At 57.3% G+C, this 229,003-nt stretch carries 213 protein-coding genes and 12 pseudogenes (2 of these 225 only partly in view); 117 read left to right on the forward strand and 108 right to left on the reverse strand.

What is annotated here, in order from left to right; all coding sequences use genetic code 11:
* From traD to C4J92_RS10175, 25 genes and pseudogenes are all read right to left on the reverse strand, one after another.
* Positions 1-1,159 carry the 5' portion of a type IV conjugative transfer system coupling protein TraD gene (gene traD / locus C4J92_RS10055; protein ID WP_124403713.1) on the reverse strand. The gene continues 947 nt to the left of window position 1, outside the view, so the window shows 1,159 of its 2,106 coding nt (coding positions 1-1,159); its start codon is at positions 1,157-1,159; the stop codon falls past the left edge of the window.
* Between the two features lie 9 nt (positions 1,160-1,168).
* Complete coding sequence (locus tag C4J92_RS10060) at positions 1,169-1,684, reverse strand: integrating conjugative element protein (protein WP_124362198.1); 516 nt, start codon at positions 1,682-1,684, stop codon at positions 1,169-1,171.
* Entirely contained in the window at positions 1,681-2,229 is a 549-nt protein-coding gene (locus C4J92_RS10065; RefSeq protein WP_124362199.1) for a lytic transglycosylase, read from the reverse strand. Before C4J92_RS10065 ends, C4J92_RS10060 begins: the two co-directional genes overlap by 4 nt.
* Positions 2,211-2,930, reverse strand: a complete 720-nt coding sequence (locus tag C4J92_RS10070) for a TIGR03759 family integrating conjugative element protein (RefSeq protein ID WP_124362200.1) — start codon at positions 2,928-2,930, stop codon at positions 2,211-2,213. Before C4J92_RS10070 ends, C4J92_RS10065 begins: the two co-directional genes overlap by 19 nt.
* 9 nt (positions 2,931-2,939) lie before the next feature.
* On the reverse strand, positions 2,940-3,611 hold the full coding sequence (locus C4J92_RS10075; RefSeq protein ID WP_124403714.1) for a chemotaxis protein: 672 nt from the start codon (positions 3,609-3,611) through the stop codon (positions 2,940-2,942).
* Positions 3,608-4,150, reverse strand: a complete 543-nt coding sequence (locus C4J92_RS10080; protein WP_124403715.1) for a PilL N-terminal domain-containing protein — start codon at positions 4,148-4,150, stop codon at positions 3,608-3,610. The genes C4J92_RS10075 and C4J92_RS10080 overlap by 4 nt, the downstream gene beginning before the upstream one ends.
* A 106-nt stretch (positions 4,151-4,256) precedes the next feature.
* On the reverse strand, positions 4,257-4,994 hold the full coding sequence (locus C4J92_RS10085) for an ABC transporter substrate-binding protein (protein ID WP_124403716.1): 738 nt from the start codon (positions 4,992-4,994) through the stop codon (positions 4,257-4,259).
* 52 nt (positions 4,995-5,046) lie between these two features.
* Positions 5,047-5,541, reverse strand: coding sequence for a DNA repair protein RadC (gene radC, locus C4J92_RS10090; RefSeq protein WP_124403717.1), 495 nt, complete (start codon positions 5,539-5,541; stop codon positions 5,047-5,049).
* 99 nt (positions 5,542-5,640) lie between these two features.
* On the reverse strand, positions 5,641-5,898 hold the full coding sequence (locus C4J92_RS10095) for a hypothetical protein (RefSeq protein WP_124403718.1): 258 nt from the start codon (positions 5,896-5,898) through the stop codon (positions 5,641-5,643).
* A gap of 70 nt (positions 5,899-5,968) precedes the next feature.
* The gene (locus C4J92_RS10100; protein WP_124403719.1) at positions 5,969-6,550 is read right to left on the reverse strand and encodes an STY4534 family ICE replication protein; all 582 of its coding nucleotides are present in this window, start codon (positions 6,548-6,550) and stop codon (positions 5,969-5,971) included.
* A gap of 1,051 nt (positions 6,551-7,601) precedes the next feature.
* The gene (locus tag C4J92_RS10105) at positions 7,602-8,516 is read right to left on the reverse strand and encodes an SGNH/GDSL hydrolase family protein (protein ID WP_124403720.1); all 915 of its coding nucleotides are present in this window, start codon (positions 8,514-8,516) and stop codon (positions 7,602-7,604) included.
* A 233-nt stretch (positions 8,517-8,749) separates the two neighbouring features.
* Positions 8,750-10,717 carry a DNA topoisomerase III gene (locus tag C4J92_RS10110; protein ID WP_124403721.1) on the reverse strand — a complete coding sequence of 656 codons (1,968 nt, stop codon included), beginning with the start codon at positions 10,715-10,717 and terminating at the stop codon, positions 8,750-8,752.
* Between the two features lie 227 nt (positions 10,718-10,944).
* Complete coding sequence (locus C4J92_RS10115; protein ID WP_124362207.1) at positions 10,945-11,400, reverse strand: single-stranded DNA-binding protein; 456 nt, start codon at positions 11,398-11,400, stop codon at positions 10,945-10,947.
* Positions 11,397-11,915: a DUF3158 family protein gene (locus tag C4J92_RS10120; RefSeq protein WP_124403722.1), complete on the reverse strand. Its 519-nt coding sequence runs from the start codon at positions 11,913-11,915 to the stop codon at positions 11,397-11,399. The genes C4J92_RS10115 and C4J92_RS10120 overlap by 4 nt, the downstream gene beginning before the upstream one ends.
* Positions 11,912-12,666 (reverse strand): annotated as a pseudogene (locus C4J92_RS10125) (PFL_4669 family integrating conjugative element protein). The gene C4J92_RS10120 and the pseudogene C4J92_RS10125 overlap by 4 nt, the downstream one beginning before the upstream one ends.
* A 218-nt stretch (positions 12,667-12,884) precedes the next feature.
* On the reverse strand, positions 12,885-14,072 hold the full coding sequence (locus tag C4J92_RS10130) for an STY4528 family pathogenicity island replication protein (protein WP_124403723.1): 1,188 nt from the start codon (positions 14,070-14,072) through the stop codon (positions 12,885-12,887).
* Positions 14,069-14,617 (reverse strand): DUF2857 domain-containing protein, encoded by a 549-nt coding sequence (locus C4J92_RS10135; RefSeq protein WP_124403724.1) that lies wholly within the window; start codon positions 14,615-14,617, stop codon positions 14,069-14,071. The genes C4J92_RS10130 and C4J92_RS10135 overlap by 4 nt, the downstream gene beginning before the upstream one ends.
* A pseudogene (locus C4J92_RS10140) lies at positions 14,614-16,199 on the reverse strand (ParB family protein). Before C4J92_RS10140 ends, C4J92_RS10135 begins: the two are co-directional and overlap by 4 nt.
* A gap of 14 nt (positions 16,200-16,213) precedes the next feature.
* Entirely contained in the window at positions 16,214-16,423 is a 210-nt protein-coding gene (locus C4J92_RS10145) for a hypothetical protein (RefSeq protein WP_124403725.1), read from the reverse strand.
* A gap of 84 nt (positions 16,424-16,507) precedes the next feature.
* On the reverse strand, positions 16,508-17,353 hold the full coding sequence (locus tag C4J92_RS10150; RefSeq protein ID WP_124362214.1) for a ParA family protein: 846 nt from the start codon (positions 17,351-17,353) through the stop codon (positions 16,508-16,510).
* Between the two features lie 4 nt (positions 17,354-17,357).
* A complete protein-coding gene (locus C4J92_RS10155) occupies positions 17,358-17,582 on the reverse strand; it encodes an AlpA family transcriptional regulator (RefSeq protein ID WP_124362215.1) in 225 nt (74 codons plus the stop codon).
* A 115-nt stretch (positions 17,583-17,697) separates the two neighbouring features.
* Positions 17,698-18,447 (reverse strand): hypothetical protein, encoded by a 750-nt coding sequence (locus C4J92_RS10160; protein ID WP_124362216.1) that lies wholly within the window; start codon positions 18,445-18,447, stop codon positions 17,698-17,700.
* A 317-nt stretch (positions 18,448-18,764) separates the two neighbouring features.
* Positions 18,765-19,328 carry a cytochrome b gene (locus tag C4J92_RS10165; RefSeq protein ID WP_124362217.1) on the reverse strand — a complete coding sequence of 188 codons (564 nt, stop codon included), beginning with the start codon at positions 19,326-19,328 and terminating at the stop codon, positions 18,765-18,767.
* Positions 19,329-19,426: 98 nt separating this feature from the next.
* Positions 19,427-20,881: an aldehyde dehydrogenase gene (locus tag C4J92_RS10170; RefSeq protein WP_124362218.1), complete on the reverse strand. Its 1,455-nt coding sequence runs from the start codon at positions 20,879-20,881 to the stop codon at positions 19,427-19,429.
* Between the two features lie 38 nt (positions 20,882-20,919).
* Positions 20,920-22,296, reverse strand: coding sequence for an aspartate aminotransferase family protein (locus tag C4J92_RS10175; RefSeq protein WP_124362219.1), 1,377 nt, complete (start codon positions 22,294-22,296; stop codon positions 20,920-20,922).
* A 212-nt stretch (positions 22,297-22,508) separates the two neighbouring features.
* Between C4J92_RS10175 and C4J92_RS10180 the strand changes: the two genes are divergently transcribed.
* Positions 22,509-23,471, forward strand: a complete 963-nt coding sequence (locus C4J92_RS10180) for a helix-turn-helix domain-containing protein (protein WP_124403726.1) — start codon at positions 22,509-22,511, stop codon at positions 23,469-23,471.
* 66 nt (positions 23,472-23,537) lie between these two features.
* Here C4J92_RS10180 and C4J92_RS27430 read toward each other — a convergent pair whose 3' ends face one another.
* The 3 genes and pseudogenes from C4J92_RS27430 to C4J92_RS10190 all read right to left on the reverse strand — a co-directional run bounded on the left by C4J92_RS27430 (position 23,538) and on the right by C4J92_RS10190 (position 27,269).
* A complete protein-coding gene (locus tag C4J92_RS27430) occupies positions 23,538-24,293 on the reverse strand; it encodes a methyl-accepting chemotaxis protein (protein ID WP_370881257.1) in 756 nt (251 codons plus the stop codon).
* 102 nt (positions 24,294-24,395) lie between these two features.
* A pseudogene (locus tag C4J92_RS27435) lies at positions 24,396-25,676 on the reverse strand (HAMP domain-containing protein); the annotation flags it as partial.
* A gap of 102 nt (positions 25,677-25,778) precedes the next feature.
* Positions 25,779-27,269 (reverse strand): MFS transporter, encoded by a 1,491-nt coding sequence (locus C4J92_RS10190; protein WP_124362222.1) that lies wholly within the window; start codon positions 27,267-27,269, stop codon positions 25,779-25,781.
* 263 nt (positions 27,270-27,532) lie between these two features.
* Between C4J92_RS10190 and C4J92_RS10195 the strand changes: the two genes are divergently transcribed.
* The 3 genes from C4J92_RS10195 (at position 27,533) to C4J92_RS10205 (ending at position 31,915) form a co-directional block, all read left to right on the forward strand.
* Positions 27,533-28,981: an APC family permease gene (locus C4J92_RS10195; protein WP_124362223.1), complete on the forward strand. Its 1,449-nt coding sequence runs from the start codon at positions 27,533-27,535 to the stop codon at positions 28,979-28,981.
* Between the two features lie 97 nt (positions 28,982-29,078).
* Positions 29,079-30,500, forward strand: a complete 1,422-nt coding sequence (locus C4J92_RS10200; protein ID WP_124403728.1) for an aldehyde dehydrogenase family protein — start codon at positions 29,079-29,081, stop codon at positions 30,498-30,500.
* Positions 30,501-30,592: 92 nt separating this feature from the next.
* Positions 30,593-31,915: a hypothetical protein gene (locus C4J92_RS10205; RefSeq protein ID WP_177412824.1), complete on the forward strand. Its 1,323-nt coding sequence runs from the start codon at positions 30,593-30,595 to the stop codon at positions 31,913-31,915.
* 26 nt (positions 31,916-31,941) lie between these two features.
* Here the strand turns inward: C4J92_RS10205 and C4J92_RS10210 are convergent, their stop codons facing one another.
* The gene (locus C4J92_RS10210) at positions 31,942-32,700 is read right to left on the reverse strand and encodes an IclR family transcriptional regulator (protein ID WP_124362225.1); all 759 of its coding nucleotides are present in this window, start codon (positions 32,698-32,700) and stop codon (positions 31,942-31,944) included.
* A 291-nt stretch (positions 32,701-32,991) separates the two neighbouring features.
* Here C4J92_RS10210 and C4J92_RS10215 point away from each other — a divergent pair, with 291 nt between their 5' ends.
* The 9 genes from C4J92_RS10215 (at position 32,992) to C4J92_RS10255 (ending at position 42,468) form a co-directional block, all read left to right on the forward strand.
* A complete protein-coding gene (locus C4J92_RS10215) occupies positions 32,992-34,533 on the forward strand; it encodes an acetolactate synthase large subunit (RefSeq protein ID WP_124362226.1) in 1,542 nt (513 codons plus the stop codon).
* 11 nt (positions 34,534-34,544) lie between these two features.
* Positions 34,545-36,035 carry an aldehyde dehydrogenase family protein gene (locus tag C4J92_RS10220; RefSeq protein ID WP_124362227.1) on the forward strand — a complete coding sequence of 497 codons (1,491 nt, stop codon included), beginning with the start codon at positions 34,545-34,547 and terminating at the stop codon, positions 36,033-36,035.
* Between the two features lie 27 nt (positions 36,036-36,062).
* Positions 36,063-36,857, forward strand: a complete 795-nt coding sequence (locus tag C4J92_RS10225) for an SDR family NAD(P)-dependent oxidoreductase (RefSeq protein WP_124362228.1) — start codon at positions 36,063-36,065, stop codon at positions 36,855-36,857.
* A 12-nt stretch (positions 36,858-36,869) separates the two neighbouring features.
* Complete coding sequence (locus C4J92_RS10230; RefSeq protein ID WP_124362229.1) at positions 36,870-37,910, forward strand: YCF48-related protein; 1,041 nt, start codon at positions 36,870-36,872, stop codon at positions 37,908-37,910.
* 11 nt (positions 37,911-37,921) lie between these two features.
* Positions 37,922-38,389, forward strand: a complete 468-nt coding sequence (locus C4J92_RS10235) for a VOC family protein (protein ID WP_124362230.1) — start codon at positions 37,922-37,924, stop codon at positions 38,387-38,389.
* 15 nt (positions 38,390-38,404) lie between these two features.
* Complete coding sequence (locus C4J92_RS10240; RefSeq protein ID WP_124362231.1) at positions 38,405-39,007, forward strand: amino acid synthesis family protein; 603 nt, start codon at positions 38,405-38,407, stop codon at positions 39,005-39,007.
* A 60-nt stretch (positions 39,008-39,067) separates the two neighbouring features.
* A complete protein-coding gene (locus tag C4J92_RS10245; RefSeq protein WP_124403729.1) occupies positions 39,068-40,675 on the forward strand; it encodes a bifunctional 3-(3-hydroxy-phenyl)propionate/3-hydroxycinnamic acid hydroxylase in 1,608 nt (535 codons plus the stop codon).
* Positions 40,672-41,451, forward strand: a complete 780-nt coding sequence (locus C4J92_RS10250; protein ID WP_124362233.1) for a 2-keto-4-pentenoate hydratase — start codon at positions 40,672-40,674, stop codon at positions 41,449-41,451. Before C4J92_RS10245 ends, C4J92_RS10250 begins: the two co-directional genes overlap by 4 nt.
* Before the next feature lie 75 nt (positions 41,452-41,526).
* Positions 41,527-42,468, forward strand: coding sequence for a helix-turn-helix domain-containing protein (locus C4J92_RS10255; RefSeq protein ID WP_124362234.1), 942 nt, complete (start codon positions 41,527-41,529; stop codon positions 42,466-42,468).
* Here C4J92_RS10255 and C4J92_RS10260 read toward each other — a convergent pair.
* The 6 genes from C4J92_RS10260 to C4J92_RS10285 all read right to left on the reverse strand — a co-directional run bounded on the left by C4J92_RS10260 (position 42,457) and on the right by C4J92_RS10285 (position 46,841).
* Positions 42,457-43,377: an ABC transporter six-transmembrane domain-containing protein gene (locus tag C4J92_RS10260; protein ID WP_124362235.1), complete on the reverse strand. Its 921-nt coding sequence runs from the start codon at positions 43,375-43,377 to the stop codon at positions 42,457-42,459. The genes C4J92_RS10255 and C4J92_RS10260 overlap by 12 nt on opposite strands.
* Positions 43,365-43,727, reverse strand: a complete 363-nt coding sequence (locus tag C4J92_RS10265) for a hypothetical protein (protein WP_124362236.1) — start codon at positions 43,725-43,727, stop codon at positions 43,365-43,367. The genes C4J92_RS10260 and C4J92_RS10265 overlap by 13 nt, the downstream gene beginning before the upstream one ends.
* 42 nt (positions 43,728-43,769) lie before the next feature.
* A complete protein-coding gene (locus C4J92_RS10270; protein ID WP_124362237.1) occupies positions 43,770-43,979 on the reverse strand; it encodes a hypothetical protein in 210 nt (69 codons plus the stop codon).
* 48 nt (positions 43,980-44,027) lie between these two features.
* A complete protein-coding gene (locus C4J92_RS10275) occupies positions 44,028-45,119 on the reverse strand; it encodes an ATP-binding protein (protein WP_124362238.1) in 1,092 nt (363 codons plus the stop codon).
* Positions 45,116-45,844 (reverse strand): response regulator, encoded by a 729-nt coding sequence (locus C4J92_RS10280; protein ID WP_124362239.1) that lies wholly within the window; start codon positions 45,842-45,844, stop codon positions 45,116-45,118. The genes C4J92_RS10275 and C4J92_RS10280 overlap by 4 nt, the downstream gene beginning before the upstream one ends.
* A 169-nt stretch (positions 45,845-46,013) precedes the next feature.
* The gene (locus tag C4J92_RS10285) at positions 46,014-46,841 is read right to left on the reverse strand and encodes a helix-turn-helix domain-containing protein (RefSeq protein WP_124365135.1); all 828 of its coding nucleotides are present in this window, start codon (positions 46,839-46,841) and stop codon (positions 46,014-46,016) included.
* Positions 46,842-47,026: 185 nt separating this feature from the next.
* Here C4J92_RS10285 and C4J92_RS10290 point away from each other — a divergent pair, with 185 nt between their 5' ends.
* From C4J92_RS10290 to C4J92_RS10310, 5 genes are read left to right on the forward strand one after another with little or no spacing between them, the layout of a single operon-like run.
* The gene (locus C4J92_RS10290) at positions 47,027-48,166 is read left to right on the forward strand and encodes a tyramine oxidase subunit B (protein WP_124403730.1); all 1,140 of its coding nucleotides are present in this window, start codon (positions 47,027-47,029) and stop codon (positions 48,164-48,166) included.
* Between the two features lie 33 nt (positions 48,167-48,199).
* Positions 48,200-48,622, forward strand: a complete 423-nt coding sequence (locus tag C4J92_RS10295) for a RidA family protein (RefSeq protein WP_124362241.1) — start codon at positions 48,200-48,202, stop codon at positions 48,620-48,622.
* Positions 48,623-48,680: 58 nt separating this feature from the next.
* A complete protein-coding gene (locus C4J92_RS10300; protein WP_124362242.1) occupies positions 48,681-49,973 on the forward strand; it encodes an FAD-binding oxidoreductase in 1,293 nt (430 codons plus the stop codon).
* Positions 49,974-50,007: 34 nt separating this feature from the next.
* Positions 50,008-50,853, forward strand: a complete 846-nt coding sequence (locus C4J92_RS10305) for an alpha/beta fold hydrolase (RefSeq protein WP_124362243.1) — start codon at positions 50,008-50,010, stop codon at positions 50,851-50,853.
* Positions 50,850-52,130 carry a multidrug effflux MFS transporter gene (locus tag C4J92_RS10310; RefSeq protein ID WP_124362244.1) on the forward strand — a complete coding sequence of 427 codons (1,281 nt, stop codon included), beginning with the start codon at positions 50,850-50,852 and terminating at the stop codon, positions 52,128-52,130. Before C4J92_RS10305 ends, C4J92_RS10310 begins: the two co-directional genes overlap by 4 nt.
* Before the next feature lie 88 nt (positions 52,131-52,218).
* On the opposite strand, the pseudogene C4J92_RS27440 reads toward C4J92_RS10310, so the two are convergent.
* The 3 genes and pseudogenes from C4J92_RS27440 to C4J92_RS10320 form a co-directional block, all read right to left on the reverse strand.
* Positions 52,219-52,725: pseudogene (locus C4J92_RS27440) on the reverse strand (MFS transporter); the annotation flags it as partial.
* The gene (locus C4J92_RS27445) at positions 52,631-53,068 is read right to left on the reverse strand and encodes an MFS transporter (RefSeq protein WP_256657470.1); all 438 of its coding nucleotides are present in this window, start codon (positions 53,066-53,068) and stop codon (positions 52,631-52,633) included. The gene C4J92_RS27445 and the pseudogene C4J92_RS27440, both read right to left, overlap by 95 nt.
* Positions 53,069-53,112: 44 nt before the next feature.
* Positions 53,113-54,033, reverse strand: coding sequence for an SMP-30/gluconolactonase/LRE family protein (locus C4J92_RS10320; RefSeq protein ID WP_124403731.1), 921 nt, complete (start codon positions 54,031-54,033; stop codon positions 53,113-53,115).
* A 228-nt stretch (positions 54,034-54,261) separates the two neighbouring features.
* On the opposite strand from C4J92_RS10320, the gene C4J92_RS10325 reads away from it, so the two are divergent.
* From C4J92_RS10325 to C4J92_RS10350, 6 genes and pseudogenes are all read left to right on the forward strand, one after another.
* The gene (locus C4J92_RS10325) at positions 54,262-55,293 is read left to right on the forward strand and encodes an ABC transporter substrate-binding protein (RefSeq protein WP_164487526.1); all 1,032 of its coding nucleotides are present in this window, start codon (positions 54,262-54,264) and stop codon (positions 55,291-55,293) included.
* Position 55,294: 1 nt separating this feature from the next.
* A complete protein-coding gene (locus tag C4J92_RS10330; RefSeq protein ID WP_124403733.1) occupies positions 55,295-56,107 on the forward strand; it encodes an ABC transporter ATP-binding protein in 813 nt (270 codons plus the stop codon).
* Positions 56,100-56,972 (forward strand): ABC transporter permease, encoded by an 873-nt coding sequence (locus C4J92_RS10335; RefSeq protein ID WP_124403734.1) that lies wholly within the window; start codon positions 56,100-56,102, stop codon positions 56,970-56,972. Before C4J92_RS10330 ends, C4J92_RS10335 begins: the two co-directional genes overlap by 8 nt.
* Before the next feature lie 91 nt (positions 56,973-57,063).
* Positions 57,064-58,353 carry an OprD family porin gene (locus C4J92_RS10340; RefSeq protein WP_372238389.1) on the forward strand — a complete coding sequence of 430 codons (1,290 nt, stop codon included), beginning with the start codon at positions 57,064-57,066 and terminating at the stop codon, positions 58,351-58,353.
* Positions 58,354-58,374: 21 nt separating this feature from the next.
* Positions 58,375-59,400 carry an amidohydrolase gene (locus tag C4J92_RS10345; protein WP_124403736.1) on the forward strand — a complete coding sequence of 342 codons (1,026 nt, stop codon included), beginning with the start codon at positions 58,375-58,377 and terminating at the stop codon, positions 59,398-59,400.
* A 329-nt stretch (positions 59,401-59,729) separates the two neighbouring features.
* Positions 59,730-60,460 (forward strand): annotated as a pseudogene (locus C4J92_RS10350) (IclR family transcriptional regulator).
* Here C4J92_RS10350 and C4J92_RS10355 read toward each other — a convergent pair.
* The 3 genes from C4J92_RS10355 to C4J92_RS10365 all read right to left on the reverse strand — a co-directional run bounded on the left by C4J92_RS10355 (position 60,443) and on the right by C4J92_RS10365 (position 63,848).
* The gene (locus C4J92_RS10355) at positions 60,443-61,216 is read right to left on the reverse strand and encodes an amidohydrolase family protein (protein ID WP_256657471.1); all 774 of its coding nucleotides are present in this window, start codon (positions 61,214-61,216) and stop codon (positions 60,443-60,445) included. The pseudogene C4J92_RS10350 and the gene C4J92_RS10355 sit on opposite strands and share 18 nt — an antisense overlap.
* 231 nt (positions 61,217-61,447) lie before the next feature.
* Positions 61,448-62,776, reverse strand: coding sequence for an MFS transporter (locus C4J92_RS10360; protein ID WP_124403738.1), 1,329 nt, complete (start codon positions 62,774-62,776; stop codon positions 61,448-61,450).
* Between the two features lie 79 nt (positions 62,777-62,855).
* Positions 62,856-63,848 (reverse strand): hydroxyacid dehydrogenase, encoded by a 993-nt coding sequence (locus tag C4J92_RS10365; protein WP_124403739.1) that lies wholly within the window; start codon positions 63,846-63,848, stop codon positions 62,856-62,858.
* Between the two features lie 244 nt (positions 63,849-64,092).
* On the opposite strand from C4J92_RS10365, the gene C4J92_RS10370 reads away from it, so the two are divergent.
* From C4J92_RS10370 to C4J92_RS10380, 3 genes and pseudogenes are all read left to right on the forward strand, one after another.
* Positions 64,093-64,767 carry an RraA family protein gene (locus C4J92_RS10370; protein WP_124403740.1) on the forward strand — a complete coding sequence of 225 codons (675 nt, stop codon included), beginning with the start codon at positions 64,093-64,095 and terminating at the stop codon, positions 64,765-64,767.
* Between the two features lie 59 nt (positions 64,768-64,826).
* Positions 64,827-66,050: an MFS transporter gene (locus tag C4J92_RS10375; RefSeq protein WP_256657472.1), complete on the forward strand. Its 1,224-nt coding sequence runs from the start codon at positions 64,827-64,829 to the stop codon at positions 66,048-66,050.
* Positions 66,051-66,076: 26 nt separating this feature from the next.
* Positions 66,077-66,809, forward strand: a pseudogene (locus tag C4J92_RS10380) (LysR substrate-binding domain-containing protein); the annotation flags it as partial.
* Positions 66,810-67,013: 204 nt separating this feature from the next.
* Here the strand turns inward: C4J92_RS10380 and C4J92_RS10385 are convergent.
* The 9 genes and pseudogenes from C4J92_RS10385 to C4J92_RS10425 all read right to left on the reverse strand — a co-directional run bounded on the left by C4J92_RS10385 (position 67,014) and on the right by C4J92_RS10425 (position 75,494).
* Entirely contained in the window at positions 67,014-67,193 is a 180-nt protein-coding gene (locus tag C4J92_RS10385; protein WP_124362246.1) for a hypothetical protein, read from the reverse strand.
* Between the two features lie 272 nt (positions 67,194-67,465).
* A pseudogene (locus C4J92_RS10390) lies at positions 67,466-68,881 on the reverse strand (amino acid permease).
* A 147-nt stretch (positions 68,882-69,028) separates the two neighbouring features.
* Positions 69,029-69,721: pseudogene (locus C4J92_RS10395) on the reverse strand (ornithine cyclodeaminase); the annotation flags it as partial.
* 91 nt (positions 69,722-69,812) lie between these two features.
* Positions 69,813-70,664, reverse strand: coding sequence for a ParA family protein (locus C4J92_RS10400; RefSeq protein WP_124403741.1), 852 nt, complete (start codon positions 70,662-70,664; stop codon positions 69,813-69,815).
* A 12-nt stretch (positions 70,665-70,676) separates the two neighbouring features.
* Positions 70,677-70,892 (reverse strand): AlpA family transcriptional regulator, encoded by a 216-nt coding sequence (locus C4J92_RS10405; RefSeq protein WP_124362248.1) that lies wholly within the window; start codon positions 70,890-70,892, stop codon positions 70,677-70,679.
* 114 nt (positions 70,893-71,006) lie between these two features.
* Positions 71,007-71,741, reverse strand: a complete 735-nt coding sequence (locus C4J92_RS10410) for a hypothetical protein (protein ID WP_124403742.1) — start codon at positions 71,739-71,741, stop codon at positions 71,007-71,009.
* Positions 71,742-72,260: 519 nt separating this feature from the next.
* Entirely contained in the window at positions 72,261-72,611 is a 351-nt protein-coding gene (locus tag C4J92_RS10415; protein WP_124403743.1) for a DUF3085 domain-containing protein, read from the reverse strand.
* A 232-nt stretch (positions 72,612-72,843) separates the two neighbouring features.
* The gene (locus C4J92_RS10420) at positions 72,844-73,146 is read right to left on the reverse strand and encodes a hypothetical protein (RefSeq protein WP_124403744.1); all 303 of its coding nucleotides are present in this window, start codon (positions 73,144-73,146) and stop codon (positions 72,844-72,846) included.
* Between the two features lie 1,208 nt (positions 73,147-74,354).
* Positions 74,355-75,494, reverse strand: a complete 1,140-nt coding sequence (locus C4J92_RS10425) for a hypothetical protein (RefSeq protein WP_124403745.1) — start codon at positions 75,492-75,494, stop codon at positions 74,355-74,357.
* 994 nt (positions 75,495-76,488) lie between these two features.
* Here C4J92_RS10425 and C4J92_RS10430 point away from each other — a divergent pair.
* From C4J92_RS10430 to C4J92_RS10580, 31 genes are all read left to right on the forward strand, one after another.
* Positions 76,489-77,256 carry a helix-turn-helix domain-containing protein gene (locus C4J92_RS10430; RefSeq protein ID WP_164484526.1) on the forward strand — a complete coding sequence of 256 codons (768 nt, stop codon included), beginning with the start codon at positions 76,489-76,491 and terminating at the stop codon, positions 77,254-77,256.
* Between the two features lie 11 nt (positions 77,257-77,267).
* Positions 77,268-78,893 carry a type III secretion system outer membrane ring subunit SctC gene (sctC, locus tag C4J92_RS10435; protein WP_124362254.1) on the forward strand — a complete coding sequence of 542 codons (1,626 nt, stop codon included), beginning with the start codon at positions 77,268-77,270 and terminating at the stop codon, positions 78,891-78,893.
* Positions 78,893-80,026, forward strand: coding sequence for a type III secretion system gatekeeper subunit SctW (gene sctW / locus C4J92_RS10440; protein ID WP_256657473.1), 1,134 nt, complete (start codon positions 78,893-78,895; stop codon positions 80,024-80,026). Before sctC ends, sctW begins: the two co-directional genes overlap by 1 nt.
* A gap of 20 nt (positions 80,027-80,046) precedes the next feature.
* On the forward strand, positions 80,047-82,101 hold the full coding sequence (locus C4J92_RS10445) for an EscV/YscV/HrcV family type III secretion system export apparatus protein (RefSeq protein WP_124403747.1): 2,055 nt from the start codon (positions 80,047-80,049) through the stop codon (positions 82,099-82,101).
* 9 nt (positions 82,102-82,110) lie between these two features.
* Positions 82,111-82,515, forward strand: a complete 405-nt coding sequence (locus C4J92_RS10450) for a hypothetical protein (protein ID WP_124403748.1) — start codon at positions 82,111-82,113, stop codon at positions 82,513-82,515.
* Positions 82,512-83,804 carry a type III secretion system ATPase SctN gene (sctN, locus tag C4J92_RS10455; RefSeq protein WP_124403749.1) on the forward strand — a complete coding sequence of 431 codons (1,293 nt, stop codon included), beginning with the start codon at positions 82,512-82,514 and terminating at the stop codon, positions 83,802-83,804. The genes C4J92_RS10450 and sctN overlap by 4 nt, the downstream gene beginning before the upstream one ends.
* Positions 83,805-83,890: 86 nt before the next feature.
* Positions 83,891-84,346 (forward strand): hypothetical protein, encoded by a 456-nt coding sequence (locus tag C4J92_RS10460; RefSeq protein WP_124362258.1) that lies wholly within the window; start codon positions 83,891-83,893, stop codon positions 84,344-84,346.
* The gene (locus C4J92_RS10465; protein WP_124403750.1) at positions 84,334-85,332 is read left to right on the forward strand and encodes a hypothetical protein; all 999 of its coding nucleotides are present in this window, start codon (positions 84,334-84,336) and stop codon (positions 85,330-85,332) included. Before C4J92_RS10460 ends, C4J92_RS10465 begins: the two co-directional genes overlap by 13 nt.
* A complete protein-coding gene (locus C4J92_RS10470) occupies positions 85,329-86,246 on the forward strand; it encodes a FliM/FliN family flagellar motor switch protein (RefSeq protein WP_124403751.1) in 918 nt (305 codons plus the stop codon). Before C4J92_RS10465 ends, C4J92_RS10470 begins: the two co-directional genes overlap by 4 nt.
* The gene (locus C4J92_RS10475) at positions 86,236-86,907 is read left to right on the forward strand and encodes an EscR/YscR/HrcR family type III secretion system export apparatus protein (protein ID WP_124403752.1); all 672 of its coding nucleotides are present in this window, start codon (positions 86,236-86,238) and stop codon (positions 86,905-86,907) included. The genes C4J92_RS10470 and C4J92_RS10475 overlap by 11 nt, the downstream gene beginning before the upstream one ends.
* An 11-nt stretch (positions 86,908-86,918) precedes the next feature.
* Positions 86,919-87,182: an EscS/YscS/HrcS family type III secretion system export apparatus protein gene (locus tag C4J92_RS10480; protein WP_124362262.1), complete on the forward strand. Its 264-nt coding sequence runs from the start codon at positions 86,919-86,921 to the stop codon at positions 87,180-87,182.
* A 3-nt stretch (positions 87,183-87,185) separates the two neighbouring features.
* The gene (sctT, locus tag C4J92_RS10485) at positions 87,186-87,962 is read left to right on the forward strand and encodes a type III secretion system export apparatus subunit SctT (protein ID WP_124403753.1); all 777 of its coding nucleotides are present in this window, start codon (positions 87,186-87,188) and stop codon (positions 87,960-87,962) included.
* Entirely contained in the window at positions 87,963-88,994 is a 1,032-nt protein-coding gene (locus C4J92_RS10490) for an EscU/YscU/HrcU family type III secretion system export apparatus switch protein (protein WP_124403754.1), read from the forward strand.
* 89 nt (positions 88,995-89,083) lie between these two features.
* Positions 89,084-89,575, forward strand: a complete 492-nt coding sequence (sicA, locus tag C4J92_RS10495) for a type III secretion system translocator chaperone SicA (RefSeq protein WP_124403755.1) — start codon at positions 89,084-89,086, stop codon at positions 89,573-89,575.
* Positions 89,568-91,355, forward strand: a complete 1,788-nt coding sequence (sctE, locus tag C4J92_RS10500; RefSeq protein ID WP_164487527.1) for a type III secretion system translocon subunit SctE — start codon at positions 89,568-89,570, stop codon at positions 91,353-91,355. The genes sicA and sctE overlap by 8 nt, the downstream gene beginning before the upstream one ends.
* Positions 91,356-91,367: 12 nt before the next feature.
* On the forward strand, positions 91,368-92,579 hold the full coding sequence (locus C4J92_RS10505) for an IpaC/SipC family type III secretion system effector (protein ID WP_124403757.1): 1,212 nt from the start codon (positions 91,368-91,370) through the stop codon (positions 92,577-92,579).
* A 44-nt stretch (positions 92,580-92,623) separates the two neighbouring features.
* A complete protein-coding gene (locus tag C4J92_RS10510; RefSeq protein WP_164487528.1) occupies positions 92,624-93,682 on the forward strand; it encodes an IpaD/SipD/SspD family type III secretion system needle tip protein in 1,059 nt (352 codons plus the stop codon).
* A gap of 9 nt (positions 93,683-93,691) precedes the next feature.
* Positions 93,692-95,383 carry a hypothetical protein gene (locus C4J92_RS10515; RefSeq protein WP_124403759.1) on the forward strand — a complete coding sequence of 564 codons (1,692 nt, stop codon included), beginning with the start codon at positions 93,692-93,694 and terminating at the stop codon, positions 95,381-95,383.
* Between the two features lie 50 nt (positions 95,384-95,433).
* Complete coding sequence (locus C4J92_RS10520; RefSeq protein WP_124403760.1) at positions 95,434-95,694, forward strand: phosphopantetheine-binding protein; 261 nt, start codon at positions 95,434-95,436, stop codon at positions 95,692-95,694.
* Positions 95,695-95,930: 236 nt separating this feature from the next.
* Positions 95,931-96,542 carry a winged helix-turn-helix domain-containing protein gene (locus C4J92_RS10525; RefSeq protein ID WP_256657474.1) on the forward strand — a complete coding sequence of 204 codons (612 nt, stop codon included), beginning with the start codon at positions 95,931-95,933 and terminating at the stop codon, positions 96,540-96,542.
* 148 nt (positions 96,543-96,690) lie between these two features.
* Positions 96,691-97,146, forward strand: coding sequence for a transglycosylase SLT domain-containing protein (locus C4J92_RS10530; protein ID WP_124362271.1), 456 nt, complete (start codon positions 96,691-96,693; stop codon positions 97,144-97,146).
* Between the two features lie 82 nt (positions 97,147-97,228).
* A complete protein-coding gene (locus tag C4J92_RS10535; RefSeq protein ID WP_164487529.1) occupies positions 97,229-98,398 on the forward strand; it encodes a PrgH/EprH family type III secretion apparatus protein in 1,170 nt (389 codons plus the stop codon).
* 20 nt (positions 98,399-98,418) lie between these two features.
* Positions 98,419-98,682: a type III secretion system needle complex protein gene (locus tag C4J92_RS10540; RefSeq protein WP_124362273.1), complete on the forward strand. Its 264-nt coding sequence runs from the start codon at positions 98,419-98,421 to the stop codon at positions 98,680-98,682.
* A 70-nt stretch (positions 98,683-98,752) separates the two neighbouring features.
* Positions 98,753-99,055 (forward strand): type III secretion system inner rod subunit SctI, encoded by a 303-nt coding sequence (gene sctI, locus C4J92_RS10545; protein WP_124403762.1) that lies wholly within the window; start codon positions 98,753-98,755, stop codon positions 99,053-99,055.
* Positions 99,055-99,777 carry an EscJ/YscJ/HrcJ family type III secretion inner membrane ring protein gene (locus tag C4J92_RS10550; RefSeq protein ID WP_124405789.1) on the forward strand — a complete coding sequence of 241 codons (723 nt, stop codon included), beginning with the start codon at positions 99,055-99,057 and terminating at the stop codon, positions 99,775-99,777. Before sctI ends, C4J92_RS10550 begins: the two co-directional genes overlap by 1 nt.
* Complete coding sequence (locus C4J92_RS10555) at positions 99,774-100,337, forward strand: secretion system protein (protein WP_124403763.1); 564 nt, start codon at positions 99,774-99,776, stop codon at positions 100,335-100,337. The genes C4J92_RS10550 and C4J92_RS10555 overlap by 4 nt, the downstream gene beginning before the upstream one ends.
* Positions 100,309-101,010, forward strand: a complete 702-nt coding sequence (locus tag C4J92_RS10560; RefSeq protein ID WP_124403764.1) for a hypothetical protein — start codon at positions 100,309-100,311, stop codon at positions 101,008-101,010. Before C4J92_RS10555 ends, C4J92_RS10560 begins: the two co-directional genes overlap by 29 nt.
* Positions 101,007-101,432, forward strand: a complete 426-nt coding sequence (locus C4J92_RS10565) for a hypothetical protein (protein WP_124403765.1) — start codon at positions 101,007-101,009, stop codon at positions 101,430-101,432. The genes C4J92_RS10560 and C4J92_RS10565 overlap by 4 nt, the downstream gene beginning before the upstream one ends.
* Before the next feature lie 86 nt (positions 101,433-101,518).
* The gene (locus tag C4J92_RS10570) at positions 101,519-102,145 is read left to right on the forward strand and encodes a response regulator transcription factor (RefSeq protein ID WP_124362279.1); all 627 of its coding nucleotides are present in this window, start codon (positions 101,519-101,521) and stop codon (positions 102,143-102,145) included.
* 112 nt (positions 102,146-102,257) lie between these two features.
* Positions 102,258-103,301 (forward strand): hypothetical protein, encoded by a 1,044-nt coding sequence (locus C4J92_RS10575; protein ID WP_124403766.1) that lies wholly within the window; start codon positions 102,258-102,260, stop codon positions 103,299-103,301.
* The gene (locus C4J92_RS10580) at positions 103,298-103,738 is read left to right on the forward strand and encodes a hypothetical protein (RefSeq protein WP_124403767.1); all 441 of its coding nucleotides are present in this window, start codon (positions 103,298-103,300) and stop codon (positions 103,736-103,738) included. Before C4J92_RS10575 ends, C4J92_RS10580 begins: the two co-directional genes overlap by 4 nt.
* Positions 103,739-103,837: 99 nt before the next feature.
* Here C4J92_RS10580 and C4J92_RS10585 read toward each other — a convergent pair whose 3' ends face one another.
* Together C4J92_RS10585 and C4J92_RS10590 are read right to left on the reverse strand one after the other, a co-directional pair.
* A complete protein-coding gene (locus tag C4J92_RS10585; RefSeq protein ID WP_124403768.1) occupies positions 103,838-104,266 on the reverse strand; it encodes a response regulator in 429 nt (142 codons plus the stop codon).
* A gap of 266 nt (positions 104,267-104,532) precedes the next feature.
* Positions 104,533-108,210 carry an ATP-binding protein gene (locus tag C4J92_RS10590; protein ID WP_124403769.1) on the reverse strand — a complete coding sequence of 1,226 codons (3,678 nt, stop codon included), beginning with the start codon at positions 108,208-108,210 and terminating at the stop codon, positions 104,533-104,535.
* A gap of 175 nt (positions 108,211-108,385) precedes the next feature.
* On the opposite strand from C4J92_RS10590, the gene C4J92_RS10595 reads away from it, so the two are divergent.
* The 3 genes from C4J92_RS10595 (at position 108,386) to C4J92_RS27450 (ending at position 111,968) form a co-directional block, all read left to right on the forward strand.
* Positions 108,386-109,255, forward strand: coding sequence for an alpha/beta hydrolase (locus C4J92_RS10595; protein WP_124403770.1), 870 nt, complete (start codon positions 108,386-108,388; stop codon positions 109,253-109,255).
* A gap of 27 nt (positions 109,256-109,282) precedes the next feature.
* Positions 109,283-110,365 (forward strand): hypothetical protein, encoded by a 1,083-nt coding sequence (locus C4J92_RS10600; RefSeq protein ID WP_124403771.1) that lies wholly within the window; start codon positions 109,283-109,285, stop codon positions 110,363-110,365.
* Positions 110,366-111,107: 742 nt separating this feature from the next.
* A complete protein-coding gene (locus C4J92_RS27450; protein WP_370881259.1) occupies positions 111,108-111,968 on the forward strand; it encodes a fimbrial protein in 861 nt (286 codons plus the stop codon).
* A 626-nt stretch (positions 111,969-112,594) separates the two neighbouring features.
* Here C4J92_RS27450 and C4J92_RS10605 read toward each other — a convergent pair.
* The gene (locus tag C4J92_RS10605) at positions 112,595-113,290 is read right to left on the reverse strand and encodes a hypothetical protein (RefSeq protein ID WP_124403772.1); all 696 of its coding nucleotides are present in this window, start codon (positions 113,288-113,290) and stop codon (positions 112,595-112,597) included.
* A 487-nt stretch (positions 113,291-113,777) separates the two neighbouring features.
* Between C4J92_RS10605 and C4J92_RS10610 the strand changes: the two genes are divergently transcribed.
* The 10 genes from C4J92_RS10610 to C4J92_RS26960 all read left to right on the forward strand — a co-directional run bounded on the left by C4J92_RS10610 (position 113,778) and on the right by C4J92_RS26960 (position 125,451).
* Positions 113,778-114,311, forward strand: coding sequence for a fimbrial protein (locus C4J92_RS10610; RefSeq protein ID WP_124403773.1), 534 nt, complete (start codon positions 113,778-113,780; stop codon positions 114,309-114,311).
* A gap of 48 nt (positions 114,312-114,359) precedes the next feature.
* A complete protein-coding gene (locus tag C4J92_RS10615) occupies positions 114,360-115,103 on the forward strand; it encodes a molecular chaperone (RefSeq protein ID WP_218565847.1) in 744 nt (247 codons plus the stop codon).
* Between the two features lie 58 nt (positions 115,104-115,161).
* Positions 115,162-117,759, forward strand: coding sequence for a fimbria/pilus outer membrane usher protein (locus tag C4J92_RS10620; protein WP_124403774.1), 2,598 nt, complete (start codon positions 115,162-115,164; stop codon positions 117,757-117,759).
* A gap of 496 nt (positions 117,760-118,255) precedes the next feature.
* Complete coding sequence (locus C4J92_RS10625) at positions 118,256-118,732, forward strand: fimbrial protein (protein ID WP_124403775.1); 477 nt, start codon at positions 118,256-118,258, stop codon at positions 118,730-118,732.
* 98 nt (positions 118,733-118,830) lie between these two features.
* The gene (locus C4J92_RS10630; RefSeq protein WP_164485248.1) at positions 118,831-119,781 is read left to right on the forward strand and encodes a fimbrial protein; all 951 of its coding nucleotides are present in this window, start codon (positions 118,831-118,833) and stop codon (positions 119,779-119,781) included.
* 245 nt (positions 119,782-120,026) lie between these two features.
* Positions 120,027-120,611 carry a fimbrial protein gene (locus C4J92_RS10635; protein WP_124403777.1) on the forward strand — a complete coding sequence of 195 codons (585 nt, stop codon included), beginning with the start codon at positions 120,027-120,029 and terminating at the stop codon, positions 120,609-120,611.
* A gap of 56 nt (positions 120,612-120,667) precedes the next feature.
* Positions 120,668-121,423 carry a molecular chaperone gene (locus C4J92_RS10640; RefSeq protein WP_124403778.1) on the forward strand — a complete coding sequence of 252 codons (756 nt, stop codon included), beginning with the start codon at positions 120,668-120,670 and terminating at the stop codon, positions 121,421-121,423.
* Between the two features lie 54 nt (positions 121,424-121,477).
* Positions 121,478-124,048: a fimbria/pilus outer membrane usher protein gene (locus C4J92_RS10645; RefSeq protein ID WP_124403779.1), complete on the forward strand. Its 2,571-nt coding sequence runs from the start codon at positions 121,478-121,480 to the stop codon at positions 124,046-124,048.
* A 284-nt stretch (positions 124,049-124,332) separates the two neighbouring features.
* Positions 124,333-125,238 carry a cation diffusion facilitator family transporter gene (locus C4J92_RS10650; RefSeq protein ID WP_124403780.1) on the forward strand — a complete coding sequence of 302 codons (906 nt, stop codon included), beginning with the start codon at positions 124,333-124,335 and terminating at the stop codon, positions 125,236-125,238.
* Between the two features lie 63 nt (positions 125,239-125,301).
* Positions 125,302-125,451: a hypothetical protein gene (locus C4J92_RS26960; RefSeq protein WP_164485249.1), complete on the forward strand. Its 150-nt coding sequence runs from the start codon at positions 125,302-125,304 to the stop codon at positions 125,449-125,451.
* Between the two features lie 744 nt (positions 125,452-126,195).
* Here the strand turns inward: C4J92_RS26960 and C4J92_RS10655 are convergent.
* Positions 126,196-126,849 (reverse strand): beta/gamma crystallin domain-containing protein, encoded by a 654-nt coding sequence (locus tag C4J92_RS10655; RefSeq protein WP_124403781.1) that lies wholly within the window; start codon positions 126,847-126,849, stop codon positions 126,196-126,198.
* Between the two features lie 49 nt (positions 126,850-126,898).
* Between C4J92_RS10655 and C4J92_RS10660 the strand changes: the two genes are divergently transcribed.
* The 3 genes and pseudogenes from C4J92_RS10660 to C4J92_RS10670 all read left to right on the forward strand — a co-directional run.
* Complete coding sequence (locus C4J92_RS10660) at positions 126,899-127,192, forward strand: hypothetical protein (RefSeq protein WP_124403782.1); 294 nt, start codon at positions 126,899-126,901, stop codon at positions 127,190-127,192.
* Between the two features lie 131 nt (positions 127,193-127,323).
* Positions 127,324-128,655, forward strand: a complete 1,332-nt coding sequence (locus tag C4J92_RS10665) for an APC family permease (protein WP_256657475.1) — start codon at positions 127,324-127,326, stop codon at positions 128,653-128,655.
* 83 nt (positions 128,656-128,738) lie between these two features.
* Positions 128,739-129,188 (forward strand): annotated as a pseudogene (locus C4J92_RS10670) (SDR family oxidoreductase); the annotation flags it as partial.
* Positions 129,189-129,750: 562 nt separating this feature from the next.
* Here C4J92_RS10670 and C4J92_RS10675 read toward each other — a convergent pair.
* The 12 genes and pseudogenes from C4J92_RS10675 to C4J92_RS10730 form a co-directional block, all read right to left on the reverse strand.
* Entirely contained in the window at positions 129,751-130,833 is a 1,083-nt protein-coding gene (locus tag C4J92_RS10675; RefSeq protein WP_124403783.1) for a chemotaxis response regulator protein-glutamate methylesterase, read from the reverse strand.
* Positions 130,796-131,329: a chemoreceptor glutamine deamidase CheD gene (cheD, locus tag C4J92_RS10680; protein ID WP_124403784.1), complete on the reverse strand. Its 534-nt coding sequence runs from the start codon at positions 131,327-131,329 to the stop codon at positions 130,796-130,798. Before cheD ends, C4J92_RS10675 begins: the two co-directional genes overlap by 38 nt.
* Positions 131,326-132,135, reverse strand: a complete 810-nt coding sequence (locus C4J92_RS10685; RefSeq protein ID WP_124362299.1) for a protein-glutamate O-methyltransferase CheR — start codon at positions 132,133-132,135, stop codon at positions 131,326-131,328. Before C4J92_RS10685 ends, cheD begins: the two co-directional genes overlap by 4 nt.
* A gap of 9 nt (positions 132,136-132,144) precedes the next feature.
* Positions 132,145-132,684, reverse strand: coding sequence for a chemotaxis protein CheW (locus C4J92_RS10690; RefSeq protein WP_124403785.1), 540 nt, complete (start codon positions 132,682-132,684; stop codon positions 132,145-132,147).
* Between the two features lie 36 nt (positions 132,685-132,720).
* Positions 132,721-134,376: a methyl-accepting chemotaxis protein gene (locus tag C4J92_RS10695; protein WP_124403786.1), complete on the reverse strand. Its 1,656-nt coding sequence runs from the start codon at positions 134,374-134,376 to the stop codon at positions 132,721-132,723.
* Positions 134,377-134,405: 29 nt separating this feature from the next.
* Positions 134,406-136,436: a chemotaxis protein CheA gene (locus C4J92_RS10700; protein ID WP_124403787.1), complete on the reverse strand. Its 2,031-nt coding sequence runs from the start codon at positions 136,434-136,436 to the stop codon at positions 134,406-134,408.
* Between the two features lie 40 nt (positions 136,437-136,476).
* The gene (locus C4J92_RS10705) at positions 136,477-136,764 is read right to left on the reverse strand and encodes a lipid asymmetry maintenance protein MlaB (protein WP_124366579.1); all 288 of its coding nucleotides are present in this window, start codon (positions 136,762-136,764) and stop codon (positions 136,477-136,479) included.
* 15 nt (positions 136,765-136,779) lie between these two features.
* Complete coding sequence (locus C4J92_RS10710) at positions 136,780-137,148, reverse strand: response regulator (protein ID WP_124362304.1); 369 nt, start codon at positions 137,146-137,148, stop codon at positions 136,780-136,782.
* A gap of 10 nt (positions 137,149-137,158) precedes the next feature.
* Entirely contained in the window at positions 137,159-138,373 is a 1,215-nt protein-coding gene (locus C4J92_RS10715) for a methyl-accepting chemotaxis protein (RefSeq protein WP_124403788.1), read from the reverse strand.
* 549 nt (positions 138,374-138,922) lie between these two features.
* Positions 138,923-140,341, reverse strand: a pseudogene (locus C4J92_RS10720) (sugar porter family MFS transporter).
* Between the two features lie 96 nt (positions 140,342-140,437).
* On the reverse strand, positions 140,438-141,397 hold the full coding sequence (locus C4J92_RS10725; RefSeq protein ID WP_124403789.1) for a sugar phosphate isomerase/epimerase: 960 nt from the start codon (positions 141,395-141,397) through the stop codon (positions 140,438-140,440).
* The gene (locus tag C4J92_RS10730; protein ID WP_124403790.1) at positions 141,394-142,422 is read right to left on the reverse strand and encodes a Gfo/Idh/MocA family oxidoreductase; all 1,029 of its coding nucleotides are present in this window, start codon (positions 142,420-142,422) and stop codon (positions 141,394-141,396) included. Before C4J92_RS10730 ends, C4J92_RS10725 begins: the two co-directional genes overlap by 4 nt.
* A 339-nt stretch (positions 142,423-142,761) precedes the next feature.
* Here C4J92_RS10730 and C4J92_RS10735 point away from each other — a divergent pair, with 339 nt between their 5' ends.
* On the forward strand, positions 142,762-143,787 hold the full coding sequence (locus tag C4J92_RS10735; RefSeq protein ID WP_124403791.1) for a LacI family DNA-binding transcriptional regulator: 1,026 nt from the start codon (positions 142,762-142,764) through the stop codon (positions 143,785-143,787).
* Positions 143,788-143,938: 151 nt separating this feature from the next.
* On the opposite strand, the gene kdgR is transcribed toward C4J92_RS10735, so the two are convergent.
* Positions 143,939-144,721, reverse strand: coding sequence for a DNA-binding transcriptional regulator KdgR (kdgR, locus tag C4J92_RS10740; RefSeq protein ID WP_124403792.1), 783 nt, complete (start codon positions 144,719-144,721; stop codon positions 143,939-143,941).
* A 224-nt stretch (positions 144,722-144,945) separates the two neighbouring features.
* Here kdgR and manD point away from each other — a divergent pair, with 224 nt between their 5' ends.
* The 5 genes from manD to uxuA all read left to right on the forward strand — a co-directional run bounded on the left by manD (position 144,946) and on the right by uxuA (position 151,291).
* Positions 144,946-146,157, forward strand: a complete 1,212-nt coding sequence (manD, locus tag C4J92_RS10745; protein ID WP_124403793.1) for a D-mannonate dehydratase ManD — start codon at positions 144,946-144,948, stop codon at positions 146,155-146,157.
* Positions 146,158-146,224: 67 nt separating this feature from the next.
* Positions 146,225-147,256 (forward strand): Zn-dependent oxidoreductase, encoded by a 1,032-nt coding sequence (locus C4J92_RS10750; protein WP_124403794.1) that lies wholly within the window; start codon positions 146,225-146,227, stop codon positions 147,254-147,256.
* 66 nt (positions 147,257-147,322) lie between these two features.
* The gene (locus C4J92_RS10755) at positions 147,323-148,615 is read left to right on the forward strand and encodes an MFS transporter (protein WP_124403795.1); all 1,293 of its coding nucleotides are present in this window, start codon (positions 147,323-147,325) and stop codon (positions 148,613-148,615) included.
* A gap of 23 nt (positions 148,616-148,638) precedes the next feature.
* The gene (locus tag C4J92_RS10760; protein ID WP_124403796.1) at positions 148,639-150,096 is read left to right on the forward strand and encodes a mannitol dehydrogenase family protein; all 1,458 of its coding nucleotides are present in this window, start codon (positions 148,639-148,641) and stop codon (positions 150,094-150,096) included.
* A gap of 19 nt (positions 150,097-150,115) precedes the next feature.
* Complete coding sequence (uxuA, locus tag C4J92_RS10765) at positions 150,116-151,291, forward strand: mannonate dehydratase (protein ID WP_124403797.1); 1,176 nt, start codon at positions 150,116-150,118, stop codon at positions 151,289-151,291.
* 15 nt (positions 151,292-151,306) lie between these two features.
* On the opposite strand, the pseudogene C4J92_RS10770 reads toward uxuA, so the two are convergent.
* A pseudogene (locus tag C4J92_RS10770) lies at positions 151,307-151,573 on the reverse strand (lactonase family protein); the annotation flags it as partial.
* Positions 151,574-151,861: 288 nt separating this feature from the next.
* Here C4J92_RS10770 and C4J92_RS10775 point away from each other — a divergent pair.
* Together C4J92_RS10775 and C4J92_RS10780 are read left to right on the forward strand one after the other, a co-directional pair.
* Complete coding sequence (locus C4J92_RS10775) at positions 151,862-153,163, forward strand: Nramp family divalent metal transporter (RefSeq protein WP_124403798.1); 1,302 nt, start codon at positions 151,862-151,864, stop codon at positions 153,161-153,163.
* A gap of 265 nt (positions 153,164-153,428) precedes the next feature.
* Positions 153,429-154,070, forward strand: a complete 642-nt coding sequence (locus C4J92_RS10780) for a glycoside hydrolase family 25 protein (RefSeq protein ID WP_124403799.1) — start codon at positions 153,429-153,431, stop codon at positions 154,068-154,070.
* A gap of 263 nt (positions 154,071-154,333) precedes the next feature.
* Here C4J92_RS10780 and C4J92_RS10785 read toward each other — a convergent pair whose 3' ends face one another.
* Positions 154,334-155,608, reverse strand: a complete 1,275-nt coding sequence (locus tag C4J92_RS10785) for a glycoside hydrolase family 68 protein (RefSeq protein ID WP_124403800.1) — start codon at positions 155,606-155,608, stop codon at positions 154,334-154,336.
* 288 nt (positions 155,609-155,896) lie between these two features.
* On the opposite strand from C4J92_RS10785, the gene gcvA reads away from it, so the two are divergent.
* The 3 genes from gcvA to C4J92_RS10800 all read left to right on the forward strand — a co-directional run bounded on the left by gcvA (position 155,897) and on the right by C4J92_RS10800 (position 158,486).
* On the forward strand, positions 155,897-156,790 hold the full coding sequence (gene gcvA, locus C4J92_RS10790; RefSeq protein ID WP_124403801.1) for a transcriptional regulator GcvA: 894 nt from the start codon (positions 155,897-155,899) through the stop codon (positions 156,788-156,790).
* Between the two features lie 77 nt (positions 156,791-156,867).
* Positions 156,868-157,695 carry a DMT family transporter gene (locus C4J92_RS10795; protein ID WP_124403802.1) on the forward strand — a complete coding sequence of 276 codons (828 nt, stop codon included), beginning with the start codon at positions 156,868-156,870 and terminating at the stop codon, positions 157,693-157,695.
* Between the two features lie 29 nt (positions 157,696-157,724).
* Positions 157,725-158,486 (forward strand): SDR family oxidoreductase, encoded by a 762-nt coding sequence (locus C4J92_RS10800; RefSeq protein WP_124370312.1) that lies wholly within the window; start codon positions 157,725-157,727, stop codon positions 158,484-158,486.
* 230 nt (positions 158,487-158,716) lie between these two features.
* On the opposite strand, the gene C4J92_RS10805 is transcribed toward C4J92_RS10800, so the two are convergent.
* Positions 158,717-158,899, reverse strand: a complete 183-nt coding sequence (locus tag C4J92_RS10805; RefSeq protein WP_124366593.1) for a general stress protein — start codon at positions 158,897-158,899, stop codon at positions 158,717-158,719.
* A 298-nt stretch (positions 158,900-159,197) separates the two neighbouring features.
* On the opposite strand from C4J92_RS10805, the gene C4J92_RS10810 reads away from it, so the two are divergent.
* The 4 genes from C4J92_RS10810 (at position 159,198) to C4J92_RS10825 (ending at position 162,772) form a co-directional block, all read left to right on the forward strand.
* A complete protein-coding gene (locus C4J92_RS10810; RefSeq protein ID WP_124403803.1) occupies positions 159,198-159,422 on the forward strand; it encodes a hypothetical protein in 225 nt (74 codons plus the stop codon).
* Positions 159,423-159,581: 159 nt separating this feature from the next.
* A complete protein-coding gene (locus C4J92_RS10815; RefSeq protein ID WP_124403804.1) occupies positions 159,582-160,466 on the forward strand; it encodes a manganese catalase family protein in 885 nt (294 codons plus the stop codon).
* A 63-nt stretch (positions 160,467-160,529) separates the two neighbouring features.
* Positions 160,530-161,039 (forward strand): ferritin-like domain-containing protein, encoded by a 510-nt coding sequence (locus C4J92_RS10820; RefSeq protein WP_124403805.1) that lies wholly within the window; start codon positions 160,530-160,532, stop codon positions 161,037-161,039.
* 107 nt (positions 161,040-161,146) lie between these two features.
* The gene (locus tag C4J92_RS10825; RefSeq protein WP_124403806.1) at positions 161,147-162,772 is read left to right on the forward strand and encodes a histidine kinase famiy protein; all 1,626 of its coding nucleotides are present in this window, start codon (positions 161,147-161,149) and stop codon (positions 162,770-162,772) included.
* On the opposite strand, the gene cyoE is transcribed toward C4J92_RS10825, so the two are convergent.
* The 5 genes from cyoE to cyoA are packed head-to-tail and all read right to left on the reverse strand — an operon-like array spanning position 162,744 to position 167,461.
* Positions 162,744-163,640: a heme o synthase gene (cyoE, locus tag C4J92_RS10830; protein ID WP_124403807.1), complete on the reverse strand. Its 897-nt coding sequence runs from the start codon at positions 163,638-163,640 to the stop codon at positions 162,744-162,746. The genes C4J92_RS10825 and cyoE overlap by 29 nt on opposite strands.
* Positions 163,598-163,936, reverse strand: a complete 339-nt coding sequence (cyoD, locus tag C4J92_RS10835; RefSeq protein WP_124366599.1) for a cytochrome o ubiquinol oxidase subunit IV — start codon at positions 163,934-163,936, stop codon at positions 163,598-163,600. Before cyoD ends, cyoE begins: the two co-directional genes overlap by 43 nt.
* A 1-nt stretch (position 163,937) precedes the next feature.
* Positions 163,938-164,552, reverse strand: coding sequence for a cytochrome o ubiquinol oxidase subunit III (locus C4J92_RS10840; protein WP_124403808.1), 615 nt, complete (start codon positions 164,550-164,552; stop codon positions 163,938-163,940).
* A 3-nt stretch (positions 164,553-164,555) separates the two neighbouring features.
* Complete coding sequence (cyoB, locus tag C4J92_RS10845; RefSeq protein WP_124403809.1) at positions 164,556-166,535, reverse strand: cytochrome o ubiquinol oxidase subunit I; 1,980 nt, start codon at positions 166,533-166,535, stop codon at positions 164,556-164,558.
* A gap of 2 nt (positions 166,536-166,537) precedes the next feature.
* Positions 166,538-167,461: a ubiquinol oxidase subunit II gene (gene cyoA, locus C4J92_RS10850; RefSeq protein WP_124403810.1), complete on the reverse strand. Its 924-nt coding sequence runs from the start codon at positions 167,459-167,461 to the stop codon at positions 166,538-166,540.
* A gap of 225 nt (positions 167,462-167,686) precedes the next feature.
* Between cyoA and C4J92_RS10855 the strand changes: the two genes are divergently transcribed.
* Together C4J92_RS10855 and C4J92_RS10860 are read left to right on the forward strand one after the other, a co-directional pair.
* A complete protein-coding gene (locus tag C4J92_RS10855; RefSeq protein WP_124403811.1) occupies positions 167,687-168,001 on the forward strand; it encodes a hypothetical protein in 315 nt (104 codons plus the stop codon).
* A 132-nt stretch (positions 168,002-168,133) separates the two neighbouring features.
* Positions 168,134-169,474 (forward strand): APC family permease, encoded by a 1,341-nt coding sequence (locus C4J92_RS10860; RefSeq protein WP_256657476.1) that lies wholly within the window; start codon positions 168,134-168,136, stop codon positions 169,472-169,474.
* 92 nt (positions 169,475-169,566) lie between these two features.
* Here C4J92_RS10860 and C4J92_RS10865 read toward each other — a convergent pair whose 3' ends face one another.
* Together C4J92_RS10865 and C4J92_RS10870 are read right to left on the reverse strand one after the other, a co-directional pair.
* The gene (locus C4J92_RS10865; RefSeq protein WP_124403812.1) at positions 169,567-170,736 is read right to left on the reverse strand and encodes a zinc-dependent alcohol dehydrogenase; all 1,170 of its coding nucleotides are present in this window, start codon (positions 170,734-170,736) and stop codon (positions 169,567-169,569) included.
* Entirely contained in the window at positions 170,736-171,569 is an 834-nt protein-coding gene (locus tag C4J92_RS10870) for an SRPBCC family protein (RefSeq protein ID WP_124403813.1), read from the reverse strand. The genes C4J92_RS10865 and C4J92_RS10870 overlap by 1 nt, the downstream gene beginning before the upstream one ends.
* A gap of 1,049 nt (positions 171,570-172,618) precedes the next feature.
* Between C4J92_RS10870 and C4J92_RS10880 the strand changes: the two genes are divergently transcribed.
* A complete protein-coding gene (locus C4J92_RS10880) occupies positions 172,619-172,888 on the forward strand; it encodes a DUF6555 family protein (RefSeq protein WP_124403814.1) in 270 nt (89 codons plus the stop codon).
* Between the two features lie 397 nt (positions 172,889-173,285).
* Here C4J92_RS10880 and C4J92_RS10890 read toward each other — a convergent pair whose 3' ends face one another.
* From C4J92_RS10890 to C4J92_RS10900, 3 genes are all read right to left on the reverse strand, one after another.
* Positions 173,286-173,837 (reverse strand): ATP-dependent Clp protease proteolytic subunit, encoded by a 552-nt coding sequence (locus C4J92_RS10890; RefSeq protein ID WP_124403816.1) that lies wholly within the window; start codon positions 173,835-173,837, stop codon positions 173,286-173,288.
* A 53-nt stretch (positions 173,838-173,890) separates the two neighbouring features.
* Entirely contained in the window at positions 173,891-174,241 is a 351-nt protein-coding gene (locus C4J92_RS10895) for a general stress protein (protein WP_124403817.1), read from the reverse strand.
* A 289-nt stretch (positions 174,242-174,530) separates the two neighbouring features.
* The gene (locus tag C4J92_RS10900) at positions 174,531-174,707 is read right to left on the reverse strand and encodes a general stress protein (RefSeq protein WP_076954923.1); all 177 of its coding nucleotides are present in this window, start codon (positions 174,705-174,707) and stop codon (positions 174,531-174,533) included.
* A 448-nt stretch (positions 174,708-175,155) separates the two neighbouring features.
* Here C4J92_RS10900 and C4J92_RS10905 point away from each other — a divergent pair, with 448 nt between their 5' ends.
* Entirely contained in the window at positions 175,156-176,655 is a 1,500-nt protein-coding gene (locus C4J92_RS10905; RefSeq protein WP_124403818.1) for a sensor domain-containing diguanylate cyclase, read from the forward strand.
* 136 nt (positions 176,656-176,791) lie between these two features.
* On the opposite strand, the gene C4J92_RS10910 is transcribed toward C4J92_RS10905, so the two are convergent.
* Positions 176,792-177,010: a hypothetical protein gene (locus C4J92_RS10910; RefSeq protein ID WP_124403819.1), complete on the reverse strand. Its 219-nt coding sequence runs from the start codon at positions 177,008-177,010 to the stop codon at positions 176,792-176,794.
* Positions 177,011-177,221: 211 nt separating this feature from the next.
* On the opposite strand from C4J92_RS10910, the gene C4J92_RS10915 reads away from it, so the two are divergent.
* From C4J92_RS10915 to C4J92_RS10925, 3 genes are read left to right on the forward strand one after another with little or no spacing between them, the layout of a single operon-like run.
* On the forward strand, positions 177,222-177,443 hold the full coding sequence (locus C4J92_RS10915; RefSeq protein WP_124403820.1) for a PLD nuclease N-terminal domain-containing protein: 222 nt from the start codon (positions 177,222-177,224) through the stop codon (positions 177,441-177,443).
* A gap of 13 nt (positions 177,444-177,456) precedes the next feature.
* On the forward strand, positions 177,457-177,972 hold the full coding sequence (locus tag C4J92_RS10920) for a hypothetical protein (protein WP_124403821.1): 516 nt from the start codon (positions 177,457-177,459) through the stop codon (positions 177,970-177,972).
* Positions 177,973-177,981: 9 nt separating this feature from the next.
* Complete coding sequence (locus C4J92_RS10925) at positions 177,982-178,425, forward strand: DUF421 domain-containing protein (RefSeq protein ID WP_124362351.1); 444 nt, start codon at positions 177,982-177,984, stop codon at positions 178,423-178,425.
* A gap of 6 nt (positions 178,426-178,431) precedes the next feature.
* On the opposite strand, the gene C4J92_RS10930 is transcribed toward C4J92_RS10925, so the two are convergent.
* A complete protein-coding gene (locus C4J92_RS10930; protein ID WP_124403822.1) occupies positions 178,432-182,577 on the reverse strand; it encodes a CheR family methyltransferase in 4,146 nt (1,381 codons plus the stop codon).
* A 287-nt stretch (positions 182,578-182,864) separates the two neighbouring features.
* Here C4J92_RS10930 and C4J92_RS10935 point away from each other — a divergent pair, with 287 nt between their 5' ends.
* The gene (locus C4J92_RS10935) at positions 182,865-183,722 is read left to right on the forward strand and encodes an SDR family oxidoreductase (protein ID WP_124366610.1); all 858 of its coding nucleotides are present in this window, start codon (positions 182,865-182,867) and stop codon (positions 183,720-183,722) included.
* Positions 183,723-183,928: 206 nt separating this feature from the next.
* Here the strand turns inward: C4J92_RS10935 and C4J92_RS10940 are convergent, their stop codons facing one another.
* The 4 genes from C4J92_RS10940 to C4J92_RS10955 all read right to left on the reverse strand — a co-directional run bounded on the left by C4J92_RS10940 (position 183,929) and on the right by C4J92_RS10955 (position 185,656).
* The gene (locus C4J92_RS10940) at positions 183,929-184,168 is read right to left on the reverse strand and encodes a hypothetical protein (RefSeq protein ID WP_124403823.1); all 240 of its coding nucleotides are present in this window, start codon (positions 184,166-184,168) and stop codon (positions 183,929-183,931) included.
* The gene (locus C4J92_RS10945; protein ID WP_124362355.1) at positions 184,165-184,422 is read right to left on the reverse strand and encodes a DUF6555 family protein; all 258 of its coding nucleotides are present in this window, start codon (positions 184,420-184,422) and stop codon (positions 184,165-184,167) included. Before C4J92_RS10945 ends, C4J92_RS10940 begins: the two co-directional genes overlap by 4 nt.
* Before the next feature lie 90 nt (positions 184,423-184,512).
* Complete coding sequence (locus C4J92_RS10950) at positions 184,513-184,794, reverse strand: hypothetical protein (RefSeq protein ID WP_124403824.1); 282 nt, start codon at positions 184,792-184,794, stop codon at positions 184,513-184,515.
* Between the two features lie 97 nt (positions 184,795-184,891).
* Complete coding sequence (locus tag C4J92_RS10955; protein ID WP_124403825.1) at positions 184,892-185,656, reverse strand: OBAP family protein; 765 nt, start codon at positions 185,654-185,656, stop codon at positions 184,892-184,894.
* A 163-nt stretch (positions 185,657-185,819) separates the two neighbouring features.
* Here C4J92_RS10955 and C4J92_RS10960 point away from each other — a divergent pair, with 163 nt between their 5' ends.
* Positions 185,820-186,896 carry a M42 family peptidase gene (locus tag C4J92_RS10960; protein WP_124403826.1) on the forward strand — a complete coding sequence of 359 codons (1,077 nt, stop codon included), beginning with the start codon at positions 185,820-185,822 and terminating at the stop codon, positions 186,894-186,896.
* 18 nt (positions 186,897-186,914) lie between these two features.
* Positions 186,915-187,415 (forward strand): CinA family protein, encoded by a 501-nt coding sequence (locus C4J92_RS10965; RefSeq protein ID WP_124403827.1) that lies wholly within the window; start codon positions 186,915-186,917, stop codon positions 187,413-187,415.
* On the opposite strand, the gene C4J92_RS10970 is transcribed toward C4J92_RS10965, so the two are convergent.
* Positions 187,412-187,714: a hypothetical protein gene (locus C4J92_RS10970; RefSeq protein ID WP_124403828.1), complete on the reverse strand. Its 303-nt coding sequence runs from the start codon at positions 187,712-187,714 to the stop codon at positions 187,412-187,414. The genes C4J92_RS10965 and C4J92_RS10970 overlap by 4 nt on opposite strands.
* Positions 187,715-187,745: 31 nt before the next feature.
* Positions 187,746-188,000, reverse strand: coding sequence for a hypothetical protein (locus C4J92_RS10975; RefSeq protein WP_124403829.1), 255 nt, complete (start codon positions 187,998-188,000; stop codon positions 187,746-187,748).
* Between the two features lie 177 nt (positions 188,001-188,177).
* On the opposite strand from C4J92_RS10975, the gene C4J92_RS26965 reads away from it, so the two are divergent.
* Positions 188,178-188,327, forward strand: coding sequence for a hypothetical protein (locus tag C4J92_RS26965; RefSeq protein ID WP_164487530.1), 150 nt, complete (start codon positions 188,178-188,180; stop codon positions 188,325-188,327).
* Between the two features lie 141 nt (positions 188,328-188,468).
* On the opposite strand, the gene C4J92_RS10980 is transcribed toward C4J92_RS26965, so the two are convergent.
* The 4 genes from C4J92_RS10980 to C4J92_RS10995 all read right to left on the reverse strand — a co-directional run bounded on the left by C4J92_RS10980 (position 188,469) and on the right by C4J92_RS10995 (position 193,604).
* A complete protein-coding gene (locus tag C4J92_RS10980) occupies positions 188,469-189,815 on the reverse strand; it encodes a cytochrome c (RefSeq protein WP_124403830.1) in 1,347 nt (448 codons plus the stop codon).
* A 16-nt stretch (positions 189,816-189,831) separates the two neighbouring features.
* Positions 189,832-192,069: a molybdopterin cofactor-binding domain-containing protein gene (locus C4J92_RS10985; RefSeq protein WP_124403831.1), complete on the reverse strand. Its 2,238-nt coding sequence runs from the start codon at positions 192,067-192,069 to the stop codon at positions 189,832-189,834.
* Positions 192,069-192,527: a (2Fe-2S)-binding protein gene (locus C4J92_RS10990; RefSeq protein ID WP_124403832.1), complete on the reverse strand. Its 459-nt coding sequence runs from the start codon at positions 192,525-192,527 to the stop codon at positions 192,069-192,071. Before C4J92_RS10990 ends, C4J92_RS10985 begins: the two co-directional genes overlap by 1 nt.
* Positions 192,528-192,695: 168 nt before the next feature.
* On the reverse strand, positions 192,696-193,604 hold the full coding sequence (locus tag C4J92_RS10995) for a LysR family transcriptional regulator (protein ID WP_124403833.1): 909 nt from the start codon (positions 193,602-193,604) through the stop codon (positions 192,696-192,698).
* Between the two features lie 137 nt (positions 193,605-193,741).
* On the opposite strand from C4J92_RS10995, the gene C4J92_RS11000 reads away from it, so the two are divergent.
* Complete coding sequence (locus C4J92_RS11000) at positions 193,742-195,103, forward strand: MFS transporter (protein ID WP_124403834.1); 1,362 nt, start codon at positions 193,742-193,744, stop codon at positions 195,101-195,103.
* Positions 195,100-196,374 carry a glucarate dehydratase family protein gene (locus tag C4J92_RS11005; protein ID WP_124403835.1) on the forward strand — a complete coding sequence of 425 codons (1,275 nt, stop codon included), beginning with the start codon at positions 195,100-195,102 and terminating at the stop codon, positions 196,372-196,374. Before C4J92_RS11000 ends, C4J92_RS11005 begins: the two co-directional genes overlap by 4 nt.
* Positions 196,375-196,442: 68 nt before the next feature.
* Here the strand turns inward: C4J92_RS11005 and C4J92_RS11010 are convergent, their stop codons facing one another.
* A complete protein-coding gene (locus C4J92_RS11010; protein WP_124405793.1) occupies positions 196,443-197,381 on the reverse strand; it encodes a LysR family transcriptional regulator in 939 nt (312 codons plus the stop codon).
* 108 nt (positions 197,382-197,489) lie between these two features.
* Between C4J92_RS11010 and C4J92_RS11015 the strand changes: the two genes are divergently transcribed.
* A complete protein-coding gene (locus tag C4J92_RS11015) occupies positions 197,490-198,989 on the forward strand; it encodes a CoA-acylating methylmalonate-semialdehyde dehydrogenase (protein ID WP_124403836.1) in 1,500 nt (499 codons plus the stop codon).
* 681 nt (positions 198,990-199,670) lie between these two features.
* On the opposite strand, the gene C4J92_RS11020 is transcribed toward C4J92_RS11015, so the two are convergent.
* On the reverse strand, positions 199,671-200,915 hold the full coding sequence (locus tag C4J92_RS11020; RefSeq protein ID WP_124403837.1) for a saccharopine dehydrogenase family protein: 1,245 nt from the start codon (positions 200,913-200,915) through the stop codon (positions 199,671-199,673).
* A 28-nt stretch (positions 200,916-200,943) separates the two neighbouring features.
* Positions 200,944-202,041, reverse strand: coding sequence for a carboxynorspermidine decarboxylase (locus C4J92_RS11025; protein ID WP_124403838.1), 1,098 nt, complete (start codon positions 202,039-202,041; stop codon positions 200,944-200,946).
* 352 nt (positions 202,042-202,393) lie between these two features.
* On the opposite strand from C4J92_RS11025, the gene C4J92_RS11030 reads away from it, so the two are divergent.
* From C4J92_RS11030 to C4J92_RS11070, 9 genes are all read left to right on the forward strand, one after another.
* Positions 202,394-203,413, forward strand: coding sequence for a LacI family DNA-binding transcriptional regulator (locus C4J92_RS11030; RefSeq protein WP_124403839.1), 1,020 nt, complete (start codon positions 202,394-202,396; stop codon positions 203,411-203,413).
* Positions 203,397-204,401 carry an ABC transporter substrate-binding protein gene (locus C4J92_RS11035; protein WP_124403840.1) on the forward strand — a complete coding sequence of 335 codons (1,005 nt, stop codon included), beginning with the start codon at positions 203,397-203,399 and terminating at the stop codon, positions 204,399-204,401. The genes C4J92_RS11030 and C4J92_RS11035 overlap by 17 nt, the downstream gene beginning before the upstream one ends.
* Positions 204,402-205,220 (forward strand): iron ABC transporter permease, encoded by an 819-nt coding sequence (locus C4J92_RS11040; protein ID WP_124403841.1) that lies wholly within the window; start codon positions 204,402-204,404, stop codon positions 205,218-205,220.
* On the forward strand, positions 205,217-206,011 hold the full coding sequence (locus C4J92_RS11045; RefSeq protein WP_124403842.1) for an ABC transporter permease: 795 nt from the start codon (positions 205,217-205,219) through the stop codon (positions 206,009-206,011). The genes C4J92_RS11040 and C4J92_RS11045 overlap by 4 nt, the downstream gene beginning before the upstream one ends.
* Positions 206,008-207,039 (forward strand): ABC transporter ATP-binding protein, encoded by a 1,032-nt coding sequence (locus tag C4J92_RS11050; protein WP_124403843.1) that lies wholly within the window; start codon positions 206,008-206,010, stop codon positions 207,037-207,039. The genes C4J92_RS11045 and C4J92_RS11050 overlap by 4 nt, the downstream gene beginning before the upstream one ends.
* A 10-nt stretch (positions 207,040-207,049) precedes the next feature.
* Entirely contained in the window at positions 207,050-207,883 is an 834-nt protein-coding gene (locus C4J92_RS11055) for a phosphodiesterase (protein ID WP_124403844.1), read from the forward strand.
* A 132-nt stretch (positions 207,884-208,015) separates the two neighbouring features.
* Positions 208,016-210,304, forward strand: coding sequence for a 5-methyltetrahydropteroyltriglutamate--homocysteine S-methyltransferase (gene metE, locus C4J92_RS11060; RefSeq protein ID WP_124403845.1), 2,289 nt, complete (start codon positions 208,016-208,018; stop codon positions 210,302-210,304).
* Between the two features lie 50 nt (positions 210,305-210,354).
* Positions 210,355-211,464: a cell division protein ZapE gene (gene zapE / locus C4J92_RS11065; protein ID WP_124403846.1), complete on the forward strand. Its 1,110-nt coding sequence runs from the start codon at positions 210,355-210,357 to the stop codon at positions 211,462-211,464.
* A gap of 147 nt (positions 211,465-211,611) precedes the next feature.
* On the forward strand, positions 211,612-212,103 hold the full coding sequence (locus C4J92_RS11070; RefSeq protein WP_124370349.1) for a GNAT family N-acetyltransferase: 492 nt from the start codon (positions 211,612-211,614) through the stop codon (positions 212,101-212,103).
* A gap of 99 nt (positions 212,104-212,202) precedes the next feature.
* On the opposite strand, the gene C4J92_RS11075 is transcribed toward C4J92_RS11070, so the two are convergent.
* From C4J92_RS11075 to C4J92_RS26970, 4 genes are all read right to left on the reverse strand, one after another.
* Positions 212,203-212,409: a hypothetical protein gene (locus C4J92_RS11075; RefSeq protein WP_124403847.1), complete on the reverse strand. Its 207-nt coding sequence runs from the start codon at positions 212,407-212,409 to the stop codon at positions 212,203-212,205.
* Between the two features lie 141 nt (positions 212,410-212,550).
* The gene (locus tag C4J92_RS11080) at positions 212,551-214,788 is read right to left on the reverse strand and encodes a TonB-dependent siderophore receptor (protein ID WP_124403848.1); all 2,238 of its coding nucleotides are present in this window, start codon (positions 214,786-214,788) and stop codon (positions 212,551-212,553) included.
* 126 nt (positions 214,789-214,914) lie between these two features.
* Positions 214,915-216,657 carry a phosphoethanolamine transferase CptA gene (locus tag C4J92_RS11085; protein WP_124403849.1) on the reverse strand — a complete coding sequence of 581 codons (1,743 nt, stop codon included), beginning with the start codon at positions 216,655-216,657 and terminating at the stop codon, positions 214,915-214,917.
* A gap of 154 nt (positions 216,658-216,811) precedes the next feature.
* Entirely contained in the window at positions 216,812-216,988 is a 177-nt protein-coding gene (locus tag C4J92_RS26970) for a DUF6026 family protein (RefSeq protein ID WP_163003427.1), read from the reverse strand.
* 257 nt (positions 216,989-217,245) lie between these two features.
* Here C4J92_RS26970 and gnd point away from each other — a divergent pair, with 257 nt between their 5' ends.
* Genes gnd through C4J92_RS11100 form a run of 3 tightly spaced genes read left to right on the forward strand, consistent with a single transcriptional unit; the run spans position 217,246 to position 220,570 of the window.
* A complete protein-coding gene (gene gnd, locus C4J92_RS11090) occupies positions 217,246-218,229 on the forward strand; it encodes a phosphogluconate dehydrogenase (NAD(+)-dependent, decarboxylating) (protein WP_124403850.1) in 984 nt (327 codons plus the stop codon).
* Entirely contained in the window at positions 218,226-219,749 is a 1,524-nt protein-coding gene (gene zwf, locus C4J92_RS11095) for a glucose-6-phosphate dehydrogenase (protein ID WP_124362385.1), read from the forward strand. The genes gnd and zwf overlap by 4 nt, the downstream gene beginning before the upstream one ends.
* The gene (locus tag C4J92_RS11100; protein WP_124403851.1) at positions 219,746-220,570 is read left to right on the forward strand and encodes an HAD family hydrolase; all 825 of its coding nucleotides are present in this window, start codon (positions 219,746-219,748) and stop codon (positions 220,568-220,570) included. The genes zwf and C4J92_RS11100 overlap by 4 nt, the downstream gene beginning before the upstream one ends.
* A 54-nt stretch (positions 220,571-220,624) precedes the next feature.
* Here C4J92_RS11100 and C4J92_RS11105 read toward each other — a convergent pair whose 3' ends face one another.
* Positions 220,625-220,885, reverse strand: a complete 261-nt coding sequence (locus tag C4J92_RS11105; RefSeq protein WP_124362387.1) for a hypothetical protein — start codon at positions 220,883-220,885, stop codon at positions 220,625-220,627.
* A 322-nt stretch (positions 220,886-221,207) separates the two neighbouring features.
* Between C4J92_RS11105 and C4J92_RS11110 the strand changes: the two genes are divergently transcribed.
* Positions 221,208-222,533, forward strand: a complete 1,326-nt coding sequence (locus tag C4J92_RS11110) for a sigma-54 dependent transcriptional regulator (protein WP_124403852.1) — start codon at positions 221,208-221,210, stop codon at positions 222,531-222,533.
* A gap of 48 nt (positions 222,534-222,581) precedes the next feature.
* On the opposite strand, the pseudogene C4J92_RS27455 reads toward C4J92_RS11110, so the two are convergent.
* The 8 genes and pseudogenes from C4J92_RS27455 to C4J92_RS11145 form a co-directional block, all read right to left on the reverse strand.
* Positions 222,582-222,677: pseudogene (locus C4J92_RS27455) on the reverse strand (N-acetyltransferase); the annotation flags it as partial.
* Between the two features lie 81 nt (positions 222,678-222,758).
* The gene (locus C4J92_RS11115; protein WP_124403853.1) at positions 222,759-224,060 is read right to left on the reverse strand and encodes an autotransporter outer membrane beta-barrel domain-containing protein; all 1,302 of its coding nucleotides are present in this window, start codon (positions 224,058-224,060) and stop codon (positions 222,759-222,761) included.
* Positions 224,061-224,108: 48 nt separating this feature from the next.
* The gene (locus C4J92_RS11120; RefSeq protein ID WP_124403854.1) at positions 224,109-224,855 is read right to left on the reverse strand and encodes a hypothetical protein; all 747 of its coding nucleotides are present in this window, start codon (positions 224,853-224,855) and stop codon (positions 224,109-224,111) included.
* Positions 224,856-224,892: 37 nt separating this feature from the next.
* Positions 224,893-225,573, reverse strand: coding sequence for a C39 family peptidase (locus C4J92_RS11125; protein WP_124362391.1), 681 nt, complete (start codon positions 225,571-225,573; stop codon positions 224,893-224,895).
* A 61-nt stretch (positions 225,574-225,634) separates the two neighbouring features.
* Positions 225,635-226,372, reverse strand: coding sequence for a hypothetical protein (locus C4J92_RS11130; protein ID WP_124403855.1), 738 nt, complete (start codon positions 226,370-226,372; stop codon positions 225,635-225,637).
* A gap of 68 nt (positions 226,373-226,440) precedes the next feature.
* A complete protein-coding gene (locus C4J92_RS11135) occupies positions 226,441-226,989 on the reverse strand; it encodes an adhesin (protein WP_124403856.1) in 549 nt (182 codons plus the stop codon).
* A complete protein-coding gene (locus C4J92_RS11140; RefSeq protein ID WP_124403857.1) occupies positions 226,989-227,438 on the reverse strand; it encodes a hypothetical protein in 450 nt (149 codons plus the stop codon). Before C4J92_RS11140 ends, C4J92_RS11135 begins: the two co-directional genes overlap by 1 nt.
* Before the next feature lie 292 nt (positions 227,439-227,730).
* On the reverse strand, positions 227,731-228,726 hold the full coding sequence (locus C4J92_RS11145; protein WP_124403858.1) for a FecR family protein: 996 nt from the start codon (positions 228,724-228,726) through the stop codon (positions 227,731-227,733).
* Positions 228,727-228,866: 140 nt separating this feature from the next.
* Here C4J92_RS11145 and C4J92_RS11150 point away from each other — a divergent pair, with 140 nt between their 5' ends.
* Positions 228,867-229,003 carry the 5' portion of a PepSY domain-containing protein gene (locus tag C4J92_RS11150; RefSeq protein ID WP_016979404.1) on the forward strand. Its footprint extends 133 nt past the window's final position, so only the first 137 of its 270 coding nucleotides appear in the window; its start codon is at positions 228,867-228,869; the stop codon falls past the right edge of the window.

A 229,003-nucleotide genomic window follows, 5' to 3' on the forward strand; every position in this document is an offset into this window, starting at 1 on the left:
GATCAAATACACGCTTCACCGCCAGGTATTGCTCGATGGCCACCACCCGCTTTTCGCGTCCTATCATATGCCGGGGAATGTTCTTCTCTGTGAGCTTGCCTTCGAGCTGGACGATCACTTCCCACGCCTTCGGGTCGGTCTTGGCGAAAAACTGCTGGGCGTACTCGATGAACAGGGCGTCGATGTTAACCACATGTCGCTGGATCTGCAGGTAGTCCGGGCGCCGGCCCAGCTCGATCAGAGCGCGAGCTATGATGTTGACGAAACGCCAGGCGAACTCACGGAAGGCCGCCGAGTTGCCTTCACCGCTGAGCTGCCCGGCGATGCGCGACGCCACTTCCGAGATGCGCCCGAAACGTCCCACCGCGTTGTAGCGCGCGGAGATTTCTGGCCAGCCAAGATGGAAGACATAAAACTCTTTCTCCCGACCGGCGTGTTTGGCTTCGACGTACATGCGCTTGAGCAAGTCGGCATCGCCCTTCGGGTCGAAGACAATCACTACCTCATGTTCAACGCGGTGAATGTCTTGAGTGATGTATACCTCGGCGAGTCGCGTCTTGCCGACGCGGGTCGTGCCCAGCACCAGGGTGTGACCGACCCGTTCGCCCAGAGGTAGACTGACTTCCGTTTCATCGGGCTCGACCCCATGCAGCAGCGGTGAGCCTCCTACCGGAGGTAAAGGGCGCAATGGATTGAAGGCACTGTCCCAGGCAGTGACACGGGCCAATGTCGAGAGCGGAAACGGTGCCTGCTCAAGGGACCGTTCGAGTCCACGGGCTAGGCGATAACGGGCTGGTTGGTCGACATAATGGGCGACCGCTGGATCCTGAGCCTCGACCAAGCGCTGGGTGTGCAGGCGCGTCCAGCGAAATCCTCTGCCCATAAACAGACGCTTGCGGCTGACCGGGATTTCCCCACTAGTCAGTTCGTATCGGGGCAGTCTGCGAATATTGCGCCGATAGCGCAGTACCTCCCATGCTTGTCGCAGGCGTATCAGGCCGAATAGTGTATAGGCCAGCGCCGCAACCAGCCCGATCTCGGGTGACAGGGCCACAGCCCAGGGCGAGTACACGCACAACACCGCGGCGGCGATGCAGATCGCTACGGTGTACAACTCCACCGCCGGTCGGAGCTTGGACTCCATCGCATGCTCGGCCATGACCTGGACTCACTGTTCCAGTGAGGTGGCGGTGATCAAGACGGGGTAGTGCTCGATCTGCAAGCGGGTGGCGATGTCGTTACCGTTGACCGGCAGGATGGTGATGCCCGGCGCGGCGGCTCGAATCCGGGACAAAGCTTCGGTATCGGTTACTTCAACCGCTAGACCGGCTGCGCCCATTTCCTGCAGTTCAGGCGCGCGTTGACGCAACCAAGCCAGTGAGTGGGTATCCTCACCCACCAGGAAAAATGGCCGTAAGCCTGGCATGTTTAGGGCGCGAGACGTGATTTGGCCGGGGCTCAAGTGAGCGCTGCGAACGGGTAATATCCAGGTTTCATCGGCAAACGTGGATAAGTCCGCATGCATGGCGCGACCAGGCTGGAGATTGTTGTTCATGGGCGGCCTGGCAACTTGAAAATGGGGACGGTTGAAGCCGCCAAACTGGTCCTCTGCAACGGATTGTTTCGACTGGGCGAAAGCAGCCAAGAGCAGGGAGAAGTAATAGGTAATAGGAATTCGTTTCATGGTGGTGTGCCTTGTTCAGCGGAAGCTTGTAGCCGTGCGAGTTGCCGGGAGAATCCATCGCGGTAACGCGCTGCGGGTAAACCTCCCCTAGGGCGGTGATAACGCCCAGCGGCTGAAACCCAATCACCGGTGACCGCGTGATGCTCTTGCAGCAGGGCGGCAGTCACAGCCAGATTGCGGTAGGGTTCGAGAGCTTCGCAGGGACTGGAAAAACGTTGTCCGTGATAACCCAGGTTGGTTTGCCCAAGTCCGGCGTCGACCCGTTTAGCGTCATATTGTTTGAGCGCCTGGAGCAAGGCGTGACATGCGGCCTGGCGAGTGGCGAAACGGTAGGGTGTTCCGGCTATATTTAGGGTCCACGGCCACGGCAGCAGTCGACCACGGACGCGAATACCGCTCTCCTGTAAGGCAATCGCGAACAACACCGTAGACGGGATGTCGGCATCATGCGCCGCCAGTTGATAAGCCGGAGGCGGAAGTTCGTCAGCCCGAACCGCGTGCACTGCCAGTTGGAGCGCAATAGCAATCAATCGAGACTTTGCCATTGTCCATTCACCTGTTGAAATGTGACGGGTAATGGTCTTGGGGCGCCCAGGCTGAACCAGCGACCACGGTCATGGTTCAGGGTGATCTGCCGGCGTTGAACCTTGGCCGGATCAATGTCCGCTTGCCGAGCCCAGCTGCGGACGCGTTCATCCTCGCCTTGGCTGCCCACCAGGTAGATATCGAACGCCGTATCACTGCTTTGCAGACGCTGTGCTTCGGCGGTGCACGCAGAGCAGTGATCTTCGACAAACAGAGCTCGGCGCGGCTCTACCGGTGAGCTAGACGAGGGCGGGGATGCCATACCCTGAACCGGCAACAGCCCCGGAAACAGCTTGGCCCAGGCCGCTGTGTAAGCGTTTTGGTAGGCCAATTCACGCTCGGCGCGCTTGGCTTCCAGTGCTACCTGTAATTCGGCATATCGCTGGCGCTCTTGGTCGGTCTTGGACTCAACCCCGAGGGCGGTTAACGGATCGAGGTTCGGGCTCCAGAAACCGCGTGGACCGGCTTGGATCTGTTCGAAGCGTGTCCATTCCTGCTCGGTCAGGCCCCAACTCGCTGCCTGTTCAGAGTCAGAGCGCCCCAAGGGCGCGACCTGCGTGTCCTGGTTCCTTGACGGTGTCGTGACGGGGTTGCCCATCGCAGCGCCTATGGCCAGTAGCGAAGCGAGACAGACGATGGGGAGTAGTGAGGCTCTGTTCATGATCGCTTCTCAAGGGAGTTGCACTGTCTGGTCTGGCTGAGCAGCCACTGCGAAGATGGCCGCCTTCGGCTCCAGCACTTTCAGTCGCCATGTGCCAAGCTGCTCGCCGGTGTGCAGCAACCGGGTATCGTTGAGCGAGCGACTATCAGGAGGCGCGACCGCCAGAAAGCGCTCGCCACCACGGGACTCGACACTCAACACTGAGAATGGCGGCGGGAGCGGTACAGACTTGGGGCGAGAGGTTTTCTTCGGTTTGGCCGGGGAAGATGTCGGTGGAGGAAGTGTTGGCTGTGGCTTGAGGTCCAGGAGTTGCTGCTCGACGTGCTCAAGTCGTGCGCGTAGCGCGTTCATGTCGGCTGTGGTGGCTCGGTCTGCCAGACCGTCGCGTAGCTCCTGTATCTCTTGTGCCCATTGATCCAACATAGGGCCGAGTGTGTTGGCCTGTTGTTCACCGGAATCCACCATCTGCTTCAGGTCCTTCAGTGCATGCTGCAGCTTCTCCTGCGCGTCTTTGAGATCGCTCGAATCACGTTGCAAGGTTTGCAGGATCTGTAGGTGTTGGGCGTTCGCATTTCCCAGCTCGGTCACGCGTTGATACTGGTCATACAAACCACCACTCAGTCCGGAGACCGCCAGGCAAAGTAAGCCAACAATGATGGTTTGAAACGTCGAGGCTTTCATGGCCGTGCCTCCGTCTGATGGGACGAGTCTGGTTTAGCCGGCACGATGCCGACATCAGCTTTCTGCTGTTCGAAGCAGACCGAACGGCTGACCTCATTGGTCATGAGTTGCCAGGCGGAGCCAGCCAATACCTGTAGTGCGCTGCGTAACGGAACCGGGCCGAGCCGGTAATGGGCTGCAGGCAGAGGTCGAGTGAAAAGTGTCTTTACTGGTTCGGTGGCAGGGCAGAGCGAATAACCCGAGCGCTGCAGCGCGTAGTGCATCGCCTCCTGTACCGAGGGATTAAAGTTGGACGGTATGTTCACATCAATGATTTGAGCGAGAAGATCACGTTGCTCCGTGGTGGGCTCGGTGCTCACCAGCGTATAGCGACCATAACGGATTTCCGCCGGATGGCTTGCTTCGGCTGGGCTCCTTGATAACTGGGTCCGATTGGAACCACTGTCGATCTTTGGATTAGTCGGCAATGGGGTGGGGATTTGCGCGCTGCAGGCACTCAAAAAACCCAGCAGGCAGACAGGCGTAAAAAAACGCTCCATGAAAAAAACCTCATGTCAGATTCAGTGCAGAACCTGACATGAGGTGAAGGAGCGATTCAGTGAGAAAGTCGATTTATGGCGGGTCGTGTTAACGCTAAATGCGTTGCTATTCATCAAAAATGGCGAGCGTGTCCAAGACGGCAGCGTCGGGGTCGAAAATCAACAAGCGCACATCCGCCAATGCCGCCAGATACAGTACGTTGACCAAGGCTGCCGGTGTACCGGCATCGAGTTGCTGTTGCCTCAGCGATGAGTAAGAACAGCCCTCGATTTTGACCAGGTTATCGTCGGTCCAGGGCGTGCCGATCAGCTTACACCCGACGCCATTGCAGTCCTTCAGGGCAAAGGGTTCGAACAGCAGACCGGATGGTCTGGAGTCGAAATTGCCAGCCCGGCGCTCCACGTAACGCAATGCTTCTTCAGTGAGGTGTGTGGTACTGATCTCCCAGATTCGACTGTAGTGTCCTGTCTCGAAGCTCAAGCGACGGATCACAGCTTCGGCATCTTCCAGGGAGTACAGATCGCCGACATGATGCCGGTCGTTGAGCATTTCTCCCATTACGGCGTAGATCACTTGGCGCACCAGTCCGGTGGACTGACAGCGTTCTTCCAACTCATCCGGAATGGATTGACCTTCGCTGATCAAGGCGAAATCTTCATTGAAGATGCAGAGGAACATCTGTAGTTCATCGTCGGGCAAATGGACCTGTGAGTAGTGCAGGGGGCGAAAGCAGGGAGGGTAGTTGTTTTCGTAGGTGATCAGTAGCAGCCGTTCGATATGAAGGTTGTCATAACCGCGAGCAAATGGGTTTGAAGCCGGGAGCAGGGCTAGGGTTTGGTTCATGAGGGTTCTCCAGAATTGAAATGAACAAGGCGCCCGTAGGCGCCTGTGAGGGTTAAATCCAGCCGTATTCGGCAAGGGAGAGCGGGCGACCTTCACCCACGATGAAGTGATCCAGTACGCACACGTCGATCAATGCCAAGGCCTCTTTCAACCGTGCGGTCAAAACACGGTCCGCCTGGCTGGGCTCTGTGCACCCTGAGGGATGGTTGTGAACAAAAATGACGGCTGCAGCGTTATGCGCGAGGGAACGCTTAACGACTTGGCGGGGGTAAACGCTGGCGCCATCAATGCTGCCGTGAAAGAGGATTTCGAACGCCAGCACCCGGTGCTGGGCGTCAAAAAAAATCACACCAAAGACTTCATGGTCTTGTTGCGCAAGACGCAGTTTTAGGTAAGCCGCCACGGTGTCAGGCGACGTCAGGATAGGCCCGCGGGCGAAAAACCGACGATCCAGAATATGCAGCGCTTCGTCGATCAGCTGGTTTTCTTGGACAATGCGATCAGCCTCGAAATCCGAGGTCTCAATCAGTGTGAGTTGGGGGCTCATGGCGCTACCTCCGAAGGGAATAATCAGGGGTACACGCCCGAGGGGAGTGGTATCCCCAGGGTGGGTATGGAGTTGCAGGCGTTTGCAGGTGATGCAGGTTTACAGCCGATTGTATCGGTGGCGTTGACCGTGCATAGGTGAACCACAACTGTCGCAAGGCAACGGAGAAAAGGCTCTTATGCCCCAGCCGGTTTCGGGATCGAAGTCGGCACTGATGGGCATTAAGCGAACCAGCCCACGATGTATCGCGGCGATGCGTTGTTCGATCTCATCTGGCGAGTGATACAGCGATAACGTGCTGTAGTCCTCGTAAGCCGCACCGAACAGGCAGTCGTCGCAAAGCCAGAAGCATTCCATATTGGTTCTCCTGTGCTGTTTGAAGAAAAGGCGCTCGATCGAGCGCCTTGATGTAAAAAGCGTGGATTGTTCAGGCGGACTGAACAGCACGTGTGGCGACACGGCGGGCCGTGCGGGGAGTGGTTGGAGATTCAGGTTCAATCCTGGGCTCTGTAGGGGTGTCGGTATCCTCAGCTTTGGCATCAGCCGACGTTGGAGAGGGTTCATTGATCGGCGCTGGCTCAGCAGGTGCTGTTGCTTCCTGCCTGGCGGGCGCTTTGTATTCGAACTTGCCATTGACCTTGATCCAGTCGATGAGCAGCAAACGACCTTTCAGACTGGCGCCCGGTTGGCCTTGTTTCGCGCCTTTCTCATAGAGAAATGGGTCGATCCACAGGTCACCAATACGGAACGACAGCAAGACCTTTTTCTCGGCCTTGACGGCGTCCATATAGAGACGAATCAAGCGGTCAGCTTCGCCACCAGCGACTTTGCAATCAAAGCGGGTGTACTCCACTGCATCGGAGGCACCATGCAAGGCTGCGATATCGCAGGCCATGAATGGCTGACCGCGGCGGACCTGTACTTCACGAACACGGTTGAGGTAGCCGATACCGACGGTGTGCAGGTTGAAGTAAGAGGTCGCTTCTTGGGATTGGTTGGCGTAGGCCATGGTGGTTCTCCAGTTTCAAGGGAAAACGGCGACGCACAGCCCCTGGCAGGGAAGTGAGCCCCGTCAGGGTGGGTAAGATGAAGGCGAGCGATGAACGACTCGCCACCGGCAAGCCGATGACCATCAGAATGAAGCTTCTGGGTGAGTAGCTGTGCAGCAGAGGAGAGTCTGCAGTGGTAACCCGCAGGCATGGAGTAGTCGGCATTCATTACCGCTTAAGCGGCAACCGCGCGAGCTTCCGAACGCTGATCGCACTTGGGTAAACCACCACGAACGTGGCGTAGCCTTGAAGGTTTTGGCTACCTGGGCTGTCAACGACAGCGAACCACGCCCTTTGTATAAGCCTGTCACCGGGGAGCGTCAAGACGCTACAACCCGATTTTTTAAGGCCGGAATACGGTGGTAGCCACTGGAGTTAAGAAAATGAAAAAAAAGAAGAGTGGGCCTGGCGGTGTGCCAGGCGAGGAAGAGAAAAACCACCTTTGACGGTCTTACGCAGTCGACAAGCTCCTCGCAAAACTTGGTTGAACTGCGCAATGATTCGCCAACCGACCCTTGTCGTGGCCTGGGTCGGAACATGCTGGCACGCATCCGCGCACAAAGGGTGCCCCTTGTTTCCCCGGTGGGCTCCGGGACTGAATACGATCGCCGAAGCGGATGACCGCTATTGCCGGGTAGAGGCAACAGTGGTCATCCGCCACCACAATCAGGTCGAGCACAAAACGGGAACGAGATCCCGCAGAAGAGGAGGCTCCGAACTCCGGGAGTCCGACCGAGCTACCCGGAGCGTATCGGTCTTGGGTTGCTGTTAGCGATCATCCGAAGGCACTACAGCAGACCGGGAAGGCTGACGTCAAGGCGTAATCGTCCGACGAACACACCTTCTAGATCTCAACGCTAAGCGCAAGGGTTTCCGCGGAGTTTACCCGATAGCGTCCAGATCAGAAGCGCGAGGGGCAGATAGCCCCAGACTGACTGTCCATCCCTGCCTTGGCCATGATTTGCGCGCGCACCCCTGAGCCAGATCGCTGGCTACAACCTGATAGAAACCTCAGCGACTAGCTTTTAACGTTTCAAGCATCGCCTCGGCGGCCAGAGTGTGGACTTTGCGGGTCGGGTGCCATTCATCCCAGTAGTAGTGGGCATCTGGATTTTTACACACGGGCTTGACGGCCGGATAGGTGGCTTGGCACGGGGTATCCAGATCCTTAAAACCCGCAACATCGGGCGCCGCGCGAAGCTTGTCGCTGAAGGCCAGGTGGTCAAAGTAACTAATACTGACATGATGGGTTTTAGCCAGTGTTGTTAGCACGTTTGGCAGTTTTTGTTCGAGTATCTGTTGGTATTCTGTTGCGCTCTTGACTTGATTGCCCTGCACCACAGCCGGCACATGACTCAAATCTGTAGTTCCCACGACCATCATGTGCTTGGCGCCTGCTGCAATCAGCGTCTCGGCGGCCCTCTGTATGTTCGCCACACTGTTCTGGCTTAACACGTCAATCGACTCTGGGTGCGAGAAGTCGGCCCATTCAAAAAAGTCGTTGGCTGAGATGAAAATGAAATAGAGCGAATTTGGATCCGCTTTGTGTGTTTTAGCGGCTTTCAGATGATCGGAGATTTGACCGAAAATCCCAGTGTCGCGATATTGCTCCATCCAGGCATAGTAGTTGCCGTTGCCGCTCTTGGCACCGCCAATCCCGTAGTCAGTCAAGGGGGTTTTCAAGGCGAGAGCCAAGTCCTCGACGGCGGTAGGGCCATTGCTCCAGCGCCCCTTCCAATACAACGCACCGGGTAACTCCTGCGCATCTTTGACCTTCTGCGTGGCCAATTGGCTAGTGAAGGTTTGACCCGCACCATTGTCAGAGTAGCTGTCACCGAAAGCATAGAGATGATCGTAGCTAGGGGCGCCAAAGGCGGTTGATGCAGTTAGTGTCAATAGAGCGGCTAAGCGAGCGCGTCGAGTCATTGAAAGTCTCCCTGGTTATCGCCTCAGACTACCGGCGGCGACATTCTTTCCTTGCCACGGTTGCGACGTATGTTTAGCCATGTGCGCAAAGACTGTCCTGTTCGCGACTGGTGTTGGCGGGTAGCGACAAGGCTGTCTATCGGCTCAAAGAAGATTCTGCTCACCTGAAAGCGTTTAATGAACTGGAGCAGATATGGGTTTCGACCGGCAATTCGCGTGATCAGTAAAGTGCGTTATGTACGACGCGTGCTTTTGCTGGTTGGCATTGTGCCCTTGCAGTCCGGATAGTCTGAGCATGACCAGAACGGCCCTGTTTTCCCTTTTCGCTTACACATGGAGGCGTTGCATATGGGGCAGGTTGGACCGGCTTCAACAGGCAACGCTAACGTAAGGGAGCTGCAATTTGCGATCAACTGTGCAATCCAACTCGCCTGCTTGGCGACGAACGCATCGAGGCTTAGACGTCCCGCCTCGATTTCATCCAGAGCCTGCTCCCAGATCGCGGTCATACCTGGATCCGTAACTGCAACGGGTACCGCCTCTATTAAGGTATGGGCCGCGGCGGAGGCCATTAAGGTGCGTTTTTTCTTGAGCAAATATCCGCGATCAATCAACCCTTTGATAATCCCGGCGCGTGTAGCTTCAGTACCGATACCGGTGGTGTCCCGAAGTTTCTGTTTCAGGCGTGGGTCGCTGACCAGTTTGGCCACGTTTTTCATCGCTTTGATCAGATCGCCCTCGGTGAGAGGGTTGGGAGCGGCAGTGCGCATGGACTTGAGTTCGACATCGTCCACGGCGCACTGAGTCCCCTGCTGCAAGCCGGGTAAAACTTGGGATTTATGCGTCGGCTCATTATCCTTGGGAGAGTCGGAGAGTATGCCTTTCCATCCCTGAACCAGTATCTGTTTGCCGACAGCGGTCAGCTGTTCTTCGCCACATTCCAGTTCGACTTGGGTTCGATCAAACTCATGATGCGGAAGAAACTGCGCAAGGTAGTGGCCACGGATAAGTTCGTAAACGTGGCGCTCGTGTTCCGACATTCGCGCAAGATTTGCCGGTTCGGTGGTAGGGATTATGGCGTGGTGAGCCGTGACCTTGGCATCGTTCCACGCTCGTGAGTGCAAGGATTGGTCTAGGTTTCCGAGCGCAGACTTTAGTGCGGGATCGGTTTGGCGCAGGGCATCGAATACTGTGCATACCTCGTTGAACATACTCTCTGGCAGATAGCGACAATCGCTGCGCGGATAGCTAGTGGCTTTATGGGTTTCATACAGGGATTGAGCGATGTTCAGGGTTTCCTGAGCGCCGAGTCCCAGTTTGCGTGAGCAGGCTTCTTGCAGAGTACTCAGGTCGAAGGGCAGGGGCGGCGCTTCCCGGAAATGCTCAGTTCGAAGAGAGAGTACTGTCGCGGTCTTGGTACCCGAAATTGCTTCGACGGTCTCACGGGCAAGCGCCTGTTGCAGGCAACGACCAGCATCATCTCGCGCGGAGTGGTGTGGTAGCCACGACGCGATGAATGGTTGCCCTTTTGAGGAAAGGTGCACATCCACTTCCCAGTAAGAAATTGAAACGAAGCTGGCAATCGCACGATCACGATCAACCACCAAACGTAACGTGGGTGTCTGGACACGTCCAACCGACAAGACACCGTCGTAACCCGCCCGCCGACCAAGAAGGGTAAACAAACGACTGAGGTTCATGCCGATCAGCCAGTCGGCACGGCTGCGGGCGAGGGCCGAGTGATAGAGCGGGAAGGTCTCCTGACCCGACTTCAGCGAGGTCAGCGCTTTGCGAATCGACGCCTCATTGAGTGCGGACAGCCAGAGGCGCTGAACAGGGCCTCGATATTGGCAGAGCTCCAGCAACTCGCGTGCAATCATCTCACCTTCGCGGTCGGCGTCGGTTGCGATGACAATGGTGGTAGCTTCGCTGAGCAGGCGTTTTATGATTTTGAACTGCGCGGCAGTCTTGGGTTTGACCTCCACTTGCCACTGCGCCGGAATGATCGGTAGATGATCCAACGACCAATTCTTGTACTGAGTGCCGTAGGCTTCAGGCGGGGCCGTCTCCAGTAGGTGGCCGATACACCATGTGACAGTTGTCTCGGGGCCGATCAGGCAACCATCACCGCGCCGAGTGGCTCCGATAACCTTGGCGATGTCACGACCCTGGGAAGGTTTCTCGCAGAGGAAGAGGCGCATATATCTACTCCGGATTGAGTTCGGAGCAGCGTTGTTCGAAGTAGCAGGGGCGAGATATGAGAAACCTGAATGGCAGGTTCCTCATATTAGTCGGTGAGGGCGGCCTTGAATGAGCTGAAGCTGCTACCTTATTGGAGCGTTCGTAGCTGGGTGGGGGGCTTCATGAGCCGCGAGCAATGGCAGGCCTGGAACTTCGCGCAAAGGCGCAATTTTTATGCCTGAAGTCGTCAGGCCTTAGGTGATTGCCCTCTGTGTTTCTTGGGTTTCGACGTCGGCGAGCTGGCCTGCTCAGCATTTTGAGCGGCCGTCGGTTCACTGGAGCGTTCCCGCATGACCACGCTTTGTACCCGGTGAGGCAGGATGCCGACTCGACGGGCCTCGATCTTGAAGGTCACCCGCGCATTGTCTTCGCTGTCCTCCCACTCATCGCGCACCGTACGACCTTCGACCAACACGCGCATGCCTTTCTGGTACAGCGTGCTCCAGTGTTCAGCCTCACGGTGCCAGAGCTCAACCGGCGCCCAATAGCCGCCCCGATCTTCATAGCTGCCCTCGCGTGGGATGGGGTTGTCGAAGTACACATTCAGCCTTAGCAAGCGCCGTGGCTCGTCATTGCCTGAGGCGAACTCCTGGAACTCTGGCGCACTGCCGATATTGCCTTCGCCGACGAAAAAAGTACTCATCGTGTTGCCTCCACTGCGGGTGTGAACTGGCGCAGCAACTGTTCGGCACTGGCCATGTTGATCGCGCAGGTCGTAGCCTGGCGGTAGAGCGAATGCACCACACTCATCTGAAGGTTTAGTGCGATACGCGCGCATTCGAAACGGTGCAATTCATCTCGTACGATCTGCGGCAATGCTTTGTTGGAGATCTGACGTTCCCAAACCGCCACACCCATGCGAGCAAAATCACGGGTGCGCCAACGCAAAAATGTGGTGCCAGCATCGGTCTTCTGCAGTACCAATCGTATATCTAGTAGTGAATACGGCGGCTGCCCGGCTTGCTGCACCACAGCCTCCATCAGGCGACATAACTGCGCCTCGATTTCCCTCGCCACCTGCGCCAGGTGCTCCAACTCCCCCTTACCCTTAAAAGGTTTTAAAAGGCCTTTTAGGGAGGCAGCGTGTTCGAGCTGCCGGTAGGCATTCTGTGTCAACGCTTCGAAGGGCATTGGCTGAATCGGGATCATGGGATTCATACATCAGCCTCCGACTCATCTACGCTCGCAGACGGACCGTCCACTACCTCTGCCAAAGCGTCAGCGTCATCCACTGCTACAGCACCACGGCGAATGATCGGCGGCGCAAACTGAGAACGGCGATGACCCTCAAGGATGTCCATCGGGGGCAATCCATACTTCTCCACGGCCGCCAGGGCGCGGGCATTATTTGCGGCCATATCATCGCGTGTGACGCCGGCATGTCGATAACGTTGCGCCTGACCGAACAGGCTGCGTAGCAGATGGGCGCCGTCGTCGATCCAGGCTTCCATGTCTCTTCGACCGATCAAGGCGGTGTGATGGGCGAGTAGGGTATGGCGTACCAGCGTGTCGTAGTCGGTTAGCAGGTAAACCGCCAGAAAACCCAGTTGGCTGCCGATATACAACGGCAAAGTCACAGGGTGGATGTTGAGGTTGTCCCCATGTCGATCTGTGTTGGCAGGTCCTGTCTGATTCGGTCCAGCTGTTGGGTCAGTTCTCCCATCCCGGCCTTCGCCTGCATCAATTTTTCTTCGAGCTGCACGATGGCCCAATCAGCATAGGGATCGTCCTGGGCGGCCGTTTGTTTGATCAGGTTGGTGACACTGATGTAACCGGCCATACCCATGATCGAGTGGACGCCTTCGCGTGCGGCTCGACCTTGCCAGATACGGGCTGCATGGTGGGTATGCAGGGTCAGGGTGATGCTGCTGCGCAATGAACCCAGATTGAGTTGATAGTGATCGGCCATGGTGTTGTCCTCGCATAGGCTTGGACGGGAAGTTGCGACAGATGAGGGGCAAGGGCAGCCAAAAAGCTGAACGCGGTCTGTTCGGTTTGATGAGAAAGAGAAATACATAACGTCTACGTTTAGTTGAGTACGTCCCGGTGTTCCTCTAAAAGCTCCATGGCCCGGTACGACATTTCGTAGACTGGAGCTCTATGGATTTGATGCCACTGGCATCAACTCTACTGAGTTCCACCGCGTCCACGCAGTTGGCGCAGCTCATTCAGACACGCTTGGGCGAGGGCTGATGCGGGTTCGCCCTTTTTCCGAGTCGGCCGCGAGGGAGCGGATGGGGGCGGCTCTGCGACGGGTGACGGTTCGACCTGACTTGCCCAAGGACGAAAGTCGCCTTTCAGCGCACGCTGGATCAGGCCCATCAGATAGGCCGCTGGCTTGCGGATACCGCCGGCCTTACAGCGTGCCCCCGCCTCGTTGAGCACAGCCTGCTGATCCGCTGGGTTAAGCTTGATCAGCGCCGCCGCGACGGCCTGACGTTCGCTGGGACTCAGGTGTAGCGCAGTGGGCCAGCGCAGGTTATCCACAGTAGAGGTCGCGCGCGGTACTGTACATTTACTTTCTTTTAATACAGTACAGGCAGCGTTCGGATTCCGAACGGTGCTGGAAACGTTAGGGTTCAAGCCTGATTCGGAATCCGAACGAGAGCCTGCACGATTCCGAACGCGGTGATCTTCCCTCTGTTCGGAATCGTGGAGTGCATCACCGGGTGGCTGATCCAAGCCTTGCTGCGTCCACTGTTCGCCCCAGCTGTCGAGCCGCGTCGGTAACCGACCCTGATCGATATTCGTGTCCTGTCGGACCTCCTCCACAATGTGTTGAGCGACAATCCGCACCGCCTTCGTCGCATGACCGAGGGCATGTCCGACCAGTTCTAGATAATCCTGATCCAGCTCCATGGCTTCGGCGGGGGTTAACGGCTCATCGTGCAGAACATACAAAGAACCTTGTAGCCGCCCGCTGATTTGATCGCGACCGCGGCTAACCAAGCTGAGCCAACGAGTGAGCCTGAGCATCGTCAACACGCGAGCAATGGTTTCACGCGAGGCTGACGCACCGTAGGGCACGCTCGAGAGGTAAGGCTGCAAATCCTCATAGCGCGGCGTGACCACGCCCTGGCCTTGCAGCATGAGTCGAAATACCTGCCAGGCATTTCGCTCCAATGGCGTCAGCCGATTGTCCAATAGCAGCCGACGTGGCACGACCTCGTGTGATTGGCCGCTAAACAGAAAGCCAGCCTGTAGAGCCTGGTTGGAGGGCTGTTCAGTGGTAGGGCGTGCTGGCCAGCGCTCATGCAGCTGCTGTGTGCATTGCTGCAGGACACGTTGCCAGCGACTGGCAGGACCAGCATTCATGTTTTGTTGCTGTACTGGTCGATTTGCTGCCAAACGATGGTCAAGCTGATCTGCTGTTCTTCGGCAAGCATCATCATGGCGTCGAGTTTATCCTCGGTGCCGTCCTCTGTTCGTATTTGTCGCCAACGTTGCCACAACGCATGCTCCTGCGCTTCGCTTAAATGTTGGGGGCGGCCTTTACGGGTTTCTATCTTGAGTAGACGCCGGCGCATGGCTGTTTCCGAATGCGCCAAGCCAAAACACTGGTACATAATGGTGCTGCTGGCGCCGAGTTTGAGCGCTCGGTTGATCAACCGTTCGTTCTGTTCGTCGCGTTCAGCTTGTTCAATCAAACGATGCAGCACTGGCGAGTCAATCTTGACCTCAAGCCAAGGGACTGTGGCATGGGCCAGGCGCGATAACGTGGTCGGTGGTAAGGATTGCAGCACGAAGATGTCATCCTCACTGAGTCCAAGTGCCTTGCAGCGTTGCAGGTTGCCCAGGCGTAGTTCGTGCAGTACCTGGGTTAGCATGGCTTGATTGAGCATATTGAAGGACAGGTTCATCTCAGCTCCTTCGGTAAGTTTTCTTCAGAGGTGAGCGTTAAGTCGATTAGTCTCCGGGCCAAGCGGATCAGGCGAAACAGTTTGATTAGCAGATTGTCAGGCAGTCGCTCCAGCCCCACGTCTGTGACTGGTCGATCTGGTAGAGGGAGTTGATAGACCCCTAACAACAGTTGCCCGAACAGTGCGGAAGGTATTTGCTTGCGATCTTCCCAGTTCACCTCGTCTTGAGCACGTAGCAGGGCCAGGAGCATTAGGTGAACGCCGGTCGAGCGAGGCGCTGAAAGATCGAGTCGCTCAATGTCCAACGCGAAGCCCAAGCCAAGCTTTTGATCAATGATGCACTCGGCATCTCCGGCATAGGCCGCCATTTCACGAGCCAGTCCGGCAATGGCTAAACGCAGTTGCTCGGGGTATCCATCAGTGGTTTGATGATCCAAAGGTCGTCGATTGGGCAGGTTTCGACTGGGGACGTCGTTTCGGTGGCTATCTCGCGATCGATTTGCTCACGAATCTGTTGAACGCGTGATCGAGGACTGGCCGCTGGTAAAGCATTTGTTTCGGGTTCTGCGAGCAGTTCTTCTGAAATTGGCTCTATCCTGCTCTCGGCCTCGATTGATTTTGATTCCGCATCGGAGGAGGGCGGTTCTGCCGCGGCTTCATGCTCGCTTGGCGGATGACTGCTTTCTGAAGGCGTGGTGACGATAGCCCCAGGCGTGCGGGCGCCCCGTTGGGTATCGCTCAGCTCCAGGGCCAGCATACGGTAGGACTGTCCGAGCAAGCTGCTCATGCGTTCGAGCAGTTCGTCCTGGATCTGCTCAAGATCAAACGAGTCAGGATCACCATCGAAGTAGCCCATGGTTTCCAGCCAGAACTCTGCAAACGCAACTGTGGCAGTTGGATAACGGTTCCAGGTTCGTTCAGCCTGACTACGTAGACCGATCAGACGCTCTATCTGAGGCTTACCCAATCCGGCATACAGAGTTTGTGGAATGGCGGGTAATAAGTGTTCGAGGGTGTCCAGCATGCGGCTGATATGCGACTGCGAAATCGGATAGCCTCCAGCGGCAAGGCGTCGAGCCAGCTCCCGTTGTGAGAGCTCTGGGCCATCCGACTCAAGCATGGTTTTGAGTTTGGCTACCGCCAGAGCCCGTTCGATGAACGTGAGTTGACCGTGCAGATCGCTTTCAGCCAAATGACCGAGTAGGGCGGTGATTTCATTGCTCCAAGGTCGGAACAGGCAGTGGATCCGAAAGAAACGCTCGTCGCGAGTTTCCTGCCACAGCTCGCCGAGAATTGCCAAGCGCGTATTACCGCCGTTGCGGATGATGAAAGAGGTTTCACCCGGCCGGCGGGTAATCGGTGGCGGTTGATCCAGCCCGCGTTCACGGATCGATGCCTTGATATCGTCATAAAGCGGGTTACGTATGAAGCGTGGGTTGTGTTCGTAGGGACGTAACTGTTCCAGAGTGACCAACATGGGAGTGTCGATGACTGGATCGGACAGTCGCTCCAGTCCAGGACCTTGAGTGAAGTGGTCCTGGCGCAGCTTGTCGGTGATTTCCTCCTGACTGAGCTTCTTCATCGGAACCGCCTCGATTAACGCCGGCTACGCAAATGGTCACCGACCTCGAATTTCACGATTTCGGCAGTCCCTGAACCTTCGAAATGTTGGGAGAGTTCTGCGAGGAACCACACCATGGCCGAGCGCCCCCCTTGCAAATGAAAAACCACGGTGCAGTACTCCTCGCAAGCCGCGTCGCTGGGTCGAATGGAAGGCTGAACAACGATAGGAAACTGATCCAACATTAGAAAACTCCTTACCAAGCCCTGTTGGCTTCAAGGTCGATCAAACAAAAGTAATTGGGTGAAATGCTGATTGGGCAATTTGTTTTATTGAGGTTCCGCACACCTCATTACCGATGAGATCGCTTCGCGCCATTCCGGAAATAATTCGATGGCCAGCGCCTGCATGATTTCTAGCGCAGACTGCGAGCGTCGACGTTTACTCGACGGGCGTGTATCTATTCGGTGGACCGGTAAGCCGAGGGAGGCGGCATTGAGATAGGCCACTCGGTCCGGGATTACGGTGTCTAGCACCGAGATATTGGTAGCCTCTGCGAAAGTCTCGCGCAGGCTTCGGATGATCATCCGGGTGTCCACTCGATTGACGTTTACCTGGTTCAGTAAGAGCCGTAAGGGCGGCGGGTCGATGCCCAGGTGGCGAAACGGCTCGAGCTCACTCAATAGCTTCAAGGTGCCACGGCGCATTTCGCGGGCAGCGAGCATTTCTGGCGTGATGGGAGAGAGGGCGAGATCGGAGGCCAGGATGGCCATCTCCAGCAGTACACTGCGTGCTCCCTGAGTATCGATCAAAAGCAGGTCATAATTGAGACACAACTCGTTGAGCAAATTGTGCAGGCGTAGTCGTCCGTCAGGGGCATGCAGCAACAAGGTGCTCAGTCGACCTTGATCGTCGTTGGAGAAAATCAGGTCGAGACCGACGACTGCAGTCCTAGATATTATTCGCTCAGGTATTGTTAGCTTGAGTGCAATGAGTTCGTACGCACCTGCATGAGCTTTTTGGCTCAATGAGTAATAACTGGATAGGGTGGGTTGGCTATCTAGATCCAACAGCAGAACGCGCAAGCCAGCATCGGCCAACAGACCACCGAGATTGGCCGCTACTGTCGTTTTACCTACCCCGCCCTTAGTGGAAACCACCGATATCACGTGCATCCCCTCACTCCTGTTGCGAAAGGCGTTCTGCAATCCAGTGCTCGATTTCCAGTGAGTCCCAGCCAACTGCGCGCAGTCCGATACGCTTCGCCCGCGGAAACTTGCCTTCCTTCATCAGGTTGTAAATGTGCGCACGTTTGAAGCCGGTTTTTTGTTCAACCTCATCACGTCGCATGATGTGGCGTTGGGGTTGAGGTGCTTCAACTGAGGTGACAGATTGGTTGGACATGCTAGTCACTCCTGGCGCCGATTGGCGCGTGGTGGGAAGTGACATGGATTGAATCGCACAAGGCGGGATGAGTCATTGCATTGCAATCAAGCCTATTGCAACGCAATTGACTGGATCAGTTGTTTTTTTTGAGGCTACGATTGGCCACGGCAAACTTTTCATCCAGCGTGCGCTTGCTGAGGCCGGGCACATCTTTGTGACGAGCGACAATGGCATCAACGATGGCTGCTTGATTCGTGAATACCGAAAGAGGTTTTCCGGCGGGCGAATGGTCCAAGAGAAGGCTGACCAATGCCCCAATGATGTTGTGATAGGTCAGTTCGCTGCGCTCGCTGAGTTGACCATTCGTTTTGGCCAAGGCTTTGAGATCATCTCTCTCAAGTCCAATCGACTGGAGTTCTCCCAAGATTTCTTGAATGAGCTGCTGTTGCGCTTTGAACGCTCTCGATAACTCATCTCGATCTGCTTTCAACGAGAGAAAAGTTCCGAGGCTCACCTTTGCAGGTGCATCCTCACCGGACTCGAATAAAAAACTGGGCTTATGGTCGGGATAATGAATCTCCATCCAACGGCGTAAGTCTGAATGGCGGATGGTAAGCTGATAGGGCTCTACATAGCTTCCCAAAGGAACAGAAATGCCGAGGCAACCATAAGGCAGTTCTCCATTTCGTAAAGCATCACCGATCTTTTCTACGGCTGCCTGAAGACTTGGCCATCGACAAAACAGCTGAGGCAGGTTATTTGGCTGCAGCCAAGCGGCTTTCAATATTTCAGACTCATGATGAATAAGATTACACCAGCGCAGAGCCGCTTCTATGGGCCTATAGAAGAGCTTGGTTTGCGGATTAGAAAAGTTAGTAGGCATCTACTGGTAGACCTCCATTTCTGGATGGATGGGCCTCCCGTAGTACCTTCTTACATCGCGAACCTGCTAATAGCTGATTTGCAGCGACGGATTCACTCAAGTTGACTCGGTGAGGTCATTCCATTTGACTGATTATATTGCCGGCGCAGTTTTTATATCCCGATTTGAAAGTATAAGTTAGTTGGAACAGTTGCAGCGAGGATGTCTTATGCGCTACACCTCGGCCGATATCTAAGGGCACCGACCGGTAGCAACTGTTATTACATGCTCTACAGGGGGGTGGCGCATCCTGTGCTTGCATCGAGAAGGTTATTAATTCATAGCATGCGGCGCAACACATTGTTACGAGGGTCGCGGTCGAAGAGTCGGTGCTTGAGCGCACCCGCGATATGCAGCACGATCAACACCAGCAAGGTATAGGCCAGTACCTTGTGTAGCCATTGGAACACGACAAACCAATCGTCATTCTTTGTCAGCAGCTCCGGCAGGTTCACACCGAAAAAGAATACCCCGTCGCTCATGGTGTAGGTGCTTGACATCGAGTACCCCATCAACGGGACGGCCACGATCAGCACGTACATGGAGCGTTGTACAAACCGTGAGAGGAAACGCTCATGCGCCGCCAGTGTTTGCGGTGGCTGCGGAAGGGCGGGGGTGCGAACACGCAAGGCGATCTGTACTAACACCAGCAGAAACGCCAGCACGCCGAACGATTTGTGCCACGGGTAGTAGAGCGTGTATTTACTCACGACTTCATCATCGAGCCCGGTCATGTGCCAGCCGGCCCAGAGCAGCCCGGCTATGACGACGGCACGCACCCAGTGCAGGATGCGCAGGGACACGGGATACCGATCGATTGCCGTTTGTGTTTGGTTGTTCATCGCAGTCTCTTCATTGATCATCAAGGCGTTGAAAACGCACGATTGAATGCCACCCTCCGCGGCCATGGCCGCGAGGATGGCAAGTGCAGTGACTGCTCTCAGGCAGGCAGCAGCACGGTGATCACTTTCTCCTCGGTGTAGACCAGCGCGCCGCTCAGCCCGCCTTCGCGGCCGATGCCGCTGGCCTTGACGCCGCCCCACGGCAGGTTGGCGTCCAGCGGGCTCCAGCAGTTGACGCCGATGGCGCCGACCTTTACCGCTGCGGCCACGCGGTGCGCGCGCGCTAGGTCGGTGGTCCACACCGTGGCGGCCAGGCCGTAGGCGGAGTCGTTAGCCAGTGCCACGGCTTCTTCTTCGCTGTCGAAGGTGATCACCGTGCCGACAGGGCCGAAGATCTCGTCCTGGGCGATCGTCATGTCATTGCGGGCATTGGCGAAAATCGTTGGGCGTACGAACCAGCCCTGGTTAGGGGTGGATACGCCGCCGGCCAGCAGCGAGGCGCCTTGGTCGATACCGAGCTGGATGTAACGGTTGACGCGATCAAATTGCGCTTTCTTGGCCACCGGCCCCATCTGCACGTCAGGCTGGCGAGGATCGCCGACCTTGACCGCGCGCGCGGCGTCGGCCAGTGCACCAGCGAATCTCTCGGCGAGGCTGCGCTGGACCAGGATGCGCGAGCCGGCTGCACAGATCTGCCCCTGGTTGGCGAACAGGCCCAGGGTGCAGCCGAACAGCGCCTCATCGAAAGGCGCATCGTCGAACACGATCTGCGGGCTTTTGCCGCCCAGTTCGAGTGCCACACGCTTGAACAGCACACCCGCGGTGCGCTGGATCTCACGCCCAGCCTCGGGGCTGCCGGTGAAACTGATCTTGGCCACATGCGGGTGTTCGCATAAGGCGCGGCCTACCTGGGCACCGTAACCGGTGACTACGTTAATCACGCCGTCAGGAAATCCCGCTTCCTGCGCCAGCGCCGCCAGATGCAGGGCCGATTGCGGGGTTTCTTCCGAAGGTTTGATAACCACGGTGCAGCCCGCCGACAGCAATGCGGCGAGCTTCCACACGGTGATCATCAGCGGTGAGTTCCACGGCACGATGGCGCCCACGACTCCCACTGGCTCGCGTACGGTGTACGAGAGGGTCTTGCGACCGAAGTAGCCGCCGGTGGGAATGGTGCGTCCTTCAAGCTGGTTGGCCCAGCCGGCGGCGGCGCGCAGGTTGGCGATAGCGTTGGGCAGGTCCATCCGGCGCGGTTCGAGCGGTGAACGGCCGATGGCGTCGGCGTCCATGTCGGCCAGTGATTCGCTGTCGCGCTCCACCAGGTCAGCGAGTTTCGATAACAGCCGGCCGCGCTGGGCGCCGTCAAGCCGGCTCCAGGCGCCACCTTCCAGCTGGGCGCGCGCCGCTGTCACGGCCCGGTCCACATCCTCGGCGGTGCCGCTTGCGCAACTGCCGTACACCTGTTCGGTCACGGGATTGATAAGGGGGATGCGCGCGCCGTCGCTGGCTTCGAAGGGCGCGCCCTGGATAAAGTGGTTCAGGTGCTGAGTCATGTGGATGTCCATGCGTGATTGTTCGGAGGTGACACGCCTCATGCCTTGAGGGAAGCCAGCGCATCACCAAAGATGTCCAATGCCTTGAAGAACAGCGAGCGTGTGATCGTCAGCGAGGGCATCACACGCATCACGTTGCTGTAGCGCCCGCAAGGGATCATCAGTACGCCATGGTTCATCAGGTAGCCCATGAGTTGGCCAATCTTGGCGCCCTCGAGCGGTGTCTTGGTGGCGGCGTCTTCCACCAGCTCGATACCGATCATCAAACCGCGGCCGCGGACTTCGCCAACGAACGGGCTGTTGAACCCACGGATACGTTCCTGCGCTTCCAGCCCCAGGGTGTGGGCGCGATCGAGCAGACCGAGTTCCGGGTCCTGCAAGATACTGATATTGGTCAACGCCACGGCCGCAGACAACGAGTTGGCGGCGAAGGTATTAGGCATCGAGCCGTCGGGAATCTGGGCGGCGAGGTCCGAACGCATGATCAACCCGGCCATTGGCAAGTCGCTGCCAATGCCCTTGCCGAAGGTCAGCATGTCGGGTTTCACACCGGAGTGTTCGACCGCCCACATCTTGCCGGTGCGGCCCGCACCGGACTGTACTTCGTCAACGATCAGCAACGCGCCGGCGCGGTCGCAGGCCTTGCGCAACAGTTGCAGGAACTCGGGGGAGGGCGGCACGTAGCCGCCTTCGCCCTGCACCGGTTCCACAATCACCGCGGCCACGTCATCGGCGGCGGTGTAAGGACTGTTCAGCAGGTAGTCCACATAGTCGCCAGCAATTTGCTCGGCACTTTTTTGCCTGGTGTCGAAGGGAAAGCGGTAGGCGTATGGGTAGGGCGCGTGAATCACGCCGCCCATCATCGGGCCGTAGCCCTTGCGGTAGGCTGTGCCGGTGGTCAGGGCGCCGGAGGCGTTCCACACGCCGTGGTAGCCGCCGTGGAAGGCGAGGATCTGGTGGCGCCCGGTAATGCGTTTGGCGAACTTGATCGCAGCTTCCAGCGCATCGCTGCCGCTTTGCGTGAAGAACGTGATGCAGTCGCCGCGCAGGCCGTCGGGCGCGATCTCGGACATCTTGGCGGCCAGTTCGGTGCGGCGGGTGCTGTTGATTTCCAGGGCATGCATCAGCACTTCGGACTGTTCGCGGATGGCTTGCACGACTTTCGGGTGGCAACGACCGACGCTGCTGACGCCTACGCCCGCAGACAGGTCGATGAAGGTGTTGCCGTCGGGATCCTTGAAGGTCGCGCCGAACGCGCGGTCCATGGCGATAGGCATGCGGCCGCCGCCACGCGCCATTGATTCGGTGCTCGCCGACAACGCCAGGGCCTCGCGGGTCAGGGGGCCGGGCAGGGTGCTGGAAATAATTCGCGGGGCATCCGCGAAGTGCAGGGATTCTAGTTTGGACTCGATCATGACGCACTCTCTGGGGTAGCGGTTTCAGTGTGTGGATCATTCTCATGGAGTGTCCTTGACCGTTAGCCCGAATCGGCAAATAGATGAATCGGCCGTCCGCAGTTTTCGACAAAGGGGATTTGAGAAGAAATTTCGCGGGATTTGAACTTTGTGCGAATATCGCAAAGGAATGCGAACTAAAAACAAAAATTGGCAGAGGCTTTTCGCACATCATGAGAAACCACCACATAAGCCATTTTCGTGATATCCATGCCCATGCGGCCACCGTTCAGGAGTGGAACCAGGATTACAGCCAGTTAACCGCCGGTCTGGCCGAAAGTTCGCTGATGCAGCTGACCACTGCGCGTTGCCACGTTTTCCGCGAGCAGATCAACCAGCGGGTGGTGCAGCGCGGTGTGGCGCCGCGCGGCAAGATGTGCTTCGCCGTGCCGATCAGCGTGCCGGGTTCGACGCGCATGCAGGGGCGCGAAGTGGATGACAGCAGCCTGTTCTTTCTGCAGGGGGGCGAGGAGTTCATGTTCCATATGCCGATGGGCATGGAGCTGCTGTCCATCACTTTCGAACGCGATTGGTTCGAACAGGCGCTGGCGCAGACGGCGTCGGCCAGTGAGATCACTCGGTTGCTGCGCCAGCCAGTGATCCGAGTGTCCGCCCAGCGCTTCACCCAGGCTCGGCTTCGATTGCTCGCGATGCTTTCCCTGGCTGAGATCGATGACGAACTCGACAGCGTGCGCGAGCAGGGGCTGGAACGGGCCTTGCTCGGTGAGTTGTTGCAATTGCTTACCGACCCGGCCTGTGACAAGCAGCAACGCAGTCCGAGTTCCACGCGCAGCTTCATTGTCGAGAAATGCCACCGGCTGACGACTGCCGAAATGATCAACGTGCCCAGCGTTAACGAGTTGTGCCAACGCCTGCAGGTAAGTCGGCGCACCGTGCAAAACAGTTTCCGCTCGGTAGCCGAGACCACGCCGCTGAACTACTTGCGCTCGGTCCGGCTCAACGGTGTGCGCCGCACCCTGATGTGTACCCTCGCGTCCCACCTTTCGATTGGTGATGTCGCCGCTCAATGGGGTTTCTACCACCTCAGCCATTTTGCCGAAGAGTACCAGACGCTGTTTGCAGAGTTGCCGTCCCACACTCCTCGCGCTGCCATCCCCGTCTGCGCGCGCGCCTGAACACCAGCGCGGCGGTGGAGCTGAGCGTACGCCTGGCCGCGCAGTGCGGTCGATGCCCGCTACGTTCTAGGCGCGGAACTGGTCCATCAGTTTCATTTGCTGGTTGGCCCGTTCGTTGAGCTGACTGCTGATCTGCGCCGACTCGGCGGCCTGTTCAGTCAGTGTCTCGGTCACGCCGCGGATGGTCGAGACGTTGCGATTGACCTCCTCGGCCACCGCGCTCTGCTCTTCCGCCGCGCTTGCAATCTGCAGGCTCATGTCATTGATGACCGTAACCGCGTTGCTGATTTTACCGAGCGCCTCCACGGCCTGATGGATCTGGCTGGCGTTGCTCTGGGCTTGAGTCTGGCTTGAGTGCATGGTTGCCACTACGCCACGCGTACTGGTCTGGATACGCTCAATCACCAAACGGATTTCCTCTACCGAATCCTGAGTTCGCTTGGCAAGGTTGCGTACTTCGTCGGCAACCACCGCAAAACCCCGGCCGCTTTCCCCGGCCCGTGCGGCCTCGATCGCGGCGTTGAGGGCGAGCAGATTGGTCTGTTCGGCGATGCTACGGATCACTTCCAGCACCGAGCCGATCTGTTCGCTGTTGATCGCCAGAGCTTCGACTTCAGTTACGGCCTTGCTGACATCACTGGCCAGCGCGTTGATGTCACGGGTGCTTCGCTCAATGATGGTTATGCCTTCTTTGGACGCCTGGTCTGCGCCCCGGGCCGCCAGGGCTGCGTTTGACGCGCTGTTGGCGACTTCGTGCGCAGTAGCGCTCATTTCGTGGGAAGCGGTTGCCAATTGATCAATCTCGCGAAATTGTACCTGCATCCCTTCGCTGGTCTGGCGCGCGATTTCCGAAGACTGGTCGGCGGTGCCGCGCGCTGCGGTGATGCTCTGCTTGAGCTGCGCGATGGTGGGTTGCAGTTTGTCGAGAAACCGGTTGAACCAGTTCACCAGTTCGCCCAGTTCATCTTTCTTGCGGTAATCCAACCGCTGGGTCAGGTCGCCGTCGCCGCTGGCAATCGCCTTGAGCATTCGAGCGACACTGTTGATGGGGCGTGTCACACCGGAGGCGGTGAACCAGATTAGTAGCAGGCCCAACAACCCTGCGCCGATGGCGACCAGCAGCGACTCCAGTATGTCGCGGGTTTGCGTCTGGTCAAGCAAGGCCTGAAGCTTCATTGAGTCCGCCAGCAGGACGCCCTTCGGCAGGTCGATAGCCACTCCCCACGCCGCCGCTTCGGGCATTGGCGCAACGGGGTAGACAGCGCGAATCAGGTCATCACGTGCCAGCACTACCGGCTTTTGTTGTTTCAATGCGGTGAGCACTGCTTTGCCATCCTCTGCCAAAGGAACGCTGATGTTTTTTCCGATCTGACTCGCGTCCGCGCTGTAAGCGGCAAGTACACCACTGTCGGAAACAATCAGCATGCGCCCTGAACCGTTGAACAGCGTACGCTGAGCATCGCTGGCGGCAGCTTGCAGAGCGCCGAGCGCGAGATCGACCCCAAGGGTGCCGACGACCTTGCCATCGGCGATCAGGGGCATCGACAGCGTGGTCATCAGTTGAACCTGTCCGGCCTGGGTGTCGGCATAAGGGGCCATCAGGCAAGTGCTTCGGGTATCTCGTGGGCAGGTGTACCAACTGTTATAAGGCGTGCCGCTGATGCTCAGTTCGGTTTTCTGCAAGTCGCTTTCAGGGATCAGGATATTCATCGCTTCGCCTGCGCCGCGATTCCAGGCGCTGGCAAACCGTCCATCTTCGTTGGAGGCGCGTGCGGCGTCGTTGGCGAACTCACGGTCTTTTCCATCCAGCGCATCAGGTTCGTAAACCAGCCAAAGCCCTAGAACCTGCGGATTGCGTTCGAACGTCGTCTTGAGCGCCAGGTTAAGTTCCTCACGCAATGTAGCGGCCGCCAACCCCCGCTGGGCGGCCATGGTGCGTAAGTTGGCCGCCTGGTCGGAAAAAGCGCTGATGATCTGCAGGCTATTGCCGAAGACTCTTTGCAGGTTCGTTGCCTGCTCCGCGGCCCTGGCCAGCAGCAGGGTTTCGCCGCTTTCGGTCAGCATCCTGCTGCTCGAGGTGCTGATCAACCGGTTGTTCTGGTTACCCTGATAGAGGTTCATGCCGACGATCAGGCCGATCACGCCAAGCAGGCACAAACCGGACAAGAGGACGATTTTCAAGCGGATGGAAAGGGCGTCGAGCATTTGGCTATCTCACAGGTGAACAGCGTGTTGATCGATCATCGGTTGGTTTGGGACCACCGACTTTTTATTGGATGTGTCACTACATCGGCTGCTGTCACCTATTCATGACAACAGTTTACGTGGCCTGACCAGCAGCGCTGCCATTAGCAACAATGCCGCACAGGCCGCCAGCACGGCGACGAAACCTGCGTCGAACGCCGCACGGGCTAACTCGGTCAGCATCGTGACGTGTTCGGGCGAAGACGTCGCGGCAACCACCAGCGCATCGTCGAGGCTCTCGAAGATCATGGGATTCAGGGCCAGCCATGGCGCAATCGTCTGGCTCGCCGAGTACGTGTAGATTGCCGATAACAGGCTGCCCGCCAGCGTCACGCCCGCGGCGCCGCCCAGTTCAAAGGATACTTCCTCAAGGGAGGCGGCCATGCCGGCTTTGTCGGCGGGCACGCTGAGCATGATCGTGCTGGACGCTGCGGTCAGCGCTGCGCCCATCGTAAAGCCCAGCAGCGCAAGGCTGACGATCTGCACTGGCGCTGCGGCGTTGTGCGCCAGCAAATAGGTGAGCATCGCAGCGGCTGAGAGCAGCAGCGTCCAGAACAGCATACGCTGCTCTCCCAGGCGCGGCAGGTAATGCCCGGCAAGCGGTCCGGCGACGAACGAACCCAGCGGCAGCGGCAGGATGAACAGCGCCGCCTCCAGCGGCGACAGGCCCAGCACCAGTTGCAGGCGCTGGCTGAATACCAGTTCCATGCCGATCAAGGCGGCGGCTGATACCACTGCTGAAATCACTGCATTTCTGAAGCCTGACGCGCGGAACAGCGTCAGATCAAGCATCGGCTGATCGGCACGCCGCTGACGTCGAATGAAAAGCGTCAGAAATAACGTGCCCAAGACGAGCGCAATCAGCATGGCTTCGAAGGAGGGGTGCCGTTTACCCAGTTCCTTGACCGCATAAGCTACGCTGATCAAGCCGATCATGACCTGCAGCGAACCCAGCCAGTCCCAGCGTCTTTGCGCATTCCCCGGGTGATCGGGAATCACTGTCGCTGCGAGCAGCAGAGCCAGCAGCACAATCGGTACATTGATGAGAAACACCGAGCCCCACCAGAAATGCTCCAGCAAAAGCCCACCCACTACGGGGCCGAATGCGGCGCCCCCGGAGGCTACTGAGGCCCAGATACCGAACGCCATGGCTTGCTCGCGCGGGTCGGTAAACGTCAAACGCACCAGCGCCAACGTAGCGGGCATCATCATCGCTGCGCCGACCGCGAGGAAACCACGGGCGCCGATCAATACGCTGGCCGACGGCGAGAATGCAGCGATCAGCGAGAACAGGCCGAAAACGCCCAGGCCACCGATAAACAGGCGTTTGTGCCCAAGGCGGTCCCCGAGGGTGCCCATGCCCAACAACAGTCCGGCGGCGACCAGCGCGTAGATATTAATGATCCAGAGCTTTTGTGACGCCGTGGCCCCTAGCTCTCGTGTCAGTGTGGGCAAGGCGGTATACAGCACCGTCATGTCAATGACGATAAGCAGTAATGCGCTGGAGATTATGGCCAGTATCAGCCAGCGGCGCTTGGAGTCAGTAAAGGGCATGGCTGGCATCCAGAATAGGGGGCTGGACCTAGCATGCCTGAATGCAGAGGGGCTCCGTTATCCCAAATCGGTCCTGAAGGCCGGTATCTGTCGGTCTGATGTGACACCGGCGATGTTACCGATTTGGGATAGCGGGTTGTTCGTGGGGGGGCATAGCATCGAATACAGCGTGCAATCCCAAAAACAAAAGCGCTACCTGGTACCGATAGCGCCTTGATCGGACCTACACCACAGCGACTGCCTCATACAATAAGGTTAAGAACATGAGTCTATCTATCCCGGTCAACAGCTCCACGGAGCTCAAGCGTGGCGCCTTGGGTGTCGGCTTTATCATCTTCTTCGTGATTTCGGCGGCGAGTCCGCTCAGCGTCATCGCAGGAGGATTCCCGATTGGCATCATGCTGGGCAATGGTGCCGGTACCCCGGCGTTGTTGTTGCTCGCCTTGCTGGTGCTGGTGGCGTTCTCGGTCGGCTACACCACCATGGCTCGCCACGTCACCAACGCCGGTGGTTTCTACGCCTTTACCTCGCGTGGCTTGGGTGGCCTGGCCGGAGGGGCGGCGGGTGTGCTGGCGATGTTTGCCTATAACATCCTGCAAGTTGGCCTCTATGGCATGTTCGGTGGTGTGGTCAGTGGCACCATGGAGAGCGTGTACGGCTTGGTGTTGCCCTGGTGGTCCTACTCGCTGATGGCGATGGTCAGCATCGCGATCCTCGGCTATCGCAAGATCGATCTGTCGGCCCGCGTATTGTCGGTGGTGGTGATTGCCGAATACCTGGCGATCCTGACCCTGGATGTCGCGATTCTCAAGACCGGCGGCGACAGCGGTGTCAATCTCGACTCCTTCACCAGCCGGCACGTGTTCAGCGGTACTCCGTCGATCGGCCTGCTGTTCTGCTTCGCGGCCTTTATCGGCTTCGAGGCCACTACGATTTACGGCGAAGAAGCGAAAAACCCACACCGCACCATTCCGATTGCCACCTACAGCTCCGTGCTGCTGATCGGCGGGTTCTACGCGCTGTCAGTCTGGTCGATGGTGGTGGGCGTAGGATCGGATAAAATCGTGCCGATGCTGCAAGCCTTGCAGGACCCGACCACCTTCATCTACGGCATGTCGGACCACTTTGTCGGCCCCTATCTGACGCAAATTATCCGCGTGCTGTTCATGGTCAGCATCTACGCCGGGCTGCTGGCGTTTCATAACGCCGCGGCACGCTATTTCTACGCCATCGGCCGGGACGGTCTGCTGCACAGTTTGCTGGGTACCACCCACCGTGTGCACCAAAGCCCGCATATGGGTTCGGCGTTGCAAAGTCTGATCGCCGCAGTCGTGGTGCTGATCTTCGCCGCCATGGATGCGGATCCGATCCTGCAACTGTTCGCCTGGTTCTCCAACCTCGCCACGCTGTGCGTCATTTTGCTCATGGCGATGACTTCGATCTCGGTGTGTGTGTATTTCCACCGGCATCCCGAACTCAACGTCGGCATCTGGCGGGGGCGTATTCTGCCGATTTTCTCCTGCCTGGCCTTGCTGATGGTGCTGGTGCTGGCGGTGGTGCATTTCGATGTGCTTACCGGCGCGAGCCAGCTCTTGTCCTACGCCTTATGCGCAGTCATTCCAGCGGCGCTGCTGGGCGGGGTTTTTCTCGCCGCGCGACTGCGCAAGGTATCGCCGCAGCGTTTTCTGGCGCTGGGCAGCCACAAACTCTGAGGCATTGAGCGATACCGTCTCACTGCACCTTGCACACTATAGACTGTTCGCTTGCCGGTGTCCGGCAAGGCTCGCCAGCGTTAAAGGAAGATGACACATGCACCACTACAAGATGCTTATCAATGGGGTTCAGGTTGCCGGTGAAAACGGACAGTTCGAGGTGATCAATCCGGCCACCGGCGCCGCATTTGCCCAATGCCCGGCCGGCTCGCTGGCTCAACTGGACGATGCGGTGGCCGCCGCCCAGGCGGCTTTCAAGGAATGGCGTCATGTTTCGCATGCTCAGCGCTGCGAGCGTCTGTTGGCGATTGCCGAGGATATCGAGCAGGGCGCCGATGAGTTGGCCCGGTTGATCGTGCGCGAACAAGGTAAGCCGCTGGAGCTGGCATTTTCCGAAGTCATGGGCGCCGCCGCCTGGACCCGCTATGCCGCCGAACAGCAGATTGGCGTGGAACTGGTGGAAGAAACCCCGACCCAGCGCATTGAGCTGCACCGCAAACCCTTGGGTGTGGTGGCTTCCATCACTCCGTGGAACTGGCCGTTCATGATCGCCGTGTGGCACATCATGCCGGCACTGCGCGCCGGCAACTGCGTGATCAGCAAACCGTCGAGCCTGACGCCGCTGAGCACCCTGCGCCTGGTGGAAATCATTGCGCGGCATGTGCCCAACGGTGTGATCAACTGCGTGACCGGCGAGCAGGGGTTCGGCAGTGCGATCACCTCGCACCCGGGGATCCAGAAAATTGTCTTCACCGGTTCCACCGCCACCGGCCAGAGCGTAATGCGCGGCGCGGCCACCAATCTCAAGCGCCTGACCCTTGAACTGGGCGGCAACGACGCCGCGATCGTATTGCCCAGCACCCCGGTGGAGGAGGTGGCCGAGGAGATTTTTCAGGCCGCCTTCCTCAACATGGGCCAGACCTGCGCTGCGCTCAAGCGTTTGTACATTCACGAATCCCAGTACCAGGCCTTTGCCGATGCGCTCACGCTAATTGCTGAACGCCAGGTGGTGGGTGATGGCTTGGAGCCCGGCGTCAACTTTGGGCCGGTGCAGAACCTCGATCAATTGCAACTGGTTGAAGCCTTGGTCGCCGATGCACGGGCCCAGGGCGCACGGGTGTTGTGCGGCGGCGCACGTCTGGACCGTCCTGGGTTCTTTTATCCGCCTACGTTGGTCGCGGATGTGACCGACGGCCAGCGTCTGGTGGACGAGGAGCAATTCGGACCAGTGCTGCCGCTGATCGCTTACAGCGACGTCGAGGATGTGCTGCGCCGTGCCAACGCCGGTGACATGGGCCTGGGCGGCTCGGTATGGGGACCGGAAGTCGAACAGGCCCAGGCCTTGGCCAGTCGCTTGGAAAGCGGCGTGGCCTGGGTCAACTGCCACGCCCGGATCCAACCGAACACGCCGTTCGGCGGCAGCAAGATGTCCGGCTTCGGCGTCGAGTTCGGCCTTGAAGGTCTGTTGGAGTTCACCGGCCAGCAGTTGCTGTTCGTCAATAAGCGCGCGGGCGAGTAACGCCTCGGCGAACCTGGCGCAGCGCGGCTGCGCCCCTGTTATGCCAATTACCTGAGACAGCCTTTAAAGGCGCACTTCAAGGAGCTTCGATCATGCGGTATCCCTCCACTTCATTTCTCAACGGTACATTGGCCTGTACCCTGACGCTCTGCGCCATCAGCCAGGCCCAGGCCTACGAGCTGTACAGCGATGAGAGCCGCCATTTCAACGCAGACATGACCGCCGTATTCGGTATGTTCAACAGCCGCAAGAACTATGACGGCACGTCGGGTGGCTCAACCTGGCGCGAAGGCTTTATCAAATACGGCTTGAGCGGCGACCAGTCCCTGGCGGGCAACGGCACCGCCTATGGTGCGTTCGCCCTGCTCAGCTCCGCCACTTGGGGCGACGGCGACCCGGCCGGCAACACTCTGGGCACCGAACGCACCACCAAAATCGAAGACGCTTACCTAGGGTGGCGCTCCGGCGATCTGTTCCCGGCATTGGGCCAGGACGGTGTGGATATTTCCGGTGGGCGCCAAGTGGTCAAGCTCGGCAGTGGCTTCCTGATCAACGACGACGGGCCGAACCTGGGCAAGGGCCCGGCCGATGGCAAGCTGAACCGGGGCGGTGCTTACTACCTGGCGGCGCGCCATGCTTTCGATCAGACCGCGTTCCTGCGCTTGGGCGGCAAGGATGGCCTGCATGGCAGCCTGTTGTGGCTCAAGTCCGACAACCGCGCCCAGGCTGAAACCGAAGTGGCCGCCGGTACGCTCGATTACACCACCAAGCCCGGCACCCTGGGGTTGACCTGGGTGCGTGGCATTGATGTGAATGATCGCTGGGCGAGTGATTTTCAGCGCCAGCGCAAGGGTATGAATATCTATAGCGTGCGCGGCGAAGGCGATGCGGGCCTGCCGAACGTCAGCCTGGCATTCGAATACGCCTGGCAGGACAAAGACAGCGGACCGGAAAAAGCCTGGTACGGCGAAGCCGGTTATACCTTTGCCGATGTGGCCTGGGCACCGAAGGTTACCTATCGTTATGCCCGCTATTCACAAAAATGGGATTCGCTGTTTACAGGTCTGAGCTCCGGCTACGGCACCTGGCTGCAAGGCGAAGTCGCCGGCAACTATGCCGGGCCGTTCAACAGCAACACGCGCATCCAGCATGTGGGTCTCAAAGCCACGCCGCTGGAAAACCTGACCCTGGGTGCGTTGTACTTCGACTTCGACACGCTGCGCAAAAGCGATGCGCTGAATCTCAGTGCGCGGGAGCTGGACCTGTACGCCGAGTGGGCCGTCAACCCACACTTGATCATCACGCCGCTGATCGGTCTCTACAAGCCAAAACAGGACTCCACTACGGGCGGAAACCAGGCTGTCGGCAATGGCACCAACCTATACAGCCAGGTGACCGTCGCCGTACCGTTCTGATCCACCCTGGCTGTCGCGCCTCAACTTCAGGGCGCGGCGGCGCCCGGCTGATTGCGCATGTTCTCGGCAATCCGTCGCGTGGTGTCCATCACCATCTCGATCACGGTTTCCTGGCGCAGCAGCCTGAAGCTTTGAGTACTGCCGACGGCGGATAAGCTGCCCACCACTTCGTCCATATCCGGCTGGATGATCGGCGCCGCGATGCCGGTCAGGCCCAGGTTGAGTTCATCGTGGGTCAGGCAATAGCCGTCCTTGCGAATCTTCTTCGTGGCCTTTGCAAAGCTTGCCCAGTCATAGGCACTTTCCGGGTCGCCGGCCATATGTTCTTCGAACAGGCGTTGCAAGCGCCGACCTTTCTGATAGGCGATTAACACCTTGGATTGCGCACCGCGAAAAAACGGCAGCGGGTGCCCGCGCCCGAAGGAGAAGTGGTAAGTGTCAGTCGGTTCGGCGATGTAGGTGTTGATGATGCGCCCGTCATAGAAAACGCTGGCGAACACCGCAAGGCCGGTCTGCGTCGACAGTTCATGCATCAGTTCGCGCCCGGCGAGAAGGATGGGGTCGTACTGGCGCATCATCCAGTCCAGCTCGATCACGCGGGGCCCCAGGCCGTAACTGCCGGCGTCCACGCGCGTCAGCAGCCCGGCGTCACACAGGTCCTTGACGTAGCGATACGCCGTGGCGCGCGACAGGCTCATGCGCTCGGCGATGGTGTCCGGGTCGATCTTCAACGTCTGTGGACCGAACAGGTCCAGGACACTCAACAACTTACTCAGACTGCTCATTTCGTTCCTAGAGAAGGGGAGGCGTGCGGGTAAGCACTATAGGCGAAAACGCCCCAGATCCAATGTGGAGCGGGGCTTGCTCGCGAAAACGGTACTTCAGTGACGGCTGTGTGGACTGACATGCCGCTTTCGCGAGCAAGCCCGCCCCCACACGTCATCACTCTATATTGAGAACGTATTAATTGCATATAATCTCAAAATAAGAGATTTAACTTAAATTAAATCTTGTTATGAGTGTCTTTATATGTGATAAATCTCATCAAAGAAAACGCTCAAGTGAGAGGGCTGACAATGAATGGCGCACAACTAATAGTGAATGCGGCAGCGGCAAGTGGTATCGAATACTGCTTCGCCAACCCGGGAACCACCGAGATTCCGCTGGTGGCCGCCATGGCCAGTGCACCCGCCCTCAAGCCGGTGTTGTCGTTGTTCGAAGGGGTGTGCACCGGCGCGGCGGACGGTTACGGTCGTATCGCCGGCAAACCGGCAATGACCCTGACGCACCTGGGCCCGGGCTTTGCCAACGGCATCGCCAACCTGCACAACGCACGGCGCGCCAACACGCCCATCGTCAATGTGATCGGCGACCACGCGTCATGGCACGTCAATTACGACCCGCCTTTGGCCAGCGACATCCAGGCCCTGGCCGGTACTGTTTCCGGTTGGGTACGCACCTCGCGCACCGCGTCCGGTGTGGGCGAGGACTTGCAGGAAGCCATGCGCGCCGCCTGGCAAGCCAAAGGCCAGATCGCCAGCTTGATCCTGCCCATGGACCTGCAATCCAATACGGCGACCCACAATGGGCAGTTCAGCCCGCTACGTGCGCCGGTCCGGCGCTTTGCCGGCGACCGTATCGAAGCCGTGGCCCAGGCGCTGCGCGATGGCCAGCGCCTGGTCTTCATCGTCGGTGACCAAGGCTTGTCAGTGGCCGGCCTGGAAGCGGCGGGGCGCCTGGCGCAACTGCCCGGCGTGCGGATGTTTGCCGAGACTTTCCCGCGCCTGAGCTACCGCGGCGGCGGCTTGCCCGACCTGGATCGCTTGCCGTATTTCCCGGAAGTGGCAATTGAGATCCTCGAGCAATACGACAAGGTTGTGTGCGCCGGTGTCGTGGAGCCCATCAGTTATTTCGGCTACGAAGGTATTCCGTCACGGTTGGCTGAGCGTGAGCGTCTGCTGTCGCTGGCCGAAGTGGGCGACGATGTGGCCGGGGCGCTGACCGCGCTGGCCGATGCGCTGGATGCGCCGGCCTATGTACCGACGCCGCAGGACATCCAGCTGCCGCCGGGCGAGGCGGCTTTGAGCCCGCAGTCGGTGGGGCAAGTGTTGGCCGCCGCGCTGCCGGACGACTGCATTGTCTCGGTGGAGGGCGGCACCTGCGGCTATCCGTTTTTCACCGCTTCTGCCCGTGCCGCGCGGCACCGTGTATTGACCAATACCGGTGGCGCCATCGGCCAGGGCATTCCGGTGGGTTTTGGCGCCGCACTGGCCGAGCCTGGCAACCGGGTGTTTTGCCTGCAATCGGACGGCAGCGCCCAGTACACCATTCAGACCCTGTGGAGCATCGCCCGCGAGCAATTGCCGGTGGTGATCCTGATTGCCGCCAACCACCGCTACGCGATCCTGCAGAACGAACTGCGCCGTTTCGGCATGACCGAGCTCGACCCGCAGGCGCTAAAGCTGACCGTACTCGACAGTCCGCGTATCGATTGGAAGGCCCTGGCCAAAGGGTATGGCGTGCCGTCCTGCACCGTACACACCAACGCCGAATTGCAACGGGCGCTGGCCAACGCCGCCGCCAATGCCGGGCCTTGCCTGATCGAAATGGCGCTGTGAAGGAGTCGACCATGAACCTGCTCCAATTATTGCCTGCCGTCCAGGCGTTCCTGGACCAGCCCGGCCGCCTGTTTATCGGCGGTACCTGGCAGGACGCCGCCGGCGGTCGTCGCTTTGCCGTGGAAAATCCGGCCACTGAACAGACCCTGACTGAAGTCGCCCAGGGCGATGAGCGCGATGTGAATGCGGCCGTGGCAGCTGCCCGCGCAGCCTTCACCGGCGCCTGGGCCTTGCAGTCACCGGCGCAGCGCGGTTTGTTGCTGTTTCGCCTCGCCGATCTGTTGGACCAGCACCGCGAGGAGCTGGCGCAACTGATCACCCTGGAGAACGGCAAGCCGATCGCCAATGCGCGCGGTGAAGCGGCCAGCGCGGCGAACATCATTCGCTACTTCGCCGGCTGGCCCACCAAGATCGAAGGCAGCACGCTGCCCGTCTCGCCGGCCAGCGGCGCGCCGATGCTCAACTACACCCTGCGCGAGCCGGTGGGCGTGTGTGCGCTGATCGTGCCGTGGAACTTCCCGTTGACCATGTGCGTGTGGAAGCTCGGTCCGGCGCTGGCCACCGGTTGCGTGGCGGTGCTCAAGCCCGCCGAGCAGACGCCGCTGGTGGCGATTCGTCTGGTGCAACTGATTGAAGCGGCAGGCTTCCCGGCGGGCGTGGTCAACCTGATCACCGGCCTGGGCGTCGACACCGGCGCGCCACTGGCGCAGCACCCGGACGTCGACAAGATCGCCTTCACCGGCTCGACCCAGGTCGGTCGGCTGATCGCCCAGGCCGCCACCGGCAACATGAAAAAGGTGTCCCTGGAGCTGGGCGGCAAATCGCCGAACATCATCTTGCCCGACGCCGACATCGTGCGCGCCGCCAAGGGCGCCGCCGATGGGATTTTCTACAACCAGGGCCAGGTGTGCACGGCCGGTTCACGCCTGTATGTGCATGCCAGTGTGCTTGATCAGGTGCTCGAAGAACTGCAGCGTCATGCCGCCGCCCACGTACTCGGCGATGGCCTGGACCCGGCCAGCAGCATGGGCCCGCTGGTGTCCGCGCGGCAATTGAACACCGTCAAGGGTTACCTCCAGCGGGGCCAGGAAGAGGGCGCCGAACTGATCTGCGGCGGCGGCCGTCCCGAACACCTGGAGCGTGGTCACTTCATTGCTCCGAGCGTGTTTTTGGACCGCGCCGAGCGCGCCTGCGTGGCCCGCGAAGAAATCTTCGGCCCGGTGCTGACCGTGATGGCCTGGACCGAAATCGACGAACTGGTGCTGCGCGCCAACGACTCGCCCTATGGCCTTGCCGCCGGCCTGTGGACCCGCGACCTGCGCTCGGCGCACCGCGTGGCCGCGCAGCTCAAGGCCGGCTCGGTATGGATCAATTGTTGGAACGTGGTCGATCCGGCCTCGCCGTTCGGCGGCTACAAGCAATCCGGCTGGGGCCGGGAAATGGGCAAGAACGTGATCGACGCCTACACCGAGACCAAAAGCGTCTTCGTCGATCTCGCCTGAATCGAACAATCACAAGAGGAAATGGCAATGGATCTGGAATTGAAAGGCCGTGTGGCAATTGTGACCGGCGGCGGCATGGGCATCGGCAAGGAAGTCGCACGTTTTCTGTCCGAGGAAGGTTGCAAGGTGGTGATCTGCGCGCGGCGCATGGCGTTCCTGCAACTGGCTGCCGAAGAGATCACGGCACAGACCGGTAATGAAGTGCTGCCGCTGTTCTGTGACACCAATGACATGAAGGCCGTGTCGGAGATGGTCGATGCGGCGTACAAGCATTTCGGCCGCATCGACATCCTCGTCAACGGTGCTGCCGCGCCGTCTGGTGTGGTACGCAATGACATCGAGCACGCCGGCGACGAGGAGTTGCTGTCGGACCTCAACACCAAGGTGATCGGCTACTTCCGTTGCGCCAAGGCCGTGACCCCGCACATGAAGGCTGCCGGCTTCGGTCGCATCATCAACATCGGCGGGCTCACCGGGCGCAGCAGCAAAGTGCTCTCGGGCATGCGCAACCTGGCGATTGCCCACATGACCAAAACCCTGTCCGACCAGCTCGGTCCGTCGGGCATCACGGTCAACCTGATTCACCCCGGCGTGGTGGATACCCCGCATATCCAGGAGCTGTACGAGCGCGAAGCGGTCAAGCAAGGCAAGACCGCGGAACAGGTTGAACAGGCCTACATCGACGCGACGCCGATTCGCCGCACCCTGGCACCGATCGAAATGGGCTGGCTGATCGGCTTCCTGGCGTCGCCGAAGGCTGGCGCGGTAACCGGTGAGTCCATCGGCATCGACGGTGGTTTGACCCGTGGCATCTATATCTGAGGAGTATCAGAGATGAGTAACGGAACCCTTTTAGTCGCCACCGTCGGGCAGGCGGTGATTCGCAGTGCCGACGATGGCAAGACCTGGCATCGTCTGGGCCTGGGGCAAGACCTGGAATTCGACGCGATCACCCGCTCCTTGAGCGTGCATCCCGACACGCCCGAGCGAATCTATGCCGGCACCGACGTGGGCTTGTGTGTCAGCCACGACACCGGTGGGCACTGGCAGCGCGTCGATTCGCCGTTCAACGGCGAGACGGTGTGGAAGGTCGCGGTGGACCCGCAGGATGCCCAGCGGATCTTTGTCGGTACCGGTGCGCCCTCGCGCGCTGTGCTGTGGCGCACCCTGGACGGCGGCCTGAGCTGGGATCGCGCGCCGGTGGAGATCCCGGAATTCTGCGACGGCGTCAGTCGCCCACGTTTGCTGGCCTTCGCCTACGACCCCACCGACCGCAATCAGGTGTGGTTCGGCCTGGAGGAGGGTGGGCTGTTCCATTCCCGCGACGGTGGCGACAGCTGGACTCGGGTTGATGACCGCCTGCTGTGGGACTTCAACTCGGATATCCACAACATCCTGGTGCTGCCCAACCATGGCGAAAAAGTCATCGTGGTGGTGTGCGTCAACGCGGTCTACCGCAGCCTTGATGAAGGCTTGACCTGGACCGGCATTGTTGGCCGGGAAGCGTTCGGCCTGTACTACATACGCGCCATGAACGCGCCGCCGGGCACCGAGGACACGCTGTACCTGAGCATTTCCGACGGCACTCCCGGCACCACCAGCAAAATCCTGATTTCCCGTAACGCCGCCCTCAGTTGGGAGGTATTGCCGCTGCCGCAGCAACCCAACTCCTGCGTCTGGGCCATTGCCTTCAACCCGGCCAACCCGCGCCAGATCGTGGCGGGCACCAAGTATGGGCACTTGTTCACTTCTGACAATGGCGGGGACGGCTGGCAGAAGCACTGGCGTGAATTCAGTGAGATCGCGGATGTGCTCTGGACGCCTGCCGTGGCGCAGATCAAGGCCGGGCATCAATCCATCGTCAAGAAAAACTGAGGAAATCGGTGATGAAAGTCAAAATCCTTCGGACTCACTTATCGCTATTTGTGAGTGATCCTGATGTGTCGGCGCGCTGGTATGCCGACATCCTGGGCATGCACGAAAGTGCCCGGGGCGAAAGCTGGGTCATGATGGCGTTTGGCACCAAACATCACGACATCGCCTTGATTCGTGCAGAACCGGGCGCCCATCAGGGCGGCCTGGGCCTGCAGCACTACGGATTGGAAATCGAAGGTGACATGACCACCTTGCGCCAGCTCTACGGCATGTTGCTGAAGAAGGGGGTGGAGGTGGTGAAAATTACCGATCATGAAATCGGCAACGGCCTGTATTTCAACGACCCCGATTGCAATCGCATGGAATTCTTTCTCGAGACAGAGCATGACGATGCGTGCGGCAAGGCCCGCTTCAAGGCCGCCCGTGCGCCGAGTCGCAACATCACGCTTGACCCCCTTGACCCCCTTGACCCGATTTGAACCGAGGTTCACCTGATGAAAACCGCGAATTTTGCCAGCTATCACATCCGCAAATGGTACAGCTTCATCGAAGAAACCCTGGCCAACGAAAGTGGCCAACTGGCCGATGGCGAGCCGCTGTTCAAATACGCCGTGGCTGCCGTGATCGCCAACCCTTATGCCGGGCGCTACAGCGAGGACCTCTCGCAATTGACTGAGCCGTCGCCGCTGCTGGGCGAAGAGTTCGGCCGGCGCATCAAGGCATTGGCCGGCGCACATGAAATTGTCAGCTATGGCAAGGCCATCCTGGTGGGCAGCGCGGGAGAATACGAGCACGGCAACGCGTTCCTCACCAACCCGGCCGCCGATCCGATCCGCGTCGCCCTGGGCGGTGGCAAGTCGTGGGTGCCCTCGACCGGCAAACGCGGCGGGCCGGGTTCGACCATCGACGTACCGCTGGCCCACAAAGACGCGCTGTACGTGCGTTCGCATTACGACAGCTTCTCCCTGACGTTCGGTGACGGCCCTTCGGCTGATGAGGTAGTGGTGATTTGGGCGTTCGCCACCCGCGGCCGTTTGCATGCGCGGTTGGGCGGCCTGAAGGCCGAGGATGTAAAAGGTATTGACGGGCTGCACTGATAAAGGCGCAGCATCAAGCAGTATTGGATCAAAACCACAACAAGAAAGCGGTGAATAGCGATGAAGCAGGAGAAGACCCAGGTTGTCATCGTGGGCGGTGGCCCCAATGGCATCACGGCCGCGCACTATATGGGAATGTACGGTATCGACTGCATCGTCCTTGAACTGGCCGACGGCATCCTGCCTTATCCCCGTGCCGTGGGCATGGACGATGAGGCATTGCGTGTGTTGCAGGGCATCGGTATCGCCGAACTGGCGGTACGCGACATGATTTGCGATGTGCCGCTGCGCTACTACAACGCGCGCGGCGTGTGTTTCGCCGAGGTCAAGCCAAGTGCTGCCCACTACGGCTGGCCGATGCGCAATATTTTCATGCAGCAACTGCTCGAAGGCACCTTGCGTGAGCATCTCGGGCAGCGCGCCAGCGTCGAGTTGCGCCAGGGCCACGAACTGCTCGAACTTGCGCAGGACGATCAGGGCGTGACCCTGCAGGTGCGCGGTGCCGACGGCGAGACCTACCAGCTTCAAGCCGACTATGTGATCGGTGCCGACGGCGGTCGCTCCACGGTGCGTAAAAAACTCGGTATCGAACTGCTGGGGCTGACCCATCCACGCAAATGGGTGGTGGTCGATACAGCCAACGACACGCTGGACGCACCCTACACCGCGTTGCATGCCGATCCGCAGCGGCCTTTCGTGTGCATCTATTTGCCGTACCAGCAGCGGCGCTGGGAATTCATGCTGATGGAGGGCGAGGACGAAGCGAAAATGTGCGAAGAGGCAACGATTCGCAAGCTGATCCACGGGCATATCGGCGATGCCGTAAACGACCTCAATGTCATTCGCATTCGTGCCTATACCCACCACTCGCGCGTCGCGGCGCGCTTTGTCGAAGGGCGTGTGGCGCTGGTGGGTGATGCGGCGCATATTTCTCCGCCCTGGGCCGGGCAAGGCCTTAATTCCGGCCTGCGCGATGTGGCCAACGTGGCCTGGAAGCTCGCGGCGATTATCCAGGGGCGTGCGGCGCCCTCGATCCTGGCCAGTTACGACCAGGAACGCCGTGGTCACGCCACTGAACTGGTAGCCCTGGCCGACAATATGGGCGCCGTCCTTGGCTTGACCAACCCGCTGATGGCAGGCGTGCGCGACTGGCTGTTCCAGGCAGTCAACAGCGTCGACAACCTGCGTTCGCACTTGCTGGAGTTCAAGTTCAAACCCAAGGCGACCATCACCAAAGGGCTGGTCTATCACGAGCGGGCCGAATTGCGTGAGGATGATCTAGTCGGGCAACTGTTCATCCAACCGAATATCGAAGATGCGCAAGGTCAGCGCCGGCGCCTGGACGAAGTCCTCGGCAACAGCTATGCCGTGCTGGGTTACCGCGTGAATCCGCGCGAGCACCTCAGCGAACCGATGGCGGATTATTGGGCACGTTGGGGCACCTGTTTCATCCAGGTCAACCGGTCGCGCAGCGGCGTGGGCCGAAACCAGCCGTTGACGGCCAGCGACGCCGTGAGTGTGGAGGACGTGGATAACCGCCTGGGCGAATGGTTCTCCAAGGTGCGTGACTGCATCGTGGTGGTGCGTCCGGACCGATTTGTCGCGGCGATTACCACTCCGGAGCGGCTTGATGGCGTACTGCGCAAACTGGCGGAGCAACTTTCATGAGTGGCGCCAACGCACTGCTCGGCCAACTGTACGAGGCCTGGCGCACCGCCCAGCCCATTGCACCGTTGCCGCCCGAGGCGCTGGACCGGCTGGAAGGCTACGGTCTGCAGCTTCAGGGGCTGGCACGGCGCCAGGCCGGCGGCGAGCGGCTGAGCGGTTGGAAGGTCGCCTTTGCAGGCCGCGCGGCGCAAGCGCGCTTTGGCCTCGACGAGCCGGTGTATGGCGGCCTCACGGCGGTCATGGAGGTCGAGCCGGGCAGCACGGTGTCATTTGAGCGGTTGATTCAGCCCAAGCTTGAGGTCGAACTGGCGTTTGTGTTCGGGCGCACGCTGGTAGCGGGCGACTACGGGGATGAGGAGATTCTGGCGGCCATCGCCGAGGTGGCGCCGGCGTTCGAGATCGCCGACTGTCGCTGGCAGGGCTGGCATTTCGGGCTTGGCGCGTTCCTGGCCGATAACGCCGCCGCGGCACTGTACTGTGTAGGGCAGCCTGTGCCGTTCGATCCTGTCCGGCATGCGTGCGTGGCGTATCACTTGGAGCATGAGGGTGTGTATCTGGGCAGCGGCGATACCCAGGACCGAGAAGACAGCCCCCTGTTCAACCTGTGCTGGCTGGTGCGGCGCTTGCTGGCCGATGGTCATCGCGTAGAGGCCGGGCAGGTGGTGCTTTCCGGTGCGCTACTGGCGCCGATGGATATTCACCCAGGCACTTATCATCTGCACATGCTTGGCACGGAACTGGCTTTGGTTTTCCAGGCGGACGTTGCGCCTGTGTAACGCCAACCGATGTCACGGATGACTGAGCCACCTTCAGGCCAAAAGCAAGAACCCGGCCGCCGAGGAATGACGAATATGCTCGCTGAAGTCCGAACCTTCAATGACTCTCAACAGCACGCCGGCTCGATCCAGGGTTGGCAGCAGGTCTATGACCAGCTCGGTCGCGGCTGCCTGACCAGTGAGCTGCGGCAACTGACCGGTGATCGCTTCCAGATCTTCCAGGAGGTGCTGGACAAGCGGGTGGTGCAGCATGGCCGTTCGCCCCAGGGCCGCTTGTGCGCAGCCATGTCACTGGGCAACCCTCCGGTGGTCCAGGGGCAACGGGTAAGCGCGCAAAGCGTGGTGCTGCTGCGTGATGCCGAAGAGTTCGTGCTGCATGCGCCGCAAGGCACGCATTTTTTTGCATTCAACGTCGATGCCGTGCGTTTCGCCAAACTGGCGGCTTTCGAGTTATCCAATGATCAGCTCAAGCGTTTGACCAGCGTGCCCGCGCTTAACGTGGATGAACCGTCACTGCTGCGCATTCGTCAGCGCATTCACCTATTGTTTCGTCACTTTCTGGAACACGCGGACGCCATCAGCCCGGCGTCGGAAAAAATCCTGGAAGATGAGCTGCTCGGTGCGTTCCTCGATCTGTTCACCCACGCAGGCGACGAAGTGCGTGGCCGGCGTGGCAATTTCGCGGTCAGCGCCTATTTGGTCAGACGCAGCCAGGAATTGATCATTGCTAGTGGCGATACCCCGCTGAGCATCCTGGACCTTTGCGAGCAGTTGCGCGTCAGTCGCAGAACCCTGCAGAACAGTTTTCAGGCAGTGACCGGTATGCGGCCAGTAGAGTACTTGCGCAATTTGCGTCTCAACGCGGTCAGGCGACGCCTGATCGCAACCTGCCCGAGCAAGAAAAACGTCGGTGAAATCGCCGTGGCCATGGGTTTTTTTCACCTGAGCCATTTCGCCACGCATTACCGCGAGCTGTTCGGCGAATCGCCGTCGGAAACGCGCAGGTCACCGCGCTGAATCCGCCAGGCCTGGGTCCACCCGCTTGCCGATGTCCTTGAGCCGCGCCAGTTGGTCGATCATCGAAGGCGCTTCATCCAGGCAACTGACGAAGGTCCACAGGTAGGTCATCACCGCGTAGATATGCCCGGCTTTCACCGCTGGCGCCAAGGCCAGTTGGGTGATCGCGACCACGAACAGCAGCGCCGCCAGAATGCCAATGGACAGGAACGCCACTGCTTCACGGTCCGATAGCCCGATGCGCAGCCGCGACAGCACCTGATAGTGGCGGTGCAAGGTATGCGCCCCGACCGTTTCCACCAGGCCGATTTCCTTTTCCAGCCGATTGTTCAAGCGCTCATGCAAGCGTTGGTTGCGCCGCGCGAAGCCCGGCATGAGCGTGACGCATAGCAGCAACGCCAGCAGACAGGCCAGGCCGACCCAGGGCTCGATCACCAACAGCATGCCCGCCGCCCCGACGATCGACACCAGCGCGGTGGCGATTGTCGGCACGTGCTTTTCAAAAAAGTCGACGAAGTCGCGCGCCAGCACCACCCGCGCCGCCGCCTTGGAGGTGCTGTGGCGTTGCAGGCGCTGGTTGAGAATTACCGGTACCGCAAGGTCGGCGTAGATGCGCGTAAAGGTGCGCGTATCCAGCGCCCGCCGCGCCGCGCCAACCACCCAGAAGCCCAATACCACGGCGGCATACCACAATGCACTGGCGGCATCGCCGCGGATGATCGAGTCCACGGCAAACCCGGCGAACAGCGGGTAGGCCAGCAGCAGCGCATTTTCCAGTGCGACCAACGATAAGGTGCCGAACAATTTACCGGGATAGGCCCTGGCGATGGCCTTGAGGGTCTGGCTGGCAGATTGCTGTCCCAGTTTTTTACTTTCTTCGAGCAGAATCGGCGGTGTTACGGATGCCATGGTGCACCTGTGTCGCGCGTTGCGCGTTGATGAAAGTCGCGGGAGATGCCGAGCCGATGACGCGCTTCGTCGGTCATCAACAACAGATCGATCTGGACTTCTTCGATGATGATTTCCAGGGTGATCAGGATGCAGATGGTCGGCGCTGTCAGCAGCCAGTGATAATAGGATTGGGTTATCAGCGATGCACATACGCCCAACAGCCACAGGGCCAAGACACAAGAAGGCGCGTACTTTTGCAGGGGAATACAGAAGCGCTGCACCTTTTTGAGTTTGAATGTGTAGAGCGTCAGTGACGCTTCCAGTTGTTTAAGGGCGATAGGCATCCGCGCTGAATGCAGTGTCGGCATAACAGTTATCCACGTTGGAACGTTAAACAAGGGTGCCAGGCATTACACGGTGTGGCTGATCGCTGCCCGGCGTTCAAGGCCTGGCAGCGTTTGATTGAGCCAGGCGAGATTGACTGCTTCGACTTCCATCCATTCACCTCTGTTGGGGATTTCTTCGCAACTCATGAATGCGATACAACGTCCTTGTAGGTCCAGTAAGGCAAAGTGGCGATATTTAATTGCTCTTTTGAATAAAGAGATACGGAGACGCATGCCATCACCTTGGTGGGTGTTAATAGAGCAAACTTCGCTTCAAGGTTGTCAGGGTTCGATATTCAAAAGGGTTGCCGTTGGCCAACTGAGTTCAAATAAAGTGCCGCCATTTACAAGTGTTCGACAGGCCACGGCGCCGCCATGGGCCAGCGCGATCGAACGCACCACGGCCAGGCCCAGGCCACTGCCGCCCTGGGCGCGGGAACGCGAACTGTCGCCACGCTGAAACGCATCGAAAATAAGGGCGGCGAACGGCTCGTCGACACCCGGACCCTCATCCGCGACCCTCAGGAAATTGCCGCGCTCGTCACTGCCGAGCTGAACGCTGACGTTGCCCGGCGTGGCATGCCGGCGGATGTTGTCCAGCAGTGCCAGCAAGGCCTGGCGGATGCGGGCGGGATCGCAGTGCACGGGGCCCTTGCGCAGGTCCAGCAGCAGGACGAAACCGGCACTGTTCAGGCTGGGTTCGAACAACCGCGCTTCGGCCTCCAGCGCGTCGGCCAGCTCGACATGCTTGATTTCCAGCTTCAGGTAGCCGTTATCCCCCATGCCCACCACGCGCAGATCTTCAACCAGGCGCGTCAACCCTTCGACCTGGCTGAGGAGACTATAGAACTGCGAAGTGTCAGGCTTGAATACACCCTCGGCCAGGCCTTGCAGACGGCCGCGCAGGATGGTCAGCGGGGTGCGCAGTTCATGGGCAATCGCGGCGTTCCAGAAGGCTTGTTCTTCGGCCATGCGTTTCAATCGGTTCGCCATGCTATTGAAGTCATTCACCAGGCGGGCAGCTTCGCCCGGAGAAACGTCTGGCGCCACTGCCCGTGCATCCAGGTCGCCGTCGGCCAGGCTGCGCAGACTGGCCGCCACCGAGTTCAGCGGCATGAGAATGCGTCGGGACAATTTGACGGCCACCGCCACGCCGACGCCCAGGCTGACGCAGGTAATCAAGCTCATCCAGGCCCATTCTACGCCACTGGGCAACCATTCATCCGCCTCCAGCTCCAGCTGCGTCGGGGGCGACAGGGTCCAAAGCAATGCATAGAACACATAGGTGCCGACGACCGCGAGTGCGATTACACACAGCACCACGGCGGTCATCGACAAGATGATCTGCCGGCTCATGCTGTTGCTGACGTTCATGCCTGGCTCCCGAACCGGTAGCCGACGCCCCGGATGCTGGCCGGCACGCCGCGCATGCCGAGGTCTTCGATCTTGCGGCGCAATTTGCTGATATGGCTGTCGACCGTACGCTCCAGGCTGTCGCTCTCAGGTGAGCAGAGCACCAGCAGTTCGGCGCGGCTGAACACTCGACGCGGCGACTTTGCCAACTGCGCGAGCAACCTGAATTCGGTCACCGTCAGTTGCAACGGCTGTTTTTGCGTGCCGATGCGCACGCTTACCTCATGGTTGTCGATGTCGATCTCGAATGGGCCGACGCGCAGCACACTGTGGCCGCTGCCATGTCCCTGATCGGCGCATCGGCGCAGTACTGCCTGGACCCTGGCGATGACCTCCGCCGGGTTGAAGGGTTTGACGATGTAGTCATCGGCGCCTATGCGCAGCCCCATGAGCTTGTCCATGTCCTGATCCTGGGCCGTCAGCATGATCACCGGCGTGTTGCCGCGATGACGAACTTCCGCCAGCACCATCCAGCCGTCCAGCTTCGGCATCAGCACATCGAGCAGCACCAGATCGGGCTTGAGCGCCTGATGCAGCTCAAGCGCGCGCCGCCCGTCCTGCGCATGCACGGTTTTAAAGCCGGCGCGCTTGAGATAGGCCGCGAGGATATCGGCAATCTCCGGCTCGTCTTCGGCGATCAGGATCAGCGCCTGGTTGGCGCTCGATGCAAGGGATGATTCAGTCATGGTCTGCTCGGTCGATGTGCTATGCCGTGGCTCAATGCTGCAACGGTGCGCAGTTTTTCAGCAACGGATTGGATGATGCCTCATCAGCATGCACGTTCAGCGTAGGGTTTATGGAGAAATGATGGAGACCGAAACTTAATTTCCCGGCGAGGGAAGGGAGGGCGGGGTTTCAGGCGAAGCTGATGCGCTCGTTATAGGCGTTTCGCAGCATTGTGCGTTGGTATTCGCAGGGCGTTGTACTGACCAGTTTCTTGAAGTCGCGCAGGAAGTGCGACTGATCGGAAAAGCCCAGGTCCAGGGCGAGTTCCGAAAACGATACATCGTGCTGGGTATTCAGGGTTTCCAGAGCCGCCTGGCAGCGGATGATCCGGCAGAAGGTCTTGGGTGACAGGCCAGTGTCCTGGCTGAACTGGCGATGAATGCTACGGCTGGTGTAGCCACTGAGGTGTTCAAGCTGTTGGATGCGCAGGTCGCCGCGGTGGGCGAGCGCCTGTTGAATGACCATGGCCGTCAGCTTTGAGGTCCTGCCCATCAAGCGCGGGATCAGGTAGTCGTTGAACAGCTTCATTTGCTCCTGCAACTGCGGGGCCTGGACGATGCTCTCGAAAATGCGCTGGGCAAATGCAGACACTTCCAGCAGGTCCCATTCCTGTTCGGTCAGGTCCTCGGCCAAGACGTTGATGAAACCCGGAATCACCCCCGGCGAAAAGCGCACGCCGAAGTAATGATGACCCTGCAGCAACTGGACCCGCTGCGCCTCCAACGGCGTGCCACAAATCCTCACGCTGGGGCGCGTGGCATCACAGTCGAACACGATGTCCACACAGCCATCCGGGACCGCCAGCAGGTCGGCCGAGTCGGCAACGTCAAAGGCATAGAAATGCGAAATCGCCGGGTGATCGGAAGGCACTACCGAATACCGCGATGAGTTGAGCACGAACCAGGGTTGTTCGTACGCGGTGTGGTGCCGCAGCGTCGGCGCGCACAGGTTGACCATCATAGCACCTTCAAGTGGAGACATCCGGGAATAATCACGCATTTATCGCGCCAGTACGTGCGCGCGGAATGCACCGTGATGTCCGAAATTTACAATACCGCCGAAATTCGCCCGCTGATACTCAAGGCCGATAGCGTGGGAGCAGCGCCTACCGCAGCGATATTACCTCCAGTCCGAGAATAATTATGTCCATTACTAAAAAAATAGACTTCATCTACCTGTCCGAGCAGGACATGATCCGCGCTGGCGTGACCGACATGCTCGCCTGTGTGAACACCATGGAAGAGATGTTCGGCCTGCTGTATAGCGGCGACTATCGCATGGCCGGGCCGAACAATGATTCCCACGGCGCCATTGTGATATTCCCGAAGGATTCGCCGTTCCCGAACATGCCCAAGCCCACCGCTGACCGGCGCATGATGGCGATGCCGGCCTACCTGGGCGGCAATTTCTGCACTGCGGGCGTCAAATGGTACGGCTCCAATATTGCCAACCGCGAAAAAGGCCTGCCCCGCTCGATTCTGATGTTCACCCTCAACGACCCCGACACCGGCGCGCCGCTGGCGCATATGTCCGCCAACCTGCTGTCGGCCTATCGCACCGGCGCGATCCCCGGCGTGGGCGCGCGGCACCTGGCCCGCAAGGATTCAACGGTGGTCGGTCTGCTCGGCCCGGGTGTGATGGGCAAGACCACGCTCGCCGCATTCATCGCCGTTTGCCCGCAAATCGATACGTTAAAGATCAAGGGCCGAGGCGAGAAAAGCCTGAACGATTTTATCGCCTGGGTGAAGGAAACCTACCCCCAGGTAACCACGATTAAAGTGGTCGATAGCCTCGAAGAAGTGGTCCGTGATTCCGACCTTGTTACTTATTGTAGCTCCGGTAAGACGGGCGACCCCTCAATCTACCCAATCGTTAAACGCGAGTGGGTCAAACCGGGGGCCTTCATGGCGATGCCGGCATCCTGCTCCCTGGATGAAGGGATGGAGCGTGCCGACGTGCGCAAGGTGCTGGACAACACCGGCCTCTACGAAGCCTGGTTCGAAGAATTGCCCAAGCCTGCCCACCACTGCGTGCCGGTGATCGGGGTGCGTTTCATGGACATGATCGCCGAAGGCACGATGCAACCCGAACAGCTTGAAGACATCGGCAAGATCATTGCCGGCGATGCCCCAGGGCGCAGGAACGATGAAGAAATCATCATCATGTCGGTCGGCGGCATGCCCGTGGAAGACGTGGCCTGGGGCACCGTGGTGTACCGCAATGCAATCGAAAGAGGCATCGGCGTGAAACTGAATCTGTGGGAAACCCCGGAGCTGCGCTGAGCCATTTCCTATACAACTGAAGAGACCTTCGACATGACAAAAATCATCAAGCTCAAGACCGGTTCCCCGTTTGAAGACCAAGCCAGCTATTCGCGCCTGGTGGTGGTGGACAACTGGATCTATGTTTCCAACACCGCCGGCCGTAACCCTCAAACCAAATTGATCCCGGAAGACGTCCTCGAGCAGGCGCACCAGGTCTTCGCCAACATCGAAACCGCGCTGGCCGCCGTCGATGCCAGCCTGGCCGATGTGGTGTGCTCGCGCGTGTTCATCCAAGACCCCAAGGATGTGCCGGCGGTGATGGCCTTGATCGGCGAGAAGTTTCGCGGCGTCGATCCGGCCAGCACCGTTACGTGCCCGCCGCTGGGCTCGACGGTCTACAAGGTGGAATTGGAAGTGACGGCTTATCGCAACGCTTCCAAGGCGCAAGTCGACGTCATTCGCCTGTCGCAGTAACCCGTTACGTGGCTGTGCGCGTGCGCGGCTGACCTTAATTGCTTATCGAGTCTTGATCATGGCCCCGACGATTGCGCCCGTGGATACGTCCACCGTGTTTCCCACTGCGACCTGCGTCGTCATTATCGGCGGCGGCATCATCGGCTTGACGGCTGCACTGACGCTGGCCGAACGCAATATTCCGGTGGTGGTGCTGGAAAAAGGCCGTATTGCCGGCGAGCAGTCCTCGCGAAACCTGGGCTGGGTGCGCAAGACCAGCCGGCACGCGCACGATATACCGCTGGCACTGGCCGCAGACCGCTTGTGGGCGCAAATGCCCGAGCGGGTGGGCGCGGATGTGGGCTATCGGCAAGAAGGCATCATGTTTGTCGCCCGCAACGACACGCAAATGGCCATGCATGAAGGTTGGCTCAAGTCGGTCGAGCATCTGTCCCTTGATTCTCGATTGCTGAGCAAACGCGAGATCGAACAATTGGTGCCGGGCGGCGAGGGCGACTGGGCCGGCGGGATCTACACGCCGTCCGACGCGCGTGCGGAGCCGACCCTGGCCAGCAGTGCGATTGCCAAGGCGGCCATGGCCCTGGGCGTGGTGATCATCGAGCAATGTGCGGTGCGTACGCTGCAGATGTCTGCCGGCAAAGTCAGTGGCGTGGTTACTGAAAAAGGCGAGATCCGCTGCGATCAGGTATTGCTCGCCGGCGGTATGTGGTCGCGGCGTTTTTTGGGCAACCTCGGTGTGTCCTTGCCGACGCTGGCCTTGACCTGCTCGGTGTTGCGTACCCATCCGATGCAGGGCCCTACTGAAATTGCCGTGGGCGCGCCGGACTTTTCGTTTCGCAAACACAAGGACGGCGGCTTCATCATTACCCAGCGTGGCAAGCTGGACGCCTTCCTGACCCTCGATCACCTGTTGCTTGCCAAGCAATACATGCCGCAATTTCGTGCGCAGCGCAGCGTGTTGAACGTGTCGCTGGGCAAGTATTTTTTCAACGACCTGGCGCTGCCCCGGCGTTGGTCGGCCGACAGCATCAGCCCGTTCGAGCGTGTACGCACGCAAGACCCCGCCGCCAACCCGCGGCTGAACAATGATGCGATGAACAACCTCAAGGCGGCCTGGCCGGTATTCGAGCAAGCCCGGATCGCTCAAGCCTGGGCAGGCACCATCGATGTGACCCCGGATTCCAACCCGGTAATAGGCCCGGTCGCGCAAATTCCCGGCCTGACCGTGGCCACCGGTTTTTCCGGGCACGGCTTTGGTACTTCACCGGCGGCGGGTCACCTGGCGGCGGATATTGTCAGCGGGCACGCGCCCATCATCGATCCCAGCCCTTATCGCTTCGATCGTTTCTAAGTCGATCCAGGCCCTGCACTCACGGAGCAAAATCATGTCCCCAGACAGCCGCTTTTTCACCAATCGCGCCGGCTTGCGTTTGCATTTTTTACGTTGGGGCGACCCGAGCGGCGTGCCGCTGGTGCTGTTGCATGGCTTGCGCGCCTATGCACAGACCTGGGAGTCGTTGGTCGAGGCGTTGGGGGGTGGTTATTGCATCTACGCCCTCGACCAGCGCGGTCGCGGGCTGAGTGACTGGGCCCCGGCCGCGAGCTACCACACGCAGTCTTATGTTGAGGATCTTGAGGACCTGATCGCCCATGTGGATCTGCAGCGTTTTGTCTTGCTGGGGCACTCATTGGGTGGGGCTAACGCTCTCGAGTATGCGCGGCAACATCCGGGTCGTTTGGATGGCTTAATCATCGAGGACATTGGCCCCGGCTCCTCAAGCCAAGGCGATGGCGCTGCGCGTATTCGCCGCGAGATGGGCCAGACGCCGTTGCACTTCGACAGTTGGGAGGCGGCCCGCGCATTCTGGAAGGCTTCACGCCCGGGCTTATCGGAGCAGGGCCTAGCGTCGAGGCTGACATATTCGATGCAAAAGTGTGACGGCGTGATTGCCTGGCGCCATGATCAGCAGGGGATCGCCGAGGCACGGCTGAGTATCGAACCGACGGATTTGTGGCCAGCGGTGCGCGCGCTGGATTGCCCAAGCTTGTTCATTCGCGGCAGCTGCTCGGACTTTCTGCCCCCCACGGCGCTGCAGGCGATGAGGGCCAGCAACTCGCACGTGCGGACGGTGGAGGTCGCCGACGCCAGTCACTATGTTCACGACGATCAAGGTGCTGTATTCAATGCGCTAGTTGCAGACTTTCTTGCAAGCCTTGCGCGCTCCGAATGAAGCCCACTTTGCGCTTGGTTGCTCTGCTGGCCTCGCTGACGGCCTTCGTGCCTTTTTCTATCGATACCTACCTGCCCAGCCTGCCGCGGATTGCTGTTGAACTGTCGAGCAGCACTGCTCACGTGCAATATACGATTAGCATTTTCCTCGCTGGCTTGTGCCTGGGCATGTTGTTTTATGGTCCGCTGTCGGACCGCTATGGGCGGCGCCCGTTGCTGCTGGGAAGCCTGGTGCTGTACGGTCTGGCGACGCTGGGTTGCCTGTTTGCTGCAAACATCGAGCAACTCATCGCCTGGCGCTTTATCCAGGCGCTTGGCGGGGCCGGTGCAATGGTGCTGGCCAGGACTGTGGCCAGAGATCTGTACGGCCTGGCGCAGGCCGCGAAGGTGCTGTCCTGGATGCAAATGCTGACGATGATGGCGACGCTGGTCGCACCAATGGTCGGCACCTGGCTGGTACTGATCGATGGTTGGCGCACCATATTCGCCGTGCTATTCCTACTATGTGGGCTGTGCCTGCTGATGGTCAGCGTGGGCTTAGAAGAGAGCCTGTCGCCGCAGGCTCGAAGCACCTCTGTGAAAGCGGCGTTTGCGGCCTATCCGAGTATTCTCCGTCAACCCCGGGCAGTGGCATTGATCCTATGTATGTCACTGACGTTTGGCGGTGTGTTCGCCTTTATCACCGCTTCGCCCTTTGTGTACGTGGAGTACTTCGGTGTGTCGCCGCGCACGTTCAGTGCGCTGTTTGGCCTAAATATTTTAGGCATCATCATGGTGAGCTTTATCAATGCCCACTGGGTCAATCGCCTGGGGCCACCACGTATGCTGGGGTTTGGCGCAGTTGTGGCGGGTGGAGCGGGGCTAGCGTTAATGGTCGCGGGATACACGCAGTGGGTCGGCCTGACCAGTATCGTGTTGTGCCTAATGCTGTACATGGGTGTCACCGGGTTGCTGGGGGCCAATTGCACGGCAAGCCTGATGAATATGTTCCCGACGCAGGCGGGGGCAAGCGTCGCACTGGGGATCTCAATGCAGTTCGCCTTCGGGGGGCTGGCGAGCCTGTGGGTCAGCCGCATAGCGGACGGCACGCCATGGCCGATGTGCCTGGTGGTGGGCTGTTGCGGGCTTGGCTGCCTTTTGGCATACGGCATTGCGCGGTGCGCGCCGGCGATGCCTGCTGACGCCGCATACCCGTTATCTGATCGTTATTGCCGAGATTGCACGGACGAAACCCGGTGCGTTGCTCATCAACACCGCGCACGTCCCGTTGGTGAATGACAACGCGGTGTCCGACGGCCTTGCAGCTGCCAGCGATTGCGCCTACCACGTAGGGCAGGGCGACGACAAAACCCAGAGCTCCACTGGAGATGCCCAGGCTTTTGATGATTTGCGGGAGCCAGATACCGATACCGACCGAGCCCACGATGCAGCAGAAGTTAATGGCCGCGAGCGTGAATACTTTCGGATTGGTCAGGGCTGCCCGCAACGTGTTGCCATGGGAGGCGCCAATTGCTTTTTGCTCTTCAGACAGGCGATTGTTGAGCCAGGTTTTTTCGCGATCCGATAACCACCGAGCCTTCAAGGGAGTGTCTACCAGCAAAAAGAGGCACGCGATGCCCAGAAGTACAGCGGGCAGCGCTTCGGTAATGAGCAGTAGCTGCCAGTTCTGTAACCCCAAAACGCCGTGTTGTTCGAGCAACCAACCCGACAGCGGTGAACCGACGATGTTCGCCACTGGTATGCCGAGCAGGAATGCGGCGGTCGCCTTGGCGCGCCACTTACCCGGGAACCAGTAGGTGAAGTACAGATAAACCCCTGGGGTGAATCCGGCCTCGGCAACCCCCAGCAGGAAGCGTGCAATGCTGAAGCTGATTGGGCCGGTAGCGAACCGTAGCCATGGAAATGAGGCCCCAGGTAATCATGATGCGAGCAATCCATATCCGCGCGCCAAAGCGTTGCATCAGGAGGTTGCTGGGGATTTCAAAAATGAAATAGCCAAAGAAGAATAGACCGGCGGCCCATCCAAACATCGTTGCGGTCAGCCCTAGATCCTTGTTCATGCTGATCGCCGCGAACCCTACGTTTGTGCGGTCGAGATAGCTGATGACATAGCAGATAAAAATGAACGGAACGACGCGCCACAGGATGCGGCGCATCAGGCGCTCACCCTCGGCGTCATCAAGCGGCGCAGAGTTGCTCTGATTGTCGTAAGTCATGTTGTCACGTCTCTTATAGTTGTTGTGTGAACTGCACTGCGGATTCAGGCATGGGAGTACATCGGCAATCCGGGTGCGGCGGTTTCGACTTGCAGAATGCTCCCGGTTTCGGACTCGACAATGAACAGCGTCTGACCGTCCTCGCCACCAAACGCCAGGTTGGTATTGCTGATGCCCGCGCAAGAAACGATGCGTTGCAGCGGTTCTGCCACTTTCGAAAGTTTCCAGACGGAACCGAAGCCCGTGTGCGCAATGTAGAGATTGCTTTCTGCATCAAGCGCCAGCCCATCGGGGCCGCCGAGGCCTCCGTGCAACTGGGCGAAGCCCCCGACCTTGCCAACGATTGATCCGTTGCCAAGCGGGATACGCCAAATCTGTTGGGCGCGAGTGACTGCAATCAGCAGGTGATTCAGGTTGGGGTCGTAGACGATGCCGTTGGGGCTCGGGACGGTATTGAGCAGGCAAGTCAGGTTGCCATTGATGTCGAGTTTGTAAACCCGACCGCTCGCATCCTGCAGGCCGGTTTGGCCTTGATCGGTGAAGTACAGGTCACCATTCGGCGCGAAGACGAGGTCATTCACGCCCTTGAACCCTTCGGACCCCGCCGACGCCAGAAATGGCTGAATATCGCCGGTTGTCGGATCGAGCACCATGATCCCGTGCTTGTAATCCGTGATGAAGATGCGCCCGTCCTGGTGGATTTTCAGGCCGTTCGGCCACCCGTCATAAGTGCATACCAGTTCCCATTCGCCGAGAGGGGAAACCCTGAAGATGCGCCCGTTGGGGATATCGGTCACATACAGGCGACCTTCTCGATCAAACGACGGCCCTTCCAGAAACGAATCTATTGCTCGACCTTGGCGGTTGGCATTCGCCCAGGCCGAGGGACGTGCGTTGCGAAAGTGGTCCGGCAGACGCGTGAACACGCTGGTCTGGAGGGTCGGTGGGGCGGCAAAAAAACTCATTTTCGCTCCTGGCGGCGGGATGGGCGTGGTCGCCCATGAATTGTTATTAATCTTGTTTAATGCAATGTCGTTTCAAAATAAAACAATTTCTGACGAAAGGCGATCTGTCTATGTCTAAAAAATAGAATTTAGATCAGGTAAATCCACGAGCTTGACGACGAGTTCGCTTTGTGTGCCATATAAAAAGAAATGGCATTTCAAAAAAACAAAAATAATGAGGTCGTCCGTATGCTCCGTTCGTTCCGGAAAAAGGGTTGTCGCCCTGCGTTATCCGCTTGCTTCGCCTCCATCACTTGCGCGCTTTTAGCTGGCCCCGCATGCGCTCAAACCGAGCAGGATAAAGTCACGCTCGCCATCCAGTACGGCTATGCCTACCTCCCGGTCACGGTCGCCGACAAGCTGGGTATGTTCCAGGCCCATGCCAAAGCCCATGGTCAAGCGCAAACCACCTTTGAAATCAAACGCATCAGCGGTTCGCCAGCTATCAATGATGCCTTGCTCAGCGGCAATGTGGACATCGGAGGTTATGGCCTTTCAGGGACTCTGGTGGCTTGGAGCAAGACCCGTACTTCACTGGATGTCCGCGTGCTCTGTGGCCTTGTGGCGGGTGACAACGGTCTTTTCGTCAATGATCCTTCTATCAAGTCCATTGCGGACTTCAAGCCCGACGACAAGATCGCGGTCAGCTCTCCAAGCGGTCAGCAGGCACTGTTGCTGCAAATGGCTGCGGAGCGCCAATTCGGCCCCGATGGGGTGCACCGATTGGACAACCTCATGGTAAGTCTGCCGCATCCCGATGCGACCTCGAGCTTGCTTAATAGAACAGGGGTCAAGGCTTACATCGGGCCAAACCCTTATAGCTATCAGCTTTCCCAGGACCCGCGTGTCAGCAAGCTTTTCGACTTTTCCACCGAACTGAACCTGCAAATGACCAGTGGCGTGCTGACCAGCACCGGGCGTTTCGTCAAGAAAAACCCAGAGCTTAGCGCTGCGGTAGTGGCCGCCATCAGCGAGGCCAACGATTACATCCGTAAAGAGCCGCGTAAGGCCGCAGAACTGTTTTTAGCCAGTGAGTCTTCAAGTCTTTCAGTTGACCAAGTGGAGGCGATGCTGCGTCAAGTGAGTGGCGAGTGGTCGGTGCAACCTCACGGCGTCATGGCGCTGGCAGACTTCATGGTGCGTTCGGGGGCGCTCAAAACCGCTCCAAGTGACTGGCGACAGGTGTTCTTCGCGCCAGTATCCGAAGGGGAGGGTAGCTGATATGGGGGCTCTCTCATCCCTTTCTCGTCCTGAGGTCGCGACCCGCGCGCTGCTCACCGTCGAGAACGTAACGTTGCAGTACAAGACGCGCGAACAGTTGATCACGGCTACTCATGGGGTGTCTTTTAATGTGCAGCGCAATGATCGTTTTGTGCTGCTGGGACCGTCGGGTTGCGGTAAGTCGAGCCTGCTCAAGAGTGTGGGTGGGTTCATCGAGCCCGCCGCCGGGCAGATCTGCCTGGAGGGACAGGTTGTGCGCGAACCCGGTCCGGATCGGATGATGGTGTTTCAAGAGTTCGATCAACTGATGCCATGGAAGACCGTTCTTGACAACATCATGTTCCCGCTTCGGGTATCCGGCCGCTTTCCACGCAATGAGATTGTCGAGCGCGCCACGCGTGCAGCCATAAAGGTGGGGCTTGAAAAATTCAAGGATGCCTACCCGCATCAGCTCTCCGGAGGCATGAAGCAGCGTGTGGCTATTGCCCGAGCCCTGGCGATGGAGCCCGCCGTCTTGTTGATGGACGAGCCGTTTGCAGCGCTTGATGCGCTCACTCGACGGCGCATGCAGGAGGAACTCTTGGCGTTATGGGAGCAGGCGCCCTTCACGCTGATGTTCGTTACCCATTCCATTGACGAGGCCATCGTGCTGGGTTCGCGGATTCTAGTGCTGACCCCGCATCCCGGACAGGTGCGTGCCGAGCTCGACGCAAGTGCATTCGGCTTTGCCGAGCAGGGGTCGCCAGCCTTCGGGGCATTTCAGCAGCGTATCAATCGAATGCTCTTTGGTCACAGCGAGACTGCTCATGAATAAGCAAGTGATTCAAGCACGTCCAGATATCGAGTATGCCCCTGTCAGAACCGGACAGGTCGGTGATATTGCCCGTCGCCTGGGGCTGGTGGAGCGTCTTTACGCCAATGCTGGCGTGCGACGATCACTGGTATTGGTGGTGCTGGCGTTGATTTGGGAGGTCTATGCACGCTACCTGGGTAATTCCCTCATGTTTCCTACATTCAGCGAGACCGCTGTCGCAATGGCGCAGGATTTGGCCAGTGGGGTGTTGCCCTTGGCGGTGGCCAGTTCGCTCAAAGTACTGTTGATCAGCTACGCATTGGCTATTGCGCTGGCTGCTGTGCTCACCACATTGGCGGTCTCGACTCGGCTGGGTACTGACGTGCTGGCGACATTGACGGCCATGTTCAACCCTTTGCCAGCCATCGCCATTCTTCCATTGGCCATGCTGTGGTTTGGCCTGGGGATTCAAAGCTTGATGTTGGTGATCGTCCACTCCGTTCTCTGGGCCGTCTCACTCAATACGTATTCGGGGTTTCAGTCGGTGAGTCAAACGCAGCGCATGGCTGGGCGAAATTACGGTCTGCGTGGTCTGGGCCTTGTCCTCAGGATTCTGATTCCCGCGGCCGTACCTTCAATCCTTGCAGGCTTGAAGATTGGTTGGGCGTTTGCCTGGCGTACGCTGATTGCCGCGGAATTGGTGTTTGGTGTGTCGGGCAATTCAGGCGGGTTGGGCTGGTATGTTTTCCAGCATCGCAATGCATTGGAAACCCCCAACGTATTCGCGGGTTTACTGATGGTGATTGTCATCGGCCTAGTGGTTGAAGGGTTGGTGTTCCGCAGTATCGAAGTCCTCACCGTGCGTCGTTGGGGCATGCAGGGCTAATCAACAATAACGCCATAATAATTAACTCCGGGCGTCCACCAGGCGCTCGTTGGGAGCATTTGCCTTGAAAACCGTAATCACCTTCTCTCGACTGACGGTAGCCTTGTGTTGGGGTCTTGTTGGCGTGCATGCACATGCTGACTTTCTTAGAGATAGTCACGCCGATATGTCAATGCGTAACTTTTACTTCAACAGCGACAACCGGGACGGACCGGCCAAGCCTTCCATGATTGAGGAATGGGCCCAGGGCTTTCTGCTTGACTATCGCTCCGGTTACACACCTGGCGTTGTAGGGTTCGGTGTGGATGCCATGGGTATGCTCGGCATTACATTGGATAGCGGGCGTGGGCGTCATCCGGGCAGTTCGATGATTCCGTCCGATGGCGACGGGGCTGTAAATGAGTGGAGTCGGTTTGGCGCGACGGCCAAGTTGAAAATGAGCGAAACCGAGCTTCGGTATGGTCAGTTGATGCCAAAGATTCCGGTCCTTGTGGCGTCGGACGGCCGTCTGTTGCCGCAAACGTTCCAGGGCGTACAGATACAGTCCAGGGAGCTCAAGGACTTCACATTGATGGGTGGCGCGCTGGATCGTGCAACGGGGCGAGCCCCTACTGACCGCACCGGGCTGGCTGTGAGTGGGGGTACCCAGCAAAGCAACCGTTTTTACTTCGCCGGGGTCGATTATCGCGTTGATAAATCGCTCACGCTCCAGTACTACACCGGGCAGCTCGAGGACTATTACACGCAGAATTTTCTGGGGCTCAACCACAGTTGGAGTCTTGGCGATGTGGGTTCCCTGGCCACTGACCTGCGCTATTTCCGTACTCGCTCCGACGGGGCCAATGGCACCGCTGCCGGCCGCTCTCAAGGCTACGTGACCAGTGGCTACACGGCGGATGGGGACGGCGAGGTTGATAACAGTTTGTGGAGCGCGGCATTCACCTATCGCCTGGGTGGCCACGCTGTAACGCTGGGCTATCAGGATGTATCCGATAACAGCAATTTCGTTCAGATAAACCAGGGTTCCATCGATAAAGGCGCGGGAGGCAGCAGCCTGTATCTGTGGACCGACAAAATGCTGCTCAGTTTTACGCGTGCGGGTGAGCGCACCGGATTTGCGCAATACGCTTACGACTTTGCGGCTGCTGGTGTTCCAGGACTTAAAGCCTCTGTGATGTACCTCAAGGGGGACCATATTCAAACCGGAAGTGGAGCGGAGCAGTCAGAGTGGGAGCGAGACGTGTCGCTGGACTATGTTGTACAGACGGGCACCTTCAAAGGGGTCGGGTTCGCCTGGCGCAACGGTATGGCGCGCAGCGAGGCCGCGCGTAATGGTGATCAGAATCGCCTGATCGTCAACTACACACTGCCGTTATTCTAAACGTCCAGTCCTGGAGTGATCATGCAATCTCCCCATGCACCTGTACGACCGGATTGGCTTGCGCGGGTGCAAGAACCTATCCTCGACCCTGCTCGTTCTATTGTCGATGCGCACCATCATTTGTGGGAACGACCTGGGCAGCGATACTTGGCCGAAGACTATTTGGCCGATGTAACCGGCGGACATCGAGTGGTTGCGTCGGTTTACATTCAGTGTCGTTCGATGCTGTCCGTCGATGACGCTGAACCTGTTCAGACTTTGGGTGAGGTCGAGTACGCCAATGGCGTTGCGGCGCACAGTGCGAGTGGGCTGATGGGGGATTTACGCATGTGTGCAGCCATTGTCGGCGGTGCAAATCTTTTATTGGGTGATGATGTCGCGCCAGTCCTGGAGCTGATGCGGCACAGAGCAGGAAATCGATTCCGGGGTATACGCAATACCACCGCCTGGCATGCTGATCAGCGGCTTGTATCGAACCCGAAACCTGCGCCTCCCGGCTTGCTGCAAGTGCCGGCGTTTCGGCGGGGAGCCGCTCATTTGGCGCGACACGGTCTCAGCCTCGATGTATGGGCTTATCACACTCAGTTGGACGAGGTCGTAGAGTTGGCGAAGGCTTTCCCTGAACTCATCATTGTTGTGGATCACTTGGGCGGGCCGTTGGGCGCGGGCCCCTATGCTGGAAGACGGGATGAGGTCTTTGTTCATTGGGCTTCTATGCTGGTGCGGCTGGCGCGGTATCCGAACATAAGGATGAAACTCGGCGGTCTGGGCATGAGAGTGGCAGGTTTCGATCTGGATGCGCAGCTTGATCCTCCTGGCTCCTCTGAGCTTGCCCAACTCTGGAGACCCTACCTGATGCATGCGATCGAAACGTTCGGTGTCGAGCGCTGCATGTTCGAAAGCAATTTTCCGGTGGATAAAGGGATGTTCAGCTACCTTGTGTTGTGGAATGCCTTTAAGCGAGTGGTTTTCGACTTCACTGACGACCAGAAGGACAGGTTGTTCAGTGGAACGGCTGGCGAGGTGTACCTGGGGGAGGGCAACTGACGGCGGTATTCCAACTAAACGCTCGGTCATGCGTCCGCGACGCTTCACCATCGCACCGATGACGAAGATCAACCTGGCCCACGCATCACGGCATAGGTATTTACACAGCGTTCAAAGGCTGGAAAATCCCTCTGTGGTCAGCGGAAGGCCCCGCAGAAGTGCGGTGATCAGCAGCAGGGTGTTCTCCCCAAACGACTATTCCAGTACGACCAAACCCACCCTTGGCTACGCAATAGTCACGGGGATGGCGAGGAGACTATCGTTGTAAGATAATGGATTTTCCTGCCCTGACAGTTTTTCAGACGGGCCCAGCAATAGAGGTATATTCGATGGTAAAGGCGCGGCCGCGTCCAGCGGTGAACGGTGTGGCTTCGGCTGACCGAGTCTTGACCGTTCTGTCTGCATTTCGAATCGGCGATTCTGCGTTGAGTCTGGTTGAGCTGGTGGCACGAACGGGGCTCATCAAGAGCACGATCATGCGCTTGATGGTTTCGCTTGAAAACCAAGGCTACATCACGCGGATGACCGACGGGCGTTATCAGTTGGCCAGCGAGGTCATGAGGCTTAACGCGGTGTATCAGGAGTCGCTTGATCTTGAGCGTCATGTGATGCCGCGACTGCTGCACCTCTCCGGTCAAACGGGTGAGACCGTTTCTTTCTATGTTCGCCATGGCGCCTATCGGATGTGTCAGTACCGCGTGAATTCTTCACATCGCCTGCGACTCAATATGCAGCCTGGCGATATGCGTCCCATGGACGAGGCAGCTGGAGCCCAGGCGTTGCGGGCACCTTTTCATGTCGGCATTGCACTGGAAAAGCCTTACTATTCTCGCGGTGCGACGGATCCGCATGCGTCCTCTATCGCGCTGCCGATCTACGGGGGCAGCAAGAGTTGATGGGCGCGCTCGTCATATCAGGGCCTGCCAGCCGACTGACAGAGGAGTGCGCCGATAACTTGAAGGACATTTTCTTCGAGGCTGCGCGCGACCTGATGCGCAGCCTGGGGCTAAAGCCGGCGGACGGCCAAACCGCCGGAGTGGAGTCAGAAGCCGTAAAGTGAGGTGGGGTTGTCGCGCAGAATCAATTCGCGTGTACCTGCGTCCGGAGCCCAGAACGCCAACAGATCCAGGATATTAGCGTCATCAGGTTTCTGGTCTATTGCAAGTGTCGGGTGGGGCCAGTCGCTCCCCCACAGCATACGCTCGGCGTTATGCTTGATCAGCGCGCTGGCTACCTTGCTGACGTCTTCATACCTCGGCGCCCCTGTCTTTGAACGCAAGTAAGGGGCGGACAGTTTGACCCAGGTTTTTTCATTATTCAGCAGCCGGGTGATCGAGGCGAAGGCGGCAGAGTTCAGTCCATCCGGTTGTGGCACATGTCCCATGTGATCGATGACCACCTTTGCCGCAAGCTTCGCCAATCGGGGCTCCAGATCGACCAGAAGCGGGCCGGGTGCAATCTGAACGTTCCAGCCCAGTTCATTCACGCGCAAGGCAAGCGATTCCAGGTCATTAAGTGCCGCACCGCCAACACTAAGATTAAACCGTATGCCGCGCACGCCGGCGCTGTCCAGGCGCGCCAACTCCCTGTCGGTGATTGAGCCATCGACAACCGCGACCCCGCGTGCATCGCCGCGGCTGCGAAGCAACCCATCGAGCAAAATGCGGTTGTCGGTGCCATACGTGGATGGCGTTACGATAACCATCCTTTTCATGCCCAGGCGTTTTTGCAGTTGACGATAATCTTCCAGTGAAGCATCGGGCGGGAACAAGGTTGCATTGGGTGCAGTGGGATAGTGGCCGTCATACAGGTGCATGTGGCAATCCACGCTGCCGGCCGGTGGCGTAAGCTTCGGCCTTTCATCCCCTTGGCTGAAAGGAACGTTTGCAAAAGCGCCCATGGACGCAGCAGCGCCCAGTGCACTGCCTGCTTGCAGAAAGCGGCGACGAGATAGAAGCATCGCAAAACCTCTTGTTATTATTTTTACATCGCGATACCAACGCTCCGATAGGGAAGCGCTGGCATCGTAGCCTTGATTAAGAAGTATCTACTTGGCGATCATGGACGCGCCCAGCTCGGCTTGTTCGCGCTGACGCTTGCGACCGACCACCAAAACCATGACTCCGGCCAATGTGCAGAGGGCTGCCAGCGGCATGAGCGCCAGGGCATAACTGCCGGTTGCATCGTGGATCGCACCGTAGGCATTCACCATCAGGCCGCCACCGATCAGGTTGGCCATCGCGCCGACTGCCGCGAGCCCTGCGGCGGCGGTGGAGGATGACAGCCAGCCGGAAACCAGTGCCCAGAATGGGCCTTTCATTGAGTATGCCCCGACCAGAACCATGGTGAGCATAATGACGGTCGCGATCAGCGAGGAGGTGAACAGCGTCATGAGCAACCCAGCCGCGATCAGCAACAAGGTCGTTGCCGTGTGCCAGCGACGTTCCCCGGTGCGATCGGAACTGCGTCCCCAAAAGATCATGAGTACCGAGGCGATGCCATAGGGAATGGCGTTCACCAGGCCAATCTCCAGGGAACTCAACCCGAAGGTCTTGAGCAGCTGAGGGGCCCATACGCTCATGGTGCTGCCAGCGGCGGACGCGCCCGAGTAAATCAGTGCGAGCACCCAGATGTCTTTATGGCGCAGCAGCTTCCACAAGGAGATATGCCCGATTGCAGTTTTTTTCGAGGCTTCTTCAGCCAGGCGTTTAGCCAACCAGCTACGCTGTTCATCAGTGAGCCACTTGGCTTGCTCGGGGCGATCCGTCAGCACAAACAGGCAGGCAAGTCCCAGCAATACAGCGGGTATGCCTTCTAGAATGAATAGCCAGTGCCACTCGCGCATCCCCATCCAGCCATCCAGGCTGAGCAAAAGGCCGGACAGTGGCGAGCCAATGAAGTTGGCCGCAGGAATAGCCACCATGAAGATCGCGACCATCCGTGCACGATAAGCGGAGGGCAGCCAGTAGGTGAGGTAAAGAAGTACGCCAGGGAAGAAGCCCGCCTCGGCGGCGCCGAGCAGAAATCGCATCACATACAGCGAATGGGCGCCCTGCACGAACGCTGTACCCGCAGAGATGAGCCCCCACGTGATCATGATCCTGGCGATCCAGATACGCGCGCCATATTTTTGCATGGCCAGGTTACTGGGTACTTCGAGGAGGAAATAAGCAACGAAGAACAAGCTGCTCGCGAAACCAAAAACTTTCGCCGTCAGGCCCAGGTCTCCGTTCATCTGCAGCGAAGCCATGCCGATATTGCCGCGGTCTATGATCGCGATCAAATAGCAGATGATCAGGAAGGGCAGGATTCGCCAGGCGACCCTGTGCATCGTACTGCGCTCTAGCTCGCTTATGGGGGACGTTGCTGTAGTCATGAGGCTCTCCGATTGTTATTTTTTCTGGAGTGTCGCGTTTCATTTTGAGGTTCCCGTTTTTCAGGGAAGACAGTGGGGATCACTCCACAGCTGAACAGACATCGAATAGGTGTCGGTTGACAACGCAGCGAGGATCCAGAGCCTTGCCCGCCCACACATCGAAAATCTGTTGAAGCGCAACGAGGCCTACGCGGTCGCGTGCCTCGGAGGTATTTGCGCCGACGTGTGGCGTGGCCACGAGTGTCGGCAGGCCCCAGAGTGGGCTGTCGGCAGGGGGCGGCTCCGGATTGAAGGTGTCCAGGCCGGCGCCGGCTATCTTGCGTTCGCTCAATGCCTTGACCAGTGCCCCGGTATCAATCAACTCGCCCCGGGCGGTGTTGATCAGGATGCTGCCCGGGCGCATGCGCGCCAGCTGTGCAGCCCCGATCAGATTGTGGCTGGAGTCGGTCAGAGGGCAATGCAGGCTGATGATATCGCTCTCGGCCAGGAGTCGATCGAAATCGTCCTCGCGCTCCACGTGAGCGCGTTGCGGTAGTTGCTTCAAGTAGGGGTCGTAGACCTTTACCTTCATGTTCAAAGGGGCAACCAGGTCCATCAGGATGCTGCCAATCGAGCCCAAGCCAACCAGTCCGAGCGTCTTGCCAAACAATTCAATGCCGTTCGCCGAGGACTTATCCCAGTGACCGTCGCGCATGCGTGCGTCCAGCAATGCGGTCTGGCGCGCCACGCTGAACATCAGCGCGAAGGCGAGTTCGGCCACGGACTGCGCGTTGGCGCCGGCAGCGATGCTGACCGGAATGCGATGGTCTGCGGCCGCCTGAATATCAATGGTGTTGTAACCCACGCCGTGCTTAGCAATAGATTTGAGGTTGGAGGACGCCTCAATCATGGCGCGGGTCAATTGCCCTTGGCGGACAATGATTGCATCGGGTTGCTCCGCACGGATTATCGCTTCCAGCTCTTCAGAAGAAAGGTAGGGTGTTGTGGGGATTACCCTGACGCCTTGGCTCGCGGCCAGGTTCATGGCGTCAGTGGCGAGTTCGGGCCCGGTAAGCAGGATGGTTCGGGTCATGACAGGTACCTTGTTTTTATGGTTGTGGCTGACGGTCGAAAATGATGCATTGCAGTGAGTCAACACTACCATAATGAAATGACGTTGCAATATTGATGATGAAAATACGAAGATGTGCAGATTGCTGGTGCGAATTTGATGTTGATTTTGAATAAATGAAATGTAATTCTGAAATTAAGGTTTGGCTGCTTGGCCAACGACTGCGAATAAATTCAATAAAACAACGTCAATAGAGGTAGGTCGCATGAGCATTGGATTCAGGGTTTTGGAACGTGCGCGCAAGGTCGATGCCGAGTGGGTCGCACGTTACCGGGAAGTTCCAGTGGCGAATGTCAGCGACTCAATGAACCGCATGACCGCCGGTGGCGCCAAGCTTCGTCCTATGCATCGTACCGGTGTGCTGGCTGGCCCGGCGCTCACGGTCAAAGCCCGTCCGGGCGACAACCTCATGCTGCATTACGCACTGGATATAGCGGAGCCGGGTGATGTGGTGGTCGTCGATGCTGGGGGCGATCTATCCAATGCCTTGATCGGCGAAATGATGGTTGCTTACGCCATCAAGCGCGGTGTCGCGGGTATCGTTATCAATGGCGCGATTCGAGATTCGGCAGTCATCGGCGCGGATGATTTTCCCTTGTTCGCGGCAGGCATTTCACATCGCGGCCCTTACAAGGATGGTCCGGGTGAGATCAACGTGCCCATTGCGATCGATGGTATGGTGATTGAGCCCGGCGATCTGATTATTGGCGATGATGACGGCCTCTTGTGTGTGCCATTCGATCAAGTCGGCGAAGTCTATGAGTGGGCGGCTGCCAAGCATGCCGCCGAGAGCAAGCAGATGGAGCAGATTGCTATAGGCACCAACGACCGTACCTGGGTACTGGAATCGCTGAAGAAAAAAGGTTGCCTGCTGCCGTAATCTGCCATTGATGCGTGCGGGGCGGGCATTACTGTTACTTGTCAATCAGGAGCAATGACTTGCCTGACCCCCACACCACGCACCGTAGTCAGTGGCCTGCATCCGTGAGGGCGCTGGCACATCGCAATTTTCAAATCTATTTTGCAGGGCAAGCCGTTTCCACCCTAGGCAAGTGGGTTCAACAAGTCGCGTTGTCGTGGTTGACCTATCACCTGACAGGCTCGGCGGTGCTGCTCGGCGCTATTACCTTCCTCAGTCTGGCGCCACAGCTGCTGATTGGCCCTTTGGCAGGCGCCTGGACGGATAGGCACGACAAGCGTCGCCTGCTGATTATCGTGCAGACCGTCCTCGCTCTACAGTCCTTGGCACTGGCGATTCTCGCCTATGGGCAATGGATGAACGGCCTGACTATTGCGCTCATGGCTTTGCTGCTCGGATTGCTCAATGCCGTGGAGACTCCGCTCCGTCAGGCGTTGATCACAAGCTTTGTTCCTGATCCGGCCGACCTGCCCAATGCCCTCGTACTTAACGCCATGTTAATCAATGCGGCTCGCTTTGTCGGGCCACCCTTGGCCGGTGCCTTGATTGCCTTGGCGGGGGAGGCAGGCTGCTTTTTACTGACTGCCCTGGCGTTTCTGTGTCTGCTGATCGGGCTCATGAAAGTGCGCGTGACGCCAAGCCCAAGAGCCAGTGGCTCAACAGGTGAAGTGTTTCGAGAAGGGGTGCGTTATCTCTGGAGAACGCTTGAAGTTCGGCGGTTGATGGTCAGTGTCGTGATTATCAACCTCCTCGCGTCCTGCTATACCGCGTTGCTGCCCATTTTAGCCAAGACAGTTTATGAGGGGGATGCTCGCACGCTTGGGTGGCTATGGGGCGCTGCAGGTGCCGGCGCTTTCCTGGCGACCGTCGTGTTAGCGGTAAGCGGTTCAGCGTCGAGGTTGCAGCATTTTATATTGGCTGGAGCGGTGTTATGCGCAATGGGCTTGCTTGGGCTGGCTGTGCCTGGCCATCTACTGCTGGCGTTAGTGTGTTTGGCAGTCCTCGGGTTTGGGATCACCGTGAGTAATGTGAGCAGTAATATGCAACTGCAAAGTGGCGCGCCCAGCGCACTTCGCGGACGAGTCATTGCGTTTTACATCGCGTTGCGTTTCGGTTTCGAGGCCATTGGGGGGCTGTTTGCGGGACTAATTGCGGCCCACCTGGGGGCGCCTTTGACGCTTGGCATAGCTGGTGGACTGTTGTTAATGATCGTTATTGGTCGTGAAATCGCCAATCGTGGGTAACGTGCCCTAGGGGCAGTCTGAAATAGAAGCTGGAGCGGGTCTGCGATGACACCCGGCGTATTGCTCAGGGGCAACGGCGCTGGTTGGGGATCGGATTCGCGCCGTCGACGCTGTACGGCGCGCTACCTGAGCTTATCCGACGCCTGCGCAGCGATGGCGGTATCGAGCTGGGCCTGTCGGAAATGGTCATGTTGCAGCAGGTCGAAGCCCTGAAAAGTGGGCGTATCGATATCGGTTTCGGGCGCATCCACATCGACGCCGCCGTGGTGCAAAAAAGTTATACATCAGGATCCCCTGGTCGTGGCGCTGCCCGCCGGGCACCACTTGCTGGGCGCGACGGTAAGCATGGAGCAATTGGCCCTCGAACCCTTTGTACTCTATCCTGGCAATATTCGCCCCAGCTATGCCGATCATGTGCTGCGGCTATCTGCCCGGCATGACTTGAAGGTCCGTGTGGCGCAAATGACCAATGAACTGCAGACCGCCATCGGGCTAGTAGCGGCGGGTATTGGCATTTCCCTGGTACCGGCTTCGGTGCAGCGTTTGCACCGCGACGATATTGGCTACTCGCCCTTGTTGGAACCTTTGGCGACTTCGCCGATTATTGTCAGTTACAGGGCAGGGGATGAGTCGGCGTTGCTGCAGCAGTGCCTGACGTGGATCGCCAAATTAGCTGCATCGATGTCGCTCGCCGCTGAAGTTCAACAGGAGACATCTTCGAGGCACCGGGATGTTGCGCATCAAACATCGGACCTGTAAGAGCGATCTGGAAGTTGGAACGACTTTCATCTGGACTCACATGGAGCGCATGTTCCAGCTCGGGTGCGCTGCTTCTTGGATTACCTTGTCGAACCCTTCCGATACTGAGACAGCGTTGGTTAAGGGGAACTGTTTACAGTGACAGCTAATGAGTACACAATTCAGGCCATAAAGAAACTGTTACATTCTGAAACCCTAAGACTTTCAAGAATTTGGAGGGTGAGTAATGGTCCCGTCCGCTGCGCCATATTTAGCTTCGAGGCCCTTGAACTCCTTGAAGCGAAAGAAAGCGACCTTAACAGGTCGCTTTTTTTGCTCTTTTTTCAGGTGCGGTACCACGGAAATAGCATCCGTGAGCCGCTTTTTTCGTTTTCCGAATTCCACTGAAATCCATCTCCAGCCACGGTTTTCAAGTACGTATTCAAGTACACCGCTGGCACAGCCCTTTACGATTCCTTGTGCATCAACTTTCGGATGGGTCCTTCTACCGCTGGGTTGTATTCCCTTGCTTGATGCGGCCAGGAGTGTTCGGGATTGCGGTGTGTCGCTCAGTCTATCTATTGACCGACACACCGCAATGCTGGGCAAGCAGGCTTATCTGCATTGTCAGTTCGGCGGGTGCTGTTCAGGATTGGCGCAGAGGCCTCGTTAGCAGCTCAACCGAATTGACTTGCCGATTCAACTGCGGTTTTTGGCTTCCTGCTACGTGTCAGCTGATAAGCAATTGCCAGCCATATGAACCACCCCGGCATGACCATCAAGGCAACGCGGGTGTCAGGTCTTAGTGCCAGCAGGCACAGAACGAAGCCCAAAAAAGCCAGTGAGAACCATGCCATCGGGACGCCGCCCGGCATCTTGTAAGACGACTTGGCGTGAAGCTCAGGATGCTTTTTGCGATAGGCAATGTGGGACGCGAGGATGGTCGACCACGTGAAGATCACCAGAATCGCTGACACGGTGGAAACGATGGTGAATGCCGTCATGACTTCCGGAACGATGAACAGCACGAGTACACCCGCCAGCATCAACAGGGTGGTGAAGGCCAGGCTCAGCAGCGGCACACTGTTGCCCGACAGTCGCCGAAAAATACCCGGGGCGTTGTCCTGATTCGCCAGCCCGAACAGCATACGGCTGGAGGAGAATAAGCCACTGTTGGCCGATGACGCGGCGGATGTCAGGACCACGAAGTTAACGATGCCGGCTGCTGCGGGAAAGCCGGCGACGAGGAAAAGTTCGACAAAAGGACTTTTTACAGGTGACACCTGTTGCCAGGACGTCACGGCAATAATGCAGCCCAATGCCAACACGTAGAACAGGATGATTCATAGCGGAATCGAGTTGATTGCCTTGGGTAGGGTCCGCTCCGGAGACCGGGTTTCTGCCGCAGCGGTGCCGATCAGTTCGGTGCGGGCAAAGGAAAATATCGCCATCTGGAAGCCGGCAAAGAAACCCAGCACGCCATGAGGGAATGCAGCCTGCTTATCCACCAGGTGGCCCAGGGACGCGGTAACGCCACTGGGGGATACGAACGAGCTGGCAATCAGCACGATGCTCACGCCGATAAGCGTCACCACGGCGATGATCTTGATGATCGCGAACCAGAATTCGACTTCACCGAAAAGCCTGACCGTCAGCACGTTCAGGGCGAACAGTGTCGCGAGCATCCCGATAGCCGGTATCCAGGCGGGCAGGTGGGGGAACCAGTACTGGAAAAAGCCTCCCACCACGACGGCATCGCCGATCACCGCAACGCTCCAGCTCAGCCAATACGACCAGCCGAGAAAAAATGCGGCGCGGGGCCCCAGGTAGGCGCCGGCGAAATCCGCAAAGGTCTTGAAATTCAAGTTGGAAAGCAGCATTTCGCCCATGGCACGCATGACGAAGTAAACGAACAGGCCAATGATCATGTAGATAAGGATGATCGAGGTGCCGGAGAGGGCGATGATCTTTCCGGAGCTCATGAACAAGCCCGTGCCAATGGCGCCGCCCATGGCCATTAACTGGATGTGACGATTGCTGAGCGTGCGCTGCAGCGCAGGCTGCTCAGCCCGCTCTGATGAATTCGATTTCATTTCAAAACCTCTTGATCTTATGTTTTTGAGTTTTGGCAGAAAAGTGGATATCCAGCGCCATTGTCAGGAGGCAATGGCGGGTGACGGTGTTGTTTTATGTGGACAGTGACGGCCCCCAGTTCAAATGCCGGGGGCGTCACTCGCAGGTCAACTGGCCGTGCGCAGATGGGCGGCTTTGGCCGGCTGCTGATCCGGCATCTGGAACAGGTTCTTTATATTTTCAGGCGTGGGGACCAGGTGGATGTGCCGACCGACCTGATGTTCGTGCGCCATCGCCTGCAGGTAGCGAAGCGACGAGAAATCCTCAAGGGCAAAGCCCACGGAATCGAAGACCGTCACCTGTTCATCGTTCTCGCGTCCCTGGACGTCGCCTTGCACGATTTGGAAAAACTCGACGACGGGCGAGTCAGCCTCCAGTTGCTGAATATCACCTTCAATCCGCGTTTGAGGTTCAAATTCCACGATGACCCGGGCGTTGCGCAGGATGTCGGCGTGCAGTTCGGTCTTGCCCGGGCAGTCGCCGCCGACGGCATTGATATGCATGCCGGGCTCGATCATCTCGGGCGTCAGGATCGTTGCGTAGGCCTTGTCGGCGGTCACGGTGGTGACAATGTGCGCGCCCTTGACCGCCTCCTGTATGGAGTCGACGTGAATCACGTTGATCGTCGGGAAAGCCGCCAGGTTACGCAGCAGCTTGAGTGAGGCATCGCGATCAATATCGAAGATGCGGATTTCGCTGATGCCCAGCATTTCATGGAAGGCAAGCGCCTGAAACTCGCTCTGAGCGCCATTGCCAATGAGCGCGGGTGCCGGTGTGGATCGGCGGGAGGCCGGGCTTGCGCAAGGTCAGTTGCAGGTCGGGGCTGATCCGCACCCACCAGCCCTCGCGCAGCGCCATCAGATCAAGCGGCGCAGGCGGCGCGGCAAACGATTAATGTCCATGCGGGCGTCCTCCACGACCAGTGACCGTGGCGAAACGCTCCATCCAGGCCGGGAACAGTTCACCCGCCAATGCGCGCATTGTTTCCAAAGCAGCGGGGGCAGCGCGGCCTGACGGCTTACGGTATTCGACCCGATGCACCGGCCACTGCTGGGTAGCGGCGCGCGGATAGGCATCAATCGCCGGCACCGCCGTGTGCAGCACCTGGACCCCGCCGCCATGGCCGAACACCTGGCGCAGTGCCCGTTGAATTTGCCGCGCATCGGCCGAGACCGGGTGCACACGGTTGATCAACAACCGCAGCGGCGGCGGCTGGATGCCCAAGTGACGGTAGGGCGCAATATCGTCCAGCAACTGCAAGGTGCCCCGGCGCAGTGCGCGCGCTGCGAGGATCTCCGGGGTCACCGACGACAGCGCCAGGTCTGCCGCCAGCACCGCCATCTCCAGCAGCACACTGCGCGCGCCCTGGGTGTCGATCAGCAGCAGATCGTAATACGCTTCAAAAGTCGGCAACAGGTTGCGCAACCGCAAGCGCCCATCGGGGGCATGCAACAGCAAGGTGCCGAGCTGCCCCAATTCGTCGTTGGAGAGGATCAGATCCAGGCCGGGAATGCTGGTGCGCGACACCAACCGCTGCAGGTCATGCTCGTTCAAGGCCAGCAACTCATAAGCGCCGGCACATGCTTGGCGAGTCAGGGCAAAGTAGCTGGACAGGGTCGGCTGCACATCCAGATCCAGCAGCAACACGCGCAAGCCGGCGTCGGCGACAAAGCCGCCGAGATTAGCCGCCGTGGTGGTCTTGCCGACACCGCCTTTGGTGGAAATCAGGGACACAACACGCATGGTCATCTCCCCTCAGTTGCGCTCGGCGCGGCGTTCGGCGATCCACTGTTCAACCTCCAGCGAATCCCAGCCCACCGCACGGATGCCCAGTGGAATGCTTTTAGGGAAGCGCCCGGTACGCATCAGAGCGTACAAGTGAGCGCGCTTGAGGCCGGTTTTATGCTCGACATCCACCCGGCGCAGTACCCGGCGCTCGGCGTGGGAGGCTATGGAGGTGTTATCAGTCATGGTGATCACTCCGGAAGGCTTGTATAGGGTGATCGGTATTCAATAGCCTGCCTCAGCCGACGGCTACCGCAACTACGGCGCGTCCCACCGCAAGTGCGGCACCGGCCAGCAGGCTCAAGCGGCCAAGCTGCGGCGAGCGGCCGCGAAATGCTTTTGCATCGTGCGCTCGGTAATACTCACGCGCCCGCCGTGGTAGGTCATGACTGTCTGGATGATCGCCGCGTCACTGTCGAACTGGCTGTAACGCTGGCCACCGGGCGAGCTGCCGCGCAGCGCCGTCAGCAGGCCGTCGATGATGTTCAACAGTGCGGAGCGGCCGCGATCACTGAGTTCCTCGCCGGGCGGCGGCAAGCGCCGGATCTCGGCTAAACTACGTTTGAGCAGGGTATTGCGTTCCTTCAACTGCGCGGTTTTATCAGCGCACATGTCGAGCTGCACTTTCAGTGCCGTGTGATTAGCGGACATCTCCTGCAATGCCGCCCAACTCAGGCCACGGCGTTCGGCCGGGCCATACAGGAAACGCGGTTTTTCTTCCGGGTAGTTTTGCTGCATCCACGCCTTCAGATGCACCTCGCATACGCACAGGCCCGGGTCATCGAGTAGGCTCACGTCCCGGCAAATGACGCCGTGTTTGCCGAAGGGCAGATCACCGTTGTGCAGCCCGCAATAAAGCCGCTCGCTATTCAAATACAGGGTTGGCCAGCGTGGAAAGTCGTCCTGGGTCGGGCGCAGACGGTTACCGAGTTGGGCCAGGATCAAGGGTTCGAAGCGGTGCAGGTTGCTCCAGCGGATCGCCGCTTCAATCGGGTGGTAATAGGCTTTGATTAACGGAGTAGGTAGTTTTCGCATGATCAATACCTTGCATGAAAAGTGAAGTCATCAATCAATTCCTAGTTTGGGCGGCCATGCTGACAATGAAATAAACGAGGCGTGTGCCAGCAGCCGTCGCGGGTAGCATCTAACGAAACGGTGGAGTTTGGGGGGCGAAATACCGGCCAACGCCAAATACGCGCCCGGTAGACATGCTCGAAGAGCCGATACCCCTGGCGGCATCTGGAAGTGCAGGTTTTCCACACGGCAGCGCATGGAAAAGTTGCCGTAGGACCACACCGACGCCAACCGCGAATCCGCGCCGATGCGTGTCAGCGGCCGGTCACCTGGCTCGCCACAGCTATCATCCTGCGGGCGTGGCGGTGGCCAGGACGCAACATCGTCTGACGGGGCGCACGGGAATGGGGCAAGAGAATAGGGTGATGACTCCATTCGGCACCCTAGGAGTAGGACGAAAACGGGCGCGGTGCCTGGCTGAACCGCAGCGCCCCCCGTCAGGCAGGGGCTCAAGGTCTGGAGGGACAATCGGTTGTCCGATTAGGGCGTGACGGACCACAGCATCAGGCGGGTCGCTGTTGCGGTCAGTTCAAGATCGTCCTCACCGTTGAGGATGCGTGTGAACGCCCCCCACTGAGGGTCGAAATATTCCCCGAAATCGTCGCCGCCGAGCTCGTTGCGGGCCAACGCCCACCAGTCGTCGAACGCGTCGATATCGGGATTGCAGCCGACCGCGTAGGCAATCACTTTTTGGCGTCCATCGGCTTGGCGCTCGCCCCGCTCGGCGAGCCAGTAGACACCTTGGTCCTTGACCAAAATGATGCAGCATTGATTGGCGATGGCCTCTACCAGCACCGGCTTCAGATCGCTGCCTTTGAAGAACAATGACATGGAGGTCTCCTTGCAACAGCGGGACCTCCTACCGCAAGGGTGGGCGTCCCTTGGGTTGACGGAAGGATGAAGGTATGAGGCGGCCGATACGCCATTGACGCACCGCGGTCTTGAAGGCTTTGACCGCCTGGGACGTTGCTGGCGATGCCAGCGAACATGGCGGCAGCGTGGTCGGGGTGAGTGGCAGCCGGCATCCGTTAAACCGCATGAGGGACGTACCGGTTTATGGCGGTCAGTACTCATCTAGCAGGAACACTTCGGTAAAGTTCCGGGCTGATTCGGTGAAGATACGGAGGTCGAATCCATCGCCGACGGCGTAGGACGACAGCAGGTAGCCGCCGAGGGCCACGGCCGCACCGTTGTAGCGTCGATGCTCTTCGCGCACATCGTCCCAATCACCGCAGATATGTCGGCGCACATAGGGTAGCGGGTCGAGCCGGTCCTGTCGGATCAGGGCGTCCACAGAGCTGGAAAAGCTCAGGCCGTCCAAGGAAAAACGGGGCTTGGGGGAGCGCACATGGCGCTGCGCAAACACTCCGTGGTGCTGGGTCTCGGTACTTTAGCAGGGCAAATATCCCGACGCGGCGGTCAGCGTCACACTCGCGCCGGGGGAGGCCGGCTCTCCGCACGTATCCAATCCAATGGGGACACTTTGTTCGTTGAAGGTAACTGCGCCACTCCTGCTGCGTTGTGCGTTCGGAACGGTTGGTTTCCTTGACCGCAAATAGCAGGTAGCGCACCGCTTCAGGATAACGACGTATTTGGCATGGCGTTTGTTCTTCATGAGGTGCGTGTTGGAACCGTGAGGCTTTTGCCAAAATTATCTAATACATAGCGTTTATCGATGAGGTGATAGCTGCGAAGGCCAGCGCTATTTCATCGCGGTCGTGTCTATCAATGCGATACGGCGTGCCGGTAATCGCTTTCAGCGCCGAGAGGACCATTGGCATATTCCGGCATATGCTCGGGTCATCTGCAAATGTCTCAGGCGGGTGAGGATGGCCGTAGGATGTCTGCAACCATGGGGATCCCCTGGGCGCATTGATATCGCCCTTGCTGGCGAATATTGGATCTATGGGCAACGCAGTGGTGCGAGCGATTGCCTGTGGCGATGTAATTATTGTGCGCTACATGCCATGTACGTGCTGGCGAGTTTCCTAGTGCTCTTTTTGGGACTGTCTCGCCGTCAAGACGATTGGTTCAGGGGCTGATCACTGCTGGGGATATATGTCCTAGCGATAATCAGGTTTGTGCATCTGCTTGAGCAGGAGGTAGAACGGCCGGTACGAAAAATCACAGCTCCCGTTATCGTAGATGATCAGGTCCCTTTTATTGTTTGGCTAGGGCAAATGCCTGATGTGAGGCTTTGTTTTAGCCTGGCCCGTACCGAATTGAATCTGCTTCAGCAGTTTTTATCCATTGACCTGTTGCAAATATCTCTAAGCTTAAGTCGAGCGGGGAGAGAAGAATATTTGATTTCAGGTGTGTGATTTCCTGACGGGTAGGAGCATTTTTATACATGACGTCTAGTTAGTTGGCCAGCCGTTCTCAGTTGAGATATTTTGCCTTCAATCTGAGTCCGGCCTGCCGCAGGAGCGTAATGGGTGAGCGCGAACCAGGCTGACGCTAAACGATCTTAATCCTGTGGTATACAGAGCTCAGACTGCTCAGACCTCGACGTGCAATCATTCGGTTTTGTGAGTGAAGAAGATATGCCTCTTCAACTCCAATTCTAGCGAAGGCTTAACTGGCTAGTTCAGCTCGTTTTTTAATTAGATTGCTTGAGGTCGTGTCAGGTTTGTGATTTGGCACGTTCGGTAAGCTCAGCGCTTCTTGTGAGAATACATTAAATTTGTCGCTTGATTTAATGCCGGAAATGGCGATATTTATTTCTTTAGCCTTAGCAAGCTGCGCCTGCATAGTGTTTTCAATATTTGATTTTAATTTTAGAATTTTATTGTTTGTGAGTTCTAGGATCGTATTGGTATCGGTGATAACTTTATTTGTCATATGTAACAGCTGTATATGATCGATTCTATCAGCGAGTTCGACCGCATTCTCACGTTGGTTTTGTAGTTCAATAATACTCTTTTCAATAAGATTGGCTTTATATGGAATAGACTGCAGCTCCGAAAAATTTGATTTATATGAGTTTACCAGTGGCTGGGTATTGTCACTAACGAGATCTTTCCTGCGTTCGGCAACCGTAATAACTGAGAGCGCTAAAACTTCTCGGTGATCTAGCAGGCTACTTTCCAGAGTCTTGATTTCGGTATTTTTCCTTGACATCTTCCCCTCAAGCGCTGAAATGCTTCTATCGGCATTACCCCAGGCTGGCGACAGTGAGCCCCGCTCACCATACATGTCGATTATGTTGCTTTTAGTTTTTTGATGCGAAGCTATTTTTTGCTTAATAGCATATTTATCACCATTCAAGTTATTGATTTTTTCTTCTAGTTTAAGGATGTTGGAAAAACCACTACCCAACTCATTCAAAACCCCCCCAACTTCAGCTCTGAATTCAATACCTATATTGTTGTAAAGAATAGAATTTGAAATTTTCTGCACATGCTCATGGTGCCCATTCATCATTTTCTGCAGTCCAGTCAGTTCATTTTTCGCTTGGGTTATTCCTTTGTTGTATATTTCTACAGCGCTAAGTGCATGCGTCTTCGCAAGATTTGTATTGACCTCTTGAGGCATAAACTGCTTCAGTTCAGGGTGCTTTCCAACTTTCCTCGAAAGTAACTTTACGATTTTTTCGGGAATGTTTTGTGTTTCTTTCAGGCCCTCAGCAATACGTAACGTTCTGCCTGAAGAAATGTTGCCTCCCGTTATATTGTGAAACTTGATGCTGATACGATCTGTGACACTTAGCGACATAAATTCCCACTTGTTCGATTCGTTAATTGATGAGCCAGGCAAGTACTAAACTATTTAAATTTCTCCAATATTTCAGTAATAGAGTTAAGTCCATATGCTTGGCTGTGGCGAAGCAGCATTAAATTGTGTTTTGGGGCCTGGGTAGAGTATAAAATCGCATAGGTCAGTAAATTCCGTCAGGTATTTTCTATTGTGTCAGCCAAAAAACTTAAAGTTGCATAAAGCGATTCAGCTAGCATTGCTCTTGCGTCTAGTTAAACCTCGGTTTTTAATACCTGCATGAATGATGCGTATGAATGAAATCATCCTTGAGGATGTGGGATTTCTAACGCGGTTCAATTTTTGAGTAGTGCCTTCGCTAAGAGTATGAGACGCTTCTCGATTCAGCAAGGAAATTTCTATATAGTGCATGGAGGTTTCTGTGGGCTCGCATGTTCATAGCAGCACAGGTCTGTGCATAATCACACTTTGGAAAATATGACATCTAACTCCTCGTAACATGTGTCCATTCTAATTTTTTATTCGTGTGCGGAAGGGGTGCGATTGTTCTATTGGTGGAATACGTCCGCTGCAGTTGCAGTTGTGATAACTGCTCCCCTGAGACGTCTGCGTTGAAATTTCTCATGGGGCAAGGGAAATTTCCGAAGCGATTATAGGGGTTTCTCGATAGAGCGGCAGGTATTTGCATGCAATAATTAATGAGCTGGCCGATGGTGTATTGTTAACGTTGCTTATGGCCGCCGTCAGGAGCAACAAGGTGAAAGCTGCCTCTACGGTTAGAGAGCGGTCGAGCAATGATTTAGTAATCTCTTAATTATGTGTTCAGGTTCCCCGGGGAAGAATTGTTTCGTATCTTGCGGATGGGTGGGGGCAGGTTTCAGTGATGGACGAGCTGGGTAGATCATCATACTTTTTTGGTGCCATCATAATCTACTCAAGTTTTATTGCTGATTAATAAGTATGCTTATGTTTGCTTAGGTTGATGGGTATCAATATGTCTATATATGAAGGTTCTTCCGTACGTACGGGAAGCTCATGGCCTACAGATTTCGCATCGGTCAAAGATGGGCTTTTTGCTTGGCGTTTGACTGTCGGGACTGAAGACATATCCCTAATCAATGTTTCATCTGAGGACGCATGCCAAGAGCACTACGATTTTTCCGCCGGGTGGCACGGCTTGCTGGTCGGCACCGGGTTTGAGGTGATTTGCGGTGCAGGCCATGTGCAGTCTGTGAGCCTCGCTACGTTGGCTCGATTGCAGTTGTTCATTGATCAGTCGGGAGTGCTGCCTGGCGAAGATGTAATTACATCGCAGTCGTTTAATTCTATTGCCCTAGAAATTACCAACTGGCAATCAGATATTGAGTCTTGGTACCTAGAGCAAGGTTGGTGTGCTTCGCACAGTTATTTGCGGTTGGCGGCCTACCTGCGCCGAACGGAGGCCTATGGGTTGGTCAGCTTTTTATGGGGTAGTGGCACCGGTGCCGAAAAGTTGCACAGTTTGGCCAAGCGTTATGGGGTGTCAGTGCCTCATTTTCGCCGCTTATGCCGTCGAGTTATTGGGAAAACCACCAAAACCCAATTGCGTGATTGGCGTCTTGCCCGTGCATTAATGGATTTGACAGAAGGTAAACATACGCTTGTCGAGATTGCTTTGAATCACGGCTTTTCTTCTTCCGCACATTTTTCTCGGGAAATGAGTGAGCTGCTTGGGGTGTCACCGCGAGGCTTGTCTGATATCACCAAGTTGGCAGCTAAATGAACAGTGTTATAATGAAGTTACATACTAGATTAGGCTTGGGGTTTTTGTTTTTTCTAACCTCGGTTACCAGTGTATATGCCGCTGACGGGTACGTTGCGCGGCAAGATAATTTGCGAACCTTTTTTGAGGCCTTCTCAGGCGAGCTGGGGAAGCCGGTGGTCGTGAGTAAAGGCGCTGCACGCCGAACAATTACCGGAGAGTTCGTATTCAAGCAGCCTGAGGTTTTGCTAGGAAAGCTGTCTCGACAAATGGGCTTGATCTGGTATGACGATGGTCAATCGATCTATTTGTATGAGGCCTCTGAGGCAAAGAGAGCGGTTGTTTCCTTGCATAATATAACAGTGACGAAGCTCAATGCTTTTCTGCGACGTTCTGGCCTGGATGATGCGCGGTTCCCTTTACGCAGCGATGGCCTACGTACTTTTTATATTTCCGGGCCACCCATTTACGTAGATTTGATTAGCCAAGCTGCCAAGCTGATGGATGAGAACAGCTCGGATCTTGAACTGGGGCGACAGCGTATTGGCGTGATTCGTCTGCAGAATACATTCGTCGGCGACCGCTCGTATGCGCTGCGTGACAACAATGTGGTTATTCCCGGTATGGCAACCGTTATTGAGGGTTTGTTGCGTAATGAACAGCGGGCGGTTGAGGGGGTGGATTCGACCCGACCGGGCTCAACAAAGCTGTCGGATTTTACGCTGAAGGAGCTGGCAGAGAAAGCTCCGCAAGACGCGAGCGAACTGCCCCGTATTATTCCAAGGGAACTAGCGGCCGGGAATATTCGTGTCATGGCTTATCCAGATAATAACAGCCTTTTGGTCAAGGGCTTGCCTGAACAAGTGCGCTTTATAGAAAATCTTGTAGGGGCCCTAGATGAAGAGAAACGCCATGTTGAACTTGCGTTGTGGATTATTGATCTGCAAAAAGAAGATCTTGATCAGTTAGGCGTGAGCTGGCAGGGCTCGGCAAACTTAGGTGGGAATATCTCTGTTTCCCTAAATGGAGGTTCTCTCAGTACCCTAGATGGTCAGAGCTTCGTCGCATCGGTGCTTGCACTGGAGCGAAAAGACCGGGCTCGTGTGGTTTCACGTCCCGTGTTACTTACCCAGGAAAATACGCCGGCCATCTTTGATAATAATCGTACGTTCTATACGCAGCTGATCGGTGAACGCAGTGTGGAGCTGCAGCACATAACGTACGGTACCTTGGTCAGCGTGTTGCCACGGTTCTCTGCTGATAATCAGATCGAAATGTCGTTGAGTATTGAAGACGGCAATGAAGTTAAGCAGGCAGAAAACGGAACCCAAGGTGCTATTTTACCTACAGTAGGGCGCACCCATATCAGTACAGTGGCGCGTGTGCCTGCTGGTAAAAGCCTGTTGGTGGGTGGTTACACTCGAGACGAGAGCGGTGAGCAAATAGGGCGGATCCCTGTGCTCGGTTCTATTCCGTTTATTGGGCGCTTGTTTAGTTATCGGCAGTCCCGGCAAACGAATACTGTTCGGGTCTTTTTGATCGAACCGAAGGAAATCACTTCCCCTCTTGAATCACATGGAGATGTGCTGACTGGGACAGCGAACTCCGGGCGTTGGGGTGCAGAGGATGCCAAGCTTCTGAAGGCGTTAGGCCGCTGATGGTTACCTCTATACCCTCGGCCGGGCGCTCTCCTCAGCATCAACAGCAACTGCATATCAAGCGAGAAAGCCGAGAAGCGAAAGCGCAACAGTCTCAGGCAGCGGCCGAGAATGGAGCTGATTCCCAGATTGAGGACACCTCGCCAGGCGCGCAACTGCAAAAATTTATGCAGAGCGTTGATGAGCTTTCAACAGGGATGCGCAGTTTGTTGAATCGTCGTCGCTTTGAGAGCAAAGGAGAAAGTCTTAGCGATAGTTTTGAGCGTGTACTCGAAGAAGACCTTCTTCCGAGGGTCCAACAGATTTTAAGTATTGCCAAATCGGGCGGGCAGTCGCTTGAACTATTGCTTCAAAAAGCACGTAGCCTGTTCGCTGATGACAGCGACCTGGCGCTGGTTCTGAGTGAATTATTGCGGCGTCGAAATCTGGATAAGGCTCAGCGCAAACAGCTTGAGCAGATGCTGGAAACATTGGTGGTCCAAGCGCCGCCCAAGCGTCTGCGGGCGGGTATCAATTGCGCGTTGAAGGCAAAACTGTTTGGCAAGGCAATGGCTCTCAAGCCGGGTTTTTTGCGCCAAAGCTACCGTGAGTTTCTTGAAAATGAACATGGGCCAGTCTTGGACTATGAAAATTGGATCGCGCTGTATGGTTATACGCAGCGTACCGTCGTGCTGGATTTTATCGAGGCGGCGCTGTTAACCGATATAGATGCTCAGGAACCGAGCTGTTCTAAAACTGAGTTTGGCGAGCTACTGAAGAAGCTGAATCAGCTTAAATGCCTACGCTCGGCTGATCTTCTATTCGTGGGACGGATGCTCGGAGACGAAATAACCAGGCGTTACAACGGCTGCGAGTCTGACTGGTTGCTGTTCCTTATTGGCTTGTTGCAGGCGCCCGAAGAGTTGGACGAATTGCTGTATGGAGTGCTAGGGGAGGCGGTGATTCTGGCTGAACCGCATCAACGCGCGGCTTTACTGGGGGCGGTGCGACGCGGATGTTCTCTTTTGCCGCCAGCTTTATACGAGGATGACGAGATACCTGGTTTGCTGCAAGAGCGGTTTGAGGTCTTGATGAGCATCGCTTTTGAAACGGAAGTTTTAGCCCGGCGGCGCTGCTGCCCCGACAGTTTATAACGTGGAAGCACTACGCTCTTATGCTTAATTCTTTGCTACGCAATATTCAGTCGCGTCCGGAATTGTTGATCCTGACATTGATGATCATGATCATCGCCATGTTGATCATTCCATTGCCAACACCGTTGGTGGACTTTCTAATTGGCTTGAATATCGTCATTTCCATTTTGGTGTTCATGGGTTCTTTCTATATTGAGAGGATTCTTAATTACTCGACATTCCCTTCGTTGCTGTTGATTACAACCTTGTTTCGCTTGGCGTTGTCCATCAGCACCAGTCGCTTGATTCTCACGCAGGCTGACGCAGGCGATATCGTTGCGTCGTTCGGCCAGTTTGTGATTGGCGACAGCCTAGTGGTGGGGTTCGTCATTTTCTCAATTGTGACGGTGGTGCAGTTCATCGTCATTACAAAGGGTTCGGAGCGGGTTGCAGAGGTTGCAGCGCGGTTTTCCCTTGATGCGATGCCTGGCAAGCAAATGAGTATCGACGGCGATCTTAAGGCCGGGGCAATCACCTCTGACGAGGCGAGCGAACGAAGAAGTGTGCTGGAGCGTGAAAGTCAGCTGTATGGCTCATTTGACGGCGCCATGAAGTTTATCAAAGGCGATGCTATCGCCGGGATAATCATCATTTTCGTCAACTTCATCGGCGGTATCGCCGTCGGTATGGCGCAGCTGGGGATGGACCTTTCAACCGCGCTTTCGACATTCACCATGCTGACCATCGGCGATGGATTAGTCGCCCAAATACCGGCTTTGCTCATCGCTATCAGCGCTGGCTTTATTGTGACCCGCGTCAATGGTGATGATGCGAATCTAGGCCGAAACATTGTTGCCCAGGTACTTGGCCATCCATTTGTGATCGGCGTAACTGCGGTGTTGGCCCTGGCTGTAGGCTTGCTTCCTGGTTTCCCTACACTGACATTTGCCGTACTGGCACTGGCGCTGGGGTTATTACTTTTTTTCCGTCACAGGGCTACGCTCAAGGCGCAGACCGGTACCTCATCCGATTCGGGTACGGCAGAGGGTAGTGCCAGAGAGGAAGGTGCACTGGGTTTGATCGAAGATTTGGAAGCCACTGCGAGTGAAACCGTTCCTCTTATTCTCTTGGTCGCACCGACGCAAATAGAAGACTTGCGCGTGCACCGCCTTGGAGAGCGCATACGTAGCCAGTTCTTTATCGATTATGGAGTGCGTATCCCCGACTTGAGCCTGCGAAGTGTCGAAAATATGCCCGTTGACCAAGTATGTGTACTGATCAACGAGGTGCGCGCAGATCAGTTCGATATTCATTTTGAGCGGTTGCGCGTCCTTAACCATTCTGATGAGCTTGAAGGTCTGGGGCTGGACCTTACGGTGGGTCAGGACAGTAATAAGCAGGTCTCGATTTGGGCGGGGATGGAAGACAAGACACGTCTCGTCGCGCTGGGTTACGACCTGAGGCCTGCCTACGATGAAACCTATCATTGCCTGGTTGCGCTTTTGGCGCGCAACGTCAACGAGTTCTTTGGCGTGCAGGAAACCAAGACATTACTTGACCAGTTAGAGGCTAAATATCCCGACTTGCTCAAGGAAGTCTATCGGCATGCCAGCGTGCAGAAAATCGCTGAAATCCTACAGCGTTTGCTCTCTGAGCGTATTTCAGTACGCAATATGAAGCTCATTTTGGAAAGCATCGCCCACTGGGCCTCTCGAGAAAAAGATGTATTGACGTTAGTGGAACACGTACGTGGGGCATTGGCGCGTTACATCAGTAATAAATTTACCGTGCAGGGTAAGTTGCGGGCCCTGATGTTATCGGCAGACTTTGAGGATGTAGTGCGTAAGGGCATTCGGCAAACGTCAAATGGTTCTTTCCTAAACTTGGAGCCCACCGACAGTGATGGATTGTTGGATCGCCTTGTGCTGTCCATGGATCGAGTTAAAATTCCGCACAAGGATATGGTGATTCTCTGTTCTGTCGACGTGCGTCGCTATATTAAGCGTCTCGTTGAAGCGCGTTATCGGGAATTAGATGTTATGTCCTTTGGTGAAATTTCCGATAGTGTGTCGGTTGATGTTCTACAACAGATATAAGGATAAGTCATGAATTTAGATATTGGTGTGCTCGTACGAGGAGCATTGGAACATAGTGGCTGTACTGGGGGCCAGATCGGTAATTTTGATGGTTACTCTACTATTGCCTTGGAGCTGGACGGGCTGCCGAGCGTTTATATTGGTTCAGAAAATAATGACTTTTGGATCTGGTCTGAACTGGGTGAGTTTTCTGCTTCCCAGATATCCTACTGTTCGGATGCGCTGCTGACTGAGTTGATGCGTCCTTGCGACTATGCGCGTCCTCGGCAGGCACAGCTGCTGAATCTTGATGGTGTGTTGGAACTGCGAGTATTGCTCGGTGAGATGGCATTGGGCGATCCCCAACATATGGCCGCGGCGCTCGATCAATTCCTAGAAAGTCTTACAAATTGCAGTGAAGCTCTTCGTCAGTGAAGCGTAGGACAATACTGCGCTGCGGCGCTCATCCACAACGAGCCGCGGGGCCGATCCTAGAGGCGCGTTTACGCAATGTGGTTATTGGCGAGCTCTGTGAGGTGCGGCGACACTGGTTGGATGAGACGTCCGTCGCTAAGGCGCAAGTCATAGGCTTTCGCGCGGATACGGTTTTACTGAGCCTGTTGGGTGAAGCGCGAGGTTTATCCCGCGAATCCATCTTATTGCCCACGGGAGGGGGCGCCCAGCTCAATTGCAGCGCGCAATTATTGGGCACGGTCATTGACGCCAGTGGTCAAGTTGTCGAACGTCTGTCGGAGCCGGCAAGCGGCAGGGAGAGCGTGCTTCTACCACTGGATGCTGACCCTCCGCCTTACTTTCAGCGCCGATCAGTGCGTGAACCGCTGATAACCGGCATACGCACGATCGATGGCGTTTTAACCTGCGGTGTCGGGCAACGCGTGGGCATTTTTGCATCCGCCGGTTCGGGTAAGACTTCCTTGATGAATATGTTAATTGAACATTGTCAGGCGGATGTCTTCGTCATCGGTTTGATCGGCGAGCGAGGTCGTGAAGTGACGGAGTTTGTCGAGGCATTGCGCCTTTCACCCAAGCGCAGTCGCTGCATAGTCGTTTATGCAACCTCTGATCAAGCATCCGTTGATCGCTGTAATGCTGCGCTGCTGGCAACCACCGTTGCCGAATACTTTCGCGATCAAGGGGGGAGGGTAGTGTTGTTCCAAGACTCCATGACACGTTATGCCAGGGCTAGGCGAGACCTGGCACTGGCGGCGGGTGAGGCACCCGCTCGGCGGGGTTATCCAGCCTCTGTATTCGATTGTTTACCGCGCCTGCTGGAACGGCCAGGCGTAACAGAGAGCGGTAGCATCACGGCCTTTTGCACGGTACTGCTGGAAAGCGATGACGAACCTGATCCTATTGCTGAGGAGATCCGCTCTATCCTCGACGGTCATATCTACCTCAGCCGTACACTTGCGGAAAAAGGCCAGTACCCCGCGATCGATTTATTACGCAGTGCCAGTCGGGTTGCGGCTCAAGTTACTGATACCGACCATCAGCGCTTGGCAGCGAAATTGCGGGAGATGCTCGGGCGTCTTGACGATCTGCAGATACTGATCGATCTAGGCGAGTACAAGCCTGGGCTCGATGCTAAAAATGATTTCGTCATGGACCGTTCGGAGGCAATACGCGAATGGTTGTCCCAACCTATGGCTGAAGAGTGTGCGTGGAGCGAGACACTGGATAGTTTGCAACGCTTGGTGAGTTGATGTTCCCCAATCAATATCCAATCAAGACTTAAAGCGGCTTGACCCCCCAGTATTAGCTGCCGAGAAAGGCGGATACAGGAGCAGCTGTGAGCCATATTCATGGTATGACCCGCTTGCTGCGAGGTGTGGCGCAGCGCCAACGGCGCCACGAGGCCAACATGGCTCGGATTAGTGAGCGCATAACGCGTCTTTCAAGGCAAGTAGATGAAATGGATGAGCGTGTATGTAGTTTGAAGGCGTTATTAGCTTCTCATGATCCGAGCTCAAAACGGCTGGACAGGGGAGAGCTGTTCGAGGTCCAGCGCCGCCAAGCAGTTATTCGTCGCCAGATGCATGTGCTCGCCTTAGAGCGTTCTCGGTTGCTGGCCGATAAGCAGATAGTAGAACCGGAACTGGCCAACGCCCGTGAAGCGTACCTAGTGTGTGTGAAAAAGCAGCAGAAATACCAACATCGGCTGGTGCAACTTAAGCGTGCGCGTAGGCTCGCCGCATTGTGCCGTGATGAACTAGAACAGGAGGAGCTAACCCCATGGGCGAAGTAAATATCCCCCCGTCCCTCAGCATTAAAGTGGTCCCACTGTCTGTTGAGGATGACGCTATTGCGGATCAGCTCGACCAAGCTCTAGAGTTCGCAGTTAGGGAGGATGACTTGATAAAAGACCAAGTTGATCAACTGCCGGAAACATTGAGAGCGCTGTTGGCGCATGTCCCTGTTGTCTTCGCGGGCGGCGACCAAAATATGCTGGATAAGGCGCAAAAAGTACAGGTGAGTGTCGATGTACAAAAGAGTCCATTGAGCTCGATAAAAGCACCGGCAAATACGCAAGCACTGGAATCAGATGTTCACCACTCAAAGTTCGCAGTAGATTCGTTCCAACAGGTGGAGAGCCCAGCGCCGCGCTTGAAGTTTCATCGGCCAGCGCTTGAAGGTTTTGTAGAGGCGGGCGCTGCCGCCTCTAAGGTGAAAAGGATCGCCGTGGAAAAGCCAGTACATGAGCGAGTTTCGGCAGCGATACCAGTAATGAATGGCCCGGTGGGACGGGCATCGGGTGACCAGGTGGTTATTCACCAAGGCCTCGACGTCTGGAGCTTAGCCACAGCGCAAACCGCGACTAATGACACCCCATCACAACCTGAGCTTGTCCAGTCGATCCCTGCTGCGCGGTCAGGCGCTTACTTGAGTATTGGAAGTACTCCCTCCGAAATCGTCGGGCCTCAGCCGCGTACGCAGCTCCCAGGGGAGCAGCGCATACAAACGGAAGCTGCACCGATCGAAGGGGGGAGCAAACTCGTTTATGAGTTCAACTCTCCAAAAGCGTTTGGCCAAGTGGTGGTGCAACGACAGGAGCATGATTCCGGCATGCGGCTACAGATCAGTAGCAATGATCCAGGGCTTCATCGTGAGCTATTACACCACTTTCCGGCGGCGCGTGAGCCCTCCTGGCGATTGACTCAGGATCAAGGCCAGGGCGGAGGAAACGGGCATCGCTACGAAGAAGAAGAGTCGGCCGAGGAGCAAAGCGGATGAGACAATTGTCCTTGCGTCGTTACGATCCGAAAGAGCGCAACGACGAGCGTCTACTTGCACTTTGGGGTTCTGCTGGTAATGAGTTGAAGGCCGCTTCACTGTGCTCTGCTACGCAGTATTTGCATTTCGAGGCCGAGGCGCTGCAAGGCCGCTGGCGTGGTCTGTTGGAACCCCGTGAATGGCTGGCTGCGGCAGTACCTGGCCTCGCAGGCTATGCGCCGCAGGGGGTAACTAACGAACGTATTGTTGAATTATTTGCTGCATCGCCCCAACCGCTGGACTTGCCGTTTAATGAGTTGGCGATTAAACGTGTTATTTCGTGCGAGATACAAAGAGGAGCGGACTACGGCGTTAAAAAATTACCCAGTATACAGACCCCATTTGGTCAACTTTGGTTATCGGCCTTGCCTGAGATATTCACACCGATGAATAACTCGCTTGAGCGCAGACTAACGAAATTATCTTTTCCTATAAGTGTGGTACTTGGCTATACCGACGTGAGTATGCCCATCCTGCGTCGATTGGCTAAGGGCGGCGTACTGTTACTGGCCGATAAGGCGCAATACTTCACCATGGCGGGCCGTCGCCTTGGCCACTTTGATCTAACCGGAGAGGGAATACACGTGCACACGCTCGAAAAGACACATGAAAAAAACAGGCTTAATTCGGTCGTTGATCTGGGGCATTTACCGGTGCGCCTGGAGTTTGTGCTGCAAGAAAGCGTACTTGACCTCAGCGAGCTGAAAGCACTGAACGAAGGAGGGATTCTGCCCCTCGTGCCAGGTGCTGAGCGGAGTGTTGAGCTGCGAGCCAATGGCCTTCGCTTGGCGCGAGGAGAATTAGTTCAACTCGATGGCAGCCTGGGCGTTGAGTTAATGGAGTTGTTTATTGAAGGTAACGAGCATGTCGAATGACATCTCAATGATTGCACTGCTGTCGTTCGCGACACTGTTGCCATTTCTGATTGCGTCAGGAACCTGCTATATAAAGTTTTCGATCGTTTTCGTCATGCTGCGTAACGCCTTAGGGTTGCAACAAGTACCCTCAAATATGACATTGAACGGCGTCGCGTTGCTGCTCTCGTTTTTCGTAATGATGCCAGTGGTGCATTCAGCTTATAGCTATTACCAGGAGCACCCGGTTAGTTTCAACAGCGTCGACGCAGTCGTCGAGTTCACCGATACCGGTCTGCAGGAATACCGTGTCTATTTGGAAAAACACACCGATCCTGAGTTAACGCAATTTTTTGAACGCGCCCAGCTTGAGCGAGAGGATCGAGTAGAGAGAGAGCAAGGTTATGCCGACGCCGAGGCGCCGCGTGCCTCTTTATTTTCGTTGTTGCCAGCTTATGCGCTAAGCGAAATAAAAAGTGCCTTTAAAATCGGATTTTATTTGTATCTTCCCTTTGTCATTGTTGATCTTGTAATTTCAAGTATCTTGCTGGCATTGGGGATGATGATGATGAGTCCGGTAATTATATCGGTCCCGATAAAGCTCATTCTATTCGTTGCATTGGATGGCTGGACCCTGCTTTCCACAGGGCTAATTGGTCAATATCTTGAATTGACTTTTTAGGGAGACGCCCAATGAACGATTTGGTATTTGTCGGGAACAAAACGCTTTATTTGATCCTCATGCTTTCTGCCCCTCCCGTGATTGCCGCGACGGTGGTGGGGTTGCTGGTTGGTTTGTTCCAGACAGTGACCCAGTTGCAAGAACAGACGCTCCCCTTCGGTTTCAAATTGCTGACGGTCAGTTTATGTATGTTTATGTTGTCTGGCTGGTACGGGCAAACGTTGCTCAACTTTTCTCGTGAAGCGTTCCGCTTGGCGTTGCGCCATACAGGTTAATGTATGGTATTGCCCTTATTCTTCGATTTACATCTCTGGTTGGCCGGGGCGGCCCTTGGGTTTGCACGATTGGCCCCGGTGTTTTTCATGCTGCCATTCCTCAATAGCGGTGTGCTATCCGGTGTGGCTCGTAACGCTGTAATTGTGCTGGTGGCATTTGCGCTTTGGCCGTATTCCGCTGCTGAGTTGCCGGCCATGGATAGCTTGCACTACATGGGGTTGATGCTGCGTGAGGCAGGCGTCGGCGTGCTCCTCGGCTGCTTGCTTTGCTGGCCGTTCTGGGCATTGCATGCCCTCGGTTGTCTGATTGATAACCAGCGCGGGGCCATGCTGAGCAGTACTGTAGACCCCGCTAATGGTGTGGATACCTCAGAACTGGCGAACTTCTTCAATTTATTTGCAGCGGCGGTTTACCTTGAAGGTGGCGGCTTGCTGCTGATGGTTGAAACGTTGAAAGCAAGTTATCAGCTCTGCGATCCTTTGGGGGCATGCCTGCCTGGCCTCCCGCCTGTATTAGGAATGCTTGACGGCTTGGTCACCCGTAGCCTGTTATTGAGTGCACCCGTCGTAACCGTACTATTGCTCAGTGAAGTCGTGCTCGGCTTGTTGTCGCGTTTTGCACCTCAGATGAACGCTTTCTCAGTGTCGCTGACGATTAAAGGCAGTATCGCACTATTGATGGTTCTGTTGTATTTCGGTGCTTACTTGCCAGATGAAATTCTCCGACTCGCTCATAATTCACTTGGGTTTGCTTCTTGGATAGACGCGGGAGTCGATTAAATGTCTGCGTCTTCAAAAACCGAGAAGCCCACAGCAAAACGCCTACGGGACGCGGCAAAGCGCGGCCAGACATTTAAGTCCAAAGACTTGGTGACTACCTGTTTGATGCTGTGCGGCATTGCCTTTTTAGTGGGCAGCGTATCGTTGCTGGAATTAATGGCGCTCTACCGGCGCTATATTCAAAGCGGTTTCAGCCTGGACCCATCGGTCTATATAATGGGGCTTGCTTTACACGCGTTTAAAGTTGTGGCGCCTATCATACTGGTTTGCTTGCTTGCATCCGGCCTGCCGAGTTTATTGCTCAGCGGGTTCCAGTTAGCCTCCGAAGCGCTGAAGTTGAACCTGGGGGCCCTCAACCCAGTAAATGGTTTTAAAAAGCTATTCAGCCTGCGTACCGTCAAGGAAGCGATTAAATCGCTGTTATACCTCATCAGCTTTGTTGTCGCGGTAAGCGTTACTTGGCAGGTTGTACGTGATCGGATTTTTTCGCTCGTCTATGCGCCTATCGGTGGGCTATTTGCCGTATGGGGTAGTCTCTTACTCTCGTTGATGCTGATATGGCTCGCCTGCATTCTGCTGATCGTACTGTTGGATATGCTGATCGAATATTTCCTGTTCATCAAGGAACATCGAATGGATAAGCAGTCGGTAAAAAATGAGCATAAGGAGCAAGAAGGCAGCCCTGAAACGAAAGGTCGGCGCCGGGAACTGCATCGAGAGTTACTGTCCGAGCAGATCAAGTCAGATATACGCAACTCCAAGGTAGTCATTGCTAACCCTACCCATATTGCGGTGGGTATTTATATGAACCCAGAAGTACTGCCCATTCCTTTTATCTCCGTGATGGAAACCAATCAGCGAGCCTTGGCGGTGCGTGGTTATGCTGAAAAAGTGGGGGTGCCAGTGGTGGCTGATGTGGCGTTGGCGCGGCGTATCTTCAAAACGCACACGCGTTACAGCCTGATCAAACTGGACGAGGTCGAGCAAGTGCTGCGGCTGTTGCTGTGGCTTGAGCAGGTGGAAAACGCCTGAGCCCTACGTATGAGTGATTTGTGAATGAACCAAAAGCTAGAGCTTGGCTTAATGAACCTGTCCGGCGAACCGGCAAAGGAGTTACGTAAATGAGTTCGCAGATGTCAGATGATGACGAAGTAGCAGCGGATGTAATGCAAGCCGTTCTGGAGGGCGCAACCCTGCAGGACCTGCATGGTATTTCAGAAGGGCAAATGGAGAGCCTCTACGGCTATGCCTATGATTTTTACTGTCAGGGACGATTGGAAGACGCGGAAAAGTTTTTCCGGTTCCTGTGCATTTATAACTTTAACAATACCGATTACTGGATGGGGCTCGCCGCTGTATACCAAATGCAGAAGCGCTTCGAAAAAGCCTTGGATATGTACACGGTAGTGTTTGCACAAAGCAAAGCTGATTACAGCTCGATGCTGCATGCAGGGCAATGTCAACTTTCCTTGAGAAGAGTGGGCAAGGCTCGACGATGTTTTGAACTGGTCATTGAGCGAGGAACCGCTGAGTTGTGCGCAAAGGCACAGATCTATCTGGACGCGATGCGCCAGGCTGCAGCTACCAGCGCTAACGAGGACGATGATGAATAATATCAATGCGGTGAGAGATACGCGGGTTTTGGGTGCATACCTGAATCAGGAGCAGCGTGTGGACACCGAGAAAGCAAGTTTCGCCAGTCCGGACTTTGTCCGGCGGGCGCAAGACTCGGCGCAGCAATTGGCGACTGTGGTCTTGGGCCAGTCCACGGAGCAAGGCCGATTTGATCCGTCTGCACCGATGCTGCGTATGCCGGTACAAAATGAAAAAAAAGAAGGCATGAGTTCCCAGGAGCATTTCATGCTCGTGCTCGCGGCTGTCATGGAGCTTGTCGAGGGGGTCACCACGGCTACCCTTAAGCGCAATCTGGAAATCCTGCGATCGTTCGCCGCCGCGCACGCAGAAAGTAGCACCAAGCGTTCCGAGGAGTTTCAAGGCGCCGTGGACGCTGCGTCCGAAGCAATAACGGATGCCGAACAAACTGAAAAAAACCTGAACAGCGCACTCGGCGCTCAGAAAACGGCCCAGGGTGCGCTGGATCATGCGCAAGCCGAATTGGATGCAATGGATCCGGATGATCCGCTGTATGCAGCGGCGCAGGCCAAGCGTGATAACGCAGCCAAGCAACTGAGCCAGGCAAGCGGTCAAGTTAAAGCGGCTACCTCTGCGCACAACGATGCTTTGGTGAAGGCAAATGCCAAGCAGGCTGAAGCTGAAGCACTGAAAGAGCAACTGAAAGGAAAGCAAAGCCTGACAGGGCCAGACAGTGCCAACGCTGAAAAAACCTTAAATAATACCGGGCTCTTGCTTAAGTTGATGTTGAGCGTTGCGCAAATCATGTCGGAGGCGATCGAGGCGGACAACCAGGCGCAGTTTGAACTTAACAAATCAATGAGCAAGGCACGCCAAGCCTATCTGGAGAAAAAGTCCGACGAGTACCTGGAAGAGGTACGCAAGGCCGAAGAAATGCAAAAGGCCATGGGGTGCCTGGGGAAAGTCTTGGGTGGGATCCTTACGGCAATTAGTGTCGTGGGCGCGGTATTCACAGGTGGCGCGAGTCTGGCAGTCGCAGCTGTAGGGCTCGCACTCATGGCCGGCGATATGGTGAGCAAGGCACTGTTTGACTTCTCCTTTATGGAGGCCGCACTCAATCCAATCATGGAGCATGTGTTCAACCCTATCGTTCAAGCGTTGGGCAAAGGTATCACCGAGTTATTAAAAGCTGTGGGTGTGGATTCGGCGGCAGCCGAGATGATCGGCATGATTACCGGCGCCATTCTCGCTGCGGCAGCAATGGTGGGCGCTGTCGTCCTGGGCGGCGCTGCTGCCGGCAAAGTAGGGGCGAAGATAGCCCAGAGCAGCATCAAGAAGAGCATTGAGCAAGCCCTTGGCAAATTGATGGATAAGCTGGTACCGGACCTAGTCAAGCAATTCGCGCGTGGGGCCGGGCGTGGCATGGGCCACGCTGTAAGTAAGGTCGGCACCCAGGCGCGTGAGTTTTTTGGGCTCAAGAGTGATGCGGCTTCAATACAGCGATATTCGAAAATACTTGATGGTATGAGCACGGGCGTTCAAACCGTAGGCGCGACCTCTACGGCATCAATGAATGTCGTCAAGGGGCACAGTGAAATGAAGGCTGCTGAAGCCTTGTCTGAAGTTGAGTTGAGTCGCGCGGATATTGAGCAACTTCAACAGATGCTGACTAAATTGATCCAAATGATCCACGAGGCTGTCCAGGACGTGCAGCGTCAGTTTATGAAAGCGATCGATAATCTGGAAAATCAGTTCGCAGTGGCGCACTCAGTCGTTAATAAAATTAACCGTTCGGTTTAATGAGGTTTGTCTATGTCTATTAATATTGGATCCGCCTCTCAAGGGCCCATTGTAAACACCAAAGCGGTTGATGCGAGCCGACATAACGAAAGCCGTCTTGCGATCGCTGAGACGCTTTCTTCCGATGCAGTAGTCTCTGGTGCACAGGTAACTGTCGAAAATCCGCAAATAGAAAAAATACTGAACTTCATCAAGGAAGCCGGACTCGCTGAGCTACCCACACTGGCTGAGCAACAAAAGCTCAGGATTGCATTGTATGAGATGGTGCCTGAGGCTTTACGACTGGCCGACAAGCTCGGCCCTAAAACCGGGAATGTCGGGGAAATCAGCCAGGCAACCGAGGTATCCATCGAGAGCAATTTTGCAGAAGCCGTTCGCGCCGCAACTGAGAAACCGGAAAAAACTGAGGCGTTCCTTGACCCGCTGACGCTGACGGGGCGACAAGCGCTGCTGTATCAACTGTTATTGTTTGTCGAGTTCGAGGCGAGGGCCGCAAAAGGTAAACAAAAATCAGCCTATGCGATCATGTCTTTCGAACAGATGCTGTCAAAGGCAGCGGCCAAAGTTCAAGAAGGTAAACAACTGTTTCATGCCGCCATTGCCAACAGTGCAACGTCGCTTTCGATGACGGTGGGTGGTGCTGTCGCTTCTGCTAAAGCCATTCATACAGAAAGTGTCACACTGAAAAAGAATAAAATGCCCGCGAATGACCTGGGGCTGAAGATTCAAAATAAGAATCTGACCATTGATTCCGGCGGACTTCAAATTAATCCCCAAGATAATCTTAAATCATTAACTCGTCACAAAGGAGCGGGCACCGAAGAAATGCAACTCGCGCCGAGCGGGCACCAGACGACAACGGAAGAGCGAGCAATCATGAAGCGCGACCTGCTGGATGATCAGGCGCGTGTTAATGAACTGGAGCAGATGCACCAGCAAGTCATGCTCAAAGCGGAAAAGCTAAAGCTGGTAGCGCAAACGCTGATGAGTAGTGGGCAAGTGCTGGGTATGACTATGAACAGCGCACTACAGATTGAAGCCATGGCCCTGCAGGCAGATCAGATGATTAAAGAAGCGGCCAGTTCGGTGATGAGCTCGCTGTCGCAGTCGTCTGGTACGGAAGAAGGCTATAGCCGCGATCTGATCAAGAAATTACTTGAACTTTATGACAGTTATCGTAAAGCAGATGTGGCGGCTTTGAATCATATTGCTAGCAAAATCTAAATTTAATTTCGCTATCGGCCGGTATGGTCAAAATTAGGATACGTATGTTTGGTATAGCCGTTGTTACGGGGGCTTCGATACGCCCTTCGAGTGTGTATGGGTTAAGTGAGTCAGGTTCAGTGCGAGAGGATACGGTCAGCGCCAAATTAACGACGGGTGTGGAAAAAGACCGGACTGAGAAGAATCGACACGACCTTCTGCGCAGTGTTCAGCTATGGTCGAATAGCGTCGAAGCACTTCAGCTCAAACTTAGAATGGTCGATATCAATAAGGGCGATGGTTCTCGAAAGCTAAGGGAATTGCTGGAGGAGGCGCTTGTGTCTAAAACCAGCGCGTTGTTAGACGTAAAGAAGGCGTTGTTTTCTGGTGCTTTTGATTTGGTGAGGCTTGAGGGGTGTCTAAGGCCAATAAATACAGCGTTGCAGTTAAATTCTACGGTACCGCCAGATATGAGGCGGAGCGGGGAGGTTGAGAAAAGTTTAGAAGATAAAATTGTAGAACTCATTGAGCAGTTAGATAAAGAATATCAAGCGTCTTATTTTTTTGTTGTTGAGCAATATGCCGCCTTGTATTCCGATTTTAATAAGAATATCACTGCGGAAATGTCTGGTTGGATCGATGCTGATGACAAAACAGTTTATGTCTGGGTTGGTGAGATTGAGGCAGCATTGGAGGACATACTCGCTAAGTACAAGCGCCATCCTACAGGTGTTTTGTATCCGCCTCAGGAAGATGGTCATGTGAGTGTGGTAAGCCGCGAAGAAGCGGAGAAATGGGTCCAAGAACTTGGCTCCGGTGTTATCGTTGAGGATGACGATGGGGGCTGCATCATAATGATGGATTTAAGCCCTATACAAAAAATGATAGACACGTTGCCAGATGATACCGCAGGAAGTGACTACGCCTTTTTGGATCACGCGAAGTATTCAGCTTGGCAAACAGGTTTTGGTAGCCAAGAGGAAGAGCTAAAAAACACGCTTCAACAGTTCACAAACAAACTGGACTCTGCAGCAAGCTTGGTGAGAAGCTTTATTCAAACGTTGTCATCAAGCATTAGCGCAATTGAGCAGACCAATAATCAGATTATGAATAATTTGAAGTAGGCAGCTGATATGAGATCAACTTCTCCTTCAAATATTGCCATACCGTTTCGCAGGGCTAATTCTCTTATCCGAAATCATTTGGATGGAAAGGTGGTTAAAGGAGGTAATGCAGACAAGCAAGTACAATTTTTATCAAGGGCTGACACTGCGGCGCGTCAACATTATTTAAGAAATGCAGTGGGTGCTGGATCATTGGACTCATTACTTGGAAAGCACAATAGTTTGAAGGGTGCTTTGGATGAGTTGGCATCGAACTATAGGGAAGCACATTTTTCCTCCAGAGCCAATAGTTGTTACCAAGAACTTAGCGCTTCGCAATTGCGTGAAATTAATGATTTGCAGCGGGTGGTAATTGTGAGTGCTGCCAATATGCCATCGATCGCCGTGACGTTGTTTGGCGAGCTTAATACCTTTTTGGAGGATAATGCAGGTAAACTAAAAGAAGGAATTTCGCTTATCGCGTCTGACTCAAAGTCTGCCTCGCTGGTTAAAAGTTTTGACGCTTTAAAACAGTCTGTGGCGAAGCAGGTACGTTATGAAGAAGCCTACGGGTTTTATGCTGATGTTAACAAAAATTTTGGTAAGCCTGCTATCTCCGCATATTTGAAAAATAGGGAGGTTTCCATTCCTACTGGTTCCGTATTGCCTGAAGGTAAAATCATGAGCCAGTCGGCCGCTGAGACGATGGCTGATCTGAGAAGAACGAATACAGAGGGTAAAACAGGCGGTGTGCTGGATTTCGTTTCACTTTCTGAGGTGGTAAAGTTCGTAATGACCGAAGTGGATCTTCGCCGTCCACTGATTGAGAAATCGCCGAAAGAGCTGGTGGGCGACGGTGGCTCTGGGACCGATCGCTCGACCTCCGCGCCCGAAAGAAGAGGCCGAAATGCGCCAGGCACACCAGGAATCACGAACTCAAATGTGCAGAACATTAATATTAGCGCAGATTTATTGAGAGCTCTGGCAGGCGCGGCAAATAGCCATGAGCCAACTGCCATAAATAAAAAAACTTCAGAGCAGAGCGTGCCTGATGAATCAATACCTGCTGGAACTGATGCGCTAGACATGCCGCAGGACGTTAACGATAAGTCGAATGTTGCAGAGCTGAATTCGCTACCGCCGCCGCCGCCGCCGTCACAGTCGCCGTTGAATCGTCAAAGTTCAGTTAGTGCGCTGATTAAAAAGTTTGACGGAGATCGAAATGATACCCTTGATCGGGAGACTCTCAACAGCCCTGAACACGATAAAAAAAATGATGATGTTGAACTCCGACATAAACTCAATCCAAACTCGCCAGCGAGTGTATTGAGTTTTGGAAATGTAACATACGTACCTTGGACTGATCGGGACTTTAGTAAACGCGGCAGCATTATGCTCGATGCGCGCGAGAGCCTGGCTGCAATACTCAAGGCTGTGAGTTACTCTTTGCAGGTTTCTAGTGCTGACACGAAGAATCAACGGCATGCTGTTAACCTGCTTAAGCGAGATTTGAGTAATTTTGACGATACCCAAAGTCTTTCCAGTGCCAGTTTTGAGACGTTAAGTCAAATGCTGAACAGCGGCCGCATGAATAAATTTGCATTGGATCTGAAAAGTGGATTGAAGTCATTTGAAAATAACAATATTAAAATGCGACGTAACTATGAAAACGTGAGGCAAACAATGGAAAAACTGCAAGCATTATTCGCGTTCATTGAGTGATCAACTTCACGGCTTGTTCAAGCGCAGTAATATGAGGTGGAGGGCGTGGGGTGAATGAAATTGATCCAGTATTTAGTATGCTACGAGCACTATTAGCCTATCACTTCAGGCTTGCTCAAGAAAAGATAACTAGCAAGACACTAATTATTGAGCAGCTTATGGCGGATTCGTTAGACTTGATTGATATAGGCTTGCAGTTGAATGAGGTATTTAATATTGATTTGAATGTGTCGCTGGTAGCGACTAGTCATAGCGTGGAGGATATGTATTTGCACGTTAGAACAGCGCTCGCGCTGAACGAAAATACGTAAAGTAATGCCGTAAAGCGTCCTAAAAAAATAAAAAATCCAATTATGCAACTTAAGCATCAATCATTCTATGAGCCTGTGCGCTACTAGCGCGTCAGAAATTTCTTGTGTCGTGCTGGATGTTTCCGGCGCTATTGTGGTCGTTTCTTATCCACCCGGCGCCTTTCTTGCCTCTAGTATAGCTCCATCGATTTTGGGTAGTCGTTTTGGCGGCGCATTATACTGGCGAGGTTAGAAAAGTGACTGACATAGTTAATCCTTCTTTTACTGAAGATGTGGCATTTGGAAAGTGGGTTTGGAGAAAAAACAGAGGTCTTTGGTTAGGCAGTGAGTGTGTGCATTTGCCTCCTAAAGAATCCAGGCTCCTTGAACTATTGCTTGCCTCTGAGGGGCGGGAGCTGAGCAAGGATAGGTTGCTGGATAGTATCTGGCCACATCAGGCGGTGGGGGAGGAGTCTCTTAGCCGTTGTATTTATATCTTGCGCAAAATACTGCGCTCTTCAGATAGCAAAAGTTATATCGCAACCATCTATGGCAAAGGCTATCGGTTTGTTCGGCCTGTTATATCCATACCTGAAACCACGCACTCGATCGCGATTGCGCACTCTGTGAAGTTAACCCCGAATGGTGCCAGTAGTGGTCGTTCAGATTCCGCTCACGCGCCGTCTAGTGTCACCGCACTTATCTGCGACACTCAAATGCTGGATGAGCTGGGTGGATTGCAGAACGGTCGACGTATGTGTTTAGAGCTGGTCAACCAATGCGGCACCTTGACACTGCGCCGATTGAATCCCTCCGCTCCAGAGCCTATTGAACGGTTCACTTCTGGGGCGAGTCGGAGTGCTGCCTAAGCATGAGAATATATAAAAAAGTTGAACTTGCAGTCCATTCGAGCGCCGCACCATTGTCCGGTGGATCCAGGTTTTTTGAAGAGTGTCCTGTTTGTCTTGTCAGCCAAAGACGCCTGCGAGAGTCGGCCAGGTTCGCGGGGAGGCTGCTTTGACCCGATATCTCTTGGTCGGCCTGCTACTGTTGACAAGGCCTTCTTGGGCGGATGCTTTCTGCTGGGAACAGGTGGGAGCGTCCTACGATATTGAACCAGAGCTTCTTTTTGCTATAGCACAAGTCGAGTCTTCGCTGCGAACAGATGCGCTGAATCATAACCATGATGGTTCGCGGGATATTGGTTTAATGCAAATCAATAGTCGCCATCTACCGTGGCTCAGTGAGATGGGTATCGACGAAGGCCGACTATTAAATGACCCCTGCTTGAGCATCGCTGTGGGTGCCTCAATACTGAAAGAGTTTATTGGGCGCTTTGGCTATAGCTGGGAAGCTGTCGGCGCTTACAACGCTGGAGGTTCTGCTTCTAGGGCAACGTCACGGCAGCGTTATGCCAAGCGTGTCCAGGAGCGTTATCACATGATGCGCAGTGATTTGAATCTTGATGGATAATACTTCTATCCATCAAGATTTAATATCGAGTTGGCATTAATCTATGTCCATATCGCGCGATGTAAAACGGTGGAAGGGCAATATGTTGTTAGGCGAAAAAGAGCAAGGCACCACGAACTTCGGTTGCGTGCTACGTGTTCTGGATGGGCCGCTGTGCGGCTGTGAGTATGAGTTGCGTGATAAACAAAACCTGTTCGTCGTCGGTATGGAAAGAGAATTTTTCAACGATGAATCAGCCGTTTCCTTTCCTGAGCACTCATTTTATATACCGCTGGAGGGCAGTAGTAGTAATTTTGAAGTGCTTGTTGAAGAAACTGCACAGTCTGGCGTCATGGTGCGTATATTCGGTGAGGAAGTAGTAGAGCGATCTTTAACTTATCAAGTCATTCACCGTGTAGGTAGTTTGCGTATTGCTTTACGTCCGATGGATGCAGACTGGGTTGACGGTTTGTTTGACGAGCCTGCGCCCGAAACGTTTGCACGGACAATTTCTAATAGGCTCTCGGTGAAGAGCGTAATAGCGATGCTACTAAGTGGCGTAGTATTGATCGCCTGCTTCTGGTGGGAAAGCCGGCCAACGCCAGTGGTGAGTGTGAAGTCTGTCGTTGGCGGGGTCAGCAGCCCTTACAGAATTATTAAAGGCCGCGATGACAAGATTTACATGTTTGCTTCAAGCGAGCGCGAGCTGAGCTGGGGGCGACAGGTCATGATGCGAAACAATAGTACTGGCATCGATGTGAGGTCGATACGCGAGGAAGCAAAGCGTGTTGAAGGCGAGTTGCTTCGTCATTACACCGGTTTAGCATTCCATCGACTCGATCTGAATAATCCTGAATTTCCCCGTCTGGTTCTGAGTAAGGAGCGTGCTCACTTAGACCTGGCCGCTGGCGAGGCGCTTAGGACTTTCTTGTTAAAGGACATGCCTTATGTGCAGTCAGTAAAAATCGAGCGACGCAGCGACCTGGAGCTAGAGGCACTGGCAAAAGATGGTTTGCAGCGCTTGGCTGTTCCATTTGAACGAATGCATCACCCGGCTGGCGTCACGTTTAAGGTTAGAGGTGCGTTGAATGACGGTGAACTAAATAACGTACGCGAGCTGGTTGAGTCGTTTTATCAGCAATGGGGAGGACGTTATGTTTCATTTGCGCTAGAACTCGATGACGATTGGTTGAAAGGCAAGTCCTATCAGCTAGGTTCACAAGGTTATATAAAAATGAGTCCGTCTTCTTGGTATTTTCCCGCACCGACTTAATAAATTTGAGGTAATAAAACATGGCAAACACTAATAGCCCTAAACCGGCAGCGCCTAGTGGCTGGTTGACCGAAGTTTCACAAGATTTCGATGAGTCGGTGACGGATCTTAAAAAGGCATTGGATGCTTCATTGGATAAGCTAAAGGGTGATGCTTCAGATCCCTCCCTACTTGCTGATTATCAAGCTCGGTTGTCGGAGTATAATTTGTTTCGTAACGCACAATCGAACACCGTAAAGGTATTCAAAGATATTGATGCTGCGATTATTCAAAACTTCCGTTAGTGCTTAATTGATCTCCTTTTTTCACATCTTGGGGCCCCGTACCGGGGCTGGTTAAGTTTAGAGTGTATTTATGTCCGGCTTAGAACTAATCGCTTCTCCTAGCGCACAGGTGAGCTTTTTAAACAACCCCGCCAGTGATGCGTCAGAATCTTTGGAGGGCCGGCTTATCCAGGCCTTTTCTGAAAAAAGCGTGGAAGCAGAACACTATGTATCCGCAATCAACTCAATTTTGTCGCGTCCGGGAATGCTCAGCGACCCAGAGGTTCTCTTCGAACTGCAACAGCAAACCGCGAATTATAATCTCGATATCTCCATGGTCAGTACACTTACACGTAAGGCCGTGGGGGCCGTTGAGGCATTGATGCGCTCATGATGCTGCGGTGGCTATTACTCGGATTGGTGTTCTTGGGGTTGGTAGGCTGTCGTCAGGCGGATCTGCTGGACGGATTAGATCAGCACCAGATAAATGCTGTTATCGCTGTACTGCAGCGTAACAATATTGAGGCGGTCAAAGTCGATCAGGGCAAGAATGGTTATAGCGTCCACGTCCGCCAGTTGGATTTTACCGCTGCAGTTGACTTGTTACAATTGCATGACCTGCCACCCAAGCCTCGGCTTGAGGTTGCACAAATGTTCCCACAGGATTCGCTGGTTGCTTCGCCCCGAGCAGAGAAAGCCAGATTGTTCTCAGCCTTGGAGCAACGCCTGGAACAAACATTGGCCACACTGGAAAAGATTGTCCGGGCCAGGGTGCACGTCAGTTATGACCTAGATGCCGGGGAAGGAGGCCGTAAGGCTTCGCCCATACATCTTTCTGCCCTGATCGTGCATGAGCGGGGTGTAGACTCACAACTATTGATCGGTGATATCAAGCGGTTTTTGAAAAACAGTTTTTCGGATGTCAGTTACGACGATATTTCAGTTGTGCTTTCACCTAAAAGCGAAATTCAGCACTTTGCGCCTTCAGCGGCACCCACGAATCATAATAAGAATTACCTGCTGGGCGGTCTGATTCTGATGGTCTTATTAGGCGGCCTATCGAGTGCTTATTGGTATTGGTCAGTAAAGCGGCGCCAAACTAAGGCGGACCTATGATGGATTTTGCCCCGCGGTTGAGACATATCATGTTTGATCCTTTGGCCTACCTACATCCAAGTCGTCTGAGCAGGACAATCAATCTTAGTTCTGCGCGGCAACGGAGCGCGCTTAATGGGATTTTTCTTGACGCACTACCCAATGCGATGCCGGCTACGCCGGAGGTTGATTCTGTGTATGCGCATTGGGTGAGATATTGGCACCGCCTGCCTCATATTGCTCTGGCTCTGGGGGCGCAGCAATTGCGTCAATACCTGGCGCAAGGAGGGACTTGGTTATGCCTGCCTGAGCAAGCCCAGGCCTTCGCAGCCTATAAGCTTCGTGAAGCCCGCGAAGAGGAAAAAACGTCTTTGGTGTCTGTGGCCCAAGTCCAGGCATGTGGGCTTTCCGCATTGCTGGCGTGGAGAGAGTGGGTGCCTGAGGCACTGGTAGCACGGCTGCCGCTACTCTTCCCTGAGAAAATAGTCGAGCTGCAGGGAACCCAGCCGATACCTTCTGCTGATCTATTAATTTTTAAATTGGCTCTACAAAATGATCAGAATTATTCCCATTCACGATAACCTTCTGATTGAGGATAGCGTCTGGGTCGCCTCAGTGCATCTGCAGAAGCAAACGCAGGCCGTCGACATTCTTGACCAGGCGATTGCTCAAGCCAATAGCCGTATCCACGCGGCTCAGTGCGAAGCGGATGCAATTCATCAGCATGCTTTTCGCCAAGGGTATGACAAGGGCGTCTGCGTCCTGGCGCAAGATGTCGTGCATGCAGTGGGCCAAGCAAGTGCTCTTCAGAAGCGTCTAGAGGTGATCTTGCATCGTACTGCTGTTGATTTAGTCGCGGACTTGCTGGGCCGGCCTGAGTGTTTGGAGGCCATGTTTGCCAGATGGCTGAAAGAGAGCAGAGCCGACGCCAGCTCGGACCAAGCTATGACCGTGGTATTGCCTCAACGCTTGGATGCGTGTGGTGAGGAGTTTGTGGCTCGTCTACGCTTGCATTGGAGTGGCACAATGAATGTCGAATTCGTCGACGGGGAATATTACCGATTTCGTTGTGACCAACAATTTGCCGAGCTGAATGGTCGGGCTATCGGCGAAGAACTGGCCCCGGAATTGATGGTGAAATTAGGCCTATTGACGGAGCAGTGCGGGCGGATTTCTGGCGAGGTCCGGTCTGCTATTTTGCGGTTTACCGGGTTGGATGAGTCGATTTGTTTGAATAAAGGGATCATGGAATGAACATTGGTGCCATTCGCCCCGCTGGTAGCCAAGCCGTGCTCGCCGCTCAAGAAGCGATCCTTGATCTGGATCAGCGTGTGCTTGAAGTTGGTGCGCTATCCAAAACCTCTTTGGATGATCCTAATTTCGAAGCGTTCTACCAGAGGTTATTGGCTATAGCAGACGATGGTTTGAGCGGCGCAACAGTTTATGAGTGCTTACGCGCGTTTGAGGCTGATGGAGCGCATCCTTATCGCACCACTGAAACCCAGGCTGCAGTTTTGGCCTTGACCCTGCAGCGCCTAAAAGAGGATAGTCTTCAAGATACAGCGCTATATAAGAGTGTCACAGAGGCTCAATCTCGTGTTTTTTCGGCGAAATTTATGGTTCAGGAATATATGCAGCAAATATTCATGGTGGCTGAAGAGCTGCCCGAATGGTGAGCTCACAATGTGGACGACATCGCGCCTGATCACTTCAGAGGTCGCGGGCGCAGTCAATCTTTTAATACCATTATCAGGTGTAGACAGTGGGAAAAATACTGATTGTTGATGATCATCCGATACTACGATTAGCTGTTCGTTTGTTGTTGGAGCGTGACGGGCACGAGGTGGTGGGGGAGGCGGACAATGGGGTCGATGGTGTCAGTTTAGCTCGAGAGCTGAATCCTGGCCTGGTGCTGCTTGATATAGGTATTCCGAACCTCGATGGGTTGGAGGTAATCGCTCGTATCCAGACATTGGCAACGCCGCCAAAAGTCCTGGTACTAAGTGCACAGGAACCTGCTTACCTTGCCCACAGGTGCATGCGGGCTGGGGCTGCCGGTTTTGTGTTTAAGCAGGAGGATCCAGCGGAGCTACTCGCTGGTGTGCGTGCAGTGTTGTCGGGCTACAGTTTTTTTCCTAGCCAAACGCTCAATGACGTTCGCAATGACGCAGGGAAATCTGACGAGGCTACATTGCTAAGTACGCTGACCGATCGAGAGCTCACCGTTCTTCGTTATCTGGCGTTGGGATACACGAATAAACAAATAGCTGATGAGTTACTGATCAGCAACAAAACGATCAGCTCTTATAAAATACGCTTGCTTGAAAAATTGAACGCCTCTAGCCTTGTAAGCTTGGCTGAACTGGCGAAAAGAAATTCACTGGTATGAACGTTTAAACAACCGCTTGCGGTAGAGCACTCTGTCATGAGCGCTATTTGAAAGCCTGCTTCAGACGCTATTGATACTTTCGGGTCTCATTTGGCGTCTTGAGGCAAAATAAATGAATGTTAAAAACGTTGGCGCCGGGTCAGCGCCAGTAGGCGTGTTTCCCAGAACGACTTCAGATCTGCCAGTGCGAACATCGTGCAGTATTCGTAATGTACTAGGGATTTCCAGCCGCCAGCTAGATGAGTTTTGTTCCGAACATTTTGGAAATATTCTTACGTTGTGTGCATCGTATAGGCAAGCATCAGCGATCATGGCGGGCCACTTAGAGAACTTACTGGAACAAGTACGCGAAGTCACGCCCGACCAATGTGATAAACATAAAATTGTCAGCAGCCTCACAAATAATTTGCTGGCCAGTCTGACTCATATCGACTTGGAACAAGCGCAGCGCGCTATAGAAAAAATCCAAAGTCATTTCGATCAGAGCGCATTAGATGGCGCTCTGAATGCGTTGCGTCTGTCTTATCACAAAGCTACCCATTCAAGCGGTCGAATGGCGCACGCACAAGAAATGCAGAGTGACGTACTGCATTTTTTCCAAGGGCATTCTTTCGAGCGTCTAGCCGGTTTTCTCGCATATTTTCATGATCACGTTCAAATACTACAAGAAGATGGCACTGGCATTGGCAATCAACAGCATTGGGGGCTGAATGAGATAGCCACGGCTGCGGCCTTGGGGACCTTGGCCGAAGAGGCAACGGTCGACGTTACGGGGCAAGAAAGTCTTTGCCGGGTTGCGGCTGCGGTTATTCCCAGCGGCACAGCTTTCGATTTTATGCCAAATATAGGTAGAGACGGAAAACCCGGGCTTGGTACTGTCATTGAAGGCCTGTTGAGAAGTGGTGCACTTTCAATTCCGGATAATGCAGCATGCGAGGATATCGTGGCGATGGCGTACACTCTTGCCATTTGCGATACACAGCGTAACAACCTATCCGGTCTCGCTAGGCCCACGAATAAAATTGTGTACACAGTGGCGCCTGCAGTTTATAGGCTGTTGATGGAGTGCGCACAAGAAGATCCCCTGAAATTCGGTACTCTATTTTTGACAACGGGCGGCTTAGCGAGGCCGGCCTTGCTCTGTGCAGCAAATTGACAACTACGGTTGAAGTGTTTGAAGAGTTTGCGCCTTATACGGATGCCACAGCTAAGAATGAGAAAGGGGGGCCTAACAATCCGCTCAGCGTGATTTATACCGAGGGGACTCTGACTGCGCACGAAAAACAGCGTGCAGTACTTGAACTTTTAGGTGGAAATGGTTTCTTTGGTTCCGCCAATGTGGCAGAGGATATTGAGGGGTTCTCAAAAACATTCCGTCATCCCGTCCTAGAAAAAATAAGAAGACGTTCCATAATGCCCGATCCGCGAGAAAGTTATATATATGGGTACGCAAAGCTCTCAGAAAAGCTTGGAGCTGAATGTCATGCAGGAAGAGTTAAACTGGATGCTGTGCTTGGGGAAATCAAGGCTATGGGCGGGTCTGTGTTAGACCGAGAAAAAACAACTGAGAATATCCTATGCTTGCCCTGCTGATGTAGTCCAAGCAATCCATTACATAATTTCTCGCGTACCTTGTCTTCATGGCATGGGGCGCGAGTAATACCCATCCAGCTCTGTCAACTGAACTCTAGATTATTTCGTTGCTGGGGTTGGACCAAGCTTGACGCTGCCATAATATGGAAAATAATCGTAACCGGCGAAGATTGCTTCGATTGCGTTAAGGAAGTCGCGTATGCCTGCGCGCTTACTGACAAAACCGGAGGCGCCGGCCCGTAAACAATATTCTGCGCAAGGCACTGCGGGATATGTACAAAAAATTAACATGCTAGGAGCATTCGATAACGAAGACATTTGTTTGATAATTGCTAACCCCTCTGTTTGATTTTGGCCAATATCAAAAGTTACAAGATCGGGATGATACAGGTTCGCAAGTCTTAGACCGTCTACTCCGTCGCTGATGTCGGCCAGAACTTTAATGCCTCGTCTTTCTAACACCGCTCTGATTGCCAGTCGCACGATCGGGTGTTTATCAATAATTATCACACTGTTCGAGTCTATCATGCGTCTACACCTTAGTTGGAATAAGAATTCTACAAGAACTCGTAAGACTTAACCATGGCGGAAGGGGCTGAAAGACAGTAGGAAAATTCTAGGCGCGCTAATTGTGTCGCGCGGCGGAAAGATAATAGCGCCAGTTGTAGGCAGGGTTTATACAACGTTTAAGGTGCCTTTAAGCGGTAAGGCGGGCAAACAATTGGCCGCCTATATCCAAGGATCGGCGTTACGGCCGTAATGAGTACATCGCGGGAGAGGGTGCTTCAGTCCACCTACTCAAAGTGTTTTTTTCTCTGGCGAATCAGATCGCGTTCTAATCCTACCATTGCCTGATCAAGGGCTAGGACCACGGCCGGTAAATTAGAATCTGACGGGTCAAGGTGACAGGAAGCTTCCAAAGCTTCACAGTGCTTGATCAGACTGCGAACCTTAACAACGCGAGCACTGCCCTTGATTTTATGAGCAAGCTCGGATAAGCCACGCAGATTGTCGTTTTTATTAAGCCGTCGTAATTCCTCTAAATCATCGGTGATACTATTAATTAATCCATCCAGCACACGCTTTAATATGTTGAGGTCTCCACCGGTAAGGTGCTCAAGGGTATTCAAGTCAAATTTATTGGATTCAGAATAATTAATTTCGTCATGAATGGCTATTGCGGAGCGTTTGATGAAACGCTCTAAGGTATCCAGCTCCACTGGTTTAAATAGGCAGTCATCCATGCCAGCCGATATGCACCGCTCGCGCTCCTCACGTTGAGCATTAGCAGTAAATCCTAAAATGATAGAGCGCACCCGGTTTTGAGCGCTCTCAATCACGCGTATTGCTTTCGCAAGCTCATATCCGCTCATCACTGGCATATTGCAGTCGGTAATGATGACGTCAAATATTTTCTGTTTCCATAATGCAAGGCCTTCAGCACCATTTTCAGCAAGATGCACGGAGTGCCCCAAGTATATTAGCTGTTCACTCAACAGCAATCGATTGGCGTAGTTGTCGTCAACCACTAATACACCTAAAATTGGAGCCGGGTTGGCTGCGGAGCTGTTTAATACTTCGGCCTTCTTTTCCTGCCGTGGTTCGAGCACGTTCAGTGTCAGTCGGCCAATGGCTTGTGTGCCCTGATCGATTTCGCTGTCGAGCTCCAATTGGCCTCCCATCATTTCACATAGATTACGGGAAATCATTAATCCTAATCCTGTACCAGAGCGGGCGTGCTGTCTCGTTCCACCTATCTGGGTAAATGGCTGGAATAAGCGCGCTATATCGTTAGCAGATATACCAATACCGGTGTCATTGACCGAAAATTCGACCTGTAATTGATCATCTGCTAATAAGCAAGAATGAACAACCACATCGACCCCGCCGTTTTCGGTAAACTTAATCGCATTACTGATTAAGTTGGAAAGTACTTGTTTAAAGCGCAGCGGGTCAACCAATACGTCGTAATTTATACTTTCGTTAATGTCTAACTTTAGAGTTAGGTTCTTTTGCTTGGCCAGTCCACTGAATACTCGAATAACAGATTCTACTAGGTCCTTTAGGTTGGCCCGCTCTTGATTCAGACTAAGGTGACCTGTCTCTATACGGGCAATGTCGAGTATATCACCAATTAAATCAAGCAAGCCGCGGGCGGAATGATAGGCGACTTCTATTGATGAGCGGTCATATTTTTCTTTATCGCGTTTCAAGCTTAATTCCAGCAATCCTATGATCGCATTCATAGGTGTTCTGATTTCATGGCTCATAGTCGCAAGGAATGTAGTTTTGGTCCGATTAGCCTCATCAGCATCATTTTTGGCTTGTTTGAGCTCCTCCAGAAGCAAGTGCCGCTCAGTTATATCTATCCAACCTCCGATTAAGCCTTGATTGGCACCTTCAGAGTTAGAGAAAGGTAGCATCCAGTGATAGATAGTTTGATGACGTCCAGCAATGTAAACTTCTCGATCACGCAAAAGAGGTTGGCCTGTCTGCAATACAGTTTGGCAATCCTTTTCATAGGCCGCCGACCTTTCCAATGAGGTTTTTGCTGAACTTAAACCACGAGCAATATCACCCTCGTTTGAAAGCGATTTTACGTAACTGTCATTGCAAATTAATAGGCGATTTTCTAAATCCCGCACGTAAATTGGATGCGGCGTGCCGTTTATCAGGGCTTCCATAAAGTGAAGCTGATTGCTGAGTTCTCTTTCGGCTGCTCTGCGTTGCATGATTTGCCGACGTAAGTAAATTCCCCAACCCAATGCGATAGTCAATAGTGTGATAGTGCCAACTACGGATTTAAATATAATCTGACGATAGTCGCGCCATGATGGGGGCGCAATAACTGCGTTTGTGCGCCACCGGTTGGTAACAGAATCAATAACATCTGGCGGGATGCTTCTTATGGTTTTATCGAGAATTGCGTAAAGCTGACCTTGCCCCTTAAGTACACTGAGCGACGCTGTCGCAGGTGCAGAGTTTATAATCGATGCAATTTTCAGTGAGTTATCGCGGCTACGCAAATTGTAGCTGGCAATAGGTGCAGGTAGGATTGTTGCATCTACTGAGCCATCCTCTACCCAAGCAAGGGCCTCAAAATTATTCTCTGCGTTCTTTAAACGAATGAGCGGGTAATGTTCGCGTAACATCGGCAGAAGCGCATGGCCTGGCGCAACGCTTAACGTCCTGCCTGCCAGAGCCTCCAGCGTATCTGGGTATGCACTTTGATTGCGTACTACAAGTGCATAAGGTGCGATTAAATAAGGACGTCCAAATAAAAAAGATTGCATGTTTTCCTGGTTTTTAGGCAGGTCCGTTGCGATTTGCACTCTTCCCGCTTTTAAGCTTTCCTGCATTTCTCTAATGTTGGGGTGAGGTTGTATGTTGAATTTTAAGCCCGTTTTTCTCTCAATTAACTTAAGCAAGTCTCGTGTAATACCAAAATAATTACCATGGATGTCGAAATATGAAACGGGTGCCAGGTACCGGCTCACTGCTATATTTACCACAGGGTTTTTCTTGATCCAATCTTTCTCGTCTGCACTTAAATCCAGTGGCTGGAGCGTGAATAAGAGTTTTTCGCTCCAGCGTGTTTGTATTTCAGTTTTTACCTGTTCTGGCACGGCCCCTAGGGCGGTATTGATAAGGTTCAGCAAACGCGGGTTATCAGCGTTAATGGCAAAGCTGAAGCCTTCTTGTGCCGGGGGGGCGATATCCAAAATATCGAGATGGCTGGAATAATTTCGCGAAATAAGGTATTGAGAGGATATAGCATCCCCTAAAAATGCATCAGCTTGTCCAAAGGCGACTGCCGCGATAGCATTTTCTGTCGATGTGAACACTTCTATGTTTGCTTGAGGAAACATCCGCCGAGCCGCAGCCTCACTAATATAGTCGGAGTCAATTGCCAAGCGAATACGCGCGACTTTATCGTCGAAAGACAGGCTAATGCCTATGCGGCCGATTAGAGCGAGTCGATCATCGAGGTAGTTGTTGCTCAGTGCCAAATCTATTCTATTTTTTTCTCTTCGATTAGCGCTGCCCAATAAATCTATTTCGCCAGTTTTCAGTGCTTCCACGGCTTCCATATGAGTAGCGTAACGGCGAACGTCCACGGTTACACCAAGATAACCAGAAATTATCTGCATGTAATCTGCTGTGATACCCTCATAGTCACGATTGGAACTTGATATGTCCAACGGCGGATAATCAGGAAGCGACGTACCCAGTACCAAAGTCTTCTTTTTCTTTAGCCAGCGCCAACCGTTGTAGTCTAAATTTAACTTCTGGTGATCTTCATTGGTGTGGCTGAAGAGTTCTAAATTGTCCACACGACTAGCATGGGCTTCTGGCCCGGCGAATAGCGCGATCCAAAGCGCCGCACAGATATTGAGCGACAGCGTCTTCCTGAATATGTATTTTGGTGTTGGTTTTTTTTTAATTTGCACGCTTAGGTGAATCGATTTCATGGTAACCCCTCTACAAATGTAGAACAGTACTTGAATATTTGGATGGTTGAGGCTTTGTTGCAGGATCGCTTTTTGAAATACTACTATAGCCTATTGCTGTAGGTTTTGTGTGTATAGCGATGCCTTTCTTTTGAATTGGGAATTGTAACTTGGCCAGTATTTGAGGAGTAGTGTAATGAGTGGTTTTGAGAGCGTTAGTGTTAGTAGCGGCGGGGAACAATTGGCGGTGCGAATTTATCCTAGCACATCAGTGATCCCGGCACCTGTTCTGGTGCTGTGCCATGGGTTTTGTGGCATCCAGAACGTTGTTCTGCCTGAGTTTGCTTTCGCTTTTGCTCAGGCTGGCTACAATGTCATTACCTTTGACTATCGAGGTTTCGGTGAAAGTGGAGGTGAGCGCGGCAGGCTTCAGACCAAAATGCAGATAGAAGATATTCATGCCGTTGTTAACTGGGTAAGCCAGCAACCGTCATTTGATACGTCACGCATTGGTCTGTGGGGAACATCACTAGGTGGCTGTCATGTCATTACGGTTGGGGCGCAGAACCCGCTGGTCAAATGCATCATCAGCCAAACAGCCTTTGCTGACGGGGAAATATTAATCACTAGCGCAATGAGTATTAAAGAGGAAAGTAAGCTATTTTCGACATTAAATCGGATGCAGGAGAAGAAAGAATCAAGCGGTAGGGAGTTATTTGTGCCTCCGTTAATGGTGCTGGATGATGAGCAGTCTCGAGTGTTTTTCGAAAAGCATCAAAAGTTTAATCCTCAGCTAAATACAAAAATACCCTTTTTAACCGTCCGGGAAATCATAAACTACAAACCGGTTATCATGGCCATGAGCGTTCGTCAGCCTGTATTGGTTGTCGCTGCCGAACACGACATTGTTAATCCCCCGGATCAAGCAGTCCGATTGTATGAAGCGCTGCATGCTGAAAAGACAATCATTATGCTTGAAGGTGCTGGGCATTATGATGTCTATGAAGGTGACACTCATTTTAAAGTTTTAAGACATCAAATTAACTGGCTGGGAATGTATCTTTAACCGCCACACCTACAGCAAGGAAGAACTATGGAACCTGTGGCTGCAATTAATGAGATTTTACTGAGTAACGAGCGGACTGTGATTGGGCGTGAAGATACTCGTAGATTTTTGCGTCTTGTAAGCGATGTGCATAATACCACTGCCGAATTAGTTTTTTCTGGTAAGACGCCGACCGTTGGTGCTACGATTTTTCGATTAGTTACTTTAGCGCTATCCTCAATATCGTTATCAGCAGGCTCTTGGTTAGGTCCGCCCGGAGCGCTTGCCACGCCATTATCGAACCCATTGTCAGACGATTTATTCAAAACACATATCGAATCTTTTGGGTTTGATGTTGTGTCAAAAGGCTTCGAGAGTCTAGAAGGGGCTAAGCGGGAATTTCTCACGCGAACTATTAATAACGGGATCTCTGTGGTTACTTCAGTAATAGAGTCTCTAAAAGGTATTGATGATCCGACATTTGATGCCAAGCTTACTGAGTGGGGAGTGGATCCCAGTATACGTCCGAGACTGTTGGAGAATTACAGAGCGATGCAGTCAATGTTGCTTTGGATGACGGAAGAGGGCGGGCAAGATATTTATCTTGTGGAACCGTATGACAATTCCGATCCCACTGCCGCCATTAACTTGGTTCAAGACGGCGAGCAAAGGATTGCGTTTTCTCTACAATTCTTTAAGAAATGCGCCATTCCCGCTGTTAATGCGCTTTTGCATGAGGTGGCGCATCTCTGCTGTAATAAATTTGATTTCTATTATTTTTCTCGTGAAAAGTCTTGCTTGGATGATCAGTATGCTGAACTGCCTTTGCATAGACAGATAAAAGATTTCGCCAGAGGTTTTGAGCAATCCTCCAAGCTTGTGGCAGAGCATATTGAAGGTGAGGAATTTCTTTCCGCTATTGCTCCCAAAGATAACACAAAGACGCTCACGCAACTTTATAATGAAGATGCTGACACCAAAGTAATGGTGAACTTTATGAATGCCGATTCGGTTAGCGCGTTGGCGATCGTTATTGCAGACTATAATTTACACCATGATGGCAATGTCCCTTTAAAGGAAACGTCATCCTTTAAATCTCCACCGGAAGCGGGTCTATATGTGGAGAGTTGAGATTCGTTTCAATCATTGATTTGTAGGATCTCGCACTGTTTCGTAAGCAGTGCGAGCTGGTTTTGTTGCGGGTGGTACTAAGGATAACGAAGAGTCCGTAATACATCGGAGGTTTGGCTTAAAATAGCATCCGCTTATAGCGAGATATAAAAGTGGCGCCGAATTCCAAACGTCATACAGTTGCAGAGTTTGTATCGGTAGTTATTGTCATACCGCAATAGCTGCATGTGTAACTGGTTATCGAACCATAAAGGGCAAAAAATAGTTTTTTTTCGTGCAGAATCTCAGAGGTAAGAAAGTTCCTCGTCCGACGAGGAAGATTCTTGCCGCTGCATTGAGCGGTCTGATGTTGTGGTGCATCTCGATGTGAAAAAATTATAGACAGTTGGAACGAGCCCGTAGGCTAAAAGTGTGATCCAACCTATTTCTCATCGTGACTGCGTGGTTGTCCCTAACTTTGCCGCCGGAGCAGGTCTGGTTCCGGTTGGAGTAAAGCGTCGGGTAGCTCCCATGTGCCTTCCAGTCATTTAGTGCGTTCTTTAAGGGCATAAAGGAGCAATGCCTGTTTAAAAAGGCGCCCTGAATAATTCAGTAAGAAAATTTACTGTTGATATCTGCCGTTAGTAGTGAGAGAGCACATCAAGCATGTTTTACGAGAGCAATATTATGTGTTGCGATGATATGTTAAGGCTCGGCGATTTTGAGTTTTATAATGGTACATTAAAAGAGGTTTGTTGTGGTGATGCGTTCGATAGTATTAGCAGCGTTGATTTTTTTCTCACATCAGGCCTTAGCAACCTGTAGCATAAGTGGTGCAGGCGAATTTAAACTTGGAAAGGATATAGCGCTTTCGAGTAATGTTCCTGTAGGTACTGTACTAAGTAGTCATCGTCAGGTTATTACATACGGGGGGTGTCGGGCGGACGGGGTTGCATATTTGGAGGTGCCTCAAAAGCTACAAGTCGGAAGTGGACTATCAGTTGTTTTTTATTACGACGAGAAGCCAATAAATGGGACTACTGCAAGGCTGGGATTTTTCAATTCTCGCACCGCTAATCACTACTTTGTGTCTTTTGATTTGGTCCGCAGCGCGGGTCCTGTAGCGGCTGGTGATTTACATGCCGGCGGGATTCGGGCTAAACAGCTAGATTCTGATGGTGTCTCGCTAGGACCAGACCAACCAGGCGCAGTAATTGGTAGTGCTATTCTCGGAACGTGCGTTGTTACAACCCCAAATATACTTGTTCCTTTGCCGGCGGTAACCAGCTCTGAACTTTCTAGCATAGGCGCAACATTTGGTGAGGTATTCTTCACTATGGCTGTCAGCTGTAACAGCTCGAGTAAGGTATACGCCGAATTCACTGACTCGAACAATGTATCTAACAGTGGTGAGTCTTTGGAATTAGGAGCGGGCTCGACGGCAAAAGGGATTAGGTTTCAGATGTTGCTTGACGGCTCTTTGGTAAGGTATAAGCAAAGAAGGGGCTTGGGCGATATTCAGTCGGATGGCCTAATTCCCATGTCAGTTCGTTATATTCGAGACGGTAATCTCATTCCGGGTAGGGCTGTTGCGCAGTCTACTTATATAATCAGTTATGATTAAATTCTTGACTAAGCCATCTTTTTTTCTCCAGGTGTTTCGAGAAAACCGCTGTCGAACAATAATAGAGCCGTTGAATGTGCTCTTTGAATGCGATACTCAGTTGTGGTTGATGATTAAAATTGTAATGCCCCCTACACTCGTGCCTACTGCGATTTGTCAGTAAGCAATGGTGTTGGCGAGCCAATTAAAATTCATATATAAACTAAGCCGCGCTCTTTATTCTGCACTCTGTGTTGCTGCTGCAGTCAGCAAGGATGTTCATGGGGTGTTAGGAGGCGGATTGTAGGAGGGGCATAGGGTTGCTGCCCCGCTGAAATATTTTCTGCCATGGCGACGGCGGCAACCAGCTTTGGTGGTTAGATGCTTGGCTCCGATCGTTTATTGGGTGAGAGGGCCAAAGGCCCTCTCACCTTGTCCTATTTCCGGCGCTTTGATTTGGATAAATGAAATGGTATCTGCCTCCAATAATACCAGTCCACTTCCTTGCGCGCTAAAGTCTGCTACATTATCCGGACAAGTCATTTCCTTTTGGGGTGAAATAAGGATAAAGGCGTTCGATATTTCACGAAGTTGTCCATCTGATTCAGCCTAATATACTGCTATTCGAAGCCGGATGCAGCGGTTCTTCAATCCCAGCGGGTCGTCGATTTTAGTGCTGCTGGCATTGATTCGACTGGCGCTCTTGGAATGGGCGGGGCGGGGTAAATAAAATCTAACGGGCTCATTTTGGGTCCATGTTCGCTCGTGTCATTAGGTGTGGGGTTCAGTCTTTCTCGAGTGAGCTTTATATCCTTATCATAAAAAATGCTCTTAGCATGATCATCTTCTCTCATACAGCGTTTGTTCACAGCGCTGTCGTTGGCGGGCAGGGTTTCGATTGCTGGCTTGGATAGTGCCTTTACAGGTTGCTCAGGCCTAGCGCACTTGGAGTGTATAGTATTGTGGTGGTAAACATAATTTTTCTGACCTCTTGCTTGAAGCGCTGACCAGCTGTATTCCCGTTTGAATTTCATCCCTATTAAACAGCTTGTATAATCGGCTGATTTTTCTGCTGGAGTCCGCATCGTTAATGTTTCTAAATCCTTGAGTAGTTCGGTTTTCCTCCTCAATGCCTTAGAATTTTGTGTATAAAGGATTTCGCGGATGTGTTTGACAAATTCTCTTGCTTCGTTTTTTTTCGCGGAGTTGTATAGCTTTATATGGCTGTTCCGTACTATTTTAATGGTTTTTTTTAAGTCCCCGCTTTTGACTCTTTGATTAACTATTGTTTTGGCTGTTAAGCTCGATATTGCATGATATGCTGATTTTTCGGATATTTTCATAGAACGTCAAATAGTGATGGTTGTAGTTTGGTTTTCCGTATTTTGGCGTGAGAAAGTTTAGAGTTGCAATTTTCAGGTGTTTTAGGCCTTACAGGTGCGCTCAGTGGACCTTAGTATTGGGCTTGATACTAAATATACAATTTATGTAGGGGGCTTAATTTCAAAAAACGCTCTCAGGGTCTACGCATTTAGGGCCGGCACCGGTCGCCGGCTACCAGGCAATGTGGCCTACAAAACCTTAGAAGCCAGAGCAATTCGGACGGAGAGGGCATGCAGATTTTGGTGGGGAGCTAGAAGCAATTCATCCCGCTCCGAGAAAATTCTGGTCTAGGGCGAGCGAATTCTGACTTGAAATGAGAGCGTGCTGATGTGACGGGCTTACGGCCGAGTTTAAGATTTTCTGCCCTGTCAGGTATCGCAGCACCTAAATATCTGAAGGCTAAAAAACTCAGTTTATTCTAACTTGGCTATTGCGAGACCCGCATAAATGAACTTCAAAGTGTTTTCTGTTGCTGTCTGTTTTGTCAGCCTAAATCTGCCCGTCCTTGCTCTCGCCGCCCAGACTGGACAGATCAACATCACTGGCAGAATTATCGAAACGAGTTGCGTACTTGATGCTTCTTCCACCAATGTCAACGTTGTACTGCCGACCGTGGACAAAAGTCAGCTCGCTGGCGCTCAGAGCGCTACCGGTCGTACCGGCTTCACGCTGCAGGTGACCGACTGCCCGGAGGATGCCAAGGTTTCTGCTGCATTTCTGCCTGATTCCAATGTTAATCCCTACGGCAACTTGGTAAACAACGCTGTAAACAAAGCCTCCAACGTCGAGGTTCAACTGCTCGATCAAAATCATACCGTCATCAATATCAATACCGATGACAATGCTTCCCAGGCTTCACGTGCCGTGGATATCAACGGAAAAGGCAGCTTGCAGTACTTCGCGCAGTACTTCTCCCAAGAGGGGAGCGCGGGTGGCGGTGATGTTTCCGTCATGGCCAATTTCATGCTGACCTACGAGTAATCGACTCGCCCGGGGTGTTCACCTCGGGCACCACTGAGGTACCCCCTGATGTCACCTGTCTCCGCTCGACACTTGCCCTCTTTGATGGCAGGGCTGTTCCTTGCTGCATGCTCGATGTCCAGTGCTGTTGCCGGTGTCATGATCGATGGCACCCGTGTGATCTATTCCGCGAAGGAACGAGAAGTCACCGTAAAGCTGACCAACAAGGGCCAGAGCCCCGGGCTCCTGCAAGTCTGGATTGATCGTGGCGACGCCCAGAGCCGACTTCAAGATGCAGACGCGCCCTTTCTCGTTACGCCACCCATTTTCAGGTTGGACCCACAAAAAGGCCAGAGTGTACGCATTGTGTTCACCGGTGAAACGCTGCCTCAGGACAGGGAAAGCTTGTTTTGGTTCAACGCCCTGGAAATCCCACCTATTCCTCAAGGTGCCAGTGCTGGGGCGAACATGATGCAAATCGCTGTGCGTTCACGCCTGAAGATGTTCTATCGCCCGGTCGCTCTGTCCGGCGATGTTCGTAGCTCCGTGAGTCGGATGAAGTGGTCTGTGCAGCGAGTCGATAAGGGCTATGTCCTGCGCGGTGATAACCCGACGCCTTATCACCTGTCGTTTGGTGAGCTGTCAGTGAAGCAGGGCGACAAACGCTACGAAACCGGCGGCGGCATGATTGCTCCCTTCAGTCAGCAGGATTTTTCTCTCGCCGGTCATACCGGCAGTACTGGTGGCCAGGTGCTCTACCGCTGGATCGGTGATTTTGGCACCACCGCCGAACAGAGCATCACACTGAACTGAAATTGACGAGCTGATGTGCCGACAGGTATCACCTCGATACGCGTGCTCAGGTAATCCCATGTTTTTGACGACTCATGCACCGCATTATGCCGGCCGTTTTTTTGCTGCCCGGCATTGGCTATTTGTTACGACGCTCGGCGCGGTTCTGCCCGACAACCTCGCACAAGCCGAGGAAAGCAATGCTGCTCTCGCGTTGTTTAATCCGGCCTTTCTACAAGGCCAGGAAAGAAGTCTGGATATGTCGCGCTTCGAACGCGGGAACGGGGCCATGCCAGGCTCATATCGCCTCGATGTCTACGTCAACCAGCAGTGGATGGGACGCCAGGACATTCGGGTGCGTGACGGCGGCGATGGGAAACCGTCGCGAATTTGCTTTACTCCCGCGCAGGTCTCCAGCCTGGGCATTGACCTCAAGCGCCTGCCTGAAAGCCACGCCCTTGAAAGCGATGACTGCGCGGATATCGGCCTCTGGGTCCCTGATGCCCATATCGACATGGACCTGGGGGCATTGCGCCTGGACTTGAGCATTGCCCAGACTTACCTGAACCGCGCAGCACGAGGCTACGTTGATCCAGGTGACTGGGACCGGGGCGTGACTGCTGCGTTCGTTGACTACAACAGCAATGCCTTTCATAACGATTCACGCGGCTCCAACAGCACAGAGTTCTACACGGGTATCAATAGCGGTTTGAACCTGGGGGACTGGCGTCTGCGCCACAACGCAAGCTACAACCGCAGCAGTAGTGTTGGCGAATCCCGGAGTAAGTACAGCGCGCTGAGCACCTATGCACAGCGCGACCTGACCACGCTCAAATCACAAATTACCCTGGGGGATTACTACACGCCATCCGAGCTGTTCGACAGCGTATCTTTCACCGGTGTGCAAGTGGCGTCCGATGATCGCATGCTGCCTGATTCCCAGCGTGGATTTGCGCCCTCCATCCGAGGCATGGCGCAAAGCAACTCTCGAGTGACCGTGCGTCAAGCTGGCAACATACTTTACGAAACCAGCGTGGCGCCCGGCCCGTTTGTCATCGACGACCTCTACAGTACTGGCTATTCCGGTGACCTAGATGTCACGGTGACCGAGGCTGACGGCCGTATCCACAGCTTCATTGTGCCCTTTGCTTCGGTGGCACAATTGCTGCGCCCAGGGACCTCGCGCTACAGCGTCTCTGCCGGTCAATACCGTGATGACCGCTTGCGCAAAGTGCCAACATTCGTCCAGGCAACCTATCAGCGTGGCATTTCCAACCAGGCGACGGCCTACACTGGCAGCGTCGTCGCCGACCAGTATCTGGCGGTACAGGGCGGTATGGCGTTGAGTACTTCGGTGGGAGCGTTCGCGTTCGATGTCACACAGTCCAACGCTTCTGGTCTGCAGTCAAGCGATGAGGGTACTGACCCACTCGATAGCACCGCTAGCGGAAGGAGTTATCGACTGAGCTACAGCAAGCTCGTCGATAGCACCAAGACTAACTTCGTCGTGGCAGCTTACCGTTTCTCCAGCGAGGGCTACCTGTCCTTTAGCGATTATGCCCGAGCGCAAGACCTGACTGGTCCGGCACCTAACCGCCAGCGCAGTCGGCTTCAAGTGAACATCAACCAGCCATTGCCTGGCGATGCCGGCAGCCTGTACCTGAGCGGGTCGTCGCAGAATCACTGGAATAACGCCAAGAGCCGCGATACCAGCTTCCAGGCCGGGTATTCCAATAGCTATAGCTGGGGAAACCTGAGTCTTTCAGCCAGCCGTACCCAGGGTAGCAATAACAAGGACGATACCCAGTACATGCTGACGCTCTCGATGCCACTTGGCAGAGATCGCCATACCTCATACCTCACCAGCTCCACGACTTATTCGGGTAAAGGTGATGTGGGGACTCAGGTTGGGCTGTCTGGCTCTGTGGGGGAGCAGAGCGAACTTAGTTATGGGGTGTATGGCTCGCATGATCGTGCCTTCGGAGCCAGCAATAGCTCTACGGGGGCCAATGCCCAATACCGTATGGCCAAGACCAATCTATCGGGAAGTATTGGACAGGGGGAAGAGTACAAGCAAGTCGGTATCGGCCTTTCCGGCAGCATCGTGGCCCATCCTGGCGGCGTGACCTTCAGTCAGTCCAAAGGTGAAACGCGTGTCATTGTGGAGGCCAGGGGGGCACAAGGCGCGAGTCTGCTCAACAGCAATGGAGGCGCAATCAGCAGCAGCGGGTATGGAGTGGTGAGCGGCCTGATACCTTATCGTCATAATGAAGTTGTCATCGACCCGAAAGGTATGGCGGCGGACGTTGAGCTGGAAATGAGTTCGCAGAATATCGCACCGCGTCATGGCGCAATCGTGATGCTGAAATATCCAACCACTCAGGGGGCGCCGGTTCTGCTTAACCTGCGTGACGAGGCGGGTAATGCGTTGCCGACGGGGGCCGAAGTACTGGACGCTGAGGGCAATAGCCTGACCTTGGTTGGGCAAATGAGCCGAGCATTCATTCGTGCAGCGGAGCCGAAAGGTGAGCTGATAGTGCGTTGGGGAGACACGCTCGACGGTCAATGTCGCGTTTTGTACACCCTGTCAGCTGCAGCACGCAAAGATAAAGTGGATTTCGAAAAAGTCGACGCGTTGTGCACTAAACAATCAAGCACTTCCGTGGCGCTTAGGTAATGGCTACCGTTGAACTATAAGGTTAAATATGAGTCGCTGTCTGCTTGTTTTCTATTTCGTCAATTTCCAAGGCCGATGTCGGCATCCCGCTCACAGCGCAATTTTTGCACGGGATAAGGCGATTGGTTCTACCACTAACTGGAAAGAAAACACAAACTCTCAGCGCGTAGGGATGCTATGCCAGTACATGGGCGGGCGTAATGTCGGCATAGTGAATGGCACGCTTGTATCTGGATACTCAGATGCCTATCAGTCCAGTAATCCCGGTATAGGTATCCGTTTCAGAGCAACTACTTGGTATTCAGCTTCACAGCAAAGAGCGCTTCCATTTGATATTCCTGGGAATGGGCCCTCCGACTGCTAACCTTGCGTCACCATAATAAAAAATATGAGGGCTTCTGCACAGCTCGTCGTGGTGGGGCAGGTCTGTGCAGGCATTATTATGTCATTTCCAACCGCCCGCATCAGCTATTATGATTCTTAAGAGAGGGGGCCAATGAACGTGAAAATCAGCACGTTTCCAAGTATTATAGAAGCATCGTCCTGTAACGTAGATGGCGACATTATTGCCACAATGCCCAGGATTGAAATAAATCGACTCCCAAGCGTCGGAGCGGTCGCTGAAAGGACGCCTTTCACTATTGGAATGAATTGCGATTCTTCGATTGCTGTTCATATGGTCATCACTGATGCACTTAATCCGGGTAACATTGGGAATGTGCTGACGCTCAGTTCCGACTCGGAGGCAATGGGTGTGGGGTATCAGATTCTACGCGACAACAGCCCGATCAATTTCGGTCATGCCTCGTCTATTGCGGGCGCTTTAAATCAATTCAAGATTGTAAGTTCTACAGGTGGCACCGGGGGCCGGTTCCTGATTCCGTTTGATATCCAATATCAACGAACGGCGTCTTCGAGGCCGAAAACAGGCACGGCCAATGCCGTTGCGGTGTTTACCATGTCTTATCAGTAGTATTCAAATCGCACAATTAAGCGTCAGTACTGTGCGGTGAAAAGGAATGAATTGACTGAAGTTTCGCTCTAGCGAGGCAAAACCTAAAAGGTTGAATGATGAATCTTTATATACTCCCGCTGGTATTTTTGGGGGCTTTCTCGTCTCTATCAATTGCCGCTGTAAATATTCCCCTCGATAGCGCTGTTTTCGCGCGCGATAGGGAAGTCGGCTCGACCACCAACTGGAAAGCCAGTACTGGTTCTCAGGGCGTATGGGCGAAGTGTTCATACGAGGTGCGCAGCATAGGAACGGTTAATGGCCCTCTTGTTCCAGGCTTTTCGGATGTTTATCAGACTAATAATCCTGGCATTGGCGTGCGTTTTCGGGCGACGTCGTGGGATGCAGTTTCAGTACAGCGTACTCTTCCGTTCGATGTTTCTGGTGTTGGAGCTAGCTGTAAACCCAATCAGGATGTATTAAAACACATGAAAGCGACTGCGCAACTCGTGATAGTCGGCCCCGTCAGCTCTGGAACGATAACTGCATTTCCGTCCGCCAATGTGACCTATATTGATAAGGTTAAGAGAGGCGTAATGGATATCAAGATTAGCACTGCTCCAACCATAAAGGCGTCGACCTGTGATGTTGATGGCAATATTGATGTCAAGATGCCAAACATTGGGCTAAATCGCCTTCTGGAAGTTGGATCGGTTGCCGGCAGAACGCCTTTTAATATTGGAATGAATTGCGATCCTTCGATTTCTGTTCATATGGTTATGACCGACGCACAGAACCCGGGAAACACTAGCAATGTGCTGTCGCTCAGTCCCGGCTCGGATGCAACGGGTGTAGGGTATCAAATTTTACGCGACAACAGCCCAATCAATTTAGGTCCTGCCTCGTCTATCGCGGGCGCTTTAAATCAATTCAAGGTTTTAAGTTCCACAGGCAGCGCCGGAGGTAGGTATCTCATTCCGTTTTATATTCAATATCAACGCACAGCGTCTTCCAAACCGGGATCCGGTACGGCCAATGCAAATGCAGTGTTCACGATGTCTTATCAGTAGCCTCCAGAGTGGTTAGTCCAGACCTCCTAGTCTATTGCGAAACCCCAGGTAAAAAATTAGCCAATTTCTAATCAATCGAGGCCGGCCTGAAATTTCCCAAGGTGCATGGGAAATTTCCAGGGTGATCGCAGGGCTTTCCAATAGGCTCGCACTCGTTCGCGTGTAAAAATTTACATGCTGGCCGGCTGGATGCGGATAACGCTATTTGGTTGATATCAGTCTTATTGGATGCGAGGATCGAAGCTATGAAATTTCTTTGGGGTGTATCTGCGTTAACTTGCGTTCTACTTGGTGGGGTGGGTGTGGCGCATGCAGCAAGTAGTGGAAAAATTGAATTCTCTGGCGAGCTGATTGCGGCAAGCTGTACGGTCGCACCGGGTGCTGGTTCGTCAGGTAGCAATGGCAATATTAACGTAGATCTTGGGAAGGTTTCACTCAGTGATGTTGGTGATCCCGGTGTGGGCGTCACTGCAGCTACTCATATCAACTTGGACATTGATTGTTCATCGGGTGTGGGTGGCTTGAGTACAGTAAAAGTAAAGTTTGACCCGCTTTCTGGCTCTGGAATTGATAGTGCTGACGGTCGCCTGCTTAAACTGCAAAGTAGTGAAAAGGCGGCAAAAGGTGTCGCCATTGCAATTCTCAATGACAACAATCAAGTTCTAAACCTGAGTGCCAACGAAACGATCGATGCAGCGCTGAAGGTTGACGAGGGGAAAGCTACCGCTAACCTGAGCATGCGCGCTGCTTATGCGCTTAATGGGGCATCAGATGATGTTAAAGCTGGTGTTGGGAATGCGACCCTGCCTTTTACCCTGACTTACGAATAAAAAATTGCGATGGGGAGGATGATCTCCCCATTTGTAGCTTCGTGGAGGCGAATCAGGTGTTTAATAAGGCGCTATTTAGTTTTTCATTATTTCTATTAACCTTCTTTGTCAATCATTCGCAGGCAGCCATCTCATTGGGTGCCACTCGAGTGATTTTCGACGCTAAGCATCAAGAAGCTTCGTTGTCTGTGCTAAATCAAGGTGGTGAGGATGTACTGGTCCAGTCTTGGCTAGAGTCTGACTCAGCAGATTTTAACATTTCATCCTTTGCGGTCACTCCACCGTTATCCCGCCTATCGAAAGAGGGTCGTCAACAACTAAGGATACTTTACAGTGGAGAGGGAGTTCCATTGGATCGAGAGTCAATTGCTTGGCTGAACGTACAGGAAATCCCACAAAAAGTTAATGGGGAAAGTGTTCTGCAGCTTGCGGTACGCCAGCGGATTAAAGTGTTTTTTCGACCGCCTGGGTTGCCGGGTAGTGCGGTAGAGGCACCGACTCAGCTTAAATGGACGTTAAATAAACGTTCTCAGACTGCCGTACTGAAGGTTGAGAACCCAAGTCGATTTCATGTGTCGTTGACTGGATTGAGTTTGAGAGGCGCTGGTTACAATGATTTTCTAATGGGGGAGGGGCGTATGGTCGCCCCTAGTGAGAATGTAGAAATACCAGTCAATCCAATGGCTTCGGCTGCCAGTCTCAAATTGAATTTCAACGTCATTAATGATTACGGCGGACAGAACTCATATACGGCTGATCTATATATAGATAAAGTCAGTTCCGCTACGCCGAATACATTGGCTGACAAATAATTTTTATTCGCCAAGTTCTGTTGTACTGTCGAAAGGTTTGTTCTTGTGTTTTTTATGAAAAAAATCAGTGCTGAAAATCGCTCGGGTCTGTCCGCGCGCGTGCAGGAAAGCACGGCGGCACCTCACGACTTGGCGGGTAAAGGTTTTAGACTTCGTAAGCTCGCTCTTGCAGTTGCCTTAGCGTTACCGGGGGCGGCCTATGCTAATTCCACGGGGAGCGAAGCAAATATTCCAGAGTTCGACCTTGCCTTTATTCAGGGCGGAGGCGAACAGCTTGACCTAGCCGAGTTTCTCAGGCAGGACAATGTTGCGCCTGGAACCTATCGTGTTGATATTTATGTGAACCGAGCTCTGACTGGGCGCAGAGATATTCGTTTTGATATCATTGATAAGTCAGGTAGGACTAAACCCTGTTTGACTCTGGAAGTGCTCGAAAAACTTGGCGTGGATGTGGAAAAGCTTAAGCGTAATGGTGTGATTGACACGGGCCTGCCGGACCGCTGTTATGACGTGAGTGAGTTAATCGACAAAGCCAGCGTTGAATACGATGCTGCTCGACTTCAACTGCATATTGGCATACCTCAAGCGGCTATGCTGCGAAGTGCCAGGGGCTATGTTGATCCTGCCCTTTGGGACTATGGTGTCAATGCTGGCTTCGTAAACTATCAATTCAGTGGACGTCGCAGTGAAAACTCAGGTAGCACGAGTGACTATTACAGTTTGGGATTGCGTAATGGCTTAAATATCGGTCAGTGGCGTCTGCGTAACGAGTCATCTTTGTCGGATGGCAGTGGAAATAAACGGCGCTTTACCAGCAACCGTATTTTTGCCGAGCGCGACATCACGTCGTTGAAAAGCCAATTGACACTGGGGGAAACTTACACCAGCTCTCAAACATTTGACAGTGTGCGTTTTCTCGGCATCCAACTGAGTTCAGACGAAGCCATGCTTCCCGATAGCCAACGGGGCTATGCGCCCGTTATCCACGGGACTGCGCAAACCAACGCGACCGTTGAAGTGAGCCAGAATGGTTACTTGCTATATAGCACTACGGTTTCCCCCGGGCCATTCGAAATTAGTGATATCTATCCCAGCGGATCAAATGGAGATCTTGAAATCACCGTGATCGAGGCGGATGGGAGTCGCAGTAGTTTCACCCAGGTTTACGCATCTCTACCACAGATGGTACGACGCGGAATGCTGCGCTATAACGCTGCCGCTGGCGAGTATGCGAGTAACAATCCTGATGACGCAGCGCCTTCACTGGCGACCTTAGGGTTTGCCTACGGCCTGACCAACGCCACAACCCTTGTGGGGGGCGTGCAGTGGGCTGAGGACTACAGGGCAACGAATGTTGGCGTCACACAGAACACGCCTCTTGGCGCCTTCGCGATAGATGTCACCCAATCAAATAGTGAAACCCGACAGCAGCGAAACCGAGGGCAAAGCCTCAGGTTGAACTATGCGAAAACACTCGCCGCTACCAATACGACTTTTACCCTAGCTACTTACCGTTATTCGACTGAAGACTATCGGACATTGGGCGACCATGTCACCGACCTGCGATTCATGGACGGTAACCACAGAGGGCGTGCGAAAAACCGTTTTGATATAACGATAAATCAGAGTTTGGGCTCGAGGGGAGGATCGTTTTATCTGAATGGCACTGAACAGCGTTACTGGAATTTACCCGGCAGTTCTCAGCAACTTCGCGTCGGCTATAGCAATAACTGGGGCTCGATCAATTATAATATTGACACCTCCTTTAGCCGTAACGATGCCTCTAATTATAAAAATGATAAAAAGCAGGTTGCTCTGTCGATCTCTATGCCTTTGGGAAGTTCACAGCGATCGTCGCGTGTCAGCTCCAATCTGAATTATGACAATCAAGGGCGTCATTCAACACAGATGGGGCTTAATGGCAATCTTCCGGGGCAAGATGATGCTTATTACAACCTCCAGGCAGGGCATGACAGCAGCGGGGGGGGCTCAGGGTCCGCAAGCCTGAGTGCGGTCACCTCAGTGGCTCGGGTGAATGCTGGTTACAGTCAAGGTCGTGATTATCAGACTTTTAGTGCTGGCGCTTCCGGTTCGGTAGTAGCGCATGCCGGAGGAATTAATCTAGGTCAACCCGTGGGCGACACATTTACCCTTGCAGAGGTGTCTGGGGTATCTAATGCAAAATTTTCCAGCCACGCCGGGGTTATCACCGGAAGGAACGGCTACGCGGTAGTACCCAGCGCTCAGATATATCGGACCAACTGGCTTACTCTGGATGCCCGTGACCTCGGGGCGGATACTGAGCTGCTGACCACCGCCCAACAACTGGTTCCCCGTCGCGGTTCCATAACACTAGCTAGCTTCGCGGCGGAAAGTGGGCGCCGAGTACAATTTGAGTTTCGAAGCGTAGACGGTAGCCCTATACCCTTTGGGGCTAGTGTTCAGGATGAAAATGGCAAAGTGCTAGGCGTTCTAGATCCAAAAGGTATGGCGCTTGCCTTAGTTGACCAGGAAGAATCGACTCTGATTGTAAAATGGAAAAGCGATAGTTGCCAGGCACATTATATTCTAGCACCACGAAAGCTCGATACAAGATTTGATAAAGTTCAGTTAGCATGCAAATGAGGGGAGTAAATTTAGGCGTTATTGCCAGTCTCTATTTTTGTTGAAGGTGTTAATCAGTCATCTCGACAGATATTAAATGTTTAGGGGGTTAATATGGGAAGCGAAATTATCGGTTGCTTAATTTGTGGTGCTATTATTTTGATCGGAGTGCTTATGCACTTCGCAAAGTGGAAGGTATAAGGCACGCCGCTTTATCAGCTCATCTGTCAGGTCGCAGCTAGTTATCAGACTATTGAGCGGTAATCGCAGTCAGCAGTTAATTGGTATTTTACAGAGAGAGTTACTTGAATAACCGAAGTGAGCAGTCGTTGCTCCAACAATCTACCGTCATGATGTTAGCAGTAGCGATCGCTGGGATTGCTACTGGTTTCGTTACGGGCGCTCAATCCGTCCTGTTCGATGGTTTTTTCTCGTTGATTGCAACCTTTATCAAAGTATTAATGCTGATTACAGCCAAACTGATCGCCAAGGAAAGTAATCACCGGTTCCAGTTTGGCTTCTGGCATTTGGAACCCATGGTGTTACTGATCGAAGGCAGCTTTCTGTTTTTGATCGCAATCTATGCATTTCTTAACGGAGTGTCTGGATTCATCAACGGCGGTCGTGAGATTGAATTAGGGATGCTGATCATCTATGCGGCAGTGTTTACAGTCGTCGAGTTCGCCTATTTTTTCTACATCCGTTATCGAAACCGTGAGCTTAAATCAACGCTGATTCAGTTCGATAACATTAGCTGGTTGGTAGATGCGATGTTATCGGTAGGACTGCTTGTCAGCTTTCTCACTGCGTTGTTGCTCACGTCACGGGGCTATGGTCATTTGGCCGTATATGCCGATCCGCTGATTTTGATCTTGCTGGCACTGAGTATATTGCCTCCCGCTTTCAATATACTGCGTCCGGCCTTGCGTGATGTGTTGGGCATGGCGCCAGACCAATTGGACAACAAAGTGCGACAGGTGATGGACGCGATTAAAATCGAGTACGGCTTCGAGCATTACGTTTCTTATGTACAGAAGCATGGGCGAGCGCGATTTATCGAGATCCATATTGTGCTCTCGACTGATTATCACGTGGAAGCGGTCGGGAACCTGGATACGTTACGTGACGAAATCTCGGCGAGATTGGGCCACGCAGATTCGGCACGGTGGCTGACGATTTGTTTTACGGGGGACCGGAAGTGGATTGTTTGATCTCTACGTGGTCGTCACTGAAGTGGGCAAGTTGCAAGGTGGACGTAATCAGCGGGAATGCGAGTGAGTTTGAGCGATAGTGCGTTTACCTTCTACGATGTTGCTGGTGACCGGGTCCGCACGGGCAAGCTGTGGTCGGTGCTGTCCGACAAGTTCGATCTGGAGCGGCGGTTATGGATCATACCGGCGGAGGTGATGAACAACTCCAGTTAGTGGTACGAAAACCAGGTAACTCCCTTTCTGAAGATCTGCGAGGTGCAGGTCATCAGGTGGGGCGTTCCATGGCTCTGAGCTTGATGAAGAAGGTCGGGATCGCCAGCCGCCAACGCAGGCCCCACAAGTCTTCAGACGTCGAGTCTTTGGTGGCTGAGCAGAGCTGGAGCGTGAGGTTTACGTAGCTAATACCGTTCGCGGACGTCACCTATATCCAGCTCGGTAAGCGCTGGATCCGCGCTCGGTAGTTTTGGATCCGTTTGCGGCCGAATGGCGGGATGGGCGTATTCATTGGGCGCCGATGCGGCACTGGCAAATGAGGCGGAGGGCTGTTGAATTGATAGGGCGGCCTGAGGGCGTGCCGTTTCATTCTCACCAAGGCTGTCAGTACAATAGTCAAATAATTCAGGGCTGAACTGCAAGCACATAAGCTGAAGCAGCGCATGTGTCGAAAAGGGCAGTGTTGGGATAACGCATGATTGAGCTTTTTTGGCAGTTTGAAGTCCGAATGGGTACCCTAGAGAGGTTATAGCCCGGAGTATAAGGCCCCGGTAGACATCAACCTATATGTGGTGCACTGCAACAGCGCAAGGCGCTACGGTTACAAGAGCTATCGCTCGCCGATGGTGGCGGAAGAGCTAGCGGTGTGAGAACCGAAAAAACTATCTGCAATTACTGGATCAGTCCAATGCGACAAACCCCTTAATCCGCTGCTCTCTTGCGGGGGATTAAGGGGATTAAGGTTTAACGGACAAATGCGACGCCGTTACTGCTCTCCTTGATATTCTCGATGATAAGTTCGAAGCGATAGTCCTTTCGTTTGACCAGCTTCCAGCCTGCCGGGAAAGTTTCAGGATAAGTGATGAAATTTAGAGAATCTGTCGGCGCATCATACATAAAATAGGCTGCGCCAATTTCCATCGGAACCTTGTTTTTATCAAACAGGATGACAGACGTGACATACATTCTTCCATCATTGGGGATAAGCCCGACAATCTGGAAATCATCATTTACAAGAATATTTACCGGATTATCGATGGTATATGTCTGGACGAAAACATAATCTAGCGCTGTGTTTTCTGAACTGTTCGTTAGTTTAATCGACAGAAGTTGCGTATTTTTCGGTGCCACAACAAATTTGGAAAGTCCCTGAATTTCAGTGATGTCCGATGTGGACTCTGTCCATACTTTATAAATTTGATCAGCTTGTGAGTCCCGAAAGTGTCGCCATCCATGAACCAGACTTTGTTTGCCAATTTTAACAGAGAGAAAAGTATCATTCAGTTCCGATGGAAGCTCATAAACTACTTCCCTTTCTTTATACTCATGCGGCGTACCACTGAAATTTTTTTGTTGATAAAATGTGGCGCCGATTGAGCTATTTTTTTGATCCTTCATATAACGCTCCTTTTTGAGTAAATCTTCCAGATATTAACCTAGCAGGGAATTGGATAAAGCGCAAGAAAAGGCACTGGAAGAAGAGTGCTTTACCCAGGAAGTGGAAAACGGTTGCCATATCGAAGTCAGGGCCCGGGAGCGCGAAGACGCCGATATCGAAGTGTTGGTCAGCGTCTATACCGCGACGGGGCAATGCGTGGTCGAACGCACAAGGCAACTGCCCGGCGCCGAATGGACCGTGCACGACGGGCTCAAACGCGGCATCGATCAGGCGGAACGGATTGCCGGCGGGGAATCGGGACGCTTGCCCTGCGCTGACGCGCATTTGCACGACGACGATTGACGGAGGCGCTGCGCTGGTCTCCCAGCGGAAAACGGAACTTTGGCGGCGCGGGCATTTCCCATTGTAGATAGCCCTGCGTCAGCCGGCCCGCGCCGGATGATCGCTCATTGCAACCCACGCCAGAGCCGCCCATGCCCGTATCCAGCCTGACCCAAGGCGCACCCTCCAAACCGTCCTTGCGCCGCGCCGTGACGGGGCCGATGTTGTTTCTGTTCATCCTCGGCGATGTGCTCGGCGCCGGTGTGTATGCACTGGCCGGCACCATCGCCGGCGAGGTGGGTGGGGCGATCTGGGTGCCGTTGCTGGTGGCGTTGTTTTTTGCCATGCTCACGGCAGGCTCGTACGCGGAACTGGTGACCAAGTACCCCCATGCTGGCGCCGCTTCGGTGTTCGCCGAGAGGGCATTCAAGTCACCGCTGATTTCATTCCTGGTCGGCTTCAGCATGCTTGCGGCCGCCGTCACCAGCGCAGCGGGGCTGTCCCTGGCGTTTGCCGGCGACTACCTGGCGGCGTTCATCGAGGTGTCACCGCACCTGGCCGCGCTGATATTCCTGGCAGTGATAGCGCTTCTGAATGCGCGCGGTATCAAGGAGTCGCTGGGCGCCAACATGGTCATGACCTGCGTCGAACTGTCCGGGCTGCTGTTGGTGGTGGTGGCCGCGGCCTGGTGCATACAGTCCGGCGAAGCCAACCTCGGCCGCGCGCTGGAGTTCAAGGCCGGAGTCAACCCGATGCTTGCCGTACTGGGCGCGGCATTGCTGGCGTTCTATTCGTTCGTCGGTTTTGAAACGTCGGCCAACCTGGCCGAAGAAATACGCGGCGTGCGCAAAGTGTATCCGCGTGCGCTGTTTGCTGCGCTGGTGACGGCGGGCGTCGTATATATGGCGGTCGGTGTCGCCGCTTCGGTGGTGCTGCCGATGGACAAGCTGACGGCCACATCCGCGCCGTTGCTCGAAGTGGTGCGTGCCTCGGGCTTGAGCATCCCGCCCCAGCTCTTCGCCTTCATCGCGCTGGTGGCGGTCGCCAACGGTGCGCTGCTGACCATGGTAATGGCCAGCCGCCTGGCCTATGGCATGGCCCGCATGGGCCTGTTGCCGGAGCCACTTTCGCACGTGCTGCCCAAGCGGCGTACGCCTTGGGTCGCGATCATCGCCAGCACCCTGGTGGCCATCGCCCTGACCTTGACGGGTACCCTCGCGGCGCTGGCCGAGACGGTCGTGCTGTTGCTGCTCTTCGTGTTCCTCAGCACCAACCTGGCGGTGCTGTTACTGCGCCGCGACACCATCACCGAACAGCATTTTCGCGTGCCGACCTGGGTGCCGGTGCTGGCAATTGTTTCGTGCTTGATCCTGCTCAGCCAGCAAAGCCTGGACACCTGGCTGCGCGGTGGCGCGCTGATGCTGCTGGGCATGGCGCTGTACGCATGCAACCGCTTGGCGACACCGGCTGTAGGCCCAGGCTAACCACTCATCTGATCTATATCCCCGGCTGAAAAATCCCTGTAGTGCCCTTAGGGCTTGAACACCGCCAGCAGGCAATTATCGGCCTGGAAGACATCCCTGACGAGGATTGGCTAAAGACCTTTAACGTTAACGTCACTGCGATGTTTCGCATCTGCAAGGCCGCGCTGCCGCACATGGTCCAAGGCAGTTCGATCATCAACACCAGCTCGGTCAATTCCGATGCGCCCAACCCCACGCTGTTGCCGTATGCGGCGACCAAAGGCGCGATCGCCAACTTCACTGCGGGCCTAGCGCAGATGCTCGGCAAGCGCGGTATTCGCGTCAACAGTGTGGCGCCCGGGCCAATCTGGACGCGATTGATCGTATCGACGATGACCGAGGACTCCGTGAAGAGTTTTGGTGGCAATACGCCGCTGGGGCGCCCCGGCCAGCCAGCCGAAGTCTCGCCCATCTATGTGCTGCTGGCGTCGGATGAGGGCAGTTATATCTCCGGTGAACGTTACGGCGTGACAGGTGGCAAGCCTATTCTTTAAATGAAGCGAGGCATTCGATAACGACGACGTAGGCGACTTTCTGGTTGAGCGGCTCAGCCAACGGGGGGGGGGCGATGCCGCAGAGGCACTAGCAGCGCTGTTACCGTTGTCCATCACACCATGTACCGTCCGCTTGCTGGTCAGCTTGGATGCTGTCCGCCTGATGGCGATGGACAGGATGAAACGGCACAGCCGGGATCCTGCTTTCTAGGCCTTGATACTCCCAGAAAACAAGTCCAGAATTAAGTCTTTTCCTGCCCAGGAAAGAAAAGAAACCCCTTAGATTTCAATGAGTCGGACGCCAGATACGAGTCTCGTTTCCCGCTCCAAATATTGCGCTGCAGAGTTCCACTGAATTCTGTAAGCGATTGAAAAAAAGGACCTTCGGGTCCTTTTTTCGTTCCTGAAATTCAGCACCATCCAGGGCTTTACTAGGGCTGCACGCAGCCCAACGGGAGCGGAGCGACAATTCGACGAGCACGCTCGCCACAATAGCCCTATCTGCCGGGCGTTCAGCGTTGAGCCAAAGTTGTAAAGACACCTATACCTTTGGTGCTCAGGCTCACTTATACAAAATCGCCTGATGAATATTCTCCAACGCCATGATGCGCTGGGCAGCGTTGAGTTTGATGGCTTCCTTGGGCATGCCGAACACCACGCAACTGGCTTCGTCCTGGGCTACCGTGGCGGCGCCGGCTTCGAGCATTTCCTTTAGCCCGCGTGCGCCGTCGTCACCCATGCCGGTCATGATGATGCCGGTGGCGTTCTTGCCGGCGAATTTGGCTACCGAGCGGAACAGCACGTCCACCGACGGGCGATGGCGGTTGACCAGTGGGCCGTCGATGACCTGGGCGTGATAATAGGCGCCGCTGCGGGTCACCATCAGGTGTTTGCCGCCGGGAGCGATCAGGGCGAGGCCGGGCAGGATGCGGTCGTTGTTGCGTGCTTCGCGCACTTCGATCTGGCACACGCTGTTGAGGCGCTCGGCAAAGGAGGCGGTGAATTTTTCGGGCATGTGCTGCACGATCACCATGCCAGGGCACACCCTCGGTAGAGCAGTCAACACAGCCTCCAGGGCCTGGGTGCCGCCGGTGGAGGTGCCGATGGCGACGATGCGCTCAGTGGTCTGGGCCATGGCGTGGCCGTTCGCGGCGGGCAGGATTGCGTCTGCGCTGAGCTTGCCGGGTGGCGCGAGGGCGGGTGCTGGTTGGACGGTTCGTTTGCCCAGGTTCTTGACGTTGGAGTTCGCCGCCGCGCGGATGGCCGCGACCAGCTCGGCCGCCGATTCGATCAGGAAGTTCTTCAGCCCGGTGGTGGGTTTGGTGATGATTTCCACTGCTCCGGCCGACAATGCCTGCAGGGAGGTTTCGGCGCCTTTCTGGGTCAGCGAGGAACAGATCACCACCGGTGTCGGCCGCTCGCTCATGATTTTTCGCAGGAAGGTGATGCCGTCCATACGCGGCATTTCGACATCCAGCACGATCACGTCTGGCCATTCCCGAGCCAGTTTATCCATGGCGAAAATCGGGTCGGACGCGGCGCCCATCACATGGATGTCCGGCGTGTCGTTGAAGATCGCCAGCAGCACTTGCCGGACTACGGCCGAATCATCGACCAGCAGCACGCTGATTTTTTTGGTAGGCATTTTTTTTGAATGTTCCCATTGGTTGGTGCCGGACCCAGACGTTGCCGTTCCACAGGTCGAACACAATAGTGCGATAGCCGGTACTGCCCATGTCCTGAGCGGTCAGGTGCAGGTGATGGCGCTCGGCAAGGGCCAGCGCTGCGCGAATATTCAGGCTGGCCACGTCCTGTGCCGGCAGGGGGCGCGGCTGTTCGGGGAACATCTCGCCGCCGCCGAACAACTTGACCTGATAATCCCGGGCCTGCGTGCCGTTGGCATGAGCGTGGCGCAGCAGCAATTCGAGCGCCTCGTCGGCATATTTGCCATCCAGGGGCTGACCTTTGCGCGAGCGCGCCGGCAACATGAAATGGCACATGCCGCCGATCAGCCGTTGCGGATGCCAGAAAGTCACCGCCACACAGGACCCGAGCAAGGTACGCAAGCGTGTCGGCCGCGTTGCAAAACTGACCTGCCCCGGCGCCAGCACCACTTCGACCACATCGGCAGGCTTTTTCATGGCTTGCGATAAATCGACGGCGCCACCAGCTTCAACGTGTCGTTGACGCCGTTGAGGCTTTCGGAGTGGCTGATGATGAAGTAACCGCCGGATTTGAGCAGGGGCAGCAGCCTGGCGACCACCTGGCTTTTGGTCTGCTGGTCGAAATAGATCATCACGTTGCGCAAGAAGATCACATCGAACTCGCCCAGGCCGGGTAGCGGTTCGTTCAGGTTGACCTGGATAAAGTTGACCCGGTTGCGCAGGGCCTTTTCGATCAGGAAAGTCCCGTGCTGGCGCCCTGTTCCCTTGAGGCAATATTTGACCAGCAGCGGTTGGGCCAGGGTGCCGGCGCGCTCCATGGAGTAATGCCCGTTGCGTGCCTTGGCCAGCACCTGGGTGCTGATGTCCGAACCGATGACTTCCCAGGGCGTGGTGCCCAGGTTCTCCGCCAGCGTCATCGCCAGGCTGTAGGGTTCTTCGCCCGAAGAGCTGGCCGCGCTCCACACGCGAAACAGTTTGCCCGGCGGCGCCTTGGGCAGCACCTGCTGGCGCAGGAAGTCGAAGTGCTTGGGCTCGCGGAAAAAGTAGGTCTCGTTGGTGGTCAGCAGGTCCAGCGCAACTTGCAGCTCGCCCTTGCGCTGGTCGCTCATGATCAGCTTGAAGTACTCGCCGTAGCTCTGCAGTTCGTAGTGTTTGAGGCGTTTGAACAGCCGCCCGGCCACCAGGGCTTTCTTGGCGGGCGACAGGTTGATGCCGGCCGCGCGGTACAGCCAGGACTGGAACTGGCCGAATTCACGATCATCGAGTGGGCTGGTGTCTGGCATGATCGAGCCTCAACGCGCGTCGAGGTCGAGAGCCTGCGCCTGGCCAGTCTCGGCCAGGCTGGACATCTCGTCGATGGACAGCACTTTGTCCACCTCAAGCACAATCACGAACTTGCCATCGACCTTGGCCATGCCGCTGATGAAATCCGCGCGGATGCGTGCGCCGAAGTTGGGTGGCGGTTCGATCTGTGTCGCCGGGATTTCCTGCACGGCGGAAACGGTGTCGACCAACAGCCCGATATCCTGCGGCTGGCCGTCTTCGGTGATGGCCTCGATGATGATCACGCACGAACGCCGAGTGATCGAAGAGTTCGGCCGGCCAAAGCGCGCCGACAGATCGACCACCGGCACCACGGCGCCGCGCAGGTTGATCACGCCGCGCACGAAGGCGGGCATCATCGGCACCACGGTCAGGCTGCCGTATTCGATAATTTCCTTGATGCCCAGAATGCCGATGGCGAACATCTCGCCACCGAGCATAAAGGTCAGGTATTGCGCATCCTCGCCTGCCGCGACGGCGGTATGGCGGGTAGTCATCACTGCGCCCATGTCATTCTCCCTGTAAGCCCGCATCGATTCTTGCGATCAGAAACGGGTGAATTCCGATTCGTCCGGGGCGCTGGCCACGTTATAGGCGAAGGCTTTGCGCGGTGCCTGCTGCTCCGCGCGTGGTGGCTGGCGGTCAGGCTTGCCGGCGCTGTCCGCGCTGCGGCCTTGAACCGCGGCCTTGGGGCTGGAGTCCAGCACGAAAAAGCTCATGGCCTGTTGCAGTTGCTCGGCCTGGCTGCTCATTTCTTCGGCGGTGGCGGCCAGTTCCTCGCTGCTCGAGGCATTTTGCTGGGTCACCTGGTTGAGCTGGGTCATTGCGGTGTTGATCTGCGCGACACCGGCGGCCTGTTCCTCGGACGCGGCACTGATTTCCTGTACCAGGTCGGAAGTTTTATTGATGGAGGGCACCATTTCGTCGAGCAACTTGCCGGCTTTCTCGGCCATGTCCACGCTGCTGGAGGACAGTTCGCCGATTTCCTGGGCGGCTACCTGGCTGCGCTCGGCCAGTTTGCGCACCTCGGCGGCCACCACGGCAAACCCCTTGCCGTGCTCGCCGGCCCGGGCGGCCTCGATGGCGGCGTTGAGGGCCAGCAGATTGGTCTGGTAGGCGATGTCATCAATGATGCTGATGCGCTGGGCGATTTTCTTCATCGCCACCACCGTCTGCTGTACCGATTCGCCGCCTTCGGTGGCTTCCTTGGCGGCTTTGCTGGCCATGCCATCGGTGACCTTGGCGTTTTCGGTGTTCTGGTTGATGCTGGCGCTCATCTGTTCAACCGACGCACTGGTTTCCTCGACGCTGGCGGCCTGTTCACTGGTGGCCTGGCTCATCGATTGCGCGGTGGCGCTGACTTGCTCGGAAGCACTGGCCAGGTTATCGGCGGCGTTGCGCACCTCACCGATGATATGCGCCAGCTTGCCGACCATGTTGCGCATGGCGTTGAGCACCATGCCGGTTTCATCTTTGGCACCCGGTTCGATGTGCGTGTTGAGGTTGCCTTCGGCCAATTGCCCGGCGGCGGTGGCGGCTTGTCGCAACGGGCGGGAAATGATCCGCGCGATGAACAGGGCCAGGCCCAGGCCGATCAACAGGGCGACGACCAGCGCGGCGATGATCGACAAGCGTGCGTTTTCATACAGCGACGCGCCCTTGTCACCGGCGACGGTGGCGCCGGCGTCATTGAGTTCGACCATTTTCTGCAGGCGGCTGGTCACCTCATCGAAATGCGTCTTGGACTCCCCCCTGAGCAAACCGCGAGCCTGGGCTTCCTGGTTCTGCCGGGAAAATTCCAGCACCTGCTTGCTGGCTCCCAGGTAGGCGGTCCAGGCACTGTTCACGCTGGCCAGGAGCTGGCGGTCCTCATCATTGGAGAGCAATTTTTCGTAGGTGCCCATGCGGGTTTCGAACTGCTGGCGCGCGTCGTCGGCTTCCCGTTCGGCCTGCGCCTTTTCCTCGGCGATCTCGGTGCCGATGTGGCGGTTTTCCTTCAAGCGATAGTTGGCGGCAAAAAAGCGCATGCCGGCCGCTGCGCGCATGGAGGGCATCCAGTTGCCCTTGATGTCCTGGGCCGCCTGATTGACTGCACCGAGCTGGTGAATGGCGAAGCCGCCCATGGCCGCGGTAAGCGCCAGGACCACCAGGAATGAGCTGATCAACTTGGTGGAAATTTTCAAATCGTAGAACCATTTCATCGGGGAACCTCCATGGAATTGCAAATACGTCAGCGAGCGACGACCGGGGGCGACTGAGGCGCCTGGGCCGTGCGAGCTTCCAGTTGTACGATTTGGTTGAGCAGTGCCGGTATATCCAGGATCAGGGCCACTGCGCCGCTGCCCAATATGGTCGAACCGCTGATGCCGCGCAGTGCGCCGAACAGCTTGCCCAGGGGTTTGATCACGGTCTGGAACTCACCGAGCAGGTCATCCACCACCAGCCCGGCCTTGTGCTCGGCGTAACGCACCACCACCACATTCTGGCGGCGGCCGGCCGGGCCTTCGTGGCTGAAGTGATGGCGCAGGTCCACCAGCGGCAACACTTCGCCACGCAGGTCCAGATACCCCTGGTCGCGGCTGGAATGGCGCTGGTGATCATCCAGTTCGATGCATTCCTGAACCATGTCCAGCGGAATCACGTAGGTGGATTGGTCGATGCCGACCAGGAAGCCATTGATGATCGCCAGGGTCAGCGGCAAGCGAATGCGCACCACGGTGCCCTGGCCGGGACGGCTGTCCAGGTCGACGGTGCCGCGCAACAACGTGATGTTGCGCTTGACCACGTCCATGCCGACACCACGCCCGGACAGATTGGTCACCGCCTCGGCGGTCGAGAAACCGGCTTCGAAGATCAGGTTGTAGATCTCCTGGTCGGTGAGCACCGCGCCGCTGGCCACCAGCCCGCGTTCCTGGGCCTTTGCCAGGATACGTTCGCGGTTGAGCCCGGCGCCGTCGTCGGCGATTTCGATGACGATGCTGCCCGAGTCATGGTAGGCATTGAGGCTCAGGTGACCTTTGGTCAACTTGCCGGCCGCGCGCCGCGCCTCGGCGCTTTCGATACCATGGTCCATGGCGTTGCGCAGCAGGTGCATCAGCGGGTCGCCGATCTTCTCGACCACCGTCTTGTCCAGTTCGGTTTCCGCGCCGCTGATGATCAGGTCGATGTCCTTACCCAATTCCTGGCTGACATCGCGCACCACGCGGCGAAAGCGGTTGAACGTTTCGCCGATGGGGATCATGCGCAAGTGCAGGGCGCCATCGAGTATCTCTTCCACCAGCCCCGATACCGTCGAGGTGGCCTCTTGCAGCGGGTCGTTATTACAAGAGCGGGCCAGCAGGCTCGCGCCGGCGCTGGCGATAACCAGCTCGCCGACCAGGTTGATCAGTTCGTCGAGCTTGTCGGCGTTGACCCGCACGTAATTGCCATCCCGGTTTTTTTCGCCGGCTGCCGCCACGCGCTGCTGCGCGGGCGGGGCAAATTCAGCGCGGGGGGCCACCTCGGTTGCAGGGCAGGCAGGGGTGTCGCCGGGTTCGTCGACGGCGCTGATGCTGACTTCACAGTCGTCACGCACAAAGTCGAACACTTCGTTGAGGGTGGCGTGGCTGGCCGTCGAGCGCAGGTCGATTTCGAACCCCAGGTAGCAGCTTTCCGGATCCCAGCTGTCCACGGCCGGAATGCCGTCGGTCAGGGTGGTGACCTGCAACAGCGTGCCCAGGGTGTCGAGGTAGCGCAGGAAGGACAACGGGTCCATGCCGTTGCGAAAGACATCCACGCCGAAGCGCAGGGAAATATGCCAAAGCACTGCGTCCGCGGTGGCGTCGTCCACCGCCGCGGTTTCGACGCGGGCAGTCGCGGTCTGCAGCGGCTGATAGGCACTCAGCGCCTCGCGCAATACCTCACCGCGCTCCAGCGCGGCAGGCGTGGGCGCCTCACCGCGGCTGGCGACCACATCGATCAGTTCGAGCATGTGGTCGCCGCACTTGAGCAGCAGCGCGATCAATGCGGCATCCACCGCTACACTGCCGTCGCGCAGGCGGTCGAGCACGTCTTCGACGATATGCGTGAACCCCACGATCGACGCCAGGCCGAACAGGCCCGCCGACCCCTTGATGGTGTGCGCGGCGCGGAATATCGCGCCGATGGCATCCTGATCGCCGGGCTCGCTCTCCAGTTGCAGCAGGGATTGCTCCATGGCCTGCAACAGTTCGCGCGCCTCGACGACGAATGTCTGCTGTGCCTGATCGAGATTGATGCTCACCTGGACCTTCCTTGTCGATCAATGAAGTGGGCAGCGCTGGCTACAACGCGGCGTTGCGACACAGTTCAAGCGCCTGGGTGACCGCCTGGCTCTGGCCGGTCACGCTCAAGGCGGTGCCGGCAATGCCGGCTTCACGCTGGATGACCGCGAGCAACTGCAAGCCGGCGCCATCCATCTCGGTGACCTGTGACAGGTCCAGCTCCAGGCGAGGCGCCGCGCCCATTTGCGGCAGCAACACGCTCGCCAGTTCGGCCACGGTGTAAATCGTGAGTTCGCCGTCAATGCCCACGCGGGCTGTGTCGTCGAGTGTTTCGCACGTTATCGGCATGGGGCCTCCCGGGTGTCAGGGCAGGATCAGTTTGGATACGGCTGCCAGCATTTGCGCCGGCTGGAACGGCTTGACCACCCACGCCTTGGCGCCAGCAGCCTGGCCTTCGGCCTTTTTCGATTCCTGGGACTCGGTGGTCAACATGATGATCGGGGTGAACTTATAGTTGGCCAGCTTCTTGACCTCCTTGACGAAGGTGATGCCGTCCATGTTGGGCATGTTCACGTCGCTGATGATCAGGTGCACTTTCTGCCCGTTGAGCTTGCTCAGGGCATCCTTGCCGTCGCTGGCCTCGATCACGTCGTAACCGGCGCTTTTCAAGGCAATGCCGACCACTTGCCGCACGCTGCTGGAGTCGTCGACCACTAGTACATTCTTCGCCATGAGGGGCTCCTTAAAAAAACGTGATGTCTTGAGAATTCTGTTGCACGGAGGCCGCGCCATGGTGCGTGCGCCGTTGCTCATCGGTGGCGTAGGTGGCTTCCATGCGCGCCAGCCACTGTCGGGCGTCGACGGCCACGGCCTGGTCCGGGGACTGGCGGGTCTGCATAAGGTGCTCATGCAAGGCGTGCATGTTGTCTCGCACGTGGCTGAGGATCTGGCTGACCCGGTCCTGGAATTGCAGGTTGACCAGTACTTCGGTCATCTCATCACGAATGCCGTGGCTTTCCTGCTTGAGCAGGTCGGCGGAGTCGGCCAGGCGCCCGGTGATGTTCTGGAAGCGTTCGAGCACCAATTGAATGCTGTTTTCAGAGGCGGCCACCGAGTTGCTGTCCTGGTCGGCACTGCTGGAGGCGGCCTGCACCAACTGGGTGATGGCGTTATTGATGATGTCGACCTTGGCCGACATCTGCTGGCCGGTTTCGCTGGATTTGCTCGACAGGCTGCGCACCGCATCGGCCACCACCGCGAAGCCGCGACCGGCTTCACCGGCCCGCGCCGCCTCGATGGCCGCATTGAGCGCCAGCAGGTTGGTTTGTGCAGCAATCGCGGCCACATCGGCGGCCATGGTGCGCAGTTCGCCGGTATAGGCGGTCAGGCTGCGTACTTGGGCGAGCGTCTGGTCACGGCTGGTTTGAGTGGCCTTGAGTGAGTTGATCACCTGGCTCAGCTCGCTGTCGCTGCGCGCCAGCACCTCCAGCGCGCCGTCGGCGGCCTTGCCGTCCAGTTCGCCGGCAGCCTGCTGCGAGGCTTGCACCGTGTCCTGCAATCGCGCAGCTATCCCGGTAAAACGGTTGGCCAGGCTCACAATCGCGTCTTCGGTCTGCTGGCGCGAGCTTTCCACCTGCTTGGCCCAGATCGGCATGGCGCCCAGCAACACTTCATCGAGCTGTGCCCGCGAGTCCATGCCGCTATGCGCCGCCTGCGCGCCTGACTGATCCGCCAGCGCCCACGCGGTGGCTCGCAGCACTGCGTCACGCTGCGAACCGGCGCTCCAGGCGCACGCACCGAGGCCGATCAGCACCAGTACCGCGCAGGCCGTCAGGCTGGCCACAGAGGTTGACTGCAACAGGATCCATATAACGGCGGGCACCACCGGAATGAAAGCGAACCAAAGAAAGCGCGGATGACCAGGAAGGGGGGCGTGGCTGGATTGACGCTGGGTCATGAGTTCGGTCCTTGAACAGTCTTGCGGATATAAACAACATAGGGGTTATCTGCTGTATTTAGAATAGCTTTAGCCTGCACCAATACCGTCCGTCCGGTTGATGACAATTGTATTACTTTCATGGAGAGATGTTGGTGGTATCAAGTAGAAGGAGAGGGATAGGGTTTAGTGTTTAAGTACGTCTTGATGTTTGCCGATTAATCGGGCAGGCAAATTAAAAACTATAAGCCGAGATCAAAGTGACAGTTTAAGCGAGGCGTCAAAAAGTTTGCACCAAAGCGATTTTATATTTATTGAATTGATTATTCTCACATCGGTTATTGCTACCGTTATTCTGGCGGTGCTGTTGACCAAGCGTAGTGTTTGCCCTCTCTCTAAGTTGGTTTTTTTAAATAACAGGCCAGGCAGAAAAACCTGCGTCAAACGATCGGTGGTTTTCAGTCGCCTGAACTCGAGGGCGGCCATCAGCGGAGAAGCGCCACTTCCCGAAAACATGGAACCACATAGGGAAGTGGAGGAACGGCGGTCAGGGGAGGCTTCATCCCCCGTCTAACCATATAACCGCTGTTCAATCTCTTCGAGCGTGCTGCCTCGTGTCTCCGGTACCCACACTGCGACGAAGGTCAGGGACAGAAGTCCTGCTCCCACGAACACAAAGAAGGTTTGGCCGATCCCGATCGTCGCAACCAGGGATGGAAAGAACATGCCGATCATTACATTGGTCAACCAGAAGGCTGCGATCGCCATACCCATGCATCCGCCACGGATGCGCATTGGGAAAATTTCCGCCAAAAGTACCCAAAAAGCAGGCCCGATCAGTCCTTGCATGGAGGCAAGGAACATCGCCATGGCTCCGAGGATGAGCATGGCGCGGGTGACGGAGGGATCGACAAAAACTGAAACCAGGCCAATCAACAGTAACGACAATGTGGTGCCCATGAAGCCGAGCAGCATCATCGGGCGACGGCCCAGGCGGTCCAGCAGAGCAATGCCCACGAATGTTGCGCCAATGGAGATGACGCCGTTAACGACATTGGCGATCAGTGCGCTACGTTGTTCCAGGCCAGCTTCTGTAAGGATCTGCGTGCCGAAGTACATGATTGAATTGACGCCGGTCAGCTGCGACGTGACAGCGATACCGATGCCAATCAAAAAGATGCGTCGCGCGCCTTTTTGAGACAGATCGCGCCAGCCACCTTTTTTGATAAAGCGTTCGTTGCTGATCTGCTGGGTGATCGCCTCCATTTCAGCCTTGGCATAGTACTCTTCCCGTACCAGTTTCAGTACCTCCAGGCCCTCTCTGAAACGGCCTTTGGTTGCCAGCCAGCGCGGGCTTTCCGGCATGTAGAGCATTCCCAGCCAGAGGGCCACTGCTGGAAGGGTTGCCAAGGCAAGCATCCATCTCCAGACACCATCGAGATCGCTGAACAAATTGCCGAGTGTGGCGTTAGTGGTGAAGGCCAGGAACTGCCCGGTGACTATCATCAACTCGTTGCGGGTGATGATGCGGCCGCGGATGCTGGATGGAGCCATTTCTGAAAGGTACGCCGGCACGACGACCGATGCGCCACCCACCGCTAACCCCAGCGTGAAGCGGGCGGCCACCATGACATCGAGAGTGGGCGCCAACGCACAAGCCTACGCTCCAAGAAAAAACACCACGGCGAGGAAAAGAATGATACGGCGGCGCCCCTTGAGGTCTGATAAGCGACCGCTGAACAGCGCCCCCATCATTGCGCCGATCAATAGGGCACTGGCGACCAAGCCTTCCGTGAAGGGTGTCAGGCCCAGGTCATCTTTCATGTAGAGCAAGGCGCCATTGATGACGCCGGTATCGAAGCCGAATAGCAGGCCGCCAAACGTGGCGATCCAAGTGATTTTTTGCAGGTAGCGCTGTGCCTGGCGTTTTTCAGGACTTACATAGGAGGCTGAAGTGTCTGCCGTATTTCCGTAGGAATTAATTGTCATTGTGATATTCCTGACTGAAACTCATGGGGGATGCTCACTCGCCATCGCGGTGAGCGTTTTAATAGGGCATTACATGGGTTTTTCTCGTGGTGCGATTCAGATGGGCTGGGGTTTGAAATCGCTGGTGGCAACCGGCATGACGCTCTGTAGCAGCCTTACGGACTTTTCCAAACCTTCGAGGCTGTTGAGTAATACATCCTCATGCTCGATCGATAGCCAACCGTCGTAGCCCGCCATTTTCAAGCGGTAGCAGAACTGCCGCCACCATTGCTCACCGTGGCCGAATCCAAGTGTGATGTAGGACCAGCTACGGGATGGGATGTCCATCAATGAGCCATTTTCCAGGAGGGAGTCCACGGCCTGGACTGGGGCGTTGAGTAAAGTGTCTTTGGCGTGCACATGGTAGATGGCGTCGCCCAATGCCTCGGCGGCGACCAGCGGGTCGGCGCCCATCCAGAACAGATGAGAGGGATCGAGGTTGGCGCCAATCACCGGTCCGATTGCATTGCGCAGCTTCAGAAGCGAGCGGACGTTGTATACGCACTGGTTGCCGTGCAATTCCAACGCGATACGCTCGACACCATTTTCCCGTGCCAGATCAGCTATCTCGCTCCAGAACGGCAGCAGGCGTTCCTCCCATTGATAGCGCAGCATTGTCTGGGTTTCGGGAGGCCATGAGGCAACCACCCAGTTCGGCATCCTGTCGCCGGCCTGACCTTCAGGTAACCCAGACATGGTGCAGACGGTCTTGACTCCCAACTCACCGGCCACGCGGATCGTGTCCCTGAGGCACTGGCCTTGTGCAGGCTGCGTGGGATGCAAAGGGTTGCCGTTGGCGTTCAGGGAAATGATTTCCAGGTTGTGCTCCTGGAAGCTGCGTTTGAGTGCCTGGCGTTCGTCGGCGCTGGCGAGCATCCGGGCCAAGTTAAAGTGTGGCGCAGTCGACCATCCGCCGGTGTTGATCTCGAGGCCCGACACGCCCAGCCGTTCAGCCTGCTTGAGCATTTCCCGCAGGGGCAGGTTGCCGAGGCTGTCGGTGACGAATCCCAGCTTCATGACGTTGCTCCTTCTCTCGATCGGTAGAGCGGCGGCGCTTCCAGCATCGGCAAAACTACCCGGCGACGCTGATGGAGTGCCTCGATGCCGGCTTGAGCGACAATGGCCGCGCAATAGCCGTCCCAGGCGTTCGCAGCATGGACTGGGAACATACCCGTGTTGATGAACTCCACGAATGCTTTGTTCTGCAGGCGGTAGGCGTCGGCGAAACGCGGCCGCCAATCGGCAGCGTACCTTTCAAAGCCCTGAAGGCGAGTGTTGAAACGAGCATGTACGGGAGTGGCCAGTTGCACGGAACCTAGCTCGCCCACCAGCTCGCCACGTACGTCATACCCGTAATGGGCATTGTTGTTGATTTCGATGTTCACCAAGTGGCCTTCTCGGGTTTCCAGCACCATGAATACCGGAGCGCCGACGCCGTCCTTAGACGCGTGGGTGGGTTGGAACACTGAAATGGCAACGTATTCAGTGTCGAGCACGTGACGTGCCACATCGAACTCATGAGGCGCGGAGTTACTGATCGCCATTTGCCCGCTGAAGTTGGCGGGGGCTTCTACGTTGCGGTGGAAGTTATGCATCATCACCGCCCGACCTATCACGCCGTCGCTCAAGGCACTTTTCATTTCCCTGTACGAAGGGTCAAACCGGCGCATGAAGCCCAGTTGCACGAATTGGCGACCTCGGGAGGCCTCTTTGTCGATGACTGCCAGGCACTGGTCCGGGCTTTGAGACAGCGGTTTTTCACACAGTGAAGGTTTCCCTGCCTCGATGGCTGCCATGGTCAGGCCCGCATGGGTTTCGTCCGGGCTGGCGATGATGATTGCATCGACATCGGACCTGGAAAGCGTGAACAGTGGATCAGTGGAAACGTCAGCAGCGCCATAACGGTCAGCTATCAGCTTCGCGCGCTCTGGGGACGCATCACACACCACATGCAAAGTGGCTCCCGGAAGGTCCTGGGCAATGATGCGGGCGTGATCTTCCCCCATAATCCCTGCGCCGATAACGGCGATTCGTATGCTCATATTCAACGAACTATCAATGGGCGAAAGTCATCTACGCAGTGTTGAACCCGCGTGCGCGTTGACTGAGAAAGAAGGTGTACGTGGGCCATAAGCTGCGTAGCCGTGGCGGTCGAAACCAACCGATGAGGCGAGTTATCCATGGGGCGATCCTGGCGGTTTGTTGTGTTTGTTGTGCCTCGATTATTAGCGCCGAAAAAGCAAGCATCAAGCAGCACCATAAGCGGTTTATGATGTAAAAAACCTCAAATTACAGAGTGCAATGCCATTTTTCATTGGTCTTGAAGGCGATCATCAGGAATGTTTATATGGTGTAAATAACATCAAAGGAGGGCGTGCCATATGCCCACGCAACCATCGGCGCCCTTATGGAAGGGCCCCACTGTTCAACAGGTCGCCAAGGTGGCCAGGGTCGGGCCAGCGACCGTTGATCGTGTGCTGAACAACCGTCCCGGCGTTCGGGAAAACACCCGTCTGAAAGTCCTGGCTGCGCTGGATAAGCTTAGGAAAGACTTGGCTGACGGCATGGCAACGTTGCAGATCAAGCTCTTTTGCGATTCGGGCGAAACCTTCAATGCAACTTTGGCCGACGCCGAGGCATTGGTGAACGCTTCGACACCAGGCGTCGTCGTGCATGGCTACTATGAACCGACTAACCAGGTCGATCCCGCCACGTTTGCTGATCAGGTTCAGGCACAGGGCGCCTCGGCGGATGGTGTGATCGTCGTATCGCGCGAGCATCCGGCGATCAACCGAGCGATTCGCAAACTGTGCAGCCTGGGTATTCCAGTTGTGTGCCTGACCACCGACCTGCCTAATTCCGGGCGTAGTGCTTATGTCGGCAATGATCAGTATGCGGCGGGCAGTGTCGCCGGGTTGCTGATCGGCAATGCGTTACCTAAAGCGCCCGCGAAAATCCTGCTGGTGACCAGTGTGCCGTTTCGCTGTCAGCAAGAGCGGGAGATGGGGTTTCGCAGGGTGCTCCGTTCCGAGTTTCCGTATCTGAAGATTGACGAACGAGTGATGTCCGACGATCGCCCTCAGACCACGACTGAACAATTGACGCGTTATTTTTCCAAGCACGACTACCCGGCAGCCATCTACAACGTGGCCGGTGCCAATCGGGGTGTTGCTTGCGCAATAGATACCATTGCGGCTGAGAATCGGCCTGTTTTCGTCGGCCATGAGCTTACGGTTCATACGCGGGCGATGCTTGAGTCCGGCGTCATGGATTATGTTATCTCTCATGATTTCGTTGGCGAGACTGCCGCAGCGGTCCGCTGGATACGAGGTGCGATTGAAGGAGCGGCGACCACGCCACCCTCAACACAGATCTTGATTCACACTCGATATAACTGTGGTGCATAAGGCCGCGCTCTGCCGTGAATTCGGAGTTTGCCTTTTCATCAACAAACTTCGACGCCGCTGTTACACGGCCGCATTTTCAGGGCGCGCCACTCCTCGACCAGTTGGCTGCCTGCTGATTAACCCAACGCAGGCAGATTTTATCCAGCATCGGCTACTTCACATGCCAGCCCAGTTGGCTGGAAATCTGCCGCGTGGTTTCCATCAGCCGGGTGACGTAGTCCTGTTTAAGTTCTTCGCGAAAGCGAAAGCAGGGGAATGACACGCTCAGGCCACCGATGACGTGGCCGAAACGGTCGCGGATCGGTGCGGCCAGGCAGCGCATATTGTCTTCGAACTCTTCATGGTCTTCGGCGTAGCCCTGGGCGCGAACCACTTCCAGTTCTTGCAGATACGCCTCGACACTGGTCAGTGTGTTGGCCGTGCGGCGCTCGAAACTTTCTTCCTGCAAATGAGCGATCAACTCGGGCTGCTCCAGCCACGCCATCAATACTTTGCCGATACCTGTGCAGTACAACGGCGCACGCCGGCCTATGCGCGAGTACATGCGCAGATTGTATTTGGAGTCGATCTTGTGCACGTAGACGATGCTGCCTTCGTCAAGAATGCCCAAGTGCACGGTCTCGCCGGTCAGTTCGTTGATACGCCGCATGCCCGGTTCCGCCTCGCGGACGATGTCCAGGTGGGGCAGGGCCTGCGCGCCCAGTTCAAATAGCCGGACGCTGAGCCGATAGCGATCCTCGGCATCCTGCACCACATAGCCGCGGGCCTTGAGTGACTGCAAAAAGCGGTAAACCGTGCTTTTGGACATGTCCAGTTTCTGCGCGATTTCCGACACGCCGCTTTCCTCTGGATGCTCGGCCAGTGCTTCAAGGACGGCCATGGTCCGGCCGACGGCAGAGACCAGTTCATTGTTCTGGATGGTGCTGTTGTCCATGAAGGCTCCAACGGGAACGGAAAGTCCAAGGATATACGCTGGCGAATCAAAACGCTGTTTCATTTTTCTTGACGGTGTAGGAAATCTGATTAAAACTCGGCCACAAGCTACGAATGAAACGCCGTTTTAAAAATAAAAAAGGCGCCTGCTGATGAGAGTAATTTCAGGAAAAACCTGGCAAACCGCGTCATCCGCCCCATCTCCTGCCTTAGAGGCCTGACTTCATGAAAATCATTGAAGCGCGCGTCATTGTTACCTGCCCGGGTCGCAACCTGATCACCCTGAAAATCGTCACTGATTCCGGCATCTACGGCATTGGCGACGCGACCTTGAATGGCCGTGAACTGGCAGTGGTGGCCTATCTTGAAGAACACGTGCTGCCGGCCCTGATCGGTCGCGATGCCCAGCGCATCGAGGATATCTGGCAGTACCTCTATCGCGGCGCCTACTGGCGCCGGGGCCCGGTGACCATGACCGCGATTGCCGCCGTGGACATCGCTTTGTGGGACATCAAGGCCAAGGCTGCGCAGATGCCGTTGTACCAGTTGCTCGGTGGCAAAAGCCGCGAGCGCGTGATGGTCTACGGGCATGCCACGGGCAAGGACATCGAAGGTTGCCTGGACGAAGTCGCCCGGCATGTCGAGTTGGGTTACAAGGCGGTGCGGGTACAGTGCGGGATTCCCGGTATCGCCACCACCTATGGCGTGGCCAAACGCAGCGGTGAGCGTTATGAACCGGCCGACAGTGACCTGCCTGCCGAGCATGTGTGGGACACCGCCAAATACCTGAACCATGTGCCCAAGCTCTTCGCCGCCGTGCGCGAGCGTTTCGGCGATGACTTGCACATCCTGCACGACGTGCACCATCGCCTCACGCCCATTGAAGCGGGGCGCCTGGGCAAGGCGGTCGAGCCCTTCAACCTGTTCTGGCTCGAAGACTGCACCCCGGCCGAGAATCAGCAAGCCTTCCGCCTGATCCGCCAACACACCACCACGCCGCTGGCGGTGGGTGAGGTGTTCAACTCCATTCATGACTGCCGGGAGTTGATCCAGGAACAGTTGATCGACTACATCCGCGCCACCCTGGTGCATGCGGGTGGCATCACCCACGTGCGCCGCATTGCCGACTTTGCCGCGCTCTATCAGGTACGCACCGGCTTTCATGGCGCAACCGACCTGTCGCCGGTGTGCATGGGGGCGGCGTTGCATTTCGATACCTGGGTGCCCAACTTCGGCATCCAGGAACACATGCCCCACGACGCACGGATCGACGAAGTCTTTCCTCACGCCTATCGCTTTGAAGATGGCCATTTCACGCCCGGCGAAACGCCGGGGCACGGCGTCGATATCGACGAGAGCCTGGCGGCGAAATACCCCTACAAGCGCGCCAGCCTGCCGGTCAACCGTCTGGAAGACGGCACGCTCTGGCACTGGTAAGCGCTGTTTCGACTGATCAATGACAACAAGCACACAGGGCGCCACCCACCCTGGCTGGAGAAACCCGATGAAAGCTTTTCAAGTAAGAGCACCTTTTGAATTCGGCCTCGCACACGTCGATGTACCGCAAGTGGCGCAGGGTGAAGTCAAGGTTGACGTCGCCTACGCCGGTATTTGCGGCTCGGACATGCACATCATCCATGGGCAAAACGCCTTTGTGCAATTTCCCAGGGTGACCGGCCATGAGTTCTCCGGCGTGGTGCGCGAAGTGGGCGAGGGCGTTGAAAACCTGAAAGTCGGTGACCGCGTGTGCATCGACCCGGTCATCAGCTGCGGCACCTGCTACCCGTGCCGGATCAACCGCCCGAACGTCTGCACGCGGCTGCAAGTGATCGGGGTACACCGCGATGGCGGCTTCAGTGAGCAGGTCTGTGTGCCGGCTGCCAATGCCCACCGCCTGCCTGACTCGATGTCCCTGAGCCATGCGGCGCTGGTTGAACCTTATTCCATTGCCCTCAACGTGCTCGATCGCATGCAGCCCCACCCGGGCGACAGCCTGTTGATCTACGGCGCGGGCGTGATTGGCCTGACCCTGGTGCAAATGGCCCGGGCGCTGGGGCTGACGGATATCACCGTGACCGACGTCATCGATACACGCCTGGAAACCGCCAAGGCACTCGGTGCCAGCCGCACGCTCAACGGCAAGGATGTCGACGTCGAGGCAACCCTGCGCGAGCTGACCGATGGCGAAGGCGTACCGCTGATCGTCGACGCGGCCTGCATCCCGGCACTGATGCCGCAAATGGTGCGCCTGGCCTCGCCCGCAGGGCGTATCGGCCTGCTGGGGTTCAATGCGGTGCCGAGCGACCTGGTGCAGCTGGAAATGATCAAGAAAGAACTGACGCTGGTGGGGTCGCGCCTGAACAATCGCAAGTTCCCGAGGGTGATCGAACTGATCGCCAGCGGCAAATTACACGTTCAGGAACTGATCAGCCATCGCGTCAGCTTCGACGAAATGCCGGGGGCCATCGATTTGATCGAAAGCCATCCCGAGCAAACCCGCAAGGTCCTCGTGGAGCTGAGCGGCGTCAAGCAATAGCAGTCTGCAGAGACTCGTGCCCCGCGGGCACCCTCACCGAATAAACACAAGAAGCGGGAGGTTCCAATGTTTGGTCAAGGCCGCACGTTAATCATCATCATGCTGTTCCTGGCAGGCGTCATTAACTACCTGGATCGCTCGGCATTGTCCGTCGCGGCTCCGTTCATCCAGAAAGACTACGGTCTGACCACGGGTGAGATGGGCATGATCTTCAGCAGTTTTTTCGTCGGTTATGCGGTGTTCAACTTTATCGGCGGCTGGGCAGCCGACCGCTACGGCGCGAAAACCACGCTGTTGCTGGCGATGGTGCTGTGGTCGCTGTTCAGTGGGCTCACGGTGCTGACGATTGGCTTTGCCTCGCTGGTGCTGATCCGCATCCTGTTCGGGATGGGGGAGGGGCCACTGAGTGTCACGACGAGCAAGATGATCAACAACTGGTACACCCCCAAGCGCAGGGCGCGGGCGCTCGGCACATCAATGTCCGGCACGCCGCTGGGCGGGGCGATTTCCGGGCCGGTGGTGGGCTTCATTGCCGTCACCTACGGCTGGAAGATGTCGTTCATTATCATCATGGTGATCGGCCTGGTGTGGGCGGCGGTGTGGTACAAATTCGTCAAGGAACGGCCTGAAGGCGAGGGCGCCGAGAGTATTGTGCGGGCTGAGAGCCAAAGCGAGCTGGCGGCGCAGCCGGTGTTCCCGCTGCGGTTCTACCTCAAGCAGCCGACGGTGCTGTTCACGTCCTTGGCGTTCTTTTCCTATAACTACACGCTGTTTTTCTTCCTGACCTGGTTCCCCAGTTACCTGACCATGGCCCACGGCCTCAACGTCAAGGACATGAGCATCGCCACGGTCATCCCCTGGGTCCTGGGTTTCCTCGGCCTGGCCCTGGGCGGGTTCATTTCCGACTTCGTGTTCAAGAAAACCGGGCGGATGATGTTCTCCCGCAAGGTGGTGCTGGTGACGTGCCTGTTGCTCTGCGCGGGGTGTATCGCCTTTGCCGGCGTGGTCAAGACCCTGTATCCGGCGGTCATCCTCGTCGCCTTGGCCGTGTTCTTCCTTTACCTCACCGGTGCCATCTACTGGGCGATCATCCAGGACACCGTGCCCGCCGCGCGGGTGGGCGGCGTCAGTGGCTTCATGCATTTCCTGGCGAATACCTCGGGCATCATTGGCCCGACCTTGACCGGCTTTCTGGTGCAATTCACCGGTTCGTTCACCAGTGCCTTTTTGCTGGCGGGATTGTTGACCGTGATTGGCGCCGTGTGTGTCGCCCGTTATGTCAAACCGCTTTCGGTAGCGGATACCGGACACTCGCCAGCACACAGCCCGCAGCCAGGCCCGGCCCTCAGCCGGCCATAACCCGTCATGAAAGGAGCGTGTCGATGCCTGTTGTGAATCGTGTGCCCGCTACCGGCACTGTCCGTGAGATCGGTATCGTGCATCTTGGCCTGGGGGCGTTTCATCGCGCTCACCAGGCGGTCTACCTGCAACGCCATCTCAACCGTCATGGCCAAAGTGAGTGGGGCGTGTGCAGCGCCAACCTTCGCTCAAACCGCACATTGGTCGATCAATTGCGCGAGCAGGACGGCCGTTACTCTGTGGCCGAGTATCGCGACCGCGAGCAGGTGACGTTGCGTGAGATCGGTGTGTTGCGCCAGGCCTTGTATGTGGGCGAGGGCGGCGCAGACCTGGAGTTGCTGTTGCAGCGCATGGCCGCGCCGCAAACGCGGATCGTCACGCTCACCGTCACCGAAAAAGGCTACTGCTTGAGCCCGTCCTCTGGGCAGTTGCGCCTCGAAGACCCGGCGCTTGCCCATGACATCGCTCATCCGCAAACGCCGCGCACCGCGCCCGGCATTGTCCTTGAAGCCCTGCGCCGGCGCCGCGCTGCAGGCCTTGCGGCGTTCACTGTGCTGTGCTGCGACAACATGCCAGACAACGGCCAGCGCACTCGCCAGGCGGTGAGTGGATTGGCGGCGCTGCAGGACGAAGGATTGAAGCAGTGGGTCAACGAGCAGGTAGCGTTTCCTGGCTGCATGGTTGATCGGATAGTTCCCGCCATGGACGGCGAATCCTTCGCGCGCCTGGAACAGCAACTCGACTGTTACGACCGTGCGGCCGTGGCCTGTGAAAGTTTCAGCCAATGGGTGATCGAGGATCACTTTCCTCTCGGGCGTCCGGACTGGGAGGTGGAGGGCGTCCAGATGGTGGATGACGTGCGCCCCTTTGAAACGATGAAGCTGCGCATGCTCAACGGCAGCCATTCGTTACTGGCTTATGTGGGGTTGCTGGCCGGCCATGAAACTGTGTTCGACGCTATCAACGATGCGGACCTGGCACATTTCATCGAGCGCTACATGGCCGAGGAAGCGGCGCCCACCCTGGACATGCCGACAGGCGTCGATCTGCCAGCCTATGCTCACGACCTGAAGGCGCGCTTTGCCAATGACAGCCTGCAACATCGCCTGCGTCAGATCGCCATGGACGGCTCGCAGAAACTGCCGCAACGCTGGTTTCTCGGTGCGCAGCGGTTGCTCGACGAGGGGCGCGGCGTTGCCTGCACCGCGTTGGGCATCGCCGCGTGGATTCACTATTGCACGCAGCCGCTGACCGACGGTTCGGCGCCGGTGATTGACGACCCGTTAAGCGCCACCTTTGCCGATCTCGCGGCACGATTCGAAGGCGCGTCCCTGGTGGATGCCTTTCTCGATCTGGGCGAAGTATTCCCCGCCGTGTTGTCTGACCGCGCAGCTTTTCGCGATGCCGTGCAAGGCGCCTATGGCGCTCTGGTCCGCGACGGCATAAGCAGCCTTTTGCACACCTTTGCTGCACCCAACTAACAAGAAAGGAGAAAAAAACATGGAACAGACATGGCGTTGGTTTGGCCCCAAAGACCCGATCTCCCTGGCGGACGTTCGCCAAACCGGCGCGACCGGTATCGTCACCGCGTTGCACGAAATCCCCAATGGCGAGGTCTGGCCGGTGGAGGCCATCGCGGCGCGCAAACAGATGATCGAAGCCGCAGGCTTGAGCTGGTCGGTGGTAGAAAGCATCCCGGTGCATGAAGACATCAAGCGCGGCTGCGGCCGGCGTGACGAGTACATTGCAAACTATCAGCAGAGCGTGCGCAACCTGGCGAGCTGCGGCATTGATCTCGTGTGCTACAACTTCATGCCGGTGCTGGACTGGACCCGCACCGACCTGGCGTACGAGCTGGAGGATGGCGGTTGGGCGCTGCGTTTCGATCAGACCGCGTTTGCCGCGTTTGACCTGTTCATCCTGCAGCGCCCGGATGCGCAAGCCGAATACAGCGCCGAGGACATCCAACAGGCCAGGGCCTACTTCGAGCAACTGACGCCCGCCCAGAGCGAGCGCCTGGTCAACACCCTGATCGCCGGTTTGCCCGGCGCCGAAGAGCACTACAGCCTGGAAGACTTCCGGGCCTTGTTGCGCACCTATGCGGACATCGACGAAGCCAGGCTGCGTGAACACCTGGCGTACTTTCTGCGCGCGGTGGTTCCGGTGGCAGAGGAGGTGGGCGTGCGCATGGCGATCCACCCGGACGACCCACCCCGTGCCCTGCTCGGCTTGCCGCGCATTCTGTCCACTGCCGCAGACGCCCAATGGCTGCTGGACGCCGCCCCGAGCCCGGCCAATGGCCTGACGTTCTGCACCGGCTCCTATGGCGTGCGCGAGGACAACGATCTGGTGGCGATGGCCAAGCACTTTGCGCCCTACATCTACTTCACCCACCTGCGCTCAACGCGCCGCGAGGCAGACCCGCGCAGCTTCCATGAAGCTCATCACCTGGGCGGCGACGTTGATATGGTCGGGGTCATCAGTGCCCTGGTGACAGAAGAGCGCAGACGCGAACGCGAAGGTGGCCCGCGCTTGCCGTTGCGCCCCGACCATGGACATCAACTGCTTGACGATCAGCACCGAAAAAGCAACCCCGGCTATTCGCTGATCGGTCGCCTCAAGGGCCTGGCCGAACTGCGCGGTGTGGAACTGGCCGTGCGTCAACAGCTGGGCTGAATGTGCGCCGCAAGATCAGTCTACCGACGTTTGCAGCACCTCAATCCATAACGCGCCTTTGCCCGACGGCGCTTCGCCGACACGTTTCAAGGCGCCGTTGTTGCTGACTGCGTAAGTGCCGACTGTGGCGCTTTTCTCGCCCGTCACCAGCAACCAGCGCCCGTTGGGTGAAAAAGCGATATTGCGTGGCTGTTGCTCTTGCACCGGATAGTTCGCAAGAAAGCTCAAGCCGCCTGTTGAAGGGTCAACCGCGAAAGCCGATACCGAGCTGCTGGTACGCTCGGGAGATTGCCCGCGTAGGCAAAACGGTTGTGGTGGGTAGGTCATCCTATGACTATGCCTTAGCGACAGCAATCGCTGTTTGCTCAGAATTGAAAAATATGCCTTGGCTCAGGTGCAGCGTTTGCAAGACGTTGACCGGGTTCAATGTTATCCGTACAGCCCGACGCCCCCACTTTCCGCTGGTGAAACATTTCTAAACACTCTCGTTCAAGAATTGTTGTACGACGTCGTATCTATCGTGTTCGACTGCGCTCGTTCTCACAAAAAAAATAAATGGAGATACCCTCTATGACGAGCATTCGTTCCGTCGAAGGCCAGGCTGCGGCGCGCGCGCAAAATCGATTTTCCCGAATACTCAAACTGCTGGGCCCCGGAATCATCGCTGTACTGTCATGGCTGGGCGCAGGTGACCTGATCACGTCGTCCGTGGCCGGTGCCAATTACGGTTACGCAATGATGTGGGTGCTGGCGGTCTCGCTGCTCCTGAGATACCTGATCGTAAACATCATCGCGCGCTTCCAGTTGTGCAATAACCAGGGCATGACCATCCTGCAGGGCTATGCCCAACTGAATCCCTTTTTCGCCTGGTTCATGCTCGTCTACGCCCTGTTGATGGGGCACTTGATGAACGCCTACATGATCAAAGGGGCGGGTGAGTCGCTGGCGATGCTGTTTAAAAGCGACCAGCCGCTGCTGTGTTCATTGGCGGTGGTACTCGCTGTGTGGATGCTGGTAGGTCGTAATATCTATTCGATGATCGAAGGCGTGATGAAAGTGCTGTTGGCGATCATGACCCTGGCCTTCATTGCCTTAGCCGTGATGTCGGGTCCTGATGTGGTCGGCATCGTCAAGGGCACCATCGGCTTCAGCATCCCGCCGGATGAAGGCGTGCATGGCGCGCTGCTGGTGGCGGTATCGGTTATCGGCGCGGTTGCAGGCTCCATCGCCAACTTCGTGCATCCGTATGTCATGCGCCAAAAGGGCTGGGTCGGGCCGCAGCACAAGCGTGTTCAACGCAACGATTTGCTGTTTGCAGTGTTCGTCGGGATCGTCATCAACCTGGCCATATGGATCGTTGGCGCGGAAATCCTGCGGCCCAACGGCATCGAGGTGAAGACCTTGGGCGATCTGGGCAAGGCCCTGGAAATGTTCTTCGGCCCGGTGGGTTGGTATGTGTTCTTCATCGGCGTGTTCGCCACCTTGTTTGCCAGCATTTCCGGCAAGACCACGGCGTTTCCGATGCTGATTACCGATGCCTTCCAACACGTTCGTCCTGAACGTCGCGAAAAGTTCGGCAAGGAGTTTCATCATGACCCGATGCACAAATGGTTCATGCTGTTCATCCTGGTGACGCCGTTGATCTGGTCGCTGCCAGGCATGCCGGATTTCGTGACCCTGACCATTGGCGTCAGCGCGTTGAACATCATTGGCTTGCCGGTTATTTCCCTGGGCCTGCTGATCATGTCCAACCAGAAGTCGCTGCTGGACAAGCAATATCGCAACAACCTGTTTGAAAACATCGCGTTGCTCTTCGCTACAGGCCTTGCGCTGTGGGTTGCCTTCCAGTTGAGCGTCGATCTGTTTACCTGACAACGCGCCACCGGGGGGGCGCAATGTCCCCTCGGTGGCTGACCTATAGCGGGCCAGGTGGCTACTCCATGCAGCCACCTCTTTCAGACTGGGCTGGCGAAGGCATCGCCTGCCAGGTGCGGCGATTCGCCGAAATATTCGATCAGAACGGTGCCCTGCATGAGCGGGTTGGATGTAAAGCCTCGTGCGGTATCCCGATAGTGCATGGCGGCTGGTCGTCGATGAAAAGATGCGACGACAAGACATCCACAGCTGGGGAAGAGATATGAGTTGCGAAGGACCGATCAACGATGCAAACGCACGTGGCATTGACGTGTCGCGCTGGCAGGGCAACATCGATTGGGCGCGCGTGGCGGGCGCGGGTGTCACCCATGGGATAGCGAAGATGACGGAGGGTGGCGACTACACCGATCCCAGGTTCGTCGAAAACTTCCAAGGGATGAAAACGAACGGCCTGAAGGCCGGTGTGTACCACTATTTCCGTGCGCTGAGCAGCACGCCGTGCGAGCAACTGGCCAATATCAAGGGCCGGCTCGCCGAAGTGGAATTCAACGTCGGGCAGGACATCCTGGCCATTGATGTCGAGACCAATCGCAACGAAGGGGCCACCCCGGATCAGATGGCTGATGCCCTGTTCCAACTGGTGACGCTTGTCAGGGTGTCGCTGCTGGAGGGTGCGTATCCGCATATCTATGCGTCGCCCAGCATCTGGAGCAACAGGGTGGCCTGGCGCAAATATGACTTCAGCGAATGCCCGCTGTGGATTGCCCATTGGGGAGTCGCTGAACCCACCGTGCCGCAAACCTGGAGCAAACACGGCAAGAGCTGGCAGTGGTGGCAACACAGCAGCAAGGGTCAGGTCGAGGGTATCCAGGGCGCGGTGGATCTGGATTGGGTCAAGCCTTGAAGGCAAACAGCACAACGGCTCCGATTGGGCCGTTGTTCCAGGCGGGATACCCCTGCGCTGATAAGGTCGCTGGCATATTTTGACTGTCAGCGTCGCTGCGATAAGACCTGATCCGTTACTGGCTACATTCCTGTAGCCAGTCCCGAAGGGTGGTGACTGCGCGTTGTTCAACAGAATTTCCAAACAACATCGCAATGAGGCAGGCGTATCAGCAACGGGTTCTCATCGAACTCAAACCCGTTGCCTCAAAGCCCTGTAGCGCTTTACTTGAGCGTGACGTCAAGCATCGGCGGGATGTAACCGTAGTCATATTCAGCGACCACGAATGTCTGCTGCCCCTTGATCTTGATGCCCACCGTTGGTGCCTCGGTGCCGCCGATACGCATCGTTGTCCCGCTTTCGCCGGTAGGTACGCTGTCGATAAACGAAGTCACCAGGCCGTTGGGCATCACGCAGTGGGAGTAGGTCTGGAAGGGCTGGGAAGACGGGTTGCCCAGGACCAGGCCGGAACCGTTCAAGGGCACGTAAGGGCCGAATAGCGAGTCTGCGACAAAACCGTACACCCCGTCCGGCCCGGTTACCCCGTCGGCATAGGTGAAGGTGTGGCTGATGGTGAACAGGTAGTACTTGCCGTCCTGGAACACGAAGTGCGGACGTTCGGTCTGGTCATTGACGCCGACTGCGGTCAGCAGCGGCGGCAGCATTTCCCAGTCGTCTCCATCCTCATCACGGGCTACGGCGATACCGACGCAGGCCGTCTGGAAGCGCGAGTTGCCGACGTCTTCATAACCCGGCGGCACATCGCCGATTTCCGCTTTACCTACCGTGTGCGAGCCACGCTCGCCAGCCACGTTGCCCTCGAACAGCATGTACAGCTTGCCATCCTTCGGGTCGCGGAACGGCCACGGATCGCGGAAACCCCAGAACGCGTTCTGCGCTTCGGTCTGGTACATCTTGCCGTCGGCCTCGAACAGCGGCTTGACCTTCTCGAAGCCCACCAGGTTGACGCCATGCTCGGTGGTCACCACGCGGCCACGCACCTTGACGATGGTCGCGCCTGGCGTGACTGCGGTGTAGTACAGGTCCACTTCACCTTGTTCGTTCAACAGGATCGGCGTGCCGGCCCATTCACGAACGGTGGGCGAAACCCCTTCAGCCATGACCCGGCCGCCGAGTTTCCAGTCCTTGCCGGTGCGGGAAAACCAGTAGTACATCTTTGCCCGACCATGGCGATCGTTCCAGTCGCGGGTGATGTCGTAGTTGCCGTTCTGATCGAGGTATTGCGGGTCGGTCGGGTGGCGGTCGGCGGTCAGGGTGAAGATCACCGACCAGCCATCCACGGAGGTGATGTTGCCGTCGATATCACGCAGCGGCATGGTGTCCCAGATAAACACCTTGTCGCTCAGTACCGGGAAGTCGGCACTCACCAGTGGCTGGGTGGTGGTGGGGTCGTCTGCGCGGACTTTCAGCGCATCGGCGCGGGTCCACAGGCTGGGTTGATGGGGCGTTTTGCCAAATTTCGCGGTGATGCTTTTCATAAGGTGAACCTCGTCCATGAAGGTAGATAATACTGTATTCATATACAGTGATTTGACTTTAGAAGACTCTATCCTTCGGGTCAAGGAAAAAAATGCATTTATGCATAATTAAGGTTTTTCGATGAGCTGATACGTTTCACCTAAGGGTTTTTATGGAAGTTTGGCGCTGTGTAGGCGCCCTCATGGTCCTGGGTTTAAATGGATGACGGTAATAAGCGCCGCACTTGCCACTCACATGAGCCAACGCTCATGCTCAGCGCTTTCCAACCACTCGCCGGACACCCACCCATGAGAGACCTGCCGCCGACCGCCACACTGCGCGCGTTTGAAGTTGCCACCCGGCACCCGACCTTTACGGCAGCCGCGCAGGAACTGCATGTCACCCAGAGCGCGGTCAGCCATCAGCTCAGGCATCTGGAGGCGTTGTGGGGGCTGCCATTGTTCGAACGCGGCAAGGCATTACGCCTCACGGCGGCAGGGGCCACGCTGGCGCCTATCGTGCGGGAGTTCTTCATGAGCCTGGAGGCGACCCTCGGCGATCTGCGCGAGCAAAAAGGCAGGGTGCGCCTGAGCGTCAGCACCACCTACTCCTTCGCGTTGAAATGGCTGCTGCCACGCTTGCCGAACCTGGCTCGCCAGCACCCCGAGCTGTTGGTGTCGCTGCACACCACGGACGACATCATCCACTTCTCCGGCAACCAGGCCGATGTTGCGATCCGGCTGGGCAAGGGCAATTACCCGGGCCTGCATACAGAGTTTTTGTTTGGCGAGCAGGTGTTTCCGGTGGCCAGTCCCGAATTGCTGCGGCGTATGGGGACACCGCGCAGCCCGGAAGAACTGTTGCAGTTTCCGCTGCTGATCCGCGACGGCGCCGAGCTGGCGCCGAAATGGGAGGTCTGGTTTGACAGTGTCGGGCTGGCCTTTTCGCCGCTCAAGGAAAGTGTCAGGTTTGGCGACACCAACATGACGGTCGAGGCCGCCTTGCTCGGCCACGGCGTGGCGTTGGTGCGCAGTCGGCATGTGGAGAACGAAATCAGCGATGGCCGCCTGGTGCGGCTGTTCGATGTGCCGTTCCCATCGCCGCTGGCCTACTATTTCGTGTGCCCCAAGGGCATCGAAGCGCAGCCGCATATCGTCAACTTTCGCCGTTGGTTGAGCAGTGAGGCGCTGAAAGTGCAATGAGCCGGATCTGAGGATTTGCTCATGCTGCGATGAAGAGACTTCGCTGAAGGCAGGGCGTTGGATTGCTAGGATGGCGCATGCCTATTCATTTGATCTGCCTGGTGCTTTTCGCCGCGCTGCTGCATGCCAGTTGGAACGCACTGCTGCGTGGCGGTGCCGATCGACTCTGGTCTATGACGGTGATGTGCATCGCCATCGCCATCACCTGCGTCGTCGCCGCTGCGTTTCTGGTGCCGCCCGCCATTGAGAGCTGGGGCTATGCGCTGCTGTCGGCATTGCTGCACGTGGGCTACAACCTGTTTCTGGTGCGCAGTTACCGGGTCGGTGACCTCGGGCAGATCTACCCGATATCCCGTGGCTCGTCGCCGGTGCTGATCACGCTTGGAGCTGCCGTTTTTGCCGGCGAAAGCATCACCCCCGGCGAGTTGCTCGGTATTGCGCTGGTGTCAGGCGGGATTATTTCCCTGGCGTTCCGAGGCCGCAGGCTGTCGGTGCCCAGCTTGCCCTATGCGCTGGGCACCGGCTGCTTCATCGCCGCCTATAGCGTGGTTGACGGCATTGGCGCCAGGCTCTCCGGCGCGCCGCTCGGCTACACGGTGTGGATGTGCGCGTTGTGGGGCGTGCTGATGCCAGTGGTGTACATCGGCCTGCGCGACGCCCGCAGCTTGTTCCGCGTGCGGCCCGGCATTTTGACCGCAGTGGTCGGCGGGCTGGTCTCGTTGCTCGCCTATGGGATTGTCATCTACGCCATGAACGAAGCGCCGTTGGGCGCGGTGTCGGCATTGCGCGAAACCAGTGTGTTGTTCGCGGCGTTGATTGGCTACCTGTTCCTCGGCGAGACGCTCACGGCACGGCGGGTCTTGGCGTGCGCAGTGATCGCCAGCGGCATTCTCATAATCGGTTGACAGGGCTGACGGCTCGGGAGGTTATTTCAATGGTTAACGTCTCACAGGCACCGCTTATTCTGATAACCGGTGGCAGTCGCGGAGTGGGCGCAGCCACCGCCCGGCTGGCTGCTGCAAGAGGCTACGATGTCGCGATCAGCTACGTGGCCAATGAGCCTGCGGCCCTGGCAGTGGTGGCGCAGGTCGAAGCATTCGGGCGCCGAGCCCTGGCCATGCAGGCCGACAGTGCGGACCCGGCACAGGTCGCCGAGTTGTTCAGCGCCATCGACCATACGTTCGGGCGAATCGATGTGCTGGTCAATAACGCCGGGGTACTGGCGACTCAGTCACGCCTGGAAGACCTCGGTTTCGAACGCATGCAGCGCATCTTTGCGGTCAATGCCATAGGGCCGATCCTCTGTGCCCAGCAGGCGGTGAAGCGCATGGCTTACCGGCATAACGGTCCGGGCGGCGTGGTGATCAATGTTTCCTCGGCATCGGCGCGCCTCGGCAGCCCCGGCGAGTACGTGGACTATGCGGCGTCAAAGGGCGCCCTGGAGACGTTTACCATTGGCTTGGCCAAGGAGGTCGCGCGGGAGGGCATACGCGTTAACGGTGTTCGCCCAGGGCATATCTATACCGACATGCACGCCAGCGGCGGCGAGCCGGGACGGGTCGATCGCGTCAAGGATTCGATTCCCATGGGCCGTGGCGGTCAGCCGGAGGAAGTGGCACAGGCCATTCTATGGCTGGCCAGCGCAGAGGCATCGTTCGTTACGGGTACGTTCCTTGATGTGACGGGGGGTAAATAAAAAGCCTGCCTATGTTTTATTCGCACTTTCCTGAGTCGCAGCAACACGCCAGCGCAACAAGTAGTCAGTGACAGTTGTTAATTAAATTAGTGTGCGCAGGCGAACTAACGATGCCTGACCTGACGTAGGGCTCGTTGCGTACGCGCCAACAAGGAAGTTCAAACGATCGGCGCAATGAACGGCAATAGCGTGAATAGAAGGGGCAGCGAGGCTGCCCCTTCCACTCTCACTCAAGAGCCCGACTTCCGGCCGCCGCCATGGCTGTTCTGCCCGCCTTTACGGCCCGCCTCGGACGCTTTGTCACGGTCATTGGCGAAGTTGCCGCCGGACGATTGGCCGCCTTTTTTCCCTGCTTCGGATGCTTTTTCGCGATCATTGGCAAAGTTGCCTGGGTTTTTATTGCCTGTAGTCATGACAGTTCTCCAGTCGCTAAGTTAGCGTTTCGTTAGTTGCCCGTTATGGCAGCGGGCATCTATTCCGATAGCGACGCCAGCGGAAATGTTTTACTGATTTTTATAACAGGCGACGAACGGCAGATAAGCCGGGAAAGTTATACAAGTTCGCCGTCTTAACGCCGCTTCGTATAAGTTTTGCCGGTTGCTGCATGCCGGCAATAACAGCGTTCACGCCATTCGTCTTTTTCGTTGCACTTGAACTCCATGGACCGGCTCAAACGAGGTTCCCCTCTTTGTGAACTGGAGATTTTTTGCCATGAACCATGACCCATCCAACCCACAGCACCGACCAGTTGAACCGCTCGATAAGCCGAATGACGACGGTTGCGTGATCGGCACCGCCGGACGTGACGAAGACCCAAACGCAACCACTGACTGGGACCACCCCGACAGCCATGCGACCGCTGTCGAGGCCACCGTGACGCCGCCTAACGGCACGCCTGGGATCGACACCGTTCCGGAGCCGGATGAGGCCAGCTGAGCAGCAGGGCCGCCGTTTCGCTTGTTGTGCAGCGGTTAACCGCTCGTCGTGACACGCAAATTAATTTTGAAATTTTTCAAGCGCTGTTCGCTTCACATGAAAGGTAGGCGCGCATCCACGAGATGCCGCCACTTTCAGTAAGCCTGAGGAGATTTGTTGATGTTCCTACATAACAAGCGACTTCAATACACCGTACGTGTGGCCGAGCCCAACCCGGGCCTGGCGAACCTTTTGCTCGAGCAATTTGGCGGAGCTCAAGGTGAGTTGGCGGCCGCATCCCGTTATTTCACCCAGGCCTTGGCTGAGGACGATCCAGGGCGCAAAGACCTGTTGATGGACATCGCCACCGAAGAACTCAGCCACCTGGAGATCGTCGGCTCGATCATTGTGATGCTCAACAAGGGCGCCAAGGGCCGAATGGCCGAAGGCGTGGAGGAGGAGGGCGAGTTGTATCGCTCACTCAACGGCGCTGGCAATGACTCCCACATCACCAGCCTGTTGTACGGTGCGGGGGCGCCGCTGATCAACTCGGCCGGGGTGCCCTGGACAGCGGCTTACATCGACACCATCGGTGAGCCCACGGCGGATATGCGCTCCAATATCGCGGCTGAAGCGCGCGCCAAGATCGTTTATGAACGGCTGATGAACGTCACCGACGATCCTGGCGTGAAAGATGCCCTCGGGTTCCTGATGACCCGTGAAATCGCGCATCAGATGTCCTTTGAAAAGGCTCTGCATTCAATTCAGCCGAATTTCCCCCAAGGCAAGTTGCCAGGCAAGCCGGAGTTCACTCAGGTGTACTACAACATGTCCCAGGGCGCGGAAGACCTGCGTGGTCCTTGGAACCAGGGCGATGAATGGGAGTTCGTGGAGAGCCCGCAACCTGCGGTCGATGGCGGTGACGGCATGGCCAGCGTGCAGTTGGACGCCGACGACGAAGCGCTGCTGAGCGCGATGAAAATCCGCACCGCCTCCGACCCTACCAGCGACCCCACCACTGGCGCTGACCTGGGCGCGGGCCTTCAGCCCAAGCCTGATCTCTGATGCGCGGCAGCCGCACGCTTTCGGGCGTGCGGCTTTTTTATTGGCTTGAAGAGGAGTAACGAGATGGCGACCCCACAGGAAAACCTGCTCGACTGGCTACGCGATGCCCATGCCATGGAGCAACAGGCCGAGAAAATGCTCAAGGCACAATCCGAGCGCCTGGAACATTATCCGAAGCTCAAGGCCCGTATTGACGAGCATATTCAAGAGACCCTCGGCCAGCAGGCGCTCATCGATGAATGCCTGGCGCGCTTGGGAGGCAGCGCTTCGACCTTGAAAGACATGGGCGGCAAATTGATGGCATTCGGGCAGGCGGTCGGTGGCTCACTGATGAGTGACGAGGTGATCAAGGGCGCGATGGCAGGCTATGTGTTTGAAAATATGGAGGTTGCCAGCTACACGGTACTCATAGCGGCCGCGCAGGCGGCGGGAGATGCCGAGACCCAAGCGGCCTGTGAAAAGATCCTGCCCCAGGAAATTGCCATGGCTGAATGGCTGCTCGAGCATTTGCCCGAGCTCACGCAAGCATTCCTGGAACGCTCTGCAGCCCCTGACACAGAGGCCAAGCGCTGAGGCTGCGCGCGGCGCCCCACCGGCGCCGCGCGTGATTGAGTCCACGCTGGCACTGAGCTGCATTTTCACGGTCAATGGAACACGCACCACTCATCTGGAGGTGAACCGTGACCACAAAGACAAAGCCCACAGTCGGCGGTGAGGCGTTGGCGGTGCTTCCTTCCGACCGCAAAGACATGTTCTTCGCTGCCATGCAAGCCAGCCACAGCGCGATGATCGTGACTGACCCTGGGCAGCCCGACAACCCGATCATCTTCGCCAACCCGGCGTTCCTGTCCCTGACCGGGTTCGAGCACGACGAGGTGATCGGGCGCAATTGCAGGTTGCTGCAAGGACCGGAAACCGACAAGAGTGCCCTGCGGCAAGTGCAGCGTGCGCTTGAGCAACACCATGAAGCCTGTGTTGAGCTGCTTAATTACCGCAAGGACGGCTCGACCTTCTGGAATGAGATGTTCATCTCGCCGTTGTTCAACGAGCGCGGCCAGCTGGTATATTTTTTTGCCTCCCAACTGGACGTGAGCCGGCGTCATGATGCGGAACTGCGCGTGCGCCGCGTCCAGGACCTCGAAGCGCTGGGGCAACTGACGGGTGGCATCGCCCATGACTTCAATAACCTGCTGCAGGTGATGGTCGGGTATCTGGAGCTGATCCAGCAGAGCGCCAAGCGCCCCGGCAGCGACCCGCAGCGCATCGTCAACAGTGCCAGCCGTGCCCGGGCGGCGGCTGAAAAAGCGCAAACCCTGACCCAGCAATTGCTGGCGTTCTCGCGCAAGCAGCGGCTCGACAGCCGGGTGATCAATCTGAACACCTTGTTGAGTCGCCCCGATTTCAAGGGTGTGCTGCATGACGTAGAGCTGCAGGTGGAACTCGCCGACGATCTGTGGAACTGCTGCATTGACCCTGCCCAGGCAGAGCTGGCGGTGCGACACCTCCTGTCGAATGCCCAGGATGCATTGGAAGGGTGCAGCGAGCCGACAGTGACGGTTAAAACCCGCAACGTCCAAGTGCCGGGCGAGGTCGGTGCTGAACGCGATGGCCTGGCTGAGGGCCGTTACGTCAGCATCTCGGTGTCTGATAACGGCAACGGCATCGCCGAAGATATTAAGGATAAAGTCATGCAGCCGTTCTTCACCACCAAGGAAGAAGGCAAGGGCTCGGGCCTGGGCCTGTCGATGGTGCATGGCTTCGTCAAGCAATCGGGCGGCACGGCGCGGATCCATTCCTATCCGGGTGTCGGTACCACCATACGCCTGTACTTTCCGGCCGATGACAGCCAGCCCTGGGTCGAGCAAACATCCGCCACCGCCTCACTGCAGGGCCACGAGAACATTCTGATTGTGGAGGACCGGCCCGAGGTGGCCGAGTTGGCGCAAGTGATCCTGTCTGACTACGGCTACCGGACCGGCATCGCGCACACCGCCGCCGAGGCATTGAGCATGCTCGAGAGCGCCCCCTATGACCTGGTGTTCAGTGACTTGATCATGCCGGGCGCGATGAATGGGGCGGTACTTGCGCGTGAAGTATCGCGCTTGTATCCGCACGTCAGGATCCTGCTCACGACCGGCTACGCAAAAGACGCACTGGAGCGCGCGGAACTACAGGCGCATGAATTCGCGCTGATTCAAAAGCCTTATCAACCCACGGATCTACCCCGAAAAATCCGCGCAGTGCTGGATGCCGGATCTACGGTGACAGCCGACACGGTCAGCGGAGTACTGCCAGCGACAGGTTGAGTACCAGCACCAGCAGAATTGAACATCCAAATACGCTGCGCGCCCAGCGGGGCGGGTCCGTCAGGCGCGTGGCGCTGGCAGCGAGCGCCATCCAATAACCGCAGAACCCGAGCATCAGCGCGAAATACACGGCGTTCATCTGCGCAACCACGCCCAACGCCATGGTGCTGGCGAGGAATGCCAGAATGTACGCGTGTATCTGTCGGTAGGCCTTGGGCAGGCTAAGCAGCGGCAGGCGCGCGGCGCGAAAGTCCTCGCGACGCATCACGGTGATGGCATGGGAGTGAGGCATCTGCCAACAGCAGAACACCACCACCAGCAGCATCGCCGTCGCGTCGAACCGACCGCTTACCGCGCAATACCCGATCACCGGCGGCATTGCCCCGGAAAGGCTGCCGATCAGGGTTGCCCAGTGGGAGCGCCGCTTCAGCCAGTAGGTATACACGCCCGCGTAGATGACCAGTCCCACCAGCGCGAAGATGCAAGCCAACAGATTGCTGCCGGCCCATAGCAAACCAAAGCCGATGACGCCCAGTGCGATGGCGTAACCGACGGCGGCGGGCACGCTGATAGTGCGCAGTGCCAGCGCGCGGTGGCAGGTACGCACCATGCGCCGGTCGATATCACGGTCGACACAGTTGTTGATGACACAGCCGCAGCCGATCACCAGTGCGGTGCCGAGCAGGGTGGCCAGCAAGTGGGCAGGATTCGCCAGATGGCCGCTGCCCGCGAGGAAGTAGCCCCCCAGCACCGACGCGAGATTGCCGAAAATAATCCCCGGCTTGGTCAGTTGAACCCCGACATTGAACAGCCCCAGCCAGTGTTTCAGTGCGCCAGCATGTTGTGATGAATACTGTTCATGATCCATAGCGAAAGTCCTACCAGCAGAAGGATGATGACCGCCGAGAAAATCAGCGCAATCAGGTTCCAGCGTTGCTCCTCGGCGGTATCCAGATGCAGGAAGAACTTCAAGTGGACCACGATTTGTATCGCGCCCAGCGCCACCACCAGCCAGGCGGTGGTGGTGCGTGGCAGTGACGGGAACATCACCATGGCGAACGGGATCAGGGTGAGCAGCACCGACACCAGGAAGCCGACCAGGTAGGAGCGGCTGCTGCCATGGCTGCTACCTGCGCTGCTGTGAACCGAACTTTGCTTGTACATGTCACACCACCCCCAACAGATAGACCACGGTAAAGACGCAGATCCACACCACGTCCAGGAAATGCCAGAACAGGCTCAGGCAACTGAGCCGGGTGGCGTTGGTGCTGGTCAGGCCACGCTGGTGCACCTGCACCATCAGCACCGCCATCCACACCAACCCCGTCAACACGTGCGCACCGTGGGTGCCGACGAGGGTGAAGAACGCGGTCAGGAAGCCACTGCGGTCCGGCCCATAGCCCTCTTCAATCAAATGATGGAATTCGTTGATTTCCATGGCGATAAACCCGGCGCCCAGCACGAAGGTGAGCCCCAGCCAGCGCAGAACCTGGGACTGCTGGCCACGGTTCATCGCGAGCATCGCGTAGCCGTAAGTGATGCTGCTCAAGAGCAGCAGCATGGTTTCAGCCAGCACATAGGGCAGCTCGAAAATGTCCGCACTTGAAGGGCCGCCCGCGACACTGTCGCGTAATACCGCATAGCCGGCGAACAAGGTCGCGAACAGGATGCAGTCGGTCATCAGGTAGATCCAGAACCCGAACAGGCTCAGGGAACCGGCGTCTTCATGCCCTTGTTCGTGGGTGTGGGCGATGTCTTTTTCGATAACGATATTGGACATGGGTCAAGCCTCTGCCAGGTCTTTGAGACGTGCCGTTTCGATGCGCGCTACCTCTTCTGCGGGCACGAAGTAGTCAGTGTCTTCGTCGTAACTGCGCACCACGAATGCAACCACCGACGCCACCAGACCGAACGCCGCCAACCACCAGATATGCCACACCAGGGCGAAGCTGCAGATCAGCGCGAACACACTGATAACCAGGCCCGAGGCGGTATTGCGCGGCATATGGATGCTGCGATAGTCGGTGTGGCTCAGGGTGCTCACGCCGCGCTCCTTCATGCCCCAATAGGCGTCCAGGTCGTCGACCTTGGGTTGCTCGGCGAAGTTGTACAGCGGCGGCGGAGAGGCGGTGGCCCACTCCAGCGTGCGCCCGTCCCACGGATCGCCGGTGAGGTCGCGATACTGGGGGCTGTGGCGGTTGCGGATGCTGACGAACAGTTGCAGTGCCTGAGCGGCCACGCCGCAGAGGATGATCGCCACCCCGACCAACTCCAGCAGCAACCAGGGCCGCCATTCCGGGTTGTCGAAGTGGTTGAGGCGCCGGGTCATGCCCATGAAGCCCAGCACGTACGACGGCATAAAGGCGAAGTAGAAGCCGATCAACCAGCACCAGAACGCGATGCGTCCCAGCTTGTCGTTCAAGCGGAAGCCGAAGGCCTTGGGGAACCAGTAGGTCAGGCCCGCCATGTAGCCGAAGACCGCGCCGCCGATGATCACGTTGTGAAAGTGCGCGATCAGGAACAGGCTGTTGTGCAGCAGGAAGTCGGCGCCGGGAACTGCCAGCAGTACCCCGGTCATCCCGCCGATGCTGAAGGTTACGATAAAGCCCATGGTCCACAGCATCGGGGTTTCAAAGCGCACTCGGCCACGGTACATGGTGAACAGCCAGGTGAAGATCTTCACCCCGGTCGGCACGGCGATGATCATCGTCATGATGCCGAAGAACGCGTTGACGTTGGCCCCCGCGCCCATGGTGAAGAAATGGTGCAGCCACACGATGAACGACAACACGGTAATCGCGATCGTTGCCCATACCAGCGACACATAGCCGAACAGCCGTTTACTGCTGAACGTGGCGGCAACCTCCGAAAATACCCCGAACGCCGGCAGGATCAGGATGTACACCTCCGGATGCCCCCAGGCCCAGATCAGGTTGACGTACATCATCGGATTGCCGCCGGCTTCGTTGGTAAAGAAATGCATGCCCAGGTAACGATCCAGGCTCAGCATCAGCAGGGTGGCGGTCAGGATCGGAAACGACGCCAGGATCAACACCGAAGTGCACAGCGCATTCCAAGTGAACACCGGCATCTTGAACAGGGTCATGCCTTGGGTACGCATCTTCAAAATCGTGACGAAGAAATTCACCCCCGTCAGTAGCGTGCCTATGCCGGATATCTGCAAGGACCAAATGTAGTAATCCACCCCCACACCGGGGCTGTACGCTAACCCCGATAACGGCGGGTAGGCGACCCAACCGGTTCGCGCAAACTCACCGATCCCCAGTGAGACGTTGACCAACGCGGCACCGGCCACGAACAGCCAGAAGCTCAGTGCGTTGAGAAACGGGTAGGCCACATCGCGTGCGCCGATCTGCAACGGCACCACAACGTTCATCAAGCCGACCACGAAGGGCATAGCGACGAAAAAAATCATGATGACGCCGTGGGCGGTGAAGATCTGGTCGTAGTGTTCCGGCGGCAGATAACCCGGCCCGCCACTGGCGGCCATGGCTTGCTGGGTGCGCATCATGATCGCGTCGGAAAAACCGCGCAGCAGCATCACCAGTGCAACGATGATGTACATGCAGCCGATCTTTTTGTGGTCCACCGAGGTGAACCACTCGCGCCACAAATAGCCCCAATTGCGCTTCCAGGTGATGGTGCCCACCATCGCCACGCCAATCAGCCCGACGAAGGCCAGCGTGTACATCACAATGGGTTCAGTGGTTGGAATCGCGTCCCATGACAGTTTTCCGAACATTGTTATTGCTCCTCGACCAGCAGACTGGAGTGTTGATCGGCGCGCTGTTCAACGCTGCTCACGGGCGCGCGCTTGGGTTTATTGGCCTTGTTCATGCCTTCGTATTTATCGACGATGTCCAGGAACAGCCGCTCCTGAACCGCCGAGTAGTAGGTCACCGGGTGCTTGATGGTGGGCTTGGTCAATTGCGCATAGCTCGTCTGGTCCAGCTGCGTTGCGGCGCCCTTGACCTTGCTCACCCAGCTTTGGAAGTCGGTGGGGCTCAGGGACAGGGTGGAGAAATGCATGTCGGAAAAACCGGGGCCGTTGTAGTTGGCGGCGATGCCCTTGAATTCGCCGGTCTCGTTGGCGATCAGGTGCAGCTTGGTCTGCATGCCGGCCATGGCGTAGATCTGCCCGCCCAATGCCGGGATGAAGAAAGAGGTCATGGCCGCATCGGAGGTGATGGTGAAACTCACCGGCGTGTGCACCGGCAGGGCCAGTTCGTTGACGCTGGCGATACCCAGGTCGGGGTAGATGAACAGCCACTTCCAGTCGGTGGCCACCACTTGCACATTGATCGGCGGCGTGTCCGAGTCAAGCGGGCGATAGGGGTCGAGGGCATGGGTGGTTTTCCAGGTCACCCAGCCCAAGGCGATGATGATCAGCAGCGGCACGCCCCACACCACCGCTTCGATCTTGTGGGAGCTGGCCCAGCGTGGCGAGTAACGCGCCTTTTTATTGGTGGCACGGTAGCGGTAGGCGAATACAAACATCAGCACGATCACCGGCACCACCACCAATAACATCAGGCCCGTGGCGAGGATAATCAGGTCGCGTTCATCGGTTGCAACCTGCCCCTTGGGGTTGAACACCACGAGGTTGCAGCCGGTTAATAAGAAAGTGCTGGCGAGATAGGCCAGGCAATAACCCATCGTTCGTTTCATGCCTTGCTCCTGTTGTGAAAACATCCGTGATTGCGCTGTCGAACAATTTGAATGAGGCCCTCAGGGGTTGGTTTAACAAAATGTTACGTCGCCTGACGAACGGTTTAACAAGCGAAACGCTAATGAGGCTTCTATAAAGTTCGCCTTGGAAAAAACACGGAATCCCTGCTAAAGAGTTCAGGTCTTAGTTGAAAGACCAACCCCTAACGGTCTTGGAGAACAGCTATGTTCATTCGCGGCAATACCTATAACGCCTGGGCCGCAAAAGCACTGGACGAAGAGTGCTTTACCCAGGAAGTGGAAAACGGCTGCCATATCGAAGTCAGGGCCCGCGAGCGGGAGGATGCCGATATCGAAGTGCTGCTGTGCGTTTACACCGCTACGGGCCAATGTGTCGCTGAGCGCACCAAGCAGTTACCGGGCGCGGAGTGGACAGTGCAGGACGCGCTCAAGCGTGGTATCGACCAGGCCGAAAGGATCGCCGGGGGCGAATCCGGTCGATTGCCCTGCGCCGACGCACACGGTCACGACGACGACTGACGAAGCGCCTGCGCTGGATTCGCACGAATAAAGGAACTTTGGTGACGCGGGCATTTTCCATTGTAGATAGCCCTGCCTCAGCCGGCCCGTGCCGGCTGATCGCTGAACGCAAACCGCCGCCAGAGCCGCCCCATGACCGAATCCACTCTCAGCCACGCCGAACCTTCCAAGCCGTCCTTGCGCCGCGCCGTCACCGGCCCGATGTTGTTCCTGTTCATCCTGGGCGATGTGCTCGGCGCAGGCGTGTATGCGCTGGCCGGCACCATCGCCGGCCAGGTGGGCGGGGCGATCTGGGTGCCGCTGCTGGTGGCGCTGTTCTTCGCCATGCTCACGGCCGGCTCCTACGCCGAGCTGGTGACCAAGTACCCGCACGCCGGCGCCGCTTCGGTGTTCGCCGAGAAGGCGTTCAAGTCACCGCTGGTCTCGTTCCTGGTGGGCTTTTCCATGCTCGCGGCGGCCGTGACCAGTGCGGCCGGGTTGTCGCTGGCGTTTGCCGGGGACTACCTGGCCGCGTTCATCGACGTCTCCCCCCATCTGGCGGCGCTGGTCTTCCTGGTGGTGATTGCGCTGTTGAACGCCCGCGGGATCAAGGAGTCGCTGGGGGCCAATATGGTCATGACGTGCGTGGAACTGTCCGGGCTGTTGTTGGTGGTAGTCGCTGCGGCGTGGTGCTTCCAGTCCGGTGAAGCCAACCTTGGGCGGGCGTTTGAATTCAAGCCTGGCGTCAATCCAATGCTGGCTGTACTGGGGGCTGCGTTGTTGGCGTTCTATTCGTTTGTCGGCTTTGAGACGTCGGCCAACCTGGCGGAAGAAATCCGTGGGGTGCGCAAGATTTACCCGAGTGCGTTGTTCGCTGCGTTGATCACCGCTGGCATTGTGTATATGGCGGTCGGTGTTGCTGCATCGGTGGTGTTGCCGATGGACAAGTTGACGGCCACTTCGGCGCCGTTGCTCGAAGTCGTGCGCGCGTCGGGCTTGAACATTCCACCCCAGCTGTTTGCCTTCATTGCCTTGGTGGCGGTGGCTAACGGCGCTTTGCTGACGATGGTCATGGCCAGTCGCCTGACCTACGGCATGGCGCGCATGGGGCTGCTGCCGGAGCCGTTGTCGCGGGTGCTGTCCAAGCGCCGCACGCCTTGGGTGGCGATCATCGCCAGCACAGCCGTGGCGATTGCGCTGACCTTGACCGGCACGCTGGCGGCGTTGGCTGAGACGGTGGTGTTGTTGCTGCTGTTTGTGTTTCTCAGTACCAACCTGGCGGTGTTGGTGCTGCGCCGTGACCGGGTGGAAGAACAGCATTTTCGCGTGCCGAGTTGGGTGCCGGTGTTGGCGATTGTGTCGTGTCTGATCCTGCTTAGTCAGCAGAGTCTGGATACCTGGCTGCGGGGTGGGGCGTTGATGGTGCTGGGGGTGGTGTTATATGGATGTAATCGGCTGGTGGCGCCTGCTGTTCAGGAGCCAAAGCCTCTCTAACTGACGCGCCGCGTTCCAATGATGCTGGATCAGAACGAGTCCATATCCGTTGCTGCGGTAACGGATATGGACTCAGTCAACCCCAACTCTCATCAGGGCCTGAACACTACCCGCATACACTCATCGGACTTTTCCTTGAACATCGCGTACCCCTGCGCGCCGTCTTCCAGACTCATCGGATGAGTCAACAGATAAGCAGGATCCAACTCACCTTTCTGAATATGCTCAAACAAGGTCGTCGCATAACGCTGCCCCGGCTGCTGCCCGGCTTTCAACGTCAGGGCCTTGTTGACGATCGCCCCCATGGGAAACTTATCGAGCAGCCCCCCATACACTCCGACTACCGACACCGTGCCGCCTTTACGGCAAGCACGTATGGCCTGCCTGAGCACGCTGCCGCGTTCGGTGTGCAGCCTGAGCAATTGCTTGGCCTTGTCATAGGCATAGTCGATCTCGGTACCGTGCGCCTCCATGCCCACGCAATCGATGCAGCGGTCAGGCCCACGACCACCGGTCAGTTCCAGCAAGGCGTCATGCACATTGGTGTGTTCGTAGTTGAGCGGGACCGCCTTGCCGCGTTCTTGCGCCAGGCGCAGCCGGTCCGGGTAACGGTCAATCGCGATGACCCGTTCCGCGCCCAACAGATAGGCGCTGCAAATAGCCATCTGGCCTACGCCGCCGCAGCCCCACACTGCCACGGTGTCGCCGGGCTGGATGCCGGCATTGTCCGCCGCGAAGTAACCGGTCGGCGCTGCGTCCGACACGAACAGCGCCTGCTCGTCGCTGACCCCGTCGGGCACTTTGAACAGGTTGACGTCGGCAAATGGCACCCGCACGTAGGTGGCGTGGCTGCCGGGGTAGCCACCGAAGGCATGGCTGTAGCCGAGGATGCCGCAGCACGGCTGGCCGTACAGCAGGTCCGTTGCCGAAGGGTTGGGGTTGGAGTTATCGCAACAGGAGAAATCGCTGCGGTGGCACGGTTCGCAATTGCCGCAACCGATGATCGAAATGGTGACCACTTTGTCACCCTGGCGCAGGTCTGTAATGCCTTTGCCAACCTCGACGACTTCCCCCATGAATTCGTGGCCGATGATATCCCCAGGCTTCATCGCCGGTACGTAGCCGCCAAGCAAATGCAGGTCTGAACCGCACACGGAAGACAGCGTGACGCGAATGATCGCGTCACGCGGGTTGAGGATCGTCGGGTCGGGAACGTTGTCGACTTGCAGTGTATTCGGTGCTTGCCAAGTGAGTGCGCGCATCAGTGATTTCCCCCTTCAATGGCGACGCCGGTTTTAACTGCCGGGTGATCGGTGGTCACCTGGTCGTCGGCGGCGTGTACGTAAAAAAAGTCGTCATCCTGTTCCGGTCTGAGGCGGTTGTTGCTGACCTCGCCGGTTTCCAGTTGCTGTTTCACCGCCTGCAATGCATTGAGCAAGGCTTTGTCACTGAACAGGCTGATTGCACGAGCGAGGCCATAGCCCAATTTGCCCATGGCCGGCTTGCAGACCACCACCGCTTTGACTTGCGTGCCACGGCCGGCGGGAGCGGGGGTCAGTGAGACGGTAATGTCGTGCGCCCAGCGCGCATCGCCTGGGGTTTTCCAATGCAACACGGCCGGCTCCTGGGTTTGGGTCTGGATCAGCGTGCACTGCACGCGTTTGCCAACGGGAGCGCGGAGCGTCCAGCGTGTGGTATCCGGCGCCAGTTGCTCGATGCTGTCGACCCAGCGCAGCAGCGGGCCAATCTGCTCGGGCCGGGCGAGGAAAGCAGACACCTCTTCGAGCGGGCGACCTATTGTGATACTGCGCGTGATCGCCTCGCTGATCGGCCAGTGATGCTCGCGACTGAACTGCTGTTCGAAGGGGGTTGGCGTCAGTGCCTGCTTCAGCGTGCAATGGCCGGCGGTACCGCGAACCAAGGCGTAGGCGCCTGCCGCGGTCTGCAATGCGCCGCCCAATCCGCCGGTGCGCCAGCCGTTCAGCAGCAGGGCAGCGCCGGCCGTCAGCGAAAGTGTACGTTCGGCCTTGGTCAGCGTGCCGCGTCGGTGGGTGTCTTCAGAGGTATGGTTCGCTATCAGTGGATGCTCAGTCATGTTGCAGTCCTCCAACGTGTGTGTGTGCGGTAGAAAATCCGCCGCCGTTTGAGGTTCCACAGCATTTTGCGTAGGGGGATGAAAGGTGTCAGCGCCTAGGGAGCATAGGTATCTACACAGCTTTAGCATGGCCCTGAACCTGTGACGGCTCTGGAGCCGAAGCCTCTCTAACTGACGTCTCGCGTTCCAAATGTGGGAGGGGGCTTGCCCCCGATGGCGGCCTGACAGCCGACCAGGGTGTTGGATCAGAGCGAGTACATATCCGTTGCTGCGGTAACGGCGGCTGGCGGTTCCGCTCTTACAGCGTGTCACTTTTGGAAGGACCCAAAAGTAACCAAAAGGTCCTCGCCCCACCACTCGGCACCTCGCCCAGGCTCGGTGTGCCCGTAATCCGACAGTGATTTGGGGGGCCGCCGCCACGCGCCATCCATGGCGCGGGGCAGCTAAACCGGCATCCCTGCCGGTTTACCCCCCAAACCACTATCGAATTCCGGCCAGCGTGGTTTAACGGGGCGACTGAGATCAAGATCAAAAGCAAGAGCGGCTCGCTTCGCATCGTGGTTACCGTAGGCTGCTACAAAGTTGTATAGATACCTATGCCTAGGGAGGGTTCAGAAGCCCGCGAGGTGGCATGCGGCGACGCGCGAAGTCGTCCCAGCGCTCAGGCTCACGCTGTTCGCCACAGCGCATACACACATATACATCCGGCTCCAGGCCCAGATAGTAGCCCTTGCGTATATAAAGATGATCGCACGCAACTGGCCGATAGGCTTGGCCCGTCCGACTACACTGCTTAGTCATATAAACTGCCCTGAAAAAAAGCCCGCACTAAGTACGGGCAAGACAGGAGTTTTTACCAAGAGCCTGGAGTGAACAGACTCACTATTGAGAATCCAAAAAAACCGACGAGGTTTTATTTTTTTTCGTAACTGCCGACGAATGGTCGTTGGCCTATACAAACAAGAAAACTGTGCAGGCTGGTCAGTTAGCCAAGAAAAATTCTGAACCTTCGTTCTGATCAAACAACAAAAAGATCAGAAGGAGCGGCTATGAAAAATTCTTTATATATCATCGAGTACAACTACCACCAGGAGCCGAAGTCTTTCATTATAAGAGCGGAGGTCATGAACAATGCGGAGGCATGGCATTGGGCATGTTGCGATGCAGGGGTCGGCATTATTCCAAGATCACGCAATGAAAAGATCAAACGAATGAGCAAACCACTTGCCGAGCGTTACGGCATTGAACATGTAAGGTGGCGTCCGTCCGGCAGTGTTCCGTTTATTGCACAGCCCTACGTGCCACCTCCGCCTGAATAAATGCGAGTTTAATGGAGCATCCAGTCGCCCTTTGTTCAGAACTTACTGTTTTCCTCGGCGAGTTTGCAGGGCATATAACTTTTGCACACTGCGTTGAAGTGCATCTTTCATAAGCTCGGCCGCGTACAGTTGCCTGCACGTCGGGCAGAGCATTTCAGAGGTTGTCGATACCAAGTACTCAGGTTCGTCCGTGGTCGGTTCATAGGTTTTCTTGCATTGAACACAACGGCGGTGCGCTTGTAGATGGGGCACATCGATTCCTCCCTGAATGGAGTGCCACCATTCATCATCGGACGGATGTTTTCAACCGCTAAACGGGAAAATTTCAAACAAGCGATTAGTTGATATTTTAATGCCAGTATCCTGAGCCGACAGCGCATCGTGTCCGGGCGAAAGGCTAGGAGTGGATGAAGCTGCTCACGAACTCCGCCTTGATGACCGGCAGTTCGATGCCGTGGATCAAGCCGGCGGCCAGCGCCTGGTGAGGGTCGAGAATGCGCGGTGCGGCGATCAGGTACTTTTCCGTTTCCAACGGTTCGCTGGCAGCGGCAGTACGCTCGGCCACGATGCGTGCATACAGTTGCAAGTCGTAATCGAGGCTCATCGCGTATTCGGACATGCGCGAATGATCGACCGCGCCTTGCACGTGCCAATGAAACGGGTGGAACAGGAATTTGCTGTGGGTGCAGGCGGTGCGGCGTTCACCGGCGAGAAAAATGATATTGCCCATCGATTCCACCGTGCCCAGGTTATGGGTATGCACCGGGATCGGCAGCGACATCAGGAAGTTGTATATCGTAAAACCATAGCTGCATTCGCCGCCCATGGTCGCGATGTTCAATACCAGGCCCGAAGCATCTTGCTGCACGGCCAACGAGGCTTTTTCGATCAGTTGGCTGCAGGTCGAGGCGGTGACAGGGCCGGTAAAATTAATAATGTGTAAAGGCATGGTGTCCCTCATCAATGAAAGCAGGGGAGCACTGCTCCCCTGCGTCAAGCACATTAACTATTGCGGCCGCCGCCATGGCTGTTTTCGCCGCCTTTACGTCCGGCTTCCGAGGCTTTCTCCCGGTCGTTGGCGAAATTCCCGCCACTGTTCTGGCCGCCTTTGCTACCGGCTTCAGAGGCGCGCTCGGGATCATTCCTGAAGTTGCCGCCGCTGTTCTGACCGCCTTTGCTACCGGCTTCGGCGGCGCGTTCAGGATCGTTCTTGAAATTCCCGCCACTGTTTTGGCCACCCTTGCTGCCGATCTCTTGATAAAACTCTTTATCATGAGAAGCAGACGTGGCTTCGCCACCTTTTTTACCCGCTTCGTTGACACTCATTTGGCCTTTTTTGTCTTGAGTACTCATGTTCAGTTACCTCGTCGTTATGTCGGTTATACAACGTTCATCTCGATCCAGCAGGGAACTTACAGTCACTCTGCGAGTGCGCTGCCTATAAGTTTCTCTCGCACAACGGTGGTGTTTGCGTCGCGCCGATAGTTGCTTCGGCTAGTTCGGAAACTTGCCGGCGTTCGTAACAGGGAGCCGTGTTTGAACGCGCAACGGTGTTTGCCTCAGTTCGCACTTCCATCACCGGCTTGCGATGGGGCTCGCCACGTTGATAATCAATTGACGCTCGCATGATTGATGCCCTTCGTTATGACTTGCGTCCACCACCATGGCTATTCTGGCCGCCTTTACGACCGGCTTCCGAGGCTTTCTCGCGGTCATTGGCAAAGTTGCCCCCTGACGACTGGCCGCCTTTTTTTCCCGCTTCCGAAGCTTTTTCGCGGTCGTTAGCGAAGTTGCCAGGATTTTTATTACTTGTGGTCATAACAATACTCCAAGTTAAATTGTCGTTTCGCTAGTTGCCCATTTATGCAACGGACATCTACTCCGATAAGAGCAGGCGGGCAGTGGTTTTGAAATTTTTTAGAAACGCCGATGAACGGTAGTGAATCGCCAGAAACTTATACAAATCGTCGCTTGGCAAGCCGCTTCGTATAACTTTTCACAGGGCGTTTGATATTGAAATAATGGCGTTGCTGTCCATTCGGCTTAGTTTCAAGTGTGTGTTTCTGAAGGCGGAATAAGCGGGGCTGATCTTTGTCGGCGTTACTCCTTGCTTGGCGCCGTCCGCGGCCAATGCTGGCCTTTTCACACGCTATTGCTGCAGCCCCGCCAGACTGCTTGTATGCTTGCCCCCGGAACCGGTGGCCGCTGTGAGTACCGACGTTCGATTGATGGCTGGAATGGAACCGGACTTCCTTTAAGGTGCTGACGTGAAGCGTGATACCCGCCTAGTGATGCTTTTGCTGTTGGTGATCGGCTGTTCCCTGACTTCGTTGACGATCTGGAAGGTCCTGTCTTCCCGTGAGCGTGCGCTGGCGGAAGTGAACGTGCATGGCTTGAACCTCACCCAGGCGCTCACGACCTACACCGAAGGTATCGTGCGCCAAAGCGCATTGCTGTTGCTGGGTCTGGTCGAGCGCCTGGAAACCGAAGGCAGTGGCCCGGCGCAGATCCAGCGCATCAGTGCGTTGATACGTCGCCAGCAGCCGGTGATGCCGCAACTCAGTGGCATCACCGTCTATGACCGGCAGGGTGGCTGGCTGATGTCGTCCAACCGCGTGATTCCGGCGGGCGCCAACAGCAGCGCGCGCGCCTATTTCATCCATCACCGCGACGATCCGAGCCGTGAGCCTTTCATCGGCCCGCCGATTCAGAGCCACACCACCCAGGAGTGGGTGGTTACCATCAGCCGCCGCTTCGATGATGCGGCCGGCAACTTTGCCGGAGTGGTGGCCGTGACCCTGGGCGTGGAGAACTTTCTGCGCGTGTTCGGCAAGCTCGACGTCGGCCAGGACGGTGCGATCGGTTTGTCGTACACCGACGGCACCTTGCTGGTGCGCTATCCCTTCCGCGAGCAGGACATGGGCCGCAACTTTTCCACCTCGCCGATCTATTCCCAGCATCTGGTCGAACGCTCCGTCGGCACCGCTGCTTACACCTCCAGTCTGGATGGGGTAGAGCGGTTGTATGCCTTTCGCAAAAGCGAAAGCCTGCCGCTGATCACCACCGTCGCCCTGGGCAAGCACGAAGCGCTCGCGGCGTGGCGCATGGAAGCCGCGTTGTCGGCGGTGGTGGTGGCGGGGCTGCTGGGGCTGACCGGTTTGATCGGTTGGTTTCTGATCCTTGATATCCGCCGGCGAACCGAGGCCGAAGAGGCGCTGCGTATCGCCCAGCAACAGCTGCTCGACTCCAATCGGCAGCTTGAGTTACTGGCGATGAAGGACGCGCTGACCGGCCTGGCCAACCGACGCTGCTTCGATGAGGCCCTGGCCCTGGAAGCGCGCCGGGCGCAACGCGACGGCACGACGCTGGCCTTGCTGATGATCGATATAGACTATTTCAAGCGGTACAACGATGCCCTCGGTCACGTCGCCGGCGATGCCTGCCTGCAGAGGGTCAGCGCACTGTTGGAGACATGCGTGCGGCGCCCTTCGGACCTGGTGGCGCGTTACGGCGGAGAAGAACTAGCGGTCATCATGCCCGCGACCGACAGCGAAGGCGCGGCGGTGGTGGCGCAATTGATCCTGGATCGACTACTGCACGCCGATATCGCTCACCCGGGCAGCCCATTCGGGCGTGTGAGTGTGAGTATCGGGGTGGCGGCAGGTGCAGGTGCTGAGCTGGAGTCTGCGCTCGGCTTGATCGAGGCGGCGGACCAGGCGCTTTATAGCGCGAAGTCTGCGGGGCGTAATGGATTTGCGCTGCGCTGAGGAGCCCGACGCGAATTAACTGCCTGATCGCGTTCCAACTGTGGGAGGGGCTTGCTCCCGATAGCGGTGTATCAGATGACCTTGAGCTGAATGACACTCCGCCATCGGGAGCAAGCCCCCTCCCACAGGGACAACCTCAATCGGCACCAACCAGCGCAGGCCGGCGAGCGCCGAGTTTGCGTAGGCGCTCCACCGGTGTATTCGCTATTGCCTCCTCGTGCAGTGCAGTTTCCAGCGCTTCCAAATGCCGCGACAGGATCTTCACCGAGCCGCTCGGATTGGCAGGGTCGAACGGGATCTTGCCATTGGCGACCAAGACCATGGCCAGTTCCCAGGCCCGCTGTGAATTGTTCATTACGCCATCTCCTTTTCAACAGGTTCAGATAAGGCTGTGACCCGTCTGCAAGGAGACGGTATCCATTTGGTTGCTTCTGAAATATTGATCAATTCAACGATTCAGTTCCGTCGGAACTATCGTTTATTTAGATTCGGCACCTGCCAACGCAAAAAATCTGAACCCTGTGACCGCCCCGCCCACCTAATGCTGCATAACCGGGAGGTGCACTATGGAACTGACGTATTTCTGGATTGGCCTGATGATCATCTTGTTGTTGCTCGACCTGTGGGTCCTCAACAGCGTGTGGCGTAGCGAAAATTCCTCGGGAAGCAAGGCCGGGTGGACCGCCGTGGTGGTCCTGTTGCCGTTCCTGGGCGCGGTAATATGGGCGGTGTACGGCCCGCGCGGCGTGACCAAGGGTCCGTCCTCGCCGGAGCACAGCAAGGGCTGAAAGAGGGCTGGCGATGCGCGAGTCAAAGCCTGATGACCTGCACAGCCGCGACTATCCGGTACGCGAAGACATGCCTTTGCAACGCAAAGTCTGGCGCTTCGAGCGGCTGGGCTGGTACGGGCTGGTCGTGCTGATTGTACTGACGCTGGCGGGGCTGTTTTCCAAGGGGCCGTTGAGCACCACCGAGGCACGCAGCGCCGACGGGCAGCTACGCGTCGAATACCAGCGCTTCCTGCGCAATGGTTCATCCGATGCATGGGTGATCCACCTGCAAGGCGCTGCGCGCAAGCCGTTGGAAGTCGAAATCAACGGTGAGCTGTTGCAGGGCTTCAATGTGGAGATGCTCCAGCCCCAGCCCCTCAAGGCCAGCGCGGCGGGAGAGGGCGTAAAGCTGTGGACGCTGAGCGACGATCAAGGGCGGGCCACGCTGTATCTGAGCTTGCGCAGTGACGGCGTCGGCAATTTCGACACCCGGGTGTCGCTTGCCAACGGCGCCACCGTGGACGTATCCCAGTTCATTTATCCCTAGGGGGCAAGCATGGACTCCGTCTTGCGGGCAGCCGCGATTTACCTGGTATTGATGATCCTGTTCAAGGTCGCAGGCCGGCGCTCCCTCGCCGAACTCAACACCTTTGATCTGGTGCTGCTGATGGTGATCGGTGAGGCGACCCAGCAGGCGCTGTTGGGCGATGATTTCTCGTTGACCAATGCGGTGCTGGTGATCGTCACGCTGATCGCCATCGACATCGGCCTGTCATTGCTCAAGCAGCGTTCGCTGTGGTTTTCACGGGTGCTCGATGGCGGGCCGACAGTGGTGGTCGAAGAGGGCCGAGTCCTGCACGAACGCCTCAAGCGCGCCCGCCTGGATGAAGACGATATCCTCGAGGCGGCCCGGTCGGCCCAGGGTATCCTCGAGATCAAGCACATCCGCTTCGCGATCCTCGAGCGCAACGGCAAGATCTCGGTGATTCCTTACCAATAACCCCGCCTAGCGCCGTGCGCGGCACAGGCTCTGAATCAAGCTGATCAACGCATCATGGGTCACGGGTTTGCTCACATGGGTGTTGAAGCCTGAGTCAGCGGCTTTCTTCTGGTCACTGCTGGCACCGTAACCCGTCAACGCGATGGCGGGTACTTGCTGGAGGTGGCTGATCTGGCGCAAGTTCTGCATCAGCTCATGGCCGTTCATGTTCGGCATGCCAATGTCCGAGACAATCAGGTCGAAAGGCGTGTCGCCGGCCGCTTGCAGTGCAGCGAGCGGGTCATCGAACGCACTCACCTCGGCGCCTTCCATCTCCAGCAGCATATTCAACACTTCCAGCACATCGGCTGAGTCGTCCACCAGCAAGACCTTGACCCCGGTCAAGCGCTCATCCGAAGCGTCCGCAGCGTTGGCGCGGGGCAGGCGGTCCTGTTGCTTGGAGAGCGGCAGCGCTATCGAGAAGGTGCAGCCAAAGCCCAGCCCCGGGGACTGAACACTGACCGTGCCACCGTGAGCTTCCACCAGTTGCCGCACCAGGGACAGGCCGATACCCAGGCCTTCGCGCTGATGGGTCTGGTGTTGGTTTTCGGCCTGGCCGAACAGGTCGAAGATCTTCTCCAGGCTGTCTTCGGCGAGCCCGGCGCCGCTGTCGATCACGTCCAACCGCGCGTACCCCTCGGTACGGCTGACCAGCAGCTGCACGCGGCCATCGCTGGGGGTGAATTTCAGCGCATTGTTGACCAGATTCCAGATCACCTGTTCGAGGCGCGTAGGGTCGGCGTCGACGAACAAGGCTGCCGGAGTCGTCGGTTTTTGCAGGGTCACCTGGCACCGATGGCCATCGGCGAGCACCACCGCGTAGATATCCTCAAGCGTGCGGATCAGGTCGATCGGTTGCTTCTTCAGCTTGAGCTTGCCGGTGCGCACCCTGGCCACGTCCAGCAGGTCGTCGATGATGCGCGCCTGGCTCGATACCGCTTCGCAGATGGTGTTCACGGCCTTGACCGCCTGGCCGGTGGCCTTGGTCGCCGGCAGGCGACGCAGCAACTCGGCATTCAGTTGAATCAGGTTCAACGGATGCTTGAGTTCGTGGGACATCACCGCGAAGAATTCATCCTTGAGGTGACTGTTGGTCTGGGTCTCCATCAAGCGTTGACTCTGCTCATCCTGGGTGCGCTTATGGCCGGTGAGGTCACGGGCGATCTTGACGTAGCCCTGCAGGTTATTGCTGGTCAGCAGGGTGACTTCGCCACTGCAATAAAACCGGCTGCCGTCCTTGCGTACGTGCCAGCGTTCGTCTTCGCCGCGCCCGTGTTCGCGGGCGGCGCGCAGCTCGTTTTCGGGGATGCCGGCGGTGCGGTCTTCAGGGGAGAAGATCAAGTCGTAATAGGCGCCAAGCACCTCGTCCTTGGTATAGCCGAAGATCAACTCGGCGCCGGTGTTCCAGTCGGTGATGGCGCCATGGTCATCCAGAATGATGATGGCAAAATCATGGGTGCTGTCCGCGACCAGGCGCATGCGCTCTTCACCCAGGCGCAGTTCTTCTTCGGCCTGGCGCCGCTTGGTGATATCGATAAAGGTCAGCACCGTGCCATCGATATGGTCTTCGCTGGAGCGGTACGGCAGAAGGCGTGCGATGTACCAGCGGTCGTCCTTGCTGCTGATTTCGCGTTCGATCATGCTCAACGATTCGAATACTGTGGTGGCGTCTTCGGTCATTTCCGGGTAGTTGAGCCGGTGAGTGATGTCCATCAACGAGCGCCCGGTGTCCACCGGCAGCATGCTGAAAATATCCGTGGCCCGTGGCGTGAACCAGCGGATGCGCATGTTGCGGTCGACGAAGACCGTGGCGATATCGGTGGAGGCGATCAGGTTGGTCAGGTAGTCATTGACCTTGTCGGTCTCTTCAACCTTGGTCTTGAGTTCGAAATTGACCGTCAGCAGTTCTTCGTTGATCGACTGCAACTCTTCCTTGCTGGTTTCCAACTCTTCGGTGGCCGAGCGCAACTCTTCGTTGACCGCCTGCATTTCTTCGTTGGACGCCTTGAGTTCTTCGCTGGAGACCTCGGCCTGCTCGATGGTGTCCTGCAGGTGCAACTTGGTCCGCTGCAGTTCGCGCTCCAGGTTGCTCATCATCTGGTTTTCGGCTTGGCTGATGGCGGTTTCTTCGGCGTGCCGGGGGTCGACTTCAGTTTCCTGGAAAATCACCAGGACATAATCGCTCTCGGTGAGATCGTCCTGGTAGGGCAGGGCGGTGACATCGACCACGTAGGGCACGTGATCGCGCTCGATGCGCACTTTGCGCGACGTCACCGTAAGGCCCGACTGCTGGGCCTGGAACAGCGTCGTACGAATATCCAGGCGCAGGTCCGGGTGCACCAGGGCCAGCAGGTTGCGCGTCATCTCCCCGGCCACATGGCGCAGGAAACGTGCCGCGCCTTCACTCATGTGCAGGATGTCGGCGTGTATATCCACTATGACACTGGGCGGCGCGGCCTTCTCCAGCGCGCGCAGGTGAATGTCGGCGAACGAGACCTTGTTCGGGACCTTGACCTGGGCGGCGGCGGTCGTGGCGCTGGGCCGCAGGTAGCCACCGCGCGGCATGGTGGGCGCGCGGCGCATGGCCGCTGAACCGGCCCGCACGCGGAAAATGCGGTTGCGCTTGTCCACCGGCACGAACAGGTCCAGGCAGCCGTCGGCCGACTCCGAGGAGCCCAGGAACAGGTAGCCGCCGGGGCGCAGCGCAAAGTGGAACATCTGCAGGATGTCGCGCTGCACCTCGCGGTCCAGGTAGATCAGCAGGTTGCGACAGACGATCAGGTCGATCTGCGAGAAGGGTGGGTCGCTCAGCAGGCTGTGCTTGGCGAACAGGACTTTTTCACGAATTTCCTTGCGCACCCGATAGTGCTGGTTTTTTTCCTTGGCAAAGTGCTGGCGCAGTCGTGAAGGCGGCACGTCAGTAATGATCGCTTCCGGGTAAACGCCGTTACGGCCATGGTTGATCGCGCGCTCGTCGATATCGGTGGCGAACACCTGCATTTTTGCATCGCTGCCATCTATCGCCAGTTGCTCGGCGACCAGCATGCCCAGGCTATAGGCTTCTTCGCCGGTGGAGCAGCCGGCCGACCAGATGCGCACCTCTTCGCGTTTGGGCACGCTGTCTTCCAGTGACTTCACCAGGTTGGGAATCACGTCGCGTTCGAGCGCTTCGAAGGCCTCGCGGTCACGGAAAAAGTTGGTCACGCCGATCAGCATGTCGCCGAGCAACGCCTTGGTTTCTTCCGGGTGCCCCTGGAGGAATTCGTAATAGCTGGCCAGATCCGGTTGGGCGGTGACCTGCAGGCGGCGTTCGATGCGGCGCAGTACGGTAGCGCGCTTGTAGTGCTTGAAGTCGTGGCCGGTGGTGAGCCGCAGTTGTATCAGGATATCCAGCAGCAACTGTTCGGCCACCGCCGCGTCACGTTCAGTCGCAGGCGGCGTGGTCTTGATCTCGGGATCATTGGCGGTAGGCAGGGTGATGGAACGGGCGTTGCGCCACAGCTCCAGCAGTTTTTGCGGCATCTCCACCACGGGCAACACTAGATCGACCATCTGGGTTTCGATTGCCGCCAGTGGCATGCCATCAAATTCCGCGTCTTCCGGGGTCTGCACCAGGGTGACGCCGCCCTGTTCCTTGATCCGCGAAAGCCCTACCGCGCCGTCCGAACCGGTGCCGGACAATACCAGGCAAAACGCGTGCTCTTTATGGGCATCTGCCAGGTCGCGGAAGAACAGGTCGATGGCGATATGCGAGCCGCCTTCGCGCGCCGACGGCGAGACGGCCAGGTAGCCGTCATTCATTGCCAAGTGCTGCGCCGGCGAAATCACGTACACCCGGTTCTTTTCGATGGGCGTCGTCTCGGTGACCTGCAGCACCGGCAGCCGGGTCGACTCCTGGATGATCCTGTCCGCCACGCTTTGATGGTCGGGGGACAGGTGCAGGATCACCACAAAAGCCATGCCGCAGTCCTGGGGCATGTGTTCGAAAAACGCCTTGACCGCCTGTAACCCGCCCGCCGACGCGCCAATCCCCACCACTGGAAAATTCAGGGTGCTGGGGATCAGATCCTTGCGTTGCGGGACATTGGGTGACCGCGGGGGGGCAGACTTCATAAACACCAACCTTGGTTAACTGCGCAGGGCAAGAATTCGAAACGGGATGAGGGATAAACGAATAGCGGAATATAGCTGAAAAGCGCCTTGCAGCAGAACGCTTCGACACCACTCGATACCCCAACGGGCGTTCACCCTTCGGTTGAGAGGCGTACTTTGCAAAGGTTTATTCCATCGGACGAGTGGTGCAGCCGTGCGGGTACGGTCATCCGATTTTCTGAAAATTGCTCTGAACTATCGGGCCCGGCCGACCCTCGCAACACTAACCACACACAGGAGGGAATCCGATGAGTAACTACCCAAAACCACCCTTCAAGCCACAGCAGCAGCCTGTACCCGGCGACCAGCGCAAGATGGAGCCGATGCCTGATTGCGGTGAGCAAACCTACAAAGGCTCGGGCCGGCTCGCCAACAAGATTGCCTTGATCACCGGCGCCGACAGCGGCATCGGGCGTGCGGTGGCGATCGCCTTTGCCCGCGAAGGTGCGGACGTTGCCGTGTCGTATCTGGACGAGCATGAGGACGCCAAGGAGACCCAGCGCTGGGTCGAGGCAGCGGGGCGTCAGTGCCTGCTGTTGCCCGGTGACCTGGGCGACGCGGCGCAGTGCACAGCCATTGTCAACGACACGGTGAAGGAGTTCGGGCGTATCGACGTGCTGGTCAACAACGCCGCGTTCCAGATGACCTACAAATCCCTGGAAGACATTCCCGACGAGGACTGGGTCAAGACCTTCAACGTCAACATCACAGCGATGTTCCGGATCTGCAAGGCGGCGGTGCCGCACATGGCCGAGGGCAGTTCGATCATCAACACCACCTCGGTCAATTCCGACATGCCCAACCCGTCGCTGTTGCCTTATGCGGCCACCAAGGGCGCAATCGCCAACTTCACCGCCGGCCTGGCGCAGATGCTGGGCGAACGCGGGATTCGTGTGAACAGCGTGGCGCCGGGGCCGATCTGGACGCCGTTGATCGTGTCGACGATGACTGATGACATGGTGGAGAACTTCGGTGGCAACACGCCGCTGGGGCGTCCTGGCCAGCCGGTGGAAGTGGCGCCTATCTATGTGCTGCTGGCGTCGGATGAGGGCAGTTATATCTCTGGCGAGCGCTACGGCGTGACGGGGGGTAAACCGATCCTTTAAGCAGACGCATGCCCCTGATATTCAGGGGCATGCTTCATAACTCAGGGGCATGCCTCATAACCATGTAGGAGCGAGCTTGCTCGCGAAAAACGCCCAGGCAACGCGTTCATTCTGGATAAGCGCGGGGAGCCTGAGTTCTTCGCGAGCAAGGGCTAGCCGCCCGCCTCGCTCCTACAAAATAGCCTTAACTGACCTGCCGTTAAGCTTTATTTTTTCCTGGCGCGGTGAATGCGCATCCACTCTTGATAGGCGGCGGTCCGTTGCGCGTCCGCCAGCTTCTTCGCCTCGGTGAAGCGCGCCCAGGTCGCGGTATCGCCGCTGTAGTGTTCGATGATCTTATAGGCCTGGGCATCCAATCGGTCCGCTTCGTAGAACATCTGGGTGTTCTGTGTGACTTCGTCGTCCGACGTTTGCCTGGCTGTGTAATCCAGCACCTGACTGTTCATGATGTAATGCCCTCTGCCCACTGAATCGCTGCCGCACCGCACCAGCGCACATCCGTAATGCCGTATTTTTCCGCCATCGGCTTGGAGACGCGCTTGAGGTTGTTTTGCCCGAACCTGGGGATGACCGCCACGCCGGCATCGCAACTGGCCCAGTGCCAGGCTTCAGCGTTATTCATGCGCGCTGCACGCACGATGAACGACCTGGGCTCGCCGTGAAGTTGATACTTGATGGTGAATAACTCGTTGTTTTTCATGAGGACTCCCTATGCTCATGAAGTACAGATATTTGACGTCAAAAATAATTCAAATAAGTTGTCGGACAATGCGATGGCCTGCTCGCAGGCTCAATCGTCCACCGTAAAGGTCACCCAACCTGGCCCGTCAGCCGGGCGTTCCAAGGCCACGATCACACCGCTGACGGACGTGCCGTCGGGCACGTTGACGGTGACGAAATTGGGGTTGCCGGGCCAGGTCAGCGGGGCATCGAAATCCAGGCGAACGATGGTGGGCTTGCCGCTGCTGGTCATTTTTATATTGGCGTTTTCGTTCAGGCATTCATCGTCTTCGGTGCCCAGATGGCGGGAAGCGGTAATGACGCTGGCAGGGCCTTGATGGTCGTAAGACATAGTTGAACTCCTCATGCGCGGGGCAGCTGATGCGCCCCTTTCCTATGTGGCAAGCGCCGGCAAATAATCGTTCAATCCAAATGACCAGCTGCCGCTGTCAGTGCTGGTGGGCTGCCTGGGTGGGGTCTTCGATCTGGATGATAGTGCCCTGGCGCCAGGCGTCCGCACCGGGTGCTATGGCCGGAGCGGCGATGTCGGCACGCTCCTGCTTTTTCCTGGCGCTGTCGACGCCCAGCCGCTGGTCCCGTTCGGCGACCATCTTCGGATCGGCCTGGCCATCGGCGGTAAAGCCCATCATCAATTGCGGAACACCCAGCGGCAGGCGCTTGTTGAGGTCGGTGTGCCAGGTGTGCCAAGTCTTGCCGTAGGTATGCACCAGTTTTTCCATCAAGGCGTGTTCGGCCACCGCAGGAATACCAGGCGCTACCAGTTGGCCCGACTTCACCTCATGCACATGGCTGTGCCACAACGCCTTCTCGGGCGCCGGCAGGCTGTTGAACAGCTGTTCGCTGATGATGTACTCCACGCCCATCAACTTGGCGTCCTTGCGGTTGCCGTCGTAGATCACGCACTGGATCACTTCCTCGTTGAGAATTGCGCAGTAGTGATGGGCTTCCATTTGCACGTCGGGATGGCCGTTGTAGAAGTGGAAGCCGTCCAGGTAGGCATTCAGCGCATCGATGGGCGGGCGCGATTGCAGCAGGGCGGCGCCGGTGTCGAGGGTGCGCGTGGTGGGTGATTTGGCCTCACCGGGCGCGACGACGTTGGAGGCTGAGTCGTTGCCGGCGCAGGCGGTCAGCGCGGCCATCGACATTGCCAGGCACAGCGAAGGCAGGGCGGGTTGCAGACGGTTGATGTTCATCGGGGACTCCTTCCATGGGTGGTTTTCGAACACATCTAGAAAGCCTGCCGAAGTGGGCGTTCAACTGGATTTCGATGCACGCCGAAGAAGATTTGTGGAACAACCGTTCGACGTGTCGGGTCATTTTTCATAAGTGTTCAATAGCGCGAATGGAGACCCCCGGATGCAACCCCAGCCAAACGATGCCCGACCCGATGTCCCCCAGTTGCTTCACCAACTGTTGCTCGCCCGTGGCCCTGGCGGCCAGGAAGATGAGGTGCGCGCCATTTGCCTGGAGCACCTGCGGCCGCTGTGTGACGACACCTGGGTGGACCCGGCCGGCAATGTCATCGGCCTGGTCAAAGGCGAGCAGGGCGATAGCGAGCCCCGGCGCGCGGTGCGGGTCATGGCGCATATGGATGAGATCGCCATGGTGGTCAAGCATGTGGACGCCGACGGCACGTTGCGCGTGACCGCGTTGGGCGGTGCCAACCCGGTGAATTTCGGCATGTGCCCGGTGGACATACTCGGTGATCACCAATTCATTCCGGGGGTGCTGTCCTTTGGTTCGATGCATGCCACCGCCAACGCGCCCCAGGGTGCCGATGTGTTGTCAGGCGACGTGCACTGGAATGACGTGCATGTGATCACCCGTTGCTCAGTCGAGACCTTGCGTGACTACGGCGTACGCCCCGGCAGCCGCGTCACGCTGAGCCGCCATTGGCGTGCGCCGTTCCGGGTGGGTGATGCGATTGCCGCGCACTTCCTGGATGACCGCGCGCCCATCACTGCGGTACTTCATAGCGTGCAGGGCCTGCACCAACGCCGACAGGCGCTGACGTGCGATGTGTATTTCGTCTTCACTACCCTGGAAGAAGAGTGCAACGCCGGGGCGATGTATGCGGCGCAGACGCTGCCGGGCGATACCACCATCGCCGTGGAAGTCGGCCCGGTGATGAGCGAGTACGGCACCCGCCTGAGCGTCGATCCGATCATCAATACCGGTGACCTCAAAGGCTATTACACACGTTCCGTGGTCACCGGCCTGGCAGACGCCGCACAGCGCTGCGGTTATGCGCCTCAATATGCGCTGCTGGTGGATTTTGCCTCGGATGCCAGTGCCGTCATGAGTAACGGCACGTCGGCGCGCGGCGGTTGCCTGGCGATTCCAACGGAAAACACCCACGGCTACGAGCTGATTGTGGACGGCGCAATTGAGGCCTGTGCGCTGACATTGGCCGACTACCTTGCAACCTTTTGAACGCGGGAGATTGTCATCATGGATATAGCCGCAGCCACTATTGATTACCTGAAACAACAGCAGCTCACCCTCACCAGCGCCGAGTCGTGTACGGCAGGCAAGATCATCACGCTGCTGTCGGAGGTCAGGGGCGGCGGGTCATGTATTGAAAGTGGTTATGTCGTGTACTCGCCCGAGGCCAAACAGCGCTTGCTGGGCGTACGCGCGTATACGATCGATACCTTCAACCTCACCAGTTGTGAAGTCGCTCGCGAGATGGCCGAAGGCGCGTTGCGTGACAGCCCGGCCGGAGTCGCCGTCGCCACCACCGGCCTGCTTGGCCCGGATGACATGGACGGCATTCCGGCCGGGACCATTTGTTTTGCCTGGGCTTATCGAATCGAAAACCGGCTGAGTATCTTCAGTCGAAAGGAGCGCTTCATGGGCTCCCGTGAGCAGGTGCAGCTGGATGCGACGCTGCATGCCTTGAAGTGGCTGGCGCATTTTCACCAGCGTGCGTTGGCGGGTGAGCGGGGTTAGTGACCAGCTGCGCCCGGCCGTTCCGGCTGAAGTTGAATGTTCAACACCAACTCATCGGTGCCCGACGTCTGGGCATCCACGAGCACGCCATGGTAAGTGCGGTCGTCGACCTTGATCGACACGGTATGTGCCTTCGGCAGCTCCTTCGGCCACGGCCCCGGGATGTGCAGCGATATGCGCTCGCCGGCCTGGGTAATCCGCGCCATGCACGCATGGGAGAGCGGGTTGACGCCGAGCAGTGTGTCTTGAAGGTAATCGATGGTGCAGCGTTGCGACGGTGCAGCGGTGGAATCCGGCATGGAAAGCCTCGTTCTGGTCGTTTGACCGCATTTACCCCACGGATGACAGCCGGGAGGTTTTCCGGGAAACCACCATGTCTTCCATGATTTCCCGTACGAGCCGGTTGATACCTGACTCGCCGTGGTAGCGGGCGCGGTTGATATTGGCGATGGTGAACTGATTGGCGTCAGGCGCGAGCACCGTGACGGACAGGCTGCTGTCTGGATTGATCGTGCAGGTAACACGGCAACTGCGCAGTCGCTGTGCAAGAGCATGCTCGATTTGCGCTTTGGTCAACGTGTCCATGGGATCACCGGATAACAAGCCTGAACGGATGAAGGTTAGCCCAAATATCCAGTACGTAAATGCTAGCCAATTAATGGCAAACCATTCGTCAGCCTCACGGCCTCTGCAGGGAACGTTCGGGTCCAGCCACGGGCCACATGCAGCACAGGCTGATGAATAGGTTTAACAGGAGATCTTATGAAAAAGCTGTCTATGTGCTTGGGTTTTTGCAGTGTATTCCTGCTGCACGGCTGTTTCGACAATTCCGATAACACCACCAAAGACAACACCAGCGGCAGCAAGTCGTCGGTGCAGATGCAGGAAGGCAAGGGCGACGAGAGCAAGTAGGCCTAGCTTGGCCAAATGTGGGAGGGGGCTTGCTCCCGATGGGGGTGTGTCAGTTACACATGCATTCACTGACACACCGCTATCGGGAGCAAGCCCCCTCCCACATGTGATCACCTATACCAAAGAGACCGCGCTCCGGCCTCACCGCATATGCAAAATGATCGGGCTGCTGCTGGCCGGGTCGGTATGCCCGCGCAGTTTGCCCACCGCCTGGGCGTCCACCGCGCCACCCTGGTTGCCCCAGGTACTGCGCACGTAGGTCAGCACCTGGGCGATGTCCTGGTCGGACAATTGCTCACGGAACGCCGGCATGCGATAGGCGTCCGGCAGGCCGGCGGCCACCACCCGTTGCGAGCCGTTGAGGGTGATATTGATCGCCGAGGCGCTTTCCTTGGCCAGTGCCGAGGTGGCGCCGGCCAGTGGCGGCATCCACTCCGGCTGGCCCTTGCCGTCCAGGCCATGGCAGGAGGCGCAGCGGGTCGCGTAGGTGTGGGCGCCGGGGGCATCCGCACGCGCGTCGGCGGCCACGGCCTGATACTGCCAAGGCGTGCCATCGCGCTGCGGGTCGCCGGGCAGGGATTTGAGGTAGCGGGCGATGGCGGCCAGGTCGTCGTCAGCCATGAACTGTGTGGAGTTGTTGAACGCTTCGGTCATCGAGCCGTAGACCACCGCATGCTGGTTGCGCCCGGTCTTGAGGAACTGCACGATCTGCGCCTCGCTCCAGCGGCCTAAGCCGGTGTTGGGGTCTTGGCGCAGGCTCGGTGCGTACCAGCCGTCGAGCAGCGCACCGGCCAGGAACGGCGCGCCGGATTGGTCCAGGGCTTTCTCGTTGAAGGCCAGGCCGCGCGGCGTATGGCAACTGCCGCAGTGGCCAGGGCCCTGCACGATATAAGCGCCACGGTTCCAGAGTGCGTCCTGGCTGGGGTTGGCCGCGTAGGCGGCGGTGGGCGCAAACACGCCATTCCACAGGGCGATGGGCCAGCGCATGTTGAGCGGCCAGGGAATATCACTGGGAATGTTCGGCTGGTTGGCCGGCTGCACGCCCTTCATGAAGAACGCATACAGCGCCTTGATGTCGTCGTCGCTGAGTTTCACGTAAGACGGGTAGGGCATCGCCGGGTACAGCCGACGCCCACCCGGCGCCACGCCGTGGCGTACGGCGCGGTCGAAGTCGGCGAGGCTGTAGTTGCCAATGCCATGCTCGCGGTCGGGGGTGATGTTGGTGGCATGAATCGCCCCCAGCGGCGTGGCCATTTCCAGGCCACCGGCAAACGGCGCCTTGCCCGCCAGGCTGTGACAGGCGACGCAGTCGCTCAGACGCGCGACATACTCGCCGCGACTTACCAGTGCCGGGTCGACACTGGCGGTGTTTTGTTCTGCGAACGGCGAGGCGGGCTCGCGGGTGACGTACCAGGCCAGCAGGCCTGCCACGACCAGGCAGGGCAGCGCCAGCCAGCCTGCGGTTCTTGCGAATCGGCGGTTGTTCATGGGCGTTCCCTGTGGGTTAACTGAAGGTGTAGCGGCTCAACGGCAAGCTGCGGATGCGCTGGCCGGTCAACTGCGCCACCGCGTTGGCCACTGCTGGCGCCACGGCGGGCAACGGTGGTTCGCCGATACCGCCCATTTTTTCGCCGCTCTCGACGATCTTCACGTGTACCCGTGCCATCCGCGAGGGCGGCAGGATCGGGTACAGGTCGTAGTTGCGCGCCCGTGGCTTACCGTCCACGTAGACCGCTTCCTCCAGCAAGGTTTGCGACAAGCCCAAGGCCACGGCGCCGTTGACCTGGGCTTCAATGATCGCCGGGTTGACGATGCTGCCCGGGTCGATGGCCTGCCAGATGTCATGCACCTTGACCTGGCCGTTGTCGATCGACACTTCGGCGATCACCGCCGCGTGGGAGCCAAACGGCGAGGCCATGGCCACGCCACGCGCCCGTCGGCTACCGTCTTCGGCGGTGAACGGCCCGCGCTTCCAGCCGCCGGACAGCTCGCCTACCGCTTGCAGCAGAGTGGTCAGCCGCGCATTGTCGCGCAGCAGATGCAGGCGCAGTTCGTATGGGTCATGGCCGCCTTTGTCGGCCAGTTCATCGAGGAACGCTTCGTAGAAGAAATCGTTCAACGAATTGCCCACCGAACGCCAGTAACCGAGCATGGCCGGGCCCTTGACGTAAATCTGGGCGATGCGCTTGTTGGGGATCGCATAACTTTTGCCGGACAGGCCTTCCAGAGCCGTGGGGTCGAGGGCGTCGCCTTGCTTGCCGGCAATCGCTTCGGTGGGGCCTTCGGTGGCGCTCACCGCTTCAATGGCCACAGGCAGGCCTTTGTCATCCAGCGCGGCGCGGAACTTGACCACCGCGACCGGGCGCAGCACATCGCGCACGAACTCTTCCTCGCGGCTCCAGATCAGCTTGATCGGCCGGCCGACAGCCTTGGCCAGGGCGATGGCCTGCGGGTAGGGGTTGGCCGAGTCATACAAAAAATGCCGCCCGAAAAAGCCGCCGAGCAGCGGTGAGTGCAGGGTGATTTGCTCAACGGCCAGGCCGGTGCGCTTGGCGATGTCGGCGCGGAACATATCCGGTGCCTGGTTCGGCAGCCACACCTCCAGCGTGCCGTCGGGGTTATAGCGCGCCAGTGCCGAAGGCGGCTCCAGCTGCGCGTGGTTGAGGTATTGGTTGTGATAGGTGGCGTCGACGCGGGTCTTGGCGCTGGCCAGCGCGGCGGCCACGTCGCCCTGGCTTTCGTCGTCGCGGGCCGGGCCTTGCTGGGCGGCGAGAAAGTCGCGGTATTTATCGCTGGAAAAGTCCGCCGGCATTGCGCGCACGGCAGAGTCTGCGGCGGCTTCGAGCCATTGCACCTGGATCGCTTCCACGGCCCGCTTGGCGTGCCACCAGCGTTCGGCCACCACCGCCACGGCGCCGGGCAGAGTGTGCACCGAATGCACGCCCTTCATGGCCTCGACCTGGGCCTGGTTGCGCAGGCTGCCCACCGTCATGCCCAGGCGCGGTGCGTGCTGCACGGCGGCGTGGAGCATGCCGTCGACTTTGAGGTCGATGCTGTATTGCGCCTTGCCGGTGGATTTGTCATAGGCGTCCAGGCGTTTGACCGGCTTGCCGATCCAGCGGAACTGGCTCGGGTCGCGCAGGGTGATGCTGGCCGGGTCGGGCACGGGCATGTCCAGGGCGCGGCTGGCCAACTCGCCATAACCCAGCGAGCGGCCCGACGCGGCATGCACCACCCGGCCCGGTTGCGTGCTCAGTTGCGCCACGGGCACACCGAGCTGTTCGGCGCCCGCCTGCATCAACATGGCGCGGGCGAGGGCGCCGAGGCGGCGCATGGTCGGGTAACTCATGCGCACCGACATGCTGCCGCCGGTGATGCGCAGGCCATTTTCCATCACCACATAGGCTTCACCGGGCGGTGCCGCTTCGACCACGAAGGTGGCCGGGTCGGCATCCAGCTCCTCGCCGATGATCTGCGCCATGGCGGTGTGCGTGCCCTGGCCGCCTTCCATGAAGGGGCTGAGCAGGCGCACGCTGCCGTCCGGACGAATCTCGAGGAAGGCCGGCACCTGGGTGCCGCGTTCAGCGGCGGCGCCCGTGGCAGCCTGCACCCTGGACGTGCCGAGGGGCAGGCCGAAGCCGATGACCAATGCACCGACGGCGGTGCTCGCCAGAAAGCGCCGACGCGACAGGTTGATCGGTGCGTCCAGGGTCACGCCGGGCAGAATCTCGGACATCTTCATCAAACGCTCTCCTTGCCGGCGGCCAAGTCATCCATGGCGGCATAGATGGCGTTGTAGGTGCCGCAGCGGCACAGGTTGATCATGGCCGCGTTGATCTGCTCTTTCGACGGTGCAGGGGTGTGCTTGAGCAGCGCCGTGGCCGCCATCACCTGCCCGGACTGGCAGTAACCGCATTGCGCCACTTGGCGCTCGACCCAGGCCGCGACCACGCGCTTGCCCACGTCATCGGCTTCAATCGCCTCGATGGTGGTGATCTCGCGGCCGACCAGCGCCGCCACCGGCGTGACGCACGAGCGCACCACGTTGCCGTCCACCAGCACCGAACACGCGCCGCACTGGGCCAGGCCGCAGCCGTACTTGGTGCCGGTCAGGCCCAGGTCGTCGCGGATCACCCACAGCAACGGCGTGTCGGCGTCGGCATCGACCTGATAGGCCTTTTGGTTAATACGTAATTCCATGGCGGCTCACCTGCTGATCATCGGTTGGTGGTGCTGAGTTCTTAGAGTTCTTATAGGAGAGGTGCGACCGCAGGTCGCCCATCGTCGAACTCTAGACCAGCGCGCAAGGGCCATCTATGCAATAGCCCACAAGTTCAGAGGATCAGGCAAGTATTCAACAGGATTGGGTCAATGGGGCGCCAGCAAGCTCGCTCCCGCAGCGCTGCGGATACCTTCCAGGAGCATGGTGAACGCCGGGTTGTCGTTGTGCTCGCGCCAGATCAGGTGCAGCTCGCTCCGCGCGCCTTCGCCCAGGTCGATATCGCGGAACACCACGTTCTTGAACACCACGCTGCTGGCGCAACGCGGCACCAGGGCCAGGCCCATGCCGGCGTTGACCAGGGCGAGGATGGTCAGGGACGAGCCGAGCCACTGCACATACTCCGGCGCGACACGGGCCGAGCGCAGCAAACCAGTGAGCAACTCGTTGAACGGCGGGTAGGCGGAATGGGCGTACATCAGGAACGGCTGCGCATCCAGGTCTTGCACGCTGACGGTCTGTGCCTGAGCCAGCCGATGACTGCTCGGCACCGCCAGCACAAACGGCTCGCGCACCAGGCATTCGGTGGCGTAGCCGGGCTCCAGCAGCGGCGCGCGGACGATGCCCAGGTCGATACGCCGGGCGCGCAGGGCTTCGTATTGCTGGTAGGTGTTCATTTCGGACAGGTCGATCTTGACGTGGGGCTGCTTGAGGCGCGCCTCGGCAATCACTTTGGGTAAAAACTCATACACCGCGCTGCCGACGAAGCTGATATTGACCGTGCCGATATCGCCCTCGGCAAAGCGTCGCGCGGTGACGGCCGCTTGCTGGGCACGCTCGAGCAGGTTCTGCGCCTCGATGAAAAAAGCCCGGCCGGCGGCGGTCAGGGCGACGCTGCGGGTGGTGCGGGTAAACAGCTCTACGCCCAGGTGATGCTCGAGCAACTGAATCTGCCGGCTAAGGGGCGGCTGCGTCATGTTCAGCCGTTCAGCCGCCCGGCGGAAATTCAGTTCGGTGGCCACGGTGGTGAAGCAGCGCAGTTGGGTCAGTTCGAACATTGATCTAATTCCAGTATCAATCGAATGCCAGGTTAGATTAGACGGGAACAATCCCCGGCGTCCATCATCGACCTGCCCCTAGAAAAAACAATCCCTAAAAAAACGATCCCTAAAAAAACAATGACTGGGAGTTGCCCGTGGATACCCTTCAGAATCCGCCAGACCCGAGCGTGCTTGCCCGCGCTGCCGCCAAGGTCAAGCGCCATGTCCTGCCGCTGTTCGTGGTGATGTTCATCGTCAACTACATCGACCGGGTCAATATCGGCTTCGTGCGCAGCCATATGGAAACCGACCTGGGCATTGGCGCGGCGGCCTACGGCTTGGGCGCCGGGCTGTTCTTTATTGGCTATGCGATTTTCGAAGTGCCCTCCAATTTGCTGCTGCAACGCTACGGCGCGCGGGCCTGGCTGACGCGCATCATGTTCACCTGGGGCGCGGCCGCGATGGGCATGGCCTTTGTGCAGGGAGAAACCAGTTTCTACGTGTTGCGCTTTGTGCTCGGCGCCGCCGAAGCCGGGTTCTTTCCCGGCATCATCTACTACTTCACCCAGTGGCTGCCGGCCAGCGAGCGCGGCAAGGCCATGGCGGTTTTCCTCAGCGGTTCGGCCATCGCCTCGGTGATCTCCGGGCCGGTGTCGGGCGCGCTGCTGAATGTCAGCGGGTTCAGCCTGCATGGCTGGCAATGGATGTTCCTGATTGAAGGCTTCGCCTCCATCGTGCTCTGCGGGTTTGTGTGGTTCTGGTTGCAGTCCCATCCCCATCAGGCCAAGTGGCTCAGTGACGAAGAAAAACACGCGCTGGTCAGTGCCATTGCGCTGGAGCAGCAGGCGCGCGAGGCGAGCCAGTGCGTGCGGCCGTCGATGTTCAAGCTGTTGGCCGACAAACAGATCGCGCTGTTCTGCTTTATCTACTTTTCCATCGCCCTGACCATCTACGGCGCCACCTTCTGGCTGCCGAGCATGATCAAGAAAATGGGCAACCTGGGTGACTTCCAGGTGGGCTTGTTCAATGCCATTCCGTGGTTGATTTCCATTGTCGCCATGTACGGCTTCGCGGCGCTGGCCAGCAAGTGGAAGCACCAGCAAGCCTGGGTGTCGCTGATGCTGGTGATCGCGGCGTTCGGCATGTTCATGTCTACCCTGGGCGGGCCGGTGTTTGCGTTCGTCGCCATCTGTTTTGCCGCGATTGGCTTCAAGGCCGCGTCGGCGCTGTTCTGGCCGATTCCCCAGGGCTACCTGGATGCGCGGATCGCGGCGGCGGTGATTGCCTTGATCAATTCGGTGGGCAACCTGGGCGGGTTCGTCGCGCCTACTACCTTCGGTTTGCTGGAGCAGACCACCGGGTCCATCGAGGGCGGGCTCTACGGCCTGGCCGCCACTTCGCTGGTGGCGGCGGTGGTGGTGTTCTTTGCCCGCACCGCACCGCGTGGTGGTACACCGTCCAGCCCATCCACCGCGCCTCACCCTTTGTCTTCAGATCCACAGGGAGCCGTCTCTTGAAAATTATCCGCGTCACCGTCACCCCGATTGCCTTTCGCGACCCGCCGCTGTTGAACGCCAGCGGCATCCACGAGCCTTTCGCGCTGCGCTCGATCATCGAGATTGAAAGCGACACCGGCTACATCGGCCTCGGCGAAAGCTATGGCGATGCTCCGGCACTGGCGATCCAGCAACAGGTACAGCAACAGCTGATCGGCCTGGACCCGTTCAACCTCAATGGCCTGCGCGCTATCGTGCAGGCCACCGTGGCCGCGCATAAACCGCTGAGCGTGGCCGGTGCGGAACTGGCGCCGGGCTCCCATGCGAGCAAAGCTGTGAGTAATGCCTATTCGGCGTTCGAAGTGGCGTTTCTCGACCTGCAGGCGCATTCGCTGAATGTACCTCTGGTGGACCTGCTCGGCGGCGCGATCCGTGACCAGATCCCGTTCAGCGCCTACCTGTTTTTCAAATACGCCGAACACATCGATTCGCCCTACAAGCCCGACAGCTGGGGCGAAGCCCTGACTGAAGCGCAGATAGTCGCCCAGGCTCGCCGCATGCTCGAGACCTACGGTTTCAAAAGTATCAAGCTCAAGGCTGGCGCACTGGAACCCGAGCATGAGGTGCGCTGCATCAAGGCGCTGAAAAAAGCCTTTCCCGGCGTGCCGCTGCGCATCGACCCGAACGCTAATTGGTCTCTGGCCACCTCGATTCGCATGGCCGAACTGCTCGGCGACGACCTGCAATATTACGAAGACCCGACCCCCGGCCTGGACGGCATGGCCGAGCTGCACAAGCGAACCGGCTTGCCCCTGGCGACCAATATGGTGGTCACCGATTTTGACGAGTTCCGCCGCAGCGTGGCGCTGAACAGCGTGCAGATCGTGCTGGCCGACCATCATTACTGGGGTGGCCTGCGCGATACCCAGGTGCTGGCGAAAATGTGCCACACCTTCGGCCTGGGCGTGTCGATGCACTCCAACTCACACTTGGGCATCAGCCTGATGGCCATGGCCCACGTCGCGGCGTCGGTGCCCAACCTCGACTATGCCTGCGATACGCATTACCCATGGCAGGAGCCAGACGAAGAAGTGATCAAGGGCGGTAAGCTGCCCATCGTCGACGGCTGCGTGAGCATCACCCGCGCGCCGGGGCTGGGCCTGGAGCTGGATCACGACCAGTTGGGCAAGCTGCATGACCAATACCTCAGTTGCGGTATCCGCCAGCGTGACGATGTGAAACAGATGCAGCGCTATCAACCGCAGTGGAAAACCGTCAAGCCACGTTTCTGAAGCCGGTCGCTTCGCTTTGCCCGGTGACGCATCCGCGTGCGTCGCCGGGCCTTTTTTTGTGCGCCGCCTCAGCCGTCGAATCGAAACCCTCCCGCCAACTGCGCCTTTAAAAAACCCACCAGCGCGCTCACTGCCTTTGGCACATGGGGCGAATAGGGGCGGATCAGGTAGATTTCATCGGCAAATGCGCCCTTGAGCGTCCATTCCTTCAATACCTGTACCAGCCTGCCCTCGGCCAGCGCCGCGTGGGCGCTGAAATCCGGCAGCAGGGCGATGCCCAGGTGATTGAGCGCCGCGTCGCGCAGGGCTTCGCTGTTGTTAGTGGCAAAGCTGCCGGCGATAGGCACGGTCAGGCGTTCGAGGTGTTTGCTGCCGCGCTCGAAGGTCCAGGCCGGCTGGTCGGCGCCCCGTGGGTAAAACAGACAGTTGTGCGCCGACAGGTCGCCCGGCTCGCGGGGTTCGCCATGGCGCTGCAGGTAATCGCGGGTGGCGACCAGCACCGAGGCGGTGTCGCAGAGCTTCCAGGCCACATGGGTCTCGGGTATCTGGAAACCATGGCGCACGGCCAGGTCGTAACCTTCGGCGGCCAGCGAACTCAAGGCGTCGGACACGTCCAGCTGGATGCGCACCTGCGGGTATTGGCGCAGGAATTGCGGCAGATGCGGCACCAGCTGTTGCCGGGCGAACGCTACCGGCGCGGTCAGCCGCACCAGGCCACGCACTTCCCCGGCCAGGTCACGCACCGCAGAGAAACTGCGGGCGATGTGTTCATAGGCGCTGCGCACCTCGCGGGTCAACGACAGCCCCGCATCGGTCAGCCGTACGCTGCGCGTGGTGCGCGTCACCAGGCGGGTGCCGGTGGCTTTTTCCAGGTCGGAAATCCGCTGGCTCACCGCCGACTTGCTCACCCCAAGGCGCGCGGCAGCGGCGGTGTAGGTGCCGTGTTCTTCCAGCACTGACAGCCAATGGATGTGGGTCCACAGCCCTTCGATCTCTGCTTTTTCCATGGGAGCATTGTTCGCCAGGATGCACAATAAGTTCACGATTCTGCTCTGGTTCGGAACAAAGCGAAAGCCTAAGGTGTGTACCAACGCCAACCACCTGGATCGCCTGCCATGCCGATTACCCTTGAGCACTACATCAACGACCAGCGCGTGAGCCGCGATGATCGCTATCAGGACGTCTACAACCCGGCCACCGGCGCAGTCACCGCGCGTGTAGCCCTGGCCAGCCGCCAGACCGTGGCCGAAGCCGTCGCCGCCGCCCAGGCCGCCTTTGCCGGCTGGGCCGACACCCCGCCGATCCGCCGCGCCCGTGTGCTGTTCGAATACCTGCACCTGCTGCGTGAACGCAAGGATGACCTGGCACGCATCATCGTCGCCGAACACGGCAAGGTGTTTACCGATGCCCAGGGCGAAGTCGACCGTGGCATCGACATCCTCGAGTTCGCCTGTGGCATTCCCAACCTGCTCAAGGGCGAACATTCCGACCAGGTTTCCCGTGGCATGGACAACTGGACAATGCGCCAGCCGCTGGGCGTGGTGGCCGGCGTCACGCCGTTCAACTTCCCGGTGATGGTGCCGATGTGGATGTACCCGATCGCGATTGCGGCGGGTAATACCTTCATTCTCAAGCCCAGCCCCACCGATCCGAGCGCCTCGTTGTTCATGGCTGAGCTGCTGCGCGAAGCCGGCCTGCCCAAGGGCGTGTTCAATGTGGTGCAGGGCGACAAGGAAGCGGTGGACGCGCTGATCGAACACCCGGACGTCAAGGCCGTGAGCTTTGTCGGTTCCACGCCGATTGCCCAGTACATCTACGAAAGCGGTGCGCGTAACGGCAAACGCGTGCAAGGCCTGGGCGGCGCGAAAAACCATATGGTGGTGATGCCCGACGCGGATATCGAGCGTACCGTCGATGCCCTGATGGGCGCCGCCTACGGCAGTGCCGGCGAGCGTTGCATGGCAATCTCGGTGGCGGTGCTGGTGGGCGATGTGGGTGACAAGGTCATCGCCGCCTTGACCGAACGCGCCAAGCAACTGCGCATTACCGATGGCCGCGACCTCAAGGCCGAAATGGGCCCGATCGTGTCCCGCGCTGCCCTGGAGCGGATCAGCGGCTATATCGAGCAAGGCGTGCAAGCCGGCGCGCAATTGCTGCTTGATGGCCGCGACTATGTACCCTCCGAGCCCGGCCTGGAAAATGGCTTCTGGCTCGGCGCTACCTTGTTCGACCATGTGACCCGAGACATGAGCATCTACCGCGAAGAAATCTTCGGCCCGGTGCTGGCCTGCGTGCGCGTGGATGATTTCGCCGCCGCAGTGAAACTGGTCAACGACCACGAGTTCGGCAACGGCGTCAGCTGCTTCACCCGCGACGGCAACATCGCCCGCGAATTTGCGCGGCGCATCGAAGTGGGCATGGTCGGCATCAACGTTCCGATTCCGGTGCCGATGGCCTGGCATGGGTTTGGTGGCTGGAAAAAAAGCCTGTTTGGCGACATGCATGCCTATGGCACCGAGGGCGTGCGTTTTTACACCAAGCAGAAATCGATCATGCAGCGTTGGTCGGAGAGCATCGAGCAGGGCGCGGAGTTTGCGATGCCGGTGTCGAGGTAAGGTTTACCCCTGCACCACAAAACCTGATGTGGGAGGGGGCTTGCCCCCGATGCAGTGTGTCAGCCAGCTCAGTTGTAGCTGATGCATCGCCATCGGGGGCATGGGTATCTACACAATTTTGTAGCAGCCTACGGCAACCACGATGCGAAGCGAGTCGCTCTTGCTTGTGATCTTGCTTTTGATCCAAGCGCCCCGTTAACCACGCTGGCCGGAATTCGACAGTGATTTGGGGGGTAAACCGGCAGGGATGCCGGTTTAGCCGCCCCGCGCCATGGATGGCGCGTGGCGGCGGCCCCCCAAATCGCTGTCGGATTACGGGCACACCGAGCCGGGGCGAGGTGCCGAGTGGTGGGGCAAGAGCGTTTTGCTTACTTTTGCGCTTTTCAAAAGTGAGACGCCGTAAGGGCGGAACCCATAGCAGCCGTTACCGCAGCAACGGATATGTACTCGCCCTGATCCAGCATCCTGGTCGGCTGTCAGGCCGCCATCGGGAGCAAGCCCCCTCCCACATTTGGATCGCGCGGCATCAGTCAGATAGCTATAGGCCGCCAGGTCGCCACGGGAGCAAGCTCCCTCGCCACAGGTTCAGGGCTACGCCAAAGTTGTGTAGATACCTATCCCCTCCCACAAAAAAAATGCGCCCAATCGGGCGCATTCTTTTGTTCGGTCAGCTATCGCCGGTCAGGCAATCGCATCCCAGGCGCGATCACCGTGCTCGTCTTTGATCCGAGTCGGCAAGCCCATCACGTCCAGCGCTTTGAGGAACGGCTCAGCCGGCAGTTCCTCGACGTTGGCCATGTGTTTCACATCCCACTCGCCGCGCGCCACCAGCAGCGCAGCGGCTACCGGTGGGACGCCTGCAGTGTACGAGATGCCTTGGCTGTCGGTCTCGGCAAAGGCTTCTTCGTGATCAGCCACGTTGTAGATGAACATCTCGCGCGGCTGGCCGTTCCGGGTGCCTTTGACCAGGTCGCCAATGCAGGTTTTGCCGGTATAGCCCGGTGCGAGCGATGACGGGTCAGGCAGTACCGCCTTGACCACTTTCAACGGCACCACTTCCAGGCCTTCAGCGGTTTTGACGGGCTTCTCGGAAAGCAGGCCGAGGTTTTTCAGTACGGTGAATACGTTGATGTAGTGTTCACCGAAGCTCATCCAGAAACGCACATTGGGCACGTCGAGGTTTTTCGACAGCGAGTGCACTTCATCGTGGCCGGTGAGGTAGAGGTTCTGCGAACCGACTACCGGCAGGTCGTCGGTGCGTTTGACTTCGAACATGGTGTTGCTGGTCCACTGGCTGTTCTGCCAGCTCCACACCTGTCCGGTGAACTCGCGGAAATTGATTTCCGGGTCGAAATTGGTGGCGAAGTATTTGCCGTGGGAGCCGGCATTGACGTCGAGAATGTCGATCGAATCAATGCGGTCGAAATGCTGTTGCTGCGCCAGCGCGGCATACGCGTTGACGACACCCGGGTCGAAGCCCACGCCAAGGATGGCCGTGATGTTCTTCTGTTTGCATTCTTCCAGGTGGTTCCATTCGTAGTTGCCGTACCACGGCGGGGTCTCGCAGACCTTGCCCGGCTCTTCGTGGATGGCGGTGTCGAGGTAAGCCACGCCCGTATCGATGCAGGCACGCAGCACCGACATGTTGAGAAACGCGGAACCCACGTTGATGACGATCTGCGAGTCGGTCTCGCGGATCAGGGCCTTGGTCGCTTCCACGTCCAGGGCGTTCAGCGCGAAGGCCTGGATGTCGGCGGGTACCTTGAGGCTACCCTTGGCCTTGACGCTGTCGATGATGGCCTGGCATTTGGAGATGTTGCGCGACGCGATAGCAATACGACCGAGTTCGTCGTTGTGCTGCGCGCACTTGTGGGCCACCACCTTGGCGACACCTCCTGCACCAATGATAAGAACGTTCTTTTTCAATTGCTTTATTTCTCCTATATCCGCCAGCTTACGAAAGGCTGGACAGGTAGTCGTCGTAACCAAATTCACGAACCACTTCGACTGTACCGTCGAGTTGTTTCACTACGATGGACGGCATTTTCAGGCCGTTGAACCAGTTTTTCTTGACCATGGTGTAGCCAGCGGTGTCGATGAACGACAGCCGATCGCCGATGGCCAGCGGACGATCAAATTGATACTCGCCGAAGATGTCGCCGGCCAGGCAGGATTTGCCGCACACCATATAGGTATGCTCACCCTCGCTCGGCGCCAGCTTGGCGTTGAGGCGGTAGATCAGCAGGTCCAGCAGGTGGGCTTCGATGGAGCTGTCGACCACGGCGAGGTTTTTACCGTTGTAGAGCGTGTCGAGCACGGTGACTTCCAGAGACGCGCTGTTGGTGATCGCCGCTTCGCCGGGCTCCAGGTATACCTGCACGCCATACTTTTCGGAGAATGCCTTCAACCGTGCGCAAAACGCATCCAGCGCATAGCCTTCACCGGTGAAATGGATGCCGCCGCCGAGGCTGACCCATTGGACCTTGTGCAGCAGCGCGCCGAAGCGTTCTTCGATGGTGCCGAGCATGCTGTCGAACAGGCTGAAATCGCCGTTCTCGCAGTTGTTGTGGAACATGAAACCGGAGATTTGATCGATCACGCCGTCGATCTTCACCGGGTCCCACTCGCCCAGGCGGCTGAACGGACGCGCCGGGTCGGCCAGCAGGTAATCGGAGCTGCTCACCTGTGGGTTGACGCGCAGGCCACGGGTCTTGCCTTCGGAACGTTCGGCAAAACGCTGCAGTTGGCTGATGGAGTTGAAGATGATCTTGTCGCAGTTATCCAGCATCTCTTCGATTTCATCGTCGGCCCAGGCCACGCTGTAGGCGTGCGCTTCACCTTCGAACTTCTGGCGGCCGAGCTTCAACTCATACAGCGACGACGAGGTGGTGCCGTCCATGTATTGCTGCATCAGGTCGAACACCGACCAGGTGGCAAAGCACTTGAGCGCCAGCAGAGCCTTGGCGCCGGACTGCTCGCGCACGTAGGCAATCTTCTGCATGTTGACCAGAAGCTTCTGTTTATCGATGAGGTAGTACGGCGTTTTGATCATTTTTGAGAGCCTGCGGCGGTGCCTGCCAAAAAAGGACACGCATTGTGCCCGCACTTGGATCAGATCGAAAGGTTAGTGGGCGGAATTTGCTGCGCCGGTTTTACGATCTTAACCACTGAGTATGACTACTGATCGTTCCCACGCTCTGCATGGGAATGCATCCCATGACGCTCCGCGTCACCTCACAAGCGGGACGCAGAGCGTCCAGGCGGCGTTCCCACGCAGAGCGTGGGAACGATCAACGCTGTGTAGCCAGGCTTCACTGACATCAAACCGTCATCTCCCCACCACCTTCCTGCCACATTCCCCCGTTACTGTCCTCGCCAATGAGATCGATCTCAAGCGAGTGACGATGACTGACCTGAAAGACGTTGCGCAGCTGGCTGGCGTATCCCGCGCCACTGCCGCCCGCACCTTTGCCTCCCCCGACCAGGTGCGCCCGGCCACCCGCGAGCAGGTGTTTGCCGCTGCCCGTGAGTTGGGCTTTCGGCCCAACTTGCTCGGTCGCCAACTGCGCCTGCAAACCACCCGGTTGATTGGCGTGGTGGTGCCCAACTTGCTCAATCCGGTGTTCGCCGAACAGTTCCAGGCCATGGAGCGTGCCGCGCGGTTGCGCGGCTACAGCCTGGTGCTGGCGACTACCGACTACAGCGCTGAACGCGAAAGCATGGTGGTGGAAGAACTGCTGCGCCAACGTGTCGACGGCCTGGTACTGACGGTCACCGATGCCGAGAGCAACAGCGTGCTCAACAGCCTCGCCAGCGAACAGACCCCATTCGTGCTGGCCTACCACCAACCGAGCAACCCCAGCTACAGCGCCGTGTCGGTCGACAACCGCGCCGGCATGGCCATGGCCACCCGATATCTGCTGGAAGCAGGGCACCGGCGCATCAGCATGGTTGCGGGCCCCGCGTTGCAGTCCGACCGTGCGCGCCTGCGTTACGCCGGTTACTGCGACGCGATGCAAGCCTACGGCCTCAAGAGCCGCCCGGTGATCGAAATGCCCGCGCACACCCAGGCTGAATTCGTCGCCATCCAGCCGTACCTTGAAGACCCCGAGGCGCCCACGGCACTGGTGTGTTCCAACGACTTCCTCGCCATCAGCCTGATCGCCGAACTGCGTCGCAACGCTTGGCACGTACCCGAGCAACTCTCGGTGATGGGCTTTGACGGCATTGACCTCGGCACCCAGATGCACCCAACCCTGTGCAGCGTGGTGCAGCCCATCGCGCTGCTCGCCAGCACAGTGATTGACCAATTGCTGGCGCAGATCGCCGGCAACGCCCCGATTTCCCATTGCCTGCCTTGCCACATCCGGCCGGGCGAAAGCACTCAAACCCACGAGGAATCCCTTGATGCGCGCATTGCGTAAAACCCTGGCCGCCGTGCTGCTGTGTGGTATGGCCAGCCTGGCCCAGGCCGCCGACACCGCAATTTGCTACAACTGCCCGCCGGACTGGGCCGACTGGGGCACCCAGCTCAAGGCCATTGCCGCCAGCACCGGCGTGCAAGTGCCGCTGGATAACAAGAACTCCGGCCAGTCGCTGGCGCAATTGGTCGCCGAAAAGGCCGCACCCGTCGCCGACGTGGTGTACTACGGGGTGACCTTTGGCCTGCAGGCGCAAAAAGCCGGCGTGGTCGACGGCTACAAACCCAAGGGTTGGGAGCAGATCCCCGCCGGCCTGAAAGACCCGGCGGGCCAGTGGTTCGCAATTCACTCCGGCACCTTGGGCATCATGGTCAACGTCGATGCATTGGGTGGCCTGCCGGTGCCGCAAAGCTGGGCCGACCTGCTCAAGCCGCAATACAAAGGCATGGTCGGCTACCTGGACCCGTCCAGCGCCTTTGTTGGTTACGTCTCTGCTGTGGCGATCAACCGCGCGATGGGCGGCGACCTGGACAACTTCGCCCCGGCCATCGACTACTTCCAGAAACTGGCGAAAAACGCGCCCATCGTGCCCAAGCAGACCGCCTATGCGCGGGTGCTGTCCGGCGAATTGCCGATCCTGGTGGACTACGACTTCAACGCCTACCGCGCCCGCTATAAGGACAACGCCAACGTCGCCTTCGTGATCCCCAAAGAGGGCAGCATCAGTGTGCCCTACGTGATGAGTCTGGTGGCCAACGCGCCGCACCGCGCCAATGGTGAGAAGGTGCTGGACTTCGTGCTGTCGGATCAAGGCCAGGCACTCTGGGCCAAAGCTTACTTGCGTCCGGTACGCCCGGTGCAGATGCCGGCTGAGGTCGCCGCCCAGTTCCTGCCCGACAGCGACTATGCGCGCGCCGGCGTGGTGGACTACCAGAAAATGGCCGCCGTGCAGGAAGCCTTCGCGGCCCGTTATCTGAACGAGGTCAAGTAAGTGGCTACATCGGCAAAACGTGCGGCCTGGGCGCTGGCTCCGGCCTTTGCAGTGCTGTTCGCATTCTGGCTGCTGCCGCTGGCGCACTTGATCGTGCTCGGCGGCGAAAGCCGCGACAGCCACGGCAGCGGCTATTGGCAGGTGCTCAGCAGCGCGCAGTACCTGGGCAGCCTGGCGCAGACCTGTGTGCTGGCCATCGTCGTGACGTTCACGGCGTTGTTGATTGGCGGCATCAGCGGCGTGTTTCTCGCGCGCCAGCGGTTTTTCGGGCGCTCGGCGTTGGTGGCCTTGCTCACGTTTCCCCTGGCGTTTCCCGGGGTGGTGGTGGGCTTCCTGGTCATCCTGTTGGCCGGGCGCCAGGGGCTGCTGGCGTCGCTCGGCCTGCAATTGGCCGGTGAACGCTGGATCTTTGCCTATTCGCTGGCCGGGTTGTTTGTCGGCTACCTGTATTTCTCGATTCCACGCGTAATCCTCACGGTGATGGCGGCCTGCGAAAGCCTCGACCGTAGCCTGGAAGAAGCCGCGCATTCGTTGGGAGCAGGGCACTGGCGGGTGGTCTGCGACGTGATCGTGCCGGGCCTGGCGCCGGCGCTGGCGTCGTGCGGGGCGATCTGTTTTGCCACGTCCATGGGCGCCTTCGGCACGGCCTTTACCTTGGGCACGCGGCTGAACGTCACCCCGGTGGCGATCTACAACGTGTTCACCAACTACGCCAACTTTGCCGTCGCCGCCGCGTTGTCGGTGGTGCTTGGCGCGGTGACCTGGGCGGTGTTGTTGCTCACGCGACGCCTGGTGAAAAATGCGGGGACTGTCCTGTGAAGCGCTCATCGCTGTTTGTGATTCAACTGCTGTTCACCTTGCTGGTGTGCGCGTTCATGTTGGTGCCGGTGCTGATGTCGTTGCTGGCAGGCTTGACGCGCAATTTCTTTGTCGGCGTGTCCAGTGGACTGACCTTCGATTGGCTGGTGCAGGTATGGCAGGCCTATTCGCCGACCGTGTGGCTGTCGCTGCAACTGGCCCTGGCCTGTGCGGTGTGCGTCTGCGTGATCGGCGTGCCGGCGGCCTACGCCCTGGTGCGCATGGACAACCGCTTCAGCCGCGCCTTCGAGGAGCTGATGGTGCTGCCGGTGGCGATGCCGGGCCTGGCCAGTGCGCTGGCCTTGCTGCTCACCTACGGCCAGTTCGGCACGTTTCGCAGCAGTTGGTTGTTCATCCTGGTGGGTCATGTGCTGTTCACCTTGCCGTTCCTGGTGCGCCCGGTGATGGCGGTGATGCAGCGCCAGCATCTGCCGGTGCTGGAAGAGGCGGCGGCCAGCCTTGGCGCCGGGCCCATCAAACGCTTTTTCAGCGTGGTGGTGCCCAACAGCCGGGCAGGGATTCTGGCGGGTGTGCTGATGGTGGTCACCTTGTCCCTGGGTGAGTTCAACCTGACCTGGATGCTGCACACACCGATGACCAAGACCTTGCCGGTCGGCCTGGCCGACAGCTACGCCTCGGCGCGCCTGGAAATCGCCAGCGCCTATACCCTTATCTTTTTGCTGATGATCGTGCCGCTGCTGATTGCATTGCAGGCCATCAGTGCCCGTTTATCCCGTGGAGAGCGTCGATGACCGCTATCACTATTCGCCTGCAAGGCTGTCGCAAGGCATTCGCCGACGGCACCGTGGCCGTGCATGACCTGGACCTGACCGTCGAAGGCGGCGAAACCCTGGCGATTCTTGGCCCATCGGGCTGTGGCAAAACCACCACCTTGCGCCTGATCGCCGGGCTGGAGCGCCCGGATGTGGGCCAGGTGTTTTTCGGCGACGACGACGTCACGCGCCTGCCCATCGAGCGTCGCGACGTGGGCATGGTGTTCCAGAATTACGCGCTGTTTCCCAACCTGGATGTGGCCGGCAATATCGTCTACGGCTTGAGGATTCGCGGGATGTCGCCGCTTGCGCGCAACAAGCGCTGCGACGAGTTGCTGGAGCTGGTGGGCCTGCAACAGCATGGCAAGCGCAGCATCCACGAATTGTCCGGTGGCCAGCGTCAACGCGTGGCCCTGGCCCGTGCCCTGGCGCCGCGCCCGAAGGTCCTGTTGCTGGATGAACCGCTGGCAGCCCTCGATGCGCAACTGCGTGAGCGCCTGCGCAGTGAGCTGAATGACCTGCTGCGTGGCCTGGGTATCACCTCGGTGTTCGTCACCCACGACCAGGGCGAAGCCATGGCCCTGGGTGATCGCATCCTGGTGATGGAGCACGGCCGCGTCGCGCAACTGGCCAGCCCACGGGATATTTACCAGAAACCGGCGAATGCATTTGTCGCCGGTTTTGTCGGCAACCTGAATGCCTTTCACGTGCTGGACCAGTCGGTCCATGGCTTGAAGGTGAGCGGCGGTGTGCTGCCGTGGCACGCGGCCAGTCAACCCACCACGGTGTACTGCCGCCCCGAACACCTGCGAGTCATGGAAGGCGAAGGGCACCTGCACGGCCATCTGCTCGCACAGTTTTTCCAGGGCGCGCAAAGCCGCCTGCTGGTGGAGGTGGGGGGTCGGCAACCGCTGCTGGTGGACAGCAGCGACAACCAGCTGTACGCCGTCGGCGCGCCGATTGCCCTGGCGATCGCGCCGCACATGTTGTTCACCCTGAATGCGTGAGAGTCTGTTTGTGAATCGTACGTTTCTTGTTGCACAGATCAGCGACCTGCACCTTAAAGCCGGCGAGCGCCTCACCTATGGGGTCGTCGATACCCTGGGCGCGCTGCGTCGTGCCGTCGACCACCTCAACGCCAGCCATCCACGGCCCGATATCGTGGTGGTCAGCGGCGACCTAGTGGACTTCGGTCGCCCCAATGAGTACGCCGTGCTGCACCCCGAACTCGCACGCCTGCACATGCCGTGCTACCTGGTGCCTGGCAACCACGACACACGCGGTCCGTTGCTCGAAGCATTCCGTGATCACGCCTATTTGCCGTCGTCGGCAGAGGGCCCGCTGGACTGGGTGGTGGACGAGCATCCGCTGCGTTTGATCGGCCTGGACTCGACCATCCCCGGTGGCCATGGCGGGCAATTGCTGGACAGCCAATTGCAATGGCTGGACGAGCAACTGGCGCGACGCCGGGATGCGCCGACCTTGCTGATTCTGCACCACCCGCCGTTTATGAGCGGCATCGGCCATATGGACCGCGAACCGTTTATCAATGCCGCCGCCCTGGAAACAGTCGTGGCGCGCCACCCGCAAGTTGAACGCCTGCTGTGCGGGCACCTGCACCGGCCGATGCAGCGACGCTTTGGTGGCAGCTTGAGCTGCGTGTGCCCCGGCACCTCCCATCAGATCGTGCTGGATTTGCAAGACGCCGCGCCCGCGCATTTCAACCTGGAGCCGGCGGGATATCTGTTGCATCGCTGGGACGCGCAACAGGGGTTGCTCAGCCACAACGGCGTGTTCGGGGATTACCCCGGCCCGTATCCGTTCTATGACGCTCATGGGTTGATTGACTGATCCGATTGACTGAGCAATCCCGGTTTAAACATGAGTAGAACTTGTGATCATCTGAAATAAAATGAGTTTGTCTCACTATCGGCATCTGCCGACAATGGCTGCCATTGAATACCTACAGTGGAGTTGTAAGTCATGGCAGTCGCTCATTCCCTCGGATTCCCGCGCATTGGACGCGACCGTGAACTGAAGAAAGCGCAGGAAGCGTTCTGGAAGGGCGAACTCGACGAAGACGGCCTGCGTGCCGTGGGCCGTGACTTGCGCAAGGCTCACTGGGCGCTGCAAAAACAAGCGGGCATTGAGCTGCTGCCCGCAGGTGATTTCGCCTGGTACGACCAGGTGCTGACCCACTCGCTGATGTTTGGCGTAGTCCCCGAGCGGTTCCGCCCAGCCGATGGCCAAGCCACGTTGCAGACGCTGTTCGGCATGGCCCGTGGCGTCAGCGATAACTGCTGCGGCGGTGCACACGCCCAGGAAATGACCAAGTGGTTCGATACCAACTATCACTACCTGGTGCCGGAATTCAGCGTCGACCAGCAATTCCACCTGGGGTGGGAACAGTTGTTCGAAGAAGTCCAGGAAGCGCGCGATCTCGGGCACAGCGTCAAGCCGGTCGTCATCGGCCCGCTGACCTACCTGTGGTTGGGCAAGGCCAAGGGTGCTGACTTCGACAAGCTCGAGCTGCTCGACCGCCTGCTGCCGCTGTATGGTCAGATTTTCCAGCGCCTGGCCGAGTTGGGCGTGGAGTGGGTGCAGATCGACGAGCCGATTCTGGTGCTCGACCTGCCGCAGGCCTGGAAGAATGCCTTTGAGCGCGCCTATAACCTGATCCAGCGCGACCCGCTGAAAAAGCTGGTCGCCACCTACTTTGGCGGGCTGGAGGAAAACCTCGGCCTGGCCGCCAACCTGCCGGTCGATGGCCTGCACATCGATCTGGTGCGGGCGCCGGAGCAATACCCGACCATTCTCGATCGCCTGCCCGCGTATAAAGTGCTGTCCCTGGGCCTGGTCAATGGCCGCAACGTATGGCGCTGCGACTTGGAAAAAGCCCTGGCGACGGTGCAACACGCCCATGAAAAACTGGGCGATCGCTTGTGGGTGGCGCCGTCCTGTTCACTGCTGCACAGCCCCGTGGATCTGGCGCGTGAAGACCAGTTGGACGCTGAGGTGAAAAGTTGGCTGGCCTTCGCCCTGCAAAAGTGCGCGGAAGTCGCGGTACTGGCCCAGGCCGTCGACCAACCCGAGGCGCCAAACGTGCTGGCGGCGCTGGCGGAAAGCCGTGCGGTACAGGCTGCGCGTGCCGCTTCGCCGCGTATTCACAAGCCTGCCGTGCAAGCACGCGTGGCCGCTATCAGCGCCCAGGACAGCCAGCGCCAATCGCCCTTTGCCCAGCGTATCGAGAAACAACGGGCCGGCCTCGACCTGCCGCTGTTTCCGACCACCACTATCGGTTCGTTCCCGCAAACCGCGTCGATCCGTCTGGCGCGTCAGTCGTACAAGGCCGGCAGGTTGAGCGAAGCCGACTACGTCGAAGCAATGCACAGCGAGATCAGGCACGCCGTCGAGGTACAGGAAAATATTGGCCTGGATGTGCTGGTGCACGGTGAAGCCGAGCGTAACGACATGGTCGAATACTTCGCCGAGCAATTGGACGGCTATGCGTTCACCCGCTTCGGTTGGGTGCAGAGCTACGGTTCGCGCTGTGTGAAACCGGCGCTGATTTATGGCGACTTGAGCCGCCCGAAGGCAATGACGGTGGAGTGGATCCGCTATGCCCAGGGCCTCACGCGCAAGGTGCTCAAGGGCATGCTGACCGGCCCGGTGACCCTGCTGATGTGGTCGTTCCCACGGGAAGACGTGAGCCGCGAAGTGCAGGCCCGGCAACTGGCCCTGGCGATCCGTGACGAAGTCGTGGACCTGGAAGCCGCCGGCATCAAGATCGTGCAGATCGACGAGGCCGCATTCCGCGAAGGCTTGCCATTGCGTCAGGCGCAATGGCAGCACTACCTGGACTGGGCCGCCGAAGCGTTCCGCCTGTGCGCCTGCGGCGTGCGTGACGACACCCAGATCCACACCCACATGTGCTACAGCGAGTTCAACGATGTGATCGAATCCATCGCGGCCATGGACGCCGACGTGATCACCATTGAAACTTCGCGCTCGGACATGGCATTGCTGGACGCGTTCGACGCCTTCGCTTACCCCAACGACATCGGCCCTGGCGTCTACGATATTCACTCGCCACGTGTGCCCGACGTTGCGCAGATGCTCGACTTGCTGCGCAAGGCGGCCAAGCGGATTCCGGCGCAGCGGTTGTGGGTGAACCCCGATTGCGGCCTGAAAACCCGTGGCTGGCCGGAGACGGAAGCGGCGTTGATTCACATGGTCACGGCGGCGTGCCAGCTGCGTGCGGAACTGGGTTAACGGCAAAGATTGCGCGGCTGGCGTGCGTGTTGTCAGTCATACTGGCACCCATGACTTTCGACTCGCCGCTCGCCGCTTATCAAGATGCCATCGCCCAGCAGGGTTTCGTGCCCGACGACGCCCAGCACGCGGCGGTGCAGGCCTTGCAAACCTGTCACCAGGCGTTGCACCAAGGCCATTCGCCGATTGCCGGCGTATACCTGTGGGGGCCGGTGGGGCGCGGCAAGACCTGGTTGATGGACCAGTTCTATCAAAGCCTGCGCGTGCCGGCGCGACGTCAGCATTTTCATCACTTCATGGGCTGGGTACACCAGCGCTCGTTCCAGCTCAGCGGTATCAAAGACCCGCTGCAGGCGTTGGCGCGGGAACTGAGCCGGGACGTGCGCGTGCTGTGTTTCGATGAGTTGTTCGTCAATGACATCGGTGACGCGATCATTCTCGGCCGTCTGTTCCAAGTGATGTTCGAGGAGGGCGTGGTGATGGTCTGTACGTCCAATCAACCGCCTGAGCAGCTGTACGCCGAGGGTTTCAACCGTGAACGGTTCATGCCGGGGATCGCGGCGATCAAGCAGCATATGCAGGTGGTGGCGGTGGACGGTGGCGAGGATCATCGCTTGCACGCCGGTGTGGGCCTGCAGCGCTACTGGGTGAATCAGCCGGAGGCACTGGCCACGGTGTTCAAGCAACTGAACGCGGGGCAAACGGTCAGTGAGGGCAGGGTGGTGAACGTGGGGCATCGCACGATTACGGCGGTGCAGGCCAGTGACGCGGTACTGTGGTGTCGCTACGCCGAACTCTGCGAGCAGCCGCTGGCCGCGATGGATTTCATGCTGCTGTGTGATCGCTTCAAGGCCATCCTGTTGGCGCAGGTGCCCAACCTCAGCGCACCGCAGCGCCCGGGGCGGATCGCCCGTGGTACCGAAGACGGGGCGGAGCGCGTTGTCGCAGGGGACCGTCACTTGCCGCAGCTGTCGGTGCACGATGACAGCGTGCGACGCTTTATCGCGCTGGTGGATGAATGTTACGACCGCAAGGTGCCGTTGTTCATCGAAGCCCAAGTGCCACTGGACCGTCTGTATACCGAAGGCTACCTGGCGTTTCCTTTTCGGCGCACCTTGAGCCGCTTGCGAGAAATGCAGCTGCAGCGCTTCGGCGCCTGACCTCGGCCAGGGCTTTGGATGCCTGCAACCTGGGCGTTTTCTGTCAGGCATTTGTCGTTAATCTCCTTCATCTGCTGCCGACTCCATGCCTACAATCACCCCTCTCAAAGGGATTCGATTCCCTGGTTGTCGTTATCGAGGACGGAAATGGACACCCCTGACATCCTGGTGCTGCAAGCCAGCTACACCAACGCCGTGCATGCCGACGCCATCGGCTCGTTGCTCAACCACTATGCTGAAGATCCAATGGGCGGCGGGCACACCTTGCAAGCCGACCTGTTGCAGCAATTGCCTGGGGAACTGGCCAAGCGCCCCTATGCGTTCAGTGTGCTGGCGTTCGTCGGGGGTGAGCCAGCCGGGCTGGTCAATTGCTTCGAGGGCTTCTCGACATTCGCTTGTCGGCCCTTGGTCAACGTTCATGACGTGGTGGTGGCGAAACAGTTTCGTGGCTTGGGATTGAGCCAGAAGATGCTGCAGAAAGTCGAAGAAATCGCCCGGCAGCGCGGATGCTGCAAAATCACCCTGGAAGTGCTTGAAGGCAATGAGTTGGCACAGTCGGCCTATCGCAAGTTCGGTTTCGACGATTCGGTTTTTGATCCTGCCCATGGCCGTATGTTGTTCTGGAGCAAGGCGCTGTAATAAAAACAGGATAAAAAAAGGCGCCATTGAATGGCGCCTGATAAACCTTTGCCAAGGGAGCGGAATGGCAGAGGGTGTTGCGGATTAACTCAACATTAATTAACTATTGGGTTGTGCTGTTTCGGCAGTGGTGGCTTTAACCGGTTTACCATCGGCGGACGCAACTTCAGCCTTGCCGTGGGTTTTTTCCTGAATGAAGCTGAAGTTGTTGTAGAACTCTTTCGAACGCTCTGAGCCGCCTTCTGCAAAGGCGGCGGCAGAGGTCAGGGTCATCAGGCTGGCGAGCATCAAGGTCGAAAGTTTCATGGCGGTATTCCCATTTAGATTGATAGGTGATCGGTCACTCCCTGATCTGATCGTGGGGCGACTATGGCGTTATCCTATTAAGTGGGAATTAACGAAGTTCACCTGCGAAGTTAACAATTTTGTTAACTTCGCGAGGGTGCGTTATAGCCGCCAGTCAAGTGCCAGCGTGACTGAACGTGGATCGCCCCAATACACGCCGTTATAAAAGCCAACGCGTTCGTAATATTTCTTATCAAATAAATTGTTGACGTTAACCGACGCTGTAACATGTTCATCGAACTGGTAGCGCGACATCAGGTTGACCACGGTGTAGCCCTGTTGCGTGATTTTCTCCCGCGTGGTTATCGGTCTGCCTTCGCTGTTGCGCGCCCCCGTGGGGCGGTCGCCGAAGTCATACATCGCGCTCTGCCAATTCACCGCGCCGCCCACGGTCAGATTGCGCCAGGCCCCCGGCAGACGATAAGCGCTGGATAACTTCAACAGGTTCAACGGCTGGCCGGTGTTGTTGCGCGTGCCTGCGCCGTTCACCGAATGAGTGTAGGTGTAGCCCGCAGTCAGGTTCCAGTCCGGTGTGATTTCCCCGGCTGCTTCCAGTTCGAAACCCTTCACCTTGTTGCCCTTGCCGCCGGACTTGTAGTACTCCTCGCCGGTGGCCGGGTTGGGCGGCACCGAGTCGTCCCGCTCGGCGACGTTGTCCTGGGTGCTCCAGAAATACGCGGCGGCTAGGTTCAGACGCTCGTTGAGTACGCTGCCCTTGAGCCCCACCTCATAGTTGCTGCCCACCACCGGTTCCAGGTATTTCTTGTTGGCATCACGCGCATCCTGCGGCTTGAAAATGTCGGTGTAACTCGCGTAGACGGTGTATTGCGGCGTGATGTCGTAAAGCAGCCCGGCGTAGGGCGTCCACATGTCGTTATGGGTTTGCCCGGTTTTGCCGGACGCGGTCAGTTGATCGTTGGCGTCGTATTTGGGGGTAGCGCTTTGCAGTTCCCAACTGCCGTAGCGGCTGCCGAGTACGGCGTGCAGGCGGTCAGTCAGGCTCAGTCGAGTCGCGAGGTAACCGGCTTTCTGTTGTTTCTTGCTGTGTTCACCCTTGAGGTCGGTGACGTAATCGCTGAACTTGCCGATGCCGCCCATGTGTTTCCAGTCCTCGATGGAGTAGTAGCTGGAGGGCAGGTCGGTGCGCATGAAGGGCGAACTGTCTCGCTGCGCGGCCTCGCCATAACCCATCATCAGCGCGTGTTCACGGCCCAGCAACGCGTAGCTGCCGGCCAGGTTGAGGTCGACGGCTTCCATTCTCGAGGTGCCGCGCATATGGCTGGCCCAGGCCGTCATGCCGCTGCGGTCGGCATTGGGGAACCCCGCGCCGCCGTAATACACCTTGCCATCGGTGTCGCTCTGGCGATGGGTGTAGGCCGCCTTCAGATGCCAGTCGCCGTCCAGCCGATGATCGAGGGTGGCGAAGGTGGTTTTGTCGGTCAGTGGCCAGGAACTCCAGTGCGCCGCCATATTGGTGGAGCGCGACAGCCCGGCCTTGCCGCCCTGGCTGTTCCAGTACGGCACGGTGCCCCAGGAAGTGCCTTGTACCTGCTTGTCCTGGTAATCGAAGCCTACGGCCAGCACGGTGTCGTCGGAAAGGTCGCCTTCGAGAATGCCGTAGCCGACCGCCCGCTGCAGGGCATAGTTGTCGCGAAAGGATTTGCTGTCACGGTAGGCCAGGACGCTGCGCCCGCGCAGTTTGCCGTCGAAGGCCAGCGGGCCGCCGACGTCGAGGTAGCTGTAGTAGTTGTCATGGGTAGCGCCGCTGATCCCGGTTTGCGCCTGCCATTGGGCGGTAGGGCGCTTGCGTACCATATTGACGGTGGCCGAGGGGTCGCCCGCGCCGGTTGTCAGGCCGGTGGCGCCACGCACCACTTCGATCCGGTCATAGATAATGGTGTCGGCGTCGCTCTTCATGTAACCGAAGGTGTTGAGCATTCCGTCAATCTGGAAATTGTTGATGCCGTAGCCACGGGCGGTATAGGACACGCGGTCCGAATCATAGTGCTGGACGTTGACGCCGGTGGTCTGGCGCAGCACGTCGGTCAGCGTGTTGAGGTTGAAATCGTCCATCTGCTGGCGCGTGATCACCGAGATCGATTGCGGGGTTTCCTTGATCGACAGGTTCAGGCGCGTGGCGGTGTTCATGGAGCCGGTGGTGTAGGCGCCGGTGTGCTCGGTGGTCGCACCCAGGCCTTCGGCGGTGACAGTGGTGGCGCCCAGTTCGAGAGCGTTGGCGGGGGCGTGTTCGGGATCGGTTTCGGCCAGCAGTTCAGGGCTCAGCGCAAGGCTGAACAGGCCAAGGGTAAAGGTGATGGAACGGGTAAACGGCGCGAGCATCGCGGCAAACTCCTTGTCGTCTTTGAGCCGCCCCGGATGGGGTGGGCATGGCTCAAAGACGAAAGGAGGCGCGGATCTTTAGGTTTAAACGAGAATGATTGTTATCTTCTTGTTACGAGCCGCTGGTTACTTGGCCACCACGTCGGTGCTGTCGGCCTTTTTCGGCTTGATCAGACTGAAATCAATCAACGCCTTTTGCTTGGTCTCGTAAGGGTTGCCGATCAGCAAGGGGCGTGGTTTGAAGCTGTCGCTGACCAGGCTTTTGCTGTGGTCCAGTTCATCGAAACTCAAACCTGCCAGGTCCGCCCAGGTGTGGATCAACTGCGAACTGCTGTAAGGCCGTTGCAGGTCGCCGGCGAAGCTCCAATCGTGGCTTTCGCGCCACTTGGGCGAGGCGTAGGCCATGAAGGGAATGGTGTACATCGGCGCGGTCGGCTTGCCTTCGTTACGGCCCAGGGTGTCATGGCCGGCCGAGTCGAACACGTCTTCGCCGTGGTCCGACAGGTACAGCAGGAAGCCGTTGGGGTCGGTCTTGGCGTAGTCCTTGATCAGGCTCGACACCACGAAGTCGTTGTACAGCACCGCGTTGTCATAGCTGTTGTACGTCGGCAGCTGCGCATCGCTGACACCGGGCGGCACGCCCTGGCGGTCGGTGAACTTGTCGAACGTCTGCGGATAACGGTACTGGTAGCTCATGTGCGTGCCCAACAGGTGCACCACGATGAACTTGCGCTCAGCGGTATCGGCCAGGGCCTTGGAAAACGGGGCCAGTACATCGCCGTCGTATTGACGGGCGTTCTGGTTCCGGTTGTTGTTGAGGTACACCTGCTCGTCGGCCTGTTCGGAAAAGGTCGTGAGCATGGTGTTGCGCTTGGTCATGGTTTGCTGGTTGGTGATCCAGAAGGTCTTGTAGCCGGCCTGTTTCATCACGCTGACGATCGACGGCGTCTTGAGGTACAGGTCCGGGTTTTCTTCGTCGGCGAAGGTCAGTACCTGCTGCAGCGCTTCGATGGTGTACGGGCGCGGCGTGATGACGTTGTCGAACACCGCCAGTTGGTCGCGCAGCTTGTCCAGTTCCGGCGTGGTGTTACGCGGGTAACCATACAGGCTCATGCGCTGGCGGTTGGTTGACTCGCCGATCACCAGCACCAGGGTGGACGGCTGGCCGGCCATGCTGTCCTTGAGGTTCTTCAGCGGTGGGATCTGGCTGGCACTGGTCAGCATGCCTTGCATATTGTCCAGCTGTTCGGTGTAACGGCGGTAGGCGACGATCATCTGCCACGGCACAGCCGGTTCGATCCGGGTTTCGAAGCGGTCGATGGCCAGTTCCATGGTTTCGCTGGTGGCGATCTGCTTGACCAGCGGGTAGCCGACCACGGCCAATACAATGGCGATCGCCGCCACGATCGACTGGCCGCGAGGCAAGTACACCGGGCGCAGGCGTGTCCACAAGAAAATCGCGAAGGCGGTGTGGGCGATGAACGCCAGCACGATCCACCAGGCAAAGTACTGAGTGGCGTATTCGCCCGCTTCAGAAATGTTCGACTCGAACATGATGAAGATGACGCTCTGGGAAAATTCCTGCTGGTAAATGAAGAAATAACCCAGGCTGGCCATGGAACAGGCCCACAGCACCACGCCGATCAAGGCAGCGAGCAGGCGTGTTTGCCGGGGGAACAGCAACATCGGCGCCAGCCACAGCGCACTCATGAAGAACGCCTGGCGGAAACCACTGAAGCCGGACGTGCCGGTCAGTTGGATAAGAAGTTGGGTAATCCCAGAGAAATACCAGAAAAACAGGAATAACCAGCCAAGGCCGGCCCAATCAAAGCCTTTCGCAGTCGTCGTGCTGCGTTTGAACATCGCCATCCAGCGCCCCATCAGAAAATAATCGTCGCGCACAGGCGCGCAACATCGGGCCGCCCAGAAAGTGAGCGGCATCGCGGGCGGGAGTATCGGGATAAGTGTGTGAAAACTTTGTGAGTTTTCTGTAGGTATTGCCTTACGGGCTCGCCAGGGCGGGTCAGCAGAGCGCGGGCTTGGCGCCGGACGGCAGTTCAAGCTGGGCCTGCAGATGTGAACGCAGACGCAGGACTTCCTGTTGCAACTGATCGCGCTCGTCCTTCAACTGGCGCAATTCATCGCGGCGGATGCTGACGTAGAGGGTCTGAGGCGGTCGGGTCATCTGTGCTGTGCTCATTGCTTACCTCGCAAATAGCGGTCAACGGCGCTGCCGAATCGGTTCGCGGCAACAGTCGGAGGTAAGTCTGAATTCTTTTTCACATCAAGGGAACTTTTTTATTTTTGGTGGTCGTGTGACTTTTGCAGGGATGATGGTGAAATGATGGCAATTTTTTTGCCATGAAACTACACGGATCCGCTCTGGACTAACCCTCATTAGCCTCATTGCGCTATAAACTATGTCACACATTTTTTTGCAGTTAGGAGCATCAGCACATGCAACTGGGGATTATCGGACTAGGCCGCATGGGCGGTAATATTGCGCGGCGCCTGATGCTCAATGGGCATTCCACCGTTGTTTATGACCGTAATGAAGCATTCGTAAAGGGCTTGAGCGAGGAGGGCGCCACCGGCGTCGCCGGGCTGGAGGCCCTGGTGGCCGGCCTGCAAAGGCCGCGCGCGGTATGGGTAATGCTGCCGGCGGGCGCGCCGACCGAAGACACCATCAATGAACTCAGTGAGCTGCTGGAAAGCGGTGACGTGATCATCGACGGCGGCAATACCAATTACAAGGACGACGTGCGTCGCGGCAAGGCCCTGGCGGAAAAGGGCCTGCACTATGTTGACGTCGGCACTTCCGGCGGTGTCTGGGGCCTGGAACGTGGCTACTGCATGATGATCGGCGGCGACGTTGAAACCGTGCAGCGCCTCGACCCGATCTTCAAGAGCCTCGCCCCCGGTATCGGCAGCATCCCTCGCACCAAGGACCGTTCGGCTTCTGCCGACCCGCGTGCCGAGCAGGGTTATATCCATGCTGGCCCAGCGGGCTCAGGTCACTTCGTCAAGATGATCCATAACGGCATTGAATACGGAATGATGCAGGCGTTTGCCGAAGGTTTTGACATCCTCAAGACCAAGAACTCGGAAAACCTGCCGGAAGATCAGCGCTTTGACCTGAACGTGGCCGACATCGCCGAAGTCTGGCGCCGTGGCAGCGTGGTGTCGTCGTGGCTGCTGGACCTGACCGCCGATGCCCTGGCCACCGACCCGAAACTCGATGGCTACTCCGGCTCCGTGGCCGACAGTGGCGAAGGCCGCTGGACCATCGAAGCGGCCATGGAGCAAGCGGTGCCGGTACCGGTGCTGTCCACCTCGCTGTTCGCCCGTTTCCGTTCGCGCCAGCAGAGCACCTACGGTGACAAAATGCTCTCGGCCATGCGCTTCGGCTTTGGCGGCCACGTGGAGACTTCCAAAAAATGACCGCCAACGGCAAGAAACCCAAGGCCGAACCCGCTCCACCCACTACATTGTTCCTGTTTGGCGCCCATGGCGACCTGGTCAAACGCCTGCTGATGCCGGCGCTGTACAACCTGAGCCGCGACGGGTTGCTGGGCGATGGCCTGCGTATCGTGGGCGTTGATCACAACGCCGTCAGCGACGCGGACTTTGCCAAGAAGCTCGAGGATTTCATTCGCACCGAGGCGGCCAGCAAAGTCCGGGGGAATGCCGACAATGCGCTGGACCCACACCTGTGGGCCCAGTTGGCCAAAGGCATCAGCTACGTCGAGGGCGACTTCCTCGACGACAGCACCTACGCGGATATCGCGCAGAAAATTGCCGACAGCGGCACCGCCAATGCCGTGTTCTACCTCGCGACCGCACCGCGCTTCTTCAGTGAAGTGGTGCAACGCCTGGGCAGCGCCGGGTTGCTCAATGAAACCGAGGAGGGCTTTCGCCGCGTGGTCATCGAGAAACCGTTCGGTTCCGACCTGGCTTCCGCCGAAGCCTTGAATGCGTGCCTGCTCAAGGTGATGAGCGAGAAACAGATCTATCGCATCGACCATTACCTGGGCAAGGAAACGGTGCAGAACATCCTGATCAGCCGTTTTTCCAACGTGCTGTTCGAAGCGTTCTGGAACAATCATTACATCGATCATGTGCAAATCACCGCTGCGGAAACGGTCGGCGTGGAAACCCGCGGCAGTTTCTTCGAAAAAACCGGCACCCTGCGAGACATGGTGCCCAACCACCTGTTCCAGTTGCTGGCCATGGTTGCCATGGAACCGCCTGCAGCCTTCGGTGCCGACGCGGTGCGCGGGGAGAAGGCCAAGGTGGTGGGGGCAATCCGCCCCTGGTCCCTGGAAGATGCGCGGGCCAATTCCGTTCGCGGGCAGTACACCGCCGGTGAAATCGCCGGCAAGTCGCTGCCGGGTTACCGTGAAGAAGCCAACGTCGCGCCCGACAGCAGCACCGAGACCTTCGTTGCGCTGAAGGTGATGATCGACAACTGGCGCTGGGTCGGCGTGCCGTTCTACTTGCGTACCGGCAAGCGCATGAGCATCCGCGACACCGAGATCGTGATCTGCTTCAAACAGGCGCCTTACGCGCAATTTCGCGACACCGAGGTCGACGAGCTCAAGCCCACTTACCTGAAGATCCAGATCCAGCCGAATGAAGGCATGTGGTTCGACCTGCTGGCGAAAAAGCCTGGGCCGACCCTGGAGATGGCCAATATCGAACTGGGCTTCGACTACAAGGATTTCTTCGAGATGCAACCCTCGACGGGTTACGAGACGCTGATCTACGACTGCATGACCGGCGACCAGACTTTGTTCCAGCGCGCCGACAACATCGAGAACGGTTGGCGTGCCGTGCAGCCGTTCCTGGATGCCTGGAAAGAAGATGACGGTATCCAGACCTACAAGGCCGGCGAAGATGGCCCTGCGGCGGCGGACACCTTGCTGGCCCGTGATGGCCGCACTTGGCACAGCCTCGGATGAGTGATGCAGCGATTCATCCCATCCGCTTTATCCTCAGTGACGTGGACGGCACGTTGCTGCACCCGGATCACAGCCTGAGCCAGCGCACCGCCGATGCGGTGCGCGCGTTGCGTGAGGCCGGGGTGTTTTTCAGCCTGGCCAGCGGGCGGCCACCCAAGGCCATGCTGCATTTGATCGAGACCTTTGGCATCGACGTGCCGGTGGCGGGTTTCAACGGCGGCACGTTGATTAACCCGGATGGCAGCATCCTGGTGGCCCACCATCTGCCGGCGGAAGCAGCCCTGGTGACGTTGGCGCTGTTTTCCGCCGAGCCGGATGTGGAAGTGTGGGTGTTCGCCGACGGCGATTGGCTGCGTCGTGACCCGCCAGGGCCGATGGTGCAGCGCGAAGCCGATGGCCTGGGGTATGGGCCGGTGGTGGTCGAGAGTTTCGAGCCGTACCTGGATCGGGTCGACAAGATTGTCGCCGCCAGCAACAACACGCAATTGCTGGTGGAGCTGGAGGCGCAATTGCAGCCCAAGGTCCAGGGCTTGGCCCAGGTGTCGCGTTCGCAGCCGGTTTACCTGGATGTGACGGCGATGCTGGCCAATAAGGGCGAGGCCTTGAAGACCATTGCGGCGCACCTTGGGGTGCCGCTTGCGCAAACGGCGGCCATTGGTGACGGCGGCAACGACCCGGCGATGTTCCAGGTGGCCGGTTTATCGATCGCCATGGGCCAGGCGGAAGAAACCGTCAAGCGTCAGGCCAGCGTCGTCACCGGCAGTAATGTCGAAGACGGCGCTGCTGAAGCGTTCGAGCGATTTATTCTGTCCGCGCAATAAGTAAGTCCAACTTCCGATCACGCGAGTGCCGTGATCGGAAGTTAACCTGTCGACTTACTTGGGCATTGCCCACTGCTGCAACTTGTAGCCATCTTTGTCGAGCTCGGCACGCGCCTGCAACAACAGGTTTTCCAGTTGCGCCGGGTCGGTGTAAGTGTTCGAGGACAGCTGTTTGCTGCCGATGCGGGTATTGGTGCGGTCGATGACGCTCAGGCTGAGGGCGCCATTGCCATCGTGCCAGGCCACGCACTGAAAGGGTTGGAAAGCGCGGTCTGCAATCAAAAGAGCTTCGTTGATGCGCAGCGGAGCGTTCATGTGGGTCGTCTCTCTCTATGCCCATTCAAGTGAGTACCGGCGGTTGGGCTGACCGTGCGGTGGGTTACTTGTACTGATGCGCGATGGTGGGGTACGGGTCACATGCTAGAGCAACAAATTTTAATGTTTCCTGACTAACGTCATGTAAGTGGCTGTTTTAAAAGCTTAACCCAGGCGTTAACCGTTCAAAAATAGGTGGCTTTTTGCCCGCACTTATAGCGAATGGTTACAAAGGCTGCGTCAATATTTTGATAAGGTTCCTGTCAGTCATCACAAACTGTTGTTTCTAATAACGTTAATGTTCTGACGCCAAGGAATATTCATGATTGTGTCCCCCGTCCAACGCCGCTTGCTGGTGGTCGACCCGTGTGCGGATTGCCATGGGTTGCTACCGGGCTTACGCACGGTCGGATGGGACGTGGACAGCTGTGCCCTGGAAGCGGTGGGGGACAGGTCCTGCGATGTCGGCCTGCTGCGCTTGCAGCCGTGTCATCTGGAGCGCCCCGAAGCGGTCAAGGAACTGATTGGCCGTAGCGGCACCGAGTGGATCGCGGTACTCAGCCAGGATGTATTACGTTTGCAGAACGTCGGCGATTTCGTCTGCGAATGGTTCTTTGACTTCCACACCTTGCCGTTCGACGTGTCGCGGGTGCAGGTTACTTTGGGACGCGCCTTCGGTATGGCGCGTCTGCGCGGCAAGGGTAACCCCCCGGTGGGTGGGCCTGGGCATGAGCTGCTGGGTGACAGCCGGCCCATTCGTGAACTGCGCAAGTTGTTGTCGAAGTTGGCGCCCACTGAATCCCCGGTACTGATTCGGGGCGACAGCGGCACCGGCAAGGAACTGGTAGCCAAAACCCTGCACCGGCAATCTCAGCGGCACGCCAAGCCGTTTGTGGCGATCAACTGTGGGGCGATTCCGGAACACCTGATCCAATCCGAACTCTTCGGCCATGAAAAGGGTGCCTTCACCGGCGCGCACCAGCGCAAGGTCGGACGCATCGAGGCCGCCCACGGTGGCACGCTGTTCCTCGATGAAATCGGCGACCTGCCGATGGAACTGCAAGCCAACCTGTTGCGCTTTCTCCAGGAGAAACAGATCGAGCGCGTCGGCGGCAGCCAGCCTATCCCGGTGGATGTGCGGGTGCTGGCTGCTACCCACGTAGACCTTGAGGCCGCTGTCGAGAAGGGCACTTTCCGCGAAGACCTGTATTACCGCCTGAACGTCCTGCAAGTGGTCACGGCACCCTTGCGTGAACGCCATGGTGACGTGGCGATGCTGGCCAATCACTTTTCGCGCTTTTATAGTCAGGAAACCGGCCGCCGCCCGCGCAGCTTCAGCGAAGATGCATTGGTGGCGATGGGGCAGCACCTGTGGCCAGGCAATGTACGTGAGTTGGCCAACCGCGTGCGCCGTGGCCTGGTGTTGGCCGAAGGGCGCCAGATCGAAGCGGTGGATCTGGGACTGCAAGGCGAGCAGGCGGCTTCACCGCCGATGGCGACACTGGAAGATTACAAACACCGCGCCGAACGTCAGGCGTTGTGTGATGTGCTCCATCGGCACAGCGATAACCTCAGCGTCGCCGCCCGCGTGCTGGGCATTTCGCGGCCGACGTTCTACCGGTTGCTGCATAAACACCAGATTCGCTAGGGCCATCGGGGGCAAGCCCTAATGCCAGTCAGTTAAGGCGACACCGAACCTGTGGCGAGGGAGCTTGCTCCCGCTGGACTGCGCAGCAGTCCCATTGTTTGGGGCCGCTTCGCGCCCCAGCGGGAGCAAGCTCCCTCGCCACAAGTTAATTCTCGCTCCTGCTACTTCTTAACTGACTGGCATTAGGGCAAGCCCCCTCCCACATTTAAAGCGCACGGCTCTCAATCAGAAGTAATACGGGAATTTCAGGCTGAAGGTAAAGTCCGGCGCATCATCGGTCATCCCGATCGCCAGATTCGGCACGATGGTCAGGTTATCCGATGCGGCAATCGTCATGCCCACGTTGAAGTAGCCGGCGTTGGCATCGCTGGAGACCACCGACTGCCAGTCGCCGCCGTCGGGCTTGAGTTTGCTTTTGCGCTGTATCAGGTCCGATACCGAGAACGACATACTCATCTTCTCGTTAAGCGCAAAGGCTACGCCGACGCCGAACTGGAAGCTGTCACCCAGGCGCACCTTGCCGCCGACCTTTTGATTGACTTCACTGCTGATGTCATCGAACGAGTCTTCGAAGTTGTGGGTGTACGACAGCGAGCCGAACAGCACGGCGGGGTCGAAGGTCTTGACCAGGGAAATGCCCGGCGTGATCGACCAGACGCCATTGCCCGTCGGCAGGCTTTCCGGCAGGTAGAGGTTGTCGTTGTTGGGCTGCTTGACCAGTTTGATGCCAAACGGCTCTTTACCCGTCGGCGCCTTCACCCGTACCGATACCACCGCATCCGGCAGGGTGGGGGTTTCATCGAGGAATTTGTACGCCACGCCGAAGTTGACGTCGCCGATGGTCGGGTCGCGGGTGACAGAACCTTCCGAGGTGGCCGTGGCATCGTTGCCGGCGCCGCCGGACTGATAGGTCGAATCGCGGTAGACCACCGGCACGTTGAGGTCGAACTGCCAGCGATTGTCGACGTTATAGCGCCCGGTCAGGTCCAGGGTCCAACTGTCGGACTTGATCCGGTCCAGGTTGATGTTGCCGAGGAAGATCGAGTCCAGCGCGAGGAAGCCGTTGAGGGTCAGCTGGCGCGCGTCATAACGGGCATAGGTGACGCCGGTTTCGAGGCTGAACTTGCCATTGCCGAAAAAGCCGCTGGCCTCGTTGTAGAGGTTGCTCACGCTTTGCGCGGGGGCGGAGTCGTCCTTGAGTGACTGGCCGTAGGAGCTGCCGCCACCGCCTGCACCACCCGATGCCGCAGCCGCGCCCGTGCCGGCGACGGCGGTAGCGCCTTTCTTGAAGTCGGCGGGGGATTTGGCCAGGCGCCTGGGCGCTGGCGTCTGCGGTTGATCTTCCACCTGGCGCACGCGTTGTTCCAGCACGGCCAGGGCCTTTTGCTGCACGTCGTAGCGTTGCTTGAGTTCCAGGAGTTCCCGCTTGAGGGTTTCGATATCGGCATCCGGTGCGGCATACAGCACGGAGGCGGGCAAGAGCGTACTTAAACAGACCACCGCGCGGAGCGATATCGATCTATGCATGAAATAAGCCGTCCTTTTTGATGCGTAAGTGTCGAGGGTCAGCGTAGTTCAATAACCGAGCGTGCGTAGGCCTTTGAGTTGATCCAGGTTGCAGTTCAACGCGCCGTTGTTCAAACCGTTATTGTTCATCACGACGTTGAGTTGGGTCATGTTGTTGACGAAGTTGCTATTGCCGGTCAGCACCGTCCCTTGCAGCACATTCCCGCCGCCGATCTGCTGCAGGCTGTTGCCTTGGTTGTGGTTGGCCTGGATCGCCATCTGCAAGCCGCCATGGTTGGCCGACACGCTGACATGACCTGCCGGGCTGTCGCCGTTGACTGTGCCGCCGGCCACCAATACCTGCCCGGACTGCACAATGTTGGCAGGGGCAAAGCCGTCCTGGGTGACGTTGATGCCCACCGTGTTGTGGGCGGTGTTGCCATCGCCGGCGGTGCGCACGCTCTGGATCACACCCTGGCCACTGCCAAGGCCCGCGCCGCCGACCACATTGCCGGCGCCGATGTCCTGGTTGCTCCCAGCCCCCGCCGAGCCGGTGGTTTGTACGTAGAACTGCGGGGTGATGGTGGCCTTGTCGAGCTGCAGGCTGGCCTTGCCGGTGATGCTGTCGCCCACCGCATTGGTCCAGGTGCTGCTCATGACAATGCCGAAGCTGATGATTCGCCCCGGCATCACATAGCGGCCGCGCAGCTCGGCCATTTCCGAATCCTTGAGTTCGATCGGTTTGAAACCCGATGAAGCATAAGCGGGCATCGAGGCTGCCAGACACAAAACCGTCAGCCAACGGGAAGTGTTCATCTTTTGCTCCTGGAGCGTCCTGCTCCTTATTGCGCTTCTAGAAGAAGTCGCTCTGGATAAAACCGAAATCCATCAGCTCGGCGTCGCCTACGGGCCGGAACTCGTTCAACTGGTTCTTGGCGGTCAGCGGCGCAGGCGGGTCGAGCAACACGTTGCTCTTGTCGTAGCCTTCACCCAATACGGCGAACACGATGCCATTCCAACCCTTGACGAAGTCATCCCGCGAATAGCGCTTATGGCCCAGCACCGGGTCGCCGATATACACCCAGTCCTTATCGGCCCGCTGCATCACCACAAAGTGCTTGTAGCCACGGATTTCCAGCAACACCACCACCGGGATTTTCACGGTTATCAGGGTGTCTGGCGCGATCTTGTAACCCCGGGCACGCATGCCGATGCTTTCGAGGTAGCGCTTCATGTCCAGCATGGAAAAGCCCTGGGTACGCACCAGGTCCTGATCGGCGGTGAGCAGCATGCCTTTGATGAGGTGATCTTCGTCGACGTCCAGCCAATAGGCCTGGCGCAGGATGGTGGCGAGTGCCGCGGCACCGCAGCTGAAATCGGTTTTCTGTTCCACCAGGTTGGCGAACCGGCGTTCACGGATGCTCTCGACCTTCTTGAAAATCACCGCACCGCCAGGCATGGCGGAGATCGCCATGGTGCCTGCCCACGCGGGGCCGGTGAGTAACATCAGGAGGGTGAGGGTCGCGAGGCGCATGATCGAATGACCTGTTGGACACTGGAATAAAAAGGGGCCTTGTCGCCAAGGCCCCGTTGGATCAGAAGCGCACGCCACTGGCGCAGACGCTGCAACCTTGACCGATCGACAGGCTGTTGCTGCCTTGGTTGCCGGCGCCGGACTGCAGGTTCACACCCACGTTGCCGGAGTTGCGGTTAACCGAATTGTCGAGGCTGGCGTTGTTGGACACGTATTGCGGTTTGCCATAGCCATGACTGCTGGTGGCGCTATTGAGGTAGCTGTTGTTGAGCGAGTTCTGCTCGGTGTTGGAAGCCGCTGCGATGTTCTTGCCGTCAGCGGTGGTGATCGCCAGGTTGTTTTTACCCTGGTTGCCTTGCCCGGCCTGGCCGTTGTAACCCACGTTACCGGAGTTGCCGTTCACCGAGTTGTCCAGGGAGGCGTTGTTTTGCGTGCCTTTGTTGACGAAGTTGTTGTTGCTGCTGCCTTGATCCACATCGATCACCGCGAACACGGTGGCAAAGTCGCCCTTGGCACTGGAGATGGCACCGGCGTTGTCAGCCTGGTTGCCGGAACCCGACTGCACGTTCACGCCCACGTTACCGCTGTTGCCGGTGACCGAACCGTCGGCAGAGGCGTTGTTTTCGGTGTTGGTGTCGTCGAATTTGTTGTGCTGGCTTTTTTGCACATCAGTGACCACAGCGGCAACAGTACCGCTAGGTTGAGGCGCCGGATGCCAGCCACCGCCTGCTTGAGCGGCGGCAGCCATGAGCGCGGCGAGAGCGAAAACCAATGGTTTCAGAGCCATTTGAGGTTTCATGGTGTTTCTCCTTGCTTCTGATTAGTTGGGTTAAGTGTTGGTACGGTCCAGCCAGTGCTACCAAGCGTTCACTTGATAGTGATACCCAGGGTGTTAGCCACTCGGTTCCCCACCCCGGCACTCTGGTTCACCTGAATCACTCCTCGGCTGCCGGTGAAGGCCTGGTCGCTGGTCACGACCTGGCGGCTGCCAGTGGTGGGGGTGAGCCCTGAGTCGGTCAACTGCGTCGTGTTCTGTTGCAACAGGACGCTGTCATCGATGCTTTGCGGGCCAGGATTGAGACTGATCCGCACGGCATTGATCGATTGGTTATTGGCCCCGGCCGACTGGTTGATGCCCAGTACGCCGTTGCCGTTGGTAAAAGAGCTGCCCAGGATCGCCGCCTTGGCGTTCAAGGACGGGTCGACGTTGCCGTCGAGTTTCTGGATGTTGAGGTTGGTGGCCTGGCCGCCGAGGACAATGGCGCGGCTGTTGGACATCTGTTGCTGGTTACCGGCCGCCTGGTTGATCGACAGCACGCCCTCGTACTGTGTGCCGCTGCTTTGGATCACGGCAGTGTTGTCTGCCATCGTCGACGCACTGCCCAGCAGCGCCACCATCAGCACGAGGCGCTTCATCACTTGCCCCCCATCATGCTGCCGAGGTTATTCAAGGGGCTCATGCCGCGCTGGATCGAATCACTGATCTGCCCACCCATGCCGCTGCCCGCGCCGTGGCCGGCGGCTGCGCCGGTGCCCAGGGTCGACATGCCGTTTTGCGTGGCGCTCAAGCCCGCCTGATTAGCGCTGGGCTGGAGGGAACGCGCAAGGCTCGAACCGCTGCGAATACCGCCGATGTCCACATCGCTGAGTTCGCCGGAAATAGCGCTGTTCACTTCTTTGCTGGGGTTGGCGTTGGCAGTGTTGGGGTAGGGGTCCGGAAGGGAGGTGCGCCCGTACATATGACCTTGCACGGTGCGCCCTGTCACGATCACGCCATCACCCGCCTGGCTCGGCAGGCTGACGCCGGCACTGAGCACGCAACTGATCAGCAGTGCGTTTATCGAGGCATGAGTGAGTGCGTTCACGGCGGCAGTCCTTGTTATTCACGCTGACCCTAAACAGCGCTGTCAGGGAAAGAGCAGAAGGCGTGCCGCTTTTTATTTTTCTTCTGGATTCAGTGTATTGCGAGTTGCGCTGGAGGATCGACCGGCTGGGGTGTTTCACGGGTGAGACAGTCGCCATGCGGCGCGATATGCTCCGCCGCTCGCGCCAGTTGTATCACTGATGAAACAGTGCCCATGACAAAACCGTGAATCCGCAGCCACTGGGCGATATAGCGCAGTTGGGTGTTTCAAAAATGGACAGGTAGCCGCAGGCTCAGCCTTTGGGCGTTTTACGCGGAATGGAGTTGAGTACAGGGTTGCCATCCTGGTTCTGGGTCAGGTAGACCGGCAGCACCTTGGGCAGGGAAGGGATGAGGTTGTTGACCTCACTGAGGTTATAGATACCGCCAATGCGAATGGTCCCGGTGCTCGCGTCCGCCAGCATCGCGGGTTTGTCCAGGTAGCGGTTGATCAGCGGCAGTGCGTCCGCCAGGGCCAGGTTATCGAGCACCAGCTTGCCCGTGCGCCACGCCAGCGCGCTGTCATTGGGGTTGAAGGCCTGGACCTCGGGCGTGGTGTCGCCCTGATGATAGCTGGCCTGCATGCCCGGGCTCAGTTGTACGCCGGGGTGCAGGTTGTCACTGGCGATCTGCACCGAGCCTTCGAGCAGCATCACCCGGACCTTGTCTTCGTATTTCCACACGTTGAACTGAGTCCCGGTCACCCGCACCTGGCCTTCCCCTGCGCGCACGATGAAGGGGTAGGCGCTGTCATGGCTGACCTTGAAAAATGCTTCACCCTTTTTCAGCGTAACGCGTCGCTGGTCCTTGTAGTCGCTGTAGACCAGTTCGGTGCCCAGGTTCAACTCCACCTGGCTGCCATCGCCAAGGGTAATGTTGCGCAAACCGTTGACCGCTTCGAAACGCTTATAGGAACTGGGCAACCAGCCGGCTTCCCAGCCAGTGAACGCGGCCAGGGGCAACGCGGCGAGGCAAATCGCGGCTGCGACCGCGTAAGTGCGCCAGCGCGAGCGTGGCTTGAACGGTAACACCAGCGGCGGCGCCGGGCTGCGGGGCAGGTGGTCAGCGACTTCCCAGATTTCCAGCATGGCGGCGTATTCGAAAGCGTGCAGCGGATGCGCATCGTGCCATTGGGTAAAGGCTTGACGCTCCGCCGCCGTGCAGTCGCCCGCATGCATGCGCATGCACCAATGCGCGGCGGCGTCGGTGATGGCGTCATATTCGGCTTCTGTAAGGGACTTTTCGCTCATTAACTCATCCTGATTTCGCACATTCTAACCTCCCGAGGCGGACAGCGAGAACAGCCGTCATGGCAATTGCGCATCAATTGGAACTTATTCTTGTTTGGCTCGACCTAAAAATCAGCACATTCCCACAATGGAGTACGAACATGCTGAAGAAAACCTTAGTCGCCCTGTGTGCAACCACCGCGCTGCTCAGTGCGGGCGCCGCCCTGGCCGATAAACCTGGCGCGGGCTGGATCACCATCGAAAAGGCCATTGAAGTGGCCAAGACCAAGGCCGGCTA

Origin of the sequence: Pseudomonas sp. R3-18-08 (genome assembly GCF_003852065.1) — a bacterium.
In the GTDB taxonomy this organism is placed as follows: domain Bacteria; phylum Pseudomonadota; class Gammaproteobacteria; order Pseudomonadales; family Pseudomonadaceae; genus Aquipseudomonas.

Bases quoted from the DNA above. Each gene is read 5' to 3' on its own strand.
- C4J92_RS10060 (WP_124362198.1), bottom strand. From the start codon at position 1,684: ATGAAACGAATTCCTATTACCTATTACTTCTCCCTGCTCTTGGCTGCT.
- C4J92_RS10065 (WP_124362199.1), bottom strand. From the start codon at position 2,229: ATGGCAAAGTCTCGATTGATTGCTATTGCGCTCCAACTGGCAGTGCAC.
- C4J92_RS10070 (WP_124362200.1), bottom strand. From the start codon at position 2,930: ATGAACAGAGCCTCACTACTCCCCATCGTCTGTCTCGCTTCGCTACTG.
- C4J92_RS10075 (WP_124403714.1), bottom strand. From the start codon at position 3,611: ATGAAAGCCTCGACGTTTCAAACCATCATTGTTGGCTTACTTTGCCTG.
- C4J92_RS10080 (WP_124403715.1), bottom strand. From the start codon at position 4,150: ATGGAGCGTTTTTTTACGCCTGTCTGCCTGCTGGGTTTTTTGAGTGCC.
- C4J92_RS10085 (WP_124403716.1), bottom strand. From the start codon at position 4,994: ATGAACCAAACCCTAGCCCTGCTCCCGGCTTCAAACCCATTTGCTCGC.
- radC (WP_124403717.1), bottom strand. From the start codon at position 5,541: ATGAGCCCCCAACTCACACTGATTGAGACCTCGGATTTCGAGGCTGAT.
- C4J92_RS10095 (WP_124403718.1), bottom strand. From the start codon at position 5,898: ATGGAATGCTTCTGGCTTTGCGACGACTGCCTGTTCGGTGCGGCTTAC.
- C4J92_RS10100 (WP_124403719.1), bottom strand. From the start codon at position 6,550: ATGGCCTACGCCAACCAATCCCAAGAAGCGACCTCTTACTTCAACCTG.
- C4J92_RS10105 (WP_124403720.1), bottom strand. From the start codon at position 8,516: ATGACTCGACGCGCTCGCTTAGCCGCTCTATTGACACTAACTGCATCA.
- C4J92_RS10110 (WP_124403721.1), bottom strand. From the start codon at position 10,717: ATGCGCCTCTTCCTCTGCGAGAAACCTTCCCAGGGTCGTGACATCGCC.
- C4J92_RS10115 (WP_124362207.1), bottom strand. From the start codon at position 11,400: ATGAGTACTTTTTTCGTCGGCGAAGGCAATATCGGCAGTGCGCCAGAG.
- C4J92_RS10120 (WP_124403722.1), bottom strand. From the start codon at position 11,915: ATGAATCCCATGATCCCGATTCAGCCAATGCCCTTCGAAGCGTTGACA.
- C4J92_RS10130 (WP_124403723.1), bottom strand. From the start codon at position 14,072: ATGAATGCTGGTCCTGCCAGTCGCTGGCAACGTGTCCTGCAGCAATGC.
- C4J92_RS10135 (WP_124403724.1), bottom strand. From the start codon at position 14,617: ATGAACCTGTCCTTCAATATGCTCAATCAAGCCATGCTAACCCAGGTA.
- C4J92_RS10145 (WP_124403725.1), bottom strand. From the start codon at position 16,423: ATGTTGGATCAGTTTCCTATCGTTGTTCAGCCTTCCATTCGACCCAGC.
- C4J92_RS10150 (WP_124362214.1), bottom strand. From the start codon at position 17,353: ATGCACGTGATATCGGTGGTTTCCACTAAGGGCGGGGTAGGTAAAACG.
- C4J92_RS10155 (WP_124362215.1), bottom strand. From the start codon at position 17,582: ATGTCCAACCAATCTGTCACCTCAGTTGAAGCACCTCAACCCCAACGC.
- C4J92_RS10160 (WP_124362216.1), bottom strand. From the start codon at position 18,447: ATGCCTACTAACTTTTCTAATCCGCAAACCAAGCTCTTCTATAGGCCC.
- C4J92_RS10165 (WP_124362217.1), bottom strand. From the start codon at position 19,328: ATGAACAACCAAACACAAACGGCAATCGATCGGTATCCCGTGTCCCTG.
- C4J92_RS10170 (WP_124362218.1), bottom strand. From the start codon at position 20,881: ATGACTCAGCACCTGAACCACTTTATCCAGGGCGCGCCCTTCGAAGCC.
- C4J92_RS10175 (WP_124362219.1), bottom strand. From the start codon at position 22,296: ATGATCGAGTCCAAACTAGAATCCCTGCACTTCGCGGATGCCCCGCGA.
- C4J92_RS10180 (WP_124403726.1), top strand. From the start codon at position 22,509: ATGAGAAACCACCACATAAGCCATTTTCGTGATATCCATGCCCATGCG.
- C4J92_RS27430 (WP_370881257.1), bottom strand. From the start codon at position 24,293: ATGCAGGTACAATTTCGCGAGATTGATCAATTGGCAACCGCTTCCCAC.
- C4J92_RS10190 (WP_124362222.1), bottom strand. From the start codon at position 27,269: ATGCCCTTTACTGACTCCAAGCGCCGCTGGCTGATACTGGCCATAATC.
- C4J92_RS10195 (WP_124362223.1), top strand. From the start codon at position 27,533: ATGAGTCTATCTATCCCGGTCAACAGCTCCACGGAGCTCAAGCGTGGC.
- C4J92_RS10200 (WP_124403728.1), top strand. From the start codon at position 29,079: ATGCACCACTACAAGATGCTTATCAATGGGGTTCAGGTTGCCGGTGAA.
- C4J92_RS10205 (WP_177412824.1), top strand. From the start codon at position 30,593: ATGCGGTATCCCTCCACTTCATTTCTCAACGGTACATTGGCCTGTACC.
- C4J92_RS10210 (WP_124362225.1), bottom strand. From the start codon at position 32,700: ATGAGCAGTCTGAGTAAGTTGTTGAGTGTCCTGGACCTGTTCGGTCCA.
- C4J92_RS10215 (WP_124362226.1), top strand. From the start codon at position 32,992: ATGAATGGCGCACAACTAATAGTGAATGCGGCAGCGGCAAGTGGTATC.
- C4J92_RS10220 (WP_124362227.1), top strand. From the start codon at position 34,545: ATGAACCTGCTCCAATTATTGCCTGCCGTCCAGGCGTTCCTGGACCAG.
- C4J92_RS10225 (WP_124362228.1), top strand. From the start codon at position 36,063: ATGGATCTGGAATTGAAAGGCCGTGTGGCAATTGTGACCGGCGGCGGC.
- C4J92_RS10230 (WP_124362229.1), top strand. From the start codon at position 36,870: ATGAGTAACGGAACCCTTTTAGTCGCCACCGTCGGGCAGGCGGTGATT.
- C4J92_RS10235 (WP_124362230.1), top strand. From the start codon at position 37,922: ATGAAAGTCAAAATCCTTCGGACTCACTTATCGCTATTTGTGAGTGAT.
- C4J92_RS10240 (WP_124362231.1), top strand. From the start codon at position 38,405: ATGAAAACCGCGAATTTTGCCAGCTATCACATCCGCAAATGGTACAGC.
- C4J92_RS10245 (WP_124403729.1), top strand. From the start codon at position 39,068: ATGAAGCAGGAGAAGACCCAGGTTGTCATCGTGGGCGGTGGCCCCAAT.
- C4J92_RS10250 (WP_124362233.1), top strand. From the start codon at position 40,672: ATGAGTGGCGCCAACGCACTGCTCGGCCAACTGTACGAGGCCTGGCGC.
- C4J92_RS10255 (WP_124362234.1), top strand. From the start codon at position 41,527: ATGCTCGCTGAAGTCCGAACCTTCAATGACTCTCAACAGCACGCCGGC.
- C4J92_RS10260 (WP_124362235.1), bottom strand. From the start codon at position 43,377: ATGGCATCCGTAACACCGCCGATTCTGCTCGAAGAAAGTAAAAAACTG.
- C4J92_RS10265 (WP_124362236.1), bottom strand. From the start codon at position 43,727: ATGCCGACACTGCATTCAGCGCGGATGCCTATCGCCCTTAAACAACTG.
- C4J92_RS10270 (WP_124362237.1), bottom strand. From the start codon at position 43,979: ATGCGTCTCCGTATCTCTTTATTCAAAAGAGCAATTAAATATCGCCAC.
- C4J92_RS10275 (WP_124362238.1), bottom strand. From the start codon at position 45,119: ATGAACGTCAGCAACAGCATGAGCCGGCAGATCATCTTGTCGATGACC.
- C4J92_RS10280 (WP_124362239.1), bottom strand. From the start codon at position 45,844: ATGACTGAATCATCCCTTGCATCGAGCGCCAACCAGGCGCTGATCCTG.
- C4J92_RS10285 (WP_124365135.1), bottom strand. From the start codon at position 46,841: ATGGTCAACCTGTGCGCGCCGACGCTGCGGCACCACACCGCGTACGAA.
- C4J92_RS10290 (WP_124403730.1), top strand. From the start codon at position 47,027: ATGTCCATTACTAAAAAAATAGACTTCATCTACCTGTCCGAGCAGGAC.
- C4J92_RS10295 (WP_124362241.1), top strand. From the start codon at position 48,200: ATGACAAAAATCATCAAGCTCAAGACCGGTTCCCCGTTTGAAGACCAA.
- C4J92_RS10300 (WP_124362242.1), top strand. From the start codon at position 48,681: ATGGCCCCGACGATTGCGCCCGTGGATACGTCCACCGTGTTTCCCACT.
- C4J92_RS10305 (WP_124362243.1), top strand. From the start codon at position 50,008: ATGTCCCCAGACAGCCGCTTTTTCACCAATCGCGCCGGCTTGCGTTTG.
- C4J92_RS10310 (WP_124362244.1), top strand. From the start codon at position 50,850: ATGAAGCCCACTTTGCGCTTGGTTGCTCTGCTGGCCTCGCTGACGGCC.
- C4J92_RS27445 (WP_256657470.1), bottom strand. From the start codon at position 53,068: ATGACTTACGACAATCAGAGCAACTCTGCGCCGCTTGATGACGCCGAG.
- C4J92_RS10320 (WP_124403731.1), bottom strand. From the start codon at position 54,033: ATGAGTTTTTTTGCCGCCCCACCGACCCTCCAGACCAGCGTGTTCACG.
- C4J92_RS10325 (WP_164487526.1), top strand. From the start codon at position 54,262: ATGCTCCGTTCGTTCCGGAAAAAGGGTTGTCGCCCTGCGTTATCCGCT.
- C4J92_RS10330 (WP_124403733.1), top strand. From the start codon at position 55,295: ATGGGGGCTCTCTCATCCCTTTCTCGTCCTGAGGTCGCGACCCGCGCG.
- C4J92_RS10335 (WP_124403734.1), top strand. From the start codon at position 56,100: ATGAATAAGCAAGTGATTCAAGCACGTCCAGATATCGAGTATGCCCCT.
- C4J92_RS10345 (WP_124403736.1), top strand. From the start codon at position 58,375: ATGCAATCTCCCCATGCACCTGTACGACCGGATTGGCTTGCGCGGGTG.
- C4J92_RS10355 (WP_256657471.1), bottom strand. From the start codon at position 61,216: ATGCACCTGTATGACGGCCACTATCCCACTGCACCCAATGCAACCTTG.
- C4J92_RS10360 (WP_124403738.1), bottom strand. From the start codon at position 62,776: ATGACTACAGCAACGTCCCCCATAAGCGAGCTAGAGCGCAGTACGATG.
- C4J92_RS10365 (WP_124403739.1), bottom strand. From the start codon at position 63,848: ATGACCCGAACCATCCTGCTTACCGGGCCCGAACTCGCCACTGACGCC.
- C4J92_RS10370 (WP_124403740.1), top strand. From the start codon at position 64,093: ATGAGCATTGGATTCAGGGTTTTGGAACGTGCGCGCAAGGTCGATGCC.
- C4J92_RS10400 (WP_124403741.1), bottom strand. From the start codon at position 70,664: ATGCGTGTTGTGTCCCTGATTTCCACCAAAGGCGGTGTCGGCAAGACC.
- C4J92_RS10405 (WP_124362248.1), bottom strand. From the start codon at position 70,892: ATGACTGATAACACCTCCATAGCCTCCCACGCCGAGCGCCGGGTACTG.
- C4J92_RS10410 (WP_124403742.1), bottom strand. From the start codon at position 71,741: ATGCGAAAACTACCTACTCCGTTAATCAAAGCCTATTACCACCCGATT.
- C4J92_RS10415 (WP_124403743.1), bottom strand. From the start codon at position 72,611: ATGTCATTGTTCTTCAAAGGCAGCGATCTGAAGCCGGTGCTGGTAGAG.
- C4J92_RS10425 (WP_124403745.1), bottom strand. From the start codon at position 75,494: ATGTCGCTAAGTGTCACAGATCGTATCAGCATCAAGTTTCACAATATA.
- C4J92_RS10430 (WP_164484526.1), top strand. From the start codon at position 76,489: ATGTCTATATATGAAGGTTCTTCCGTACGTACGGGAAGCTCATGGCCT.
- sctC (WP_124362254.1), top strand. From the start codon at position 77,268: ATGAAGTTACATACTAGATTAGGCTTGGGGTTTTTGTTTTTTCTAACC.
- sctW (WP_256657473.1), top strand. From the start codon at position 78,893: ATGGTTACCTCTATACCCTCGGCCGGGCGCTCTCCTCAGCATCAACAG.
- C4J92_RS10445 (WP_124403747.1), top strand. From the start codon at position 80,047: ATGCTTAATTCTTTGCTACGCAATATTCAGTCGCGTCCGGAATTGTTG.
- C4J92_RS10450 (WP_124403748.1), top strand. From the start codon at position 82,111: ATGAATTTAGATATTGGTGTGCTCGTACGAGGAGCATTGGAACATAGT.
- C4J92_RS10465 (WP_124403750.1), top strand. From the start codon at position 84,334: ATGGGCGAAGTAAATATCCCCCCGTCCCTCAGCATTAAAGTGGTCCCA.
- C4J92_RS10470 (WP_124403751.1), top strand. From the start codon at position 85,329: ATGAGACAATTGTCCTTGCGTCGTTACGATCCGAAAGAGCGCAACGAC.
- C4J92_RS10475 (WP_124403752.1), top strand. From the start codon at position 86,236: ATGTCGAATGACATCTCAATGATTGCACTGCTGTCGTTCGCGACACTG.
- C4J92_RS10480 (WP_124362262.1), top strand. From the start codon at position 86,919: ATGAACGATTTGGTATTTGTCGGGAACAAAACGCTTTATTTGATCCTC.
- sctT (WP_124403753.1), top strand. From the start codon at position 87,186: ATGGTATTGCCCTTATTCTTCGATTTACATCTCTGGTTGGCCGGGGCG.
- C4J92_RS10490 (WP_124403754.1), top strand. From the start codon at position 87,963: ATGTCTGCGTCTTCAAAAACCGAGAAGCCCACAGCAAAACGCCTACGG.
- sicA (WP_124403755.1), top strand. From the start codon at position 89,084: ATGAGTTCGCAGATGTCAGATGATGACGAAGTAGCAGCGGATGTAATG.
- sctE (WP_164487527.1), top strand. From the start codon at position 89,568: ATGAATAATATCAATGCGGTGAGAGATACGCGGGTTTTGGGTGCATAC.
- C4J92_RS10505 (WP_124403757.1), top strand. From the start codon at position 91,368: ATGTCTATTAATATTGGATCCGCCTCTCAAGGGCCCATTGTAAACACC.
- C4J92_RS10510 (WP_164487528.1), top strand. From the start codon at position 92,624: ATGTTTGGTATAGCCGTTGTTACGGGGGCTTCGATACGCCCTTCGAGT.
- C4J92_RS10515 (WP_124403759.1), top strand. From the start codon at position 93,692: ATGAGATCAACTTCTCCTTCAAATATTGCCATACCGTTTCGCAGGGCT.
- C4J92_RS10535 (WP_164487529.1), top strand. From the start codon at position 97,229: ATGTTGTTAGGCGAAAAAGAGCAAGGCACCACGAACTTCGGTTGCGTG.
- C4J92_RS10540 (WP_124362273.1), top strand. From the start codon at position 98,419: ATGGCAAACACTAATAGCCCTAAACCGGCAGCGCCTAGTGGCTGGTTG.
- sctI (WP_124403762.1), top strand. From the start codon at position 98,753: ATGTCCGGCTTAGAACTAATCGCTTCTCCTAGCGCACAGGTGAGCTTT.
- C4J92_RS10550 (WP_124405789.1), top strand. From the start codon at position 99,055: ATGCTGCGGTGGCTATTACTCGGATTGGTGTTCTTGGGGTTGGTAGGC.
- C4J92_RS10555 (WP_124403763.1), top strand. From the start codon at position 99,774: ATGATGGATTTTGCCCCGCGGTTGAGACATATCATGTTTGATCCTTTG.
- C4J92_RS10560 (WP_124403764.1), top strand. From the start codon at position 100,309: ATGATCAGAATTATTCCCATTCACGATAACCTTCTGATTGAGGATAGC.
- C4J92_RS10565 (WP_124403765.1), top strand. From the start codon at position 101,007: ATGAACATTGGTGCCATTCGCCCCGCTGGTAGCCAAGCCGTGCTCGCC.
- C4J92_RS10575 (WP_124403766.1), top strand. From the start codon at position 102,258: ATGAATGTTAAAAACGTTGGCGCCGGGTCAGCGCCAGTAGGCGTGTTT.
- C4J92_RS10585 (WP_124403768.1), bottom strand. From the start codon at position 104,266: ATGATAGACTCGAACAGTGTGATAATTATTGATAAACACCCGATCGTG.
- C4J92_RS10590 (WP_124403769.1), bottom strand. From the start codon at position 108,210: ATGAAATCGATTCACCTAAGCGTGCAAATTAAAAAAAAACCAACACCA.
- C4J92_RS10595 (WP_124403770.1), top strand. From the start codon at position 108,386: ATGAGTGGTTTTGAGAGCGTTAGTGTTAGTAGCGGCGGGGAACAATTG.
- C4J92_RS10600 (WP_124403771.1), top strand. From the start codon at position 109,283: ATGGAACCTGTGGCTGCAATTAATGAGATTTTACTGAGTAACGAGCGG.
- C4J92_RS27450 (WP_370881259.1), top strand. From the start codon at position 111,108: ATGCGTTCGATAGTATTAGCAGCGTTGATTTTTTTCTCACATCAGGCC.
- C4J92_RS10605 (WP_124403772.1), bottom strand. From the start codon at position 113,290: ATGAAAATATCCGAAAAATCAGCATATCATGCAATATCGAGCTTAACA.
- C4J92_RS10610 (WP_124403773.1), top strand. From the start codon at position 113,778: ATGAACTTCAAAGTGTTTTCTGTTGCTGTCTGTTTTGTCAGCCTAAAT.
- C4J92_RS10615 (WP_218565847.1), top strand. From the start codon at position 114,360: ATGTCACCTGTCTCCGCTCGACACTTGCCCTCTTTGATGGCAGGGCTG.
- C4J92_RS10620 (WP_124403774.1), top strand. From the start codon at position 115,162: ATGTTTTTGACGACTCATGCACCGCATTATGCCGGCCGTTTTTTTGCT.
- C4J92_RS10625 (WP_124403775.1), top strand. From the start codon at position 118,256: ATGAACGTGAAAATCAGCACGTTTCCAAGTATTATAGAAGCATCGTCC.
- C4J92_RS10630 (WP_164485248.1), top strand. From the start codon at position 118,831: ATGAATCTTTATATACTCCCGCTGGTATTTTTGGGGGCTTTCTCGTCT.
- C4J92_RS10635 (WP_124403777.1), top strand. From the start codon at position 120,027: ATGAAATTTCTTTGGGGTGTATCTGCGTTAACTTGCGTTCTACTTGGT.
- C4J92_RS10645 (WP_124403779.1), top strand. From the start codon at position 121,478: ATGAAAAAAATCAGTGCTGAAAATCGCTCGGGTCTGTCCGCGCGCGTG.
- C4J92_RS10655 (WP_124403781.1), bottom strand. From the start codon at position 126,849: ATGAAGGATCAAAAAAATAGCTCAATCGGCGCCACATTTTATCAACAA.
- C4J92_RS10665 (WP_256657475.1), top strand. From the start codon at position 127,324: ATGCCCGTATCCAGCCTGACCCAAGGCGCACCCTCCAAACCGTCCTTG.
- C4J92_RS10675 (WP_124403783.1), bottom strand. From the start codon at position 130,833: ATGCCTACCAAAAAAATCAGCGTGCTGCTGGTCGATGATTCGGCCGTA.
- cheD (WP_124403784.1), bottom strand. From the start codon at position 131,329: ATGAAAAAGCCTGCCGATGTGGTCGAAGTGGTGCTGGCGCCGGGGCAG.
- C4J92_RS10685 (WP_124362299.1), bottom strand. From the start codon at position 132,135: ATGCCAGACACCAGCCCACTCGATGATCGTGAATTCGGCCAGTTCCAG.
- C4J92_RS10690 (WP_124403785.1), bottom strand. From the start codon at position 132,684: ATGGGCGCAGTGATGACTACCCGCCATACCGCCGTCGCGGCAGGCGAG.
- C4J92_RS10695 (WP_124403786.1), bottom strand. From the start codon at position 134,376: ATGAAATGGTTCTACGATTTGAAAATTTCCACCAAGTTGATCAGCTCA.
- C4J92_RS10705 (WP_124366579.1), bottom strand. From the start codon at position 136,764: ATGCCGATAACGTGCGAAACACTCGACGACACAGCCCGCGTGGGCATT.
- C4J92_RS10710 (WP_124362304.1), bottom strand. From the start codon at position 137,148: ATGGCGAAGAATGTACTAGTGGTCGACGACTCCAGCAGCGTGCGGCAA.
- C4J92_RS10715 (WP_124403788.1), bottom strand. From the start codon at position 138,373: ATGACCCAGCGTCAATCCAGCCACGCCCCCCTTCCTGGTCATCCGCGC.
- C4J92_RS10725 (WP_124403789.1), bottom strand. From the start codon at position 141,397: ATGAAGCTGGGATTCGTCACCGACAGCCTCGGCAACCTGCCCCTGCGG.
- C4J92_RS10730 (WP_124403790.1), bottom strand. From the start codon at position 142,422: ATGAGCATACGAATCGCCGTTATCGGCGCAGGGATTATGGGGGAAGAT.
- C4J92_RS10735 (WP_124403791.1), top strand. From the start codon at position 142,762: ATGCCCACGCAACCATCGGCGCCCTTATGGAAGGGCCCCACTGTTCAA.
- kdgR (WP_124403792.1), bottom strand. From the start codon at position 144,721: ATGGACAACAGCACCATCCAGAACAATGAACTGGTCTCTGCCGTCGGC.
- manD (WP_124403793.1), top strand. From the start codon at position 144,946: ATGAAAATCATTGAAGCGCGCGTCATTGTTACCTGCCCGGGTCGCAAC.
- C4J92_RS10750 (WP_124403794.1), top strand. From the start codon at position 146,225: ATGAAAGCTTTTCAAGTAAGAGCACCTTTTGAATTCGGCCTCGCACAC.
- C4J92_RS10755 (WP_124403795.1), top strand. From the start codon at position 147,323: ATGTTTGGTCAAGGCCGCACGTTAATCATCATCATGCTGTTCCTGGCA.
- C4J92_RS10760 (WP_124403796.1), top strand. From the start codon at position 148,639: ATGCCTGTTGTGAATCGTGTGCCCGCTACCGGCACTGTCCGTGAGATC.
- uxuA (WP_124403797.1), top strand. From the start codon at position 150,116: ATGGAACAGACATGGCGTTGGTTTGGCCCCAAAGACCCGATCTCCCTG.
- C4J92_RS10775 (WP_124403798.1), top strand. From the start codon at position 151,862: ATGACGAGCATTCGTTCCGTCGAAGGCCAGGCTGCGGCGCGCGCGCAA.
- C4J92_RS10780 (WP_124403799.1), top strand. From the start codon at position 153,429: ATGAGTTGCGAAGGACCGATCAACGATGCAAACGCACGTGGCATTGAC.
- C4J92_RS10785 (WP_124403800.1), bottom strand. From the start codon at position 155,608: ATGAAAAGCATCACCGCGAAATTTGGCAAAACGCCCCATCAACCCAGC.
- gcvA (WP_124403801.1), top strand. From the start codon at position 155,897: ATGAGAGACCTGCCGCCGACCGCCACACTGCGCGCGTTTGAAGTTGCC.
- C4J92_RS10795 (WP_124403802.1), top strand. From the start codon at position 156,868: ATGCCTATTCATTTGATCTGCCTGGTGCTTTTCGCCGCGCTGCTGCAT.
- C4J92_RS10800 (WP_124370312.1), top strand. From the start codon at position 157,725: ATGGTTAACGTCTCACAGGCACCGCTTATTCTGATAACCGGTGGCAGT.
- C4J92_RS10805 (WP_124366593.1), bottom strand. From the start codon at position 158,899: ATGACTACAGGCAATAAAAACCCAGGCAACTTTGCCAATGATCGCGAA.
- C4J92_RS10810 (WP_124403803.1), top strand. From the start codon at position 159,198: ATGAACCATGACCCATCCAACCCACAGCACCGACCAGTTGAACCGCTC.
- C4J92_RS10815 (WP_124403804.1), top strand. From the start codon at position 159,582: ATGTTCCTACATAACAAGCGACTTCAATACACCGTACGTGTGGCCGAG.
- C4J92_RS10820 (WP_124403805.1), top strand. From the start codon at position 160,530: ATGGCGACCCCACAGGAAAACCTGCTCGACTGGCTACGCGATGCCCAT.
- cyoE (WP_124403807.1), bottom strand. From the start codon at position 163,640: ATGGATCATGAACAGTATTCATCACAACATGCTGGCGCACTGAAACAC.
- cyoD (WP_124366599.1), bottom strand. From the start codon at position 163,936: ATGTACAAGCAAAGTTCGGTTCACAGCAGCGCAGGTAGCAGCCATGGC.
- C4J92_RS10840 (WP_124403808.1), bottom strand. From the start codon at position 164,552: ATGTCCAATATCGTTATCGAAAAAGACATCGCCCACACCCACGAACAA.
- cyoB (WP_124403809.1), bottom strand. From the start codon at position 166,535: ATGTTCGGAAAACTGTCATGGGACGCGATTCCAACCACTGAACCCATT.
- cyoA (WP_124403810.1), bottom strand. From the start codon at position 167,461: ATGAAACGAACGATGGGTTATTGCCTGGCCTATCTCGCCAGCACTTTC.
- C4J92_RS10855 (WP_124403811.1), top strand. From the start codon at position 167,687: ATGTTCATTCGCGGCAATACCTATAACGCCTGGGCCGCAAAAGCACTG.
- C4J92_RS10860 (WP_256657476.1), top strand. From the start codon at position 168,134: ATGACCGAATCCACTCTCAGCCACGCCGAACCTTCCAAGCCGTCCTTG.
- C4J92_RS10865 (WP_124403812.1), bottom strand. From the start codon at position 170,736: ATGCGCGCACTCACTTGGCAAGCACCGAATACACTGCAAGTCGACAAC.
- C4J92_RS10870 (WP_124403813.1), bottom strand. From the start codon at position 171,569: ATGACTGAGCATCCACTGATAGCGAACCATACCTCTGAAGACACCCAC.
- C4J92_RS10880 (WP_124403814.1), top strand. From the start codon at position 172,619: ATGAAAAATTCTTTATATATCATCGAGTACAACTACCACCAGGAGCCG.
- C4J92_RS10890 (WP_124403816.1), bottom strand. From the start codon at position 173,837: ATGCCTTTACACATTATTAATTTTACCGGCCCTGTCACCGCCTCGACC.
- C4J92_RS10895 (WP_124403817.1), bottom strand. From the start codon at position 174,241: ATGAGTACTCAAGACAAAAAAGGCCAAATGAGTGTCAACGAAGCGGGT.
- C4J92_RS10900 (WP_076954923.1), bottom strand. From the start codon at position 174,707: ATGACCACAAGTAATAAAAATCCTGGCAACTTCGCTAACGACCGCGAA.
- C4J92_RS10910 (WP_124403819.1), bottom strand. From the start codon at position 177,010: ATGAACAATTCACAGCGGGCCTGGGAACTGGCCATGGTCTTGGTCGCC.
- C4J92_RS10915 (WP_124403820.1), top strand. From the start codon at position 177,222: ATGGAACTGACGTATTTCTGGATTGGCCTGATGATCATCTTGTTGTTG.
- C4J92_RS10920 (WP_124403821.1), top strand. From the start codon at position 177,457: ATGCGCGAGTCAAAGCCTGATGACCTGCACAGCCGCGACTATCCGGTA.
- C4J92_RS10925 (WP_124362351.1), top strand. From the start codon at position 177,982: ATGGACTCCGTCTTGCGGGCAGCCGCGATTTACCTGGTATTGATGATC.
- C4J92_RS10930 (WP_124403822.1), bottom strand. From the start codon at position 182,577: ATGAAGTCTGCCCCCCCGCGGTCACCCAATGTCCCGCAACGCAAGGAT.
- C4J92_RS10935 (WP_124366610.1), top strand. From the start codon at position 182,865: ATGAGTAACTACCCAAAACCACCCTTCAAGCCACAGCAGCAGCCTGTA.
- C4J92_RS10940 (WP_124403823.1), bottom strand. From the start codon at position 184,168: ATGAACAGTCAGGTGCTGGATTACACAGCCAGGCAAACGTCGGACGAC.
- C4J92_RS10945 (WP_124362355.1), bottom strand. From the start codon at position 184,422: ATGAAAAACAACGAGTTATTCACCATCAAGTATCAACTTCACGGCGAG.
- C4J92_RS10950 (WP_124403824.1), bottom strand. From the start codon at position 184,794: ATGTCTTACGACCATCAAGGCCCTGCCAGCGTCATTACCGCTTCCCGC.
- C4J92_RS10955 (WP_124403825.1), bottom strand. From the start codon at position 185,656: ATGAACATCAACCGTCTGCAACCCGCCCTGCCTTCGCTGTGCCTGGCA.
- C4J92_RS10960 (WP_124403826.1), top strand. From the start codon at position 185,820: ATGCAACCCCAGCCAAACGATGCCCGACCCGATGTCCCCCAGTTGCTT.
- C4J92_RS10965 (WP_124403827.1), top strand. From the start codon at position 186,915: ATGGATATAGCCGCAGCCACTATTGATTACCTGAAACAACAGCAGCTC.
- C4J92_RS10970 (WP_124403828.1), bottom strand. From the start codon at position 187,714: ATGCCGGATTCCACCGCTGCACCGTCGCAACGCTGCACCATCGATTAC.
- C4J92_RS10975 (WP_124403829.1), bottom strand. From the start codon at position 188,000: ATGGACACGTTGACCAAAGCGCAAATCGAGCATGCTCTTGCACAGCGA.
- C4J92_RS26965 (WP_164487530.1), top strand. From the start codon at position 188,178: ATGAAAAAGCTGTCTATGTGCTTGGGTTTTTGCAGTGTATTCCTGCTG.
- C4J92_RS10980 (WP_124403830.1), bottom strand. From the start codon at position 189,815: ATGAACAACCGCCGATTCGCAAGAACCGCAGGCTGGCTGGCGCTGCCC.
- C4J92_RS10985 (WP_124403831.1), bottom strand. From the start codon at position 192,069: ATGAAGATGTCCGAGATTCTGCCCGGCGTGACCCTGGACGCACCGATC.
- C4J92_RS10990 (WP_124403832.1), bottom strand. From the start codon at position 192,527: ATGGAATTACGTATTAACCAAAAGGCCTATCAGGTCGATGCCGACGCC.
- C4J92_RS10995 (WP_124403833.1), bottom strand. From the start codon at position 193,604: ATGTTCGAACTGACCCAACTGCGCTGCTTCACCACCGTGGCCACCGAA.
- C4J92_RS11010 (WP_124405793.1), bottom strand. From the start codon at position 197,381: ATGGAAAAAGCAGAGATCGAAGGGCTGTGGACCCACATCCATTGGCTG.
- C4J92_RS11015 (WP_124403836.1), top strand. From the start codon at position 197,490: ATGCCGATTACCCTTGAGCACTACATCAACGACCAGCGCGTGAGCCGC.
- C4J92_RS11025 (WP_124403838.1), bottom strand. From the start codon at position 202,041: ATGATCAAAACGCCGTACTACCTCATCGATAAACAGAAGCTTCTGGTC.
- C4J92_RS11030 (WP_124403839.1), top strand. From the start codon at position 202,394: ATGACTGACCTGAAAGACGTTGCGCAGCTGGCTGGCGTATCCCGCGCC.
- C4J92_RS11035 (WP_124403840.1), top strand. From the start codon at position 203,397: ATGCGCGCATTGCGTAAAACCCTGGCCGCCGTGCTGCTGTGTGGTATG.
- C4J92_RS11050 (WP_124403843.1), top strand. From the start codon at position 206,008: ATGACCGCTATCACTATTCGCCTGCAAGGCTGTCGCAAGGCATTCGCC.
- metE (WP_124403845.1), top strand. From the start codon at position 208,016: ATGGCAGTCGCTCATTCCCTCGGATTCCCGCGCATTGGACGCGACCGT.
- zapE (WP_124403846.1), top strand. From the start codon at position 210,355: ATGACTTTCGACTCGCCGCTCGCCGCTTATCAAGATGCCATCGCCCAG.
- C4J92_RS11070 (WP_124370349.1), top strand. From the start codon at position 211,612: ATGGACACCCCTGACATCCTGGTGCTGCAAGCCAGCTACACCAACGCC.
- C4J92_RS11075 (WP_124403847.1), bottom strand. From the start codon at position 212,409: ATGAAACTTTCGACCTTGATGCTCGCCAGCCTGATGACCCTGACCTCT.
- C4J92_RS11080 (WP_124403848.1), bottom strand. From the start codon at position 214,788: ATGCTCGCGCCGTTTACCCGTTCCATCACCTTTACCCTTGGCCTGTTC.
- C4J92_RS11085 (WP_124403849.1), bottom strand. From the start codon at position 216,657: ATGGCGATGTTCAAACGCAGCACGACGACTGCGAAAGGCTTTGATTGG.
- C4J92_RS26970 (WP_163003427.1), bottom strand. From the start codon at position 216,988: ATGAGCACAGCACAGATGACCCGACCGCCTCAGACCCTCTACGTCAGC.
- gnd (WP_124403850.1), top strand. From the start codon at position 217,246: ATGCAACTGGGGATTATCGGACTAGGCCGCATGGGCGGTAATATTGCG.
- zwf (WP_124362385.1), top strand. From the start codon at position 218,226: ATGACCGCCAACGGCAAGAAACCCAAGGCCGAACCCGCTCCACCCACT.
- C4J92_RS11100 (WP_124403851.1), top strand. From the start codon at position 219,746: ATGAGTGATGCAGCGATTCATCCCATCCGCTTTATCCTCAGTGACGTG.
- C4J92_RS11105 (WP_124362387.1), bottom strand. From the start codon at position 220,885: ATGAACGCTCCGCTGCGCATCAACGAAGCTCTTTTGATTGCAGACCGC.
- C4J92_RS11110 (WP_124403852.1), top strand. From the start codon at position 221,208: ATGATTGTGTCCCCCGTCCAACGCCGCTTGCTGGTGGTCGACCCGTGT.
- C4J92_RS11115 (WP_124403853.1), bottom strand. From the start codon at position 224,060: ATGCATAGATCGATATCGCTCCGCGCGGTGGTCTGTTTAAGTACGCTC.
- C4J92_RS11120 (WP_124403854.1), bottom strand. From the start codon at position 224,855: ATGAACACTTCCCGTTGGCTGACGGTTTTGTGTCTGGCAGCCTCGATG.
- C4J92_RS11125 (WP_124362391.1), bottom strand. From the start codon at position 225,573: ATGCGCCTCGCGACCCTCACCCTCCTGATGTTACTCACCGGCCCCGCG.
- C4J92_RS11130 (WP_124403855.1), bottom strand. From the start codon at position 226,372: ATGAAACCTCAAATGGCTCTGAAACCATTGGTTTTCGCTCTCGCCGCG.
- C4J92_RS11135 (WP_124403856.1), bottom strand. From the start codon at position 226,989: ATGAAGCGCCTCGTGCTGATGGTGGCGCTGCTGGGCAGTGCGTCGACG.
- C4J92_RS11145 (WP_124403858.1), bottom strand. From the start codon at position 228,726: ATGAGCGAAAAGTCCCTTACAGAAGCCGAATATGACGCCATCACCGAC.